This is a genomic window from Streptomyces sp. NPDC001941 (assembly GCF_040296945.1).
Lineage (GTDB): Bacteria > Actinomycetota > Actinomycetes > Streptomycetales > Streptomycetaceae > Streptomyces.
On record NZ_JBEOYE010000008.1, the window covers coordinates 1 to 192277 of the forward strand.

The following is a 192277-nucleotide window of genomic DNA, read 5'->3' on the forward strand; positions in this document are numbered from 1 at the left end:
GACAGCAGAGCTCAAACGGCTCCGGTGAGAGCAGTGCTCACCTGCTGGCGGCTACGGACCGTAGTCTCCCTCACGGCCCGACGAGTCCCATTAGGTGAGCAGCTCTGAGGGGCGTCCAGCCCTGACGGACGCGGAGCCGCGACCGGACGGATCCCCCTTCATCCGCCGGTGAGCCGCTCCACGTCCACCACTCCCTGTCCCGGCCGCGGCCGGGGGATCCCCGACCAGACCCCCGCCGCGGCCACGACGGCGGCCACGAGCACCACCAGGCCCGTCCGTCCGCGCGCCCACCGGGCCCGGTACCGGACCGGGTCCTCGATCAGCGCCTTGGTGACCCACGCCGCCACCAGCGACGCCCCGACGACCAGGGCGGTGCGCGCCCAGCCACCGCCCAGCAGGTCCGCGGGCACCAGCAGGAACACCGGCCAGTGCCACAGGTAGAGCCCGTACGAGACCTCCCCCAGGCTCCGCGGGACCGCGCTGCCCGCCAGCCGCCCAGGCCGACCGTCCGGGTGGCCCGCGAGCAGGGCGACCAGCAGCGCCGAGACCGCCGAGTGCGCGAACAGGCCTCCCTGGAACAGGCCCGGCGCGTTCTGCCCCGGGGTGAGCGCCCAGGCGGCCACGATCCCGCACAGCAGCACCGCGGACACTCCGTCCGCCACGGCACACGGCACGCGCGCGAGGAGCGCGCGGACCGGACGGGTCGCGACCAGCGCGCCGAGGAGCAGGGCGAACGCCCGGGTGTCCGTCCCCTCGTACGCGCGCGTGGTGTCGATGGCGTTCGCGTGCACGGCCATCAGCCCCAGTGAGGCCAGTGCCCCCGCCGCCGCGAGTAGTGCCACGCGCGCGTGTCCCGCCCGGCCCCGGCCCGCCGCCAGCACCGCCAGGGGCCAGACGAGGTAGAACTGCCACTCCACGCCGATGCTCCACAGGTGGGCGAACAGACGGGTCTCAGAGGCGTTCCAGTAGCCGATCCGTTCGGCGACGAAGTGCCAGTTGACCGCCTGTGCCGCCACCCAGGGCGCGTCCTGGAGCGCGAAGCCCAGCACCGAGGACGTGGCGAACGCCCAGGCGAGGAGCAGGGTGGCTACGCCCACGAGGGCGAGCGCGGGGAGCAGGCGCCGGGCTCGGCGCGCCCAGAACGCGCCGAGCGCGATCCCTCCCGTACGGCCGATCTCGCCGAGGAGCAGGCTGGTGATGAGGAAGCCGGAGAGTACGAAGAACAGGTCGACCCCGAGGAACCCTCCGGGCAGGTGTCCCGCGTGGAAGAGGAGCACGGCCAGGACCGCCAAGCCCCGCAACCCGTCGAGGGGCGCAATGTGAGCCTGGCGGGCGTTCTCCTTGCGGTGCGGACGGCCTCTGCGGATGGCGGGCACGGGTGTGACAGATACGGGCATGACGGTCCTGGGGCGGGAGCGGGGGGCGGGTGGGGCGGAGTGCGGTGGCCCGCTCAGGAGCAGCCGAGCTTTCCGTACCGGTCGTCGCCCGTCCACGCGCCGGTCGCCCAGGACTTGGCGTCCGCCGGGGTGAACTTCAGCTGCTTGCCGAGCTTTTCGGTGAACCAGGCGGCGAAGGCGGCCGAGCCCTGCTGACAGGAGTGGATGCCGTCGGAGGAGCGCTGCGCCTTGTCGCCTTCGACGACGGTGCCGCCGCCGTCGGACGCCGCGTTCTTGAACTCCACGCCGCCGGCCTTCAGCGCGGCTTCGAGGGGTGGAGCCTCGGCGCCGGCGATGGAGTCTCCGAGCCACAGCACCTTCTTGCCGGTCTTGACCGGCTGCTCTGTTCCGCCCTGGGCCGTGGTGGGGCCGGTGGACGCGGTGCCGGTGGCACAGCCCGAGACGACGACGACTGCGGTCGTGGCGGTCACGGCGAGGAGGACGGCGAACGCGGGGTAGCGACGGGGACGGGTGCCGTGCGGGGCCCGGCGCCACAGCGAGGAGTGCCGCGCGGCCGGGTGCTTCGCCGTGGGGTGCTGCGGGGTGAGGTGCTCGTTCATGCCTCCAGGCAAACAGCCGTCCGGGGCGGATCGGGGGCCTCTCATGGAGCGGTCACACAACGGAGGGCAGCCAGTCACGGGTTTGTCAGGGACCAGGAAAGAGAGTGCTCGTCCAGCTTCTGCCGCCGTCCGTTTGACATGCAGCCGATCGGCTGCCAATCATGGAAAGGCAGCCATTCAGCTGCGTGACTGGGAGTGACGCATCGTGGACGACGTGTTCAAGGCGCTGGCCGACCCGAGCCGCAGACGGCTGCTCGACCGGCTGCGCGCCCGCGACGGACAGACCCTGCAGGAACTGTGTGCCGGCCTGGACATGGCCCGGCAGTCCGTCAGCAAGCACCTGGCCGTCCTGGAACGCGCCCAGCTGGTGACCGCGGTGCGGCGGGGGCGGGAGAAGCTGCACTACCTCAACGCCGCTCCGATCGACGCGATCACGGAGCGCTGGATCAGCCGGTTCGACCGTGCGCGGGTGGACGCCCTCGCCGACCTCAAGAGAGCCCTGGAGCAACCCCCCATGGACAGCAGCACGTTCGTCTACACGACCTACATCCGCACGACTGCCGAGCAGCTGTGGCGGGCCCTGACAGACCCCGCCTTCACGCGCCGGTACTGGGGCGTGGAGTTCGGCACCGACTGGGCGCCCGGCTCCCCCATGGCCTGGAACGAGTCCGGGGCGACCACCGAGGACCCGGAACAGGTGGTGCTGGTCTTCGAGCCGCACAGCCGCCTCTCGTACACCTGGCACACCTTCAGCACGCAGTGGGCGGAGGCCAACGGGGTCGATGAGGGCACGCGCGCCAAGCTCGCCACCGAGGGGCGCTCGCGCGTCACCTTCGACCTCGAAGCCCTCGGCGAGCAGGTGAAGCTGACGGTGACGCACGAGTTCGACCCCGACGGCGTACTGCACTCGATGTGCAGCCAGGGCTGGCCGGCCATCCTGTCCAGCCTGAAGACCCTCCTGGAGACCGGAGAGGCGCTCGCGGATCCGCAGCGGCGTTAGAGGGTCGCGGACGGCGCCGCGTCAGCCCGAGGACCGGGCGGCGCGGCGCAGCCTGCTGCGGGCGGGGTCCTGCACGGGGTGGGCAGCGCCACGCGAACCCTGCTGGACGCTGCGGCGCACGAACAGGGTCACGGTGACGCCTTCGGTGAAGCCGTTGCGGCGCATCATCGCGGCGGACGCCTCGTTGCTGCCCTCGACGTCGGTGATGATGCGCGAGGCGCCTGCGGCGAACAGGGCGTCACAACAGTGCTCCACCAGCCCGCTGGCCACGCCGCGCCCACGGGCACGCTCCTCCAGCGCGATCCACTCCAGGTAGCCCCAGTCCTCGCGTTCGTCGTACGAGAGCGAGCCGAGGACGAAGCCGAGCAGCCCCTCGTCGTCGACGGCGACCCAGCAGGCGTCGGGCTGCGCGTCGAAGTGCGCGGCCACGCTGGACAGGGACCACGAGGTGTACGGCATGGCGTTCACGTCGAAGGCTCGGTGGCCCAGGTCCAGGACGTCGGCCAGGTGGGTCAGCTGGAGCGGGACGATCTTCGCTTCGCCCGCCGGGTGATTCGTGTGCGTGGGGTGGCTCATGGGGCCAATCCTGACATCCCGGCCACAGCGGGGCAGACCGGCGGGTCCCAGGGGCCTCTGTGGTGGCGGTGGCGACCGTGCGGCAGTGACGACCGCACGCCGCGCCGGGAGGGCGCAGGCGGCCTTCCAGGGAGCTTCCCGGACTGCCGCCCGCACTCATAGGGCCCGGGCGGGCGATGCGGCTCCCCGCGTCGGGCCCCCGGGGCCGGTTCCCACGTCCGGCCCTTGCGCCGCTCCCGGACGGTGGGCGTCAGTCGGGGCGCGGGCCGATCACCCGGGAGCCCTCGTGGACCGTGATCGCCTGCGCGGGACAGACGTCGGCGGCCTCCAGGACCCGGTCGTCGGGCGCGGTCTCGCTGACCCGGGTGCGCGCGTGCTCGTCACCGAGCACGAACACCTCGGGCGCCAGGGCGGCGCACATACCGGAGGCCATGCAGAGGTTCTGGTCGACCCTGACTTCCCACGCCATGGCCCTCACCAGCCGATCGGCATGACGCGCGGGCCGCGCACCAGCATCTCGGACTTCCAGGTGATGTCGCCCGCGAGGTGCAGGCGGGGGAAGCGGGCGACCAGGGCCGCCATGGCCTCCTGGAGCTCCAGCCGGGCGAGGGGCGCGCCGAGGCAGTGGTGCACGCCGTGGCCGAAGCCGAGGTGCTGGTTGCCGTCGCGGGCCACGTCCAGCTTGCCGGGGCTGGTGAAGCGCAGGGCGTCGTGGTTGGCGGCGCCGATGGCGACCAGGACCGGTTCGCCCGCGCGGACCAGGGTGCCGCCGACCTCGACGTCCTCGGTGGCGTAACGCGGCTGGCTGGCGCCGTTGCCGAGCGGTACGAACCGCAACAGTTCCTCGATGGCGCCGGGCATCAGCGCGGGGTTCTCGCGGAGCAGTGCCAGCTGTTCGGGGTGGTCGAGGAGGGTGAGCGTGAAGTTGGGAATCTGCGAGGCGGTGGTCTCGTGCCCGGCTACCAGGATGCCGACGCACAGGTCGACCAATTCCAGCTCACTGAGTCGGTCGCCCTCGTCGCGCGCCTCGATGAGACCGGTCATCAGGTCGTCGCGGGGGTCGCTCCGGTGCTCCTCGATCAGGCCCCGCATGTACGCGCGCAGTTCCTCGCGGTTCTGCTCGAACTCGGCGGCCGTGAGTGAACTGGTGGACAGCGCGGCGTCGCTCCACGCGCGGAAGAGCGGCCGGTCCTCGACCGGTACGCCGAGCAGTTGGCAGATGACCGCCACGGGCAGCGGGAGGGCGTAGACGTCCACCAGGTCGGCGAGCGGGCCGGCTGCCTCCATGTCGTCGAGCAACTGCGCGCACAGCTCCTTGACCTGCGGGCGGAGCTTCTCGACCTGCCGTACGGTGAACGCCTTGGCGACCAGGGAGCGCAGCCGGGTGTGATCCGGCGGGTCCATGCTGAGGATCCCGGCGTCGCGACGGCCCTCGGACTGGCGGGGCTCGTCGTGGACGAGGCCCGCCGCACGGCTGAACCGTGCGTCGCCCAGGACGAGTCGGGCGTCCGCGTAGCGGGTCGCGAGCCAGGCGGGCTCGCCGTAAGGCATCTGTACGCGTAACAGCCCCGGCTGGTCGCGCACGCGGTCGTACTCGTCGGCGAGGGCGAGGCCCTCCTCCGTGTTGAAGGGATAGGCAAGTGCGGTGGTGTCTGCTGTCGTCACCAGGGCCTCCCGGTTGTAAGCACGTGCTTACAACGCTAGGAGGGTCACCACGGAGCGTCAACACGGCATTACAGCCGTTATCCTGACGGGCCGCTCTGAGAGGACCGAGAGCATGGCCGCATCCCACGCCGCCCCGTCCCCAGCACCGTCGTCCCCAGCACCTTCGACCGGAGCGCACGCCCCTGACGGCACACGGGGAGCCGGTGCGCAGCCCGCCGCGGGAACGACAGGTTCCGGCCATTCCGGCGCCGAGGGCCCCCCTCCGGCCACCGAACGGCGGCGCGACTCGGCCGCCACCCGCCGCAGACTGCTCGAAGCCGCCCACGACCTGTTCGCCGAACGCGGTTACGAGGGCACGAAAGTGCGGGACATAGCCGAGCGGGCGGGCGCCAACCAGGCCCTGCTCTTCCGCTACTTCGGCTCCAAGCAGGCCCTCCTCGCCGAGGTCGTCGCCCAGGGCGGCCTGGAGCAGGTGCGCGAGACGCCGCCCGCCGAGCTCTTCGAGACGACCCTGCGGTCCATGCTCACCAACAGTGCCGCGGGTTCGCACGACCGCTCCCTGGAGGTGTACTTGCGCTCGGTGGGACGCGGCGAGGAGGAGACCGCCGCCCTGCGCGAGGTGGGCGCGCAGTACCAGCGCGCCCTCGCGTCCCTGTCGGACGCGCCGGACAGTGCCCTGCGCGCCGACCTGGCGATGGCCTGGCTGCTGGGCATCGGGATCATGCGCACGGTCGTCGGTCGTGAACCGCTGGCCGGCGCGGACCCGGAGACCGTGGGACGCCTGGTCCTGGACACCTTGCAACACCTGTGGCGGGCGGCGCCCGAGGAGCAGGAGTAGTACGCCGGCAGTACGCCGCGGTCCACCCGGGACAAGGGTGTGACGAACCTCCAACGTGGAGAGTCGAGGTTCGGGGGCAGACGAACCAAGAGAGGCCGTCCGGGTACGGAACAGCCCGAGCCGACGGTCCACACGAGGGAGGAGTTGGACGACCATGGACGAGCAGCAGTACACCGCCGGGACGTACTCGCACTGCTCCCCCGAGCCTCACCAGGCGTACCACCGCAACGGAACGGCCGACGCGCACGCGGTCCAGGCGCTCGCCCTGGAGGCCCTGCGCGCGGAGGTGGAGCAACTGCGCCACGCCCTGGAGGGCCGCCCTGGCATCGAGTTGGCACAGGGCATGGTGATGGCCATGGTGCCGTGCTCGGCGGAGACCGCCTGGTGGACCCTGGTCCGTGTGTCGCAGCGTACGAACGTGAAGCTGCGCGTCGTCGCCGAGCAGATCGTCGCGAGTGTCGACGGGTCGCGGCCGCAGGCGGACGTCGGCAAGGCCCTGAAGCGGGCGATCGCCGAGGTGCGGGCGGGCACGCTGAGATCGCGGAGTACGCAGCACCCCGGCAGAGGGGGCGATGTGACAGCGCGCGACCCGGGGACCGACGAGGACGGTACCGGGCCCTGAGGCATCGGTCCTGAGGTATCGCGGGACGGGAGCCGGATCGGGTCGGGGTCCTGGCGGATGGGGAAGACGGCGCCGGGGGCTGATGTCACAACCGGGCCGGCGCCTACGCCCCTTCGTACGCAAGGCGCGCAGCCACCCCCTACCCCCCGTCCGCCAGCACAATCCCCCGTCAAGGTGAGGGAGTCACGCCGCACGGGGGTGGCCGCCGCCCCGCACAGCGGCACCGGCTTCTCCAGTGGCCGTACGGCCCGTCAGTGCGCGAGGTCCGGATCGCAGCTCGCCCGGCGCCGTCCGATGGCGGCGAGCGCCCGGGCGAGCTCCGCGTGGTCCCCCTTGCGCACGGCGTGCACGGCCCCCTCTTCCAGGACCGCCCGCAGCCGTTCGTCGTGCAACTGGGTGTCGTACGCGTGCCAGATCACCGCGCTCGGCGGGTGCAGCGCGCGTACCTCGTGGAAGAGGTGGCGTGCGGAGTCCCGCAGGGCGGGCGCGGTGTCGATGAGGGTGATGTCCGGAAGCAGCACGCGCGCGCGGGCCAGCGCGAGGTCCGGATCCGGGGCGTGCGAGATCATCCGGAAGTGCGGGCCCCGCTCGACCCAGCCGCGCAGCACCGCCGCCGGGGCGTCGTCGGCGACCACCAGAACCGTCATCATGTCCCCAGCCTGCGCGGACAGCGCCCCGCGCGCGAACGGACGCCACAGGTTTCGCCGCGGACGGACAGCTCCTGTGGTCCGTACGGACAGCACCGGCGCATCCGCCGACCGGGTGTCACACATGAATTCGAGCGGGCACCGGGAGAGTGCGAAGCGCTTTCCAAGATCGCCACGTTGCTAACTTCTCGCGCTGTGATCCCATCCCCACCGACACCCCCGTCCCCTGCGTCCCCCGCATCCCCTGCGTCGCACGGACCCGCGTCACCGACATCCACCGCCGACCCTTCGGGCACTTCGGACGAATCGTTTCGCCCGGTGCTGCTGCGCCCCTCGGTGCCCGCCGAGGACGCGGCACTGGCGGCGCTGCTCGACTCCGGAGCCGTACGCGAAGTGCACGACCGGCTCGACGAGCAGCTCGAGGAACTGGTGCGCTGCACGCACCCCTCCCGGAGCTTCACTCCGCAGGCCCTCTCCGAGGCCGTCGAGCGGGTGTGCGGCAGCCTGCCGCTCCAGTCGTACGGCACCTGGGTCTGGTACCCGTGGTCGGCGCGACTGGTCCGCGTGCTGCCCCGCGAGGAGTTCCGCCGGGTCCGTACCGATCGCAACCGGGACAAGATCACCCGGGCCGAGCAGGAGCACCTGCTGACCCGGCGGATCGGCGTGATCGGACTGTCGGTGGGCAACAGCGCGGCACTGACCTGCGCCATGGAAGGCCTCGCAGGATCGTTCCGGCTGGCCGACCACGACCGCCTGGGGCTGTCCAACCTCAACCGGCTGCGTGCGGGAGTGCACGAGCTGGGCGTCGACAAGACGGTGCTGTGCGCCCGCCAGCTGTACGAACTCGATCCATACCTCGACGTCGAGATCCACCCCGGAGGCCTGACCGAGGAGTCGGCGGACGCCTTCTTCGGCGGCGAGGACGGTCTCGACCTGCTGGTCGAGGAGTGCGATACCCCGTGGGCCAAGGTCGCGGCCCGTGAGTACGCCCGACGGTTGGGCGTTCCGGTCCTGATGGACGCCAACGACCGGGGGCTGCTCGACGTGGAGCGCTTCGACCTCGAACCGGACCGGCCGCTGTTCCACGGCCGCGCGGGAGACGTCACGTCCGACGAGGTCCGCGATCTCGACCGCGCGGGCCTGGTCGACTTCCTGGTGCGCGTGGTCGACGAGAACGGCCTGAGCCCCGCCATGCGGAACGCGCTGGACCAGCTGGGCCGCACCCTGTCGAGCTGGCCGCAGCTCGCCAGCGGCGTCGCTCTCGGGGGTGCCCTGGTCGCCGACACCGCGCGGCGCGTCCTGCTCGGACAGCGAGTCGACTCCGGGCGCTACTACGTCGACCTGGAAGCCCTCGTGGCACCCGACCGCGCAGTACGTACCGCAGAGGTCGGGGCCGCGCTGTGAGCCACGTGCCGGAGCTGTGCGGCGAACGGGTGCGCGTACGAGAGCTGCGCGCCAGGGACCACCAGGTCTACGAACGCCTCTTCACCCACTCCATGCTGACCCAGTACCTGGGCGTGGACCGCATGGACCCGCGCCGGGCCCAGGACGCCTTCGCGCAGTGCCTGGCCCAGCCGCACATCCAGCCGCGCCGGAAGTACACCTTCGCCGTGTGCGCCGCGGACGACGACACCATGGCGGGCACGATCGGCCTGCTGGTCGAGGACTACGGCAGCAACGCCATGCTGACCGGCCTGGTGATGCTGCCCGACGCGCCCGCGCTGGGCGGCGGGTTCGAGGCCGGACGGCTGGTGATGGCGTACGCGTTCGGGCCGCTCGGCCTGCATCGCGTCTGGGCCGGACACCGCGCCGACCACACCCGGATGCGCGGCGTGATGCTGGCGGCGGGCCTCAAACCCGAGGCCACCCTTCGCCATCTGTTCCACACCCAGGAGGCCTGGCACGACGTCACGACGTACAGCGCGCTGGCGCCCGAGTGGACCCCTCAGGCGGGCGTGGCCGAACAAGCGGTCCTGAACGCCCACAAGGCCCTTCAGACGGCCTGACGCCCGCCGCGCGCCCTCGGGGCGGCCAGGGACGCGCACGGCGATCCCGTACGGCTCCTGCGCCTGCCCCCTCCCGGTACACCCGCCCGGACGAGCGGGCCGTTCCACCGGCTTCACCCGGCTAGGGAATGCGGAAGGACTCTATCTTCGACAGGAGGTCCGACCTCTCCTCCGCCAGTTGGTCCCTCGTCCTGTCCTCTCCTCGACGGGCATGACCACCCCGCGCCACGGCCCCGGAGTTCTCCTCGTACTGGGCGCTGAAGATCTCCGCCTTCGCGTACTCCTCGAACGCCTCCTTGGCGAATCCGCACGCCTCGCCCGCCCTTTTCCTGAGGTCCGCGTCACGGCACCTCAAGTAGCAGTCGGCGGATACCAGTGCGAACGCCAGGGCGTACTTCCGCGTCTGCGCGATCTTCGGCGCGCTGAAGGCGTTGATCGTGAACGAGCCGAACACTCCCCCGCCGGCCGCGGCCAGGTAGAGGTCGGCCGCTCTGCGGTACTGGGAAGCGGCGCACTCCAGGTCGGACTCCTGGTGGGTGTACCCGACGAGGCGGCCGTGGGCCTCCTGGACCTCTGTCTCGGCGATCCGCTCCACGACGGGGAACTCCTGGCCCAGGAGATTGACGATCGCCTTCCCGTTGGAATGCAGGGTCCTCAGCTCCCTGAGGACGAGTCGAATGTCGTGCATGAATCCCGCTACCCCGCTTCCCCGGTCCCCGAATTTCCTCGCACCCCCGAATTCGCTTCCGCCGCCCAGCTTCCCCGCCGAGGCATTGCCGTGGAGGCTTTCCCGCGGAAAGTGCTCCCTTCCTACCCCGGACACCGGGATCCGAGACAGCCAAGTCCGCGTATTTACCCTGGCAGTTGGCAGGAGCAGCGGTACGCCGATCGACGTAGCCGGAACCGGAACCCCCGCTCCCTGTCACGCCATCCGCAGCACCGTGGTCCGCTCACCGAGGGACGTATCCTGCCGTCATGGACGACGACGCCGGCTCGTGGCCACAGGGCCGCAACCCGCACCGCCGCAGGATCGGCCCGCTGGGGTGGGCCCTGTTGGTGTTGCTCGTAGTGGCGCTGTTCACGCTGGCGCCGATGTAGGGGCAGCGACGAAAATCGCTGACCTACGACAGGGCGGGGCGACCCGGTGGGCTGATACCGGGCGCCCGCACAGTGACCGCCAGTAAGCCCGAGGGCTGTTCTCGACCGGGGAGTCAGGCCTTCGCCACGCACTCCGGGCACAGCCCGCGGTACGTGACCTCGGCGGACGCCACCGCGAAGCCGTACCGCTCCATCGCCGGCAGGTCCGCCAGCGGGTCGCCCGCCGGGTGGACGTCGCGGATCGTGCCGCAGCCGGAGCACACCAGGTGCTGGTGTGGACGGTGCGCGTTCGGGTCGTACCGCTTGGCCCGGCCGTCGGCGGACACCTCGACCACCTCGCCGAGCGAGACGAGCTCGCCCAGCGTGTTGTAGACGGTCGCCCGGGAGATCTCGGGCAGCAGGAGCGCCGCGCGGGCGTGCACCTCGTCAGCGGTGAGGTGCACGTGGTCGCCGTCGAGGACCTCGGCGACCACGCGCCGCTGGCTCGTCACTCGCCAGCCGCGCCCTCGCAGTCGCTGCAGCAGGTCACTCATGTCGGTTCACCTATTCAGGCTCGGAGTGCCGAAAGTTTACCGGCAGCTGTTCGACTTGCGATTCAATACGCTTCAGGTCTGGTTCTTGACCTGGACACAGTCCATCGTAGGATCTGTGTCCAGACAAGGCCAGGGCAGCAGGCCAGGCCGCAGGACAGTCCGGTACGGCAGGAGACGAACGACAGATGACGGGACGACCGCGGACGAGCCGCCCGGAGGCGGCCTGCGGATGACCAACACCGCCATCGCGTTCCCGACGGCTGTGCGGGACGGCGACGAACTCGGCTGCGGGGCGCCCCACTTCGGCGTGCCCCACCGCTCCGGTCGCGCCCCGTCACCGTCCGTACGCCCGACCCCGCCGACCACGGGCACCAGACCCGGGGCCCGCCGTGCGAAGTCCCCCCGGACGGAGCACGATGGGCCGGGGGCGTCCCACACCTGACTTCCGCACGTCACCGCCCCTCCCACCAGCTCCCCGGGACGGCGGCAGCACCACGAGCACGACCCACAGCGGTACGGCGAACGGCGAGCAGTACGGCACGCGGCGAGCCGCACGGCAATCAGCAGGACAGCAGTCAGCAGTACAGAGCGTCACAAGGCACCACTCAGCACACCGAGCACGTCGAACACACGAAGTACGCAGTACTGAGCAATGTACGCAGTACTGAGCAATGTGATCCGCCCCGTCCGGAAGGATTCCGATGTCCGAGAACCACGACGCCATCGTCACCGACCCCAAGCCCGAGGAGGGCTCCGGCGGCTGCCCCGTCGCCCACGGGCGCGCCGCCCACCCGACGCAGGGCGGCGGCAACCGCCAGTGGTGGCCGGACCGGCTGAACCTGAAGATCCTCGCCAAGAACCCCGCGGTGGCCAACCCGCTGGGCGAGGACTTCGACTACGCGGCGGCGTTCCAGGCGCTCGACCTCGCGGCCGTGAAGCAGGACATCGCCGAGGTGCTCACCACCTCGCAGGACTGGTGGCCCGCCGACTTCGGCAACTACGGCCCGCTGATGATCCGCATGGCCTGGCACAGCGCCGGCACCTACCGCATCAGCGACGGCCGCGGCGGCGCCGGCGCCGGCCAGCAGCGCTTCGCGCCGCTGAACAGCTGGCCCGACAACGCCAGCCTCGACAAGGCCCGCCGTCTGCTGTGGCCGGTCAAGAAGAAGTACGGACAGTCGCTGTCCTGGGCGGACCTGCTCGTCCTCACGGGCAACGTCGCCCTGGAGACCATGGGCTTCGAGACCTTCGGCTTCGCCGGCGGTCGCGAGGACGTGTGGGAGCCCGAGGAGGACGTGTACTGGGGCCCCGAGACCGAGTGGCTCGGCGACAAGCGCTACACGGGTGACCGCAACCTGGAGAACCCCCTCGGCGCGGTCCAGATGGGTCTGATCTACGTCAACCCCGAGGGCCCCAACGGCAACCCCGACCCGATCGCCGCCGCGCGCGACATCCGCGAGACGTTCCGCCGCATGGCGATGAACGACGAGGAGACGGTGGCCCTCATCGCCGGTGGCCACACCTTCGGCAAGACCCACGGCGCCGGCCCGGCGGACAACGTCGGCCCGGACCCCGAGGCCGCGCCGCTGGAGCAGATGGGCCTGGGCTGGCAGAGCACCTACGGCACGGGTGTCGGCAAGGACGCCATCACCTCCGGCCTCGAGGTCACCTGGACCGAGACGCCGACCCAGTGGGGCAACGGCTTCTTCAAGAACCTCTTCGAGTACGAGTACGAGCTCGGCAAGAGCCCGGCGGGTGCCCACCAGTGGGTCGCCAAGGACGCCCCGGAGATCATCCCGGACGCCTTCGACGCCGAGAAGAAGCACCGCCCGACGATGCTCACCACGGACCTGTCGCTGCGCTTCGACCCGATCTACGAGCCGATCTCGCGCCGCTTCTACGAGAACCCGGCGGAGTTCGCCGACGCCTTCGCGCGCGCCTGGTACAAGCTCACGCACCGCGACATGGGCCCGGTCGCCCGCTACCTCGGCCCGGAGGTCCCCTCCGAGGTGCTGCTGTGGCAGGACCCGCTGCCGGAGCGCACGGGTGAGGTCATCGACGCGGCGGACGTCGCCGCGCTCAAGGAGCAGGTCCTCGGCTCCGGCCTGTCGGTCTCGCAGCTGGTCTCCGCCGCCTGGGCCTCGGCGTCCTCCTTCCGCGGCAGCGACAAGCGCGGCGGTGCCAACGGCGCGCGTGTCCGCCTGGAGCCGCAGCGCAACTGGGAGGTCAACAACCCGGACGAGCTCGCCCAGGTGCTGCGCGCCCTGGAGGGCGTCCAGGAGTCCTTCAACGCCAAGGGCGGCAAGCAGGTCTCCCTGGCCGACCTGATCGTCCTGGCGGGCACCGCGGCCGTCGAGAAGGCCGCCAAGGACGGCGGCGTGGACGTGGAGGTCGCCTTCACGCCGGGTCGTGTGGACGCCGCGCAGGAGCAGACGGACGTCGAGTCCTTCGACGCCCTGGAGCCCGCCGCCGACGGCTTCCGCAACTACCTGGGCAAGGGCAACCGGCTGCCCGCCGAGTACCTGCTGATCGACAAGGCGAACCTGCTCTCCCTGAGCGCCCCCGAGCTGACCGTCCTCGTCGGCGGCCTGCGCGTCCTCGGCGCCAACCAGGGCGGCTCGAAGCACGGTGTCCTCACCGAGCGTCCGGGCACGCTGACGAACGACTTCTTCGTCAACCTGCTCGACCTCGGCACCCAGTGGAAGTCGACCTCCTCGGCGCAGGACGAGTTCGAGGCCCGCGAGGCGAGCGGCGCCGTCAAGTGGACCGGCACGCGCGCCGACCTGGTGTTCGGCTCGAACTCCGAGCTGCGCGCGGTGGCCGAGGTCTACGCGAGCAACGACGCGAAGGAGAAGTTCGTGAAGGACTTCGCCGCCGCGTGGACGAAGGTCATGGACCTGGACCGGTTCGACCTGGTCTGAGGCTTGTGGGCCGAGGCCTGAGGCCTTGGCATCGGAGGGACATGAGGGCCTGCCTCTGAGGCCCTCATGCCCTCTGAGATGATCGCCGGGAGTGCCCGGGTCCGCCGTGCGACGGCGGGCCCGGGCACTTCCGTCTGTGGGTGCCGCACACGGCGAACGTACCGGGAACCGGTCGTATCCAGGCGGCTGAAGAACCGTCTTCTGGGGGATGCACGATGTCTTTCGACCTGCACGCACCACAGTTGGAGGGCGCGCGCGTACGGCTGGAGCCGCTGGGGCGTCGTCATGTGGCCGACCTGACGCTGGCGGTGCGGGACGACCGCACGACGTACGGCTTCACCACGGTGCCCGAAGAGGGGCGGGTCGAGGAGTTCGTCGACGGCCACCTGGCGCGCGCGTCGGACGGTCTGGTGCTGCCGTACGCACAGGTGGAGCGGGTGAGTGGCAGGGCGGTGGGCATCACGACGTACTGCACGCCGCGCCTACGCCCCGATGGGGTGGTGCTGGCCGCCGTCGAGATCGGGTACACCTGGCTCGCTCCCTCCGCGCAGGGCACGGGTCTGAACACCGAGGCCAAGTACCTGCTGTTCCGCAACGCATTCGAGGAATGGGGCGTCGCTCGCGTGGACCTGCGGACCGATGCCCGCAACGCTCGCTCGCGGGCCGCGATCGAGAAGGTGGGCGCACGTTTCGAGGGCGTCCTGCGCAGTTCCTCCCCGTCGCGCGTCGCGGGCGAGGAGGGGCTGATGCGTGACTCGGCGGTGTTCTCGGTGATCGCGGCGGAGTGGCCCGAGTGTCGTGCGGCGCTGGAGCGGCGGCTCGGTGGAGGCGTAGGGGTGGGGAAGCCGTGAGTCGAGGGTCAGAGGTCGCCGTCCTCGAGGACTGACGTGATGACGTGGCGGGCGTTCGCCGCCATCGAAGGGTTGGTCTTCCGGTAGTACGGGAGCGCGATCAGGGCCTGTGACAGCGTCCGGCCCCGGCCTCGGCGCCAGGTCGCCTCGTCCACGTCGATCGCGTTCCTGAAGGCCGTGCGCCCCTCGGGGGGCAGCAGATTCCAAGCCGGGAACAGGTCGCAGGCCGGGTCGCCCGTTCCCGTACAACCGAAGTCGATGACCGAGGCGAGCCGCCCGTCCCCGTCGACCAGCAGGTTGCCGGGCATGAGGTCCGCGTGCAGCCACACCGGCGGACCGCCCCAGGCGGGGGCCCGCAGCGCGTCCTCCCACACCTCCGTCACGGCGTCGCAGTCGACGCCTTCCTCGGGGATGTCCCGCAGCAGTTCGATCGCCTCGCGGGTCTCCTCGTCCTGAGCGCTGAGCGGGCCGCCACGGTGGGCCGTTGGCGCGCCGGACAGTGAGATGCCGCGCATGGCCGTCACGAAGGCCGCGAGGTCCCCGGCGAGGAGCTCGGGTTCGGCCACCGCTCCGGCTTCCGGGTTGGCGCCCTCCTGCCAGCGGTACACGGACCACGGCCAGGGATAGCCCTCGGCGGGCTCGCCCTCACCGGCCGCCTCGGGGATCGCCGTGGGCAGCAGGGGTGCCAGCCGCGGGAGCCACTCGCGCTCCAGCCGCACGTCTTCCGCTCCACCCCGCGTCAAGGGCAGCCGTACGACGAGGTCGTCACCGAGGCGGTACATCGCGTTGACCGTGCCGCCGGAGGGGAACCTGCGCACCGGCAGCCCGGCCCACCGGGGAAAGCGTCCGGCCACCAGCCGTCGTACGAGGGCGTCGTCGATCGGGTGAGCGCCGGGGTGCATCTGCCGCGTGGGCTCCGTGTCCTGTGCGCGCTCTGTGTCCTGTGTGTGCTGCGAGTGTTGCGTGCTCATGGGACGTCATCCGACCGCCGGGGTGGCCGGAGGTCAAACGGGTTTCGTACGAGGCGGGACGGACTGGGGTGCTGGTCGGTGCGGGGCCGCGTCACGTTGCCGCTACGCGGCTCGCTTGCTGCCCGCTCACTTGCCTCCGCGGCGGCGGAACAGGCCACGGCGCGCGGGCTGGTCGCTGTCGGCGCCCTCGCCGGGATTCGTGGTGGGGACGAAGGACGGCAGTGCCTTGAAGTCTTCGCCCAGGGCAGCCGTCGGGACGAGCCGGTCGAGGGTGCGGCGGACCGTGGTCAGCGGGTGGTCGGGGAACTTCTCGTCCCACTCCGCCAGGTCGCCGACGTGGTACGGCAGGCCGCCGTGCACCGCGGCGGCGTACGGGTGCGGCTGGAAGTACTCCGTCGGGCCGACCTCGGCGAGGACCGTGGCCTCGCGCGCGCCGGTCGTGCCACTCTCGGCGGCCTGAACCTTGATCACGATGCTGCACGACGCCTTGGGCACGATCACCGAGCCGACGAAGACCAGCCCGTGACCCTGGGGGTGCGGGACCTTGACGATCTGGCGCACGGCGGGGACGCCGTCGACCGTCTCCGGGCCCGCCTCGATGAGCCCCGCGCCGGCCGCGGCGGTGGAGATCGCAAGCTCGGCGCGGAGCGTGTCCAGGTCGTCCAGGGCGGCCGGGAGGTCCGGCACGAGGTCGAAGGAGTGGAGCGACAGGACCTGGCCCTGCTCGTCGGTCCAGACCCCAGCATCGTGCTGGGTGAATCCGGCGAGGTCCATGCTGGTGAGCGTCATGGGACCAAGCGTATGCAGCGGCACTGACAAACGAGGTCCTGGGGGCCTGTTGCGTGCTCCCGTGGGCGGGCGGATGTGAAGGGATCAGCGGTTCCGCAGAGCGTGGGTCAGTGCGGACTCGGCCTGTTCCGCGAGGACGGGCACCAGGTCGGACGCGGAGGGCAGATCGTCGATGAGGTCCACGCCCTCCCCGGCCCAGACGGGGACCGGCGGCAGCTCGCCGCTGGCCACTCCGTCTGCGTACGCGCGCAGAGCGTCGGCGTCCGCGGCCAGCTCGGCTTCCCGGCCGCGCCAGCGGTCGAGGTACGGGTGGCCGAGCGTGCGGGCGGTGTAGTGCGCGGGCCAGGCGGACCCGCGGGCCACGTCGAGGAGGTTGCCGCGCTCGGTGTCCTGTCCGTGCCCGTCGACCAACGCGCGCGTGACGACCGGGGCGGCCAGGGACTCGGCCGTGGCCTGGAAGCGAGTGCCGACGAGCGCACCCGCAGCGCCCAGGGCCAGTGCGGCGGCCACACCGCGCCCGTCACCGATACCGCCTGCCGCGAGGACGGGGACGGGGCCCGCGAGGTCGGCCACCAGGGGGACGAACGGCAGTGTGGAGCGGCCCTGCCGGGCTCCGTGTCCGCCGCTTTCGGTGCCCTGCGCCACGATGACGTCGGCCCCGAGGTCGACGGCCCGACGCGCCTCTTCGAGGTCGGTGACCTGGAGGATCAGGGATGCCCCTGACTCCCGTACGCGCGCGGTGAAGGCACTTGGATCGCCGAAGGAGAACATCACGGCGACGGGCTGGTGCTCCAGGGCCAGTTCCACGGTTCCGAGGTCGACGGACCAGCTGATGAAGCCGATGCCCCAGGACGCTCCGGCGGTCGCGGCTGCGAGGGCGGCCTCGCGTGCCACCCACTCGCGGTCGCCCAGGCCGCCGCCCACCAGGCCGAGGCCTCCTCCACGACTGACGGCGGCGGCAAGCGCACCGCCCGCCGAGCCGCCCATGGGCGCGGAGGCGATGGGGTGCTGGACGGCGAACATCTCGGTGAAGGCTGTGGAGAGGGTCATAGGGACAGTGTTGCGGCAGCTGACCCGACGGGTCCGGTGGTCCGGCCTATCCCCGGGAGATTCAGAGCGCGGGCGTGATGTGCTTCTCGAACCAGTGGTCGGCGTAGACCTCTTCGTTGAACGCCTCGACCTCCTGGAAGCCGAACGCGTGGTACAGCCCGATCGCCGCGTGGAGTGCCTTGTTGGTGTCGAGGCGCAGGAGTTCGCGCCCCTCGTGCACCGCTCGCGCCTCCAACTCGACGAGGAACCGGCGCCCGAGGCCGAGGCCGCGTACGCGAGGCGCGACCCACATGCGTTTGATCTCGGCGACCTTGCTGTCGGGCGGCAGCTTGAGGCCGGCGCACCCGACGGGTTCTCCGTGGAGCCGCGCCACGAGGAACTGCCCACGCGACGGACGCAGGTCGCCCGCGTCGGGGAGCAGGCTGCGGTCTGGATCGAAGCCCGTGTCGAATCGCTCCTGGGGTTCGGTGAAGTAGGCGTGCAAGCAGTGGCGCCCGTCGGGGTGGTCCGGATCGAGGGCGTCCAGCGTGGCGGTGCCCGCGGTCAGCAGGCGTTCGACCTCCGCCATCGCCCTGACGAGCCGGGCGCGCTGCCCCGGGTTGAGCGGGTCGAGGAGGGACGCGGCGACGGCGTCGCTGTCACTGTCGAGCACGGCGCGCTCCGCGAGCCCGGCGTCGGTGAGGCGGACGGTGCGGACGCGCTTGTCATCGGGATATGGGTGAAGGGAAAGCCAGAAGCGGATCCCGAAGTTCCGAGGGCCCGGCGCTCCGGAGGCCTGAGGGTCCGGAGCTCGAAGGTCCGGCGCTCCGGCGTTCCGGCCGTGGGCAGACGTAGACGATCGTCGCGGCAAGGAACAACTTTCGTCAGACGCGGGCTCGGCCCGGCGCCGGAGATCATCGAGCATCGGCAAGTCCTCTCACGATCGCGGGGCGGGAAAACACCATGAAGAAGTCGATGGATCAGGCAGGGAAGGCAGGGGGCTCGGCGGCCCGCGCGGCAGCCCAGGGCAGCGGCCCGGCCGCGGCGCTGGCTTCGGAGCGGCGGTTCCTCATCCGGCAGCGGATCACGCCCATGGCCAACCGGTACGTGGTCTGCACGGAGCGTCCGGACAGGAGCGAGGGGGAGGTCGTCGCCTTCGCGCACCAGAAGAGGATGGCGCTCAAGGAGCTGATCACCTTCTACACCGACGAGTCGCAGCGCGAGGTGCTCTTCACGTTCAAGGCGCGGCAGGTGCTGGACCTTGGCGCGACGTACGACGTACTGGACGCGGCCGGGACGCCGATAGGCCAGTTCCGCAAGGACTTCCGCGCCTCTCTGGCGCGCTCGACCTGGCACCTGCGCCAGGCGGGCGCATCGGCCGAGACGACCGGCGTGGAGCGCAACGTGGCGGTGGCCGTGGTGCGGCGGGTGTGGGACTTCCTGCCGCTGGTGGACTTCCTTCCGTTCGCCTGGCCGTACCACTTCGACTTCAAGGAAGGCGATCGACCCGTCATGACCCTCAACAAGCGTCTGGGCATACGCGACCGGTACGTGCTGGACATCGAGGCGCCGGGGCTGGACCGTCGGCTCGCGATAGCCCAGGCGGTCGCGCTCGACGCACTCCAGTCGCGCTGACGCGGACAGGAGACGGGGCCGGGACCTGGCGGGGCCCCGGGGGAGGTCAGGCAGGCAGTGCTGGCCGCGGCGCGGTGATGGTCCGGGCAAAGAACCACCGAACTTGAAGGAGTGATCCATTCCGGCAGATCCTTACGTCCATGACCACCCGCTCCCCCGCCTCCGACCTGGCGCGACCCAAGATTCCGAGTCCGTCGTACGCTCCCGACAACGCCCGTGGCTGGGCGCTCGTGGACGTCGAGACCTCCGGGCTGATCGCCCGCCGGGACCGGGTCCTCTCGGTCGCCGTCGTGACGATCGGGCCTGACGGGGAGCAGACGGACGAGTTCTCGACGCTCCTCGACCCGGGCTGCGACCCCGGGCCGGTGGAAGTGCACGGGCTCACCTCGGAGGTGCTGGCCGGGGCGCCGATGTTCCCGGAGGTGGCGGAGCGGCTCGGGGCGATGCTGCGGGACCGGGTGTTCGTGGCTCACAACGCGCAGTTCGACTACGACTTCCTGGCACACGAGTTCGCGCGGGCCCGGCTGTTCCTCCCCGTCGCCCAAAGGCTGTGCACGCTGGCGCTCAACCGGCAGCTGGACCCCCCGACCGAGGACATGCGGCTGGGCACGCTGGCCGCCCACTACGGCGTCCCGCAGGCCAAGGCGCACGACGCGCTCGACGACACCCGGGTGCTCGCGGGGATCTTCCGGGCCACGCTGAGGGAGGCGGCCCGCCTGGACCTTCCATTGCCGCTGGTGGCCTGCCCGCCGCGCCAGGACGTGCAGTTCGCGCCCAGTCCGCCGAAGACGCCGTGCGCGTATCGCAACCCGGGGCGGCTGGAGCGGGGTGAGCCGCTGGTCCAGGGGATGAAGGTGGCGGTCACCGGAGCGACCTCGACGGCGCGCGCCGAGTTGGTGGCGCGGGCGGTCGGGGCGGGGCTGAACGTGATGTCGACGGTGAGCAGGCATACCAGCGTGCTGGTCACCAACGACCTCGCGTCCGGCTCGGCGAAGGCGAGGCGTGCGGTGGACGAGGGTGTGCCGGTGGTCGACGAGCGGGAGTTCCTCGGGCTCCTGGAGGACGTACGGGACGGGGTGCCGCACGCGGCGCCGAAGACGCAGGGAAGTCCGGTGGGGCGGAGGGAAGGAGTGCCGACTGCGGTGGGCGTTGGTGGCTCTACCAGTGCTGATCCCGACTCCGCGTTCGCCGCTTCCGTTCCTTGCGCCCTCTCTCCCGCCTCCAGCGCCGCTGCCGCCCCGGTTGCCTCCGTCGACGCCGCCGCCTCGACCGTCTCCGCGGACGCCTCGTCGGTCGCCGTCGGTGCTGTCGCCGGTGTCGCCTCCATAGCCACTTCCGATTCCTCTTCTCCCACTTCTCACGCTTCGCGAAAGCCCGGAGTGTCAGGCTCTTCCGTGCCTCTGGCGGGGCGGCGGATCCTGGTCCTCGGCGGGATCCATGCGGAGGCGGCCGCCGCGCGCGGCCGGGTGGTCGCGCTGGGCGGGTCCGCCGCCGTGAACCTCTCGCGCAGTGTCACGGACGTCGTGGTGCTGCCGGGCGGCGAGGAGGACCGCCGTATGCGCCGGATCACTGACCTCGGGATCGCCGTGCACGACGAAGACTGGCTCTCTGACCCCACCGCTTCGACCATCCCCAACCTGGACCTGTCCAGCGCCCCGACGGCCGAAGTACCGACCGCTCAGGTCCCTACCGCCGAAGGCCCGACCGCATCAGCCGGTCTCAGGGACACCGTGCCGCTGCCTTCCACCGGGGCGGCGGATGCGGTGGGCGTGGGGGCGCGTGGTGCGGTGCCGCAGGTGTTGCCGCGGGGTGGTGTGGTCGATCTGCCCGCGCCGCCGTCGGGTACGCCCCCGGTCCCGTGGCACATCACGGCGACCTGGGCGCCGCAGGGGCGGTGCGAGATCGATGTGGTCGCGTTCGTGCTGGACGAGGACGGGCAGGTGATGTTCGACGAGGACTTCGTGTTCTACGGGGCTCCGGAGAATCCCGGGGGCACGGTGCGGCTGCTCACCGACGGGCCGGCCGAGCAGAGCATCGCCCTCGATCTCGCCTCTCTGCCGCCCGCCTCGCGGCGGGTCGTGGTGGCGGCGGCGATCGACGGGGACGTCACGTTCGGGGAGGTCGGAGCGGTGCAGGTGGCGGCCGCGCCGGGAGCGGGTGCCGCGGTGCTGGCGCGGGCCACGCTGGACGCGGCGACGACCGAGCGGACGCTGCTGCTGGCCGAGGTGTACCGGCGGGGTCCGGTCTGGCGCTTCCGCGCGGTGGGCCAGGGGTACGAGGACTCCTTGGCCACGCTCGCCCGGGGTTACGGCGTCGATGTGGCGGACTGACGGGGCGCGGAGCGGTGGTCGAAGCCGTGGCGGGGGCTGGTGCGGGAGTTGGCGCACGGGTCGGCGTCGTACGGAACCAGTCAGGGCCGCGCCCGAAGCGGTGCGGCCCTGTGGTGGGCGGCGCGCTGGAACACGTCCCCCGAGTTCCCTGTTCCACGGTGCAGCCATGACGCCAGGGATGCCTCGCCGGTGACGGCGAAAGCGGCGTTGTGGCGAGGGTCGCAAACCCAGGCCCCTCGGGGCAACGGGATGTGGACGCAATTGCATCAATCTTGTCGGCGCACACCCGTGACCTGCTGCTTCCGCAGGGGTTCCGGCGCCGAGGGCCAGGGTTCTCCTCCGCGAAGCCACCGTGGCGTGGACGTTGCCGCATCAACGGCGCCCGAGCGCCGAGAACGGATTGTGAGGCCGCCTGACGTGGTGGGAGGATCAGCCGCGAGTCCGGGGGCGCCGGGTCTGGAAGCCCGCCCCGCGCTCGTGGTGCAGCCATGAAGCGTGCGCGGTCGCAACGCGCACCCGCCTGAACAGGGAATTCCTCATGCGTAGCCTTCCTCCATCTTCTTCGTTCTCCTCGTCTTCCTCGCCATCCCCCCGCCATCCGTTAACTCCCGGGCGTCCGGGGTCACTTCGGCCCGTCGAGGCGATCATCGTCATCGTGGTGATCACCGGCGCGGTCGTCCTGGCCGCGCTGGGACTGCCCCTGGTGGGGATCGGCGAATTCCTCGCCGCCGCCGTCTACTTGGCCGTCCGGGGCGTACTGGCACTGCGCACGCCCGAGACGCGCGACGCGACGGGCTGAACTCGTGGGACGGTCTGAGAAGCCCGTCCGCGGTGGGACCCGCCAAGCGGTGACGCTGGCGCTGTGGCTGCGGGCCCAGCGCCGGCGTTCCGGTCTGACGTACCAGCAGATGGCGTCCCGTACGGGCCACTTGGTCACCGCGACCGTGCTGTCACGGGCGGCGGCCGGCGCACCGGTGCCCACCTGGCGCACCGTCCAGGCGTACGCCGTCGCCTGCGAAGCCGACCAGGGGCGGGCCCGTGAGCTCTGGAAGGCCGCCCGCCACGCCCGGCAGCGCACCCTGAGCCAGGAGGCGGCAGAGGACGAGGACCGGCAGGACCTCGACTTGGTCGACCGGCTCAACCGGGCCTTGAGCCATCCTGAATTCGTGGACAACTTCGCCCAGTTGAGGCGGGCGATGGTGCAGCTCAGGGCGCGCGAGGGCCAGCCGTCGCTCGCCGAGCTGCAGCGCCGGGCGGGCCCGGGTCCGGACGGGAAACCGGTGCTGCCCAAGAGCAGCCTGTCGGCGTTCCTCAGCGGCCAGACGGTGCCGCTGCGCCGCCACATCACGGCGCTGACGCGCGCACTCGGGGCGTCGGAGTGGAAGGTGGCCGAGTGGGAGCGGGCCTGGGACCGCATCAGCGGCCAGCGGCCCATCCCGCCGCGCCCCACCCGGCCGCGACCGGGAGCGGCAAGCGGTCCGGGCGGCCGTACCAGCGGACCTCGCACGCGCACGGACGCACGCGCGCTGCCGCGCGCGGCGGACCCGGCTCAGCGGACCCCGCCGCGCGCCGAGGCGGCTCCGCGCCGGGTGGGCGGCCCGCAGAAGGCACTGAGCAGCGGCGGTCTCACGCCGGCCGGGCTGCCGATGCGGCGGCCGCGACAGCGTTCGGGGGACCAGGAGTGGTACGTGACGTACCGCGCCTACCCCACGCCCGCGGGCCAGAGCGCGGCGGACCGGCCCGGGCACGGCGGTCCGATCGTGCTGACGATCCCGCCGTGGACCGACCCGCACGGCGCGGAGATCGCCCTGCGGGCGGCGGCGCGCGAGCGGAAGGCGATGCGGGACCGGAATTTCGCCCCGTCCGGTGAGTGACCTCCCACCGATATGGACAGTCCGGACTGCACACCCTGAGTTGCACAGCCTGGGCTGTCTATCTATGGTGGAGGTCATGAGTGAGCGACACGACGAGATCTCCGAGACCGCCGCGCAGGCGGCCGGTGAGGTGTGGGTGGTCATCAGCCGGCTGGTGCGCCGGCTGAGGGAGACCGCGCCCGCCGGGGACATGTCGGCCGCGCAGGCTTCCGTACTCGTACGACTGTCCAAGAGCGGTCCGGCTTCCGCCAGCGAGCTGGCCGCCGCCGAGCGGGTGCGCCCGCAGTCGATGGCGAAGACGGTCGCCGGGCTGGAGGAGGCGGGGTACGTCGAGCGCCACCCCGACCCCGAGGACGGCCGCCGTCAGCTGGTGACGCTCACCGACCTGGGCCGCGAGCGGCGCCTGGACGACCGGCGCGCCCGGCAGGCCTGGCTGGCCCGCGCCCTGCAGGAGCGCGCCACCGAGGAGCAGCTCAAGGACGTGATCGCGGCGATGGCGCTGCTGGACGAGGTGGCGCAGTCATGAGCCTTCGGGGCGACCCCGCGAGCGACACGGCCCCGCACATAGCGGCCGCGCCCGCCCCCGGACCGACGGGCTTCAACCGCAAGCTCATCGCGCCGATGATCCTCGGCTCGGTCCTCAACCCCATCAACTCGTCGATGCTCGCCGTCGCGCTGATCCCGATCGGCCGCGCCTTCGACGCGCCGCCGTCCCAGACGGCCTGGCTGGTGTCGGGCCTGTATCTGGCGACCGCCGTCGGCCAGCCCGTGATCGGCCGACTCGTCGACACGTACGGACCCCGGCGGCTCTACCTCATCGGTACGGGACTGGTCGGGCTGGCCGGTCTGCTCGGCGTCCTCGCTCCGACGCTCGGCGTCCTGATCGTCTCGCGCGTGCTGCTCGGCTTCGGCACGTCCGCCGCGTACCCGGCCTCGATGAAGCTGCTGCGCACGGAAGCGGACCGCACCGGGACGAAGAGCCCGAGCGGGATCCTCTCCACGCTCTCGATCGCCAACCAGGTGACGGCCGTGCTCGGCCCGACGCTGGGCGGCCTGCTGATCGGGGCGGGCAGCTGGCACCTGATCTTCGCCGTGAACATCCCGCTCTCCGCGACCTGCCTGGTGCTCGGCGCCCGCCGCCTCCCCCGCCGTCCCACGTCGCCCGAGGGCCGGGAGCAGGAGGCGGTCGGCCGGGTGGACGTGCCGGGGATGGTGCTGTTCGCGGGCATGCTGACGGCGTTCCTGCTGTTCCTGATGAGCCCCGGCGTGGACGACCTGTACCTGCCGGTGGTCGCGCTGGTGCTGGGCGCGGTGTTCGTACGGAGGGAGCTGCGGGTCGAGGAGCCCTTCATCGACCTCCGGGTACTGGGCGGGAACGGGCCCCTACTCGCCACGTACGGACGGCAGTTGCTCGCGTACACCGTCTCGTACGCCTTCCTGTACGGCTTCACCCAGTGGCTCGAACAGGGCCGCGGCCTCGGCGCCTCCGCCGCGGGACTGCTGCTCCTCCCGATGTCGCTGGCCGCGATCGCGGTCACGGCGCTGACGGGACGGAACCCGCGGGTGCGCGGGAAGCTGATCACCGGGAGCCTCGTCCAACTCCTTTCGGTGAGCTGCCTGTTGATCCTCACCTCGTCCAGCCCGCTGTGGCTGCTGGCACTCGTCGGGATCGTCGTCGGGGTGCCGCAGGGCCTGAACGGGCTCGCGAACCAGAACGCCCTGTACGCCCAGGCCGACCCGGCGCGGATGGGCTCGTCGGCCGGACTCCTGCGTACGTTCATGTACTTGGGGGCGATGTTCGCCTCGGCGGCCACCGCGGCGTTCTTCGCGGACGGCGCCACCACCGGCGGCCTGCACGGCCTGGGGTGGCTGCTCCTCGGCATCACGGTGCTGTCGCTGACCGCGGTGACCGCGGACCGCTCGCTGTCACGCGTGGGCAGGGACGACGCGCTCGCAGGGCGGTGACCAGTCCCCTCGTCCCTTGATCTCCTCTGACCTCTGATCCGCTTCCCCTCCACGACGTTCATCGAGAAAGCAACAAGGCAACAAAGCAAGAAAGGCAGTACGACACCATGTCCGTGACCGCACTGGACCCGAAGACCGCCCTCGTCGCGATCGACCTGCAGAACGGCATCCTCGCCGCCCCCGGCACCCCGCTCCCCACCTCCGACGCGCTGGACCGCACGGTCGAACTGGCCGATGCGTTCCGGGCGAAGGGCCTGCCCGTGGTGCTGGTGCGCGTGAGCTTCGCCGCGGACGGCGCCGACGCGCTGCCCGGTCGTACGGAGGCTCAGCGCGCCGCCCGCAGCATGCCCGAGGGCTGGGACCGGATCGCCGACGCCCTGGCCGGGCACCCCGAGGACATCACGGTGACCAAGCGCAACTGGGGCGCGTTCCACGGCACCGGCCTCGACGTGCAGCTGCGCCGTCGCGGCATCACCCAGATCGTGCTGACGGGCGTGGCGACGAGCATCGGCGTGGAGTCCACGGCGCGCGCCGCCTACGAGCACGGCTACCACGTCACGGTCGCCACGGACGCGGTGACGGACCTGGACGCGGGCGCCCACCACAACAGCCTGACCAAGATCTTCCCGCGCCTGGGCGAGACCGGCACCACGGCGGAGATCCTGGAACTGCTGGGCAAGACGCACGCGTAACCGCTCCCCGCGGTGAGGCCGCGGGACCAGCGAGGCGGAGGTGAGAGCCCTCGCCGGGCGCCCCTGTGGCGGCCGGCGAGGGCTCTCGCGCATGCGGACCCGCGTCACATGCGGACCCGTGTCACGGGCAGACTCCTGTCAGGTGCGGTCCCGCGTGAGGTGCGGACTCCTGTCACATGAGGACCCGACTCACATGAGGACGTGCGCGTCAGAGGACGGGCAGGAACGCCTGGGCGAGGAGGTCGTGGCCGCTGGTGTTCGGGTGGATGTCGCGCAGTGGGCCGCAGGTGAAGGTCAGGGCGCAGAGCCTGGCGACATTGGTCGGCACCTTGCCCAGGCCAGGTGCGTCAACCTCCGGAAGGAAGGACGTCGAGGAGAAGGCGGACGCGAAGTCGGCGATGTCGAAGTGCTGTTGGGTGAGACGCCGCGTCACCACGTCGTTGAAGGCGGTCTGTACTCCGGTGGACTGGAACGCGGTGGTCTGCCCGGCGGGACCGGCGAGCCAGGCGGCCAGGAACGGGTTGAAGGAGTTGGCGCCGGCGAGGCTGGTCGATGCGGAGGCCGCGGAGTTGAGGGCGGTGGCGATGCGGTTGACGTTGGTGTCCACCTTCTTCAGCGCCGCGAGGCTGCAGGCCGTGTCGATACCGGTGTCGGTGGCGCAGCCGCCGATGTCGTTGCCGCCGATGTTGAGGGAGAGGTAGCGCACCCGGGAGCCGTTCTGGGCCAGGAAGTCGACGGCCTTGGCGAGTTGGGGGACGGTGGCGCCGCTGCGGTCGAGGTAGACGCACAGCCCGCCGTCGATCATGGTCTGGGTGGTCTCACCGGTGCAACCGAGCCTGATGTGGCGGAGGTTGGGGTCGCTCTTCTTCAGCTGTGCGAAGACCCTGTCGGGGTAGGCCTGGTCGGTCTCGGTGCCGGTGTCGGGCTGGAAGCCGGAGGCGAGGGAGTCGCCGAGGGAGACGTAGTAGGTGGGGGTGGCCGTGGTGGCGGTGGCAGGGGCACCGGCCGCGGTGGCGGCACCGGCGCTCGCGCCCGAGCACAGGGCGACGACGAGGCCGAGGACGGCGGACACCACGGCGGGCGAACGGAGAGATCGACGCATGGGGACTCCCTGTTGCAGGTGGGCGTTGCAGGTGGGTGTTGCAGGTGGTTTCGTCGGATGGCTGTTTGGGTGTGGGCGAGACCCCGGGCGCCGGGGCTGAGGCACTCGGGCGCTGAGGCCCCGGGGCTCGCTGCTGGTGCCGAGTCGTGTCGCGCGTATGCACGGACGGGAGCGGCCCGAGTTCAAGCGGGGGAAGGAGAATTCCGCGCGGGGTACGCGTGCGAGCGGCGTCGGTGTCGCACCGAACCCGCGCACAGGCGGGCCCGTGTCACTCGCCGAGAGGGCGCCGCCACATCCGCGTGCGCGTGCGCAGCCCTCACGAAGGGGGACCACCGTGTTCAAGGACCGCCCCGCGCCCCGCCGTCGAGGCCTCGCACTGGCCGTCTGCGCGGGGGCCGCACTGCTCGTGATGTCGGTGGCGGATGCCGAGCCGACTCAGGACCTCCGCCTGGCTGCGACGACGCCGACGGCGTCCGTACGAATCTCGGATCCGCTCACACCACCCTCGGACCCGCTCGCACAACGTCAGACTCGATCAGACCCGCCGGCCGTGAGCTCTCTGACCGCGGGCTCCCTGACCGTGGGCGCCGTTGCCGTGAGGCACGCGCGAGCGGACACCGCGGAACCGGCCGACACCACCCAAGTGAGCCCGCTGCGGCGCTTCTTGATGATCTGCACGGTGGTCCTGATGGGCGCCAGCGCGCTGGTGCTCCTGCTCGCGTTCCTCGTGAGGAGCACATCGCGTGCCGGTACGGCCCCCGCGCCCTCCCGTTCACCACTCCACCGGCAACTCCCGCAGGCCGTTCGCCAGTTTGTCGTTGCGCCAGCTCAGCGCGTGCGGGTCCGTCGCGGGGCGTAGGGAGGGGAAGCGGTCCAGGAGTGCGCCGAGGGCCGTCGTCAGCTCCAGTCTCGCGAGGGACGCGCCGATGCAGACGTGCGGCCCGTGGCCGAACGTGATGTGCGCCGGTCCCTTGCGCGTGATGTCGAAGCGGTCCGGGTCCGGGAAGCGCGACGGGTCCCTGTTCGCGGCGAACGGCAGCGGCATGACCCCCTCGCCCTTACTGATCCGTACGCCACTCAGGTCGAAGTCCTCGCGTGCGCTCATCACCAGGAACATCGGGGACTGCGGCTGGTAGCGCAGGATCTCCTCGACCGCTCCGGCGAGCAGCGTGCGGTCGGCTCGCAGGGCCGCGAGTTGGGCCGGGTTGAGGAACAGACGCCACACTCCGGCGCCGATCGCGTTCGCCGTCGTCTCCGTGCCCGCCACCAGCACCATCATCGCCAGGTGCCCGACCTCCGCGTCGGTGAGGCGGTCGTCGGCCTCCTGGGCGCTCAGCCAACCGCTGATCAGGTCGTCGCCCGGGCGCCGCCTCTTCTCCTCCACCCGCTCCGCCAGGTACGCCTGGAGCTCTTGGTGCGCCGTCTCCATCCGCTGCCTGCTGACGCCCGTCAGCGTGACCACCGTGTCCGCCCAGGCGCCGAAGCGCGGGCGGTCCTCCGCCGCCACTCCCAGCAGGTCGCAGACGACCCTCGCGGGCAGCGCGTCGCCGAGGTGCGCGACGAGGTCGGCGGGCGGGCCCGCCTTCTCCATCGCGTCCAGGAGGTCGTTCGTCGTCCGCTGGATGCGCGAGCGCATCAGCTCCACCCGTTGCGGTGTGAACGCGCGCGTCGCCAGCCGGCGCAGACCCGCCTGGTCCGGGCCGTCGGCCTGGAGCGTGCGGTGGTCACGCGGCGTGGCGATGCCCGCGTCGCCCGCCTTGGGGCCCTCGTGGTCCACCTGGCGCGCCAGCAAGGGGTGTTGAAGGGCGGCGCGCACCTCCTCGTACCCCTGGACCAGCCACACGTCGTCCCCGCCGGGGAGCCGCACCCGGGCCACCGGGGCGTCCGGCAGTCGTACCGGATCGCCCCTGAACTCCTCGCCCGGGTAGTGGAATACGCCCGGGAATGCGCCCGGGTGCTGGAATGCGTTCGTCAACTCGTGGTCTCCCCATCGTTCCCGGTCTCGCGCCGTCCGTCGCGCGCGCGTACGCGCGTGGACATGGCGCGCATGTACGTCAACGTCGGCACGGAACCGGGAGGAGGGTGGTTCATCCCACAAGGCACGCAAGGCGCCCCAGGCGCGTGAGACACGCAAGGCACGCCGGGCGCGTGAGGCGCGTCAGAGCCGCTGCGGTGCCGGCGAGCCCTCCGTGAGCTTCGTTTCGTTGGCGCACTCCAGCTTCGCGGCCACCGATCGGGCCGCCGCGTTCAACACGTCGATCTCGGCGGCCCGTTGGGTGGCCGTCCCCTCGTCCCGTACGCCGCCCAGTTCCGCCACCACGATCGTGTCCTGCGCGCTGCCCTCCGGGCGGCAGCGGAAGTGGATCCTGGCCAGCAGGCCCGAGGCCTCGGCCCGCTCCCCCGTGGCGAAGTACGCGTACGGCTCTCCCTGGCGGGCCGTCGGGACGGTCACGTCCCGGTGGAAGTCGATCGCCAGGGCCTGCTTGCCGTCCGCGGCCCTCGTCATGCGGCAGTACGCCGCCCCTTCCTCCGGGCCCTTCGTACGGTCCTTGAGGAGGGTCAGCGTGTCCGCCTCCCGGTACTCGTCCTTGAACTCACCCTTTCCCACCAGGGTGTTGAGCGCGGGCACGTCCTTCGCGAAGCCTCCGCAGGCCTGCGCCGCCGCCTTCGCCCCGGCGTTGCCTGCGCTTCCGGCACTCCCGTCCTCACCGCCGCTCGCCGAGCAACCCGCCGTCGCGGTCAGTGCGGCCATCGCCGCGGGGACGACGAGCATCTTCCAGTTCCAGCTGGTTCGCATCTCACTCTTCACGTCGTGGGGACATGGTGCGGGCCGGGCCACGGCGCCGGGGGTACGCGCGGCCCGCCCCGCACCCTAGCGATCCGCGATCTTCCCCTCGACACCACCACCGCGCTGCCGTCGCACCGAGGCGAGCGTCCGCCGGGCGTCCCGGACCCCGGTGAACGCCAGCGCCAGGACGAGCAGCGACAGGACGGCGGTCTCGGCCGGCCACCCCACGGCCACGGCGGCGGGCAGCCCCGGCTGGGACGCGACCGGCAGGACCGTCGCCCAGACGGCGAGCACGGAGGCGCCGAGGGCGGCAAGGGCGAGCGGGAGCGCGGCGGACGAGGAGCCGCTCCGCAGGACGCGTACGACGAGGGCCCCGGCCCCCACGGCGATGACGGCCGCACCGCTCACTCCGTACGCCTCCAGGCTCAGCGGCAGCAGTGCGCCCGCCGCGCCCGAGAGCACGCACAGACCCATCAGCGCCAGGCCGGGCGGGACCAACGGCAGCGGGGTCGACGCCGCGTCCTCGTGGAAGCCGCACGCCACGGCGGCCACCGTCAGCCAGCACACGAGGGCCGTCACGACGGCGAGGTCGCTGACCGGACCGGTGTACGAGGGCGAGAAGAGCTGGTAGCCGAGGGTGAGCAGGGTCGGCAGCGCGGCGACGGCGGAGAGCCGGGCCGCCGCGCGCCTCCGGTCGCGGACGAGCGCGAGGTAGGCCCCCGCCCAGGCGAACGGCAGCGCCCAGGCCAGGACTTGGAGCGCGGCGGAGACGAATCCGCCGCCGAACGCGCCGAGCGCGACCTGGCGGTCGAGGGTGGCCGCGCCGCTGAACCAGGCGAGGGACAGGGCGCGTTGGGACAGTACGGTCGCGGCCTGGAGCAGCACGCCGAGGAGCGCGAACAGACGCACCGCCTCGCCGAGCACGGCGTAGCGCGCCGGGGCTCCGGCGCCGCCGAGACGGGTGCGCACGGCGAGCGCGAGGACGCTGACGACCTCGCCGGTGCTGGGCCGGGCCTCGTCCCGCACGTCCTCCGGCACTCCGTGCAGGAACGCCTCGACCATCTCGTCCTCGCGCTCCGCGCGGTAGTACGCGGGCAGGACCCGCAGCACGCTGCGGTAGCGCTGCTCGACGAGGGTGACGCTCATGCGGTGCCGCCCGCGAGTCCGGGGCGCCCGGGGGCGCGGGGGGCGGCGAGCCGCTCGGAGACGGTGCGGGCGCTGGACGCCATGCGCGCGGCCTCGGCCGACAGGGCGGCCTCGCCCGCGTCGAGGATGCGGTAGTAGCGCCGCAGCCTCCCCTGGTGGACCTCTTCGCGGTCGAGGGCGATGAGCCCGTCGGCGGTGAGGCGGTCGAGGACGCCGTAGAGGGTGCCGACGCGCAGCTGGACGTCGCCCTCGGAGAGTGCGTCGACCTCCTGGAGGATCCCGTAACCGTGCCGGGGCTCGTCCACGAGGGCGGCCAGCACGAAGAAGGCGGCTTGGGTCATGCCTCTGGTCACCATGGGAGCCAAGATACTCCGTGAGCCGATATATATCGAGTGTCGGCACGACAGGATGCGTTGCCGCCCATGACTCCTCCCGCAAGAACAGACGAACTTGTTCGCTACGAACATGTTCGTTACTGTCGGCGGGTCCAGCCCTGAGAGGTCCCACCCACCCCTCGATTGCGAGCCCCGCCATGGCCGACTCCCTCACCGCCCCGCACCACCCCGTCGTCATCGTCGGCGCCGGTCTCGGCGGACTCACCCTCGCCCGCGTGCTGCACGTCCACGGCATCCGCGCCCTCGTCCTCGACCTGGACGCCTCCGCCGGGTCCCGGGCCCAGGGCGGCATGCTCGACATCCACGAGGAGAGCGGCCAGGCCGCCCTGCGCGAGGCCGGGCTGCACCGGGACTTCCTCGCCGAGGTCCATCCCGGAGGCCAGGCCCTGCGGGTGCTCGACCGGGACGCGCGCGTACGCCTCGACGAGGCCGACGACGGGTCGGGCGACCGGCCCGAGATCGACCGGGGCGACCTGCGCGCCCTGCTCCTCCGCTCGCTCCCCGACGGCACGATTCGCTGGGGCGCCAGGGTCGCCCGGGTCCGCGCGCTCGGCCGGGGCCGCCATGAGGTGGTGCTCGCCGACGGGTCCGTCCTCACCACGGGCCTGCTGGTCGGCGCCGACGGCGCGTGGTCGCGGGTGCGGCCCCTGCTGTCCGGCGCCGCACCCGAGTACACCGGCGTCTCGTTCGTCGAGCTCGACCTGCACCGCGCCGACGCCCGGCACCCCGAGTGCGCGCGGCTGATCGGCGGCGGCATGTTCTTCGCGCTGGGCGAGGACAAGGGGTTCCTCGCGCACCGCGAGACCGACGGCTCCCTGCACGTGTACGTCGCGCTGCGCACCCCGGAACACGCGCTGGCTGCCGTCGACTTCGGCGATGCGGGCGCGGCGAAGGCGGCCGTACTGGAGTACTTCTACGGCTGGGCCCCCGAGCTGCGGCGCCTGGTCGCCGACGCCGACGGGCCGCTGGTTCCGCGCGCGATCCACGCACTGCCGGTCGGCCACCGCTGGGAGCGCGTGCCGGGCGTGACGCTGCTCGGTGACGCGGCGCACCTGATGTCGCCGTTCGCCGGGGAGGGCGCCAACCTCGCGATGATCGACGGCGCGGACCTGGGCCGCTGCCTGGCCGCGCACCCCGGCGACACGGAGGCTGCGCTGGCGGCCTACGAGGCTCTGATGTTCCCGCGCGCCGAGGAGAAGGCCGGGGAGTCCGCGCAGGGCCTTGAGATGATCTTCCACGCGGACGCCCCGGAGCCGCTCCTGGCGATGTTCGCGGGGCACGAGGAGCAGTGACCGACGTGCGGTGTCGTCACATCACGTACGGCCCAAGGAGTATGACGGGGCGTCAGGCGATCAGCCGCCAGTACACGTCCACGCCGGTGCTCCCCGGCGTCTCCTGACCCCACGGCACGAGCACGCGCGCCACCTCCGTGAACCCCAGGCGCCGGGCGACCGCGCCGCTGGCGTGGTTGGCCTGGTCGTGGTGTATCTCGATGCGCTCCACGTACGGGAGGCGGCGCCCGGCGTCCACCAGTGCCGCCGCCGCCATCGTGGCCAGGCCCCGGCCCGTCCAGGACCGGTGCAGCCAGTAGCCGATGTCCAGGCCGCCGGGCGCGGCGGTGCGCATCAGCGCGCAGCTGCCGACCGTCTCGCCGTCGCAGCGGATGGCGTACAGGTAGGCGTGGCCGGCCGCCCACTGCTCCTCGCACCAGGCGAGGAACGCCTCCCCCTGGCGCCGGTCGTGCCCGGCCACGAACGGCATCGTCGGCAGCAGGTGGTCGCGGGACTCGGTGATCAGGCGGTCCAGTGGCCCGATGTGGAAGGGCCGCCAGCGGCGCAGTTCGACCTGGCCGTGGCGCAGGATGTCGGCGGGACGCTGCGTGGTGTCCATGACGGGATGCTGCCGCAGGCGGGCGGTACCGGCAAGAACCGGACCGTTCAGGCCAATTGACCGACAACGGCCACCCGGAACCTGGAGGGATGCCGGGGTGACGCCGGGTGACGGATCGTCAGTTCTTCTTGCCCAGGCGCTCGATCATGTCCTGCGCCTTGTCGACCCCGGTGTCGATCTTCTCGCTGTACTTGCCGCCGGTCTTGTCGTCGACCAGGTCGCCGACCTTCTCGAGGCCGCCGGAGATCTTGTCGCCGTGGGTCTCGGCGAGCTCTTCGGCCTTCTGCTTCAGGTTCTTCAGGGCGTCGAACATCGGGGGCCTCTCTGGTGGTGCGGACCGGGGCCGGGCGGGCGGCGGGCACGCTCAGCGACTTCTACATAACTGTAGAGTACCGATCACCGCGCGCGGCGCGTGACCTCGCTTCCTCGGGGCACCCTCACCATGACACCGCGCGACACGCGGCGGTGCACCTCAGCCAGGAGGAGCAGGGATGGAGATCTCCGGCGTCATCAGCGCGATCGTGATCGGCATCGTCATCGGCATCCTGGGCCGGCTTGCCCTGCCGGGCCGCCAGCACATCGGCGTGCTCTGGACCATCCTCGTCGGCATCGTCGCCGCGTTCATCGGCAGCGCGATCGCCGCGGCGTTCGGCGTGGCGGACACCAAGGGCGTCGACTGGATCGAGTGGCTCATCCAGATCGCCCTGGCCGCCATCGGCGTCGCCGCCCTGGAAAGGTTCAAGTCCCGCAACTGAGACACCCGTTGACCGAGCGATCCGTTGACCGAGCAATCCGTTGACCGGATGACTCGGTGCACCGTTCACCGAGCGACCCGTTCGCGACGACAGACCGCGCCGACCCCGTCCGCCGTTCCCCGGCTACAGCGGGGTCGCCGCGTGCAGGATCGTGAACAGGGTCACCGCCGAGTTGGCCGACGACAGGGCCGACGCCCCCGTGCCCGCCGCCGCGAGGCCCAGCGCCGTCCACGTCCGCGTCCAGGAGCGCCCGGTCGGGGCCGGGGCCAGGAGCGCGGCCACCCGGCGCGGCACCGGGCCCGCCATGGCGAAGCCCGCGAGCGTGGCGACCGGGGCGCCCCGCGAGATCAGCGCGGCCCTGCCGATCGCCCGGGCCACCGTGCGGCGGCTGCCCACCACGGACGCGGCCTCCTCGTCGGCCCAGCGCTCGGCGGTGTAGGCGACGGAGGTCCGCAGGGGCCGCAGGAACGGGTTGGCGCGCGCCGCCAGGTCCACCAGCAGCAGGTGGCGGTGGTGGCGGCCCGTCAGATGGGCCCGCTCGTGCGCGAACAGGGCGCGGCGCTCGGCGGACGCCAGGCCCGCCAGCATCCCGGCGCTCACCACGACCCGGCCGCGGCCGGGGCCGCCGGGCAACGCGTAGGCGTACGGGGCGGGTTCGGGCAGTACGGCGACGGGCCCGGGCGGCAGGGCGGCCAGGGCGCGGCGGGCCCGCAGGCGCACCCGGACGTGCCGCCACGCGGAGGCGGCGCAGGCGGCCACGACCGCGAGCAGGGCCGGGATCGCGACCCGGCCCGCCACCTCGTCGTAGGGCACGGCGGCCCGTACCTCCGGGTCCGACCAGCCGTCGGGGAGCGGGTTGCCCGGCAGTTGGGCCGTGCCGACGACCACCAGCAGGGCCAGGCACAGGGTGCTGCACACGGCGAGGACCGCGGCGACGGCCGTCAGCAGGCGGGTCGCGGTGCGCGGGTGCAGGCGGTTCTCGGCGAGCCGGGCCACCGGCCAGGCGCTCAGGGGCAGGACGAACGGCAGGAAGACGAACAGGCCCATGGGTGTCGTCAGTCCTCCGGTTCGTCCCCGGCCTGCGCCAGCAGGTCCCGCAGCAGTCGCTCGTCGCTCTCGGAGAGGGTGGTGACGAAGCTGGCCAGGACGGCGCCCCGGTCGGTCTCCGCGTCGAGCACCCGGCGCATGCGCAGGGCGGCCAGGCCGGCCTCGTCGGTGACGGGCGTCCACACGAAGGAGCGTCCCGAGCGCTCGCGGGTGACCAGGCCCTTGGCGTGCAGCCGGGTCAGGATGGTGATGACGGTGGTGTACGCGAGCCCGGTGCCGAGCCGCTCCTGCACCCAGGCCACGTTGACCGGTCCCGGCGCTCCGCCGAGCGCGGTGAGCACCTGGGCCTCCAGCTCGCCCTGACCGCGCCTGCGGGGCCCGCCGCCCGTGCCGCCCTCCACCATGCGCCGGCCTCCCGTCCGTCTCCCGGCGTCCGCTGCCGCCTCGTCCCCCGCGCCCCGCCGTCGCGGCGCGGCGGCCCATCGTACCCGCGCGCCCACCGCCGCCGGTCCGTCCGTGGGCGGGCGCCCCACGGCCGCGCGGGGAGCGGGTGTGCCGCGCGGCTCAGGAGGGCTCCCGCAGCAGTTGGCGCAGCCAGTTCGCGGTGGCCTCGTCGCCCGCGGTGGTGTCCGCGCCCGGGAAGAGCCGGCCCCAGGAGACGGCGCGGCCCAGGGCGCCCAGGCGGCAGGCCAGGTCGGCCGCGCGGCGCAGTCCGGCGGCCGTCGCGCCGGTGTCCGTCCAGGGTTCCAGGTAGGCGTCGCGCAGGCGCTCGCGCGCCCCTTCCCCGTACACCTCCACCGCGAAGCGGACCGGGACCAGCAGGCTCATGAAGGGGTGCGAGACGGCGGCGTCGCCCCAGTCGAAGAACGTGTACCGGCCCGGCTCCGGGCGGAACAGCTGGCCGGGGTGCAGGTCCGAGTGGTCCAGGCAGTCGCCGATGCCGATCGCCGCCAGTTCCCCGCTCCACTCCACGAGGCGCGGGCGCAGCCCTTCGAGGGCGCGTCGGTCCTCGGCGGACAGGGCGCGGGCTCCCGCGAGGACGCGGTCGAAGAGCTCCGGCAGGTCGGCCGTCCGGGCGCCGGGGACGCCGAGTTCCTCCATCGCGCGCGCGTGCGGCAGGAGGGCGCGCTGCAGGTGCGCGTACTGGCGCAGGTACGCCTCCCAGTCCCCCTGGCCGGCCTCGCCGCGCTCGATGAGCGTCCCCAGCGTCTCGCCGCCGTCGGGCAGCAGCGTCCAGCCGCGGGCGGGGTCCACGGCGAGCGGTGTCAGGACGTGTTCGGGGACCCAGCGCGCCAGGGCCTCGCCGAGCGGGCTCTCGAAGGCGCTCGCGGGCGGGTTCGCCTTGAACCAGACCGGTGCCGCGCCCTCCACCGGGACGCTGACCAGCACCGACCACGGGCGCAGCCGGACGCGCCAGGGGCCCGGGGCGCGCAGCCCGTGCGCGGTGAGCCCGCGCGCGATCCAGTCGCGGACCTCCGCGCGCCAGCCGGGGTCCTCCCAGGGCGTCCTGGCGTCGGGGTGGTCGCCGCGGTCGACGTCGGCGGCCGTGTCGGTGTGCATCGCGCCATCCCAGCACCGCGCGTGGGCCCCCGCCACCTCATTTCGGCGTCCGCACGCCACACGGGTGGGCCGCCGGTCACCCCGCTGGGTACCGGCGGCCCCATCCCGTGCCGTCCTCCGCGCGCGCCGGGCGCCGTGCGGCGGCCGGGCGCGGAAGGACCCCTCGCGCGGCGGCCGTCCCTTCGGGCGCACGTCCCCACGCGCACCGGCGACGGTCGCCACCTGCCCGGGTCGGGTGCCCCTGCCCGTACGGTTCACACCCCCCGGCGCGTGAGGGGGACCTGTACGGGGGCCGTGCACGGGAACGAGACGTCCGGCGTGCTTAGTTCCGGCCACCGAGGGCACACGTCCGCCAGCGTGACGGACCGGCGCGCCGTTCGGCGCGTGCCGCACGCGCCGTGAAGACCTTCCCGGCGCCCCGCCGAACAGGGGCCCAGCGCCTCTGAGCGCCGGGCGGGAGCGGACCCGGTCGCCCCGCGGCCTGCCCTCGGGGTGACCGGGTTCCGTGCGACCCGTCAGGGCGTGCTGCGGGGCTGGGCCGGCACCGGGCCCGGGCCGCCGCGGCGGGCGCGGACGTACAGGTCGGCCAGGACGCGCACCTGGGCGCGCAGGGCCCAGGGGTCGACCGGCTTGAGCAGGAAGCCCGCGGCTCCGAGGTGGCAGGCCCGCTCGGCGAGGCCGTCGTCGCGGCCGACCCCCGTCACGAGGACGACCGGCAGGTGGCGGGTCTGGTCCAGGCCCCTCAGGTAGTGCAGGACCCGCAGGCCGTCCAGGTCGGGCATGACGAAGTCCAGGACCATCACGGCGACCGGCTTGCGCAGCACGGTGCGCAGGGCCTGTTCGCCGTTGGAGGCGCGCCAGACCGGGCGGCCGAGGACGGAGAGGATCTGTTCCAGGGCGAAGAGGTTGTCCTCGTGGTCGTCGACGATCAGCACGCCGTACCCGTCGGGCTCCTCGGTCTCCTCCGGATGGCGGCGTGCCCGGTCGACGCCCCGTGCGGAGGCGTGCGGAGGAGCGCTCGTGGTGGCGTCGAACAGACCCGGTCGCGGGGTCGGGGACATGGTCATCAACTACCTCAGCGGCGCACTGCTCGGGAAGGACCACCCGCCAAGGGGGACGTACGAGGGCGGGTGTGGGTTGTGGGCCGCTGCCTGACCGGTCAACCGGCCGTCACCCTATCCACTCCGGGCCCGCGGGACGTTCTCCTTGACCGGAGTGTTCCCTTCCCTGGGCGCTTCACAGGGGCGATATCCGGCCGTCTGTCGTACCCGTGCGCCGGTGGCGCGCACGCGTGCGACCTGCGGCGGGATCGGCAACGGGCGGGCACGGGGCGGCCGTTCAACGCGTGCACGCCGGTCATCCTCGGCGGGGCTTGAGGCAAGCGGTGCCAGGGGGCTGTCCTTGAGGGGCCACCGCCGCGCGCTCCGGGACCCTCCCGGCCGTGCGCGGCTTCCGCCCGGAGGAGCTCCGCCCATGCCGCAGGACGTCCCCATCCCTCTGCCCTTCACCCCGGTGACCGGGCAGTCCGCCCACACCGCCGGGTCCTCGTCGGGACCGGACGCGGGCGCGGCCCGCGCCCGCAGCCTGGCCTGGTGCGAGCGCCACCGGCTGGTGAACGATCCGGTGGCGGCGGAGCGCTTCACGGACTGGGACATAGCGGGACTGATGGCCGCCTGGATCCCGGGAGCGGCCGGGGAGCGGCTGGATCTCGCCGTGGACGCGGTGGCGGTCGCCGCGTTCCTGGACGAGCAGTTCGACGGTCCCGCCGGGGCCCGGCCGGAGCGGGTGGAGGCGGTGTGCGCGGCCTTCCGCGCGGTGACCGCCGGGCACCGGGCGGCGCCGGGCGCGCCACCGCTGGTCGTGGCGTTCGCCGACGTGTGGCGGCGGCTGTGCGCGGGCGCGTCCGCGCCGTGGGTGCGCGCGGCGGCGCGGCACTGGCACGGGTTCCTGGAGGCGTACGCGGAGGAGGCGCGCGGGCGGGTGCGGCGCCGGGAGCCGGGCCGCGCCGAGCACTTCGCGCTGCGCCGCAGGTCCGGCTTCGTGTTCGCGATGCTGGACCTGAGCCAGAAGGCGTACGGCTTCGAACTCCCGCCGGACGCGCACCGGGACCCGCTCCTGGCGCGGATGGCCGACATCACCGCGGACGTGGTGGACGCGCTCAACGCCGTGTACTCGCTGGAGAAGGAGGAGGCGCGCGGCGACCGGCACAACCTGGTGCTGGCCCTGGAGGGCCGGGGCGGCGGGTCGCGGGACGAGTGCCTGGCGCGCGTGCGGGAGCTGGTCCTGCACTGGTGCGAGGAGTTCCTGACCCTGGAGACCATGCTCCTGGAGGGCGAACACGCCCGCACCGGCAGGGACGCGGAGGTGCCGGCGCGGTTCACCGAGGCGATGCGGTGCGCGATGAGCGGCTACCTCGCCTGGGGCCGTGACTGCCGCCGCTACGCGGTCCCGGTGCCGGCCGGGGGGCCCGTGCCGCTCGCGGACCTGGTGGGTGCGCGGTGAGCGGGTGCGCGGTGAGGGGCGGTCCGTCACCGGGGGCGGTGCGATGAGGGTCACGGGAGCGGGCAGGCCCCGTCGGCGCGGCGGGCACGCCGTGGTGGTGGGCGCGGGGGTGGCCGGGCTGCTCGCGGCCCGGGTCCTCGCCGACGCGTTCGCCCGGGTCACCGTGGTCGAGCGGGACGAGCCGTCCGCCGCGCCGCCCGGCCGGGACGAGCACCCGCACGGGCTGACCGCGCGCGGCGCCACGGTGGTCGAGGAGCTGTTCCCCGGGCTGCTGCGCGAACTGGACGGCGGGCGGGGCGCGTCGGGGGACTTCGGCGAGCGGGTCGCCTGGCGGTTCGCGTCCGGCTGGTCGCCCCGGGCCCCGGTGGGGATCCCGCTGCGGGCCGTCGGGCACGACGCCCTGCGGGCCGCGCTGCGGAGCCGGATCACCGAGTTCGACGGGGTGCGGCTGCGCACCGGGGCGCGGGCTTCGGGACTGGTGGGCCGCGCGGACCGGGTGACGGGGGTGCGGGTGCGCCAGCCCGGCGACGCGGCGATGGACCTGGTCCTGGACGCGGACCTGGTGGTCGACGCGAGCGGGCACGGCTCGCGGCTGCCGGGATGGCTGGTGGAGCTGGGGCTGCCCCGGGTGCGGCGGCGGGTGGTGGAGGCGCGCGTGGAGTACGTGTCGCGTCCCTACGCCCTGTCGGAGCGGGACGCGCTGCCGTGGGACGCGGCCGTGGAGGCCGTGCACGCGCCGTACGGGACGCGGGGGTTCTACGCCTCCCGGGTCGGCGGCAACCGGCTCCTGGTCACCTTCCAGGGGGTGCCCGGTGACGCCCCGCCGCGCGACGCGCGGGCGCTCGCCGCCTTCGCGGAGGGCCTCGGTGCTCCGCTGGGCGCGCTCCTCGCCCGGCTCACCCCGTGCGCGCCGCCCCGGCCCGGCGTGCGGCACCCCGCCGTCCGCACCGCCTACGACCGGCTGCCGCGCTGGCCGGAGGGGATCCTGGCGGTCGGGGACTCGGTGTGCGCCGTCGATCCGCTGTACGGGCAGGGGCTCGGGGTGGCCGCGCTGGAGGCGGAGCTGCTGCGGGCCATGCTGCGCGAGGCGCCGGTGCCCGATCCGGGGCAGGGCCTGGGCGGGCTGCCCGCGGTGCTGCCGGACGGCTTCTGCCGCTACTTCCAGGTGCGGGTGGCCCGGCTGACGCGGTGGCCGTGGCTGCTGTCGACGGCTCAGGACCGCGGGTGGCGCCAGGGCGCGGTGGCGGGCCGGGCCGTCCACGTGCTGGCGGGGGCGGCGCAGCGCGCGCTGGCCGCGGACCCGTACGTCTTCCGGCGGTTCCTCCTCGTGGCGCACCTGGTGCTCGGGCCGCGCGCGTTCCTGCGTCCGCCGTTCCTGTGGCGGTGCGTCCGGGCGGCCCTGCGGCGTCCCGGGGCCGGCGCGGCGCGGCTGTGGTGGGGGCGGGCCGGGCACGCGGTCCGCGGCCCGCGCGCGGGGGGCGCGGTGCGGGTGCGCGGGGCCGGGCCCGTGCCCGGTCCCGGGCGGCTGCGCGGCTGACGCCCACCGTCGTCCCGACCGTGGGGGCGCGCGTCCTTGCGCGCGCGTCCTGTGCCAACCGTGCGCGCCCTCGGCGCGCCGGGCGCCCCCCGTCCGCTCCGTACCGGACGCCCCATAATCGGATCAAGTAATCGGCGATCGGATCAGGTGATCGGCTCGAGCGCCCGGACCCGCGCACCCGGCGCGGGGCCCCTCCCCAACCACCCCTGTCCCACCGCACGTTGGAGGGGTCGTGCCCCGACGCCCGAAGAACGCCCTGCTGGCCGGTCTGCTCGTGGACGCGGGCTGGAGCTCCGGTGAACTGGCCCGCGCCGTCAACGCCCAGGGCGCCCTGCACGGCGTGGCCCTGCGCTACGACCGGACCTCCGTGGCCCACTGGCTCGCCGGGTCGCGCCCCAGGCCACCGGTCCCCGGCCTGGCGGCCGCCTCGTTCAGCCAGCGCCTGGGGCGCGCGGTCACGGCGTACGAGACCGGGCTCGCCGTGCCCCCGGACGCCCCGGAGCCGGCCGGGGACACGCCCGCGGACGCCTCGCGACGGCTGCTGGACCTGCTGGTCCTCGAGGGTGATCCGGTGGCCGGGGCCGGGCTGCGGGGCGTGCCGTTCTCCCCGGCGGACGCCGCCGCGCCGCGTCCGTGGGCGCTGCCTCCGGGCGGCCGGGCGCGCGCCGCCGAACCGGGTGCGGGACGGGCCGTGGCCGCCGACGCGGAGTGCCTGGCGGAGGCGGCGCAGGCGTTCGCGGCACTGGGCGACCGGATGGGCGGCGTCCCGGTGCGCGGGGCGCTCCTGGCGTACGTACGGGACGCGGCGGGGCACCTGCTGACTGCCGGGGCCAGTGCGCCGGTGCGCCGCGACATCCTGTTACGCACCGCGCAGTTGGCGCACCTGCTGGCCCGGGTGACCACCGAGTCCGGCTGGCACGGACTGGCACAGCACTACTTCGACGCCGCCGCCGGGCTGGCCCGGGAGGGCGGCGACCAGCGGCAGTTCGCGATCACGCTGCGGGCGATGAGCCTGCAGGCGCTGGCCTTCGGGCACGAGGCGCAGGCCCACCACCTGGCCGAGGCGGCCCTGGCCGCGCTGGGGCCCCGGGCCGAGGAACCGGCCACCCGCTCGTTCCTGCACGGCCAGCACGCGCTGACCCTGGCGGTGCGCGGCGACCGGCAGCGGGCGGTGACCGAACTGCTGCGCGCCGAGCACCACCACGCGCACGCCACCGCCGCGCCCGGGCCCTTCTCGTCGTACCCGCGCGCCGGCCTGGAGTACCAGCGGGCCCGCGTGCTGCACGTCCTGGGCGACGAGGAGCAGGCCGTGTCCGCGCTGCGCAGCGCCGCCGCGCACCGGGCGCCCGAGCAGCGCCACCCGTACGCGCTGGTGCACGCACGGCTGGCCGAGGCCCAGCTGCGCGTCGGCTACCTGGAGGAGGCGTGCGCGTCCTGGCACGTGTTCCTCGACCAGTACGCGCACCTGCGCTCGGCCCAGGTCGACCGGGCGCTGCGGCGGCTGCGCCAGCGGCTGCGGAGCTTCCCCGGGCACCCGCAGGCGCGCGAGGCGCTGGACCGGGCCGGGGACCTGGCGCGCACCGGGCGTGCGCCATTCGCGGGGACCGCGGCCCGAATCGGATGATCGTGGGCCGCCGGAGGCGGTGCCACCCGCCCGGGGCGGTAGGGATCCCGCCATGGACGACCCTTACCTCACCGCACTCGTACTCGCCGGACAGCACCGCGCGCGCACCGCGCCGCTCCTGGACGGCCCGCTCGACGAAGCACCGGGTCAGCGCCCCGCCGTGGAGCCCGCGCCGGAAGGGGGCCGCCACCAGGGGTGACCCGCGCGACACGGCCCCGGATCGTGCGCGGCGCCCGGAGTTCCCCGTCCCCTGCGGGGCGCGGGTGATTTTCCGGCGGCGGTGCGGGGCGCGGTCGCGCTCCGGGCACACCTGCCCGTATGCGCATCCGTACGAACGCCCGCCGCGTTCCCGCCCGACCGTCCCCGCGCCGCCCGGGCGCGGGGGCCCTCGTCCTCGCCCTCGCCGCCGCCCTGGTCCTCGGCCCGTCCGCCGCCGCGCCCGCCTCGCCCCGCACTCCCCCGGTCCCCGGGGCAGGGGCGGCGGCCGGGCCCGAGGGCCTGGCCTCCTACCCGCTGGCGGCCCTCGGCTCGCTGCTGCGTCCCGACGCCGCGCCGCCGGGCGCGGACGACTTCTCCTGCCGCCCCACGGCGGCCTATCCGCGTCCGGTGGTCCTGCTGCACGGCACGTACGCGAACGCCTTCGCCGCCTGGAACCGGCTCGCGCCGCTGCTGAAGGTGGACGGCTACTGCGTCTTCGCACTCAACTACGGCGGCAAGAAGGGCAGCGCGGCCAAGGGCGGCGCGCGCATCGCGGACTCCTCCAAGGAGCTGGCCGCGTACGTGGACAGGGTCCTGGCCGCGACCGGTGCCCGGCAGGTCGACCTGGTGGGGCACTCGCAGGGCGGCGGTCCGCTGCCGCGCTGGTACCTGAAGTTCGACGGCGGCGCCGACGCGTCCGACCCGGCGCAGAACAAGGTGCGGCGGCTGATCGGCCTGGCGCCCAGCAACCACGGCGCGACCCTGTTCGGACTGACTTCGGTGGTCGGCCAGTTGGGGGCGCTGGGGCTGGTCGGCTCGGTCACCGGGCCCGCCGTCGCCGACCAGCTGCGGGGCTCGGCCTTCCACGCCGCGCTCGACCGGGGCGGCGACACGGTGCCCGGGGTGGAGTACACGGTGATCTCCACGCGCGGCGACGCGCTGATGGACGGCGCGCGCCACCAGTACCTCCAGGCGGGGCCGGGCGCGACGGTGGACAACATCACGATCCAGGAGCGGTGCGGGCTCGACCTGTCGGCGCACTTCGACGTGCCCTACGACTCCAACATCCTCACACTGGCGCGCAACGCGCTCGATCCCGCGCACCCGCGGCCGTTCCTCTGCACGCTGGTGCTGCCCGCGCTGATCGGCTGAGCGTCCCAGGCCAGGGGCGGTGTCGGGGCACCCGGGGCCGTCCCGTAGATTCCCTCGCGCGGCCGTGCCGGGCACGGTCGCGCCGTCTCGTCCCGCGGGCGAAGGCCCCGGGGCGGCGGGAGGATTCCACGGGTGTCGGGGGCGGACGAAGTGCACGAGGAGACCACGGTGTTCGACGGGGAGAGGGCCGGGCTGCCGCCCCGTACCGAGCAGTTCGAGGAGTACCGCTCGCTGCTCTTCTCCATCGCCTACCGGATCCTGGGCAGCGTCGCGGAGGCCGAGGACGCGGTCCAGGAGACCTGGCTGCGCTACGAGTTGTCGTCGACGGAGCCGGAGTCGCCGAAGGCGTTCCTGTCGTCGGTGGTCACCCGGATCTGCATCGACGTGCTGCGCTCGGCGCGGGTGCGGCGCGAGGAGTACACCGGCCCGTGGTTCCCCGAGCCGCTCCTGGACGACCCGTACGAGGACCCGGAGCGCGCGGCGGAGCTGGCCGACTCGGTGTCGATGGCGGCGCTGCTCCTGCTGGAGCGCCTGTCGCCGCTGGAGCGCGCGGTGTTCGTGCTGCGCGAGGTCTTCGGGTACGGGATGCCGGAGGTCGCGGCGGCGGTGGGGCGCACGGAGGCGGCGTGCCGCCAGCTGGCCTCGCGGGCCCGGCGCCACATGCACGAGGGGCGGCCGCGGTTCGAGGCGGACCGCAGGGAGCGCGACGAGCTGGCCGCCCGCTTCTTCAGCGCGCTGCGCGAGGGCGACGTGGAGGGGCTGCGGGTGGTACTGGCCGCCGACGTCCAGGTCGCGGGCGACGGCGGCGGCAAGGCCCCGGCGCTGGCCAGGGCGGTCTTCGGGCCGGACAAGGCGGCCCGGCTGCTCGCCTCGTACGCGGAGCTGGCCCTGCTGGTGCAGGCGGAGCTGGACCTCGTCGAGCTCAACGGCGCTCCGGGCGCGATCGTCCGCGACCGCGACGGCAACGTGATGAGCTGCATGGTCCTGGAGGTGCGGGACGGACTCGTGCGGTCCGTGCGCTCGGTGGTCAACCCGGACAAGCTCGGGCACCTGGGCCCGGTCGGTGACGCGTACGCCTTCGGCCGGGAGGCGCGGCGGGCACGGCAGGAGCGCCGGGCGGGGTGACCCCGCCCGGCGGACGGCTCACTGGGTGACCTTGCGGACGAACGCGGCCAGGTTGCCCCGGGCGCGCTCCGCCTTCTCCTCCACCGTGAGCGACTCGTGCAGGCGCCCGCCCGCGCCCGCGTCCTTCTTGCCCCGTACGTAGAGCGAGCAGGCGAGGTCGCCGCAGGCGTACACGCCGACCGAGTTCCCCTGCTGCCCGGCCTTGCCCGCGCGGCGCGCCACCATCAGGTCGACGCCGTCGGACGGGGCGGTCAGGCAGATCGAGCACAGGCTGCGCCGGGCCTGGCCGGCCGGGGCCGGGGTGGCGCGCAGGGCGACCGCCTGGAGGCGGCCGTCGAGCTCGGTGACGAGGTAGGCCCGGTCCGGGGCCTGCGGGTCGCGCCAGCCGAGGAAGTCCAGGTCCTCCCAGGGGCGCTCGGCCAGGTCGCGGGGGATGTTCAGGCGCTTGGCCTCGCCCTTGGTGCAGTTCACGAACGCGGCGCGGATCTCTTGTTCGACCAGTTGCTTCATACATCCGAGGCTAATTTGCCTATAGGTCGTAGGCAAATGAATAATGGTTCCAGGTGGACGGTCGGCTCCGGCCGTCCTGCCCGGAAGCCCGTGGACCCACCGCGGGACCGGGCCGCCGCCCGCCACAGCAGGGAGCAGCCATGGGACGCGTGGGCCTCACCACCGAGCGCCTGGTGCACGCCGGGGCCGAGCTGGCCGACGAGGTCGGCTTCGAGCAGGTGACCGTCTCCGCGCTGGCCCGCCGCTTCGGCGTCAAGGCCGCCAGCCTGTACTCGCACGTCAAGAGCTCCGACGACCTCAAGACCCGGATCGCGCTGCTGGCCCTGGAGGAGCTGGCGGACCGGGTCTCCGACGCCGTCGCCGGACGGTCCGGGCGGGACGCCCTGTCCTGCTTCGCCGACGCCTACCGCGACTACGCCCGCGCGCACCCGGGCCGCTACACGGCGGCCCGCCACCCCCTGGACGCCGCGACCGCGGCGGCCAGCGCCGGGGTGCGGCACGCCCGGATGTCCCGGGCGATCCTGCGCGGCTACGACCTGGCGGAGCCGGACGAGACGCACGCGGTGCGGCTGCTCGGCAGCGTCTTCCACGGCTTCGTCAGCCTGGAGTCGGCCGGCGGCTTCAGCCACAGCGCGCCGGACTCGCAGGCGAGCTGGGAGTGGGTCGTGGACCGTCTCGACGGGCTGCTGCGCGGCGGGCCGCGCTGACCCGGCGCCCCTCCCTCCTTCCTCCTGCTTGCCGACGACCCCTGCCTTCCCGACGACCCCTGGGGATCCCCATGCATTCCATCGACCTCACGCCCGGCCTGGTGCGCGGCGCCCTCGAACTGGAGCGCACCGAGCAGGGCCTGCTGCCGCACCGGCTGCCCGCCCGCGCCCGTGCGCAGAACTCCGACGGGCGGCTCGCCATGGCCGAGTCCCAGCCCTCCGGGGTGCGCCTCGCGCTGCGCACCGCCGCCACCGTGATCGAGCTGGACACGCTGCCCACCAAGCTCGTGTACACCGGCGCGCCACCCCGGCCCGACGGCCTGTACGACCTCGTGGTCGACGGCCGCCCGGCCGGGCAGGCGGTCGCGGCGGGCGGCAACGTACTGACCGTCGATATGTCGACCGGCACGGCCGTGCCGACCCCGGGGCCCGTGGCCACCGTGCGCTTCGAGGGCCTGGCGGCCACCGAGAAGGACGTCGAGGTCTGGCTGCCGTACGGCGAGCCGACGGTGCTCGTCGCGCTGCGCGCCGACGCTCCGGCCGTGCCGCTCCCCGACCGGGGCCGCCGGGTGTGGATGCACCACGGCAGCTCCATCAGCCACGGCTCGGACGCGGCGAGCCCCAGCACGACCTGGCCCGCCACGGCGGCCGGGCTCGGCGGGGTGGAGCTGGTGAACCTGGGCTTCGGCGGGAACGCGGTGCTCGACCCGTTCACCGCGCGCGCGATGCGGGACGCGCCGGCCGACCTGATCAGCGTCAAGCTCGGGATCAACGTCGTGAACCACGACGTGATGCGGCTGCGCGCCTTCGGTCCGGCGGTGCACGGGTTCCTGGACACGATCCGCGAGGGCCATCCGACGACACCGCTGCTCGTAGTGTCGCCGGTGCTGTGCCCGATGCACGAGGACACCCCGGGGCCCTCGCTGCCGGACTACGGCGCGCTCGCCGAGGGCCGGCTCGGGTTCAGCGCGGGCGGGGACGCCGCCGAGGTCGCCGCGGGCAAGCTGACCCTGAACGTGATCCGGGCCGAGCTGGCCCGGATCGTGGAGCAGCGCGCGGCCGAGGACCCGCACCTGTCCTACCTGGACGGCCGCGAGCTGTACGGCGCGGCCGACCACGAGGTGCTGCCGCTGCCGGACTCCCTCCACCCGGACGCGGCGGCGCACCGGCTGATGGGCGAGCGGTTCGCGGACCTGGTGTTCGGCAAGGGCGGGGCGTTCGACCGCGTGTGAGGCGCGGGGTGCCGCGCCCGGGATCCGGCCCGGGCGCGGCCGGGGACCGCTACCAGATGGCCTCGACCCACTCCGGGTGGTCGATGAAGGGGTTGCGGTTCTTCTGGTAGCGCGCGTAGATCACTTCGTTGCGGTTCTTCTCGAAGGCGTCCGGCGGGTCCTGCTCGTTCCACTGCTTGAGCACGGAGAGCCTGCCCATGAGCGGTGAAGTGCCGCTGTTCGTCTTGTCGTTGGGCTCCAGGTCCGGCCAGGAGTCGTCGCCCTCGTAGCGCACCGCCATGTAGAGGACCATGCGGGCGACGTCGCCCTTGACGGCGTCGCGCGGCTCGAAGGAGTCGCCGTCCGTGAAGTTGCCGGGCGCGCCGCTGACCGCGCTGCCGCCCTTGTCGAAGTCCTTGTTGTCGCGGATGCCGTTGACCCTGACGTCCTCGGGGCGCAGGTGGTGCAGGTCGGTGCCGGGGCCGGTCGCGGTGCCGAAGTCGCCGTGGGACTTGGCCCAGACGTGCTCGCGGTTCCAGTCGCCGGTGTTGCCGCCGTTGAGGGACTTGGCGCGGGAGGTGCCGCTGTAGAGCAGGATCACGTTGTTGCTGTTGGCCGGGTCCTGGTCGGTGACCTTCAGGGCGTCCCAGACGGCTGCGTACGAGATCTTGGTCTGGTTCTTGATGATCGCGTGCAGCGAACTCTTCAGCGCCGTACCGGTCTTGCCGATCGCGCTCGCGTAGTAGGTGTCGTCGTAGGCGGCGGTCGCCGCGCCCGCGGAGGGGGCGACGGCGGCGGGCAGGGTGACGCCGACCAGGGTGGCCGCGGCGCCGAGGGCCAGGGCCTTCCAGGCGCGTATGCGCGGAGCAGGCAGGACGGGCACGGGGATGTCCTTCCCGGAGGAGGTGGGGGGCCGCGCGCTCCAGGCCCCAACGGGCCCCGGTTCTACGCGGGTTGACTTCACGTCACGGGGAGGGTGCCACGGCCCCGCGCCCCGCCGGGTGAAGGCCGCGGGTCGATCGCGTAACGCTGTCGTGGACATGGCGTGCCGCGCGGCGCGGGTCCGGCCCCTCGGGCGCTTCGAGGCGGGCGGGAGCGCGGGTCCGGCCCCTTCGGACAGGGAGCCCGGCGCCGATACCCGATCGACACAAACCCGCGCGCCCCCGGATGCACGGCGCTGATCGTCGTGATGCGGGGCCCGCCCAGTCTGTGGTCAGTGCACGGAATCCCGTGCGACGGCAGTGGAGAGGGCGGATTCCGATGGGTGTACGGAGTGCGAGGGTGGCTCAGGTCCCCAGGCGGCGCGTGGTGTGCGGTGCGCTGGCGCTGACGGCGGTGCTCGGCGGCGGTACGTACGCCGGGCTCGGGCTGCTGGGCGACGGGACCGCCACGACCGCGTCCGCCGCGTCCGGGATCACCGACACCGCCGCGGTCGCCGACAAGGTCAGGCTGCCGTGGCCCGGCGAGGGGCAGACGAGCATCGCGGTGGACGGCCTCGGTTCGCTGGGCAGCAAGGGCCGGGCCCAGCCCGTGCCGATCGCCAGTGTCACCAAGGTCATGACCGCGTACGTGATCCTCAAGGAACACCCCCTCAAGGACGGCGAGCAGGGCCCGGACATCGACGTCGACCAGGCCGCGGCCCAGGAGTCGCACTCCCTGGACGAGTCGACCGCCCCGCTGCGCGAGGGGCAGCGCTACACCCAGCGCCAGATGCTCGAACTGCTGATGCTGCCCTCGGGCAACAACGTGGCCCGGCTGCTCGCCCGCTGGGACTCCGGCTCGCAGGAGGCGTTCGTCGAGAAGATGAACCGGGCCGCGAAGGACCTCGGGATGACCAACACGACGTACACCGGGGCCAGCGGATTCGAGCAGAGCACCCGCAGCACCGCAGACGACCAGCTGAAGCTGGCCAAGGCGGCGATGGACCAGCCGGTCCTGCGCCAGGTCGTCGGCATGCGCGAGACCACGCTCCCCGGCATACCCGGCAAGGTCGTCAACACCAACAAGCTCCTGGAGCGGCCCGGCGTCGTCGGCCTGAAGACCGGTTCGACCACGCCCGCGGGCGGCAACCTGATGTGGGCCGCCGAGGTCGAGGCGGGCGGCAAGAAGCGTCTGGTCCTCGGGGTGACCCTGGCCCAACGGGCGAACACCACCCCCAACGAGGGCCTGGCGGCCGCCCTGGAGCGCAGCGGCAAGCTCATCGAGGCACTGCGCGAGCAGCTGCCCACCGCGCTCGACGGCGCGAAGGCCGACCAGGGGGCCCGGTCATGAGCGCCCTGCACCCCGACGCGCGACCCGGGGCACGCCCCGTACCGCCTCCGGCACCGACGCCCCCGGCCGCCGCGCCCGGGCCCCGCCGCACCGGCCCCTGGCGGCGCGGGCGGGTCCTCGCCGGGGCCGCCGTGCTCAGCGCGCTGCTCATGCTGGGGCACTCGCTGGTGCCCAACACGCCCGGCAATCTCGGCAGCCTCCTGGAGACCTTCCTGCCGTGGCTCGGCCTGGCCGTGCCGCTGCTCCTGGCCCTCGCCGCGGTGCGCCGCTCGGCGACGGCCGCCCTGGCGGTGCTGCTCCCCGCCCTGGTGTGGACGTCGCTGTTCGGCGGCGGGTTCCTCGACAAGACGGGCAGCGGCGGCGACCTGACCGTGGTCAGCCACAACGTGGACGAGGGGAACCGCGACCCGCGCGGCACGGCCCGCGCCCTGGCCACCTCGGGCGCCGGCGTGCTGGCCCTGGAGGAGCTGTCCTCGAAGGCGGCGAAGGTGTACGAGGAGGAGCTGGCCGCCGACTACCCGTACCACTCCGTGCAGGGCACCGTCGGGCTGTGGAGCCGCTACCCGCTGCGCGACGCGCGGCCGGTCGCGATCATGCCGTGGACCCGCGCCCTGCGGGCCACCGTCGACACCCCCAAGGGCCCGCTCGCCGTCTACGCCGCGCACCTCGCGTCGGTGCGCGTCCACCCCGCGTCCGGCTTCGGCACCGAGCGGCGCAACGACGCGGCGCAGAAGCTGGCGGACGCGGTGCGGGCCGAGCCGCTGCCCCGGGTGATGGTCGTCGGCGACTTCAACGGCAGCACCGACGACCGGGCGCTCCACGGCGTCGTGGACGGGCTGCGCTCCGCCCAGGACGAGGCGGGCGCGGGACTCGGCCTCAGCTGGCCGGCCTCCTTCCCCCTGGTCCGGATCGACCAGGTCCTCGTCAAGGGCGTCACCCCCGTCTCCGCCTGGACCCTGCCGGGCACCGGCAGCGACCACCTGCCCGTCGCGGCGTCGGTGCGGCTGTGAGCGGCGGGTGCTCCCGGGCGGCCCGGCTCACCCGGCTGCTTCGGGTTCGCACCGCCGAGCGGCTACCGTCGGTGTCAGTGGGCCGCCCACCTGCGGCGCAGCCACCCCGTACGGAACGACCTCCAGGTGACGCCATGCGAGAGCACGACCCCGCCCCCACCCCCGACCCCGCCGTGCGCGCGGGGCGGCCGACCGGCCGCGAGCCCGCGGCCGCCGACCCGGTGCACGTCCTGCTGGTGGAGGACGACGAGGCGATCCGCCGGTCCGTCGGCCTGGCCCTGGAGCGGTACGGGTACCGGGTGACGGCCGCCCCCGACGGCCTGACGGGCCTGGAGGTCTTCCGCGAGGGCGGCCACGACCTGCTGATCCTCGACGTCATGCTGCCGCACCTGGACGGCATCGGGCTCTGCCGCCGCATCCGGGAGACCAGCCAGGCACCGATCCTGATGATGTCCGCGCGCGGCGACTCCCTCGACGTGGTGTCGGGCCTGGAGGCGGGCGCCGACGACTACGTGGTCAAGCCCGTCGACACCACCGTGCTGGTCGCGCGCATCCGCACGCTGCTGCGGCGCGCCGAGTTCGCGGCGGGGCCCGCCGCCGAGGAGGAGCCGCGGGAGGACCACGTACGCGCCTTCCACGACCTGACCGTGGACACCCTGGGCCTGGAGGTGCGCAGGGACGGCGAGCCGGTCGCGCTCACCCCGACCGAGCTGCGGCTGCTCCTGGAGTTCGTGGCCGAGCCGGGCGTGGCGCTGTCGCGGCAGAAGCTGCTGCGCGAGGTGTGGGACTACGGCTGGGAGGGCGACACCCGGGTGGTGGACCTGACCGTGCAGCGGCTGCGCAAGAAGATCGGCGCGGACCACGTCGAGACCGTGCGCGGGCACGGCTACCGGTTCCGGCGCTGACGTGCGGGGCCGACGGGGCGAGGACCCCGAGCTCTCCCGCGCCGCCCGGGCCGCGCTGCGGCTGTCCGACCCTCGCTCGCTGCGCTGGAAGATCGTGGCGGGCGTCGCGCTGGCGACGATCGCGATGGCGCTGGGCATGGGCGTGCTGGTGCACCGGACCACGGAGACCCGGTCGATGGGCATCGCGCGGGGCGCGGCGCTGCGCGAACTGGACGCGGCGGTCGGCCAGTTCGAGCGGGAGCGGGCGGGCGAGCGGGTTCCGGACGAGCACCGCGGCTACCGCCTCGGCGCCGAGGTCCCCGACGACCTGCTCGCCCGGCTCGGCTCCGGGAGCGAACCGGTCACCTGGTACGACGACCGCAAGCCGACGCGCCTGAGCATGTGGGCGGCGCGGAACGTCGAGGGCCAGGCGCTCGCCGTCTCGTACGACATGACCTTCGACGACCTCAGCCGCAAGGCCCTGGACCGCCACATGCGGTACGCCGCCGTGGCCACCCTCGCCGTCGTCCTGCCCTCCACCCTGCTCGCCGCCGAGCTGGTGCTGCGCAGGCTGCGCCGGGTCGCGGGCACCGCGCGCCGCATCCGGCACGGCGAACTGGACGCGCGCACCGGCGGGCGGGCCGGGAAGGACGAGATCGGCGAGATCTCCTCGGCGGTCGACCACATGGCCGACGCGCTCCAGGAGCGGCTGCGCACCGAGCAGCGCTTCACCGCCGACGTCGCGCACGAGCTGCGCACCCCGCTGGCCGGTCTGGTCACCGCGTCCTCGCTGCTGCCCGAGGGCGAGGCGACCGAGCTGGTCCAGGACCGGGTGCGGGTGCTGCGCGGCCTGGTCGACGACCTGCTGGAGGTCTCGCGGCTCGACGCGGGCGCGGAGCGGGCGGACGCGCAGCCGGTGCCGCTGGGCGAGCTGGTGGCGGACTCGGTGCGGCGGACGGGCCTGGACGCGCGGGTGGACGTGGTGGGCGAGCCGGTGGTGCGCACGGATCCGCGCCGCCTGGACCGCATCGTCGGCAACCTGGTGGTCAACGCCCACCGCCACGGCGGCGCCCCGGTGCGGGTCACCGTCGAGGGGGTGCGGGTGGTGGTGCGGGACGGCGGGCCCGGGTTCCCCGCGGAGATCCTGGAGCACGGCCCGCAGCGCTTCCGCACGGGCGCGGCCGAGCGCGGCCACGGGCACGGGCTCGGGCTGACCATCGCGACGGGCCAGGCACACGTGATCGGCGCACGTCTTGAGTTGGCGAACGATCCGGCGGGCGGGGCGGTGGCGACGCTGGTCCTGCCCGCGCAGGGCACGGAGGCGGACGCACTGGAGGACACGGCGGAGGACGCGGCCGGCCCGTCCGGGGGGTGACCCCGGACGGGCGGCCCCGGCCTCAGCTGCCGTACTTCAGGGCGATGGTGTCACCGGCGTTGATCACCGTGCCGCGCGACGCGGCGATCGCGCCGGCCCCGTCGACGCTCGACTTCCACGTCGAACCACCGCTGTTCGCCGTGCCGTTGACGGCCGTGATCGTGCCGCTCCCACTGGCCGGGTTGACCGAGGTGACGCAGCCGGTGGCCGCGTCGAGGACGGTGCCGAGCGTGGTCGTGGCGGCGGTCGGGGTGAAGGTGACCGCGCAGACCTTGAGCGTGGTGCCGTTGTCGACGGTGAGGGCGAGGCGGGTGGCCGTGCCCGGGGTGAAGGCGGTGGTGGCGGCCCACTGCGGGGCGCCCGCCGTGGTCGGCGCGGGCGGCGCGGCGATGAAGCCGCCGCCCGCGACGGCGCGCAGGCCGTCGATGGAGGCGTAGGCGGACGGACTGGTGTCGCTCGGGAGGTACTTGAAGCCGCCGCCGGGCTTGAACTGCTGGGCGATCAGGAAGTCGACCGGCGTCTTGCCGGCCTTGGTGAGGAAGTCGCCGGTCTGCGGGTTGATGCCGCAGGCGTTGAGACCGGAGACGGCCCAGCCGTTGGAGTCGGTGTTGACGCCGAACATCGCGTCGAAGGCGCCCGAGGTGTTGATCAGCTTGGACTTGAGGAACGCCTTGGCCTTGGTGACGGCCAGGTCGGTGTTGGGCACGCCGGCGGTGCAGAGCGAGGCCATGGCGGCGCCGGTCATGTCGATGTCGCTGGCGGCTGCGAGCTTGGCGGGGTCGCCCTCGGCCTTGCTGTAGTTCCAGCCGCCGTCGTCGTGCTGGTTGGCGCGCACGGTGGCGACCGACGTGGCGAGCAGGGCCTGCGGGACGCGCTGGGCGCCGCCCTGGGTCTTCGCCCCGGCGAGGGCGATGAGGCCGAAGACGGTGCCGTTGAAGTTGGCGGACGCGCCCCAGTAGCCGGGCTCGGCGCTCTGGTAGTAGCCGTAGATGTCGGCGATCAGGTTGCGGCTCGCGGAGACCCGGGCGGGGTCGACGCCCGCGGAGTACGCGTTGATCGCGCCGCGCTCGTAGTCGGTGACGACCGGGGAGCCGCCGGGCCAGGCCGACCCGGTGAGCAGGTTGCGGTAGACGGTGCGGGCGTTCTTGGTGGCGTCGCCGCCGGGCGTGACGTCGACGGCGGCGGTCCCGGCGGCGGCGAAGGCGGAGAAGGCCCACTCGTTGGACAGGCCGGAGCCCGCGTAGGAGCCGTCGGCGGCCTGGAGGGATCTGAGGTAGCTGACGCCCGTCGACTTGGAGGTCGCTATCTGCGCGGGCGTGGAGGTCGCGCTCGCGGGCACGGCCGTGAGGACGAGTGCGCCCAGGGCGGCGGGCACGGCGAGGCGCAGGGCGCGACGGGCGGGGACGGTACGGGTGGCGGTCATGGCGGGCTCCCGGAATCAGGGGACGCCGACCGGCGCCTCCCTCGCGGGTCCCGGCCGTGACGGCGTGCGGGAGCGCGTGCGGGCGGCACGAGGTCGTCGTCCAAGCGCGTGGTTCGACTTCCGTGGTGTCGTGCCGCGTGGGCATTCGGGCTCGTACCGGCTCCCCACCGGTCCACACCGCTGCGCGTCAGCTCTGGGTTCGCACCAGATTCCCCCATTCGGCAAGCCGGGAGGCTACCCGAACATCGCAGGTCGCGCACGCGCCTTGACGCTCCGTTCGCTCCCGTGTTCCAATGCGCCCGATTCTTCGTTCAGTTCACGGGGGAAGCCGGTCGAATCCCGGCGCTGACCCGCAACCGTAGGTCAGGCGGATGTCTCCACACCCGCCCGACGAGCCGGATTACCCGCGCTGAACGCTACGCAACAGACGCCGTCGCGGACTACGGCGTGGTTCGGCCCGCACTCCCCCGTCCCCTGCGAGGACCGGGTGGCCAGCCATGCGTGCTCCGCTGCGGACGACGCAGGGGGCTTTCGGTGCTTTCGGTGGGCAACGCAAGGGGTTCGGCCAGGAGCGGGGGCAGACGCCTGCTCGCGCTGCTGTGCGCCGCCGTGACGACGGTGGGCGGGGGTGCGCTGCTGCTCGCCCAGGCCGCTCCGGCGGCAGCCGATCCCCTGGGCGCGTGCACGGCCACCAAGGGCGCGGTCGTGGCGGTGGACTTCGGCGACTGGGGCGGCACGGTGGTGCGCGGCTGCGACGCCACCCCGACCACCGGCTACGACCTGCTGCACGAGGCCGGGTTCACGACGGCGGGCACCGAGCACGACGGGCCCGCGTTCATCTGCCGCCTGGGCCACACGGACTTCGACGGGGGCCGCCAGTACCCCACCCCCGACAAGGAGGCGTGCGGGCTCACGCCGCCCGCGGCCGCGTACTGGTCGTACTGGACCGCCCCGCCCGGCCAGGACTTCTGGACCTACAGCCCGCTGGGCGCGATGGCCCATAAGCCGAAGGACGGCTCGGTCGAGGCGTGGGTGTACGGCGGTACGAAGCCGGGTGGCGGCGGGGGCGAGCCCTCCTTCCCGCCCTCCGCCGTGCGGCCCGGCGGTGTCGCCCCGGGCGACACCCCGCCCGTCGTCCCCCCGGGCGAGGTCAAGCTGAAGGACGCTTCCGCCTGGCTCAAGACCCGCCTGACCAACGGCACTTACGTCCAGGACGAGGGCGCCGAGGCGCCGAACTACTACCAGACGGCCCAGACGGCGCTGGCCCTGGCCGCAGGCGAGGGCGGCAGCGCGACCGTCGAGAAGATGACGCGCTACCTCGCCGACCACGTCGAGGAGTTCGTCTACCCGCAGGGCGTCAGGCAGCCCCCGTCGGTGGGCAACGCGGCGCTGGCCGCGCTGCTCGCGGCGAGCACCGGGCGCGACCCGCGCGACTTCGGCGGGCACGACGTGGCGGGCGACCTGGCCGGGACCGTCTGCACCACCGGCGCCGGTGTCGCGCCGTGCGTGGGCAAGGGCGACTTCTCCGACGTCGGCGACGTCGAGACCCAGTCCCTGGCCGTGCTCGCGCTGCTGCGAGCGAAGATCGCCCCGCCCGCCGAGTCACTCGCCCGGATCGCCGCGCACCTGTGCAAGGACGGTGGCTTCAGCCCGACCCTGGTGCGCGACGGCGACGCCTGCACCTACGGCGACCCGGCCACCACGCCCTACGCGATGATCGCGCTGCACACGGCGAACGTGAGCGGCGACGCGGTCGCCAGGGCGCGGAAGGCCCTGTACAAGGCCCAGTTGAAGACCGGCGCGTTCGGCGCGTACGCGGGCGTGGAGACCGGCGACGTCGGCTCCACCGGCAGGTCCGCGCAGGTCCTGCGGATCCTGGGCGACACCATGCGCGCCGACGCGGCCGTCTCCTGGCTGTCGCGGCAGCAGACGAAGGCGGGCGGCTTCGGCTTCGACGAGGGCGCCGCCGACCCGGAGCCGTATCCCACCTGGGCGGCGGTCGTGGCCGGGGCGCGCACCAGCCTGGCCACGCTGACCACGAAGAAGCCCGACCCGGAGCCCACCCCGACGCCGCCCCCCACGAAGACGCCCGGGCCGACCACGAAGCCCACCGGCGTGCCGAAGCCGCCGTGGGAGCCGGGCCAGGGCCCTGACGTGGCCAGGGCCACCGCCTTCCTCACCGACGGACAGCGCCTGCGGCAGGGGCACTACTACGAGAACGTGGCCGGGACCGGCTTCGCCGACTTCGGCCTGACCATCGACGGCGCGTACGCGCTCGCCGCCACGGGCAGCGACGACGCGACGCTGCGCGGCGTGGTCGACTTCCTGGACCAGCAGGGCACGGACGCCACGCGGCCGACCGCGCGCACCGTCAACGACTGGACCGGCGTGGGGACTTCGCACGCGGCGGGCGGCTCGATCGGCAAGCTCGCCGTGCTCGCCCAGTCCGTCGGACGCGACCCCCGGAACTTCGCGGGGCACGACCTGGTCGCCGCCCTCGCCGGGGCGACCTGCGCGGCACCCAGCAAGGCCCCGGACCGCAGCTGCCCCGCCAAGGGCGCCTACCGGTACGCCCCTTCGGTGTTCGCCCAGTCCCTCGGCGTGATCGCCCAGCAGCGGGCGGGCGAGACGGCGGCGGCCGCCGGGCCGCTGGCCTTCCTGCGCTCGCTCCAGCACGCCTCGGGCGCCTGGCCCAGCCTGGTGCCGTCGACCGGCGACTCCGAGGTCGACTCCACCGCGATGGCGGCCATGGCCCTGGACCTCGACCAGGACGCGGCGTCACGGGCGGCGGTCGACAAGGCCCTGGCCTGGATCGCGTCCCGGCAGCTCGCGGACGGCGGCTTCCCGGGCGCGTCGGGCAACTCGGTCAACTCCGCCGGCCTCGCCGTCCAGGGCCTGTCCCTGGACGCGGGGAAGTACGGCGCGCAGATCAGGAAGGCCCGCCTCTTCCTGAAGAAGCAGCAGAACGCGGACGGCGGGTTCAACGTCGCCGCCGACGGCCAGCGCGGTTCGGACGTGCGCGCCTCCACCCAGGCCCTGGGCGGCGCGTTCGGCACCTCCTTCGGCACCCTCCACCGCGACCTCTCGGGCACCACGCCGCGCCCCGGCTCGGACGACCCGGCACCGGCCCCGAGCGGCGGCGGCTCGCCCAACATCGTTACCCCTGACGGCGGTTCGGGCGACCTGGCCGCCACCGGCGCCCCTGTGTGGGGCACCGCCCTGGCCGCGCTCGTCCTCACGCTCGCGGGCTGCGGCACGGTCGTCGCCGTACGCCGCCGTGGCACCGCCGGGAGCCACCGGTGAGGGCCCCGCGCGCACTCGGCGCGCTCGCCCTGACCCTCGGCGCCCTCACCGCCACGACCGGCACGGCGTCCGCCGCGCCCCAGCCGATGGGCCGGTGCACCACGTCGTCGGGCGCGGTCCTCGCGGTCGACTTCGGGCGGTGGGGCGGCCCGGTGATGCGCTCCTGCGGCACCACCCCGACCACCGGCTACGAGCTGCTCAACCAGGGCGGCTGGCGCACCACCGGCACCGGGCACGACGGCCCGGCGTTCATCTGCCGCATCGGCTACAGCGGTCACCAGGGCGGCAAGCAGTTCCCGCCGCCGTCGCAGGAGGACTGCGTGCTCACGCCGCCCGCGTCGGCGTACTGGTCGTACTGGCACGCCGACCCCGGGCAGAACAGCTGGACCTACAGCCAGCTCGGCGCGATGCTCTACAAGCCCAAGCCGGGCAGCGTCGACCTGTGGATCTTCGGCGGTACGAACGTCGAGGGCACGGAAGGCCGCCCCACGCTCACCCCGGACCAGCTGCGCGCCCACAACTCCCGTCCCACGGGCGGGAAGACGCTGCGCCCCGAGCAGACCCGCGAGGCCGACCCGCTGCCGCCGGGCGTGAACACCGGCCCGGCCCCGGAGCGTACGAGCGCGACCCCGAGCCCGTCCGCGTCCGCGTCCACGTCCGCCCCCGTCAGCGCCTCCCCGTCCCCGCCGCCGTCCCCCTCCCCCAGCGCCTCCGCGCCCGCCGTGGCCGCGCCGAGCCGGGAAGCGAAGGTCGTCGACGCGGCGCCCGCTGCCGCCGCGCCGCACGACAGCGGCTCGGTGCTGCCCGTGGTCGGCGGCGTCGCGCTGATCGCGCTGATCGGCGGCGCGGCCGTGTACTCCGCGCGCCGCAGGCCCTCGGAGTAGCCGGTGGCCACCACCGCCTCGCGGACCCGCACCGTCCCGGCCGGGCCCGCGCCCGGCCGGGGCGCCCGCAGGCTGCCGCGCACCCTGCACCCGGTGGCCTGGTGGGTGTGGGCGCTGGCGCTCGCGACCGCCGTCAGCCGCACCAACAACCCGCTGCTGCTCTTCCTCGTCCTGGCCGTCCTCGGCTACGTGATCACCGCACGCCGCACCGAGGCGCCCTGGGCGCGCGGCTTCGTGTACTACCTGTACCTGGCGCTGACGGTGGTGGCGATCCGGGTGGTCTTCCGCGCGGTCTTCGCCACCGGGATCACCCCGGACGACCACTTCCTCTTCTCCCTGCCGCACCTCCCCACGCCGGACTGGTACGCGGGGATCCGGATCGGCGGACCGGTCTCGCTGGAGGCGGTGCTGTCCTCCGCCGTGGACGGGCTGCGGCTGGCCTGCATGCTGTGCTGCATCGGCGCGGCGAACACGCTGGCCAACCCCAAGCGGGCGCTGCGCGTACTGCCCGGGGCGCTGTACGAGCTCGGGGTCGCCGTCACCGTGTCGATCAGCGTCGCCCCGCAGCTGGTGCAGAGCGTCCAGCGGGTGCACCGCGCCCGGCGGCTGCGGGCGGGCCGCGCCAAGGGGATGCGGGCGCTGCGCGGCATCGTCGTACCGGTCCTGGAGGACGCCCTGGAGCGGTCGTTGAGGCTGGCGTCGGCGATGGACTCGCGCGGGTACGGGCGCACGGGAAGCGCCACCGCCGCGTCCCGGCGGCTGACCGGTGCGCTGATGCTGCTCGGCATGTGCGGCCTGTGCGCGGGGGCGTACGGGCTGCTCGACGCGACGGCCCCGGCGCTGCTCGGGCTGCCCGCGCTGGCCGCCGGGGGCGTGCTGTGCGTGGCGGGGCTCAGGCTCGGCGGGCGCCGGGTGTCCCGTACGACGTACCGGCCCGACCCCTGGCGGGCCGCCGAGTGGGCGGTGGCGGGCTGCGGCGTGGTCGCCGCCGTGCTGCTGTTCACCGGCACCGGCTTCGACGCCGCCGCCCTCAACCCGTCGATCTACCCGCTGAGCTGGCCGACCCTTCCGCTGGTGCCGACCGCCGCCGTGCTGCTCGCGGGCTGCGCGGGCTTCCTCGCGCCGCCCCCGCCGCCCGTCACCCCGCGCCCGGCCGAGGCCGCGCCGCGCCCCGAGAAAGCCACTGCCACGTGATCACCTTCGAGGAGGTCGGCGTCGTGTACGACGACGCCGACGCTCCGGTCCTGCGCGACGTCGACCTGACCGTGGAGGAGGGCGAGCTGTGCCTCGTCGTCGGCCACACCGGGGTCGGCAAGTCCACGCTGCTCGGCGCGGTGAACGGCCTGGTGCCGCACTTCACCGGGGGCACCCTGTACGGGCGGGTGACCGTGGACGGCCGCAGCACCGCCGACCACCCGCCGCGCGAACTGGCCGACGTGGTGGGCGTGGTGGGCCAGGACCCGCTCGACGGGTTCGTCACCGACACCGTGGAGGAGGAACTGGCCTACTGCATGGAGCAGTTGGCGGTCCCGCCCGCCACGATGCGCAAGCGCGTCGAGGAGACCCTGGACCTCCTGGGGCTGGCCGACCTGCGCCACCGGGCGCTGCACGAGCTGTCGGGCGGCCAGCAGCAGCGGGTGGCGATCGGTTCCGTGCTCACCGCGCACCCGCGCGTCCTCGTCCTGGACGAGCCGACGTCCGCGCTGGACCCGACGGCCGCCGAGGAGGTGCTGGCGGCGATCACCCGCCTGGTGCACGACCTGGGCGTGACGGTGCTGCTCGCCGAGCACCGCCTGGAGCGGGTGGTGCAGTACGCGGACCGGGTGCTGCACCTGCCCGGTGACGGGCGCGTGGTGGCGGGCGCCCCGGCCGAGGTGTTCCGCACGACGTCGATCGCCCCGCCGGTCGTGGAGCTGGGCCGGCACGCGGGCTGGGCGCCGCTGCCGCTGTCGGTGCGCGACGCCCGCCGGGCCGCCGCGCCCCTGCGGGCGAGGCTCGCCGACGCGCCGGTCCCGCCGGTGCGCGGGGCGGTCCCCGGGGCGCCCCCGCTCCTTTCGGCCCGCAAGGTGAGCGTGCGCTACCGGGGCCAGGCACTGCCCGCCGTACGGGAAGTGGACCTGGAGCTGCGCGGCGGCGAGACGACCGCGCTGATGGGCCGCAACGGCTCCGGCAAGTCCTCGCTGCTCTGGGCGCTCCAGGGGTCGGGCACCCGCTCGGGCGGGACGGTGGAGGTCCGCGCGTGGGGGCCGGACGGGACGGGCGCGCACGACCCGCGCCAGTTGTCGCCGGTACGGGCGCGGCAGCTCGTCGGGCTGGTCCCGCAGACGCCGACCGACCTGCTGTACCTGGAGAGCGTGCGGCAGGAACTGGCCCAGGCGGACGCCGAGTCGGCGGTGCCGGACGGGCCGGGGGCGCGGGCGATCCTGGACCGGCTCGCGCCCGGTATCGACGACGACGCGCACCCGCGCGACCTGTCCGAGGGGCAGAAGCTGGCACTGGTCCTGGCGATCCAGCTGTCGGCGGCTCCCGGGGTCGTCCTGCTCGACGAACCGACCCGGGGCCTGGACTACCGGGCGAAGGCCCAACTCACACGCATCCTGGACGACTTGGCTGCCGAGGGGAGGACGGTCGTGGTCTCCACCCATGACGTGGAGTTCGTGGCGCGGACCGCCGACCGGGTGGTGGTGATGGCCGAGGGCGAGGTCGTCGCGGACGGTCCGGCCGCCGAAGTGGTGGTGTCCTCACCGGTGTTCGCCCCGCAGGTGGCGAAGATCCTGGCGCCGCTGCCGTACCTCACGGTGGAGCAGGCCGCGGCGGCGCTGGCGGGCGCCTCGTGAACCGTACCGTCGCCGTCCGGATCACCCCGCGGGCCGGGGTGGTGATCGCCCTGGCCGCGTTCCTCGGGCTGGTCGCCTTCTTCTGGCCATTCGTGGTGGCGCCGGGGAAGTTCGGCTCGAACTACGCTCCCCCGCTGATCTTCGGCGTCCTGCTGGTCCTCGTGCTGTGCGTGGTGGTGTCGGAGATCGCCGAGGGCGGCATCAACTCCAAGGCCCTGGCGATGCTGGGCGTGCTGTCCGCGGTGAACGCGGCGCTGCGCCCGCTGGGCGCGGGCACGGCCGGGATCGAGACGGTCTTCTTCGTCCTGGTGCTGGCCGGGCGGGTGTACGGGCCCGGGTTCGGCTTCACGCTCGGCTGCACGTCCCTGTTCGCCTCGGCGCTGATCACCGGCGGGGTGGGGCCCTGGATGCCGTACCAGATGTTCGGCTGCGCGTTCGTGGGGATGCTCGCCGGGTTCCTGCCGCGCGCGGCCGGGCGGCGCGAGGTGCTGATGCTCGCGGCGTACGGATCGCTGTCCGGGTACCTCTTCGGCTTCCTGCTCAACCTGTCGTTCTGGCCCTTCTCGCTGGACCCGAACAGCTCGATCGCGTACCTGCCGGGGCTGCCGTTCACCGAGCAGTGGCACCGCTACCTGGCCTTCGACCTGGCCACCTCGCTCGGCTGGGACACCGGCCGGGCCGTCACCAACTTCGTCTGCGTCCTCCTCGCGGGCCCGGCGGTCCTCACCGTGTTCCGCCGCGCCGCCCGCAAGGCCCGCTTCCAGGCCCCCGTGCGCTTCCGCGCGCCGGACCGGCCCGCGGAAGACGCCTCCTGAGACCAACTGCCGTTCAGGAAACACCTGTTCCGGGAACAACCCACTTCGAAAGGTACTGTCATGCCTCGCACCGTCCTGCGCCGCGCCGGGATCACCGCCACCTGCGCCGCTGCCGCCCTCGCCCTCCAGGCCACCCCCGCCCTCGCCGCCTGCCCCGCGCCGGTGAACCCGCTCGTCAAGGTCCAGGTCACCGTGCAGGGACCGGCCGGCACGCTCTACCAGGGCAAGGTCAGAACCAAGGGCCACGACGTGACCACCGCGACCGGCGGCGCCCACAGGTGCGACGGCACCAACGGCGGCAAGAACCCCGCCCCCGTCGCCACCCCGACCGCCGCGCTCGACGACGCCGCCCGCAAGGGCGGGTTCGCCTGGGACGGCACCTGGTACGCCTCGTTCGACGACTACTCGGTGGACACCGTCAAGAACGTCAGCGGCGGCGCCTCCGCGTACTGGAACATCTCGGTGAACGGCACGTCCATCCCGGTCGGCGGCTGCCAGTTCGCCCTGAAGGCGGGCGACAAGGTCGCGTTCACGTACACCGCCTTCTGACCGCTGCCCGGGCTCCGGGCACGCGCGTGACCGTGGGGCCGCCCCTCGTGCGGCCCCACGGTCCTCCCCCGTCCGGTGGTTCCCCGGGCTACCGGCGGGTCATCCGGCGAAGCACATCGCCGTGCCCTGGCCGAAGTCGTAGCAGGTGATCGACTTGGACGCGGTGCCGGTGCGGCCGCCCTTGTCGGTGACGGTCAGCTGCGCCGTGTAGGTGCGCTGGCCGGCCGGGTAGCGGTGGGTGGCCTTGACGCCCGTGGCGGCGGCTCCGTCGCCGAACTTCCAGGCGTAGGAGGCGATGTCGTTGTCCGGGTCGGTGGACCCCGACGCGTCGAAGGTGCAGTCGGCGTACCAGCAGGAGGCGGTGAAGGACGCCTTGGGCGCCTGGCCGGCGGGCGGCTGGACGGTGCCCGCGGTGACCTGCTTGCTGGTGGTGCCGGTGTTGCCCGCGTCGTCCGTCACGGTCAGCTTGACGGTGTAGGTGCCCGCCTTGGCGTAGGTGTGGCTCGTCTTGGCGTCCTTGCCGGTGGAGCCGTCGCCGAAGTCCCAGGCGTACCCGCTGATCGAGCCGTCGGGGTCCTTGGAGGCGGAGCCGTCGAAGGAGCAGTCCAGGGCCGAGGTGGAGCACTGGGCGGTGAAGTCGGCGACGGGCTTGCCCGGTTCGGGCGTGCCGCCCAGCTTGGTGACGTCCAGCAGCTTGTTCGGCGAGCCGCTGCCCGCGTTGGTCACGGCGCCGGAGACGGCGTTGTCGACGAGCGCGTCGCGGACCTGCTGCGGTGTGGCGTCGGGGTGCGCGGCGAGGTAGATCGCGGCGGCGCCGGCCGTGTGCGGGGTGGCCATCGACGTACCGCTCATCGTCTGCGTGCCACCGCCCATCTTGGTGGAGACGATGGAGCCGCCGGGCGCGAACAGGTCCAGGCAGCGACCGTAGTTGGAGAAGCTGGAGCGCGAGTCGTTGCTGTCCGTGGAGCCCAGGGTGATGGCGGCGGGCAGCCGGGCCGGGCTGGTGCCGCAGGCGTCCTTGCTGTCGTTCCCGGCGGCGACGGCCACCGGTATGCCCGCGTTGATCACGCCCTGGACGCCGTCGTCCAGGGCCTGGTCGGCGCTGCCGCCGAGGCTCATGTTGGCGACGGCGGGCTTGACGCCGTTCCTCGCCACCCAGTCGAGGCCGCCGACGATCTGCGAAGTGGAGCCGGAGCCCTGGCAGTCGAGGACGCGCACGCCGACCAGCTTGACCTGCTTGGCGACGCCGTAGTCCTTGCTGCCGACGGTGCCCGAGACGTGGGTGCCGTGGCCGTGGCAGTCGGCGGAGTCGGCGTCGTTGTCGATGAAGTCGTAGCCGGAGGAGGCACGCCCCTCGAAGTTGGGGTGCTCCTTGTACAGGCCGGTGTCGAGGATGTAGGCGGTGACGCCCTTGCCCTCGTTGGGATAGCTGTACGAGTTGTCCTTGGCGCCGTCGATCCGGTCCAGGCCCCACGAGGGCGGGTTGGCCTGGGTGCCGATCGCCTTGAACGTCTGGTCGGCCTGCACGTAGCGCACGCCCGGCAGGGCGGCGATGCGGGCCGCCTCGTCGGCGGTGGCGTTCAGCGCGAAGCCCCGGAAGGCCGCCGAGTACAGGGCGCGGACGTCGCCGCCGACGCGGTCGGTCACCGCGGCGGCCTGCGCGGCGACCTGGTCGCGGGTGGCGGCGGCGACGGAGGCCTGCCCGTCCAGGGCGACGAGGTAGCGGCCCGGGATCGCCTGGGCGCCGCCGGCGCCCAGCACGGTGCCGGTGGCGGGCGCGGCGGGGTGCGCGGCCAGGGCGACGGGCAGCGGGCCCGCCAGGGACAGTGCGGTGGCGGCGACGGCGCCCAGACAGGCCGAGCGCCACGATCTGTTGGTCATGCGCATGTGCGTTGTGCTCCTTGGCGTGGGGATCCGCCGCCCGGAGGGGAGGCGGGTGACGCGGGAACACCCCCGCGCGGCCGTCCTTGGCATGGGGGTTGGTTTTCGGCCGCGCGGTGGCAGGAATCACCCTGGCCAGGCATGCGGTACGGAACAATCCGTAACCCGGTAGGTAGGGGTACGTAATTCCGTGCTCGCCGCCGCGTCACCCGTGCGTGATTCCGTGCTCGCCGTCACGTCACCCGGGCGCGGCTCCGTGCCCGCCGCCGCGTCACCCGTGCGTGCGCGGCCCGTTCAGTCCCCGTCCGGGCCCGCGAGGCCGGCCAGGTCGGCGCGGGAGGCGGCGCCCAGTTTCCGCAGCGCCTTCGCCACGTGCTGCTCGACCGTGCGGGGCGAGAGGAAGAGCAGCTGGGCGATCTGGCGGTTGGTGCGGCCCGCGCCCGCGAGCCGGGCGACCTCGCGTTCGCGCGGGGAGAGGCCGCCGCCGTACCCCCGGCGCCCGCCGCGCGAGGGCGTCGCCACGCCGCTGAGCCGCAGGGCGCGGCGGCAGCGCGCCGCGTCCCGGGCGGCTCCGAGGGCTTCGAACTCGGCCGCCGCGCGGGCCAGTTCACCGGCCGCGTCGTCGGCCCGGCCCGCGTCGCCGTGGCAGCGTCCGACGGCCTCGGTGGCCAGGGCCGCCGCGTAGGGGCGGGGCATGGCCTCGTACGCGGTACGGGCCCGGCGGAAGTGGTCCGCGGCGGCGTCCGGCTCGTGCCGGGCCCGGTCCAGGACGCCCCGGCACACCAGGTGCGCGGCGGCCGCCAGCGGGACGTCGCGCCCGGGCAGCGCCGCGCCCAGGTCGGCGGCGAATCGGCGCGCGGTCTCGGCCCGGCCGCCCCGGGTCCAGGCGGTCACGGCCGCCGGGGCGAGTTCGGCGCCCCAGGCCCACAGGCCCTTGTGGCGGACCCGGGCGGCCGCCGCGTCCGCCTCCGCACAGGCCGCCGCCGTCTCGCCCCGGCCCAGGGCGAGCCGCACCGCGGCGCCGGACGCGGCGGCGAGCAGCGGGCTGGGCGCGTTGGCCGGGTCGCCGAGCCCGGCCCGGTCCAGGTGGACGGCGGCCTCGTCCAGGTCACCGCGCGCGGAGGCGAGCAGGCCGAGCACCAGGCGGGCGTCGGAGGCGATGCCGGGGACGGACTCGACGGTGTCGAGCAGCCGCCGGGCGCGCTCCTCCAGGCCGTGCCAGGCGCCGGTCCCCCACTCCAGGCGCAGCACGGTGCCGTTGATGATGCCGCGCACGAAGGGCGCCCCGCACTCGTCGGCCAGCCGCTCGCCCTCGCGCCGGTAGCGCTCCGCGACGGCGAAGAGGCCAAGCCAGCAGGCCGCGTCGGCGAAGTTGCCGCACATCCGGGCGAGTTCCAGGCGCATCGCGACGGTCCCGCCGGCCCGCAGCAGCGCCTCGGCCTCCGCCGTGGCCCGCGCGTCGCCGGTGCACAGCCGCATCACCAGGTGGTTGCCGCGCACCGCGACGGCGAGCGCGGGGTCCCCGTCGGCGGCGGCGACCAGCGACTCGGCGCGGGCGATCCACTCCTCGTACACGGCCAGCGGCCGGTTGCCCCACAGCGGCATGGCGAGCCCGGCCAGCGCGCGGGCGGCCAGCGAGGGGCGGTCGCCGAGCTCGGCGACGGCCCGCTCGGTCTCGGCGCGCCCCTGTTCCAGGTCCCCGGCCTGGTTGCCGAGCATCAGGCCGAGGCCCAAACGGATCTCGCCGCGCGTGGCGACGGGCAGCGAGCGGTCCTCGACGATGCGGCGCAGCAGGACGGCGGAGCGGCGGTGGTTGAGGGCGATCACGGCGACGCGGCTGAGCCGCAGCGCGAGGCGGGCGCGCTCCTCGCCGTCGGGCCCGGCCTCCTCCAGGAGGCTCTCCAGGAGTTCGACGGCGACGGCGGTGTCGCCGACGGCGCGGGCGCCCTCGGCGGCCTCGGCCGCGTACCGCCGCCAGGCGTCCAGGTCGCCGGACTCCCGCGCGTGGTAGGCGAGCTGGACGAGCGGGGGCTGCGCCTGGCGGGCCAGGACGGCGGTGGCGCGGCGGTGCAGTCGGCGCCGGTCGGGCGCCAGGAGGCTGTCGTAGAGGGCCTGTTGGGCCAGGCCGTGGCGGAAGCCGTAGAGGTTGCCGCCGTAGGGGTGGAGCACTCCGGCGAGCAGCGCCTCCCGGATCGCCTCGGCCGCCGGGTCCGGGTCCTGCCCGGCGACCTGGGCGAGGACGTCCTCGTGCGCGGGCACCCGCAGCACGGCAGCGGCGTCGGCGACGGCCATCGCGGGCGCCGACAGCGCCGAGACCCGGTCCGTCATGGCCTCCTGGAGCAGGGTGGGCACGGGCAGCGTGTCCAGGGCCTCCCAGGCGACCGGGGTGCGGGCCGGGGCCGTGCCGATGCCGTGCAGGAGCTCTTCGAGGACGAACGGGATCCCGGCGGTGAGCGCGTGCAGCCGCTCGGCCCGGTGCAGCGGCACCGCGCCGCCGGTCAGGTCGGCGGCCAGGGCGCGCACGGCGGGCACGTCCAGGGGGCCGAGGGCGAGCAGGGTGGAGCGGGCGCCGGGCGGGTGGCGGTAGGCGCGGCCCAGCGGCATGCCGCCGCGTCCGGAGCCGCTGGGGCGCAGCTCCTCGCGGCGGTAGCTGAGCAGGACCGACAGGCCGGGCGGCGGGTCGTCGACGAGGAAGCGCAGCAGGTCGCGGGTGCCGTCGTCGGCCCAGTGCAGGTCCTCCACGACGAGGACGGCGCGCCCGGCGGCGGCCAGCACCTCGCGGACCGCGCGGAACACCTGGTGGCGGGCGGCGGCCGGGCTGCCGGGCGCGGTCGGCGGGGGCGGCAGCCGGTCGGCGAGCTCGGGCAGGTAGGGGCGCAGGACGCCGCAGAGCGGGGAGAGCCGGGCGGCAAGGCGGCCGTCGAGGTCGCGCAGCACGTCCAGGACGGGTCCGTAGGGGAACGGCTCGCGCAGCGGCGGGCAGGAGCCGTACAGGACCGGCGCGCCCGGTACGGCCCCGTCGCCGTCGGCCGGGGTGAGCGCCTCGCGGATCAGCCGGGACTTGCCGATGCCGGCCTCGCCCTCCAGCAGGATCACGGCGCGCGGCCGGGCGAGCGCCTCGCACAGCTCGCGCAGCGGTCCCGCGCGGCCCACCAGTGCCGTCGCCACCATCCGTACCCCCCAGGCCGGTGATCTCGTGCGCCGAAGCTAGCGGGCGGCCCGGTGCGGGACAAGTGAGACCGGAGCGCCCGGTTCAACACCCCCGCGCGTACGGAGAGTTGGCGACGCCTTCACCGAGGCGCCCTTTCCCGGCCGGGCCCCGGCTGGCATCCTGCCTGCGCGTCACACGCACCACACCCGTACCTGCAAGCGCCCCCACACCGCAGAGGGAAGGGACTCCCCCCATGGCTTCGAAGACGCTCACCAGGACGTGCGCGGCCGCCGGCGCGGCCCTGCTGACGGCCGGGCTGCTCGGCGCGCCCGCGTTCGCGCGGGAGCGCGCCGGGTCCGGCGGCGCGGCGTCCGCCGCCGCCGTCAGCAAGATCACGCACGCGGACGCCACCGGCAGGTTCCGCGCGGCCGGGATCGCCTGGACCTCCAGCGGCGGCTGCTCCGACCGCAACAACGCCGGCTGCACCTCCTTCGACCAGCTCAACCTCGCCACCGCGCAGGGCGCGGTCACCCTCAAGGGGGCGACCGGCTGCGCGCTGACGATCACGGGCGGTACGGAGACGGGGCACGCGAGCGGCACGTACAGCCACTGGAACGGCTACAAGCTGGACTTCTCGCCGACGACCTGCGTGACCAACTACATCACCGGCACCTTCACCCGCATCGCCGACCGGGGCGACGGCGCCCGGCAGTACAAGTCGGCCTCGGGGAACATCTACGCCCGCGAGAGCAACCACTGGGACGTGACGTACTACAACTGCGGCGGCTGCTGAGCCGGTGCACGCCCGACGGGCCCCGGACCGTGCTGGTCCGGGGCCCGTCGGCGCACGCGCACCGCCCTCAGGCGGTCTCCCCGGCGGGCGGGGCGGCGGACTCCTCGCCCCCGTCCCTGCGGCCCGAGCCGTCCAGCTCCCGGCCCAGGAACGCCAGCACCACGATCAGGAAGCCGCCGACGGAGATCGCCCAGTCGGCCAGGTTCATCACGCTGAAGCCGCGCACGGCGATGAAGTCGACCACCGCGCCGCGCAGCCCGCCGGGCGCGCGCAGCAGCCGGTCGGTGAGGTTGCCCAGCGCACCGCCCAGGAGCAGCCCGAGCGCGACCGCCCAGGGGCCGCTGTGGAGCTTGCGGGCGAGCCGGGCGACGACCACGACGACGCCCACCGCGATGAGCGTGAAGACGACGGTCATCGCCTCGCCCATGCCGAAGGCCGCGCCGGGGTTGCGCAGCACGCGCAGCTCCAGCCAGTCGCCGATCACCCCGACCGGCGCCCGCCCCTCAAGGCGGGCGACGACGAGGAGCTTGCTGCCCAGGTCGATCAGGTAGGCCAGTGCGGCCACGGCGAGCAGCAGGGCCACCCGGCGTCTGCCGGCCGGTGCCCGGTGGTCGTCGGTCACGGTGCGCGTCCCCTCGTCGTTCACGGCCGCGCGCGGGGCGGCCACCACCAGCGTACGCACCGGGTGCGCGGCCCCGGTGGGCGCCGGGCCCCGGGTGGTCTAGGGGGGCGGCGAACCGGTCGAACCCCATCGTTGCGCCACCTCGGGCCGAGGGAGCCCGCCCCCGCGCGGGGCGCGCGTTCACCGGGACGCGGTAGCCTCGCGGCCCTGCCGTACCGCACGCGCGTCCGGGTCACTCGCCGAAAGCGCGTCGGATTTTCTGTTATCCCGGTCCCCGCTCTCGCCTCTCCCCCGTGTCACAGCGAGAACGCCAGGACCGGGCGCGCCCGGGGAAGAGAGTGGTCGGATGGTGGGCCTTGAGCGAGAGGCCGCGGTCGTCAAGGCGGCGCAGCGCGGCGAGCAGTGGGCGCAGGACCGGCTGGTCGCCGCCTATCTGCCGCTCGTCTACAACATCGTGGGCCGGGCGCTGAACGGTCACGCGGACGTCGACGACGTGGTGCAGGAGACCATGATCGCGGCGGTGTCCCGGCTGCGGACGCTGCGCTCCCCCGGCAGCTTCCGCCCCTGGCTGGTCGCCATCGCGATGAACCAGGTGCGCGGCCACTGGCACGCCGCGCGGCGGGCTCCGGACGCCGGGCTCGGCCAGGCGCTCGACGTGGCGGACCCCGGCGCGGACTTCGCCGACCTGACGATCCTGCGGCTCGGCCTGTCCGGGCAGCGGCGCGAGGTCGCCGAGGCCACCCGCTGGCTGGACGCCGAGGACCGCTCGCTGCTCTCGCTGTGGTGGCTGGAGGCGGCGGGCGAGCTGACCCGGGCCGAGGTCGCGGCGGCCATGGAGCTGTCCGCGCAGCACACGGCCGTGCGGGTGCAGCGGATGAAGGCGCAGCTGGAGACCGCGCGGCTGGTGGTGCGCGCCCTCGCGGCGGTGCCGCGCTGCGTGCTCCTGGACGACGTGCTGCTCGGCTGGGACGGGGTGCCGTCGGCGCTGTGGCGCAAGCGGATCGCCCGGCACACCCGCGAGTGCACGGTCTGCTCCGGCCACGAGGCCGGCCTGGTCCCGGCCGAGGGGCTGCTGGTGGGCCTGGGGCTGCTCCCGGTGGGGGCGGGCCTGGCGGCGCTGGTGACGGTGCGGTCGGGCGGCGGGGCGATGGCCCCGGCGGGACACGGGGAGCCGTACGCGCAGCCGTACGCCTCCGGGCCCGGCGGCGAGGCGGACGACCGCGCCGTGACGGCCGCGCTGCCGCGCCCGCGCTCCGGCTCGCACGCGCGCTCCTCGGGCGGCCGCTCGTCCGGCGGGCGCTCCCCCGGCGGCCGCCGGGGCGAGCGGCTGCGGCGCAGGTCGCGGCGGCGCGTGCTGCTCGCCGGGGGCCTCGCCCTGCTGGTGGGCGGTGGCGGCTTCGCGACCCTGACGCTGCTGCGGCCGGACGCCAAGGAGGCGGAGACGCTGGTCACGGAGGCGGCTCCGGGCACCCCGCTGACGAGCGGGCCGCCGGTGTCCTCGGCCCCCGCCTCCGCGTCCGCCACCCCGTCACCGTCGGCATCGGCGTCGGCCGGCCGCACGGCGTCGCCCAGGCCCGAGCCGACACCGTCCAGGACGAGGACGACGAAGCCGGCCCCGCCCCGACCGGCCCCGACCCGGACCACCCAGTCCCAGCGCCCGGAGGTGCCCTTGTCGGACGCCCAGGAGGTCACCCGCATCGTCAACGCCGAGCGCGCCAGGAACGGCTGCGGCCCGGTCCGGCAGAACGCGCGGCTCGACGCGGCGGCGCAGGGCCACTCGCGGGACATGCGCGCCCGGGACTTCTTCGACCACACCAACCCGGACGGCGCGGGCCCCGGCGAGCGCGTCACGGCGGCCGGGTACCGCTGGAGCACCTACGGGGAGAACATCGCGCGGGGCCAGCAGAGCCCGGAATCGGTGATGGAGTCGTGGATGAACAGCCCGGGCCACCGGGCGAACATCCTGAACTGCTCGTTCAAGGAGATCGGCGTCGGCATCGAGCAGGGCGACGGCGGCCCGTGGTGGACGCAGGTGTTCGGGGCGGCGCAGTAGGGGCGGGGCCCGCCCCCGTCTCGACCGGCTACGGCTGCGGCCCCTCCCCGATCGCCCAGGCCAGCAGGCGGTCGTGGTCGATCTCGCGGGCGCGGTCGACCGTGCGCTCGTACTCCTGGTGGCCCAGCAGGACGCGCAGGCCGCGTTCGCAGCGTTCGCGCAGCGGGGCGACCTCCGGGGTGCCGCGCTGGGGGTGGCCGACCGACTCCCAGCAGAGGTTGCCCGCGCCGTGCAGCAGCGCCGCCCGTTCCGCGTGGCCCTGTTCGGTGAGGGCGGCGGAGAGCAGGTCCAGGCCGAGGGCGGTGCCGAAGGAGTCGCCGATGCGGCGCTTGGCGGTGAGCATGGCGCGGGCGTGCGACGCGGCGGCCTCGGGCTCGGCGCGCAGCAGGGAGATCAGGGAGAGCTGGTAGTCGGTGTAGGAGCGCGTCCAGTGCTCGCCGTGGGTGACGCACTCGCGGCGCAGCCGCTCGGCCTCCTCGCGGGCGAGGGCGAAGCGCCCTGCGCCGGTCAGCGCGAAGACCCGGACGAGGCGGCAGCGCACCCGCGCGGCGGAGTCGAAGGGGTCGCGGGCCGGGCCCGCGAGCGCCAGCGCGTCGTCGGCGGCGGCGAGCGCCGACTCCGGCCGCCCGCCCAGGAGTTCGCCGAGGCCCTTGAGGTACGCGGCGTCCAGGACCCCGTCCACCGCGCCGTCCAGCATCGCCTCGTCGTGGCAGCGGCGCGCCAGCTCCCCCGCGATCCCGTGGTTGCCGACCAGGACGTGGGCGACGCCGAGGGCCCACTGCGCGCGCACCCGCGCCGGTCCCGGTTCGGCGGTCATCGCCAGGGTGCGCTCCAAGTAGGTGCGGGCCTCGTGGAGATGGCCGCAGCAGACCCAGAAGAACCCGACCAGGGAGGCGAGTTCGAGGGCGAGTTCCGGGTCCTTGCCGAGGTAGTGGTCCAGGGCCGCGCACAGGTCGGGGTAGGCGTCGCCGACCCGCCGGTACCAGTCGGCCTGTCCGGGGCCGAGCCACTCGCGCTCCGCCTGGCGGGCCAGGGCGAGGTGGTGGGCGGCGTGGCGGTCGGCGAGGGCGGCGCGCTCGCCGAGTTCGCCGAGCCACATCGCGCCGTACTCGCGCAGCGTCTCCAGCATCCGGTAGCGGCCCCAGTAGGGGGTGAGCACGGACTTGTCGGCGAGGGCGGCGAGGAGGGGCTCGACGTCGGACGCCGCGATCGGCCCCCAGGCGCAGACGGCCCGTACGGTGTCGGCGTCGAAGGCGCCGTTGAGGAGGGACAGGCGCGCCCACAGGAGCCGTTCGCGCGGGTCGCACAGCTCGTGGCTCCAGCCGACGGTGGTGCGCAGCGCGCGGTGCCGCTCGGGCCGCGCGGGCGCGGCGGCCACCGGCACGTCGAGGCGCGAGCGCAGTTGTCGTACGGCTTCGGCGAGGGTGACCCGGCGCAGCTCGGCCGCGACGAGCTCCAGGGCCAGCGGCAGTCCTTCGAGCCAGGCGCTCAGCCAGCGGGCGACCACCAGGTCGGCGTTGTCGCGCGGGTGCCAGCCGGCGGCGGCGGCCCGGTCGAGGAACAGCTCAAGGCCCTCGCTCGCCGGCTCCAGCGGCTCGATCCTCAGCTCCTTCTCGTCGCGCAGCCGCAGCGGCTCGCGGCTGGTCGCGAGGACGGTCAGCCGGGGGCAGTCCGCCAGGAGCCGGGCGACCAGGGTGCGGCAGGACTCCAGCAGGTGCTCGCAGGAGTCGAGGACGAGCAGCAGGGGCCGCTCGCCGATCCAGCCGATCAGGGTGTCCAGCGGGGCGCGGTCGGTGTGGTCGGCGAGGCCGAGGGCGTCGGCGACGACGGCTTCCAGGAGGGTGGCGTCCCGCAGGGACCACAGGGGCGCCCAGTCGGCCTCGCGCCCGGACCCCCGGTCCCCGGCCGCCTCCGCGGCCAGGCGCGACTTGCCGACGCCGCCCGACCCGGTCAGGGTGACCAGGCGGTTCGCCGCCAACGCCTGTTCGACGCGCGCCAGTTCATCGACACGCCCTACGAAGGCCCCGTTGTGTTCAGGTATCCGGTTCCGCACGGCTCAAGCCTGCCGCGCCCGCGCGCCGGGCGCACCCACTGGGCGCGAAGTCATCTGCCCGAGGACCGTCGGCCGAATGGAGTTGACCATTCCGCTTCCGGTACGGTCCCGGGTCCGCCACCCTCCCGGGCCTCCGCGCCCTCCCGCGCGTCCTCCGTGCTGCCGGACTTCCGCGCCGCATCCGGACCGCTCGCCCGCTCGTCGCACCGTTCGTCGCACCGTACGGCCGCGCGCGTGCCCCTCGCGCGCCCGTCGCGGTCCCGCACCGACCGTTCGCCGCCGGTCCGGCCTCTACGCCAGGTGGCGGATATATCCGCCACCGCGCTCCGGCAGTCTTCTCCCACGCCGCACCGCACGCCGCACGCCGCACCCCAGACCGAACGAAGTGCCCGTCCTCCGACCGGAACGAAGAGGTGATCCAGGTGAGCAACACGGCCCTGCCGCACGGTTCCACGTCACCAGAGCAGGAGGAGCAGTCCGCGCGCGCCGACGAGAGGGCCGCGCACCTCGGTGAGGAGGCGGTGGCGCGGCTGAAGGCGGAGCACGGCCGGGCGCTGCACTCGTTCCTCCTCGGGCTCACCTTCGGCGACCGCCAGCGCGCCGAGGACCTGGCGCAGGAGACGTTCGTACGGGCCTGGCGGCACCCGGAGGCGCTGGAGTCCGACCACGCGTCGATGCGGCCCTGGCTCTTCACCGTCGCCCGCCGCATCGCCATCGACGCCCGCCGGGCCAGGCTGGCGCGCCCGCAGGAGGTCCAGGACGACCTGCTCGCCTCCCGGCCCGCGGCCGGGGACCAGGCCGAACGCGCCTCGACCCGACTCGACGTGCGGCGGGCGCTGACCGGGCTGAGCGCCGAACACCGCGCGGTCCTGGTCCAGGTCTACTTCCGCGGCCTGTCGGTGGCCGAGGCCGCCCGGGTCCTCGGCGTCCCCGAGGGGACCGTCAAGTCCCGTACGTACTACGCGCTGCGGGCCCTGCGCACGGCGCTGCCCGGCTACTCGGCCTGAGCGGTTCCACGGGCCCCAGGCATCGCAACCACCTGCGCCACCTCAGGAACCTCAGAGGCCGCAAGCCCCGCAGTCGCCCCAGGTACCTCAGGCGCTCTCGGACAGGTGCAGTGCCGCCTCCCGCGCCACCTCCGTGCGCGAGCGCACGCCCAGCTTCCCCAGGATGTGGGAGACGTGGGTCTGCACGGTGCGGCGGGACAACAGCAGCTCCGCGGCGATCTCGGGGTTGGAGCGGCCCGCCGCGACCCGTCGGGCCACCTTCAGTTCGGTGGGCGTCAGCGCCTCCCAGCCGGTGGTGGCCCTGCGGTGCGCGGTGCGCCGGCCGCGCCGCACCCCCAGCGGGCGCAGGCGCGCGTCGGCGCGGGCCACGTCCCACTCGGCCCGCAGCGGCGCGTAGAGGTCCACGGCCCGGTGCAGCGTCTCGCGCGAGGCGTCGAGGTCGCCGCGCCAGGCCTGGGCGACCGCCAGGTCCTCCAGGGCCTGGCCCCACAACAGCCGCCGCCCGCTGGCCTCGTAGTACTCCAGCGCCTCGGCCAGCGGGGCCGGGTCCTGTGCGAACAGCCCCCGGCAGCGCAGGGCGGCCGCGCGGCGCCCCGGTCCCGCCGGGCCCTTGGCCGCCTCCTCCTCGGCGGCCTCGACCACCCGGGCCGCCGTCGCGGTGTCGCCCGCCTCCAGGGCGAGCCTGACCATGTCCGGGTACCAGTGGAAGCGCTGGTCGTTGTCCTTGCCGACCTCCGGGTCGAGCGTGGGCAGCAGCACCGCGAGCGCGCCGGCCGGGTCGCCGCGCCGCTCGGCCCGCAGGGCGCGCGCGAGGAGGAGGTAGCTCGCGTGGTTCAGGGCGACCCCCGGCATGATCGGCAGGTCGTCGACGCGGTCCAGGTGGCGGTCGGCCTCCTCGCGCAGGTCCTGGTGGCCCAGCACGAGCGCGCCGAGTCCGTGCCGGTGCAGGGGCGCGCTGACGTCGGTCCCGTCGTCGCGCACGCTCTCCAGGCCCTTCAGGGCCTCGTCCCAGCGGCCCGCCCAGTAGGCGAGGGTGGCCGCGGCGCCCGCCGCCACGTCGACGCGCCGCCGGTTGCCCGAGGCCCGTGCCAGGGCGAGCGCCTCGCCCATGGCGTCGCACGCGGCGTCCAGGCGTTCGAGCTTGCCCAGGACGATGCCGCGGTTGATGTACAGCCGGAACGCCATGTCGTCGGCGCCCGGCACCCCCCGCAGGGCCGCGATGCCCAGGTCGAGGTGGCGCAGGGCCTCCTCGTGCGCGTGCCCGCGCACCGCCAGCAGGTGGGCGACGTGGTGGGCGTAGGAGCGGGCGAGCGCGTCCTCGTGCCCGTCCGACTCCATCTCCCGTACGAGCGCGTCGGCGCCGGGGTGGGAGCCCGAGCACCACAGGGCCAGGGCGTGCACGCCCTTGAGGCGGGCCGTCCACACGGCGGACAGGCCCGGGGCGCGGCGCGCCCCCTCCACCGCCTCGACCGCCTCCGTGAACCGCATCACGGTCAGCAGGAGTTCGACGAGCATGAAGCTCAGGGAGGCGCGGCGGTCCACGTCCGTCGCGCTCTCGGCGAGCCGACGCACCAGGCCCACCGCGGCCGGGTGGCGCAGCACGTACGCCGCGTCGCCGAGCTTCTGCTCCAGGAAGCGCCGCTGGGGGTCCGCGGGGTCGGTGCGCTCGATGACGTCCTGCATCACCTCGAAGGCGCGCTCCGGGGCCCGGGTGACGAGTCGTTGGGCGTTGCCGACCAGCCAGTTGACGGTCCAGGCGTCGAGTTCGGCGACGTTGCCGTGGAGCTGGGCGAGCACGCGTTCGGCGGGCGCCCCCGCCTCGTGGAGGGCCTCGGCGGCCGTGCGGCGCAGGGCCTGGCGCAGGGCGGGCGGGACCGCCTCGACGAGCACCTCGCGCACCAGGGGCTGGCGGAAGGCGAGCCGTTCGCCGGGGCGCGGCGCGAACAGGCCCGATTCCAGGGTGCTTTCGACGAAGCCGAACAGGTCCGTGACGGGAAGGCGGGTCAGCGCGGCGAGTTCGGTCGCGCTGAAGTCCTCGCCGAGCAGCGCGGCGAGGCGCAGCCGCTCGACACCGTCCGCGTCCCAGTGCCGCAGGTGGCCGTGCACGGCCGTGCGGAGCGCCGCCCCGGCCCGCGCGGGGGGCAGGGCGTCCGCGCGGACCAGCGCACCGAGCAGCGCGGGGTTGCCGGACGCGCCGGCGATCCTGGCGGCCAGGGGCGCGGGCGGCGGGGCGCCCAGGAGGGCCGCCGCGCAGGAGAGGGCCTCCGCGTCCCCGTACGGCTCCAGGCGGATCACGTCGGAGGGGCCGGGGCCGCCGTCCCCCGACGCCAGGCCCGGCACCTCGGCGGACACCAGCAGCAGCGCGAGGCCGCCGGCCTTCTCCTCCAGACGGCGCCACACCAGCCGGGTGGCCTCGTCGGCGGCGTGCAGGTCGTCGAGGACCAGGACGACCGGTACGTCGGCGCAGTGCCGGGGCAGCTCGTCGTACAGCCACTCGGCGAGCGCGGTCACGGCGAAGTCGCCCCGGCCCGACCACGCGCGCAGCAGCTCGGGGCCGGGTGCCCAGGGGGCGCCGCGCAGGCAGTCCAGGAGCGGGGCCAGCGGCAGCGCGGCGGCCCGGCGGTCGGCGGTCCCCGCGTGGACCCGCAGGCCCAGCCGCTCGGCCTCGTCCGCCGCCTCGGCGAGGAGACGGGTCCGGCCGCCGCCCGGCTCCGCCAGCACCCGGACCGCGCCGCCGCGCCCGGAGGCGGCCGCGCGCACGGCGTCGCGCATCCGGGTGTGCTCCGCAGCCCGGCCCGGCCGGGCCCCGGGTCTCCCGCCCGGCCCGGCCTCCGCGTCACGTCCCACCGCTGCGCCACCTCCCCGGCCGCCGGCCGGCGCGCCGGGCGGTCGCGACATTGTCCAGCAGGCCCCTCGCGGGTGACAGGCACGGAACGGACAACTCCTCGCAGCGCCCGGGTCCCCGGGTCCGCACGGGCCGCGGAGCCCTCAGGCGGCCTCGCCGGCCGGGATCTTGTCGAAGGTGACGGGGGCGACGTCGTACCAGTGGCGGGCCAGCTCGTTCAGCGCGCGGTGGCGGACCGGGGTGGCCAGGGCGACCGACCAGTCGTCGGGGACCGGCTCGTCGGCGGGCCACAGGGCGTACCGGTCCCGCGCGTTGACCAGGAGCCGGTAGCAGTCGGGGGTCCACGCGCACGGCACGGACTCGACGCCCACGGCGAACCAGCCGCTGGACTCCGCCGCCTCCAGCGGGTCGACGAACTCGGTCACCTCCGCGGCGTCCCGGTCCCGGGCGGCCGTACCGGGCCGCGCGGCCTCCTCCGCCGTCTCGGTCGTGTTCGCAGTGGGGTTCATCCTTCGTCTCCGTTCTCGGGACGTGCGCGAGGGTCCGCCGGTCTCGTGCGGGGCGCGTCGCGTCCGCGGTGGCAGCGGGTGAGGGCCCCGACCGGGCGCCCAACCGGTGACACGGACCGCGCACCGGGTCCGGTTCAGCGGAGCGCGCACGCCGTGCGGGCCGGTACGGCGTGCGCGGGCCGACGCCGGGCCGTACGTGCCGCGGCCCCGGTTGCGGCCTCGCTCAGGCCGGGCCCGGGGGTTCGTCCTGGCCCAGTCCCTCCGCCAGGTCGGCCTCGGTGAGCAGGGCGAGGAGCGAGGAGGCGTCGGCCACGTCCAGGTAGGCGGCGGTGCAGCTGTCGCACCCCCGCAGGTGCGCGGCCACCGCCCCGGCCTCCTCGGCGGGGAGCGCGTCCAGCACGTACGCCCCGAGCAGCGGTTCGACGTGGGCGTCACCGTCCGGTGGCACAGTCATGCGAGCCTCGTTCCCCTTGCCCGGACCCGTCGCGGCGGGCCTTCGTTCCTCGTACGGCGTTCCCGTTCCGGCGGCCGTACCCGCTCCGTACGGCCGTCGCCGCCGTACGGACTCCACGGCCCGTGCGGAGTCCACGGCTCGTACGGCATTCTCGGCACGGCCGCCGACGCCGCACAACCGGTGCGGTCGAGAAGCGCCGGAACGCTCGCCGGGGCCGGTGGCGCACGGCGCGGCGACGCCCCGGGCACCGCGCCCGGGGCGTCGCCGCGCACTCCGCCGGCTCGTCCTCTTCCGTCTCCCCGCCTACTTCACCAGCTTCCCGGCCGGGGAGACGGCGTACCAGACCCCGCCCACGCCCTGTCCGTTGGTGTCACCGGGCTTGGCGTCGCCCGCGAAGGTGTACAGCGGCCAGCAGTCGATCGTCTGCTGCTTCAGTCCGTCCGGCCTGCTGAAGGTCACGTACCCCTTCCGCGTGATGCCCCGTGCGTCGCTCTCGGCGACGGGCGCGACGACGGGCCACTTCTCCAGGCAGGCGCCGGTGCAGGCGGTCTTCATGGGCCAGGCGGAGTCCTTGACGAAGCGGTAGACCGTCCTGCCGTCGCGGTCGACGACGATCTCGCCGAGGACGGGGTCCTTGCGGGTGGAGAGCCCGGGCAGGGCCGTGGCCGGCGGGGCGGCCGGGGGCGTAGTCGCGGGTGCGGTGGCCGCCGGGGCGGACGCGGCGGGCGGCGGGGCCGCCGCCCCCTGGGCCCTGGACGCCTTCCTGCCGTCGGGGGCGGACGCGAACCAGACGGCGCCCACGCCCTGGCCGTTGGTCTGCTTGGGCTCGGTGTCCTTGACGTACCGGTACATGGGCCAGCCGCCGACGGTGAGCTGCCTGGTGCCGTCGGTGCGGACCACCGAGCCGATCAGCTTCGGGTCCACGCCGGGCGGCGGGGCGGCGCCCTCGGCGGGCACGACGGGCCAGGTGGTGGCGCAGGCGCCGAGGCAGTTGGACCTGGGGGGCTGTGCGGTGTCCTTGTCGAAGCGGTAGAGCGTGAAACCCGCGCTGTCCGTGACCACGTCACCGAGGTCCTTGTGCTTCCAGATGCTCAACTGCCCGGCGGGGCGCGCCTTCTGCGCGCCCGCGGGCCGCGCCCCGCCGTCCGCCTGCCGGACGGCGGCGGGCGTCCGGGCCTCGTCCTTCGCCCCGCCGCAGCCCGCCGTCGCGAGTAGTGCCGCGGAGATCACCGCGACCGAAGCCCCACGCCACTTGCCCATGTTCCGCCCACTTCCGATGTGTTCGTGTCGCGCTACCGGAGGCGCCGTCGCCGTACGCGCGGCGTGCTCCGGTCCGCTTCGGATGGCGCCTGGACGCCCTGGTGTCCGGATGCACGGGGGGCGGCTCGCGCCGGTTCGATCGGCATGCGGATCGTGCGCACCGGTGAGCGGATGCGGGCACCCGGCAACCCCAGAGGGGAGCGCGAAGGCATATGCGCGCGCCCTTGTGCGCCCCCTCGCGCCCCGCTCGTTGCCTCAGCGCCGGACCACCGGCGCGTCCCGCGCGGGATGATGTTCGTACCCGGGGCAATCACCGCACCACGCCCGGCACTTTCCCCTTCCGGAGGTGTCCCCGCTGTGACCACGATCCCCCAGCCCCGCACCGGAGAAGCCCCCGGCGCGTGGCCCGTCCTCGGCCATGCATGGCAACTCCACTCACGGCCGCTGGAGTTCCTCTCCGAGCTCCCCCGGTACGGCGACCTCGTCAAGATCGGGATGGGGCCCACTCCCACGTACGTCGTCTGCCAGGCCGAGGCGGCGCACCGGATGCTCACCGATTCGCGCACCTTCGACAAGGGCGGCCCGTTCTTCGACAAGGCCCGCACCCTGTTCGGCAGCAGCCTGCCGATGGCCGGCTGGCGGGAGCACCGCTGGCAGCGCCGCCAGATGCAGCCCGCCTTCCAGCCCGACCGCATCGACGCGTACGCGAAGGTGATGGGCGAGGAGATCGACCGGCTGACCTCCCGCTGGCGGCCCGGCCTGCGCCAGGACATGGCCGCCGCGCTCACCCGCCTCACCCTGCGCATCGTCACCCGCAGCGTCCTGGCCATCGAGGCGGACGACGAGGCGGTGGCGGACGTGCAGGAGTGCCTGCACATCGTGATCGACGGCATCTACCAGCGCGCGATGCTGCCGCTCGGCCCCTACTACCGGCTGCCCACCCGCGGCAACCGCCGCTACTGGCGGGCCTGCGAGCGGCTGCACCGGGCCATCGACGGCATCATCGCCGACCGCCGGGCCCACCCCGGCGGCGAGGACCTGGTCGCCATGCTGCTCCAGGCGCACGACGACGACACCGGCGAGCCGATGACGGACGTCGACGTGCGCGACCAGCTGATGGTGATGATCGGCGCCGGCTTCGAGACGACCGCCAACACCCTGTCGTTCGCCCTGTGGCTGATCAGCCAGCACGCCGACGTCGCGGCCCGGGTGCACGCCGAGGTGGACGCCACGCTCGGCGGGCGCACCGCGACGCCCGCCGACCTCGGCGGCCTGACGTACACCCGGCAGGTGCTGCACGAGGTCATGCGGATGTACCCGGCGGGCTGGTTCTTCACCCGGGTGACCACCACCGAGACCACGCTCGCCGGGCACACGCTGCCCGCCGGGACGCCCCTGCTGTACAGCGCCTACCTGCTCCACCACCAGCCCGAACTCTTCCCCGACCCGGAGCGGTTCGACCCGGACCGCTGGGCGGGCAAGGGGACCGAGGGCATGCCGCGCGGCGCGCACGTGCCGTTCGGCGGCGGCAACCGCAAGTGCATCGGCGACCAGTTCGCGCTGGTGGAGATGACGCTGGTGCTCGCGACGATGTGCGCGCGCTGGAAGCTGGTGCCCGACCCGGGCGCGACGCTGAACGTCAAGGTCAGGGGCACGCTCGGGACCGGCCCGCTGCACCTGACCTGCGAGCCGCGCGGCGGCGGGCGGGGCGGGGGCGTGACGACCGCGAAGGCGGCACCGGAACCGGACGGGAGCTGAGGGCCCGAAGAGGGGCCCCGAAGAGGAGTCCCGGAAAAAGAGATCATTCGTACGCCTCCGCGACGAACCGCACGGCCTCTTTTCGCGTCGAACCGGATGGGCGGGCCCGATCAAGGGCCCGCCCGCTCACGCGTACCGCTCCACGCACACGAAAGAGGCTCCATGCACGTTCAGCGCACCACCGAGGCGTCCGCCGCCCGCACCGCCCGTCCGCGTACCTCCGCGGCCCGCGCCTGGTCGGGCACGCTGGCCCTCGCCGCCGCGATGGCCCTGGTCGGCGGGGCGGCCACCACCGCCGGCGCGGCCCCGGCCGCCGCACCGGCGAAGACGCCCTCCGCCGCCGACGTCGCGGCCGTGAAGGCGGCGCTGCAGAAGACCCTGGACGCCGGCGCGCCGGGCGCGTTCGCCGTGATCCGCGACCACGGACAGCGCCTGGGCACCACGTCGGTGGCCCTGGGCAAGGCCGACCTCGACGGTACGCCGATGAGCCCCGCCCTGCGGTTCAGAGCGGGCAGCAACAGCAAGATGTTCGCCTCGGTCCTGGTGATGCGCCTGGTCGAGCAGGGCCGCGTCGACCTCGACAAGCCCCTGCGCACCTACCTCCCGGCCGGGACCCTGCCCGACGGCTGGGACATGACGGTGCGCCAGGTCATGCAGCACCGCGGCGGGGTCTACGACCACACCAACGACCTCCTGGAGCAGGCGGGCGAGGAGACCACCGCCGCGTTCGAGGCCCGCATCCGCAACAACGCGTACCAGCCGGGGGACATGGTCGCGATGTCCGTGAAGCACGGCCAGCAGTACGTGCCGGGCACCAAGTACTCCTACTCCAACACCGGTTACGTACTCCTCGGCATGGCCGTCGAGCACCTCACCGGCCGGAAGTACGCCGATGTGCTGGACCGCGAGATCATCCGCCCGCTCGGCCTGCGGAACACCTCCTTCGTCGTGCCGAAGAAGGCCATCGACGGCAGGCACGCCACCGGCTACCTCACCAACGACGACCGTACCAAGCCGCTGCTCGACTCCACCGAGCAGACCGCGTCCTGGGTGTGGACCGCGGGCGCCGTCATCACCACCGCCGCCGACCTGGACCGCTTCCTGACCGCCGTCACCACGGGCAGCCACGGCGGCCTCGTCTCCGACGCGTCGCTGGCGCAGATGACCAGCGTGCTGCCCACGCCCACCGCGAAGATCAGCTACGGCCTCGGCATCCGCGAGATCGCGCTGAGCTGCGCCAAGGTGTACGGCCACGGCGGCATCGTGCAGGGCTACCAGACCCAGTCGTTCGTGACGGCCGACGGGAAGAAGTCGGTGGTGGCCTTCGCCAACGCGTCCAACAACGGCGCGGTGACCACCGCCCTGGTGAACGTCCTGGAGCCGGCCTTCTGCGGCGCCGCCCCGGCGGCCTCGCCGGCCAAGCAGCGCTCGGCGACGAAGGGCGGGGCCGTCACCGACCGCACGGTCCCGGTGGTCGAGGACACCCGCATCTGACGCACGGGTGCCCGGGCCCGCCGACAGCGGAGGGCCCGGGCACCCGCGATCCCCCACCGGGACGAGCGGGTTCAGGACAACCCCGCCCACCTCCCGCGCACCCCCTGTCCCGGGCGCCACCCCCGGTGGATCATGACCGGATGAGACGACCCACCCCACCCCCCGCCCGCGGGAAGCGGCCGCTCGCCGCGCTCGCCGTGTTACTGCTGGCCGCCGGAGCCCTGTCCGGCGCGCCACCGGTCTCCGCGCAGGACCACCGGCCGGACCCCGGCCCCTACGCCGACGTCCTCGACCTGCGCGGCACCCCCGCGGCGGCGCTCCCCGGCGACCGGCGCGGCAACAATCCCGTCAACGTCTTCGCCGACCAGGGGGCCTGGCACGCCTACGCGCTGCCCGGGGCCGGCGACCGGGACGCCTACGGGGGCTTCACCGGGCCGCTGTACATCGCCCAGGAGTACCCCTGGTGGCTGAGCCGGTCCTTCACCCGCATCGGCCTCAGCGAGCGGGGCCGCCCGCTGGACCTGGCGGCCGGCGGCGCGCCCCGGTCCGCCTCGCTGCCCGGGCTGCTGCGCCAGGAGTACGACCTCGGCGGCGGTCTGCGCCTCACCCTGGCGCTGCGGTACGCCACCGACCGCACCGCCCTGGTGCGCGCCGAGGTCCGCAACGACGGCGCCGCCCCGCGCACGCTGGACGCCGACTGGTCCGGCTCGCTGCTCCGCCCGGCCGACCAGCCGATGCATGACGCCCCGTCACTCACCGCCACCGGGACGGGAGTCGGCGTGGACTTCGCGAGGGTGCGGGAGACCTGGGACTACCTGACCGACGGCACCGAGCGCTTCGAGGTGCGCCACCGCGAGCGGGTCCGCACCGAGGTGACCGGCGACGGCTACCGCACCCGCGCCCTCTCCCCCGTCACCCTGCGGCCCGGGCAGGCGCACGCGTACGACTGGACCGAGTCCTACACCTTCACCCCGGCCGAGCGCGTCCGCGAGGAGCGCCGGGCGCGCGGGGTGCTGGCCGCCCCGGGCGCCGTGGCGGCGGCGGGCGAGGCGCGCTGGCGGGGGTACGTGGCCGGGGCCGTCCGGGGCGTGCCCGCGGACCGGCGGCGGACGGCCGTGAAGGCCCTGGAGACGCTGACGACCAACTGGCGTTCGGCGGCCGGGCAGTTGAAGCACGACGGGATCACGCCGTCGATCTCGTACAAGTGGTTCACGGGCGGGATCTGGGCCTGGGACACCTGGAAGCAGGCGGTCGGCACCGCGCGGTTCGACCCGCGCCTCGCGCGGTCGCAGATCCGGTCCGCCTTCGACTGGCAGGTGCGCCCGGACTCGCGGACGCGTCCGCAGGACGCCGGGATGGTCCCGGACGTGGTGTTCTACAACGACCCCGCGCGCGGCGGCGGCAACTGGAACGAGCGCAACTCCAAGCCCCCGCTGGCGGCCTGGGCCGTGTGGGAGGTGTACCGGGCGGGCGACGACACCCGGTTCCTGGCCGAGCTGTACCCGAAGCTGGCGGCGTACCAGGCCTGGTGGTACCGCACCCGGGACCACGACGGCGACGGCCTGGCCGAGTACGGCGCCACGGTGGACCCGGCGAACGACTCGCCGGAGGAGCGGCGGCTCGCGGCGGCCTGGGAGAGCGGCATGGACAACGCGCCGCGCTTCGACGCGGCGCTGGGCACCTCGGTGGTGGAGAACCGCTCGGCGGACGGCACCCTGCTGGGCTGGTCCCTCGACCAGGAGTCAGTGGACCTCAACTCCTACCTGGCCCTGGACCAGGGCTACCTGGCCCGGATCGCGGACGCCCTGGGGAAGCCGCGGGAGGCGCGCGGCTGGCGGGCGAAGTCGGCGGCGACCGCCGAGCGCGTGCGGCGGACCATGTTCGACCCGGCGACCGGCTGGTTCCACGACACGGCGCTCGCCTCGGGGCAGCGGCTGACGGCGCGCGGGCGCGGCATCGAGGGCGCGGTCCCGCTGTGGACGGGGACGGCGAGCCCGGCGCAGGCGGCGGCGGTGCGGCGGCGCCTGCTCGACCCGGCGGAGTTCGCCACGCCGGTGCCGTTCCCCACGGTGGCCAGGAGCTCCCCGTACTTCTCGCCGACGGCGTACTGGCGCGGCCCGGTCTGGCTGGACCAGGCGTACTTCGCGCTGGGCGGCCTGCGCCGGTACGGGTACGGCGCGGACGCGGACGCCCTGCGCGACCGGCTCCTGGGCAACGCCTCGGGGCTGACGGGCGGCGCGCCGGTCATGGAGAACTACGACCCGCTGACGGGGGCGCCGCTGAACTCGCCCAACTTCAGCTGGTCGGCGGCGCTGCTGCTGCCGCTGCTCTCGGGTGACCGACTCGGGTGACCAACCGTCATCTGCCCTCTGGTGCGGCCGCCTTCGGGACCGGCCGCACCAGGCGGCGCTGGGCGCGGCGCACCGAGGACTGCCAGGTGCTGCCGGTCGCCCGGGCCAGGGACTCCAGGGTGCGGCGCAGTTCGCCGTCCCAGGCGTCGGGGCGGGCGTGGTGGACGGAGACGACGCCGACGAGCGGTCCTCCGGGGGCGGCGACGGGCAGGGAGCAGACCGCGCCGACGCCCGCCTCGGTCAGCACGTCGAGCGCGGGCGCGCCGGTCTGGAAGACGGCGGAGGAGCGGACGTCCTCCACGTAGAGCGCGGTGCGGTCGAGGGCGGCCACGCCGCAGGCCGACTCGCGGTCCTCCACCGTCTCGAAGTAGCTCAGGAACGGCCGGTGGAAGCCGTGCTGGGCGACGATGCGCAAGGTGCCCGCCTCGGGGTCGAGGAGCTGGGCGTTGCCCATCGGGGCGCCGGTCAGGCGCAGCGCGTGGCCGAGGGCCTCGCGCAGCAGGGCGAGCGCCTGGGGGCGTTCGCGTCCCGGTGTCCCGGTGACGGGCAGGGCGCCCAGGCCGGTGGCGTGGTGGCAGACGCTCAGGGTGCGCAGGACGGCGCTGTGGGCGCGCTGGACGCTGAGGGCGGTGCCCGCGGCGGCGGCGCGGCGGTAGGCGTCGACGAGGAGTTCGGCGCCGGCCAGGGAGCAGAAGGTGACGCGGCCGAGGTCGAGGCCGAGGCGGCGGCCCGGGGCCTGCAGGGAGACGAGGGCGTCGTCGAGGGGCGCGGCGGAGGCGGCGTCGAGTTCGCCCGCCACGTGCAGGACGGGTCCGGCCGGGCCCCGGGTGACCGCGAGCCGCAGGTGGGGGGAGGGCGAGGACCAGGTCATGGCCGGTTCCCTGTCGGCGGGAGGGTTCGGAGGGCGCCAGTCTAGGAGCGCGGGGCCGTCCGCCGGGGCGCTGTCGGCGGGCCGTCCCCCGGCGCACGGGGACACGCCGGGGCGCCCGGGTCCGCTTTCCCGCGCCCTCCCGGCGCCCTCCGTGCTCACTCGGCCCGCCCCAGGGTCTGCCAGAGGAAGGCGTGGGCGAGGGCGCTGTTGGCGGCGATCTGGTGGTGGTCGGCCCCCGCGCTGTGGCCGCCTTCGGTGGCCTCGTGGAGCAGGACGTCGTGCCCGGCCTCGCGCAGCCGGGCGGCCATCTTCCGGGCGTGCCCGGGGTGCACCCGGTCGTCGCGGGTGGAGGTGGTGAGCAGCACCGGCGGGTAGTCGCCGCCGTCGCTGACGTGGTGGTACGGGGAGAGGGCCGCCAGGTGCGGGCGGTCGGCCGGGTCGTCGGGGTCGCCGAACTCGGCGGTCCAGGAGGCCCCGGCCAGCATGACGTGGAAGCGGAGCAGGTCCAGGACGGGGACGTCGCAGACCACGGCCCCGTACAGCTCGGGGTGGCGGACCAGGGCGGCGCCGGTGAGGAGGCCGCCGTTGCTGCCGCCCTGGATGCCGAGCCGGGCGGGCGTGGTGATGTCGCGGGCCACCAGGTCGCGGGCGACGGCCTCGAAGTCCTCGAAGGAGCGGACGCGTCCGGCCTTGAGGGCGCTCTGGTGCCATTCGGGGCCGTACTCGCCGCCGCCGCGGATGTTGGCGACGACGTAGGTGCCGCCGCGGGCCAGCCAGGCGCGACCGGCGAGGGAGTCGTAGCCCGGGGTGAGCGAGATCTCGTAGCCGCCGTAGGCGGTGAGGAGGGCCGGTCCGGGGCCGCCGTGCTCGGGGCCGACGACGAAGTAGGGGACGCGGGTGCCGTCCGCCGACCGGGCGAAGTGCTGGCGCACCGTCAGACCGGTGGCGTCGAAGCGCTCGGGGGCGGTCCGCAGGACCTCGCTGCCGCCGCCGATCTCGCCGCGCAGCAGGGTGGAGGGCTGCAGGAAGCCGGAGACGTCGAGGAAGTACTCGTCGCCGGAGTCCGGGTCGGTGTCGGTGACGACGGCCGAGGCGAGCGGCGGCACGTCGGACAGCGGGCGCCGGTCCCAGGGGCCCTCGACGGTGGGGGTGAGGACCTCCATGCGGGTCGTGACGTCCACGAGCAGGTTCAGGACGAGGTGGCCGCGGGTCCAGCTGTGGCCCTCCAGGGCGGTGCCGGAGCCGGGGGCGAACAGGACCACGGCGTCGCGGCGGCCGGCCAGGAAGTCCGCGAAGCGGAACGCGAGCAGGGTGCCCGCGGGGTGGCCGAGCCACGGAGAGCGCAGGTCGACGGTGAGCCAGTCCCGCTCGACGTGGGCGGAGGCGTCCTCGGGGACGTCGACGCGGGTGCGGGTGCCGTCCTCGCCGAGCAGGGTGAGCTCGCCGCGCCAGAAGTCGAACTGCTTCAGCAGGAAGTCCCGCTGGTGGCCCTCGGTGTGGTCGCGCCAGGCGTGCACGGCCAGGTCCTCGGCGCCGACCTCGCCGACGGGTTCGGCGGCGGCCGGGTCGGTGCCGCGCCGCCAGCGGCGCACGGTGCGCGGGTAGCCGGAGGCGGTGAGCGTGCCGGGGCCGAAGTCGGTGGCGACGTACAGCTGGTCGGGGTCGATCCAGGCGGCCCCGGTCTTGGCCTCGGGCAGGGTGAAGCCGCCGGGCACGAACTCCTTGGTCAGCAGGTCGAACTCGCGGACGACGACGGCGTCGGCGCCGCCCCGGGAGAGCTGGACCAGGGCGTGGCGGCACTCGGGGTGCAGCACGGTGGCGCCGCCCCAGACCCAGTCCTCCCCCTCGTCGCGGGCGAGCGCGTCGAGGTCGAGGACGGGCTCCCAGGCGGGCTCGGGGGTGCGGTACTCCTCCAGCGTGGTGCGCCGCCACAGGCCGCGCACCTGGTCGGCGTCCTGCCAGTAGTTGTAGAGGTGGCGGCCGCGGCGCACGGTGTAGGGGATGCGCTCGGTGTCGTCGAGGACGTCGAGGAGCTCGGCGCGCAGGGCGTCGTACAGCGGCGTCCCGGTCAGGCGCGCGGCGGTCTCGGCGTTGCGCTCGCGGACCCAGCCGAGGGCGGCTTCTGAGGTGACGTCTTCCAGCCACCGGTACGGATCTTCGTCTGGCACGGGCCAATTGTGCGTGCTCGCGGGCGTGCGGCAGGCGCGGTCCGGACAATTCGTGTCGGAAATTCGCCCGTCGGCCCCGGTTCCCGGGGTCCGCCGCCCGCATCCCGCGCCGCGCCGGGAGGTTTGGGCGGCCCGCCGTGGGTCACACGGCGGAGTGCACCGATGCGCGGGCCCCGCCACCGGGGGCCGCGGGAAGGAGTCGGCATGTCCGGCGACAAGAAGGCCAAGGCCAAGAAGGAACAGGTCAAGGGCGCCGCCAAGGAGGCCGCGGGCCGTACCGTGGGCAACGAGAAGCTGACCGCCGAGGGCCGCGCCGAGCGCGGCAAGGGCGATCTGCGCCAGGCCAAGGAGAAGGTGAAGGACGCCTTCAAGAAGTAGTCCCCGACCCGGGCACACGGGCACGGGGCACGGAGCGCACAGGGGCCGTCCGGCAGCGAGCCGGACGGCCCTTCTCCATGCCCCGCGCCCGTGCGCCCGCGCCGCCGGCGACGGCCCCAAGCGGAACGCGGACGCGGCCCCGCGCACCCGCCCCACCGCGCCGCAGTCGCCTGTCGGAACGTCCGTTAAGCTGGCTCGGCTGCGCAACTTTTGGACCTAAGAGCTGCGGAGCCGCTGATCTGTCATGTCTGGACCAGGGGTTCCCTCGGGCTCTCCGTGCCGGGTGTGCCCCACGCTCACAGAGGGGCCTCTCATGGTCTTGTCCGCCTCGGGCGCGGATGCCGGGGGTGTCGCGACACCCTTCGGCGCGGTGGCGGGCGACCCCACGGCCGTACTCAGTGCGGGGTCCCTGACCGACACCTGGGCCGACGACACCCCGCCGCGCGTGCTCCTCGTCGAGGACGACCCCGGCGACGCCCTGCTCGTCGAGGAACTGATCGCCGACAGCGATCTGACCGTGACCCTCACCTGGGCCCACTCCGTGGAGCAGGCCCGCACCGAGCTGGCCGCCGGCGCCTTCGACTGCGTGCTCCTCGACCTCAACCTGCCCGACGCCCACGGCATGGACGCCCTCAAGGAGATCCTGGTCCTGGCGCCCGACTCGGCCGTCGTCGTCCTCACCGGCCTCGCCGAGGAGGAGGCGGGCCTCGCCGCCGTCGCGGCGGGCGCCCAGGACTTCCTGGTCAAGGGGCGCGTCGAGGCCGAGCTCTTCACCCGCGCCGTGCGGTACGCCCTGGAGCGCAAGCGGGTCGAGCGGGCCTCCGCCGCCCTCCAGGCGGGCCGGCTGCGCGCCGAGGAGAACGCCCGCCTGGAGCGCGGCCTGCTGCCCCGCCCGCTGCTGCGCGACGGCCGGGTCAACGTCGTCGCCCGCTACCACCCCGGCCGCGCCCACGCCCTGCTCGGCGGCGACTTCTACGACGTCGTGCAGACCCCGGACGGCATGACCCACGCCGTCGTCGGCGACGTCTCCGGGCACGGCCCGGCCGAGGCGGCCCTCGGCGTCTGCCTGCGCGTGGCCTGGCGCTCCTTCGTGCTGGCCGGCGCCCGCGGCTCCGCGCTCCTTGAGCTGCTCGACCAGATCCTGGTCGCCGAGCGCCCGGGACCCGAGGTCTTCGCCACCCTCAGCCACCTGACCCACCACCCGGGCGGCGCCACCATGGAGGTCACCCGGGCGGGGCACCCAGGGCTGCTGCACCGCTCCGCCGACGGCGGGGTCACGCTGCGGGAGGTGAGCGGCGGCCCGGCCCTCGGGCTGCTGCCGCCCGGTGTCGCGACCTGGCCGCAGACCTCCGTACCCGTACGGGCCGGGGAGTGCGTCGTGCTCTTCACCGACGGGCTGTTCGAGGGGCGCACCGCCACCGCGGGCCACGAGCGCCTGGGCGAGGAGGGGCTGCTCGACCTGGCCCGCCGGCACGCCCACCGGGAGCCGGCGAAGTTCGTCGACGCCCTGATCGACTCCGCCCAGTCGCTGGCCGCGCCCAGCGGCGGCCTCAACGACGACCTCGCCGTCCTCCTCGTCGAATGGACCCGTTCATGAGCACCAGCGCCGGCCCCTCCCGGAGCCGCGGCCTGACCGTACGCGGCTGGTTCCTGCTGGTCATGGCCGCGATGGCGATCCTCGCCGTGGTCGCGTCGGTGATCGGCACCACGGTGCTCTCGCGCACCACCCGCGCCTCGGACCGGCTGCTGAACACCATCGCGCCCGCCCGCTATCAGGCGGTCGAGCTGCGGGCCGCCCTGGTGGACCAGGAGACCGGGGTGCGCGGCTACCTGCTGACCGGGCGCGACGCGCTCCTCGACCCCTACCGTCGCGGCCTCACCGCCGAGCGCACCGCCCGCGCCCGGCTGGACGCGCTCAAGCCGGAGGGCAGCAGCCGCCTCGACGAGGACCTGGACGCCATCGACGCGCGGGTGGCCGCCTGGCGCACGTCCTACGCCGAACCTTCCATAGCGGCCCGCGCCCAGGAGAACGGCACTCCCCCGGCCGCCGGGTCGGGCACGGCCGCGTTCGACCGGATCCGGGGCGCGCTGGACGGCCTGGAGCGCCACCTCGACGAGGAGCAGCGCGGCGCGCGCGCCGACCTGGTCGACGCCCGCACCCAGCGCGACCGGGCGTTCCTGATGCTGCTCGGGCTGTTCGTACTGACCTGTATCGGCCTGACCGTGCTGCTGCAGTTCGCGGTCGTCCGGCCGCTGGGCGCGCTGCGCGCCAAGGCGATGCAGGTCGCCGGCGGTGACTTCGAGCGGCGCATCGACGGCGGCGGCCCGGCCGACCTGCGCCAGGTGGCGGGCGCCGTGGAGTCGATGCGCCGGCGCGTGGTCGCGGAGCTGACGACCTCGCGCGAGAGCGAGGCCGCGCTCACCGCGCAGGCCGCCGAGCTGGACCAGCAGGCGGTGGAGCTGCGGCGCTCCAACGCGGAGCTGGAACAGTTCGCATACGTCGCCTCGCACGACCTGCAGGAGCCGCTGCGCAAGGTCGCCTCCTTCTGCCAGCTCCTGGAGAAGCGGTACGGGGACGTCATCGACGACCGCGGGCGGCAGTACATCGACTTCGCCGTCGACGGCGCCAAGCGCATGCAGGTGCTCATCAACGACCTGCTGAGCTTCTCCCGGGTCGGCCGGCTCAACGACGCCCGTGAGCACGTGGCCCTGGACGACGTCCTGGACCGGGCGCTGCGCAACCTCACCAGCGCCGTGGAGGAGACCGGCACCGAGGTCACCCGGCCCGGGCCGCTGCCCGCGGTGCTGGGCGACCCGACGCTCCTGACCATGCTGTGGCAGAACCTGATCGGCAACGCGATCAAGTTCCGCCGCCCCGGCAGCGAGCCCCGGATCGGGATCACCGCCGAGCCGGACGCGACCGGGGAGAACTGGGAGTTCACCGTCCACGACGACGGGATCGGCATCCCGCCGGAGTTCGCCGAGAAGGTCTTCGTGATCTTCCAGCGGCTGCACCACCGGGACGCCTACGACGGAACCGGGATAGGCCTGGCGCTCTGCCGCAAGATCGTGGAGTACACCGGCGGGCACATCGCGGTCGACACCGACGGGGCGGAGGGCGCCGGCGGGACCACGATCCGCTTCACGCTCCCGGCGCTCCAGCAGGCCGACGGCACCGACGCCGCGGCCGAGGACCCCCGCACCACCACCGCGAAGGAACCCGCATGACCCTGCCCGCCCTCCCCGAGCCCCAGCACATCGACGTCCTCCTGGTCGAGGACGACCCGGGCGACGAGCTGATGACCCGCGAGGCGTTCGAGGACAACAAGATCGGCAACACGCTGCACGTGGTGCGCGACGGCCTGGAGGCGCTGGACTTCCTCTACCGGCGCGGCGGGCACGAGGGCGCGCCCCGGCCCGGGCTGATCCTGCTGGACCTGAACCTGCCGAAGTACGACGGCCGCCAGGTCCTGGAGACGATCAAGTCGGACGCGGACCTCGCGCACATCCCGGTCATCGTGCTCACCACCTCCTCGGCCGAGGAGGACATCCTGCGCAGCTACAAGCTGCACGCCAACGCGTACGTGACCAAGCCGGTCGACCTGGACCAGTTCGTGTCGGCGATCCGGCAGATCGACGACTTCTTCATCAGCTTCGTGAAGCTGCCCCGGTTCTGAACGGGTGCGCACCGCGCTGTCTGAAACCCGGATCACGGGGTAAGGGGGTCGTTGACGCGCGGGACACGAGCCGCGCGCCGGACAGCGCACCGACGGAGAGGAAGCGGGGGCCGTCGTGAAGGGATCGCTCCTGAACAGGGAAGTGCTCCGCCCGTCCGGGCCCGGCCCGGAGCGGGCCGCAGCCGCGTTCGACGGCGATTCGGAGGCGATCGGCCGGGCCAGGGCCCTGGTCGCCGCCTTCCTGGAGCGCGTCCGCGAACGGCACGGCGAGGCCCGGCCCGGCGTGGGCGGCATGGCGCAGCTGGTGGTCAGCGAGCTGGTCACCAACGCCTGCAAGTACGCTCCCGGGCCCTGCCTGCTCGACCTGGCCGCCGACGTGGCGGCCGGTGAGCTGGTGATGTCGGTGTGGGACAGCGGGACGGTGCTGCCCGCGATCCTGCCGCCGGACGCGACGCGGATCGGCCGGCACGGCCTGGAGATCGTCGCGGCGCTCTCCACCAGTCTGGAGATACGGCGCGAGCCGGTCGGCAAGCGCGTCACCATCCGCATGCCGCTCGCCGACGCCTGAGACCCGATCCGGAGGTACGCGGGATGGAGCCCGGCAGATCCGCCTCCCCGGCGCAGGACGAGCGGGGACGCGACGAGACCCCCGAGGAGCGCGCCGACCGCAGGTGGGTCGAGCTGCTCCAGGAGGTGCGGGTCGCGCAGACCGGCGTACAGATCATGTTCGGCTTCCTGCTGACGGTCGTCTTCACACCGCGCTTCACGTCGCTGTCCGCCGCTGACGAAACGATTTATCTGGTGACCGTGGTCCTCGGGGCCTCCGCGACGGGCGCCCTGATAGGGCCGGTGGCACTGCACCGCGTCGTCTCCGGCCGGCGGATCAAGCCGCACGCCGTCGACATCGCCGCCCGGCTCGTGGTCACCGGCCTGGTCCTGCTCCTCGCCACCCTCACCTCGGCGCTGCTGCTGATCCTGCGGGTGGCGACGCACGACCACTGGGTCCCCTGGATCGTCGCGGGCGTCTTCGCCTGGTACCTGCTGTGCTGGTTCGTGCTGCCGCTGTGGGTCCGCTACCGGCACACCTCCGAGAACGGCTCCTGAGCCCTTCCGCGTGCCCCTCCGCATGGAGAGAACACCCCCGGTACGCGCCCCGGTACGACGGAGGCGGCCTCCCGGCATGTGCCGGGAGGCCGCCGCGGGCCGGTCGCCTCAGATGCGGGAGCCCGCCAGCTCGGCCGCCTCCTGCGGGGTCTCCACCGCGGGCGGCGAGCCCGCCAGCGGCTTGCGGGCGGTCTCCTTCATGCACAGCACCGCGATCACGCCGACGACGGCCGCGCCCATCGCGTAGTACGCCGGGGTCATGCTGCTGCCGGTCCAGCCGATCAGCGCGGTGATCACCAGCGGGGTGGTGCCGCCGAACAGCGACGTGGACACGTTGTAGCCGACCGCCAGGCCGCCGTACCGCACCTGGGTGGGGAACAGGGCGGGCAGCGCCGCGGACATGGTGCCCAGCAGGCAGGCCAGCGACAGGCCCAGCATCAGCATGCCCGCCGAGATCGCCGGGATGGAACCCTGGCCGATCAGCAGGAACGCCGGGACGGACAGGAAGAAGAAGCCCAGCATGCCCGCGAGCAGCAGCGGGCGGCGGCCGAAGCGGTCGCTGAGCTTGCCGATCTGGTTGAGGACCAGCATCAGCACGACCATCACGCCGATCAGGATGACCAGGCCGTGGGTCTCGCTGTAGCCGAGCTCGTCGGAGAGGTAGGCGGGCATGTACGACAGCAGCATGTAGTCGGTGATGTTGTACGCGCCGACCAGTGCCACGCACAGCACCAGGGTCCGCCAGTGCTCGGTGAAGATCCGCCTGAGGTCGCCCGCGGCGCTGGTCTCCACGGCGTCGGCGGCGGCGGAGGCCGTGGCCTGGCCGCCCTCCAGCTTCTGGAAGGCCGGGGTCTCGTCGAGCTTCAGCCGCAGGTACAGGCCGACCAGGCCGAGCGGACCGGCGACCAGGAACGGGACCCGCCAGCCCCAGGCCTCCATGGAGTCCGGGCCGATCGCCGCGCTCAGCACGGTGACCAGGGTGGCGGCGCCGATGTAGCCGGCCAGGGTGCCGGACTCCAGGAAGCTGCCGAAGTAGCCGCGGCGCCGGTCGGGGGCGTACTCGGCGATGAAGGTGGAGGCGCCGCCGTACTCGCCGCCGGTGGAGAAGCCCTGCACCAGGCGGAAGAAGATCAGCAGGGCCGGGGCCCAGAAGCCGATGGAGGCGTACGAGGGGATCAGGCCGATCGCGAAGGTGCCCACGGCCATCAGGACCATGGTCAGCGCGAGCACCTGCTTGCGGCCGTGCCGGTCGCCGAGCGGGCCGAAGACCATGCCGCCGACGGGCCGGATCAGGAAGGCCACGGCGAAGGTCGCGAAGGACGAGAGCAGCTGGGTGGTGTCGTTCCCGGACGGGAAGAACACATGGCCCAGGGTGACCGCGAGATAGCTGTAGATCCCGAAGTCGAACCACTCCATCGCATTGCCGAGGGAGGCCGCCTTCACGGCCCGCTTCACGGCCTTCTCGTCGGTCACCGTGATGTCGGTGCGCCGCAGCGGGGGGTTTCTGCGCCGGGCGCCGGCGCGGAAGAGGAGCCGGTGCCGCCGCAGCGCCTCATTGTCCGGTGCCGGTTCGGAACCGGCGGTGGGGGTCGCCATGGCGGATCCTTTCGAGGGTCTGACAGGTCCACCACACGCCTTGACGATGTTCGCGAAACCAAACGGGGCCCCGGGGAGAAAGTGGTGTCGATCACTTTCCCCCGGGGCCCCGGAGAAGCGGGAGCGGAACTCACTCCACGGGCTGCATGCCCGTGCGCAGGTTCCGGATGATCCGCGACAGCAGCCGCGAGACCTGCATCTGCGAGACGCCGATCTCCTCGGCGATCTGCGCCTGCGTCATGTCCAGGCCGAAGCGCATCCGCAGGATGGCGCGGTCGCGCTCGCCGAGCTGTCTCACCAGCGGCACGAGGGCCTGCATGTGCTCGACCTTCTCCATGTCGGGGTCGAGGGCGCCGACGGTGTCGGCGACGCTGCGGGCCCGCGTGCTGGCGCGGCCCGGCTCCTCGGTGCCGACCGGCATGTCCAGGGAGCCCGCGGTGTAGCCGTTGGCGGCGACCAGGCCCTCCAGGACCTCTTCCTCGTCGATCCCGAGGGCCTCGGCGAGCTCGCGCACGGTGGCCTCGCGGCCGTGGGAGCAGGCGAAGTCGGACTTGGCCTTGGCGATGTCCGTACGCAGTTCCTGCAGGCGGCGCGGCACGTGCACGGCCCAGGTGGTGTCGCGGAAGAACCGCTTTATCTCGCCGACGATGTACGGCACCGCGAAGGAGGTGAACTCCACCTCGCGGGACAGGTCGAACCGGTCGATCGCCTTGATCAGGCCGATCGTGCCGACCTGGACGATGTCCTCCATCTCGCCGCCGCCGCGGTGGCGGAAGCGGCTGGCGGCGTACTTCACCAGCGAGAGGTTCATCTCGATCAGGGTGTTCCGGGCGTACGCGTACTCGTGCGTGCCCTCCTCCAGCTCCTGGAGCCGGTCGAAGAAGAGCCGCGAGAGCGAGCGCGCGTCCTTGGTCGCCACGTGCGCGGCGTCCTCGATCCAGGGCAGTTCACCGGTGTCGAAGGGTGCCTCACCGGCCGGTGCCGCCGCCGGGGACCTCACGCTCTCCTGCCGCACCAGTTCTTCGGAGTGCGCCGCCATGGCTGCCACTGAGGATCCCTCCCGGGGTCGTCGGACGGTGTGTCCCTGCCGAGGCCGCGCTTGCCCGGAATCCGCGCGGGCATGCGTGGGCGGGCCGAAAAGGCTTCTGTGGAGAGTCTTTTCAGCCGGTACGCCTGATATGTGCGCGCGGTGTCCCCGTAACCGCGCGCCCGGTCCGCCTCAGTCCGCCAGGAACCGGTTGACCACCCCCGGCAGGGCCGGGTGCCCCATCAGGTCGTAGTGCGTGGCGCCCGGCAGCACCGCGAGGCCGGCGGCCGAGCGCCCCGAGCCGTCCACGCCCGCGTCCTTGTGCCCGCCGCCGAGCAGGCCGAAGAACTCGACCATGTGCGCGGGGCGCACCGCGTCGTTGTCGCCGTACACCAGCAGCGTCGGCGCGGTGACCGAGGAGACCTCGGCGCTCCAGTCGAAGGGCTGCCGCATGCTCTCCGCCGACTTGGCCACCAGCACCGGCCAGTCCTCGGGGCGGGGCGCCAGCCGCGCGTACGTCTCGTACAGCGGTGTCGCGCGCAGCGCCTCGGCGGTGTCCGGGCCGCCCATCGCCTCCATCTCGGCGACGACCTCGGGGTACCAGCCGTCGCGCTTGTACGGGATGGAGACGGCGACCAGCCTGCGCACCGCGTCGGGGTGGCGGATCGCGCACCACAGCGCGACGACGCCGCCCTTGGAGTAGCCGAGCACGTCCGCGCGGGGCACGTCGAGGTGGCCGAGCAGCGCCGCCACGTCGTCGGCCAGCGTCTCGGGGCGCAGCGGCCGGTCGGCGTCGGCGGTGCGGCCGTGGCCCTGGAGGTCGACCAGGATCACCCGCCGGTTGCGGCCGAGTTCGGGCAGCAGCGGCGTGAACGCCTCGGTGGAGCCGAAGCCCCCGTGCAGCAGGACGAGCGGCTTCCCCGCGCCGTGGTCCTCGTAGTACAGCGAAAGGCCGTTGACGTTCGCGTAGCTCATGCGGTGTGCCTCTCCTCGTGGTGGTCCGGGGATGTGGACCGTCCGGGCGGCGGGAACTCATCGGTGGGCGCCTGCCCGCGTCCGCTCCTTGGATGCGCGCGGCGCCGCTCCCCCGGACGCGGCAGGATCGGCGGCACCGCCGCTTCCACCGCACTGGAGAGCCTGTCGTGACGATCGTCGAGATCCCGGGGTCCAAGTCCATCACCGCCAGGGCGCTGTTCCTGGCCGCCGCCGCCGAGGGGACCACGGTGCTGCGGGCGCCGCTGGTCTCCGACGACACCGAGGGGTTCGCCGAGGGCCTGGGGGTCCTGGGCTACCGGGTGGAGCGCGGTGACGGGGTGTGGACGGTACGGGGGCGCCCCGAGGGCCCGGGCGTGGCGGAGGCCGACGTCTACTGCCGGGACGGGGCGACCACCGCGCGGTTCCTGCCCGCGCTCGTCTCGGCCGGCGCGGGCACCTTCCGGTTCGACGCCTCCGCGCAGATGCGCCGCCGCCCGGTCGCGCCGCTCACCCGGGCGCTGCGCGGACTCGGCGTCGACGTCACGCACCAGGGGGCGGAGGGCCACCACCCGCTGACGGTGGCGGCCGACGGGGTGAAGGGCGGTGAACTCACCCTGGACGCCGGGGAGTCGTCGCAGTACCTGACCGCGCTGCTGCTCCTGGGACCGCTGACCCGGGACGGCCTGCGGATCACCGTGACCCGGCTGGTGTCGGCGCCCTACGTCGCCATCACGCTCGCCATGATGCGGGAGTTCGGGGTCGAGGTGGACCGCCGGGAGGCGGACGGGGCCGAGGTGTTCACCGTCCCGGGCACGGGCTACCGCGCCGTCGACTACGCGGTGGAGCCGGACGCCTCCACGGCGAGCTACTTCTTCGCCGCGGCCGCGCTCACCGGGAACGAGGTGACCGTGCCGGGGCTCGGGCACGGCGCGCTCCAGGGCGACCTGCGGTTCGTGGAGGTCCTGGAGCGGATGGGCGCGCGGGTGGAGGTCGGCGCGGACCGCACCACCGTGGCCGGGACCGGCGCCCTGCGCGGGGTCACGGTCAACATGCGGGACGTCTCCGACACGATGCCGACGCTGGCCGCGATCGCGCCGTTCGCCTCGGGGCCGGTGCGGATCGAGGACGTGTACAACACCCGGGTCAAGGAGTGCGACCGGCTGGAGGCTTGCGCCCGCAACCTGCGGGCGATGGGCGTGCGGGTGAGCACGGGTGAGGACTGGATCCAGGTCGAGCCGGGCGCGCCGCGTCCCGTGGAGGTCGAGACGTTCGGCGACCACCGGATCGTGATGTCCTTCGCGGTGGCCGGGCTGCGGGTGCCGGGGATGGCGTTCGACGACCCGGGGTGCGTGCGCAAGACGTTCCCCGGCTTCCACGAGGCGTTCGCGGCACTCACCTCGCGGTGGACCTGACGCGCGGGGCCCGGACCGCGTACGGTCCGGGCCCCTCTGCGCACGGTCGTCGTTCCTACGGAAGCCGGTAGTCCGCGTTCAGCGCCGCGCCGCGCTCGGGGTGCGTCTCGTCGTACCCCCGGGCGTTGCACTGCAGGCCGCCCACGATGCACTGGTCGACCAGGGCCTTCTGGGTGCGCTCCTCCCACGCGTTGAAGAAGTCGTAGTGGAAGGAGTAGCCGCGGCCGCTGGCCAGGCGGACCTGGCTCATGTCGCCGTTGACCGGGAAGGCCATCTTGAACTCGATCATCGGCAGGGCGACCGGGTGGTCGGCCGGGCACATGTTGTCGTTGGTGCCGGGCTTCACGACCGGGTACGCCATGTGGCTCTGGTGGTTCGGTGTGTCGAGGTACTTCCCGTCCCAGCAACTGGGCGCCTGGAAGCGGATGTTGAGCTGGACGTCCGGACGGTTCGGGCAGCTCGCCGGGATGTCGACGTTGAAGAAGCTGTCGCCGCACTCCCAGCCCTCGACGAAGCCCTTGTGCGCGCGGAACTCCTGGGCCGTCTGCATCGGGTTGCCGACGACGAACCGCAGGCCCTTGGGGAAGGGGCGGACGCTGCGGTAGTCGGTCACGCCCGACTTGTAGTAGATGACCTGCGGGCCCACCGGCAGGATCTTCTGGTCGCCCTTGAGCACCGACGGCATCCAGTACGCGGAGCCGTCCGCGGGCGCCTTGCAGGTGGTGTTCCCCCCGTACAGCGAGCCGGTGGTGCTGGCCGCGTTGGTGGAGGTGTTGCCCATGAACGTGTGGTCGTGGGACTTGCCCGGCTGCCCCGGGTAGACGATCGGGTCGTCGGGGGCGGTGTGGGTGACGGAGCAGTTGGCCTGGAACTCGTGGAAGTAGGCCCGCGGCGGGGTGTCCCCGGACGGGACGACCCCGGTGACCTGGGGCACGGCCGGGATGTAGCCGTCGCCGTCGGGGTCGTCGCCCGACGCCTTCACCGAGACGGCCATGGTGTGGCCGGTGTGCGTCGAGGACGCCGCCGCCTTCGCGGCCGCGGGCGCGTCCACGGCCGACGCGGTGGCGAAGGTGCCCGCCGCGAGGCCGAACGCGCTGAGGGCGGTGGCGACGAGGACCGCGGACAGGGCCCGTGGCCGTCTCCTCGTACTGCTCTTGCTCATGCTGCTCTCCTCTCCATGAGGTGGGGGGATGAGGGGGTGGCGCGGATCAGCCGAAGACGCCGAACTCGTAGAGGGAGTAGCCGTATCCGGTGCCCCGCGCCGTCAGCTGGAGCCGGACGTAGCGGGCGGAGGCGGCCGCCTCGATGGTGTCGACGTCCCCGTTGCCCGCGGTCTGGGTGTGGATCGTGCGCCAGGCGTTGCCGTCGTCGGAGACCTGGACCTGGTAGGCCTTGGCGTACGCCGGGTCCCAGACCAGCTGGAGCCGGCTGAAGGCGCGGACCGAGCCGAGGTCGGCCTGGATCCACTGCGGGTCGCTCCAGTCGCTGGCCCAGCGGGTGTTCGCCTTGCCGTCGGTGGCGTTCTGCGGGGTGCAGGGGCAGTCGCCGTACGAACCCTGGAAAGAGGAGGCGGTGGTGGGGCGGTTCAGGGCGAGGTTGGTGCCCGCGACCGGCGGGGCGACGACCTTCACGGACCTGGTCTCGATGCCGGCGTTGCCCTTGCCGTCCTCCGCCTGGAGGTAGACCTTCCACACGCCGAGCTTCTCCGGTGCGGTCACGGTGAACGAACCGTCGCCGTTGGCCCGGAACGGTGCGTCGAGCAGGCGCTTGTCGCCGTTGGCGTACTGGCCGCTGAGGAAGACCTTGTAGGTCAGCGGGTCGTTGTCGGGGTCGCGGACGGTGGCCCGGAGGGTGAACTGGCCCCCGGCCGGGGCGTTCTGCGGGGTGGAGACGGTCATGCCGCTGATGACCGGCGGGGTGTTGTCGCCCGCGGTGCTGCCCTTGTAGAGCTTCTTCACCGCGTAGTACGAGAGCCGCTTGAGCCCGTCGGGCACCAGGTTGAACCAGATGCCGCCGAAGTCGTGCTCGGTGCCGTAGTGGAACATGGTGGCGCCGAGGGCCACGCCCTGGTGCCCGGTGATGCAGTTCCACGCCTTGGTGTAGCCGTCGGCCTTCTGCACGTCGGTGGGTTCGTCGGCGACGCCGTTGGCGTCCTTGGGGGTCTCCCACTCCCCCGCGGGGCCGGTCTCGGTGATGATGTACGGCTTGGTGTAGCCGCCCGCCTCCCAGTCCTGGCGCACCCGGCAGATGTCGCCGTAGGAGTTCATCGAGTACACGTCGAGGTCGGGGGCGTTGCGCTTGTAGTACGGCCAGGCGCCGGTCCAGGCGTCGGTGGAGGTCACCGGGTGGTCCGGGTCGATGGAGTGGATCTTCTTGGCGACGTCGTTGACGAAGGTGGTGTAGGCGTTGCGCTGGTTCTCCAGCTCGGTGCCGCTGTAGCAGTTCTGCAGGCCGAGGACGGACTCGTTGCCGACGTTCCACATCAGGGTCGCCGGGTGCGTCTTGTAGGCGTCGACCCACTTGGCGAACTCGGTGAGCATGGAGCTCTTGTACGCGGTGTCGGTGACGTAGTTGACGCAGCCGCCGGAGCCGGGGCCGCCGCCGGGCTGGAGCCAGAAGCCGTTCATGACGCGGATGCCCTGGGCCGCGGCGGCGTCGAGCAGCGGCTTGGTGCTGCCGTCGGTGCCCCAGGTGCGGATGGTGTTGACGCCCATCGACTTCAGGTCCGGCATGTAGCGTCCCGCGTCGGCGACGGCCGGGCCCCAGGTGAGGCCCTTGACCCTGTAGGGCTGGCCGCCCACCGTCAGCTGCCAGTTGCCCTGGGAGCCGGTGACCTTGACCGCTCCCCCGGTGGGCGGCGGGGTGGTGCCGTCGTCGGAGCCGTACACCTGGAACTCCCACAGGGAGTAGCCGTAGCCGGTGCCGCGCTGGGTTCCCAGCATGCGCACGTAGCGGCCGCTGCCGGTGACGGCGACCTCGTCGGTGCCGCCGTCACCGCCGGTGACGGTCTTCAGGCTCCGCCAGTCGGTGCCGTTGTCGGAGGCCTGGATCTCGTAGTTCTTGCCGTACGCGGACTCCCAGGTCAGCACCACCCTGCTGAGGTTGGCGGTGCGGCCGAGGTCGACCATGAGCCACTGGGGGTCGCTGCGGTCGCTGGCCCAGCGGGTGCCGCCGAGGTTGCCGTCGACGGCGGCCGAGGCGGCGTAGCCCGCGCCCTCGGAGGAGGACGCGGTGGCCGTCTTGCCCTGCGAGAGCAGGGTCTCGGCGGCGTGGGCGGAGGGCGCGGTGGCCAGGGCGGTGAGGGCCGAGGCGGCCAGCGCGCCGGCGAGCAGCGCGGAGGTGGCGCGGTGGCGCGGGCGCGGCGTGCGGGCACGCGTGAGGACGTGCTTCATGGCGGCTCCGTGAAAGGGGATCAAGAGGGAGGATCACAGGGGGCTGACGGGGCGGGGACGCGGGGAGGCGGGACCCGCCCCGGGACGTGCCCCTTCCGGGCAGGACAGCGGGGGCGGGGTCCACCGCCCGGAAGGGAGTGCGTGGGGCGGACCGCCCGCGCGGGGCGGTCCGCCGGAGGGGGTTACGGGAACGAGGTGACCGTGGACGGCACGGTGGAGGTGCCCGAGGTGGGCGCTCCGGTGTCGTTGATGACGTGGTCGTACTGGCCGTTCCCGCCGAGCGAGACCACCAGCAGGCTGTGGAACTTCACGCCCGGCTTGACCGGGGCGCGGAAGCCGTGCGCCTGGCGGATGGTCGGGTCGACGTTGTAGTAGCAGTAGCTGCCCAGGCCCCATCCCTCGTGAGTGGTCACCGAGTCGTCCACCCGGTAGGCGGCGTAGCCCTTGACCGAACCGTTCTGGACGGCCGCCTGGTTGGGCGCGTCGTACGCCTTCTCGTTCTGGAAGAAGATCGTGCGGCCGCGCTCGCCGTACCACTCGACGTCGTACTTGTTGAAGTGCTCGACGAACAGCCCGGTGGCCAGCACGTCGTCGCCGTTGACGCGGACGCCGTAGTCGGCCCGGTTGGTCTCCCAGCCGACGCCGTCACCGTGGTCGGCGCGCCACACCCAGGTGTGGTCGACGATCGTGTCGTCGTTGTTGATCACCATGCTGGTGGTGGCCTTGCCGGGGCCCGCGCCGCCGATGCGGATGTAGACGTCCTGCACGGTGGTGGGGTTGGCGGAGTGGTCGGCGGAGGCGTTCTGCGGGCCGACCTCGACCAGGGTCTGCGAGTTGACCGGGCCGGCGTCGACGAGCAGGCCGGCCAGCCGGACGCCGTCGACGTCGCCGACGCGGATCGCGGTCACGCCGTTGTCGGGGATGATCGTGGCGAGGCCGAGGCCCAGGACGACCGTGTCGGCGCGGTTGATCTCGATGGTCCGGTCCACGTGGTAGATGCCGGGCGTGAACAGCAGGTGCAGGCCCTGGGTGACCGCCTGGTTGATGGTGGCGGCGCTGGTGCCGGGCTTGACGACGTAGAAGCGGCTGAGCGGGATCGAGGTGCCCTGCGGGTTTCCGTTCGCCCAGGTGGTGCCGCGCGCGTTGACGCGCTTGGCGGGGGCGAAGACCTTGAACTCGCCGCCCTCGTAGTACAGGAAGGGCTTCTCGCGGGAGACCGGGGTGGTGTCCAGGGTGGTGTAGCGGGGCTCGGGGAAGCCGGTGGCCGGGGCACCCTCGGTGCCCGAGAACACCTGGTTCCAGACCGAGTTGGACCAGCCGCCGATGGAGCTGTCCCGGGTGTACCACTGCTGCTGCGAGTAGTTGCCCACCTGGCCGTCGATCTTGCTGTCGGCGATGTAGCCGCCGCTGGCCCAGCCGTAGCCGTTGGGCGCCAGGTTGAGCCCGCCCTTGACGTGCATGCGGCGGAAGGAGGCGGCCTGGGAGACGGCCCAGCGGTCGGTGCCGCTGACCGGGTTGAGGGCCAGGTTCTCGGCGGAGCGCCAGAAGTTCTGGGTGGCGTTGCCGCCGAACCAGCCCGCGTCGACGGTCACGTCGCCGTTGATGGTGGTGTCGTCGGGCCGCAGGCCGAGCCCGGCGATCTGGGTGTAGAAGCCGATCTGGGCGTTGAGGCCGTTGTACGTGCCGGGCTTGAACAGGAAGGCGTGCCGGCCGGTGCCGAACTGCGCGGACTCCTGCTGCTTGAACACGTCGTCGAGCTGCTGCTGGATGTTGGGCGTGGACGGGTCGACGATGTGCACGTTCGGGCCGAGGTCACCACCGCCGGGCAGGGTGGGTCCGGTGCCCCCGCCGGTGCCGTACACCTGGAACTCCCACAGGGAGTAGCCGTAGCCGGTGGTGCGCTGGGTGCCGTACATCCGGACGTAGCGGGCGGTGCCGGTGACCGGGACGGACTGGTTGCCGCCGGTGGCGGTGGTGGTGGAGTAGGCGGTGGTCCAGGTGGTGCCGTTGCTGGAGAGCTCGATGCGGTACGCCTTGGCGGCGGCGGTCTCCCAGCGCAGCTCGACGTGGTCGAGGGCGGCCGGGGCGCCCAGGTCGACCTGGAGCCACTGGGGGTCGGAGAAGGCGCTGGACCAGCGGGTGCCCGCGTCGCCGTCCACCGCCTTGTCGGCGGAGGTGCCCGCGCCCTCGGTGCTGGAGGCGGTGGCGGGCTTGCCCTGGGAGAGCAGGACGGGCGCGGCCTGGGCGGTGGTCGCGGGGGCGAGGACGAGCAGCGCGCCGACGAGGGCGGAGACCACCGCTCCTGCCAGGCCGCGTCGCACGACTGGTCTGCGTCTACGCCTGGTTGGCGCCGTTGGTATCCCAACTGGGGGCATGTCAGGGCTCCTTGTAACGAACCTGAAACGGGAGAGCGCTCTCCGGAACCTTGCACGCGGTCCGTTCGGCCGGTCAAGAAGCGTGACGGGACTTTTCTTTTGGCTTGGCTTAAGTGGAGACGGAACCGTCCGGGCCGCCGTCCGCCAACGGACCGCGTCGTTCCTGGTGGGGCGCCCGGTACGGCCGCGCCCGGCTGCCCGTACCCCCCTCGGGTCCCCGGGTTATGGTGCCGCAATGGGGAGAACGGCACGGGGGAGCAAGAGTCCGACGCTGGAGGACGTGGCACGCGAGGCGGGCGTGTCCCGGGCCACCGTGTCACGCGTCGTCAACGGCGTGCGCAACGTCGACCCCGGCATCCAGGAGGCCGTCCGCCTCGCCATCGAGCGCACCGGCTACGCGCCCAACCGGGCCGCCCGCTCCCTGGTCACCCACCGCACCGAGGCCGTCGCCCTGGTCCTGTCCGGCGCGGGCGACACCTTCGCCACCCGGGTCTTCGCCGACCCGTTCTTCGGCCGGGTCGTCAACGGCGTCCTGGGCTTCCTGCGCCCGCGCGGCGTCCACCCGCTGCTGCTGGTCGCCGAGTCCGCCACGGCCCGCGAGCAGGTCGTGGACTACCTGCGCCAGGGCAGCGCCGACGGCGCCCTGGTGGTGTCGATCCAGGCGGACGACCCGCTGCCCGCGATGCTGGCCGCGGCGCACATCCCCACCGCCCTGTTCGCCCGGCCGCCGGGCGCCGAGCGGGTCAGCCACGTCGACCTGGACCACGCCGCGGGCGCCCGGCTCGCCGCCGCGCACCTTCTTTCGCGCGGCCGGCGGCGGCTCGCCACGATCAGCGCGCCGCACGGCCTCCCCGCCGCCCGGGAGCGCCTGGCGGGCTTCCGGGCGGCGCTGGCGGAGGCGGGGATCGACGCGCTGCCCGCCGTGGAGGGCAGCTTCACCTCGGACAGCGGGGCGCGCGCGATGGCGGCGCTGCTCGCGGACCACCCCGACCTGGACGGGGTGTTCGCCGCCAACGACCTGATGGCGCTGGGCGCCTGCCAGTACCTGCGCGAGCACGGCAAGGACGTGCCCGGGGACGTGGCCGTGGTCGGCTTCGACGACTCCAGCGCGGCGCTGACCTGCCGCCCGCCGCTGACGACGGTGCGCCAGCCGGTGGAGCGGATGTCGGCGCGGATGGCGGAGCTGCTGCTCGAACAGCTCCAGGGCACGCGGACGGAGCCCGCCTCGGTGGTGTTCGCGCCGGAGCTGGTGGTGCGCGACTCGGCCTGAGCGGGCTTTCGTATACGAGTACGCGGACGGGACCGGTACCCCCGTGGGGGGGACGAGGCCGCCCCGACGGCCCCCGTCCGGTCACGGCGCGGACGGGGGTGCTCCGGGGCGCCTCGGGCGCGCAGGATCAGGCCTGCGCCTCCCGGTGGGCCCGGATGATCTCCGCGTACCGCCGCCCGCTGGTCTTCACCGTGCGCTTCTGGGTCTCGTAGTCGACGTGGACCAGGCCGAAGCGCTTGTCGTAGCCGTACGCCCACTCGAAGTTGTCCAGGAGCGACCAGGCGTAGTAGCCCGCCAGCGGCGCCCCCTTGCGCACCGCACGCGCGCACGCGGCCAGGTGGCCCTCCAGGTAGGCGGTGCGCTCCGGGTCGTGGACCGCGCCGTCGGGGCCGACCGCGTCCGGGTAGGCCGAGCCGTTCTCGGTGACGTACAGCCTGGACACCCCGTAGTCGTCGGTCAGCCGCATCAGCAGCGCCTCCAGGCCGCCCGCGTCCACCTGCCAGTCCATGTACGTGCGCGGGACGTCGGCCAGGCGCACCTCGCGGGCGTGCGGGACGGGGCCCCCGGGGTCGTCCTCGACGGTGACCGGGAAGTAGTAGTTCAGGCCGTGCCAGTCCAGCGGCGCGGCGATCGTCTCCAGGTCGCCCGGGCGCTCGGGCAGCTCCACCCCGTACAGCTCGCGCATGTCGGCGGGGAAGCCGCGGCCGTACACCGGGTCCAGCCACCAGCGGTTGGTGTGGCCGTCCATGCGGGCGGCGGCGGCCAGGTCCTCCGGGCGGGTGGAGGCGGGCTCGACGGTGGAGTGGTTGGTGACCAGGCCGACCTGGGCGCCGGGGACGGCGGCCCGTACCGCCTGCACGGCCAGGCCGTGGGCGAGCAGAAGGTGGTAGGAGGCGCGCACGGCGGTGGGCAGGTCGGTCAGGCCCGGGGCCATCCGGCCCTCCAGGTGGCCGATCCAGGCGGAGCACAGCGGCTCGTTGAGGGTGGCCCACTGGGTGACGCGGTCGCCGAGGCGCCCGGCGACCGCGGAGGCGTAGCCGGCGAGCGCCTCGGCGGTGCCGCGCTCGTTCCAGCCGCCGCGGTCCTGGAGGGCCTGGGGCAGGTCCCAGTGGTAGAGGGTGACGGACGGGGTGATGCCCGCTTCCAGGAGGCCGTCGACCAGACGGTCGTAGAAGTCCAGGCCGGGGCCGTTGACCCGGCCGTCGCCGAAGGGCAGCACGCGCGGCCAGGCGACGGAGAGCCGGTAGGCGTCGGTGCCGAGGGTGCGCATCAGGGCGACGTCCTCGGGCCAGCGGTGGTAATGGTCGCAGGCGGTGTCGCCGTGGTCGCCGCCGTCGACCGCGCCCGGGACGCGGCTGAAGGTGTCCCAGATGGAGGGGGCGCGGCCGTCCTCGGCCACGGCGCCCTCGATCTGGTAGGCGGAGGTCGCGGTGCCCCAGGTGAAGCCGGCCGGGAAGGCGGCCAGGTCGAGTGCGGGGGCGTCAGCGGATTCGGACACGGGGGTGCCTTTCGTGGTGCGGTGCGAAGGGCGGCTGTGGGACGGTGGGTTGACGGGGCGTCACTTGACGGCCCCGGCGGTGAGGCCGGTGACGAGGTAGCGCTGCAGGAGCAGGAAGCCGGCCACCACGGGGACGCTGACGACGAGCGAGGCGGCCATGATCTGGTTCCAGTACACGTCGTTCTGGGTGGAGTAGCCCTGCAGGCCCACGGCGAGGGTGCGGGTGGCGTCGTTGGTCATGACGGACGCGAAGAGCACCTCGCCCCAGGCGGTCATGAACGCGTACACGGCGACGGCGACGATGCCGGGGATCGCGGCGGGCACGATCACCCGGAACAGCGCGCCCAGCGGTCCGCATCCGTCGACCTTGGCCGCCTCGTCCAGGTCCCTGGGGATCGAGTCGAAGTAGCCGATGAGCATCCAGATGGAGAACGGCAGCGAGAAGGTCAGGTAGGTGAGGATCAGACCGCCGCGCGAGCCGAAGAGCGCGATGCCGGTGGCGTTGCCGATGTTGACGTAGATGAGGAACAGCGGCAGCAGGAAGAGGATGCCGGGGAACATCTGCGTCGACAGGACGGTGACGGTGAAGACGCGCTTGCCGCGGAACTGGTAGCGGCTGACCGCGTAGGCCGCGAAGACCGCGATCGTCACCGAGCAGACCGTCGCCAGGCCGGCCACGATCAGCGAGTTGGTGAAGTAGTCGGCGAGCGGCACGGTCTTCCAGATGTCCACGTACGGACGGAAGGTGAGCCCCGAGGGGATCCACTGGAACTTGCCCGAGACGTCCTGGAGCGGCTTGAGCGAGCTGGACACCATCACGTACACCGGCAGCAGCACGAAGCCGGTCAGCAGGGTCAGGAAGATCCGCCGGGTCCACAGGAAGGAGCGCGGCGGGGCCATCGGCGAGCGCGACGGTGCCGGGGCCGGGCGGGCCGGCGCGGTCAGGGTGTCAGGCATCGGCGGCCTTCCTTCCCCGGTTGGTCAGCAGCAGGTAGGCGCCGGTGACGACGAGCAGGAACAGCAGGAGCAGGACGGACATGGCCGAGCCGGTGCCGAAGTTCCAGGTCTGGAACGAGGACTGGTAGATGTGCAGCGAGATCAGGTCGGCCGACTCGGGGGCGGCCTTGCCGAACAGCACGAACGGCGTGTTGAAGTCGTTGAACGTCCACAGGAACAGCACCAGGACGAGCACCTGGTTGACGGGGCGCAGCGAGGGCATGGTGATGTGCCGGATCTGCTTCCACACCCCGGCGCCGTCCAGGGCCGCGGCCTCGTACATGTCGCGCGGGATGTTCTGCAGTCCCGCCATCACGATGAGGAAGGCGAACGGCCAGCCCTTCCAGACCGACACGGCGAGCAGCGCCCAGAAGGCGTTGTCGCCGATCAGCCAGAAGGCGGGGCTGTCGCCGAGGCCGAGCTGGTCGTGCAGGACGTGGTTCACCAGGCCGTTGTCGCGCTGGAACATGAAGGCCCAGGTGATCACGGCGGCGTACACGGGCAGCGCGTACGGCACCAGGAAGATGGTGCGCAGGACGCCCCGGCCGCGGAAGGACTCCTGGAGGAAGACTGCGGCGGCGGTGCCGAGCAGCCAGCACAGGCCGACCGAGGCGAGGGTGAACACGCAGGTGGTGACGAAGGACTTCAACAGGGCCTGTCCGACGGGGGCGTCGAAGTCCACGGAGACGGCGTAGTTGTCGAGGCCGCTCCACGGGGCGCTGCCCCAGTTGGAGATGTAGAACTGGGTGAGCTCGCGGAAGCTCATCACGATGCCCATGACCATGGGCACCAGGTGGACGAGCAGTTCGAGGACGAGGGCGGGCAGGAGCAGCAGGTACGGGAGTCCGGCGCGGCGCAGCCGCCCGGAGCGGCGCGGGGCGCGCGCCTCTCCGGGCTCCTTGGCGCCGGCCGTCCGCGCGCTGCCGCGGCGGGGGCTGACGGCGGTGGTCATCTCGGTGTCCGTGCCTACTTCTTGGGCATCTGCTGCTGGGCCTTGTCGAGCTTGGCCTTGACCGACTCGGTGGTGACCGCGCGGCCGGCGGCGGCGTCGGCGAAGAGCTCCTTCACCGCGGTGCCGACGACGGTCTCGAACTGGGACTCCTCGGGCACCTGGGGCAGGGCCGAGGCGCTCTTGGCGAGGGTGTCGCGGAGCACCGACAGGGCGGGGCCGTTGAAGGCGGCGTCCTGCTGGGCGGTCTTGACCGGCGGGATGGAGCCGTAGGCGGTGTTGAGGACCTTCTGCTCCTCGTCGCTGGTCATGAACTTCACGAAGTCGGTCGCGCCCTTGAGGTTCTTGGAGTTCTTGAAGACGGCCATGTTGATGCCCGCGACCATGGAGTTGGTCTGGGCGCCGGTGCCGGGCTGGCCGCTGGGCACGGGCGCGGGGGCGACGCCCCAGTCCTCGTCCTTCATGCCCTGGGACTTGAAGGTGGCGGACGCGGTCTGCCACAGGACCATGGCGGTCTTGTTCTTGGCGAAGTCGCTCAGCGACTGGTTCTGGGCGTACTCGGCGTTGCCGGGGGCGACGACCTTGTCCTTGGCCATCAGGTCGACGTACTGCTTGACGGCCGCGACGGCGCCGTCGGAGGTGAAGTCGGGCTTGCCGTCGGGGGTGAAGAAGTCGGCGCCGTGCTGCTTGCCGAGGACGAACACCTGGTGGATGTTGTTGGAGAGGTTGGAGCCCTCGGCGCCCAGCGCCCACTTGCCGCCGGTGCTCAGCTTCTTGCCGGTGGCGACGAGTTCGTCCCAGGTGGCCGGGGGCTTGGCGATCCCCGCCTCGGCGAACATCTTCTTGTTGTAGTAGAGCGCGTACGCCATCGAGTAGAGCGGCACGGCGGCGGGGTCCTTGCCGGGCGCGCCGGTGGAGCCGAGGGCGGAGTCGACGAAGCGGTCCTTGCCGCCGATCTTGCCGAAGTTGGCGGAGTCCCAGGGCAGCAGGGCGCCGCTGGCCTGGAGCGAGGCGCTCCAGGTGTTGCCGATGTTGAGCACGTCGGGGCCCTGCCCGGACGTGGTGGCGGTGAGGATGCGGTTGAGCAGGTCGGACCAGGGGACGACCTCCAGCTTGACCTTGACGCCGGTCTGCTTCTCGAACTTGTCGAGCTCCGGCTGGAGGACCTTCTTGTCCACCTCGATGCTGGAGCCCTGGTTGGAGGCCCAGTAGGTCAGGGTCTTGCCGTCCCCGGCCCCGGAGCCGCCACCCGTGCCGCCGCCACAGGCGGTTGCGGTGAGGACGAGGGAGAGGGTGACGGCTCCGGTGGCGGCGGCTCTGATGATGCGCATGGCTCCTCGGGGGCCCCTTCGGGAGATGTGGAGAAGCCCGGAAGGGCGGACGAGCGCGGCGTCCCACGCTGCACCCTTGACCCCCCTGGCTTAATTTAGGACGTGAGTTAAATCGCAAGGGAAGGTCGCGTCAAGGGTCACGCCGGAGGTATCTTGCAGTCACGGACCTTACGAACTGGGGGCAGGGTGGCAGCGAGGACTGGCCGTACGGTGCGTGACCTGCGTCGGGAGAACCGCACCGCGGTATTGCAACAGTTGTATTTCGAAGGCCCGTTGAGCCGCCTCTCGCTCGGCCCCGCGACCGGGCTCAGCTCCGGCTCGGTGAGCAACGTGGTCGCCGAACTCGCCGCCGAGGGACTGGTGGAGGAGGCCGGCAGCGTCGACTCGGCGGGCGGCCGGCCGCGCACCCTGCTGCGGGTCAGCCCGGCCAGCGGCGTGATGATCGGCGTCGACGTCGGCGAAACCCGCATCCGCATCGAGCTGTTCGACGTCACCCTGGCCGAACTGGCGCGCGTCGAGCGCCCGTTGGCCGTGGAGGGCGCCCCGCACGACGCGTACGAGGTCGGCGTGGTCGTCGGCCACATCCGCGACGGCATCGCCGAGGTGCTGCGCACCGCGGACGTCCCCGCCGAGCGGCTGCTCGGCGTCGGCGTCGGGGTGCCCGGCATCGTCGCCCGCGACCCGGAGCACGGCGCCGTGGTGCACGGCCAGACGATCGGCTGGGACGCGGTCCCGCTGGAGCGGCTGCTGCGCGAGGCGGGCCCGCTGCCCGCGAGCGTGCCGTTCTACATCGACAACGGCGCCAAGACGCTGGGCCAGGCCGAGATGTGGTTCGGCGCGGGGCGGGGCGCCCGCAGCGCGGTGTTCGTGCTCTTCGGCTCCGGCGTCGGCGCCTGCGTGGTCACCGACGACCTGGGCCCGGGCCGGGCCGTGGAGTGGGGGCACCTGACGGTACGGGTCCGGGGGCGCCGCTGCCGCTGCGGCGCCCAGGGCTGCCTGGAGGCCTACGCGGGCGCCGAGGCCCTCCTGGAGCGCTGGCGCGAGGCGGGCGGCCGTCCGCCCGAGCGCACCGACGAGGAGACCGCGCTCACCGCGATGCTGGCCGCCGCCTACCCGGCCGCCGGTACGCCCACCGAACCGGACGCCACCGCGCTGGCGGTCCTGGAGGAGACCGCCGAGTACCTGGGCGCGGGCTTCGCGGACCTGATCAACCTCTTCCAGCCGGAGCGGATCCTGGTCGGCGGCTGGGCGGGCCTCCAGCTCGGCACCCGCTTCCTGGACGCGGTCAGGGAGTACGCGGTCGCCTACGCCCTGCGCTACCCGGCCAGCCGCACCACGATCGGCCTGGGCAGACTGGGCCCGGACGCGGTCACGGTGGGCGCGGCGATCCTGCCGCTGGCCGACTTCTTCGCCCGAGGCGGCCGCCGCGCCGAGACGGAGCCGAAGGAACCGGTCCCGGACTGGGCCTCGTCCCTGAAGGACCGGGCGACGCACTGACGGGCCGGGGGGCCGGAGCGGCCGCCCGGCCCGGGGCCACGGGCCGGGGCCTACAGCCCGCCCGCCACGCGCAGGACCGCGCCCGTCGTGTAGGACGCGTCGTCGGAGAGGAGCCAGGCGACCGCGCCCGCGATCTCGTCCGGCTGTCCCGCGCGGCCCAGCGGGATGCCCGTCGCGATCCGCGCCGGGCGCTGGGGGTCCTCGTGGAAGTCCGTCCACACCGTGCCCGGCGCGACGCAGTTGACCCGGATCCCGTCGGCGGCGACCTCCTTGGCCAGGCCCACCGTCAGCGCGTCGACGCCCGCCTTGGCCGCCGCGTAGTGCACGTACTGGCCGGGGCTGCCCAGGGTGGCCGCCGCCGAGGAGACGTTGACGATCGCCCCTCCCCCGGTGGCCGCCATCGCCCGCACCGCCTGGCGCGCGCACAGCAGGTAGCCGAGCAGGTTGACCTCAAGGGCCCGGCGCATCCCGTCCGCGTCCGCGTCGGCCAGGCGCCCGTTGGGTCCGCTCACGCCCGCGTTGTTGACCAGGCCCGTCACCGGGCCGAGCGCGGCGGCCGCGGTGTCCAGCAGCCGGGCGACCGCGTGCTCGTCGGCGGTGTCCACGGCGACCGCCAGCGCGCGTGCGCCCTCCGCCTCCGCGTCCCGTACGACCGCGAGCGCGGCCCGCTCGTCGGAGCGGTAGCCGACCACCAGGTCGTGCCCCTCCGCCGCGAGCCGGCGGCAGACCGCCGCGCCGATGCCCCGGCTGCCGCCCGTGACCACGGTGACCCCGCGCCGACCTTCCATCGCCTCCGCCTCTCCGCGTACCCGTCGGAGATCAGCGTAAGGGCCCCGCCGGAGTGCGCTCCGGCGGGGCCCTCACCTGCGGCGACGGTCAGCCGCAGCGTCCCGCGGGGCGGGTGCGGGTGACGATGTCGCTCACCCCGGTCGTGCCGTCCAGCCAGATCACCTGGCTGCCCGCGGCGGCGGCCGGGTCGCTCTGCTCGCCCCGGTTGCAGGAGACGCGCCCCTTGGCGGCGGCGCCGGGCGCCCCGTCCGCCGTGAACTGCCACAGCTTGGGCAGCGTCTCGTTGCGGTAGACGGTGTCGGCCTGGAGCGCGACCGCCGTGACCGCGTCCTCGGAGGCCGTCAGCGCCGACAGGTTGAGCGCGCCCGCGCCCGTCTCCGGGCTGAGGTCCACGATCCCGGTGCCGTCCAGGTTCGCCCGGCGCAGCGCGGTCGCCCCGTTGCCGTCGACCTCGTCCACCAGCCAGAACACGTACCTGCCGGTGATTGCGGTCGGCCCGGTGCTCACCCCGGAGTCCACCCGCTGGACGGTGCGGTCCTCACCGGTGGCCACGTCCGCGACCCGGGTGGTGTACGCGTACTCGGCGGCCCGCACCCGCGCGGTGTCCTGGTAGGAGACCTTGCCGTTGCTCACCGAGGGGAAGAACGCGCGGTGGTACGTGCCGCCGCCGACGCTCACCACCTTCTGCGGGTCCTTGACGCTCAGGTACGCGATCGCCCTGCGCCCGCCGTAGTTGGCGTAGTCGAAGGTGACGGTGTCACCGTCGACGTCCACCGTGGAGCCGCCCGAGCGGCTGGAGAAGAGCTTCTTCACCGGGCCGCCGGCGAGCGGCCTGGAGAGGACGTCGACCCCGGTGGAGCCCCACGCCTGCCACACCACGGTCTTGCCGTCGGTGGCCGGATTGACGTGGTAGCGGCCGTCGTTGGGGCTCATCAGCTTGACCTGGCCCTTGCCGTCGAGCCGCCCGGCCCACACCGAGTACGGCTCGTCGCCGCTCTCGTTCGACTTGGCCGCGGCCCACCAGCCACCGCCCGCGCCCAGCTTGGAGTCGAAGGTGTTGACCCGCTTCTGCACGACGTCGGAGTCCACGCCCAGCGCCAGCTCCCAGCCGGGCGCGATGCCGTGCGCGTTGAAGTCCCGCTTGAGGACGTTGAGTTGCTTCGTCGTGGCGCCCAGGTCCTTGGCGGCGGCGAGCACGGCGGCACGGCCCTGGGTGAAGCCGTCCAGCGGGGTCAGGTACTGGGTCAGCGCCCGGTAGACGGCCTTGTCGGTGAAGTCGTCGCCCAGGTCCTCGCGGGCGTCCCACAGGGCGCCGGAGAAGATCGTGGAGTTGAGGTGCACCCCGCCGTTGTCGGTGCCGAACCCGGCCCCGATGTACGAACCGGCGGTCGTACGGCCGTCGTTGAGGTCGCGCAGGGCGCAGTCGCGCGGCGCCAGGGTGCGGCACAGCCGCTCCCCCACCAGGCCCGAGTCGGGGTCGGCGGTGGCCACGCCGTGGGCGGCGTTCTCGATGGCGTTGCCGAAGTAGTCGGCGAGCGCCTCGTTCATGGCGCCGGACTGGCCCGCGTAGACCAGGTTGGCGGAGGTCTCGACCACGCCGTGGGTCATCTCGTGGCCGATGACGTCGAGTCCGGCCGAGAGGGGCTTGTACTCGGCGTCGCCGGAGCCGTACACCATCTTCTGGCCGTCCCAGAAGGCGTTGACGTACCCCTGGCCGAACTGGGTCACGCCCACCAGGGAGTTGATGGTCATGCCGTGGCCGTCGAGGCTGTCACGGCCGTGCTTGTCCCAGTAGTAGTCGTAGACCCGGCCCGCGCCCCAGTGGGCGTCGACGGCGCCCGCGGCGGTCGCCTCGGCGCCGAACTCGGGTGTGGGGGAGCTGAACTCCTCGATCCCCGTGTCCGGCCACTTGCCCGAGACGTCGGAGACGTCGAGCCCCCGGGCGTCGAAGGTGGACAGGGAGTTGCCCTCGTCGGTGTGGATGCGGGTGACGTCGTGCATCGTGTACGCCTCGGACGGGACGAGGACCTTGCCCAGCTCCAGGGGGACCTCCTGCCCGTCGAGCCGGATGCCGGAGCCCCGGTAGCCGGGGCCTTCGTCGGCGCCCTTGGCGACACCGGAGGCCCTCGCGCTCTTCGCGGCGGACTTGGCGGGCTTCGCGGCGGGCTTCGAGGACTTGGCGGTGCCCGGAGCGGTTCGCGCCGTGGACGGCCTCGCGTTGCCGAACGTCTTGATCCCGCTGTACTGGAGCACCGGGAAGCCCGCGTTCGCGTCCACGTACACCTCGCGCAGCACCGGCTCCCCGGTCGAGGGGTCGGAGCCGCGCACGGTGACGCGCAGTGCGAGGACGCCGCTGCCGGTGGGCAGGACGACCAGGCCGCGGGAGGTGCCGGTGACCGGCGGCTCGCCGCTCTCGGTGAGCACCGGGCGGCCGTCGTTGAGCTGGCCGGTGACCGCGTCCACGGCCCGCTCGACGGCCAGCGACTCGTCCACGGCGGCGGTGGTACCGGTGGTCAGGCCGGTGAAGTACGCGCCGGACGTGCCGGTGACGACGCGCGCGCCGCCCCGGTTCTCCATCCGCACCACGTACTGGCCGCCGAGCACCGGCACGCCCCGGTGCCGCTGCTGGAGCCGCACCGTCTCCTGGCCGCCCGCGCCCGTGCTGGTGCTCAGCGGCGCCAGGTCGCGGGCCGGGTCGGCGATGCGGTAGCGCTCGCGCTTGCCCTTGAGGTACGCGCGCGCCGCCCCGGTCGCGTCCGGGGCGGCCGGGGCCGCCTCCCGGATGCCGTCGACGAGGGCGGGCGTCTCGGTGCTCCGGCCCGGCAGCACCTCGCCGGGCGCGGCGGGCGCGGGCCCGGGCTGCGCCGCCGAGGCGGGCGGTACGGAGACGACGAGCGCGACGGCGCCGAGCAGCGCCGTCGCACCGAGCGCGGTCCCCCGCCGCGCCGTACCGACTCCGGGTCTGATGATGCCTGTTGATCGGTGCGCCACGTTCTCCCCATCCCCCTGCACAGGTCCTGCCGACGGCGTCCACCGGCGGCAGGCGCCATGCAAGCGGTGTTGCGGCCCGGCATCAATGGGGCGGGGGTGGCCACCGGCGACTTCCGGACGCGCGGAAGGCCGCGTCCCGGTTGGGGAGGCCCGGCCGTCCCGCCCGGGTCGGGGGAGGCCGGTCAGCTGAGCAGGCGCACCCGGATCGGCTTCTCGACGACCTCTCCGTCGCGGACGGTGACGCGGACGGCCTTGGCCTTGGGGTCGGAGGAGATCGCCCGCACCAGGACGCGGCCGTCGAAGTGCAGCCCGACGAGGTTGTCCACGCCGTAGCCGGTGGGCAGGACGCCGTCGAGCAGGGCGCGGTGGAAGACGGGGCGGCGGCCGTCCTCGGCGTCGTAGTGCGGGCAGAACCACTCGTCTATCAGGCGCAGTCCGCGCGGGAGCGCCTGGTAGGGCAGGCCGAAGGAGTCGGTGGTGCCGCCGTAGAACCAGCAGATGCCGCCCGCGCTGCCGCCGGTGAGCACCTTGCCGTTGCGCCACGCCTCGCGCAGCAGCGCGTCGACGCCGTGCAGGTGCCACACGTCGTACATGTTGGCCGTGTTGCCGCCGCCGACGGTGATGACGTCGAACGACATCAGGTACTCGGGCAGGTCGGCGACCGATACGGTGCGGGCGAACAGCGCGAGGTGGTGCGGCTCGCAGCGGTCGGTCCCGTACGTCCGGTAGAAGCTCTCGACGTACCCCGCGTCGTCGCCGCTGGCGGTCGGCAGGAACAGCACCCGGGGGCGGCGCTTGCCGGTGAGCCGCAGGACGTACTCGTGGTAGGGGTCGTCGTGCCGGTCCATCATCGCGCGTCCCGCGCCGCAGGCAACCACATGGCCAGTCATGAGCCGTCAACTACCCGTGCCCCACGGGGAACATGCGTTCCCCGCGTCCCGGTGCGCACGTTGGCGGGATGCGGTCAGGGCGCTTCGGGACCGGCCTGCGGGTGGGCCTCGCGCCAGGCCGCCATCGAGGCGTTCCACTCCTCGCCGGTGAGTGCGGTGAGGGAGGCGGGGAAGAGGCCGTCCTCCTCCTTGGCGATGTGGTGGTGCAGTTCGTCGACGGCCGCCACGACCTTGGCGCGGTCGTCCGCGTCGGCGAGGTCGACGGTGGCCAACAGCTCCGCCAGCTCGCGGTGTTCGACCTCGAGGGCCTCGATGTAGGCGCGGTACTCCTCGTCGCGGCGCATCACCGCGAACAGCCCGTTCTCCTCGCCCCGCCAGTGCACGTCCAGCTCGCCGGCCATCCGGCGCAGCAGCTCGGCGGCGCGCACGGTGTCGTCGCGCTCCAGGGCGCGGACGGCGTCGCCCGCCAGGTCGGTCACCGACTCGTGCTCGGCGATGAACTCCTTGATCAGGGGGATGTCGCGGCAGCCGCAGTAGTGGCACACGGCAGGGTCCTTTGCGTTCCGGTTCGGGGGCTTTGCCACCTTATCGGAGGGGTGTCCCGGATCCCGTAGCCATGGCCCGTGACCGGACGCGCACGGAGGGCGCCCGGCGGGCCGTAACGGCCCGCCGGGCGCCCTCGCGCCGCCGTCAGACCTCCAGGATCCGGATCGACGGGTGGTCCACGGTGTTCAGGTACAGCTTCTCCTTGGTGTGGGGCTGCTCCAGCTCCACGATCAGCCGGTAGCGGTACAGACCGGGCTTCGCGGTGGGCAGCACGGTGCCGGCCCAGTAGTAGTAGACCGGGGTCCACTTGTCCCGCATCCGGTCCGGCGCCCCGTAGATCTTCAGCTCGGCGAAGATCCGGCGCTCGGAGACGTCCTCCTCGTCACCGCGCTCGGTGTCGAGGAACACGATGCTGTTGATCTTCGGCATGGGCGGCCAGGTGCCGTCGATCCGCTTGTCCATGTCGATGGGCCGGATGATCCAGTTGATGACCTGGCCCTGCTTGCAGACGGTCTCCAGGTTGTTCCTGCCCTGGCCGTCACCGCCGATGCTGTTGTCCATCATGTACATCGACTCGGCCAGCGAGCCGGTCTCGACCGCCCGCTCCATGTCGACCAGGGTGACGATGTTCAGCTGGACGGAGTTGAGCTGGCCCGGGTTCTGCTTCTGCTCCTGCTGCTGGCCCTGCTTCTGCTTCGTGCTGGTGGTCATCGCTTCTCCCCCTCTAGCCGACGAGGCTCGGCGTCAGCGTGGTCGTGATCGCCGCGTCCCGCGAGCCGACCCTGAACTTGATGTGGTACGGCACTCCGGAGGGGCTGTCCTTCTTCACCACGCCGGTCCAGTACGCCACGTCCGTGCCCGGGTAGACCTTGCGCACCGGCTCGATCACCTCGGGGTCGATCTCGATCCCGTCGATCGCCACGTACGCCTCACACTCGAGCGCGAGCACCGACCAGAGGACCTCGTCGCCCCGGCGCACCCGGGTGTGCAGCTCCTCGGTGCCCAGTCCGGACGAGCCGGACGTCTTGTTGGTGTCGTACAGGTACAGGTTGCCGTGCACGCTGCCGGTGGCGAGGGCGCCGACGGCGTCCACGACGGCCGTGATCGAGACGGGCCGCGACTTGGCGACGCCGTTGTCCCGCTTGACCCTGGTGGCCATGTGCCGCTCCTTGTCTAGATGTAGGGGGTGGGCTGACCGCCGCTGAACTGCGGCCCCGCGGCCGGCTGCGGGACGGCCGACGGGGGCGCGGGCGTCACGCTGGGCGGCGGGCCGGACGGCGTCTTGGCCATCTGCGGGATCGACAGGTCCGCCATGCCCGCGCCGGTGAAGCCGTTGCGCTTGGGCTCGGAGGTGATCCACAGCTTGGACTCGCAGGTCAGGTTGACCGGCTCCCAGAGGACCTCGCTGCCCTGCTCCACCAGCTTGTGCAGCTGGATGCGCATCGTGTACGAGTACGTGCCCGGCCGCGAGGTGTCGACCGTGGCCGACCAGTACCAGCCGTCGGTCACCATGTCCGGCGAGCCGTACTCCGCCGGGTACATGATCTTCTCGTCCACGGCCTCGCCGTAGACGTCGGTGATGACCGGGCCGGGGTAGCTGTAGCCCGCGGTGCCGTCGGTGACGACCTGGCCGGTGACGTCGAGGACCTTCTGGCCCGACAGGCGGCCCCGGGTGCGCCGGGTGGTCTTCACCCGGGTGCCGGCCACCTTGCGGATCTGGGCCAGCTCGGCCGCCGGGTCGGCGCCGGGGACGCCGGGCTTGGCGGTGAGCGCGTCCAGCTCGGCCAGGGCCTGCGCGTCGGACTGCCGGGCGCGGTTGGCCTCGTAGCTGCGGGGCACCGTCGGCGGGATCGAACCCAGGCTGTACGGGAGCCAGTTGAGGACCTGCTCGATGGCCTGCGAGCCGTCGAACCAGGTGCCGCCGTGGATGGCGGTGACCAGCTCGCCGGTGCCCTGCCCCTCCGAGCCGTGCAGCTTCATGTTGTCGAACAGGTAGGTGTTGCCCTGGAGGGTGTTCTGCTCGATGGCGCTTCCGACGTCCACGAGCACGATGATCGCTAGCTGCTGGGCCATGACTCCACCTCGTCGTCCTTGGTCGGGGCGTGCGGGACGGGGACCTGTGCCCCGCTCATACGCGCATCAGCGCGGGCGACTCCACGGAGAGCACGCTGTGCTCGCCCTCGTACATCTGCAGCTCCAGGCGGTACTTGTGCACCACGCCGGGCACGAGGGAGGCCGGGACCACGCCCGCCCAGTGGTTCAGGTCGAGCTTCTCGCCCTCGTCGGCACCGCCCGCGGCGCCGTTCGTCAGCGGCGTGGCGACGCCGTCCGGGCCGAGGAAGGAGATGCTCTTGATCTCCACGGGGGTCTGGAGGTCCACCGCCAGGGACGTCCACTGGATGACCTGGCCGGGGCGGACGTGCGTGGTCAGGTGCGGGGTGCCCTGGCCGGTGCTCTTGTAGTCGCCGTTGTCGATCAGGCAGAGGTTGCCGTTCTGCAAGGTCTGGCCCGACAGGGCGCCGATCACGTCGACCACGGCGATGATGTTGACCTGCGGTTTGAGTGCCATTGATTCCTCCTGCGTCGTCTTGCCCGCGGCGCCGGGCGGCACGGGTCGCCGCACGGCCCGGGGGCGTTCCGGGGCGTGGGGAGCCGGATGCCGCTAGCCGCGGTCGCGGACCAGCGGGACCTTGCCGACGGCCGTGCGCTCGATCTCCGGCGAGTAGCGCGGCACGAAGACCAGCCGCAGCGTGTAGCCGGTCTTCTCGATCGAGAACGGATTGGCCTCCCCCGCGTTGAACAGCGACAGGGAGCGCGGCAGGGCCGTGACGAACACCCGGTGCAGGCCCTGCGGGCCGAGCATGGTGTCCGTGCGGTAGTTCAGGCCGATGACGTCGTCCACGGCGGCGTACAGCGTGATGGTCTTGTCCTCGCGGTGGTTCACGAACTGGACCTCGTGCGCCACCTCGTCGAGGTCGACGACCCCGCCGGCCTTGAGCTCCTCGCGCAGCGAGGTGAGGGCGCGGGCCGCCGAGTACTGGCTGTCGTTGAGGTGCAGGACGTCCCCGGTGCGCCCGGCGAACTCGAACTGCTGGGCCTTGAGGCCCGGGCCCTCCAGGCGCGGCCTGCGGATCATGCGGTCGCCCAGCTTCAGGCGCAGCAGCGGCGCCTCGTGGGCGTGCAGCCGGGTGACGACGAGCTCGCCCTCCTCGCCCTCGGAGACCCAGCGGCCGTTCTCGTCGACGATCTCGATGAGGTGCAGCCCGGGGACCGCGGTGAGGGCCGGGGAGGCCTCGGTCAGCTGGAGCCCGATGGTCTCCGCCTGGGTCGCGGCGAAGTAGCTGAGGATCGCCAGGTTCGGGTAGAGCGCCTTGAGTTCGACGCGCTTGCGCTGGGGCAGCACCCCGGAGCCGTACAGCGCGACGCGGAAGCTCTCGCGGGACTTCTCGCTCATGCCCTGGCCCAGCTCGGCGAGGATCGCGATGCCGGCCGAGATGCCCATCAGGGCCTTGGGGCCGCGGTAGGAAAACATGTGCTCCAGGACCGGGGCGGTGACGGGTCCGGCGCCGATGTAGTTGACGCCGGGGACGCTCTGGAGCACCCCGCCGACCATCGTGCCGCTGGACCACATCTGGTAGTCGGCGAGCGTGGTGAGCAGCCACTTGGGGTCGACGCCCTGGAGGTAGCGCTCCAGCTGGTACGTGCCCATGAAGCGGCCGGCCACCTGGTAGGTGTCCTGGAGTTCGCGCAGCGAGTACACGATCTCCAGCGGGGTGCCACCACTGGTGCCGCCGCTGGCGACGACCTCGAAGCCGCCCCGGTCGTGCGGGACGACCATGCCGGGCCGGTCGCCGGTGAACATGTCCCGCTGGACGTCCTTGTCGGACAGCGGGACGCGCTGCCAGTCCGCGTAGCTCATCGGGGTGTCGATCACCCCGGCGGCGTCCAGGCGTTCGCGCCACAGCGGGTTGAGCCGCATGGTGTGGTACATCTGCTGGAGCCTGCGCAGCACCAGGGCGTCCTGGACCTCGTGCGAGATCTCGCTGTACGGGGTCTGGCAGACCCGCTCCGCCTCCCTCATCTTGCTCGCGAACGAGGGGAGTTGGGTGACGGCGTCGACGGTCTGCGGGGTGAGTTCCCAGTCGGGGATGAGCCAGTTGACCAGTTCCTGCGTGCCGTGGGGCGGCGCCGCGGTCAGCTGTGAGTTGTTCACCTTGCCTGGCCTGCCTTTCGGATCTCGCCGAGGAGCATCTGGACGTGCTCGGTGGTCACTTGGTGGTTCATCATGACCACGCGCAACGCGGCCACCTTGTCCACGTCGACCTTGGAGATGAAGAATCTCCCTTCGCTCTTGACGCGGTTCCTGATGTTCACCTGCAATTCATGGATTTCTTCCTCCCGAACCCCTTCGGGGCGGTAGCGGAAGCACAGGATGTTCGCGTCGGGTTCATGCAGGGTCTCGAAGTCCGGTTGCTTTTCGAGAATTCCGTGGACTTCACGGGTCAACCGGCAGAGGTAGTCGATCTTGTCGGCGAACAAGGACTTCCCGTAAATGGCCCACAACACCCAGAGGGTCATGATCATCGGGCGTTTGGTGCATTCGAAGTTCTTGTCCCCGCTGTCGAGCGCCGTGTAGATGTCGGGCTGTTCGTCGAACACGTAGCTCGCGGTCTGCCGGAAGGCGCCGCGGGCCATGGCGCCGTCGCGGTAGAAGAGCAGCGTGCAGGGTCCGGGGACGAACATCATCTTGTGCGCGTCCCAGGCGAGCGAGTCCACCTGGTCCACGCCGCGCAGCTTGTGCCGCAGCTCGTCCGAGACCAGCAGGCTGGCCCCGTGCGCGCCGTCCACGTGCAGCCACAGGTTCCGCTCGCGGGCGATGACGGCCAGTTCGTCCAGCGCGTCGAAGGCCCCGGTCGGGGTGGTGCCCGCGGAGGCGACCAGGCAGAAGACGTTCAGCCCCTGCCGCTCGGCCTCCTCCAGGACGGGGCGCACCCGCGCCGTGTCGATGCGGTAGTGCTCGTCCAGCGGCAGCCGCACGATGCGGTCCTCGCCGATGCCCATCACCCCGGCCGCGCGGGACACGCTGTAGTGCGCGTCCGCGCCCACCGCGATGGCCGGCGCCTCGGGTCCGCGCACGGCGGAGCCGCCGCGCGACCAGTAGCCGGGGAACGCCCGGTTGCGGGCCGCGAGCAGGGCGGTCAGGTTGGCCAGCGAGCCGCCGGAGGTGGTGATCATGCCGAACCGCTCGGGGTCGAAGCCGATGAAGCGGTTCAGCTCCTCGGCCATGATCCGCTCGGCGACGCTGGGCAGCTGGGCCGCCTCGTAGAACGAGGACGGCTGGTTGACCACCGAGCTCACGAAGTCGACGACGCCCGACAGCGGTACGACTCCGGAGAACTGGCGGCCCATGTAGCCGGGCGAGTGGACCTGGATCCCGGTGCGGACGTACAGGTCGACGATGGCGGCGAGCCGGTCCTCGTCGAAGGGCGCCGGACCTTCCCCTTCCGCCTTCATCAGCGCTCTGGCCGCCTTGGTCAGATGCGCGGGGTCGGTGAGTTCCAGGCCCCGGATCGAATGGTCGGCCAGGTGCTTCTCCAGGCGGCCGAGAACGGTCTCGGCGTTCTCCCGGAACAGCTGCACGTCAAACGCGTCGAGCAATAAACCACTCAGGGGCGATTCCGTCACGTAGATCTCCTTCGGGTTCTCCCCGTTCCACCCTGGGATGGAATTCGGGCATGGCAAAGGAAAGCGACGAGCAGGTGTGGGGGGTGATGCGGGACCCACCGTAGGGTCATTGCGCCGCGGCGTTGGACATTTCTCGGGGTACTGTCCGAAAGTCGGTACAACCCTCGATCGGGCGGTCGGAACCCTTTCGCCCCACCCGGTCACATGCGCATCGCACGTGACGGGGCCCTGTGCGCGGTTTCAGGAAAGGCCCGGACCTGGGCGGCGGAAGGCCTCGGCACCGGTCGGGCCAGGCAGCCCACGGAAAGGGAGCCTGGGGTTACCAGTTGGCGGGGTGCGTTTCCTGCCAACGGGGGATGTCGAAACCGGCGGAATCGAGCCGGGGCCCGATTCCGCCGTCGATTGGGTGTTCGGTCAGGGGTTTTGGCCATGAACTCCTGTACGGCCGGTCAGCATCCGCCCTCCCCGGCGGCCGTCCCGGGGAGGGCCCCTCACACCGCGGGCCCCTCCTGTCCCGACACCGCCGCGTAGCCCGCGTCGGTCGCCGCCGCGAAGTCCGCCCGGCCCAGCGGCGCCTTCGCCCGGACCGCCGCGCACCACTCGCCGGTGGTGGCGACGTACGCGAAGAACGTCTGCAGGACCACCAGGACCGCGTGGTGCACCTGGTCGGCGCTCATCGCACCGACCCGGTTGGCGAGCGGCAGGGCGCCGGTCGCGTCGGACAGCACCTCGACCGCGTACCCCCGGTGCACCGCGTCCCGGGTGGTCGACTCGACGCAGGTCTGCGTCATGTACCCGACGATGGTGAGGGTGTCCACGCCCTCCCGTGCCAGCAGGTCGGCCAGGCCGGTGCCCGCGAAGCTGGACGGCAGCGCCTTCTCGACCAGGTGGTCGTGGTGCCGGGAGGCGACCGACTCGTGCAGGCCGTGGCCGTGGCCGCCGCGGCCGAAGACGGGCGACTGCTCGGGCGCCGCGTGCTGGACGACGACGACCGGGATGCCGGCCGCGGCGGCCGCGTCCATGGCGATGGCGATGTTGGCGAGGCTGAGGGCCGGGGCGGGGTACCCGATGGGCAGCCCTCCGGTGATGTACTCGTTCTGGACGTCGATGACCACGAGAGCGCGCTTCATGACGGTCTTCCCCTCTGACAGGGTGGGAGGTTCGCGCAACCGGGAGGCGGGTGCGCGACGGTCGCCCCGGCGCGGTTCTCCGCACGCTCGGGGGCCGACGGTGAAGGTGCTGCGTCGCCCCGACGCTAGCACCGGGGGCGGACGCCGCGAGCGGACCGCGCACCGTGCCGTGCGCGTTCCGGCCAGCCGCCCCGTCCCCCTGAACCGACCTGCGCGGCAAGGGAGTCGGGGCAGGTGGGCGGCGCCGGGGGCGGACGGCGTTTGAGTCCGAACGATAAGCTGGCGGCACGCGTCCCGCACCCGGCGGAAGAGGGGGTTCCCGTGCCCGGTCAGCGGTCCATCACCGAAGCCGAGAGGCTGGCCCAGGACAAGCTCGGCGGTGCTCCGATACGCCATGACCAGATGGCGGTGGTCGCCAACATCTACCGGGCGGCGTCCGCCGTGCGCCAGCACCTGGAGAACTCGGTGCTGCGCGGCAGCGATCTGACCTGGACCGGCTTCGTCGTGCTGTGGGTGGTCTGGATCTGGGGCGAGTCGGAGACCCGGCACGTGGCGGAGGAGGCCGGCATCTCCAAGGGCACCCTCACCGGGGTCGTACGCACCCTGGAGGCGCGCGGCCTGGTGGCCCGGCGGGGGCACCCCGAGGACGGCCGGCTCGTGCTGCTCCGGCTGACCGGGGCGGGCGAGGAGCTGATGAAGGAGCTGTTCCCGCGCTTCAACGCGGAGGAGGCGTTCGTGACCGAACGGCTCGACGAGGCCGAGTGCCGCCGGGTCGCCCAGGGCCTGCGGCAGGTGGTGCTCCAGGTCGAGGAGGGCGGTGAGGAGCGCCGCCTCGCCCTGCTCGACGGCGCGTCGCCCGCCCCGCGCCGCAGCGGACGGCGCGCCAAGTCGGCTGATTGAAGGACTGGTTGGCCGACCCGGGGCATCTCCGGGGGCGCGCGCCCCGATCACCGGTACCGCCTCGCGGCGGCCACCAGGGCGTCGAACAGGGCCTGTTGCGACGGGTCCTGACGAGCCGTGTCCTCCGGATGCCACTGCACGGCGAGGAACCAGCCCCGTCCGTACGGGAGTTCAAGCCCCTCCCTGGTGCCGTCCGCGGCCCTGGCGCTGACCTTGAGGCCGGGGCCGTCGCGGTCGATGGCCTGGTGGTGGAAGCAGGAGGCGGTGATCTCGTCGGCGCCGGTGACCCGCCGCAGCAGGGTGCCCGGCTCGACGGACACCTGGTGCACCAGGTTGCGGTGCTCGCGCCGCCAGCCGCGCATGTGCTGGCGCAGGGTGCCGCCCAGCGCCACGTTGACCACCTGCATGCCCCGGCAGATCGCGAGCAGCGGCTGTCCGGCGGCCAGGGCGTGGCGGGCGACCGCCAGGTCGAAGCCGTCCTGCTCGGCGTCGACGTCGTACAGGCTGCCGTGCAGGGTGGTGGCGCCGTAGCGGCCGGGCGAGAGGTCGCCGCCGCCGGGCAGCAGGACGCCGTCGAAGCGGGCGAGCCGGGAGGCCACCGGACCGGGGTCGGCGCTGCCGTCGGGGGCGTACGGATGGATGGTCGCGGGCTCGCCGCCCGCCCGCCACACCGCCTCGACCAGGGCGCGGGCGTTGACCTCGGCGGCGTACCGCAGTGCGGACGCGGCGGCCGAGAAGCGGGCGGGGATCGCGATCAGGGGGCGGGGGTGGTCCACGGCGGGGGGTCCTCGGGTGGTGCGGGGGCCGACGGGGGGATCGGCCCGGGGTCTGCTGTCAGGCCTTGCTGGTACGGTCCGGCGCCTGCGGCCCGGGAGCCGCGCCGCCCCGCGCGTGCCGGCCGCGGCGCCGGGCGAGGAGGGCTCCCGCGGCGCCGAGGAGCAGCACCAGCGGGACGCACAGGGCGAGCCGGGTCGCGGTGGCGCGGTCGCCGCCGATCAGGGTCGTGAAGTTGGACAGGATCAGCCACAGCGCGCCCGCGATGCCGAGCGCGCCGAGCACCGGCGCGACGAGGGTGTTCCACGGGCGGCGGTCCAGCCGCTCGCGGCGGAAGAAGACGGTCACGGAGACCGAGGTCAGGAAGTACAGCAGCATGATCGCGAGCACGGCGACGCCGCTGAACCAGGAGAACAGGGTGAGCACCGGGTCCTTGCCCCCGGCCGCGAACGGCACCACGAGGGCCAGCGCGATCACGCTCTGCACGGCGCCGGCCGCCCAGGGCGCGCCCCGCCGGTTGAGCGTGCACAGGGCGCCGGGCAGCAGCCGTTCACGGCCCAGCGAGAACAGGTAGCGGTTGGCCGAGTTGTGGAAGGCGAGCAGCCCCGCGAAGAGCGAGGTGGCGAGCAGCACCGGCAGCACGTCCCCGGCCCACGCCCCGAGCCGGTCGGTGACCGGGCCGAACACGAAGGAGGAGGAGTCGCCCGAGGCCAGCGCCGCGCCCGCGTCCGCCTTGGCGGCGGCCGGGCCGTGCGCGGCGATCAGCGTCCAGGAGACCACCGCGAAGAAGACGGTGATCAGCGTGATGGAGAGGTAGGTGGCGCGCGGCACCGTGCGGGCGGGCTCGCGGGCCTCCTCGCCGTAGATCGCCGTCGCCTCGAAGCCGAACATGGAGGCCACCGCGAACATCAGCGCGAGGCCCGGCGCCCCCTGGAGCGCGGCGCCCGGCGAGAACCCGCTGGCCAGGTCGAGCGGCCCGGCGCCGGAGCCGCGCACCAGGACGACCAGGGCGAAGGCGAGCAGCACACAGGTCTCGGCGAGGACGAACACCGCCAGGACCCGGGCGCCCATGTCGATGCCCGCCGCCCCGAGCAGCTGCACCAGGGCCATCGTGGCCACCGCGTACACCCACCACGGCACGGCCACGTCGGTGTGCGCGGTGACGACCTGGGCGACCGTCGCCCCGTACAGGCCGTACATCGCCGCCTGGATGGTGCAGTACGCGAAGAGGGCGACGGCCGCACTGGCGGTCCCCGCGGTGTGCCCGAGGCCGGCGCCGATGTAGCGGTAGAACGCGCCCGCGTCCACGACGTGCCGGGACATGGCGACGAAGCCCACCGAGAACAGCAGCACGATAATCCCGGCGGCCACGTAGGCGGCGGGCACGGCGGCGCCGTTGCCCAGTGCCACCGCCAGCGGGACGGCGCCCGCGATGCCCGTCAGCGGCGCCTGCGCGGACAGCACCAGGAACAGGATGCCCGGCACGCCCAGCGCGTCGCGCTTCAGCCGGACCGTGTGCGGGGCGGTCCCCGCCCGTACTCTCTTCTCCATCCCCCGTGCCCTCCTCGCGGACCCTCGCGTCCTGCGTACGGTGGGGCGCCGCGCCGGGCTTCCCCGTGGCAGGCCCGGTGCGGCGCCGTGACCGGCGGCCGTTCAGCGGCGGGGCGGCCTGACGCCCCGGAACTCCCAGTCGCCGCCGAGGGCGGTGGAGCGCACCTCCTCGGACTCGGTGGGCTGCGCGCCGACGTCGGTGCGCACCGCCGTGGGGCCCGCGACCACGTGGTTGACCAGCCGCCCCAGCCCCTCGACGTCGACCTCCACCACGTCGCCCGGCACCACGGGGCGCGAGCCCGCGGGGGTGCCGGAGAGCAGGACGTCCCCGGGGACGAGCGTGATGGTGCGGGCGATGTCGGCGACGAGGTAGTGCATGTCCCAGTGCATCTCGTCGGTCGAACCGTCCTGCGCCAGCGTCCCGTTGACGTACGTGCGCAGCCGCTTGTGGCGGAAGTCCCAGTCGGTGACCAGGCCGGGCCCGAGGGGGCAGAGCGTGTCGGAGCCCTTCACCCTCAGCATCGACCCGGCGTCGGTGTCGCGGAAGTCGTGCAGCCCGAAGTCGTTGCCCACGGTGTACCCGGCGATGTACGAACCGGCTTCCGCGGGGCTGATGTTGCGGGCGGTGCGGCCGATGACGATGCCGATCTCGCCCTCGTAGTTGAGCCACTTGCAGCCCTCGGGCCGTACGACCGCGCCGCCGTGGGCGTTGAGTGCGGAGACCGGCTTGTGGAAGTAGGTGGGCGCGGCCGGGAGCCTCGCCCCGAACTCGGCGACGCGGCTCTCGTGGTTGAGGTGGACGGCGACGACCTTGGTGGGCCGTACCGGGGGCAGGTGCACGGCCTGGTCCGCCTTGAGCCGGCGGCCGTCCCCGGCGACGAGTTCGTCGCCCTCGCGCACCACCTCGACGGCGGCGCCGTCGAGCAGGACGCGGCGGTACTCGGACATCTCAGGCCTCCCGGTCCCGTGCGGCGGCCGGGGCGGGCGCCCCGCCGGTCCAGCCCCCGGCCGGGCGGTCGAACCAGAGGTGGACCTGGCCGGTGCCCACCGAGTTCTCGTACTGGCCGTACTGGCGGCCGCGGGCGACGCACTCCCGCGCGCCGAGGGCGCCCGCCATCATCAGGTAGTGGGCGAACCGGGCCTCGGGCCGGAACCGGGCGAAGGCGTCCATGGTGTCCAGGACCCGGTCGTGGCGGCCCCCGGCGAGCCAGCCGATGCGCTCCTCGTCGGCTGCCCGGGCCTCGGGGGTGCGGATGTGCGCCGGGTCGGACGCCTCGTGGTCGCGCAGTTCGCGCAGCGGCCAGAAGGTGTGCGACAGGGCGCCGGAGGCGACCAGCAGGACCCGGCGGCCGGGGACGGCGGCGATGCCGTCGGCCAGCGCCCGGCCGAGCCGCAGGTGGTCCTCGGCGTCGCCGGTCTGGCAGACGCCGATGGAGAGCCAGCGCTTGCCGGGCAGGCCCTCGCCGAGGAACTTCCACAGGTTGAGCGTGGCGTAGTGGACCGGCAGGTACGGGTCGTCGACCGGGGTGATCCAGGTGCCGTGCCGCTCGGCGAACCCGGCGACGGCGTGGGCCAGTTCGGGGTCGCCGGGGAAGTCGTAGGGCATCCGGCACATCCCGCGCGGCAGTTCCTCGGAGGTGAACAGGCCGGCCCGGCGGTGGTGCGCGGTGACCACGAACTCCACGGTGGTCGCCCAGTGCGAGTCCAGGACGACGACGGTGTCGTAGGCGTCGGACTCGAAGACGTCGCGGCGCAGTTGGCGAAGGCCGGTGACCAGGGTGATCTCCCGGCCCTCGTTGAGGTCCAGGCGCACCTTCTCGGGCAGCACGATGGTGGGGACGTGGGCGAGCAGGCCCGCCCCGGCGATCTCACCCATGTCCTCCCCCGTCGGCCGGCGCGGTGACGGTGTTCTTCACGTCGCAGTAGAAGTCGAAGCTCCAGGTGCCGCCCTCGCGGCCGACGCCGGACTCGCGGGCGCCGCCGAAGGGGGCCCGCAGGTCGCGCACGTAGAAGCAGTTGACCCAGACGGTGCCCGCGGTGAGCCGGGCGCTCACGCGTTCGGCGCGGCGCGGGTCGCCGGTGACGAGCGTGGCGGCGAGCCCGAACCGGGTGCCCTCGGCCAGCTCCACCGCCTCGTCCTCGGTGCGGAAGGTCTGCAGGGTCAGCACCGGCCCGAACACCTCCTCCTGGACGATCTCGCTGTCCTGGTCCACGCCGGTGAGCAGGGTGGGCCGGTAGTGCAGGCCGCCCAGCTCCTCGTGACGGCCGCCGCCGTACGCGGCGCGGGCCCCGGCGGCCAGGGCGCGGCGCACGAAGCCGTCGACGCGCTCCAGCTGGCGCGGGTGGACCAGCGGGCCCATTCCGGTGGCCTCCGCGCGCGGGTCGCCCTGTACGAGGGCGGCCGCGCGGGCGGCCAGACGGCGGGTGAACTCCTCGGCCACGCCCTCCTCGACGAGCAGCCGGGTGGCGGCCAGGCAGACCTGGCCCGCGTTGTCGTACTGCTCGGCGGCGAGGTCGGCGGCCCGGTCCAGGTCGGCGTCGGCGAAGACCAACAGCGGTGACTTGCCGCCCAGTTCGAGGCTGACCGGGGTGAGGTGGGCGGCCGCGGCGGCCGCCACGGAACGGCCGGTGGGCACCGATCCGGTGAAGCTGACGCGCCGGACGCAGGGGTGCGAGACGAGCGCGGCGCCCGCCTCGTTCCCGTACCCCTGGAGGACGTTGAGGACGCCGGGCGGGAGTCCGGCGTCCGCCGCGATGTCGGCGAGCAGGGAGGCGGTGAGCGGGGACCACTCGGCGGGCTTGAGGACGACGGTGTTCCCGGCGGCGAGGGCCGGGGCGACCTTCCAGGTGGCCAGCATCAGCGGCGCGTTCCAGGGGGTGACCAGGGCGCAGGGCCCGGCCGGGTCCCAGGAGACGTGGTTGCGGTGGCCGCGGGTCTCGAAGTCCTTCTCGCCGAGCTCCAGGGCCTTGTCGGCGAAGTAGCGGAAGTTGTGGGCGACGCGTGGCATGACGCTGCGCCGGTGGGCGCGCAGCAGGGCGCCGTTGTCCTCGGTCTCGACCCGCGCCAGGTCCTCCAGGCGCGCCTCGACGCCGTCGGCGACCGCGTGCAGCACCCGGGCCCGCTCGGCCCGGGAGGTGGCGGCCCAGCCGGGGAACGCGGCGCTCGCCGCGGCGACGGCGGCCCCCGCCTCCGCGGCGCCGCCGCGGGCGAGACGGGCCAGTTCGCGGCCGTCGACGGGCGAGAGGTCGGCGAAGGAGGCGGGCGAGGCGGTGCGCCGCCCGCCGATCCAGTGGCGGGTGTCGACGGGGACCCCGGCGACGACGGCCGTGTGCTCAACCGGGTTGTCGGCCATGGCCGTTCACTCCGCGCCGGAGGTGTGGGACTCCAGGAGCAGGCCGCCGTCCCAGACGGTGCCGACCTGGCGGTAGTACGCGGCGATGGGCTCGCGCACCTCCAGCCGGGCCAGCTCCTCGGTGGGCGCCTCGAACAGCTCCAGGTCGGCGTCGCCGCGCCAGGGCGTCCCGGCGTCCACGGAGGCGGCCGCGGTCTCGACGAGCTCGTCCAGGGCGAGGCCCTTGCCCTTCTCGATGGAGGGCAGCCAGCGGTGGTGGGCCATCGGGTGGGCGTTGACGAACCCGCCGCTCCCGCTGGGCTCGCGCAGGGTGACCACGGCCTGGGCGATGCGCCGGTCGGCGGCGGCGAGGGTGGCGCCGAAGCGGGCCCCCGCCTCGATGCGCGGCGCGGGTCCGTGCGGGTGCGGGCGGGTCTGGTGGATGGAGCCGAGCTTCTTCGGGTAGCCCTGGTGCAGTCCGCGGGCGACGGCGAAGTCCTTGTCGACCCAGATGTAGACGCACCGCGAGTACGGCCGGCCCCGGTAGGTGCAGCGGACCACCACGAGCACTTCCTTGTACTGGGAGCGCACCGGGTCCAGGAGTTCCTCGCCGGAGGCGGCGCAGGACTGCCAGTCGGCCCAGATGACCGCGACGGCGCCGGGATCCTCCTCCGCCAGCTCCAGCGGCCGGGGCAGCAGTTCGCGCACCCGGGCGGGGTCGGTGCGGTACTCGACCGTCAGCAGGTCGCCGGAGTAGTGCCAGGGCGGCGCGGGGACCACCGAGGACGCTCCGGTGGCGGACTTGGGGTAGAGGTAGCCGCGCAGTCGGGTCACGGGGGTGCTCCTCACACGGTGGGGGCGGACTGGAGCTTCAGGAGCGGGCGGTGGCGCCCGGCGGCCGCGGCGGCCCCGGGGCCGCCCAGGGCCACCACGCCGACGAGCCGTCCGTCCGCGTGGTAGCCGGCCACGGCGTCGCCGTCGCCGTCGAGGTCGCCTTCGAGGACGCGCACGTCGTCGGTGCCGAGGTCGGGCGAGCCGAAGGACTGGAGCCGGAAGTCGTGCTGGTCGCTCCAGAAGCTGGGCAGCGGGGCGAAGGGCGCGGGGTCGTCCGACGCGTCCCCCGGCCGCCCGCCGCCCGCCAGGTGCGCGGCGAGCACGCGGGCCGCGTGGCGGGCGCTGTCGCCGGGCATCGACCAGTGCTCGACGCGGCGGGACAGGCCGCCGTGGCGCGGGTCGGGGAAGCGGACGACGTCGCCGACGGCCAGGGCGTGCGGCAGGCCGCCGGCCCGCAACCGGCCGTCCACCCGCACCCCGTCGGTGAGGTCGAGCCCGTTGCCCTGGAGCCACTCGGTGTTGGGGGCGGCGCCGACGCACTCGACGACCACGTCGGCCGGGAGCGTGCGCCCGTCACCCAGGACGACGCCGGTGACCCGCCCCTCCCCCGCGAAGGCGGCGACACCGGCGCCGAGTTCGAAGCGCACTCCCCGGGCCCGGTGGCGGCGCAGCAGCGCGGCGGCCATCCGCTCCCCCAGCGGGCGCAGCATCGGCAGCGGCTCCACGTCGGCCACGGTCACCTCGCGCACCCCGAGGCGCACGGCGGTGGCGGCGACCTCGCAGCCGATGAACCCGGCGCCGACCACGACGAGGCGCGTGCCGGGGCGGACGAGCGCGGCCCGCAGCGACCGGGCGTCGGCGAGGGTGCGCAGCACGTGGCGGCCACTGGCCGGGCCGACGGGCCCGGGGCAGCGCAGCCGCCTGGGGCGCAGTCCGGTGGCGGCGACGAGGGCCGCGAAGCGCAGTTCCTCGCCGCCGTCCAGGACGGCGACGCGGTCGGTCAGGCGTACGCCGGTCACCCGCCGCCCGAGCCGCCAGTCGACGTCGGCGGTGCTGGGGCGCGGGGCCAGGGCGACGGAGGCGAAGGGCACGGAGCCGTACAGGGCCTCCTTGGACAGCGGGGGCCGGTTGTACGGCATGTGGGGTTCGTCGCCGACCACGGTGACCGGGCCGCGCCAGCCCGCGGCGCGCAGCTGCTCGGCGGTGCGCAGCCCGCCCAGGGAGGCGCCGACGACCAGGACGCCCTCGGACACGGCTCAGTCCTCGATCCGGATGGCCTGCATGGGGCAGACGTCGGCCGCTTCCTCGACCTCGTCGCGCAGGGCGTCGTCGGCGTCGGCGGTGTGGACGAGGTGTCCCTCGTCGTCCAGCTGGAAGACCTCGGGCGCGGCGAAGACGCACTGCCCGTGGTCCTGGCACTTGTTCCTGTCGACGACGACCTTCATGGGGCGTGACCTCCCCCGGGACGCGCCGGACGGCCGGTGGTGCGCGACGGCGGCCCGGACCGGATCGTTTGGCTTCAAACAAACATAGGCAGCCACCGCCGGGCGGTCAATGCCCCGCACACAGAAGCGAGTTGGCGCGGCGAACCGCTTGCGGGACCGGAGTGGGCGGCCTACCTTCGAGCTATCGTTTGACCTCAAACAACGACCGGGCGGCGCACCGCCCCGTCCGGCCGGGGGTCACGCCGCCGCCAGGTTCCGCGTCTGCCCGAGGAGGCAGCGGTGAGCGCACCCGCACCAGGGGACCACCAGCTCCCCGACCCCGCCCAGTACACCGACCGGCTCGCCGAGGACGGCGTCGACGTCGTCCGCGTCGTCTACCCCGACCTGCTCGGCACCGACCGCGCCCGCGACGTGCTCCTCGGCCACCTGCCGACGGCCTGCGCCCACGGCCTCGCCTTCTGCCGGGCCGTCTACCACACCACGCCGCGCGGCGGCGTCGTCCCGGTCGCCGGGGGCCTGGAGGCGGGCCTGCCCGACATCCTGGTGCGCCCCGACCTCACCACCCTGCGCACCCTGCCCTGGGAGCCCGGCGTCGCCACCTGCCTCGGCGAGGTCGTCGACCCGAGCACCGGCGAGCCCGCCCCCGAATCACCGCGCGACCTGCTGCGCGGGGTGCTCGCCCGGTACGCCGCACGCGACCTGGTCCCGGTCGTGGGCCCCGAGCTGGAGTACTTCCTGTGCGAGGCCGACCCGCTGGCGCCCGGCGGCTGGCGCCGCTACTCCACCGCGTCCGGCGTCGTCTACACGGCGGGCCTGCGCGCCGACCCGGACAACCACCTGCTGCGGCTGCTGCGCCTGCTGCGCGACCTGGACATCGGAGTGAGCAACGGCAACCACGAGTTCGACGGCGCGCAGTTCGAGATCAACCTGGTGCACTCCGAGGCCCTGGACGCCGCCGACCGGGCCTTCCGCCTGAAGTCCTCCGTCAAGGAACTCGCCCGCCACGAGGGCCGGTTGGCGACCTTCATGGCCAAGCCGTTCAACGACGCCGGGGGCTCCGGCTTCCACCTGCACCTGTCCTGCGCCGGCCCGGACGGCGCCAACGCCTTCGACGACCCGGAAGGACCCGACGGCCTCTCCGCCACCGCCCGGCACGCCGTCGCCGGACTCCTCGCCCACGCCCCGGCCCTCGCCGCGCTCGCCAACCCCACCGTCAACTCCTACAAGCGCTTCGGCCCCGACACCCTGGCCCCCTGGCTGGTCGACTGGGGCCTGGACAACCGCAGCGCCATGGTCAGGGTGCCGCCCGAGCGCGGCGAGGGCGCCCGCCTCGAACTGCGCCTGGGCGACGCCAGCGCCAACCCGTACCTGCTGGTCGCGGGCACGCTCGCGGCCTGCCTGCTGGGCATCGAGGCCGCCGAGGAGCCGCCCGCCGCGCTGGAGGGCTACGGCTACGACACGGCCCGCGCCACCGTGCTGCCCGCCGGCCTCCCGGCCGCCCTCGACGCGCTGGAGGCGGACGCGGCGCTCTGCCAGGCCCTCGGCAAGGACTTCGTCGCCGCCTACCTCACGTACAAGAGGGACGAGGTCCAGCGCTTCCACAGCCACGTCACCGACTGGGAGTTCACGGAGTACGCCTACCACCTGTGACCCGGTCACCCGCCGCGCGCGTACGTCCGGTGAAGGCCACCCCCGGACGTACGCGTCCCACAACTCGCGCACCTCCAGACGTACGCGTCCCACAACTCGCCCACCCCCGAGCGCACTTCTCCGGCAACTCGCCCACCAGCGGACTCGCCCTTCCGACGACTCGCCCATCCCCTGACGTACGCCTCCGACAACTCGCCCACCAGCGAACGCCGTCGCGACCCGACGCAAGGAGCGCCGATGACCGCACCCGCCGTCGAACCCCTCCCCCTGGACGACGTCGACCTCACCGACCTCGACCGCTTCACCGACGAGACCGGCCCCTGGCGCATGTTCCACACCCTGCGCCACCAGGACCCCGTGCACTGGCAGCCCGAAGCCGCGCCCAACTCCGGCTTCTGGGCCGTCACCCGCCACCAGGACATCGTGCGCGTCGACCGCGACCCCGACACCTTCACCTCCACCCGCTTCGTCAACCTCGAAGAGGTGGACGACGACCAGATCGCCAAGCGGGCCTCCATGCTGGAACTGGACGGCACCCGCCACCGCGCCCTGCGGGCCCTGCTGCAACGGCAGTTCGGCAACAGCGTGATCAGCCAGTACGCCGACTTCCTGCGCGGACTCACCGCCCGCACCCTGGACGCGGCCCTGCCGCGCGGCACCTTCGACTTCGTCCAGCACGTCTCCGCCGACTTCCCGATCAACGTCCTCGCCCGCCTGCTCGACGTGCCGCCCGAGGACAACCGCCGGCTCATCGACTGGGGCAACCGGCTGATCGGCAACACCGACCCCGACTACGCGGACGTGCTGCTGCACAGCGAGGACAGCGAGCGCTACCGCGACCTGCCCTTCCGCTCCCCCGCGGCCACCGAGGTCTTCGAGTACGGCAGGGAACTGGCCCGCGCCCGGCGCGGCGGCACGGGCACCGACCTGGTCTCCCGCCTGGTGAACACCGAGCCCAGGGACGGCATCCCGCTCTCCGCGCAGGACTTCGACAACTACTTCCTGCTGCTCGTCGTCGCGGGCAACGAGACCACCCGGCACGCCATCTCCCACGCCATGCTCGCCCTGATCCGCAACCCCGACCAGCTCGACCGGCTGCGCCGCGACCCCTCGCTCATCCCGGGAGCCGTGGAGGAGTTCCTGCGCTGGGCCTCGCCCGTCTACCACTTCCGGCGCACCGCGACCCGCGACACCGAGCTGGGCGGCCGCAAGATCCGTGAGGGCGACAAGGTCGTCATGTGGTACGCCTCCGGCAACCGCGACGAGGACGTCTTCCCCGACCCGTACGCCTTCGACGTCACCCGCACCCCCAACGACCACGTCACCTTCGGCAAGACCAGCCCGCACCTGTGCCTGGGCAACCTGCTGGCGCGCACCGAGATCCGGATCATGTACGAGGAGCTGGTCCCCCGGCTCGCCGACGTGCGCCTGGCCGGTCCCGTACGGCGGGTGCGGTCCAACTTCGTGAACGGGATCAAGGAGCTCCCGGTGACCGTGACACCGGCCTGACCTGCGCGTTCCACCGCCCCGCCGTCCCCCGTCCGGAGCAGCCCGGCGCGCCCGCGCCGGGCGGGCGGCCTTGACTGGGGGGATGGAAGCCGCCGAGAAGCCGCCCGCCGCCGCGTACCGGAATCTCGTCCTCGCGACGGTCGGGTTCAGCCTGACCTTCTGGGCCTGGGACCTGATCGCGCCGCTGGCCACCGACTACAAGGACCGCCTCGGCCTCAGCTCCTTCCAGCAGTCCCTGCTGGTCGCGGTGCCCGTCCTGGTCGGCTCGGTGGGCCGGATCCCGGTGGGCGCGCTGACCGACCGCTACGGCGCCCGGCTGATGTTCCCGCTGGTGTCCGCCCTGACGATCGTCCCGGTGCTCCTGCTGATCCCGGCCCGGAACAGCTACCCGCTGATGCTGGTCGTGGGCTTCTTCCTGGGGCTGGCCGGCACCACGTTCGCCATCGGGGTGCCGCTGGTCAACGCGTGGTTCCCGCCCGATCGGCGGGGCTTCGCCCTCGGCGTGTTCGGGATGGGCATGGGCGGCGTCGCCCTGTCCGGCTACCTCACGCCGCGCATCCACAAGCACGGCGAGGACCTGCCCTTCCTGGTCGTCGCGGTCGGCCTCGCCGCCTTCGCGGTCATCGGCGCGCTGCTCATCTCCGACCGGCCCGGTCGCCCGGTGCCGACCGCGCCCCTGGCCGCCCGGCTGGGCGGGGCCGCGAAGCTCCGGGTGACCTGGGAGCTGTCGGCGCTCTACGCGATCGGCTTCGGCGGGATCGTGGCGTTCGGCGTCTACCTGCCGACGTACCTGAAGACCTGGTACGAGCTGTCGCCGACCGACGCGGGCACCAAGGCGGCGGGCTTCGCCCTGGTCACGGTCGTCTTCCGGCCCGTCGGCGGCTGGCTCTCGGACCGCGTCCACCCGGCGGTGGTCACGGCCGTGTCGCTCGCCGTCGTGGCGCTCCTGGCGATCGTGCAGTCCTTCGACCCGGCCCTGGACCCGGTGGGCACGCTGGCGCTGCTCGTGATGGCGGCGGGCCTGGGCACCGCGAGCGGCGCCGTCTTCGCCCTGGTCTCCCAGGTCACGCCGCAGGCCCAGGTGGGCAGCGTGACCGGCATCGTCGGCGCGATGGGCGGCCTGGGCGGCTTCGTGCCACCGCTCGTCATGGGCGCCATCTACAGCGCCAAGGGCTCCTACTCGATCGGCTTCATGCTCCTGTCCGACCTGGCCCTCGCGGGGTGCGTCTACGCGTACGGCAAGATGCGCACGACCCGCCCGGACGCCTGAACCGGCGCCGGGGCGGGGCCGTCTCGCGGGCCCCGGGGCGTTGTCAGTGGCCCCGGGGCCGTTGTCAGGGGTCCCGGGCCGTCGTCCGGGGTCCGGGCCGTTGTCAGTGGTCCCGGCGACAATCGGTGCATGAGACTCACCGTCCGCGCGCTCAACCGCGCCACGCTCGCCCGCCAGTTGCTGCTCGCCCGCGCGCCGCTGGGCGTCGAGGACGCGCTGCGGCGGGTGGTCGTGCTCCAGGCCCAGGAGCCTGCCTCGCCGTACCTGGCGCTGTGGAACCGGGTGGACGGCTTCGCGGCCGCCGACCTGGACGCGGCCGTGACCGGCTACCGCGCGGTCAAGTCCACCCTGGTGCGGATCACGCTCCACCTGGTCCACGCCGACCACTACGGCGCCGTGCGCACCGCCATGGAGCCGTCACTGCGCGGGGCCCGGCTGCGGGACGCGCGGTTCACCCGGTCGGGGCTGACCCCCGAGGACGCCGACGCGCTCCTGCCCGACCTGCTCGCCTTCGCCGAACAGCCGCGCACGACGGCGGAGTTCGCGGCCTGGCTGGAGGCGCGGGCGGGCTTCCCGCTGGACCCGACCGCGTGGCGGATGCTGCGGCAGTACTCCCCGCTGTGGCACGCGCCGGGCGCGGCCCCCTGGTCGTACGTCACCCGGCCCGCGTTCGTCGCCGCGCGCCCGCGCCCGGTGCTCGGCGGCCAGGAGGCGGCGGACGCGGCGCTGGTCACGCTGGTGCGCAGGTACCTGGCGGGGTTCGGGCCCGCCTCGGTGGCCGACGCCGCCCAGTTCGCGCTGGTCCAGCGCAGCCGGGCGAGGGCGGCGATGAAGGCCCTGGCGGACGAGGTGGAGGAGTTCGAGGGGCCGGACGGGACGGTGCTGTACGACCTGCCCGGGGCGCCCCGCCCGGACGAGGACGTGCCCGCCCCGCCACGGCTGATGGCCATGTGGGACAGCGTGCTGCTGGCCCACGCGGACCGCACCCGGGTGCTGCCGGCCGCCTACCGCAAGCACGTGACCCGGGTGAACGGCGACGTACTGCCGACCCTGCTGGTCGACGGCGAGGTCGCCGGGGTGTGGCGGGTGGTGGACGGCCGGGTGGAGGCGGGCGCCTTCCAGCCACTCCCGGAGCGCGCCTGGGCGGGCCTGGCCGAGGAGGCGGCCCGGCTCGTCGCCTTCCTGGCCGACCGCGAGCCCGGGGTGTACGGGCGGTACGGACACTGGTGGGACAAGGGCATACCGGTGACGGAGAGCCGGGTCCTGGGAGCGTGAGGGCGCGGGCGGACCGCCGGCGGGCGGGTCAGCCCACGCCGCTGCCCGCCAGCAGGGCCTCCACCTCGTCGCGGTCGGGCGCCGACGACTGGGCGCCCGCCCGGGTCGTGCTCAGGGCCGCCGCCGCGCTCGCCCAGCGCACCGCGCGCTCCAGCGGCTCGCCCTCCGCCAGCGCGACCGCCAGCGCCCCGCAGAAGGTGTCGCCCGCGCCCGTGGTGTCGGCCGGGCGGACCCGGTGGGCCGGGACGTGCAGGCGGGCGCCGCCCTCCAGGAGCAGGACGCCGTCGGCCCCCAGGGTCACCACGACCGCCCCCGCCCCCTTGAGCAGGCGCGCCGCCTCGGCGACCTCGTCCAGGGTCTCCGGCTCCCGGGTGCCGGTCAGGGCGGCCAGTTCGGTGCGGTTCGGGACCAGGAGGTCGACGTGCGCCGGGGGCACCGCGCCGGGCACGGCGGGGGCCGGGTTGTAGACGACGAGGCCGCCCGAGAGGCGGGCCGCCGCGTGGTTGGCCTCGTCCGGGACCTCCTGCTGGAGCAGGGTGACCCGGGCGGCCCGCAGCCGGTCGCCTGCCGCCTCGCAGTCGGCCGCGCCCAGGCGGGAGTTGGCGCCCGGGCTGACGATGATGGAGTTCTCGCCGGTGGGGGCCACCGCGATGAGGGCCCGGCCGGTGGGCACGCCGGGGGTGCGGGTGATGCAGGTCGTGTCGACGCCGCGCTCACGGGCCGCCCCGACGAGGAACTCCCCCGCGTCGTCGTCGCCGACCCGCCCGACGAACGCGACGTCCCCGCCCAGCCGCGCGGCGGCGACGGCCTGGTTGGCGCCCTTGCCGCCGGGGTGCTGCCCGATGTCGCCGCCCAGGACGGTCTCACCGGGCACGGGGTGGTGCGGCACCGGGGCGACGAGGTCCAGGTTCAGGCTTCCGACGACGGCTATCACTGTGCTTCCTCCAGGGTCCGCACGCCCGTCCGTTGCTCGGGCGCGCCCCGACTGTTGACGGCTGACGGCGCTTCTGACGGTTGGCAGTCGTCGGCTGACAACTGCCGGATGACGGGTGACGGGTGACGGGTGACGACCGACGCCTGACAGTCGTCCGGCTGACGGATGACAGATGACGGCTGACGGCTGACGGCTGACAAACGATGACCGAACAGCTGACAGAACCCAGCTGACGGACGACGGATGACGGCCGACGGCTGACAGCTGGCTGACGACAGATGACGGATGACAGGTGACCACCACCGTCACCCCCCACCCCCCACACTCGACTCCCGCACCACCAACGCTGGCGCCAGTCGCGTCGCTCGCCGGGCGTGGTCCGTGTCGCCGGCGAGGCGGCGGGACAGCAATCGCGCCGCCTCCGCGGCCAGTTCGGCCACGGGCTGGCGCACCGTCGTAACGGCCGGGGACGACAGCGCGGCCATCGGGATGTCGTCGAAGCCCGTCACCGCGACCTCCCCCGGCACGTCGACGCCCCGTTGGTGCAGCCGCTGGAGCGCGCCGAGCGCGATCAGGTCGTTGGCGCAGACGAGGGCGTCGGGCCGGTCGGTGGCGGGCGCGTCCCACAGCCGGTCCACCGCTTCCCGCCCCCACTCCACGGAGAAGTCGCCGAGCAGCACGCGGCCCGGGGCGTCCGGGCCGAAGGCGGTGGCGCCGCTCTCGTAGGCGGCGCGGCGTTCCACGGCGGCGGAGGCGGCGCCGGGGGCGCCCAGGAAGCAGGGGCGGCGGCGTCCGGTGGCGGCGAGGTGGTCGAGGACCAGGGCGGTGCCCGCGGCGTTGTCGACGGCGACGGAGTCGGCGAAGCCGGGGCCGCAGCCCCGGTCGAGGAGCACGAGCGGCACCCGGGCGGCGGCGTCGGCGACGGCGGGGCGGCTGAGGCGTTCGTGGGCGGGGACGACGAGGAGGGCGTCGACGCGACGGGCGAGGAGGTCGGCGATGTGCTCGGCCTCGGCGCCGGGGTCGTCGTCGCAGTCGGCGAACAGCACGGCGCGCCCGTCGGCGTGCAGGGCGTGCGCCAGTTCCCGTACGAGTGCGGGGTAGAAGGGGTTGGTGATCTGCGGCAGGACGAGGCCGACGGTGCCGGTGGCGCGGCTGCGCAGGGCGCGGGCGGCGTGGTTGGGCCGGTAGCCGAGGCGTTCGGCGGCGGCGCGGACGCGCTGGGCGGTCTCCTCGCCGACCGGGCGGCTGCCCGCGAGGACGCGGGAGACGGTGGCGATGGAGCAGCCGGAGGCCCGGGCCACGTCCTTCAGGGTCGCGAACGCCATGTCCTCCCCCTCCGTCCCTTCTGCTCGCCCGCACGGTGCCGTCCGGGTACCCGTCCCGGAACGGTCGCACCCGCCAGTCGGCCCTGTGGGGCGGGGCTGGTTCCGCGGGGTTCGGCAAACGTTATCAGCGCCTTCTGAAGCCAGCCAGGGACGGTGACCACGCCGTGCTGGCATTTTTCGGCCAGGTGTCGGGCGGCCGGACTTCGACGCCATTGACATAATTCCGACTTGTACACATCGTCGCGGGAGAACGTTTTCCGCTTCCCGGCGACCCGAAGAAGAGGTACCGCGATGCCCCGGAAGATCATCCTCGACTGCGACCCCGGCCACGACGACGCGATCGCCCTGCTGCTCGCGCACGGCAGCCCGGAGATCGAGCTGCTCGCCGTCACCACCGTGGTCGGCAACCAGACCCTGGACAAGGTCACCCGCAACGCGCTCTCGGTGGCCAGGATCGCCGGCATCACCGGGGTGCCGATCGCCGCCGGGTGCCCGCGTCCCCTGGTGCGCGAGGTGGAGACGGCGCCCGAGATCCACGGCGAGAGCGGCATCGACGGACCGGTGATGCCCGAGCCCGTCCAGGAGGTCGACCCGCGGCACGCCGTGGACCTGATCATCGACACGGTGATGGCGCACGCGCCGGGCGAGGTGACCATCGTGCCGACCGCCGGTCTGACCAACATCGCGCTGGCGGTGCGCAAGGAGCCGCGGATCGCGGAGCGGGTGCGCGAGGTGGTGCTGATGGGCGGCGGCTACCACATCGGCAACCGCACGGCCGTCGCCGAGTTCAACATCAAGATCGACCCGGAGGCGGCGCACATCGTCTTCAACGAGCGCTGGCCGCTGACCATGGTCGGCCTCGACCTGACCCACCAGGCGCTGGCCACCCCGGAGGTGGTGGAGCGCATCGCGGCGGTCGGCACCCGGCCCGCCGTGTTCGTCACCGAGCTGCTGGACTTCTTCGGTGCCATGTACCTCAAGGAGCAGGGCTTCGCGCACCCGCCGGTGCACGACCCGTGCGCGGTGGCGTACGTGATCGACCCGACCGTGATGACGACCCGCAGGGCCCCGCTCGACGTCGAGCTGACCGGAGCCCTGACCACCGGCATGACCGTCGCGGACTTCCGCGCGCCGGCCCCCGACGACTGCCGCACCCAGGTGGCCGTCACCCTCGACCACCAGCGCTTCTGGGACCTGGTCGTGGACGCCCTCGAACGGATCGGAGACGTACCGGCATGACCTCCCCCGCCCCCGCACGCCCCGCCGCCGAGGGGTCCGGGACCCGTGTCTGGGTCCTGGTGACCGCGCTGCTCGCGGCGTGCTTCGCGTTCCAGCTGAACGCGAGCATGCTCAGTCCCGCGCTGAAGAACGTCGAGGAGTCGCTGGGCGCGACCTCGGCCGAGGTGGGTCTGACGCAGACGGCGTTCTTCACCTCCGCCGCGCTCTTCTCGCTGTTCCTGCCGCGCCTGGGCGACCTGGTGGGCCGGCGGCGGGTGCTGACGGCGATGATGGTGCTGATGGCGGTGGGGTGCGTGGTGGCGGCGCTGGCGCAGAGCGTGCCGGTCCTCTTCGCGGGCCGGGTGCTGCAGGGCGTGTCGGGCCCGACGGTGCCGCTCTGCCTGATCATGCTGCGCGGCGAGGTGCACGAGCCGAAGAAGTACGGGACGCTGCTCGGCGTGATCACGGCCGTCAACGGCGGCATCGCGGGCGTCGACTCGATCGCGGGCGGCGCGCTGGCGGACCGCTACGGCTTCCACTCGGTGTTCTGGGTGATGGCCGCGGTCGCCGCGCTCGCCGCCGTCCTGGTGCGGGCCCTCACTCCGGAGTCGGTGGCCGGGGGCGAGCGGGAGTGGATGGACTGGCCGGGGGTGGCGCTGCTCGTGGTGTCGGTCGGCGCGGCGCTGATCGCGCTGAACGAGGCGGGGAAGCTGGGCGACGCCCGTTGGGGCCTGGTGGCGGGCCTGTTCGTGCTCGCGGCGGTGGCGTTCGCGCTGTTCTGGCGCACGGAGGAGCGCAGCGCCCACCCGCTGGTGGCCACCCGGCACCTGCGGCGCCGTTCGACCTGGGCGCTGCTGCTGACCACGGTGCTCACCATGACCGGGGTGTTCGCGGTGATGAACGGCATGATCCCGGCCTTCGCGCAGGACGCGCGGGCCGGGTTCGGGATGAGCGCCGAGCAGTCGGCGTGGTGGACCCTGACGCCGTACGCGCTGGCGGGTCTGGCGATGGGTCCGCTGGCCGGGCGGCTGGCCGCCACGCACGGCTACGGGCGGATCCTGCGCCTGGGCCTGATCGGGTCGGCGGTGATGGTCGCCCTGATGGTGCTGACCCTGGGGGCGGACTCGCGGGCGCTGCTGCTGGTGGCGTCGCTGCTGATCGGCGTCACGTACGCGGGCGTCGCCAACATCATGCTGAACGGCCTGGGCATCGTGCTGTCCCCGCGCGAGAACCCGGGCTTCCTGCCGGGCCTGAACGCGGGCGCGTTCAACCTGGGCGCGGGCCTGAGCTTCGCCCTGCTGTACGCGGTGCAGACCGCCGCGCAGCCCTCGGACCCGGCCTCCACGGGCGGGTACGCGGCGGGGATGGTCGCCGGTGTCGTGCTGCTCGGGGCGGCCCTGGTGACGTCGTTCCTGATCCCCAAGCCGGTGGAGGCGGAGGCGACCGCCTGATTTTGGACGGTGTTGACCGTCCGATTCCGCTTCCTTGGTGCGCCAAGTGATATCGAATCGATGCCGACGGAGGCCGGGTCACCCCGCCCCGGCGCTGCGATACTCGCTCGGTGCCTGACCTCAGAACCCTCTTCACCAGCAGTTTTCCCAGCGGCCTCAGCAGTCTGCGGCGTACCGGTGTGCAGGCCTTCCACCACGTCGAGGACAACCTCGCCGGTGTGAACGGGCCCGGCGTGCCCGCCGACAACGAGAAGGGCGTCATCGGCTGGGGAACCTCGTGGCGGATGCAGGGCTACCTGCTGATGGCCGAGCACACCGGCGATCCGGCGTACGTCCTGCGGCTCGCCGAGCTGGTCGACGGCGTGCTGACCGCGCGCGACGACGTGCGCGGGGTGCGGGACTTCAGGGGCCGCAGCCTGCCGGTGTGGAGCAGCGCCCACAAGTTCACCGCCGCGTCGGTGCTGCTGCGGGACGCCGAGGCCCGCCCCGCCCTGGAGGTGACGGTCTGTCCGCCGCACGCCAGGGCCGTCCGCGTCACCGTCGAGCCGGAAGGCGAGCGCCACTTCCGGCTGCGGGTGTACGGCCCCGACCGCCCCGACCACGTGGTGGCGGGGCTGAGCCTGGACCCGCTGGACGAGCGCCGCGCGGACCGGGTCCTGTACGGGGCGTACGAGCAGCGCACCGGGGTGACCGCGCGGCTGGTGCTGCCGGACGAGCCGCTGCCCGGGGGGCGGGCCCCGCGCCCCGGTACGTACGCGGTGCGTCCTGCGCTGGTCTCGCTGGCCGCCCAGACCGGCATGATCGCCTACCCGGTGGCGGGCCTGGCCCGGCTCGCGCGCACCCGGCCCGACCTGGTGCCGCGTTCGGTGCACGCGCGCGTGGAGGGCTATCTGGACGCGGTGGAGCGGGCCATGCGGGTCCACGACGAGCAGTGGGACACCACCGCCGACGGGCGGGGCTTCTACCGCTGGCTGCCCGACGAGCCGGTGTCCTTCGCGGGCGCGGAGCTGCCGACCAACGAGTTCCTGGCGCTGGGGCGCACGGCCGTGCAGCTCGCCGTGGTCACCGGGGACGCCGAGTGGCGGGAGCGGGCCGCCGCGATGGCCCGCTCGCTGCGCGGGGACATGACCGTCACGGACGGGGCCGCGGTGTGGCCGTACTGGCCCGGTTTCGGGCGGGTGTACCGAGGGTGGGAGGCCACCGGTTCCGTCAAGGCCGACGGCTCCGACGTCCGGCCGTCCTACCGCGCGGTCACCGTGCCCGAGGACGTCACGCACGCGCTGATCGACCTCGACTTCCTGTGCCTGTACCACGACGCGCCGGGCGTGCCCGAGGTGTTCACCGGGGCGGACATGCGGGCCATGGCCGCGGCGTTCGGGCGGAACACGGTCGAGCGGCGCGACGGCCGGCCGCGGCTGCGCCACGACGTGGGCGGGCGGGGGCGCCGGGGCACGGACCGGGAGCAGGCGCACGTGGCGGCCTGGATGCCGTTGCGGCGCTGGTCGAAGGACATACCCCGGCAGGTGCGGGCGATCCGCCCGGACACCCCGCCGCTGCCGCTGATGGGCGTGGACACCTACTGCGCGGCGCTGCTGACCGGCTGACCGGAGGCCGCGGGCGAACCGGGGCCGTCCAACTCCTGGACCGCCCTTGACGGTTGGCGTTGTGCGGCGTGCAATATATTGCATGCCGATCCCCCGGGGCAGCGGTCTCGCCGCCCGTTCACTGCTGCGCGACGACGCCCACCGCGCGATCCGCGACCTGATCGTCGACGGCACCCTCGCCCCCGGCGAGCGGCTCAACGACGCGGACCTGGCGCAGTGGCTGGGCATCAGCCGCACCCCCGTGCGGGAGGCGCTGGCCCGGCTCGAACAGGCCGGTCTGGTACGGACGAAGCCCGGCCGCTACACCATGGTCAGCCCGCTCGACGCCCGGGCCGAGCGGGCCGCCCAGTCCGTCACGGCCGCCATGCACGAACTGGCCGTCCGCGAGGCCCTCCCCCAGCTCACGGCCGCCGACCTGGACGCGATGCGCGAGGCCAACTCCCGCTTCGCGGACGCCCTGCGCCGCCGCGACGTGGAGGCGGCCGTGGCCGCGGACGACGCCTTCCACGGCGTCGCGGTCACCGCGTGCGCCAACCCGGCCGTGGCGAGCGTCCTGGAGCAGTTCACCCCGCTGCTGCGGCGCCTGGAGCGGCTGCGCTTCTCCTCGCTGACCGGCCGGGGCTCGGTGGCCCAGCACGAGCGGATCATCGAGCGGTGCGCGGCGGGCGACGCCGAGGGCGCCGCGGCGGCGGCACGCGCCAACTGGATGACCCTGGCCGCCCTGTTCGACACCGGTCCCGCGCCGGACGACGACCGGCTCCCCCGCCCCTGACCCCTCCCCTAGGAGTGCGCACCGTGTCCCTCGACGCCTTCGAGCGCTACCCCCTGCTGTTCGGCCCCAGCCCCGTCCACCCGCTCGACCGGCTCAGCGCGCACCTCGGCGGCGCGCGCGTGTGGGCCAAGCGCGAGGACTGCAACAGTCCGCTGGCCTTCGGCGGCAACAAGACCCGCAAGCTGGAGTACCTGCTGCCCGACGCGCTGGCCCGGGGCGCCGACACCCTGGTGAGCATCGGGGGCGTGCAGTCCAACCACACCCGGCAGGTCGCCGCGGCGGCCGCGCGCGCGGGGCTGAAGGCGGTCCTGGTGCAGGAGAGCTGGGTGGACTGGCCGGACCCGGTCAACGACAAGGTGGGCAACATCCTGCTGTCCCGGATCATGGGCGCCGACGTGCGCCTGGTGCGGGCGGGCTTCGGGATCGGGTTCAAGGAGAGCTGGCAGCGGGCCCTGGAGGAGGTGCGGGCCGCCGGCGGCACCCCGTACGCCATCCCGGCCGGGGCCTCCGACCACCGGCTCGGCGGTCTCGGCTTCGCCGGCTGGGCGCACGAGGTGCGGCGCCAGGAGCGCGAGCTGGGCGTCTTCTTCGACACGGTGGTGGTGTGCAGCGTCACCGGCAGCACCCAGGCCGGGATGGTCGCGGGCTTCGCCGACGCGGACCGCGCGGACGACCCGGGCCGCCCGCGGCGCGTGCTGGGCGTCGACGCGTCCGCGAAGGTCGACGAGACCCGGGCCCAGGTCGCGAAGATAGCCCGCGGCACCGCCGAACTGATCGGTCTGGGACGGGAGTTGCGGGACGAGGAGATCACAGTCCTGGAGGGCTGGGCGGGTGAGCTGTACGGAGTGCCGGTGGCCTCCACCCTGGACGCCATCCGGCTCACCGGGAGCCTGGAGGGCGTGATCCTGGACCCCGTCTACGAGGGCAAGTCGATGGCCGCGCTGATCGACCTCGTACGGGACGGGGAGATCCCCCGGGACGGCAACGTGCTGTACGCGCACCTGGGCGGCCAGCCCGCGCTGAACGCCTACAGCGGCGCCTTCGGCTGACCCCCGCTCCACGGCCCGCACGTCCGGCGGTGCATCCGGTGCGGCGCCCCGGCCGAAGTACCACAGTGGGAGGGGGGACGACCGGACACCGAGAGGATGCCATGACCGACGCTCCCCCGGCCCACGCCGCAGGACCCGCCCTGACGTGCCTGGTCACCGGCGCCAGCGGCTACATCGGCGGGCGCCTGGTCCCCGAGCTGCTCGCCGCCGGGCACCGGGTGCGCTGTCTGGCCCGCTCCCCCGAGAAGCTGCGCGACCACCCCTGGGCCGACCGGGTGGAGATCGTGCGCGGCGACGTCACGGACGCCGCGTCCACGGGCGCGGCGCTGGCGGGCGTGGACGTCGCGTACTACCTGGTGCACTCGCTGACCTCGGGCGGCGGCTTCGAGGACACCGACCGGGCCGCGGCCCGCACGTTCGCCGGGGAGGCGGGCCGCGCCGGGGTGGGCCGGGTGGTCTACCTGGGCGGTCTGACGCCCGCCGCGCACCCGGGCGAGGAGCTGTCGCCGCACCTGCGGTCGCGGGCCGAGGTGGGCGAGGTGTTCCTGGCCGGGCCGGTACCGGCGACGGTGCTGCGGGCGGCGGTGATCATCGGTTCGGGTTCGGCCTCCTTCGAGATGCTGCGCTACCTGACCGAGCGGCTGCCGGTCATGGTGACGCCCCGCTGGGTCTCGACCCGGGTGCAGCCGATCGCCGTCCGCGACGTGCTGCGCTACCTGGTCGGCAGCGCCCGGATGGGCCCTGAGGTCAACCGGGGCTTCGACATCGGGGGCCCGGACGTCATGACGTACGAGCAGATGATGCGCCGCTACGCGCGCGTGGCCGGGCTGCGGCGCCGGCTGATCCTGCCGGTGCCGATGCTCACGCCCCGGCTGTCCAGCCACTGGATCGGCCTGGTCACCCCGGTGCCCCGGGCGCTGGCGCGGCCGCTGGCGGAGTCGCTGCGGCACGAGGTGGTGTGCCGGGAGCACGACATCGCGGACCACGTGCCGGACCCGCCCGGCGCCCCGCTCTCCTTCGACCGGGCCCTGGAGCTGGCGCTGCGCCGGGTGCGCGAGGCCCGCGTGGACACCCGCTGGTCCTCGGCCTCGCTGCCCGGGGCGCCCAGCGACCCGCTGCCGACGGACCCCGACTGGGCGGGCGGCAGCCTGTACGCGGACCGGCGCGCCCTGACCGTCGCCGCGCCCCCGGAGGCGGTGTGGCGGGTCATCGAGGGCATCGGCGGTGAGAACGGCTGGTACTCCTTCCCGCTGGCCTGGGCGGTGCGCGGCTGGCTGGACCGGATGGTGGGCGGGGTCGGGCTGCGGCGCGGGCGGCGCGACGCGGCCCGGCTGCGGGTCGGGGACTCGCTGGACTTCTGGCGGGTGGAGGAGGTCGTGCCGGGGCGGTTGCTGCGGCTGCGGGCCGAGATGCGGCTGCCGGGCCTGGCCTGGCTGGAGATGAGCTGCGAGCGGGCCGAGGGCGGCGGCACGGTGTACCGCCAGCGGGCCCTGTTCCATCCGCGCGGCCTCGCGGGGCACGTGTACTGGTGGAGCGTGGCGCCGTTCCACGGGGTGGTGTTCGCGGGCATGGCCCGCAACATCACCGGGGCGGCCGACGGTGCCCGCGCGCCCCGGAAGCGCTGGCTCCGCAACGGTTGACGGCCCCGGACGTGAGCGTCCGGGGCCGTTCAGGAGTGCGCGTCGTGCGCGCGCCGGCGGGGCGGTCGGGGTAACGGGGCCGCGTCGGACCCCGCGGCTAACACCTCGCCCCCGCGCGGCAGGTGAACCCGGCGAGGGTGCCGCCCTGGTCCAGGCGCGCGCTCAGGGCGAACGCGCCCTCCGGCGGGGCCTTGGCGGCGAGCAGCGCGCCCGGTGAGCGGGCGGTGACCGCGCCGCTGGTCTCGACGGCCGCGATGTGGCGGCTGCCCGCGGCCAGCACGTACCACTGTCCGGACGGCGCCTTCCAGCGGGTGCCCGCGAGGACGTGCTGTCCGAAGCGGCTGCACGCGGCGGTGTCGGGGACGTTCGCCGCGTCCAGGTCCCCGGCTCCGGTGGGGCCCGGCAGCTGGAGGCGTACGGCGATCCGCCCGGGCCCCTGCCAGGTGTCGGCCCGGGTGCACACCCAGGTGGCCCTGCCCGCGCCCTCGGGCAGGGCCTGTTGGGCGTAGGCCCAGTTGTTGACCGCGCGCACTCCGCGGCCGCGCAGGTCGCGCAGTGAGCACGCGGTGTGCGCCCAGTTCTGCAGGGCGGCCGTGCTGGTCGCCTCGCGGGGCTGACGGGCCGGGGTGCCGGTGGAGGGCGGCGGGGTGTAGGTGAGGTGCGCGGGTGCCAGGTCGCCGAGGTCGGTGACGAGGAACGCGTGCTTCTCCACGATCCTTTCGGAGGACCGGAGTTGGAGCGCCGGCCAGCGCGCGCAGCCGGTGCCGGGTCCCGGTGACGGCACCAGTGCGCTGACCCCGTCCTTGCCCGTGCTCAGGTCCCTGGCGGGCGTGTTGGGGTCGAGCAGGTCGCGGGTGGTGGACTCGGCGATCCAGGGGGCGAGCAGGTAGCGGGTGCCCCGGGGGGTGCGGCTGACCACGACGGCCGCCGCGGTGGTCACGTCCGCGTCGTCGGCGCGGGCGAAGTCCAGGGCGAACGGGCCGCCGCCGGAGGCCGGTTCGGCGTAGCGCACCAGGCGTACCCCGTCGTGCAGCAGCACCACGTCCGCGCCGTCGACCACGCCCGCGTACAGCAGGCGGGGCGGCTGGGCGGGCGGGGCCGTGGACGTCCCGGCGGTGGTGGTGACCTTGACGTCCTTGCCGGGGCCCGCCCAGGTGCGCAGCGCCCGTGACAGCAGGGCGCTGTCGGAGGTGCGGGTGCCGCGCGGGGGCCAGGAGGTGAAGTCGACGCGCGAGGTGTCGGCCCATTCCTGCTGGGGCGCCCGTTGCAGCGTGCCGGGGTCGAGGGCCCGGGCGAAGTGCGTGCGGTCGGGTGCGCCCGCGGGTTCCGCGGCGGTGTCGGACCGGCCCTTGGGGACGGCGACGAGGACGCCCGCGGCGACCGCGAGGGCGGCCACGGCGGCGCCCGCGCGGATCCGCTGGCGCCGCCTGAGCAGGTCGGCGGGGCGCATCTGGACGGTGCACGGGTCGAACTCGGCCGCCAGGAGCAGCGGCGGGGGCGGTCCTTCCCGTCCCTTGGCGGGCGTCTGGTCGGTGCGGGCGGGGGTCTCGGCCCCGCGGTCGGCGGCGGGCTTCAGCTCGGCGGCGGCCCGGACCGCGCGGGCCGGGTGCTCGACGCCGAGGCCGGCGAGGAGTTCGCGGGCGGCGCGGGGGGTGAGTTCCTCGAGGACGAGCAGGGCGAGCGCGGCGCGCACGGGGGCGCCGGTGCGGGACAGGGCCTGTTCCAGGGCCGCCTGGTCGGTGCCCCCGGCCCGGGGGAACAGCCGCAGGCCCAGGACGACGGGCAGCCGGGGCCGCCAGGCGCGGGGGGCGGGCAGCTTCGCGGGCCACCAGCGGGGGGTGTGCTCGTGGCGCAGGGCGTCGTGCAGGACGCGTTCGCGTACCCAGGCGTAGACGGGGCTGTCGGTGCCCCGCTGGGCCGGGACGCGGGGTCCGCCGGTGCCCCGCTGGCGGGGCAGGGCCCGCTGGACGAGTGCGTGGGCGAGCAGGACGCGGCGGTGGCGGCCGAGGGTGGGCGGAAGGGTGAGGTAGGCGAGCCGGACCAGGCGCGGGTAGTGCTCGACGACGACCGCTTCCGCGGCGTCGAGGCCCGGTGGGGGTGGCGATATGGAGGCGGGAGCGGTGGCCCGCGCGCCGTCCGGAAGAGAGGTGTTCTCTGAGCGCGGCATGCACCGTTCAACGAGGGCGGAGGGACACGGTCACTCCCGGGTGACACCGTTCGAGGGACCGTTCGAGGAGCCGTTCGACCGCGGGCCGGTACGTGTGTGCCAGCGGGTCACCCGGCCGTGACGGCCCCCTCCGGGCACGCGGAGGAGGCGCCGGTCCCGGCCCGGCGCCTCCTCCCGTCCGCCGCCGCGCGGCCGTGGGCTACTGCTTCGGCATCAGGACGGTGTCGACGATGTAGACGGTGGCGTTGGCGGTGGGGACGTTGCCGCAGACCACGCTGGAGGCGCCGTTGACCTTGTACGACTCGTCCGAGCCCGCGGTCGTCAGGGTGCCCTTCTCCAGGGTCGGGTAGGTGCCGGACTCCAGCTGCTTCGGCGCCAGCTTCTGGCCGACCACGTGGTACGTGAGGATCTTGGTGAGGGTGGCCTTGTCGGCGAGGACCTTGTCCAGGTCGGCCTTCGGGATCTTGGCGAAGGCGTCGTTGGTGGGCGCGAAGACGGTGATGTCCTTGGCGTTGTTCAGGGTGTCGACGAGCCCGGCCTTCTTCACGGCGGTGACCAGGGTGGACAGGGCGGGGTTGTTCGAGGCGGCGGTGGCGACCGGGTCCTTGGCCATGCCGTCGAAGCTGCCCGCGCCGTCCTTAGGCACGGAGGCGCAGGCGGGGCCGAACGGGCCGTCGGCGGCCGGGGTGGAGGCCGCCGCGGAGGCGCTGGACGCGGTGTCGGAGCCCGCGGCGCTGTCCTTCTTGTCCTTGTCGTTGCCGCCGCAGCCGGTGAGCAGGACGGGCAGCAGGGCGGTGGCGGCGAGGGCGGTGGCGACACGGGTGGTGCGGGCGGCGAACATCGCGGACAACTCCTGTGAGTCGGGGGTGCGTACGGCGGTTGCCGTCGAGCCGCCCGCCCTGGCACCGGTGGCCGGTGCCGCGCGGGCTGCTCACGCCTGACATTCGGAGCCGGTGCGCGAGGGGTTTGGGGGATCACCCGATCGGGTCAGTCCCGGACGTGCGTGCGGGCACGCGGCAGGGCCGCCCGGGCCTGGTGGGGGCAGGTCCGGGCGGCCCTGGATCAAGGGGTCACCGGGCGGCGGTCAGGTCTGGCCGTTCTTGGCGATCAGCGCGTGGAAGCCCTGGTGCAGGTAGTCGCCGTACTTCACCGGCGGGTTCAGCTCCCCGTCGGGCGTGCCGTCGGGCGCGAACGGCTCCAGGACGCTGTCGTGCCCGGCGTGCAGGAAGAACGGCAGGGACAGCCGCTCGGCGTTGACGAACTTCACCCGGTGGTTGGGCGCGGGGAAGTAGTCGTTGGTGAGGTAGGCCAGGAAGGTGCCGCAGTTCACCAGGAAGTCGTCGCCCGACGTCGGCAGGTCGCGCCAGCCGTCCACGGTCTCCACCTGGAGGTTCTGCACCTCGGTCTGGAAGAGCACGGTGATCATCGAGACGTCGAGGTGGTCCTGGAAGCTCAGCAGCGTGCCGTCGGGGCCGGTCTTCACCGGCGGGTACTCCTCCAGGTACGGGTAGCGGATCAGGGACACCGCCGAGAGGGTGTCGGCCGCGCTGACCTCCCGCTCGAAGAAGTCCTCCGGCTTGCCCAGCGCCAGGGCCATGCCCCGCAGGAGCGCCTTGGACAGGTCGAAGACCTCCCAGAAGTAGCGCTCGCAGAAGTCGCGGAAGCGGGCGTGCCGGGCCGGGTCGGGCCAGTCGTTGACCTCGTGCAGCGGCGTCCCGGCCCTGATGTGCCGGTGCCCGTCGTCGAAGGAGGGGTTGAGGTAGCAGAAGGACTCCACGGCCTTCTCGCCCGGGCGGGCCATGTAGTAGCCGTTGCGGACGTGGTCGTTGGCCGGGTTGTAGGCGTGGATCGCCAGGTCGTGCTTCTCCTGGTCGGTCATCTCCCGGTGGAACTCGTTGACCACGTCCTGCAGCAGCCGGACGTCCAGGCCGTGGTGCGAGGCGTAGAAGAACCCCGAGCCCCGGCAGGCCTTGTTGATCTCCTGCGCGACGCGCAGCTTCTGGTCCGCGTCGTCGCCCAGGAGCGGCGAGACGTCGATCGTCGGAACCTCGGCCGACGGCATCTTGACTGGCATCAGACCCTCCACGGGCTGCGCGCCCCGCGGCCGCGCGGGCGCGGCTGCGGACGCTGGTGACTGGTGACGGGGCGGGGCCCGTCGTCGGGCTGGGGACGACGGGCGCCGGCCGGTGGCGGAGGCGTACGGCTCACCGCTGCTCCGCCCGCAGCGGCTCGCGGATGCGGGCGCCCATCTCGGCGACCAGGGCGTCGTTGCGCACCCACGAGTGGTGGGTCTCGCCGCGCAGCCGCCGCACCTCTATGGACTCGGCCGGCAGGAGCGTGTCCAGGCCGTTGTAGGGCGAGCGCAGGTAGTGGGCGAAGACCCGTTCCTGGACGGCGTCGCGGACGATCTCGTTGGGCTCGTCCGCCTTGAACAGCACCAGGTTGCGCACGTCCTTGGCGACCCGCTCCAGGTCCGCCGCCTCGGGCACGTAGTGGTAGTTGATCGGGTCCAGGACGTCCTCCGTTCCGGGCAGGCCGGCCGCTTCGACGGCCCAGCGCACGTTGAAGTACGGGTCGATGAGGAACAGGTCCTCCACCCGCTCCCCGGCGCGGGCCAGGCGCAGCGCCACCTCCAGGGAGAGCACGCCGCCGAAGCTCCAGCCGAGCAGGCTGTACGGACCGCTGGGGCGCAGCCGCACGATGTGCTCCAGGTAGTACTCGCCCAGCGCCTCGAAGGACTCCATCGGGGCGTGCAGGTGGACGTTGTTGAACAGGACGAGCCGGTAGCCGGGCAGCCGCTGGGCGAGGTTGCTGAGGTAGCTCTCGGCGCCGCCCTCGCCGGGCGGGAAGACGAACAGCGTCGGCTCGCACTCCTCGTTGGCGAGCAGGTACGGCTCGAACTCCTCCTGCGCCGGGCGCCCGCCGCCCGCGGCGCGGACCGCGCCGCCGGTGCTGCCGCGCGCGACGGCCGCGGTGTGGGCGGTCAACCGCTCGGTCCACAGGCGTAGTTCGTCGGTGAAGCGGCGGGTGGTGTCCTCGCCGAGGCGGCTGTCGACGTCGGCGACCAGGCGGCCGGAGGCGCAGCGCACGGTCACGTCGAGGCCGAACTGGTCGGCGCCCCGGTTGCGCGGGGAGATCCGGGCGCCGGACATGGCGGAGTCGAGCCGCCAGCCGTCCCCGGCGTCGCCGGTGTCGGAGACCCGGCCCAGGTAGTTGAAGCTGACCGGGGGCAGGGGTGCGCGGGCGCTTCCGTACCGGCCGAACAGGGCTCCGTAGCCGATGCCGTGGTGCGGGACCCGGCGGGCGGCCTCCTTGACGGCCAGCACGCTGGCCCCGAGGTCCTGGTCGTCCACCTCGACGCCGAGCGGGTGCATGGTGGTGAACCAGCCGACGGTGTCCCGCACGTCGGGGGCGCCGTCGAAGCGCTCGCGGCCGTGGCCCTCCACCGTCACGTGGTGGACGGAGCGTCCGGTGACCGCGCGCAGGGCGAGGCCGGTGGCGGTGAGGAGGAGGTCGTTCATGGTGGTGTCGTACGCCCAGTGGCACTCGGTGAGCAGGGTGCGGGTGAGGTCCTCGTCGAGGGTGAACCCGGCGCGGTGGGTGGCCGCGCCCTGGCGGGCGATCAGTTCCATGGGCGGGTGTCCGGCGAGGTCCCGGGCGGTGGCCTCCCACAGGCGGCGCTCGTCCTCGTCGGGGGCGTAGCGGCGCAGCGCCTCGCCCCACTGGCGGTAGCTGCTGGTCTTCTCCTCCAGCTCGCCGCCGTGGTAGAGGATCTCCAGGTCCTGGGCCAGGACGTGCCAGCTGACGGTGTCGACGGCCAGGTGGTGCACGGCGAACCAGACGCGGTCGCTGCCGTCGGGGTAGCCGTGCAGGTGGGCCACGGCGTGGACGGGGCCGTGCGCCAGGTCGAAGCCGCTCTGCCAGTCGCCGAGCTGGCGTTCGATCTCGTCCTCGGCCAGGCCCCGTACGTCGAGGGTGCGCACGGTGGTGTCAAGCGGCCCTCCGTCGTAGCGCTGGGTGACCGGGCCGGGGCCTTCGAGCCCGTCGTAGCGCAGGGCGAAGGCGTCGTGGTGGCCGACCAGCCGGGCCACGGCCGCGCGCAGCCGCCCGGGGTCGAGTGCGGGGGTGCGTACCGCGAAGGCGTGGTTCCACCAGGACCGGTCGGCGAGCGGCTTGGCGAGGAACCACTCCTGGACCGGCAGCAGCGGTACGGCTCCGGTGAGCCGGCCCTGCTCGGCGGGCTCGCCGTCGGTCCCCGCGGCGGGTTCGCCCGCGGGCCGGGACAGGACGTGCTCGACCAGGCCGCGCACGGTCGGGTGGTCGAAGACGTCCTTGACGCTGACCCGACGGCCCAGCTCGCGCTGGATCTGCCCGGCCAGGTGCAGGGCGCTGATGCTGTCGCCGCCGCAGCGGAAGAAGTCGTCGTCGACGCCGACGTGCCCGCCGGGCAGCCGGTCGCCCCACAGCTGGCACAGGCGTGCCTCGGTGCGGCTGCGCGGGGCGGCGTACGCGGCCCGGCGGGCGGCGGTGCCGGCCCGCGGCAGGGCCTTGGTGTCGAGCTTGCCGTTGATGGTCATGGGCAGGGCGCCGTCGACCCGGACGAGGAGCGAGGGGACCATGCTGGGCATGAGCCGGGCGCGCAGCAGCGCGAAGGCGGCGTCCTCGTCGACGCGGGCCCCGGGCTCGGGGACGTAGTAGCCGACCAGGCGCCTGGTGTCGGGCGCGTGCTCGTCGGGGGCGGCGAGGACGGCGCACTCGCGCACGCCGGGGCAGCCGGCCAGGACGGCCTCGACCTCGCCGGGCTCGACGCGCAGGCCGTGGATCTTGACCTGGCCGTCGTTGCGTCCGACGTACTGGATGCCGCCGTCGCGGGTGCGGCGCACCAGGTCGCCGGTGCGGTAGAGCCGTCCGTCCTGCCCGGGGGCGGCGAACGGGTCCGGTACGAAGCGTTCGGCGGTCAGTTCGTCGCGGCCCAGGTAGCCGTCGGTGACGCAGTCGCCGGCGACGCAGAGCTCGCCGACGGCGCCCTCGGGCAGCAGGCGGCCCGCCTCGTCCAGGACGTACAGGCGCGAGTTGCCGAGCGGGCCGCCGAAGGTGTTGCGGTAGGGGTCGCCGGGGGCGAAGCGGTGGCCGGTGTTGTAGACGGCCGTCTCGGTGGTGCCGTACGCGTTGTACAGGACGCCCGGGTAGGCGGCGCGGATCGTGTCGAAGTGCCGTTCGTGGAAGGCCTCCCCGGCCACCAGGACGCAGTGCAGGCCGGGCAGCCGGGCCAGGTCGAACTGGGTGATCTGGGTGGGGGTGCCGCTGAGGTAGGTGAGGCCGTTGGACTCGGCCCAGGGGTAGAAGGAGTCGTCCTGGGCGGGCGACTGCGGCGGGATGAGCAGGGTGTGTCCGGCGAGTACGGACAGGGCGAGCTGTTCGACGGAGAAGTCGAAGACGTAGTTGGCGAGGAACAGCACGCCGTGGCGGGCCCGTTCGGGTGCGGGGAAGTAGCGTCCGGCGAGTTCCGCGCGGAAGCTGTCGACCGCGCGGTGCGGGACGAGGACGGCCTTGGGGCGGCCGGTGGTGCCGGAGGTGTAGATGGCGTACGCGAGGTCGTCGGGGGTGGCCCGCGCGTCCGGGTCCTCGGCGGAGCGGTAGCCCATGGGGAGGCGTTCGGCGTCGACGACCGGGCAGTCGGCCAGGGCGGTCAGGCGACCGGCGTGCGCGGTTCCGGTGACCACCAGGCGGGCCCGGGTGTCCCGGAGCATGAAGGCGATCCGGTCCTCGGGGTAGCCGGGGTCGATCGGCACGTAGGCCGCGCCCGCCTTCCACACCGCCAGGATCGCCACCACCGTCGCCTCGCTCCGGTCGAGCACGAGCGCCACCAGGTCGCCGGGGCGCAGCCGCCCCACCGAACGCAGGTGGTGGGCGAGCTGGTTGGCGCGTTCGTTGAGCTGACGGTACGTGAGGGTGGTCTCGCCGCACACCACCGCGACCTCGCCGGGGGTGCGCGCGGCGCACTCCTCGAAGACCGCGTGCAGCGTGCGCGCCGGGGCGGCCGTCCGGTCGTCGCTCCCCACGGCGGTCGCGACGGCGAGCAGGGCCGCCTCGCCCGCCGGGTCGAGCCGGCCGACCGCGGCCAGCCGGGTCGCTCCCCCGGCCGGGGCGAGGCGGGCGAACTCGGCGAGGACGTGCCGGTAGGTGGCGGCGAACCCGGCCACGCTCGCGTCGTCGAAGAGGGCGGCGGCGAAGGTCAGGTTGCCCGCGAGGCCGCCGTCGCGCTCGGTCAGGGTCGCCGAGAGGTCGAACTTGGTGGCGGTCCTGCCCTGGGCGTCCGGCTGGTACGGGACCAGGTCGGCGCCCTGCGGCGCGCCGTCGCCCAGGTCGCGGTCGGTGACGTTCTGCAGGGTGAAGTTGATCTGCAGGACCGGGTGGCGGCTGGGGTCCTTCTCCACGTCCAGTTCCTTGACCAGCTGCTCGAACGGCAGCTCGCCGTGGACCTGGGCGGCGACGACCCGCTCGCCCACCGCGCGCACGTGGTCCAGGAGGGTGGCGTCCTGGTCGACGCCGACGCGCAGCGCGAGCAGGTTGGCGAAGAAGCCGACGGTGCGGTCGAACTCGGGGCGGGCCCGGTTGGCCGACGGGGTGCCGACGACGAAGTCGTCCTGGCCGGTGTAGGCGTGCAGGACCAGCGCCCAGGCGCCCAGCAGGACGCTGTACAGGCTGACCCGGGCGTCCCTGGCGAGCTCGCGCAGCCCGTCGGTGGTGGCCGCGTCGACGGCGAACTCCAGCTCGCGGCCCCGGTAGTCGAAGCGGGCCGGGCGCGGCCGGTCCAGGGGCAGCCGCACGGTCTCGAACCCGGCGAGGGCGCCGCGCCAGTAGCCGGTCAGGTCCTCCAGGCGGCGCCCGGTGAGGTACCGGCGCTGCCAGGCGGCGAAGTCGGCGTAGTCGCCGCCGGCCCGGCCGAGGGCGGTCGCGGGCGCGCCGCCGAGCAGCGCGGACAGCTCCTGGCGCAGCAGGTTCCAGGACCAGCCGTCGCAGCAGGTGTGGTGCAGCACCAGGCTCAGGTACGCCTGCCCGGGCTCGTCCTCGCGGGTGAACAGGTCCGCCTGGAGCGGGAGTTCCTCGTCGAGGCGGAAGACGTGCTCGGAGCGGGCGACCAGCGCCCGGTCGAGCGCGGCGGCGCCGTCGACGGTGTGGCGGGCGAGCGTGAAGCGGGCGGCGGCCTCGTCCCCGGGCAGGACCAGCGGGCGCCGGGTGCCGTCGGCGTCCCGGCGCAGCAGGGTGCGCAGGGCCGGGTGGCGGCGCAGCAGGGCCTCCAGGGCGGCGGCCACCGCGTCGGGGGCGGCGGTCAGGCGCAGCGCGAAGGGGATGTTGTAGGCCCAGGTGCCGCCCTCGAACTCGTCGATGAACAGCAGGCGTTCCTGGGCCAGGGAGACCTGGGGGGCGCCGGTGGCGGCGCGGACGGCGGCCGGGTCGCGGTCGTCGTCGGCGCGGCCCGCGGCCTCCTGGATGTGGCGGGCCTGGGCGCCGAGCGTGGTGTGCCGCAGGACGGTGGCGACGCCGAGGCCGCTCCCGAAGCCGGTGGTGATGGCCTGGGCGAGGGCCATGGCGCGGATGCTGTCGCCGCCCAGGGCGAAGAAGTCGTCGTGGACGCCGACCCGGTCGGGCGCCACGCCGAGGACGGCGGACCAGATGCCGCAGAGCTTGACCTCGACGTCGGTGGCGGGAGCGGCGTACTCGGTGGACTCGCCCGCCCCGAAGTCGGTCTCGGGCAGCCGTTTGACGTCGAGCTTGCCGCTGGGCGTGACGGGGATGTCGGTGATGCGCAGGACCCGGGCGGGCACGATGGCCTCGGGCAGCTTGCCGCGCATCCACTGCTTGACGGCCGTCTCGTCGTGTTCGTCGGCGCTGACGTAGAAGCCGACGAGGTACTTCTGCCGGGCGGTGGACGCGGACGGCTCGTGCTCGCGGGCGATCACCAGGGAGCGGGTGATGCCGGGGTAGGAGGAGAGCGCGGCCTCGACCTCGCCGAGCTCCACGCGCTGGCCGCGGATCTTGACCTGGAGGTCGGTGCGGCCCAGGCACTCCAGCTCGCCGCCGGGCAGCCAGCGCACCAGGTCGCCGGTCTTGTACATGCGCCCGTTGAGCCCGGCCGCGGCTTCCGCGGGCGTGCGGAAGGGGTTGTCGACGAAGCGGTCGGCGGTCAGCTCGTCGCGGTTGAGGTAGCCGCGGGCGACGCCGACGCCGCCGATGTACAGCTCGCCCATGCCGCCGACGGGGACCCGCTTGTGCTGCTTGTTGAGCACGTAGCAGGCGGTGTTGGCGACGGGGTGGCCGATGCTCTTGGTGGCGCGCCGCTCGCCGGGCTCGTACGGCCGCTTGTGGCTGGTGATGGAGATCTCGGTGGGGCCGTAGCCGTTGATGATGGTGCGGCCGAAGGTGGAGCGGATCTTGTCGAAGACCGGTTCGGTGAAGTCCTCGCCGATGGCGTCGACGCGGGTGAGCGAGGTGGTGGTGGAGTAGTCGTACAGGGAGAGCACCGAGGGCGTGCCGGAGAGGTACGTGACCTGCTCGTCGTTCATGTACCGGTACAGGCGCTCGGTGTCGGTGCGCATGGTGTCGTCCAGGACCACCAGCTTCTGGCCGTTGAGCAGCGCGTCGGTCATCTGCTCGTAGAAGTGGTCGAAGACGTAGTTGGAGAAGGACAGCAGCGCCTCCTGGCGGCGCTCCTTCTCCAGGCCGAACAGGCGGCGCATGGAGATCTGGAGGTTGACGACGCCCTGGTGCTCGACGAGGACGGCCTTGGGCCGGCCGGTGGTGCCCGAGGTGTAGATCGCGTACGCCAGGTCGGTGCTGGTGACGTCGGTGACCGGGTCGTGGGCGGGGCCGGTGTCGAGGTCCAGGCTCTCGATGCCGAGGACGGGCAGGTCGGCGAGGGCGGAGAGGCGCCCGGTGTGGGCGTCGTTGGTGAGGACCAGGCGGGCGCTGGTGTCCTGCCACATGAAGGCGATGCGGTCGTCAGGGTAGGCCGGGTCGATGGGCACGTGGGCGGCGCCGGTCTTCCACACCGCGAGGATCGCGGTGATCATCAGTTCGCTCTTGTCGGTGACCAGGGCGACCAGGTCGTTCGGGCGCAGTTCGGCGGTGTCGCGCAGGTGGTGGGCGAGGCGGTTGGCGCGCTCGTTGAGCTCGCGGTAGGTGAGCCTGCGGTCGCGGTAGACGACGGCGGTGGCGTCGGGGAAGGCCGCGGCCATCTCCTCGAAGATCCCGTGCAGGGTCTTGTGGCCGGGGTAGGGCGCCTCGGTGCGGTTCCACACCTCGAAGTGGCGCAGGGTGGGCTCGGAGACGTACTCCAGCGCGGCCACCGGCTGTGCGGGGTCGGCGGCGACCTGGGCGAAGAGGGTGCGGGTGGTCTCCAGGAGGGTGGCGATCGTGGCGTCCTCGAAGAGCTCGCCCGCGTACCAGAGGGTGACCGTGAGCTCCTCGCCCTCCTCGCGGGCGACCACGGCGAGCGGGTGGTCGACCTTGTCGGAGTCGTAGCCCTTCTCGAAGCGCAGGTGCTCGTCGTGGGCCAGTTCCTCGGCCTCGGCGAGGAGTTCGGGGTAGTTCTCCAGGACCAGCAGGGTGTCGGAGAGGCGGCGCTTCATGCCGCCGGTCTGGAGCCGGCCGAGCTCGACGACGGCCTTGCTGTTCATGGTGTTCACGGCGCTCTGCACGTCGCCGAGGGCGTCGGCGACCGTGCGGGCGTTCTGCCGCTCGTGGTCGACGACGAGCGGCAGGGTGTTGATGAACAGGCCGACGGACTTCTCGATGCCGTCCACGGGCAGGTGGCGGCCGGAGACGATGGTGCCGACGACCGTGGTGTCGCCGCCGCCCATGGCGTAGAGGACCTTGTGCCAGACGAACTGCAGCACCGAGTGCAGGGTGACCGAGTGTCGTGCGCACAACTCCTTGAGCCGGGCCGTCTGTTCGGCGCCCAGGCGCAGGGTGCGGGTGCGGTGCTCGCGGACCTCGTCGTAGTCGCTGAGGTCGACCTGGTAGCGGATGTCCTCCTTGACCAGGCCGCCGAAGTCGCCGCGCTCCTCGATCCGGGCGATCTGGTCGGTCCAGTACTCCACGTGGTCGTCGCGGTGGGCCTCCCAGTGCCGCTGGGCGGCCGCGTAGGCGCCGTCGACGACGGTGGGGACCTCCTCGCCGCGCACCAGGGCGAGGTAGGCGCGGTGCACCTCGTCGTGCAGGACGGGGAAGCTCCAGCCGTCCAGGATCAGGTGGTGGCAGCTGAAGATCAGCGCGTACAGGTCCTCGCGCTGCTTGACCAGGTAGACGCGGAACAGCCGCCCGGTGGCGGGCTCGTAGGGCTCGGTGCGGTCGCGGCGCTGGAGCTCGCGCAGCCGGGCCTCCTGCTCCTCGGGGTCGGTGACGGGGCTGAGGTCGACGTAGCGCCAGTCGAAGGGCTTGTCGTCGTGGTCGATGATCTGGAGCGGCTCCTCGGCCCACTCGAAGCGCAGCCGCAGCGCCGGGTAGCTCCGCTGGGCGTGCTGCCACGCCTCCTTCATCAGCCCGGGGCGCAGGGCGCAGCGGTAGCGGTGCACGGACTGCATGACGTACGCGTCGTCGCCGGTGCGGGCCTTGAGCGCGTGGTAGAGCAGGCCCTGCTGGAGGCCGTTGGCCCGCAGCCGTACGGACTCGCCCTCGGCCGTCGGCACGGGCCCGGCGGCCCCGGGTGCGGGGGCGGGCTCGCGGCGGCGCTCGGCCAGGTGGGCGGCGAGCGCCCCGAGGGTGCGCAGGGCGAAGACGTCCTCGACGCCGATCTCGACGCCGAGTTCGCGGCGGACGCGGGCGATCAGCAGGATGCTGGAGATGCTCTGGCCGCCGAGCCGGAAGAAGTCGTCGCCGTCGCCGATGCGGGCGGCGGGCAGGCCGAGCACGGTGGCCCAGATCGCGCGCAGCGCGTCCAGGTCGCCGCCGCCCGCGCCCGGGGAGGAGGGGGCCGCGGGCGCGGGCGGGGCGACGTCCACGGGCGGCAGGGCGCGCCAGTCGACCTTGCCGTTGACGTTCACCGGGATCGTGTCGAGCCGGACCATGCGCGCGGGCACCATGATCCGGATGAGCCGGTCCTCCAGGAAGGAGATCAGCCGCTCCTCGGTGACCTCGGCGCCGGGGTCGGCGAGGTAGTAGCCGACCAGGTGGCGGTCGGTGGCGCCGCCGGCTCCCTCGCGGGCGATGACGACGCACTTGCGCACCCCGGGGTACTCGGTGGCCTGGGCCTCGATCTCGCCGGGCTCGACGCGGACCCCGTTGAGCTTCAGCTGGAAGTCGCTGCGGCCCATGAACTCGACCTCGCCGGAGGGCAGGACGCGGGCGAGGTCGCCGGTGCGGTAGATGCGGGCGTTCTCGCCGGAGCGCCGCTCGCCGTCGGTGCGGAAGGGGTTGTCGGTGAACCGCTCGGCGGTCAGGTCGTCGCGGTTGAGGTAGCCGGGGGCGACGCCGCGCCCGCCGATGTAGAGCTCGCCGATCGCGCCGACGGGCAGCTGCTTGAGGTCCTGGCTGAGCACGTACCACTTCACGTTGCGCACGGGGCGGCCGATGCTGCGGTCGCGGCGCTCGGTGACGCCGGGGGCGAACTCCTTGACGGCGGTGACGAACGCGGCCTCGCTGAAGGCGTACTCGTTGACGATCCGGCCGCCGAAGCGCTCGCGCAGCCCGCGCAGCCCGGCCGGGGTCAGCTCCTCGCCGACGAGCAGCAGCCGCTTGAGGGCGGTGCAGCGGCGCAGGTCGAAGTGCTGCAGGACCGAGCCGGTGCCGTTGAGGTAGGTGACGCCGTGCCGCTCGATGTACGCGGGGAAGCGGTCCGGGTCGAGCCGTACCTCTTCCGGGATGATCACCAGGGTCTGCTCGTTGACCAGCGCGATCAGCGTCTGGCGCAGATGGGGCTCGAAGACGTAGCTGGCGAAGAGGGCGACCCGCTCGGTGCCCGGGGTGCGCATGTCGTAGCGCTCGGACAGGTCGGTGATGCTGTTGACCACGCTGTCGTGGTACTTGGGCACGCCCTTGGGCACACCGGTGGTGCCGGAGGTGTACGTGAGGTAGGCGAGGTCGCCCGGGGACAGGTCGAGGCCGAGGTCCCCGCGCGGCCCGTCGCCCGCGACCGCGTCCTCGACGGCGATCAGCCGCACCCCGGCGTGCTCCGCCCCGAGGACCTCGCGCAGCCGCTCCACGTGGTGGCGGTTGGTCACGATGAAGCGCAGCCCGGTGTCGCCGACGGCGAAGCGGACCCGCTCGGCCGGGTAGGCCGGGTCGATCGGCACGTAGGCCGCGCCGGCCTTCCAGATGCCGAGGGTCGCGCAGACGCCCAGGTCGCTCTTGTCCAGGTAGAGCCCGATCAGGTCCTGGTGCCGCACGCCCGCGCCGCGCAGGTGGTGGCCGACGGCGTTGCCGCGCGCGTCGACCTCGCGGTAGGTCAGGCTGAGGTCGCCGAAGACCACGGCCTCCCGGTCCGGCGCGCGCCGCGCCACGTCCGCCACCAGCTCGTCCAGGCGCTTGTCGCGCGGGAACTCCCCGTCGGTGGCGTTCCACTCCGCCAGCCGCGCGCGCTGCTCCTCGGAGACCAGGTCGATCTCGGCGACGGTCCGCCCGGGGTGCCGGGTGAACTGGCCGAGCACCTCGCGCAGCACGTCGAGGACGCCCTCGATCGTGCGGTCCTCGAAGAGCTCGTCGGCGTACGCCAGCGTCCAGCTGACGCACTCCTCGCCGGGGAGGTCCCGCACCACCAGGGCCAGCGGCGTCGGCGCCAGCTCGGCGAGCGCGATCTCCCGGTCGGCGAGGACCAGGTGGACGTCGAACAGGCCGCGCGTCAGGGCCTCGTCGGCGCCCACGTACGCGGAGTCCTGGCGGACCGCCGCGTCCAGTTCGCGTACCGCCTCCAGGCAGCTGAGCCCTGCCTGCGCGGCGTGGTCGACGACGAACGGGAGCACGCGGGCGCGGCGCGGTCCTGCGACGCCGGTGGCGTCGACGAGCGCGGCGACCGTGCTGGTGCCGTGGCCGTAGGCGCGGATCACGGCGTGCAGGGCGGCGACCGCGTACGCGGCGGGCGACACGCCCTCGTGCGCGCCCAGCGCCTCCTCCAGGGCGGCGTGGTCCGCTCCGGCGACGCGCAGTTCCCGGCTCCTGGTGACGCGGGTGCTCGGGTCGTCGTCGCGGACCGCGACCTTGTTGCGCCACTCGTCCTTGAGCAGCATTTCCAGATCGCAGCGCTCGCTCGACACGCCCTCGATCCGGGCGAACCAGTCAGCGGCGGTCACCGGGTGACGTGCAGGCTTCATTCGTGGGCTCTCCGTCGTGCGGGGTGAGTGCGAAACCCCGCGGCGGCCGGTGGCCGCCGCAGGACCGCCGGGTGGGCGGACTTGCCGTGGCTCGGAGCGCGTGCCGCCTCAGGAGGCGGGGGTGAGGCTGCGTCCGAGCGCGTCCAGCGCTTCGTCGATCTCGCTCTCGGTGATGGTCAGCGCCGGCCGGAAGCGCACGCTGCGCTCCCCGCAGGGCAGGCCGATCACCCGGTGCTCGCGGTACATGCGGCGCAGCACCTCGTCGCGGCGCGCGCCGTCGGGCAGGTCGACCGCGCACATCAGGCCGCGGCCGCGCGGGTTGGTGACCACGCCGGGGTGCCGGGTGGCGAGCGCCTCCAGGCCGTCCAGGAAGTACTTGCCGCGCTGCACGACCGTGTCGAACAGGCCGGTGCGCTCGACCTCCTCCAGGATCCGGGTGGCCCGCACCATGTCGGTGAGGCTGCCGCCCCAGGTGGAGCTGATCCGGGAGGAGACGGTGAAGACGTTGTCGGCCACCTCGGAGATCCGGCCGCCGCCCATCACTCCGCACACCTGGGTCTTCTTGCCGAAGGCGACCAGGTCGGGGCTGAGGCCGAGCTGCTGGTAGGCCCACGGGGTGCCCGTGATGCCGCAGCCGCTCTGCACCTCGTCCAGGACGAACAGCGCGTCGTTGTCGTGGCACAGCCGCTGCATCGCCTGGAGGAACTCGGCGCTGAGGTGGTTGTCGCCGCCCTCGCCCTGGATGGTCTCCGCGACGAAGCAGGCGATCTTCCCGTCCGCGGTGCGGAACGCCTCCTCGGCGGCGGCCAGCGCGCGCCGCTCGGCGGCCTCGTTCTCCCGGGCGTGCTCGGTGAGCGGGTGGCGCAGGGCGGGCGAGGGGATGCGCGGCCAGCCGAGCTTGGGGAAGCCGCGGGTCTTGGCGGGCTCGGTGTTGGTCAGGGACAGCGTGTAGCCGCTGCGGCCGTGGAAGGACCGCTCCAGGTGCAGCACCCGCAGTTCGTCGACGCCCGTCTCGTCGAGGCCCAGCTTCTGGGCCTTCCAGTCGAAGGCGGCCTTCAGCGCGTTCTCGACGGCGAGCGCTCCGCCGTCGACGAAGAAGAGGTACGGCAGCCGGGGGTCGCCGAGGACCCGGGTGAAGGTCGCCACGAAGTGGGCGTACTCCACGGTGTAGAAGTCGGGGTTGGACGGCTTGTTGAGGGCGGTCGCGCCGAGCGCGGCCACGAACTCCCGGTCCTCCGCCAGCGCCGGCGGATTCACCCCGAGGGGGGCCGAGGCGAAGAACGAGTAGAGGTCGAGGTAGGAGTCGCCCGTGGCGGCGTCGACGAGGCGGGTTCCTGAGCTGGCGGCGAGGTCGAGGACGAAGTCGTAGCCGTCCACGAGCATGTGGCGTTCCAGGGTGGGGTGCACCTCGTGCACAGCGGGGGGCGCCGGGTGCGGAGCATCGAGGGTGCGGATGCCGGGACGGAGTTCTGCTTTCTCAGCCACGTTCGGAAACTCCCGTAGGGCAGACGGAATTCACGGTGTGCGGGCTCTGGCTCACTCGGTGGGGGGCGGAATTCCGGGATTTGGATTTTCGGCCTCATCATGCTAACCGGCTGGCCTCTTGCGCCTCTCTTTTGCCTCTCTCCGGCATCTCTTCGCGCATTTTCGCTCAACGCCCCTGTCACCTGCGGGAATTGCACTCTTGTAGATCCGGCATTCGCTGCTAGGCTGCTTGCGTCGATGCTTCCCGTCGCCCTGGGTGACGGGTTCCCAATTCTTGGTTCTTCCTCACCGAATGCGCGGGAGACACACGACATGGCCGTTGCCGACTGGGCGGAAGCCCGCGGCCGCATGCTGCTCGACCCGGCCGCCGTCAACCTCAACACCGGCTCCGGCGGGCCGCTGCCGCGCGGCACGTTCGACCGCATCACCGACCTGCGGGCCCATCTGGCCGCCGCGCCGATGGACTTCCTGCTGCGCGAGGTGCCGCCGCTGCTGTGGAAGGCGCGCGAGAGCCTGGCCGGACTGCTCGGCGCCGACCCGCACCGGCTGCTGCTGTGCGCGAACGTGACCGGTGCGGTCAACCTGGTCGCCTCGTCGCTGGAGTTGGCGGCGCCCGGCGAGATCCTGCTGACCGACCACGAGTACCCGCCGATGCGCTGGTGCTGGGAGCGGATGGCGCGCCGGCTCGGCCTGCGGGTACGGGAGTTCGCGCTGCCCGAGGCGCCGTCGGGTCCCGAGGAGGTGGTGGCCGCTGCCGTCGCCGCGATGGGCCCGGACACCCGGCTCTTCGGCTTCAGCCACGTGCTGGCCAGCACCGGGATGGTGCTGCCCGCGCGGGACTTGTGCGCGGCGGCCAGGGAGCGGGGCGTGCTCACGGTGGTCGACGGCGCCCACGCGCCGGGCTTCCTGGACCTCGACCTCGCCTCGGTCCCGTACGACTTCTACGCGGGCTCGGGGCACAAGTGGCTGCTCGCCCCGACCGGTGTCGGCTTCCTGCACGTCGCCGAGGACCGGCTGGCCGGCCTGGAGCCGCTGCAGGTCAGCTGGGCGTACGAACCCCCGCCGGACAGCCCGCCCGACGAGCGGGACCGGTTCGGCTCCACGCCGCGCCTGCGCCGCCTGGAGTGCGAGGGCACCAGGGACATCTGCCCCTGGCTGGCGATGCCCGAATCGATCGACTTCCAGGACCGGTTGGGCACCCGGGCGATCCGGGAGCGGCGCGCCGGGCTCGCCGGGCGGCTGCGCGAGCTGCTCACCGGGGAGCTCGGCCTCGACGCGGTCACGCCGGCTTCCCCCGCCCTGTCCGGCGCCATGGTGGCCTTCCGGCCACCGCGCGGCGCCGGGGCCGGGCGGCTGAAGCAGGAGCTGTGGGAGCGCCACCGGATCGAGGTGGCGGTGAGCGAGCGGCCCGACGGGGCGCTGCTGCGGGTCTCGGTGAACTTCTACAACACCGGGGCGGAGATACGGATCCTGGCGGACGCGCTCGGGGAACTGCTCCCCCGCTGAGGCCGGTCACGAAAGGACGAGGAACCTCATGGACCACACCACGGACACCACGGTGCCGACCTTCGACCTCGCCGACCTCCAGGAGGGCCGGAACCGCGACGCGTTCCGCGCCTGCCTGGCGGAGAAGGGCGTCTTCTACCTCACCGGCAGCAGCCTGACCGAGTCCGACCTGAAGTCGGCCAAGGACGTCGCGGTCGACTTCTTCGAGCACGGCACCCCGGAGCAGAAGCGCTCGGTCACCTCGCAGGTGCCCACCCAGCGGCGCGGCTTCACCGGCCTGGAGTCGGAGAGCACGGCCTCGATCACCAACACCGGTTCGTACACCGACTATTCGATGTGCTACTCGATGGGCCTCGCGGACAACGTCTTCCCCACCGAGGACTTCCGGCAGACGTGGACGCAGTACTTCGGCCGGATGTACGACGCCTCCCGCGAGGTCGCCCGCCAGGTGCTGCTCGCCACCGGCACCGAGCCCGAGGGCGGGGTCGAGGCGTTCGTGGACTGCGACCCGCTGCTGCGCTTCCGCTACTTCCCCGAGGTCCCGGCGCACCGCAGCTCCGAGGAGGAGCCGCTGCGGATGGCGCCGCACTACGACCTGTCGTCGGTGACGCTGATCCAGCAGACCCCGTGCCCCAACGGGTTCGTGAGCCTCCAGGTCGAGGTCGGCGGCACCTTCGTGGACCTGCCGGCCAGGCCGGACTCGGTGCTGGTGTTCTGCGGCGCCATCGCCACCCTGGTCACCGGCGGCCTGGTCAAGGCGCCCCGGCACCACGTGGCGGCCCCGGGCCGGGAGCTGATCGAGGGCAGCGGCCGCACCTCCAGCGTGTTCTTCATGCGGCCGAACGCGGACTTCTCCTTCTCCGTGCCCCTGGCGAAGGAGTGCGGGTTCGACATCAGCCTGGACGGCGAGACCGCGACGTTCCAGGACTGGATCGGCGGGAACTACGTCAACATCCGTACGGAGAAGGCATCGTGAGCGATGAGGCGTTGACGCCCGCTCGGTGACGCCCGTTCAGTAGCACTCGCCCAGCAGCACCCGATCAGCAGCATTCGCCCAGCAGCACCCGTTCAGCAGCATTCGCTCAGCGACACCCGTTCCGCGACAGCCGTCCGGTGAAAGAGGGAAGAACGACCCGATGCTCGAATCAGTCAGCGCCACCGAGGAGATACGCACCAGGGCCGAGGCCGCGCTCGCGCGCTGCGGGGTGGTGCTCGCCGCCCACAAGGGCGACGCGCTCGCCGCCCGCACCCCGGTCACCGGCGACGCCCTGTTCGGCCTGCGCGTGGACGCGCCCGAGGACGTCGACCGGGCCGTGGAGGCCGCGCACACGGCGTTCCTGACCTGGCGCACCACGCCCGCCCCGGTGCGCGGCGCCCTGGTCAAGCGGCTCGGCGAGCTGCTGGCCGAGCACAAGCAGGACCTGGCGGACCTGGTGACCGTGGAGGCGGGCAAGATCCGCTCCGAGGCGCTCGGCGAAGTGCAGGAGATGATCGACATCTGCGACTTCGCGGTGGGCCTGTCCCGCCAGCTGTACGGGCGCACGATGCCCTCGGAGCGGCCCGGGCACCGGCTGATGGAGACCTGGCACCCGCTGGGCGTGGTCGGCGTGATCACCGCGTTCAACTTCCCCGTCGCGGTGTGGGCGTGGAACGCGGCGGTGGCCCTGGTGTGCGGCGACACCGTGGTGTGGAAGCCGTCCGAGCTGACCCCGCTCACCGCGCTGGCCTGCTCGGCGCTGCTCGACCGGGCCGCCGCCGACACCGGCTCGCCGGCGGGACTGAACCAGGTGGTGCTCGGCGCGGCGGGGATCGGCGAGCGGCTGGTGGACGCGGAGCGGGTGGCGCTGGTCAGCGCGACCGGCTCGACCCGGATGGGCCGGGCGGTGGGCCCCCGGGTGGCCGCCCGGTTCGGCCGCAGCCTGCTGGAGCTGGGCGGCAACAACGCGGCCGTGGTCGCCCCCAGCGCGGACCTGGACCTGGTGGTGAACGCGGCGGTGTTCGCGGCGGCCGGCACGGCCGGGCAGCGGTGCACCACGCTGCGGCGCCTGATCGTGCACGAGGACGTCGTGGACACGGTGGTGGAGCGGCTCGCGCGGGCGTACGAGCGGCTGCCGATCGGTGACCCGTTCGCCGAGGACACCCTGGTCGGGCCGCTGGTGGGCGAGGCGTCGTACGAGAAGATGCGCGCCGCGCTGGAGCGCGCCAGGGCCGAGGGCGGCACCGTCGTCACGGGTGGCGAGCGGGTCGGCGACGCGGCGGCGCCGGGCGCCTACTACGTACGGCCCGCGCTGGTGCGGATGCCCGCGCAGAGCCCGGTGGTGCGCGAGGAGACCTTCGCGCCGGTGCTGTACGTACTGTCCTACCGGGACCTGGACGAGGCCATCCGGCTGCAGAACGACGTGCCGCAGGGCCTGTCCGCCGGGATCTTCACCACCGACCAGGCCGAGGCCGAGCGCTTCCTGGCGGCCGACGGCGCGGACAGCGGCATCGTCAACGTCAACATCGGCACCTCGGGCGCGGAGATCGGCGGCGCGTTCGGCGGCGAGAAGGAGACCGGCGGCGGGCGCGAGTCGGGCTCTGACGCCTGGCGCGCGTACATGCGCCGGGCGACCAACACCGTCAACTACTCGGGCCGGGTCGCGCTGGCCCAGGGGGTGGACTTCTCGCAGTAGCGCGTACGTGACGTCAGGGGGCGGCCACCACGGGGGTGGCCGCCCCCTCGCGTGCGTCAGCGGGTGCGGGTAGCCGCCGGTTCAGCGCACGTCGGCCAAGGCCAGCCGGGCCGCCTCGGCGACCAAGGCCTCCTGGGGCCGGTCGTCGGCGCCGGGCCGGTCGCTCATCACGGCGAGCAGCAGGGGTGCGCCGCTGGGGGGCCAGAGCACGGCGACGTCGTTGGCGCGGCCGTACTTGCCGGTGCCGGTCTTGTTCGCCGCCCGCCAGCCCTTGGGCAGCGCGGCGCGGATGCGGCTCTCGCCGGTGGTGCTGGCGCGCATCCAGCCGTCGAGCAGGGCCCGCTTGTCGGCGGGCAGCGCGTCGCCGAGCAGCAGGCGGCGGAAGTCCTCGCTCACCGCGCGGGGCGTGGTGGTGTCGCGGGGGTCCTCGACGCGGCCCCGGTGCAGTCCGGGCTCGTAGCGGTCCATGCGCGAGACGGTGTCGCCCAGGGTGCGGAAGTAGGCGGTGAGGCCATCGGGCCCGCCGAGTTCGCGCAGCAGCAGGTTGCCGGCCGTGCCGTCGCTGAACCGTACGGCCGCGTCACACAGTTGACGTACCGTCATGCTGCCTCCGGTACGGGTCTCGGTGACCGGCGAGATGGTGTTGACGTCGTCGGCGCTGATGGGCACGCGCCGCTCCAGGGCGGGGAGCGCCTCGCGGTGCAGGACCGCCGCGGCGGCCAGCGCCTTGAACGTGGAGCAGAACGCGAACCGTTCGCCGTCCCGGTAGGCCGCGGCGGCCCCGCTGCCGGTGTCCAGCGCGTACACGCCGAGCCGGGCGCCGTGACGCCGCTCCAGGGCCGCGTACTCGGACACGTCCACGGAGGGCGCGGGGCGCAGCCTGCTGGGCGCGGGCGCCGGGGTGGCGCGCCGGGCGGGGCTCTCGGTACCGGTCCCGCAGCCCGCCAGCGGCACCAGGGCTGCCGCGAGGAGCAGGGAGCGGCGGGACGGTCCGGACGTCGTACGGGGCATGCGGTCGTACCTGCTTTCGGCGGCGGTCGGCGCGTGACGTCCCTTTTGTACGTGGTCGGCGGGAGGAGAGTCCAACCCGCCCGCCGTACGGGCGACGCTTTCGCACATCTGGCCGGAAACCGCTCTCACTCCGCGCCCGCGTCCCCGAATTGCGGCGAATACCGTGCCACTTGGCCCGAGGGCGCGCCGGGATTCCCCGAAAGGCCGCGCAATGCGGCGAAGAGATCGCCGAGAGCGCCGGAAGAGCGCCCCAAGAGCACGTCTCGTTAGCATCGAAGTGCCATGGGGGATCGTGAAACACCGGTTCAATTCAGGCCCCGGACCCGCAGATTCGAGGGAGAGTTCCGTGAACGACTACTCGGCCGAAGAATTCCTGGACCTGAGCAAGTTCAGCGGTCTCGGCGAGGATCCCGCCTACCACCCCCCGGTGCTCTCCGACCGGCCCCGTGACTGGCCGCTGGACCAGTGGGACGAGGCGCCCCGCGACCTGGGCTACTCGGACTTCTCCCGCTACCAGTGGAGGGGGCTTCGCCTGCTGAAGGACCCCGACACCCAGGCCGCCCTGCACGACCTGGTCTTCGAGCTGAAGCCGCGCACCATCGTCGAGCTCGGCGTCTACGGCGGCGGATCGCTCGCCTGGTTCCGCGACCTGACCCGGCTGATGGGCCTGGACACCCAGGTGATCGGGATCGACCGCGACCTGTCGCGGTGCCAGATACCCCAGGACGAGATGCACAACATCTCGCTGCGCGAGGCCGACTGCAACGACCTGTCCACCTTCGAGCAGCTCAAGGACCTCGCGCACCCGCTGATCTTCATCGACGACGCGCACGCCAACACGTTCAACATCATGCGCTGGGCCGTGGACCACCTGCTGGACGAGGGCGACTACTTCATCATCGAGGACATGATCCCGTACTGGTACCGGTACAGCCCCCAGCACCTGATCCAGTACCTGTCCTCCTTCCGCGACGTGCTGTCGATGGACATGGTGTACGCCAACACCAGCCCCCAGCTCGACCGCGGGGTCTTCCGCAGGCTGCCGAAGAAGGACCGCTGATGGCGGCGGTCTCCACCCTGCTGCACTACGCGGCCCCGCTCACCCCCGACGGGCCGCAGGACTGGTACATCGACGCGGTGTCCCGGCCCCCCGAGGTGATCCTCAACTTCCGCATGGAGCCGTACGAGACGGTCGTCGACGACCTGCGCGAAGGACCGCGCGAGCCCTCGCTCGACGAGGCCGGCTTCCAGCGCGTGGAGCGCCCCACCGCCGTCGACCAGCGGGCCCTCGCCGACGACGAGCCGGAGGCCATGGAGCGCTACCGGGCCGAGGTGCGGGAGCTGCTGACCGGGCTGACCGGCGGGGACGAGGTCCGCTTCTTCGACGCCACGCACCGCCGCCAGGTCGCCGACGCGCCGCGCGACCCGAACAACCAGTCGCCGCACCTGCGGGTGCACGTCGACCAGAGCCCGCGCAGCGCCCGGCACCGCGCCGACGGCCACGGCGAACCGGGCCGCCCGTTCCGCCGGTTCCAGATCCTCAACGTGTGGCGGCCGCTGCTCGCGCCGGTGCGGAACTACCCCCTCGCCCTGTGCGACTACCGCTCGCTCGACCTCGGCCGGGACCTGGTGCCCACCCGGCTGGAGTTCCCGGCCTGGCTCAAGGACCGCGAGAGCTACTCGGTCAAGCACAACCCGGAGCACCGCTGGTCGTACTGGAACGGGCTGTCGCCCGCCGAGGCGATCGTCTTCAAGTGCTACGACAGCGCCAGCCGCGGCCTGGCCCGGGCCAGCGGCGAGGGGGCGGACGGCGAGCTCGCGGACGTGTCCGGGGTGTGCCCGCACTCGGCGTTCCTCGACGAACAGGGGCCCCGTTCCGGCCTGTTGCGCACCTCCCTGGAGCTGCGCGCGCTGGTCTACCACTACTGAGGGAGCCGTCCCGCGACGGACCCACCGATCGCCGAACCCCGAAGGTGAACAGGATGAACAGCACCGTACCTACCTTCAGCCTGGCCGCCCTGAGCAAGGGCGAGGACCAGGAGGCGTTCCACCGCTGCATGACGCGGGCGGGCGTCTGCTACCTCACCGACACCGGAGTGTCCGAGGAGGACCACCGGCACGCCACCCGCACCGCCACGGACTTCTTCGCCCGGGGCTCCGCCGAGGAGAAGGCGGCGGTGACGACCTCGGTGCCCACCATGCGGCGCGGCTACTCGGCGCTGGAGGCGGAGAGCACCGCCCAGGTCACCAACACCGGTACCTACACCGACTACTCGGAGTCGTTCTCGATGGGCATCGGGGGCAACCTCTTCCCCTCCCCCGCCTTCGAGGCGGTGTGGCAGGACTACTTCGACCGGCTGTACCGGGCGACCCAGGACACCGCGCGCGCCGTCCTCGTCGCCTCGGGCAGCTACGACGGGCCGGACCTGGACGAGCTGCTTGACGCCGACCCGGTGCTGCGGCTGCGCTACTTCCCCGAGGTGCCCGAGCACCGCGCGGCGGAGCTGGTGCCCCGGCGGATGGCGCCGCACTACGACCTGTCGATCGTGACGCTGATCCACCAGACGCCCTGCGCCAACGGCTTCGTGAGCCTGCAGGCGGAGATCGACGGCGAGATGGTCAGCCTGCCGCACGTGCCCGGCACCGTGGTCGCCATGTGCGGGGCCATCGCGCCGCTGGTCACCCAGGGCCGGGTGCCCGCGCCCCGGCACCACGTGATCTCCCCGGGCGCCGGGCAGCGCGAGGGCAGCGACCGCACCTCCAGCGTGTTCTTCCTGCGCCCGGCCACCGACTTCTCCTTCTCGGTGCCCAAGGCCCGCGCGTACGGCCTCGACGTCAGCCTGGACGCCGAGACCGCGACGTTCGGCGACTGGATCGGCACCAACTACGTCACCATGCACGCCACCAAGGCCTGACCCCCACCCAGCACGGCCCCAACCACCCCTGCCGGACAGGCACTTCGCTCGCGACCCGCCGAGGGAGCACCCATGGAACACAGGTCTGACGCCGTCTTCAAGAAGCCCACGATCTTCCGGGAGGGGATGCGCGAGTACGCCGAGGCGTCCTCCTCGCCGGTCTCCTCCGAACTGGCCAGGATCGAGGAGGAGACGGCCCGCCTGGTGCCCGAGTGGGCCGACATCTCCAGCGCCCCCACCCAGGTGACGTTCCTCCAGATGCTGATCACCACCGGCGGCATGGACCGCATCCTGGAGATCGGCACCTTCACCGGGCACGGCACGGTCGCCATGGCCGCCGCCCTGCCCGAGGACGGCGAGATCGTCACCGTCGACACCTACGTGGCGGACAAGCGCGCCGAGGACGTGGCCGTACGGGCCTTCGAGCGCTGCCGCGACAAGCACAAGATCCGTACCGTCGACGACGACGCGCTGTCGGCCCTGAGCAGCGTCGAGGGCGACTTCGACCTGATCTTCCTGGACGCCGACAAGCCCAACTACATCAAGTACTTCGAGACCATCCTCGCCCGCGACCTGCTGCGCCCGCGCGGCCTGCTCGTGATCGACAACACCATGTGGGGCGGCGAGGTGCTGTCCCCGCGCGACCTGCCGCCCGCCGAGACCGCCGCCACCGGCGAGGAGTGGGTCGAGCGGATGATGGCCAACTGGGCGCACGACGTGGTCAAGTTCAACCGGCACGTCGCCGAGGACCCGCGGGTGCGCACCGCGCTGCTGACCGTCCACGACGGCATGACCCTGGTCCAGCTGGCGTCGTGACGGCGCTGGGCGGAATAGGGCTCTCGGTCGGCTTCCTGCTGCGCCGCGCGGTGGCCGTGGCGCCCGGCAAGGAGATCCGCGAGAGCGACCTCGAAGGACGGCCGGCCGGCAAGTCCTGGGCGGTGGTGGCCGAGCGGGCGCACCGGCTCGTCGGGGCGCTGCCCGGCCTCGGGGTCGCCCCCGGCGCCGCGGTGGCGACCTTCGCCTGGAACCACACCCGCCACCTGGAGCTGTTCTTCGGCGTCCCGATGGCCGGGTCGGTCCTGGTCCCGGTCAACGTGCGCTTCTCCGAGGAGCAGATCGCCTGGGTGGTGGCCCACTCGGGGGCCGAGGTGATGATGGTCGACGCCTCGCTCACCGGCAGGCTCGCCCCGCTGCTGCCCCTGCTCCGCTCGGTGCGGACCTTCGTGGTGCTGCCCGACGGCGCCGAGGTGGACCCCGCCTTCGCGGCGGCCGCGGACTACGAGGAGCTGCTCGCCGCGAGCGCGCCCGACGAGCCGCGCGACGTCGCCGAGAACCGTACGGCGTGCGTCTGCTACACCAGCGGCACCACCGGGCACCCCAAGGCCGTCGCGCACTCGCACCGCTCGCTGGTGCTGCACTCGCTGGCGATGTGCGCGACCGACGCCTACGGGGTGGGCGAGAACGACGTGCTGTTCCCGCTCACCCCGCTGTTCCACGCGGTCGCCTGGGGCATGCCCTACGTGGCCGCGCTGGCCGGCTCGGGGCTGGTCTTCACCGGCCCGCACCTGAACCCGGCGGCGATCGCGCGGACCCTGGAGCGCGAGGGCGTGACGCTGGCCTGCGGGGTGCCGAGCTTCTGGCTGGCCCTGGACGAACACGACCCGCCGGTCGGGGTGTTCAGGACGGTCAAGCGCATCCTGTCGGGCGGCTCGGCGATCCCGGCGGGCCTGGTGCACCGCTACGCCGACCGCGGCGTGACCATGCAGCAGGGGCTCGGCATGACCGAGAACATGGCGACGGTCGCGCTCACCGGGGTGCGCAGCACCCACGCCTCGCGCCCGCTGGAGAAGCAGCTGGACCTGCACCACACCCAGGGCCTCGCGGTCGCGGGCGTCGAGCTGCGGCTGACCGGCGAGGACGGCGGTCAGCTGCCGCACGACGGCGTCACCCAGGGCGAGCTGGAGGTCCGCTCGCTGTGGGGCGCCACCCGCTACGAGCGGCCGGGCGACGAGTCCAACACCGACAAGTTCCACGACGGCTGGCTGCGCAGCGGGGACGTGGCGTCCATCGACCCCGAGGGCTACGTGCGGATCACCGACCGCAGCAAGGACCTGATCAAGTCGGGCGGCGAGTGGATCAGTTCGATCGCCGTGGAGAACGCGCTGATGGACCACCCCGACGTGCGGGAGGCGGCCGTCGTCGCGGCGCCGCACCCGCGCTGGCAGGAGCGCCCGCTGGCGGTGGTGGTGCCGCGGCCCGGGGCGCGCGTCTCGCCGGGCGCGCTGCGGGACTTCCTGCTCGGCCGGCTGGCCCGGCTGTGGGTGCCCGACCGGTTCGAGTTCGTCCCGGAGATCCCCAGGACGGCCACCAACAAGTTCGACAAGAAGCTGCTGCGCGGCCGTTACGCCGATCACTGAGGACCGGGCCGGGGCGACGACGCCCCGGCCCTTCCCCGTACCCACCCCTCGCGACCCACGGAAGGCTCACCATGCGACTGCGCAACACCGGGGCGTGGCAGCCCGGCGACCCGCCGGGCGGGCGGCGGTTCGTGACCACGCACACCGTCGAGGACCCGCTGCGGCTCGCCTCCGGGGGTTCGCTGGGCCCGGTGACGATGGCGTACGAGTCCTGGGGCGAGCTGGACGCGGACCGGGGCAACGCGGTGCTGGTCCTGCCGCCGCTGAGCATGACCTGCCACGCGTCGGGCCCCGCGGGCCCCGGCCATCCGGCCGAGGGCTGGTGGAACTCGGTGATCGGCCCCGGCCTGGTCCTGGACACCGACCGCTTCCACGTGGTCGTCATCAACTGCCTGGGCGGCTGCGACGGCAGTACGGGACCGGCGAGCGCCTCCCCCGACGGGCACCCCTGGGCCTCCCGCTTCCCGGCCCTCGACGTGTCCGACCAGGTGGACGCGGAGGCGGCGCTGGCCGACGCGCTGGGCATCGCGCGCTGGCACGCGGTGGTCGGCATGTCCATCGGCGGGGCGCGCGCCCTGGAGTGGGCGGTCTCGCGCCCCGAGCGGGTGCGCGCCCTGGCGCTGGTGTCGGTGTCCGCGGCGACCCGGATCGAGCAGGCCGGGCACACCGTCCTGGAGCTCGAACTGATCCGCCGCGACCCGCACTTCCACGGCGGCGACTACTACGAACTGCCCGAGGGCTGCGGCCCGCACGACGGCACGGCGCTGGCCCGGGGCTTCTCGCACCTGCGCTACGGCACCGACGCCTACTGGCAGCAGCGGTTCGGCGGCGAGGACCTGGCGGACGACCCGGACGGCTGCCACGAGCGGTTCGGCGGCTACCTGCTCGCCCAGGGCGAGAAGGTGGTGGAGCGCTTCGACGCCAACTGCTACCTGGTGCTCTCCGAGGCGGCGATGCGGGCGTCGGTGGCGCGCGGCCGCGGCTCGGTGAAGGACGCCCTGGCCCGGATCACCGCCGCCGCGCACGTCGTCGGCTTCTCCAGCGACCGCCCCTACCCCCCGGAGGCGGTGCGGGAGCTGGCCGAGGGCATCCCCGGCGCCCGGGTCCGCGTCATCGAGTCGGACCTGGGCCACTACGGGTTCATGTTCGCGCCCGAGCTCATCGAGCCCGAGCTGCGCCTGGCCGTGGAGCAGGAGGACCCGTGCTGACCATCCTGCTCGTGGGCGCCTTCATGGCGACCCTCGACTTCTTCATCGTCAACGTGGCGGTTCCGTCGATCGCCTCCGACCTGTCGGCGTCCAGCGGCGAGACCCAGCTGGTCGTCGTCGTGTACGGACTGGTGTACGCCTCGTTCCTGGTCATCGGCGGGCGCCTGGGCGACCACTGGGGCCACAAGAAGGCGTACGTGATCGGGCTGGCCCTGTTCACCGCGACCTCCGCGCTGTGCGGCTTCGCCCCGAACGCCTGGTGGCTGATCGTCGGCCGGGCCCTGCAGGGCGCCGCGTCGGTGGTGCTCTACCCGCAGGTCCTGGCACTGATCCAGATCCACTACCCGCCGGAGGAGCGCTCGAAGGTGATGCGGGTCTACGGCTTCGCGCTCGGCGCCGCGATGGCCGTGGGACAGCTCCTGGGCGGCGTCCTGATCAGCGTGGACCTGTTCGGGCTCTCCTGGCGCTGGGTGTTCCTGGTGAACCTGCCGGTGGGCCTGGTGGCGCTGCTCCTCGCGCCGCGGCTGATCCCGCAGTCCCCGCCGGGCGCGGGCCTGCGCCTGGACCGGGCCGGGGTGCTGCTGTGCGCCTCGGGCCTGGTGCTGCTCGTGCTGCCGCTGACGGTGGGCCGCTCGACCGGCTGGCCGGCCTGGGCGCTGGCGATGCTGGCCGTCTCGGTGGTGGTCCTCGCCGTGTTCTGGTGGTGGGAGCGCCGGGAGGAGTCGCTGGGCCGCGACCCGCTGCTGCCGCCGAGCCTGCTGCGGGTGCCGGGCCTGCGGACCGGGCTGCTCGCGGTGCTGCCGTTCTACGCCTCGCTCTCCTCGCACGTGTACGTGATCGCCCTGCTGCTCCAGTCGGGGCGCGGCCTGGACCCGCTGGAGGCCGGGCTGGTCACCTGCCCGATGTTCATCGGCTTCTGCGTGGCGTCGATGAGCTCGCACGCGCTGTCCAAGCGCTTCGGGACGCGTCCGCTGCTGGTCGCGATGTGCGGCCAGGTGGTGCTGTTCAGCGCGCAGTACCTGCTGGTCCCGCACCCGGGCCAGGTGGGCACGGTGGCGCTCTCGGTGCTGCTCGGCGCCAACGGCCTGTGCACGGGCTCGGTGGTCGGGCCGCTGCTCGGCCTCGTCCTGGACGGGGTGGCGCCGGGCCGGGCGGGCGCGGCCAGCGGGCTGCTCGCGACCACCCAGCAGGTGGCCGGTTCGGTGGGCACCGCGGTCATCGGGATCGCCTTCTACGGCCTGGCGCTGCGGGCCCAGCCCGACCCGGCGCAGGTCACCGAGGGCTACCGGCACGGCATGGTGTTCCTGATCGTGATGGCGCTGCTGACGCTGACGGGCCTGTACCGGCTGACCCGGGCGCGCGCGGCGCGCCAGGAGGAGGCCGAGCCCGCGCCGGCCTGACGCGGGGGCGTACGCGTACGTACGGGCGGGGGGGGGGCGGGGGGGCCGGGCCCCCCCCCCCGCGGACGGCGAGAGCCGGCCGCCGCCCGCGCTGGGGCGGCCCCCGCCGGCGCCGGCCGGCGGGGGGGGCGCCCTGTCCGGGGGGGGGGGGGGGGGGGCGCCCCCCCGCCCCCCCCCCGCCGTGCTTCCCGTACCGTCGCGCCCGGACCTCAGCCGACGCGCTGCCGGGACATCTGCTCGGGGACCCGCTCGGCCGTCCGGGTCGGCCGGCCCTGGGCGCTGAGCACGAGTTCGTCCTGGCGCAGGATGGCCTGCATCACCTCGCGCAGCCGGGTGCCGGGGCTCACCCCGATCTGCTCGCGCAGGATCTCCTTGGCGCGGTGGAAGACGTGGATGGCGTCGGCCTGGCGGCCCTCGCCGTAGTAGGCCTTCATCAGCCCCACGTACAGGTCCTCGCGCAGCGGGTCCCGCTCCACCAGTTCGGTCAGCTCGGCGATCGCCTCGCCGTAGTTGCCCAGGGAGACGTCGATCAGCGCGCGCAGCTCGGCGGCGGCCATCCGCTCGCGGTCGAGCGCCTCGCCCTTCATGCGCAGCCGTACGGAGGTGACGTCGGTGAGGGCGGCGCCCTTCCACAGGGCCAGCGCGTCGTCCAACCGCGTGGCCGCTTCCTTCTGTTCGCCCCGCGCGTGGAGGTCGCGCGCGGTGCGCACCGCCTCGCGGAAGACGAACACGTCGATACACTCCGGTGGCACCCGCAGCTCGTAGCCGAGGTCGTGGGAGCCGAGGGCGTCGCGGTGCGTCCCGGCCTCCGAGAGCGCCTTGCGGATCATCCAGGCCGAGGTCTGCAGCTGTCCCGAGACCGTCAGCGGCGGCTCTCCGTCCCAGGAGTCCTCGATGATGGCTCCCTTGGAGATCACCTGACCGGGCTGCAGGGCGAGTGAGGCGAGGAAGCGCCGCTGCCGCTGCCCGCGGACGGCGACGGACGCGCCGCCCCGCAGCAGGGTCACGGGGCCGAGAAGCTGGATGGTGAGGTGGTTGCGGATACTCATCTGGTGGTTCCCCCTTGTGTGAGATACCCAGCCCGACGGGAGCGTCTGGACGCCGGCTCCCCGGCCGAATCGAGATCCTTTTCCGGGACCTGGCCCGCATCGATGATCAAACGCAGTGGCTCGTGCATCAACACCTTGAACGTGGACGGGAACTCTCTTGACAGAACGGTGCGAGAGTTCTTCGGACCGTGGGGGCGGGCGGCCCCCGCAGGAATGCGGCGGAATGCGGTGGTGCTCGTTCCCGGCCGGTGCCGGAACGCTAGGGGGTGAGGCCGGAGAGGAACTTCGCGGCCACCGGACCGGCGTCGCGCCCGCCCGATCCGCCGTCCTCCAGGAGTACGGACCAGGCGATGTCGCTGCCTCCCTGGTAGCCGATCATCCAGGCGTGGGTGCGGGGCGGGGTGTCCTGGCCGAACTCGGCGGTGCCGGTCTTGGCGTGGGGTTCGCCGGGCAGGCCCTTGAGGGCCTTTCCGGCGCCGTAGGTGACGGTGGCGCGCATCATGGCCCTCAGGTCGGCCACGACAGCGTTGTCGAGCTTCGCGGTGGCGGTGTGCTTCTTCTTGACGGCCTCGGGGACGAGCACGGGCTGCTGGAAGGCGCCCGCCTTGACGGTGGCCGCGACGGAGGCCATGACCAGCGGTGACGCCTGGACGCGGCCCTGGCCGATGGTGGAGGCGGCCTTGTCGTTGTCGCTCTCGGAGACCGGGACGCTGCCGTCGTAGGTGACCGCGCCGACGTCCCACGCGCCGCCGATGCCGAAGGCGGCCGCGGTGTCGTGCAGGGTCGAAGGGCCGAGCTTGGTGCGGGAGTTGACGAAGAAGGTGTTGCAGGAACGGGCGAAGGCGTCCCGGAAGGTGGCGTCCGCGCCGAGCTCGAACTGGTCCTGGTTCTCGAAGCGCTGGCCGTTGACCGTGGCGAACTTCGGGCAGTCGCCGGTGTCGGCGGGCTTCATGCCCTTGCCGAGCAGCGCCGCGGAGGTGACGACCTTGAAGGTGGAGCCGGGCGGGTAGCGCCCCTCCAGGGCGCGGTTCATGCCGGAGGGCCGGTTGGCGGCGGCGATGATCTCCCCGGTGCTGGGCCGGACGGCGACGATCGCCGCGTTCTTCTTGACGCCCTCCAGTGCCGCGGCGGCGGCCGCCTGCACGGCGGGGTCGATGGTCGTCTTCACCGGCCTGCCCTTGCCCGCCTCGGTGCCGGTGAGCTTGCTGACGACCTCGCCGGAGGCGCGGTCGAGGACGACGACGGACCGGGCGGGGCCCGCGCCACCGGTCAACTGGGCGTCGTAGCGCGCCTGGAGGCCGGACAGGCCCTTTCCGGTCTTGGGGTCGACGGCGCCGACCAGGGAGGCGGACCGCAGTTCCCTGCCGGTGGCGTCCAGGATCGGCGCGCGGTCGCGGGACTTGAGCGCCAGCGTCTGTCCCGCCTTCATCCTCGGGTGGATCAGCGGGGTCTCGAACTCCACCTTCCAGGACTCGCCGGTGCGCATCAGCCGCGCCGAGGAGTCCCAGGAGTAGTCGCCGGCCCCGGCGAGCTTCATCCGTACCGTGAACGGGGCCTTGACCACGCCCTCCTTGACCTTCTCGCCGGGCTCGGCGGTGATCTCCGTGGAGGTGGGCCCGAGGTTCGTCATCACCGACTTCACCAGGGACTCGGCGCCCTCGGGGGTGTCGGTCAGCGCTCCGGCCGCCTTGGCGTCACCGGCCTCCCACGCGGTCAGGAACCGGTCGAGCTGCCGGCCCGCCGCGACCACCTGCGGGTCGTCGGCGTCGTCCCCGGCGAGCGCGGTCCAGCCCCAGTAGCCCGCGGCCGCGACCACTCCCGCGCCGAGCACCGGGAGGACGACGCGGCGAGCGGTACGGCGCCTTCCGTACTGCCCCTGCTGGTGATTGCCATAGTTGTCGGAGTGCACCATGTGGCTCAGATTAAGCGCTTTCACTCTTCTGTCACTCTTCTTAGATCCGCGGAACGCATGATTCAAGACGGGCAAGTGACCTGCGGAGATCGGCCGGATGACCACCCTTTCCGCTTACAGACTTGGGCCTTTGTCATTCCAATGTCACGGCAATGCGGTCAAGCCGCACGAGACCGGAAGGAGTTCACGGGACCACCGGTCCAGTCCTCTGAAGGAATTCCGCCGTCCGCGCGGAGTCACCTCGGGAACAGTGGCCGGAATCGGGCCGGTTGACCGCGGAGGGAACGGGCACGCGCAAAACCCCCAAGTGTGTCGGTCGCGACGGGCGACGTGGGCTTCCCGGTGGTGTACGAACACCAGTCTGGCCCAGCGGACCGGAGGCGGCCATCGTTTGCCTCTTCGGGCAAAAGCCCTGCTCAAGCCCTGCTCAAGCCCCGCTCGAAGGTCACCGCGGGCACGGCTCGAAGATCACCGGAGGCCCGGAAGGACCGCCTCAGACCCCGCCGGGACACCCCGGCAGCTCCCCGTTGAGCAGCGCCATGCCCAGGCCGGTGACCCGGTGCCGCACCGCTCCGCCCTCGCGCCGGGTGGTCAGCAGCCCCGCGTCCCGCAGTACGGCGGTGTGGCGGCTGACCACCGGCAGCGCCACGCCCGCCCGCCGGGCCAGGTCCGTCGTGGTCCCCGTCCCCGCGGCCGACTCCAGGACCGCCGCGCGGGTCCGTCCGAGCAGGTCCACCAGGGCGTCCGGCGGCGCCCCTCGGCCGCCCCGGGAGCGCCGCGCCGCCAGCCACCCCACCTGCGGCGGCAGCGGGTAGACGAGCACCGGCGGCATCTCCGGGTCGAGCACGGTGATCGGCTGGATGCGCAGGAACAGCGAGGGGACGAGGACCAGGCCGCGCCCGTCGAGGTGGACCTCCTGGTCGGCGTAGACCGGTATCTCCAGGACCGGCGCCCTCCACCGCACCCGGGGGTGCAGCTCGGCGAGGAGGCGGTCGACGCCCCCGGAGAGCAGGGCGCGCGCCCGGCGCTGGCGGTCGGCCTCGGTGTGCAGCCGCAGCACGTCCTCGAACGGGTCCAGGGCCGCGCGCCGGTACCCGGCCAGCGCCCCGCCGAGCCGCTCCAGCGCCGAACTGTCGCCCTCAGCGAGGGACTTGGCCCAGAGCGAGAGGGGCGCCCCGGACGCCAGCCGGTCCATGTCGTGGGCGATCCTGCGGCGCGGCGTGGACAGCAGCCGGTCCAGCTGGGCCTCGAACCCGGCGTCACCGCGCCCGGGGGTGAGGAAGTCCGGCGAGTAGCCCCAGGGCCGGGCCAGTTCGGAGAGCAGCCGGGCGTCCGGGGAGCGCTCGGCGCGGGTGCGCCGCCGCCACTCGCCGAACGCGACGTCGCCCGCGCCGTCCTGGAGCACGTGCAGGCTCAGCAGCACGTCCCAGAGCGGGTCGGGGGCGTCGGCCACGACGATCCTCCTGAGGTCGTCCCCGGTGAAGTACATGCGCAGCACGCCGCGCTCCCTCCTGACTCGCCCCGCGTCCCGGACACCGCTGCGACAAAGATCGCCGCCGGACCCCCGCCCCCGCAAGACCGGTCGTGATCTTCACCTGGGCCGGCGGCGCGCGGACGGCGGCCGCGTCACAGCCTCACCTTCCCCACGACGGGCAGGTGGTCACTCCCGGTCGCCGGGCCCCGCCCGATCCGCGTCACCGTCGCGGCCCGGGCGAGCACGTGGTCGATGCGGGCCAGCGGCAGCCCGGCGGGCCAGCTGGGGGCGAGCCCCGAACGGGGCGTGTCCAGACGGCTGGTGAGCGGGGCCAGGCCGCGGTCCTGGACCGTGCCGTTGAGGTCGCCGAGGAGCACCACCCGCTCCTCGGCCTCGGCGGCCAGCAGGTGGCCCAGCCGGGCCGCGCTCTGGTCCCGCCGGGCCGAGCGCAGGCCGCCCGCCCCGATCCGTACCGACGGCAGGTGCACGACGTACACGGCGACGTCGCCGCGTGCGGTGGCGGCCGTGGCGCGCAGGCCGCGCTGCCAGTCCTCGGGGACCCCGGCCGGCCTGATGTCCAGCGGGCGCGCGTCCCGCAGCGGGAGGCGCGACCACAGCGCAACGGTGCCCGACCGCGCGTGGTACGGGTAGGCGGCGTCGAGCACCGCCCGGTAGCGGGGCAGCGCGGCGGGGGTCACCTCTTCGAGGGCCAGCAGGTCGGCCCGTACGGACAGCAGGGCGCGGGCGGCCGCCTCCGGGTCGGGGTTCTCGTCGCTCACGTTGTGCTGGAGCACGGTCAGGTCGTGGCCGCCCTGCGCGGGCAGCAGGGCGGGTCCGAACACGCCGAGCCACGCCCCCAGCGGCAGCAGCGCCGCGAGCAGCGCGGCCACCGAACGCGCCAGGAGCGCTGCGCCCGCCAGGAGCGGCACCGCGAGCCCGAGCCAGGGCAGGAACGTCTCCAGGAGGCTGCCGAGCCGCGGGCCCGTGTTGGGCACCAGCACATGCCCGGCGAGCAGCAGGGCGACGAGCACGGCGAGCGCCGCGGGCACCCGCCCCCGTCCGCGCCGGCCCCGCAGCGTCCAGCCCTCGGTCACGCCCCGCACACCCGTCCTCCTGTTCACCCCCGCGGGCGACGACGCGCGGGAAGTGGGTCTTGGTTCCGGCTCCCCCACCAGGTGGCACGGCGTCCCGCGCCGGTGCCGGGTGAACGGCCGCGGACAACCCCGTGCACGAGCATTGACCCTCGTTCAAACCTGTCGGTAACTTCAAAGCGCGCCAAGGGAATCCCCCATCACGGCAGAGCCGCCCGCCCCACCGATCCGCCGCCGCCCCGTCCGTCCTGCCCCGGTCCACCCCCACGGCCACCGGGCCGGACGCGCACCCCCGCTCCGCGCCCACCGGCGCTGCCCGGGGCTGCCCGGGAACGCGCGGGTCCGGCGGGCCCGCCCTCCCCGTCGCACCCGAAGGAGAACCGCCATGCAGGTCCCCGCACGCCTGCGCCGGACGGCCGCCGCCCTCGTGGCAGGCTGCGCGCTCCTCGCGCTCGCCGCCCCCGCCCAGGCCCAGGCCGACACCGCGGGCCGGGCCACCCGGTACGTCGCGCTCGGCGACAGCTACAGCGCCGGTTCCGGCATCCTGCCGCTGGACCCGTCGGCCTCGCTGCTGTGCGCCCGGTCCACCGCCAACTACCCGCACGTGCTGGCCGCCAGGACCGGCGCCGTACTCACCGACGCGACCTGCGGCGGCGCCCAGACCAAGGACTTCGCCGGGTCCCAGTACCCGGGCGTGGCTCCGCAGCTGGACGCCCTGCGCGCCGACACCGACCTGGTCACGCTGACCATCGGCGGCAACGACAACGGCACGTTCATCAACGCGATCCTGTCCTGCGGCACCCTCGGCGCGCTCTCGCTCGGCCAGGGCAGCCCCTGCAAGAACGCCAACGGCAGCAAGTTCACGGACGAGATCGACGCCAACACCTACCCGCGGGTCAAGGCCGCGCTGCTCGCGGTGAAGGCGAAGTCCCCCGGCGCCCGGGTGGCCGTGCTCGGCTACCCGTGGATCCTGCCCGCGGCCGCCCAGCCCGGCTGCTTCGTCACCATGCCGATCGCCAAGGGCGACGTGCCCTACCTGCGCGACCTGCAGACGCACCTCAACGCGGTGATCGCGCGCGCGGCGGCCGAGACCGGCAGCACCTACGTGGACCTGTCCGCCGCCTCCGAGGGCCACGACGCGTGCAAGCCGATCGGCACCCGCTGGGTCGAACCCGCCCTGTTCGGCACCAACTTCGTGCCCGTGCACCCCAACGCGCTGGGCGAGGCGAAGATGGCCGAGCGCGTCTCGGCGGAGCTGGGCCTGTAGGCAAGGGCGCGGGGTAGGCAGGCCGGACCGGCCCGCCTACCCCGCGCGCGGAACCACCGGGTCCGCGCGCGCACCGACAACTCTCGGCACAATGAACCCAGTTGATCACGGCACTTCGTATACGGCTGGATTCTGTTCCGATGTCCGGAACACCCCCGCTCCGCTACACTTCCGCCGCGGGTCCGCCGGTCGGCGGCACTTCGTCCAGGCTGCGACCCGGGGGGCGCCTTGGAACAACTGGGGCCCGACGACCCCGCGACCGTCGGCCCGTACCGGCTGGTCGCACAGCTCGGCAGCGGCGGCATGGGCCGGGTCTACCTCGGCTACTCGCCCGGCGGCCGGCAGGTCGCGATCAAGGTGATCCGTCCCGAGTACGTGCAGGAACCCGCCTTCCGCAGGCGCTTCGCCCGCGAGGTGGTCGCCTCGCGCGCGGTGAGCGGCTTCTTCACGGCCGGGGTGGTCGACGCCGACCCGGAGGGCCCGCGGCCCTGGCTGGCCACGGCGTACATCCCCGGCCCCTCGCTGGCCAGGGCCGTGCACCGCGCGGGGCCGCTGCCCGAGCGGTCCGTACGGGCGCTCGGCGCCGCCCTCGTGGAGGCGCTGGTCGCCATCCACGCCGCCCAGCTCATCCACCGCGACCTCAAGCCGGCCAACGTGCTGCTCGCCCAGGACGGGCCCCGGGTCATCGACTTCGGCATCTCCCGGCTCTCCGAGCACACCGGCCTCACCCTGACCGGCACCACGATCGGCTCGCCCGGATACATGGCGCCGGAGCAGATCCAGGGCCTGGCCGTCACGCCCGGGTGCGACGTGTTCTCGCTCGGCTCGGTGCTCGCCTTCTCCGCGACCGGGACCGGCCCGTTCGGCGAGGCGTCCGTGCCCGCGCTGCTGTACCGGGTGGTCAACGAGGACCCGGACCTCACCGCCGTACCGGCCGGGCTGCGGGACGTGATCGCGGGCTGCCTGGCCAAGCGGCCCGAGGAACGGCCGCCGCTGCCCGAGCTGATGGCCGCGCTGAGCGGCGGGCGGGCCCCGGGCGAGCTGCTGGCGCCGGGCTGGCTGCCCGAGCCCTGGCAGGCGGTCGACGCGGCGCCCGCGCCGCCGGACCCGCGGGTGTCGACGCCCGACCCCCGCACGCCGCTGTTCGCCCCGCGCACCCCGGCGCCCGACCCGTACGCCTCGGACCCGTACGCCCCCGACCCGCGCACCCCGGAGCCGTACGCGTACGGCTCCGGCACCCTGCGCACCGCGCCGACCGCCGCCACCGAGCGCCAGTCGCAGCTCCAAGGCCCCACGCCTCCCCCGCCGGCCACGCCACCGCCCGACGGGGCAGCGGCGCGCCCCAGCCGGCGGCGCGTGCTGCTCGGCGCGGCGGGCGTGCTCGCGGCCGGGGGCGCCGCCGCCACCGCGTGGACGCTGCTGGGCGGGGACGACCGGCCGCCCGCGGGCACCTCGCGCTGGACCTTCACCACGACCGGCACCGTCCTGTCCTACCCGCGCGTCGCGGGCGGCCTGGTGTACGCGGCGAGCAACGACGGCACGCTGTACGCGATCGGCACCGACGACGGTCAGCAGCGCTGGAAGTACACCAGCGGCGCCGCGGTCGGCTCGGCGCCCGCCGTCCTCGGCGGCGCCGCCTACCTGGGCAGCGACGACAAGGTGCTGTACTCCCTGGACGCGGTCTCCGGCGCGGTCCGCTGGAAGTTCACCACCGGCGGCATCGTGCACACGCCTGTGGTGGGCGGCGGACTGGTCTACGTCGGCAGCGCGGACAAGAAGCTGTACGCGGTGGACGCGGCGACCGGGAAGCGGCGGTGGGCGTACCCGACCGGGAACGACACCCACTCGCCGACGCTGTCCGGCCAGACCGTGTACGTGGGGTGCAGTGACACCAACCTCTACGCCCTGGACGCCAGTTCGGGCGAGAAGCGCTGGGCGTACACCACGCGCGGCGCGGTCTCGGGGATCCCGGCGGTCTCCGGCGGCCTGGTGTTCTTCGGCAGCACCGACAACGCGCTGTACGCGGTCGACGCGGGGACCGGCAGGCTCGTCTGGCGGTTCGCCGGCGCCTCGGTCGGCTCCCACCCGGCACCCTCGGGCGACACGGTGTACGTGGGCGGCGGCAAGGACCTGCACGCGCTGGAGGCCTCGACGGGCAAGCCCCGCTGGAAGTTCACCACCCGGGGGGACGTGCACGCCCCGGTGGTCTCGGGCTCCACGGTCTACGTCGGCAGTTCCGACAACACGCTGTACGCGCTGGACGCGGCGAGCGGGAAGCGCCGTTGGTCGTACGCCGCCTCCGCCCCGCTGCACACGCCCGGCGTCGGCAGGGACTGCGTGTTCATCGGCTCCGACGACGGGACGCTGATCGCCCTGTACGCCTGAGCGGTCCCGGCAATGCGTCAGTTCCGTCACGGGTGCGGGGATCGGCGCGGCGTCGGGAACCGGACAGCGGACCCCCGCTGTCCTCCTCACCGCACGTAGCTGGTTCTCACCCGTCCGTGAGACCAACGGGTTCCAAGGGGTTCCAAGGGGGGACATGTCCGGACACCCAGCCCGGTCGAAGCGGCGCGCCGACCGCAGGCGCGACCGCAACGCTTCGGCCGTGGCCGCCTACCGGCTGGCGAGCCGCAGCACCGGTCCGCTGGCCGAGCCCGCGCCCCGGGTCGCGTACCAGTCGGTGCTGCGGCTCGGCGACCGGCTGGCGCTGAGCGCCATCGCCACCGCGACCGCCCTGGTCGACCTGGTGTTCATCGGCTGGCTGCTGCTGCCCGAGCACGTGCCCGGCCCCGGGGTGACCGGACCGGGCGGCCCCTGGCTGCTGCTCGCCCGGATCGGCTTCTGCCTGGTGATCGCCGTGGAGTGCATCAAGGTCGTCCAGGCGCTGGCCATCTGGGTGTTCGCCTTCCGGGCCCGCGACCCGATCCCGATGGCGCCGCCCGAGGGCCTGCGGGTCGCCGTGCTGACCACGATCGTCCCGGCCAAGGAGCCCTTGGAGGTGGTCCAGCGCACCCTGCGGGCCATGCTGGAGGTGCGCCGCCACGGCTGCTCGGTGGACGTGTGGATCCTGGACGAGGGCGACGACCCGGTGGTGCGGCAGATGGCGGCGCGCCTGGGCGTGCACCACTTCAGCCGCAAGGGGCGCCCCGAGTACAACCAGGACTCCGGCCCGTTCCGCGCCCGCACCAAGTCCGGGAACCACAACTCCTGGCGGGCCGAGCACGAGGCCGCCTACGACGTGGTCGCCCAGATGGACCCCGACCACGTGCCGATGCCGTGCTTCCTGGAACGCACCCTCGGCTACTTCCACGACCCCGACACCGCGTTCGTCGTCGCGCCGCAGGTGTACGGCAACGCCTACGACAACTGGGTCGCGCACGGCGCCTCCGTACAGCAGTACCTGTTCAGCAGCGTCGTCGAGCGCGGCGGCAACGGCCTGGACGCCCCGCTGCTCATCGGCACCAACCACCTCTACCGCACGGCCGCCTGGCGCCAGATCGGCGGCTACCAGGACTCGATCATCGAGGACCACCTGACCAGCATGCGGGTCCACGGAAGCGTCAACCCGGCCACCGGCAACGGCTGGCGGGGCGTCTACACCCCCGACGTGGTCGCGATCGGCGAGGGCCCCACCACCTGGACCGACTACTTCAACCAGCAGCGACGCTGGGCGTACGGGATCTGGGAGATCAAGCTCAACCGGCGGCTGCGCGAGGGCATCCGGCTGAGCCGGGGCCAGCGGCTGCTGTACGACCTGGTGCAGTTCTACTACCCGAGCGTCGCCGCGAACCTGGCGCTCGGCACCCTGGCCACCGCCCTGTACATGCTGCTCGGAGTGACCTCCATCCAGCTGCCGGGCCTGCCCTGGCTGGTGCTGTGGTCGGCCGGCATGGCCGGGTCCCTCGGGCTGTGGCTGTGGCTGCGCCGCTTCAACCTCGCCGAGCACGAGCGGCGCGAGTTCGGCACGGCGGGCATCCTGCTCACCCTGTTCGCCGGGCCCGTGTACATCGCGGCGGCCGTGAGCGCCCTGCTGCGCCGCCCGCTGGCGTACGTCGTCACCGCCAAGGGCGACCTGCGCAGCGCCGAGTCGCCGCGCACCTTCCGGCTGCACCTGCTGTGGGCGCTGATGGCGGGCGCGCTGCTCGTGGTCTCCTTCACCCGGCACCACGACTACACGGGCATGCGGATCTGGACGCTGCTCGGCCTGGCCGCCGGGTCGCTGCCGCCGCTGCTCGCCCTGGCGCAGGGCCTGACCACGCGGCTGCGGACGGCGAGGGCCGAGCAGTGAGGCTGACCGTCCCCCGGGTGCTGGCCGCGCTGTGCGCGGTGCTGCTCGCCTGGTACACCTTCCAGCTCGCCCCGGACCTGGCCGACCGGCCGCGCCGGGAGGCGGCGGCCCGCGCGGACGCGGTGCTGCCGCCGAGCACGGTGCTCCCCGACGGACGGCCGACGCCCGCGCCGACGGCGGCGCGCGAGGTGTTCCCGGCCGAGGGCCGGGCGTTCCTGGGGGTGTTCACCTCGGAGGGCACCCACGACTTCACCGAGGCCGCCGACTTCGCCCGGCAGACGAAGCACCGGCCGCAGGTGTTCGAGTTCTCGGCGGACTGGGCCTCGGGCCGCTTCGACGCGGCGGCGATCGACCGGGTGGCGGCGCGCGGGATGATGCCGATGGTCGCCTGGGAGCCGTGGGACCACCGCAAGGAGTCCAAGGACCCCGAACTGCGCGGCGAGCAGAGCGACTTCAAGCTGTCCCGGATCACCTCCGGGCACTTCGACGCGTACGTACGGTCCTGGGCCGAGGGCATCAAGTCGCTGGGCTACCCGGTGGCGGTCCGGCTCGCCCACGAGATGAACGGCTACTGGTACCCGTGGTGCGAGCAGTCCAACGGCAACCGGCCCGGCGACTACGCGCGCGCCTGGCGGCACGTCCACGACCTGTTCGACCAGGTCGGCGCGCGCAACGCGGTGTGGGTGTGGAGCCCGAACGTCGGCTACACCAACTCCACGCCCCTCAAGGGCCTCTACCCGGGGGACGCGTACGTGGACTGGATCGGCCTGTCCGGCTACTACGGGACCGTCGGCAAGGAGGCGTACCAGCCCTTCGCGAGCCTCTTCGGGCCGACCCGCAAGGAGCTGCGCCGCTTCACCGACAAGCCGCTGGTGATCACGGAGGTGGGGGCGACGGACGCGGCGGGCCGCAAGGCCGCGTGGATCACCGACATGTTCCGCACCCTGCCCCGCTACCGGGACGTCATCGGGGTGATCTGGTACCAGGCGGTGAAGGAGATCGACTGGCGGGTGGGGACCTCCGCCGCCGCCTCGGCGGCCTTCGCCAGGGGCGCGGACGCGGCGCGCTACCAGCAGACCTGGAAGCCGGACTCGACCCCGCGCTACCACTGAGCCGTCCCCGGGCTGCCCTGCGCGCGCGGCGCAAAACCCTTCGCGGGCGCGCGCTCCGGCGGCCTACAGTGCGCCGCATGGACCGGCAACCCGCGCTCCCCGAGCTCTACATCGCCGCCGACGTCGAGGCGGACGGCCCGATCCCGGGCCCGTACAGCATGATCTCGCTCGGCCTGGCCGTGACGGGCCGCCCCGACCTGTCCTTCTACACCGAACTGCGGCCGATCTCGGAGGACTTCGACCCCAAGGCGCTGGCCGTCTCCGGGCTCGACCGGGAGCGGCTGCTGCGCGAGGCGCCGACGGCCGAGGAGGCGATGGGGGCGGCGGCGCGCTGGGTGAACGGGCTGCGCGGGATCGGGCGTCCGGTCTTCCTGGCGGCCCCCGCCGTGTGGGACGGGATGTTCATTCACTGGTACTTCCACCGTTTCACCGGGAAGAGCCCGTTCGGGGCGACGGGCTCCGGCGTGGACCTGCGCAGCTACTGGATGGGGCTGACCGGAGCGGAGTGGGTGGCGACCCGCAAGGGTTCCATCAAGCACCAGTTGGGGCTCGAAGGGCTCCCCCACACCCACCACGCGGGCGAGGACGCGGCGGAGCTGGCGCAGGTCTTCGAGGCGGTCCTCGCGCACCGCGCGGGAGGCGGTTTCGGCCGAGCGGGTGGTAGCAGTGGGCCAGCCGGTGCACCGGACGGGCCACCGGTTGGCCCCGGCGGGGGCGCGGCGTAGAGGCTCCGTCCTGACCGGCCGCTTCGCCGGTTCCCGGACAAGGAGTCGATTCCATGCGGTTCATGTTCAAGCGCTCGCTGGCCCTGTGCGCGGGCACCGGCGCGATCCTGGTGGGCCTGTCGGGCCAGGCGTTCGCCGACGGACGCGTCGACGTGCGGCCCCAGCCGGCCCGGGCCGGGGAGCGCGTCGGGATCTCGGTGACGTGCGACGGCGAGCGGGCGACGCTCTCCTCGACGGCGTTCGACGCGCGCCCGGTGGTCCGTCTGACGAAGCTGCGCCCGCGCCAGGCCACCGGTGCGACCAGCGCGTTCGTCCGCTCGGACCTGCGCACCGGCAGCTACCCCGTCAAGGCCCGCTGCTTCTACCAGGACAAGCCCAGCGACATCGTGTACGGCACGGTCCGCGTCCAGGGCCGCCCTGGCACCCCGACCACCCCGCCGAAGCCGCCCGTGCCTCCGAAGCCGAAGCCGCCGGTCACGCCGCCGTACGTGACGGGCGTGGCGATCGCGGCGGACGGCCTGAAGGTCCGCCGGGCGCCGACCAGCCACGCGCCGTCGCTGGGCACGCTCCCGGCGGGTCGCAAGGTGCACCTGCGGTGCCGGGTCAACGGGCAGCCGGTGGACCGCAACCCGGTGTGGTTCGAGGTGGCCGACGGCCCGTTCGCCCACGGCTTCGTCAGCGCCCGCTACATCGGCCTGCTGTACAAGACGCAGCCCGTGCCCTGCCGCTGAGCCGTTCCGCGCGGGCGCGTCCGACGGGCCCGCCCCTGCGGGCAACCCCTTTCCCCCGCAGATCGTCCAACGGTACGGAAGAGGCCCTGCGTGCTGGTGAGTTCACCGTGGTTGAAGTGAACTCACCCCGGCTCCGGGGCCGCTGTACCGAGGACGAGGAGCGCACGCTGTGAGACGTGTTCTGAGAGCGGCCGCCACCGGCCTTGCGGTGCTCGGGCTGACCGTGGTGTCACCCGGGCCCGCGGGGGCCGCGCCGGCCGCAGCGCCCGAGGCGGGTGCCCGCCAGTCGGCGGGCGGAGACCTGCCGGCGGGCTGGCGACTCGGCGCCAGGGGTGACCTGGAGTGGGTGGCGCCCCGGCGGCTCCACCCGGGCGACGCCCGCGTGGAGTTCCGCGACGGCGCGAAGCTCCTCGGCATACCCACGGCCGACCCGGACGGCCGCACCTTCCGGGCCCGGCTCGGCGCGCCCCCGCGCCCCGGAGCCGACCTGCGGGTCGTCGCCGGCGGCCCCCGCCGCGTCGCCCCCCCCCCCCCCCCCACCGCGGACAGGCCCTGTTCGGCGCTCACCCACAGACAGGCGACGAAGCCCGG

At 73.7% G+C, this 192277-nt stretch carries 153 protein-coding genes, 2 pseudogenes and 1 riboswitch; of the genes and pseudogenes, 78 read left to right on the plus strand and 77 right to left on the minus strand.

Going from position 1 to position 192277, the window contains the following annotated elements:
* Window positions 1–158: 158 nt before the first annotated feature.
* Together ABT160_RS09115 and ABT160_RS09120 are read right to left on the minus strand one after the other, a co-directional pair.
* A complete protein-coding gene (locus ABT160_RS09115) occupies window positions 159–1397 on the minus strand; it encodes an acyltransferase family protein (protein ID WP_351645486.1) in 1239 nt (412 codons plus the stop codon).
* A 53-nt stretch (window positions 1398–1450) separates the two neighbouring features.
* Entirely contained in the window at window positions 1451–1996 is a 546-nt protein-coding gene (locus ABT160_RS09120; RefSeq protein ID WP_351645489.1) for a hypothetical protein, read from the minus strand.
* A 205-nt stretch (window positions 1997–2201) separates the two neighbouring features.
* Between ABT160_RS09120 and ABT160_RS09125 the strand changes: the two genes are divergently transcribed.
* Complete coding sequence (locus ABT160_RS09125; RefSeq protein ID WP_351645490.1) at window positions 2202–2996, plus strand: ArsR/SmtB family transcription factor; 795 nt, start codon at window positions 2202–2204, stop codon at window positions 2994–2996.
* A 21-nt stretch (window positions 2997–3017) separates the two neighbouring features.
* Here the strand turns inward: ABT160_RS09125 and ABT160_RS09130 are convergent, their stop codons facing one another.
* From ABT160_RS09130 to ABT160_RS09140, 3 genes are all read right to left on the minus strand, one after another.
* Entirely contained in the window at window positions 3018–3572 is a 555-nt protein-coding gene (locus tag ABT160_RS09130) for a GNAT family N-acetyltransferase (protein WP_351645493.1), read from the minus strand.
* Window positions 3573–3822: 250 nt separating this feature from the next.
* The gene (locus ABT160_RS09135) at window positions 3823–4041 is read right to left on the minus strand and encodes a ferredoxin (RefSeq protein ID WP_351645494.1); all 219 of its coding nucleotides are present in this window, start codon (window positions 4039–4041) and stop codon (window positions 3823–3825) included.
* A gap of 5 nt (window positions 4042–4046) precedes the next feature.
* Window positions 4047–5237, minus strand: coding sequence for a cytochrome P450 (locus tag ABT160_RS09140; protein ID WP_351645496.1), 1191 nt, complete (start codon window positions 5235–5237; stop codon window positions 4047–4049).
* 112 nt (window positions 5238–5349) lie between these two features.
* Here ABT160_RS09140 and ABT160_RS09145 point away from each other — a divergent pair, with 112 nt between their 5' ends.
* Window positions 5350–6075 (plus strand): TetR/AcrR family transcriptional regulator, encoded by a 726-nt coding sequence (locus ABT160_RS09145; RefSeq protein ID WP_351645499.1) that lies wholly within the window; start codon window positions 5350–5352, stop codon window positions 6073–6075.
* A 154-nt stretch (window positions 6076–6229) separates the two neighbouring features.
* Window positions 6230–6697 carry an ANTAR domain-containing protein gene (locus ABT160_RS09150; RefSeq protein WP_351645501.1) on the plus strand — a complete coding sequence of 156 codons (468 nt, stop codon included), beginning with the start codon at window positions 6230–6232 and terminating at the stop codon, window positions 6695–6697.
* A gap of 251 nt (window positions 6698–6948) precedes the next feature.
* Here ABT160_RS09150 and ABT160_RS09155 read toward each other — a convergent pair whose 3' ends face one another.
* On the minus strand, window positions 6949–7347 hold the full coding sequence (locus ABT160_RS09155) for a response regulator (RefSeq protein WP_351645503.1): 399 nt from the start codon (window positions 7345–7347) through the stop codon (window positions 6949–6951).
* Window positions 7348–7662: 315 nt separating this feature from the next.
* Between ABT160_RS09155 and ABT160_RS09160 the strand changes: the two genes are divergently transcribed.
* Window positions 7663–8748 (plus strand): ThiF family adenylyltransferase, encoded by a 1086-nt coding sequence (locus ABT160_RS09160; protein ID WP_351645505.1) that lies wholly within the window; start codon window positions 7663–7665, stop codon window positions 8746–8748.
* Window positions 8745–9350 carry a GNAT family N-acetyltransferase gene (locus ABT160_RS09165; protein ID WP_351645508.1) on the plus strand — a complete coding sequence of 202 codons (606 nt, stop codon included), beginning with the start codon at window positions 8745–8747 and terminating at the stop codon, window positions 9348–9350. The genes ABT160_RS09160 and ABT160_RS09165 overlap by 4 nt, the downstream gene beginning before the upstream one ends.
* 121 nt (window positions 9351–9471) lie before the next feature.
* Here the strand turns inward: ABT160_RS09165 and ABT160_RS09170 are convergent, their stop codons facing one another.
* Window positions 9472–10038, minus strand: a complete 567-nt coding sequence (locus ABT160_RS09170; RefSeq protein WP_351645510.1) for a hypothetical protein — start codon at window positions 10036–10038, stop codon at window positions 9472–9474.
* A 287-nt stretch (window positions 10039–10325) separates the two neighbouring features.
* Here ABT160_RS09170 and ABT160_RS09175 point away from each other — a divergent pair, with 287 nt between their 5' ends.
* Window positions 10326–10448, plus strand: a complete 123-nt coding sequence (locus tag ABT160_RS09175) for a hypothetical protein (RefSeq protein ID WP_351645513.1) — start codon at window positions 10326–10328, stop codon at window positions 10446–10448.
* Window positions 10449–10561: 113 nt separating this feature from the next.
* On the opposite strand, the gene ABT160_RS09180 is transcribed toward ABT160_RS09175, so the two are convergent.
* Entirely contained in the window at window positions 10562–10981 is a 420-nt protein-coding gene (locus tag ABT160_RS09180) for a Fur family transcriptional regulator (protein WP_351645516.1), read from the minus strand.
* A gap of 701 nt (window positions 10982–11682) precedes the next feature.
* Between ABT160_RS09180 and katG the strand changes: the two genes are divergently transcribed.
* Both katG and ABT160_RS09190 read left to right on the plus strand, forming a co-directional pair.
* On the plus strand, window positions 11683–13902 hold the full coding sequence (katG, locus tag ABT160_RS09185) for a catalase/peroxidase HPI (protein WP_351645518.1): 2220 nt from the start codon (window positions 11683–11685) through the stop codon (window positions 13900–13902).
* A 215-nt stretch (window positions 13903–14117) separates the two neighbouring features.
* Window positions 14118–14753: a GNAT family N-acetyltransferase gene (locus ABT160_RS09190; protein ID WP_351645521.1), complete on the plus strand. Its 636-nt coding sequence runs from the start codon at window positions 14118–14120 to the stop codon at window positions 14751–14753.
* Between the two features lie 8 nt (window positions 14754–14761).
* Here ABT160_RS09190 and ABT160_RS09195 read toward each other — a convergent pair whose 3' ends face one another.
* The 4 genes and pseudogenes from ABT160_RS09195 to ABT160_RS09210 all read right to left on the minus strand — a co-directional run.
* Window positions 14762–15655: an aminoglycoside phosphotransferase family protein gene (locus ABT160_RS09195; protein WP_351645524.1), complete on the minus strand. Its 894-nt coding sequence runs from the start codon at window positions 15653–15655 to the stop codon at window positions 14762–14764.
* Window positions 15656–15850: 195 nt separating this feature from the next.
* On the minus strand, window positions 15851–16513 hold the full coding sequence (locus ABT160_RS09200) for a hypothetical protein (RefSeq protein WP_351645527.1): 663 nt from the start codon (window positions 16511–16513) through the stop codon (window positions 15851–15853).
* A gap of 84 nt (window positions 16514–16597) precedes the next feature.
* Window positions 16598–17563 carry an NAD(P)H-dependent flavin oxidoreductase gene (locus ABT160_RS09205; RefSeq protein ID WP_351645530.1) on the minus strand — a complete coding sequence of 322 codons (966 nt, stop codon included), beginning with the start codon at window positions 17561–17563 and terminating at the stop codon, window positions 16598–16600.
* A 61-nt stretch (window positions 17564–17624) separates the two neighbouring features.
* A pseudogene (locus ABT160_RS09210) lies at window positions 17625–18281 on the minus strand (GNAT family N-acetyltransferase); the annotation flags it as partial.
* Between the two features lie 353 nt (window positions 18282–18634).
* Here ABT160_RS09210 and ABT160_RS09215 point away from each other — a divergent pair.
* From ABT160_RS09215 to ABT160_RS09245, 7 genes are all read left to right on the plus strand, one after another.
* Window positions 18635–19177 carry an LURP-one-related family protein gene (locus tag ABT160_RS09215; RefSeq protein ID WP_351645834.1) on the plus strand — a complete coding sequence of 181 codons (543 nt, stop codon included), beginning with the start codon at window positions 18635–18637 and terminating at the stop codon, window positions 19175–19177.
* Window positions 19178–19317: 140 nt separating this feature from the next.
* Window positions 19318–21507, plus strand: coding sequence for a TerD family protein (locus ABT160_RS09220; RefSeq protein ID WP_351645533.1), 2190 nt, complete (start codon window positions 19318–19320; stop codon window positions 21505–21507).
* 655 nt (window positions 21508–22162) lie between these two features.
* Window positions 22163–22306 carry a hypothetical protein gene (locus tag ABT160_RS09225; RefSeq protein WP_351645536.1) on the plus strand — a complete coding sequence of 48 codons (144 nt, stop codon included), beginning with the start codon at window positions 22163–22165 and terminating at the stop codon, window positions 22304–22306.
* Window positions 22307–22355: 49 nt separating this feature from the next.
* Window positions 22356–23381 carry a helix-turn-helix domain-containing protein gene (locus ABT160_RS09230; protein WP_351645538.1) on the plus strand — a complete coding sequence of 342 codons (1026 nt, stop codon included), beginning with the start codon at window positions 22356–22358 and terminating at the stop codon, window positions 23379–23381.
* Between the two features lie 76 nt (window positions 23382–23457).
* Window positions 23458–23907 (plus strand): MarR family winged helix-turn-helix transcriptional regulator, encoded by a 450-nt coding sequence (locus tag ABT160_RS09235; protein WP_351645541.1) that lies wholly within the window; start codon window positions 23458–23460, stop codon window positions 23905–23907.
* 95 nt (window positions 23908–24002) lie between these two features.
* Complete coding sequence (locus ABT160_RS09240; RefSeq protein WP_502984190.1) at window positions 24003–25346, plus strand: MFS transporter; 1344 nt, start codon at window positions 24003–24005, stop codon at window positions 25344–25346.
* A gap of 107 nt (window positions 25347–25453) precedes the next feature.
* The gene (locus tag ABT160_RS09245) at window positions 25454–26038 is read left to right on the plus strand and encodes a hydrolase (protein WP_351645546.1); all 585 of its coding nucleotides are present in this window, start codon (window positions 25454–25456) and stop codon (window positions 26036–26038) included.
* Window positions 26039–26246: 208 nt separating this feature from the next.
* Here the strand turns inward: ABT160_RS09245 and ABT160_RS09250 are convergent, their stop codons facing one another.
* The 5 genes from ABT160_RS09250 to ABT160_RS09270 form a co-directional block, all read right to left on the minus strand.
* Entirely contained in the window at window positions 26247–27140 is an 894-nt protein-coding gene (locus ABT160_RS09250) for an SGNH/GDSL hydrolase family protein (RefSeq protein WP_351645548.1), read from the minus strand.
* Between the two features lie 772 nt (window positions 27141–27912).
* Entirely contained in the window at window positions 27913–29115 is a 1203-nt protein-coding gene (locus ABT160_RS09255; protein WP_351645551.1) for a cytochrome P450, read from the minus strand.
* A gap of 183 nt (window positions 29116–29298) precedes the next feature.
* Window positions 29299–29937, minus strand: a complete 639-nt coding sequence (locus ABT160_RS09260; protein WP_351645554.1) for a hypothetical protein — start codon at window positions 29935–29937, stop codon at window positions 29299–29301.
* Window positions 29938–30012: 75 nt separating this feature from the next.
* Window positions 30013–31074 (minus strand): hypothetical protein, encoded by a 1062-nt coding sequence (locus ABT160_RS09265; RefSeq protein ID WP_351645557.1) that lies wholly within the window; start codon window positions 31072–31074, stop codon window positions 30013–30015.
* On the minus strand, window positions 31071–31415 hold the full coding sequence (locus ABT160_RS09270; protein ID WP_351645560.1) for a PadR family transcriptional regulator: 345 nt from the start codon (window positions 31413–31415) through the stop codon (window positions 31071–31073). The genes ABT160_RS09265 and ABT160_RS09270 overlap by 4 nt, the downstream gene beginning before the upstream one ends.
* A gap of 191 nt (window positions 31416–31606) precedes the next feature.
* Here ABT160_RS09270 and ABT160_RS09275 point away from each other — a divergent pair, with 191 nt between their 5' ends.
* Window positions 31607–32761 (plus strand): FAD-dependent oxidoreductase, encoded by a 1155-nt coding sequence (locus tag ABT160_RS09275; RefSeq protein WP_351645563.1) that lies wholly within the window; start codon window positions 31607–31609, stop codon window positions 32759–32761.
* Window positions 32762–32813: 52 nt separating this feature from the next.
* Here the strand turns inward: ABT160_RS09275 and ABT160_RS09280 are convergent, their stop codons facing one another.
* Together ABT160_RS09280 and ABT160_RS09285 are read right to left on the minus strand one after the other, a co-directional pair.
* Window positions 32814–33359 (minus strand): GNAT family N-acetyltransferase, encoded by a 546-nt coding sequence (locus ABT160_RS09280; protein WP_351645566.1) that lies wholly within the window; start codon window positions 33357–33359, stop codon window positions 32814–32816.
* 118 nt (window positions 33360–33477) lie between these two features.
* Entirely contained in the window at window positions 33478–33672 is a 195-nt protein-coding gene (locus ABT160_RS09285; protein WP_351645569.1) for an antitoxin, read from the minus strand.
* 178 nt (window positions 33673–33850) lie between these two features.
* On the opposite strand from ABT160_RS09285, the gene ABT160_RS09290 reads away from it, so the two are divergent.
* On the plus strand, window positions 33851–34114 hold the full coding sequence (locus ABT160_RS09290; protein WP_351645571.1) for a GlsB/YeaQ/YmgE family stress response membrane protein: 264 nt from the start codon (window positions 33851–33853) through the stop codon (window positions 34112–34114).
* A 123-nt stretch (window positions 34115–34237) separates the two neighbouring features.
* Here ABT160_RS09290 and ABT160_RS09295 read toward each other — a convergent pair whose 3' ends face one another.
* The 4 genes from ABT160_RS09295 to ABT160_RS09310 all read right to left on the minus strand — a co-directional run bounded on the left by ABT160_RS09295 (window position 34238) and on the right by ABT160_RS09310 (window position 37788).
* Complete coding sequence (locus ABT160_RS09295; protein ID WP_351645573.1) at window positions 34238–35161, minus strand: M56 family metallopeptidase; 924 nt, start codon at window positions 35159–35161, stop codon at window positions 34238–34240.
* A gap of 8 nt (window positions 35162–35169) precedes the next feature.
* The gene (locus ABT160_RS09300) at window positions 35170–35565 is read right to left on the minus strand and encodes a BlaI/MecI/CopY family transcriptional regulator (protein WP_351645576.1); all 396 of its coding nucleotides are present in this window, start codon (window positions 35563–35565) and stop codon (window positions 35170–35172) included.
* A 160-nt stretch (window positions 35566–35725) separates the two neighbouring features.
* Complete coding sequence (locus ABT160_RS09305; RefSeq protein ID WP_351645579.1) at window positions 35726–36721, minus strand: aminoglycoside phosphotransferase family protein; 996 nt, start codon at window positions 36719–36721, stop codon at window positions 35726–35728.
* A gap of 515 nt (window positions 36722–37236) precedes the next feature.
* A complete protein-coding gene (locus tag ABT160_RS09310; protein ID WP_351645582.1) occupies window positions 37237–37788 on the minus strand; it encodes a response regulator in 552 nt (183 codons plus the stop codon).
* A 406-nt stretch (window positions 37789–38194) separates the two neighbouring features.
* Here ABT160_RS09310 and ABT160_RS09315 point away from each other — a divergent pair, with 406 nt between their 5' ends.
* The 6 genes from ABT160_RS09315 (at window position 38195) to ABT160_RS09340 (ending at window position 44859) form a co-directional block, all read left to right on the plus strand.
* Complete coding sequence (locus tag ABT160_RS09315; RefSeq protein ID WP_351645585.1) at window positions 38195–39223, plus strand: terpene synthase family protein; 1029 nt, start codon at window positions 38195–38197, stop codon at window positions 39221–39223.
* A 43-nt stretch (window positions 39224–39266) separates the two neighbouring features.
* On the plus strand, window positions 39267–40760 hold the full coding sequence (locus tag ABT160_RS09320; RefSeq protein ID WP_351645586.1) for an NAD(P)/FAD-dependent oxidoreductase: 1494 nt from the start codon (window positions 39267–39269) through the stop codon (window positions 40758–40760).
* A gap of 232 nt (window positions 40761–40992) precedes the next feature.
* Window positions 40993–42384 carry an NsdA family TPR-like regulatory protein gene (locus ABT160_RS09325; protein WP_351645589.1) on the plus strand — a complete coding sequence of 464 codons (1392 nt, stop codon included), beginning with the start codon at window positions 40993–40995 and terminating at the stop codon, window positions 42382–42384.
* A gap of 52 nt (window positions 42385–42436) precedes the next feature.
* Entirely contained in the window at window positions 42437–42583 is a 147-nt protein-coding gene (locus ABT160_RS09330) for a hypothetical protein (RefSeq protein WP_351645591.1), read from the plus strand.
* A gap of 119 nt (window positions 42584–42702) precedes the next feature.
* Window positions 42703–43734 carry an esterase/lipase family protein gene (locus ABT160_RS09335; protein ID WP_351645594.1) on the plus strand — a complete coding sequence of 344 codons (1032 nt, stop codon included), beginning with the start codon at window positions 42703–42705 and terminating at the stop codon, window positions 43732–43734.
* Window positions 43735–43926: 192 nt separating this feature from the next.
* On the plus strand, window positions 43927–44859 hold the full coding sequence (locus tag ABT160_RS09340; protein ID WP_351645836.1) for an RNA polymerase sigma-70 factor: 933 nt from the start codon (window positions 43927–43929) through the stop codon (window positions 44857–44859).
* Between the two features lie 18 nt (window positions 44860–44877).
* Here the strand turns inward: ABT160_RS09340 and ABT160_RS09345 are convergent, their stop codons facing one another.
* Complete coding sequence (locus ABT160_RS09345) at window positions 44878–45369, minus strand: FBP domain-containing protein (RefSeq protein ID WP_351645596.1); 492 nt, start codon at window positions 45367–45369, stop codon at window positions 44878–44880.
* 140 nt (window positions 45370–45509) lie between these two features.
* On the opposite strand from ABT160_RS09345, the gene ABT160_RS09350 reads away from it, so the two are divergent.
* Window positions 45510–46076 carry a TetR/AcrR family transcriptional regulator gene (locus ABT160_RS09350; protein ID WP_351645597.1) on the plus strand — a complete coding sequence of 189 codons (567 nt, stop codon included), beginning with the start codon at window positions 45510–45512 and terminating at the stop codon, window positions 46074–46076.
* A gap of 71 nt (window positions 46077–46147) precedes the next feature.
* The gene (locus tag ABT160_RS09355; RefSeq protein ID WP_351645599.1) at window positions 46148–47308 is read left to right on the plus strand and encodes a GDSL-type esterase/lipase family protein; all 1161 of its coding nucleotides are present in this window, start codon (window positions 46148–46150) and stop codon (window positions 47306–47308) included.
* Between the two features lie 49 nt (window positions 47309–47357).
* On the opposite strand, the gene ABT160_RS09360 is transcribed toward ABT160_RS09355, so the two are convergent.
* Window positions 47358–48161, minus strand: coding sequence for an endonuclease I family protein (locus tag ABT160_RS09360; RefSeq protein ID WP_351645838.1), 804 nt, complete (start codon window positions 48159–48161; stop codon window positions 47358–47360).
* Window positions 48162–48568: 407 nt separating this feature from the next.
* Here ABT160_RS09360 and ABT160_RS09365 point away from each other — a divergent pair, with 407 nt between their 5' ends.
* From ABT160_RS09365 to ABT160_RS09380, 4 genes are all read left to right on the plus strand, one after another.
* The gene (locus ABT160_RS09365) at window positions 48569–49558 is read left to right on the plus strand and encodes a D-alanyl-D-alanine carboxypeptidase family protein (protein WP_351645601.1); all 990 of its coding nucleotides are present in this window, start codon (window positions 48569–48571) and stop codon (window positions 49556–49558) included.
* Window positions 49555–50568, plus strand: coding sequence for an endonuclease/exonuclease/phosphatase family protein (locus ABT160_RS09370; protein WP_351645603.1), 1014 nt, complete (start codon window positions 49555–49557; stop codon window positions 50566–50568). The genes ABT160_RS09365 and ABT160_RS09370 overlap by 4 nt, the downstream gene beginning before the upstream one ends.
* Window positions 50569–50702: 134 nt before the next feature.
* A complete protein-coding gene (cseB, locus tag ABT160_RS09375; RefSeq protein ID WP_351645605.1) occupies window positions 50703–51473 on the plus strand; it encodes a two-component system response regulator CseB in 771 nt (256 codons plus the stop codon).
* A gap of 124 nt (window positions 51474–51597) precedes the next feature.
* Entirely contained in the window at window positions 51598–52827 is a 1230-nt protein-coding gene (locus tag ABT160_RS09380; protein WP_502984191.1) for a sensor histidine kinase, read from the plus strand.
* A 22-nt stretch (window positions 52828–52849) separates the two neighbouring features.
* Here ABT160_RS09380 and ABT160_RS09385 read toward each other — a convergent pair whose 3' ends face one another.
* Window positions 52850–54250: a prenyltransferase/squalene oxidase repeat-containing protein gene (locus ABT160_RS09385; RefSeq protein ID WP_351645610.1), complete on the minus strand. Its 1401-nt coding sequence runs from the start codon at window positions 54248–54250 to the stop codon at window positions 52850–52852.
* A gap of 119 nt (window positions 54251–54369) precedes the next feature.
* Window positions 54370–54513: riboswitch (cobalamin riboswitch) on the minus strand.
* Window positions 54514–54793: 280 nt separating this feature from the next.
* Here ABT160_RS09385 and ABT160_RS09390 point away from each other — a divergent pair.
* From ABT160_RS09390 to ABT160_RS09415, 6 genes are read left to right on the plus strand one after another with little or no spacing between them, the layout of a single operon-like run.
* Window positions 54794–57553, plus strand: a complete 2760-nt coding sequence (locus ABT160_RS09390; RefSeq protein ID WP_351645612.1) for a prenyltransferase/squalene oxidase repeat-containing protein — start codon at window positions 54794–54796, stop codon at window positions 57551–57553.
* Window positions 57550–58437 carry a hypothetical protein gene (locus tag ABT160_RS09395; protein ID WP_351645614.1) on the plus strand — a complete coding sequence of 296 codons (888 nt, stop codon included), beginning with the start codon at window positions 57550–57552 and terminating at the stop codon, window positions 58435–58437. The genes ABT160_RS09390 and ABT160_RS09395 overlap by 4 nt, the downstream gene beginning before the upstream one ends.
* A gap of 3 nt (window positions 58438–58440) precedes the next feature.
* A complete protein-coding gene (locus tag ABT160_RS09400) occupies window positions 58441–59631 on the plus strand; it encodes an energy-coupling factor transporter transmembrane component T (protein WP_502984187.1) in 1191 nt (396 codons plus the stop codon).
* Window positions 59628–61274, plus strand: a complete 1647-nt coding sequence (locus ABT160_RS09405; protein WP_351645616.1) for an ABC transporter ATP-binding protein — start codon at window positions 59628–59630, stop codon at window positions 61272–61274. Before ABT160_RS09400 ends, ABT160_RS09405 begins: the two co-directional genes overlap by 4 nt.
* A complete protein-coding gene (locus tag ABT160_RS09410; protein ID WP_351645617.1) occupies window positions 61271–62089 on the plus strand; it encodes an ECF transporter S component in 819 nt (272 codons plus the stop codon). Before ABT160_RS09405 ends, ABT160_RS09410 begins: the two co-directional genes overlap by 4 nt.
* 60 nt (window positions 62090–62149) lie before the next feature.
* Complete coding sequence (locus tag ABT160_RS09415; protein WP_351645619.1) at window positions 62150–62638, plus strand: DUF4430 domain-containing protein; 489 nt, start codon at window positions 62150–62152, stop codon at window positions 62636–62638.
* Between the two features lie 99 nt (window positions 62639–62737).
* On the opposite strand, the gene ABT160_RS09420 is transcribed toward ABT160_RS09415, so the two are convergent.
* Both ABT160_RS09420 and ABT160_RS09425 read right to left on the minus strand, forming a co-directional pair.
* Entirely contained in the window at window positions 62738–64519 is a 1782-nt protein-coding gene (locus tag ABT160_RS09420; RefSeq protein ID WP_351645621.1) for a S8 family serine peptidase, read from the minus strand.
* 294 nt (window positions 64520–64813) lie between these two features.
* Window positions 64814–67690: an ATP-binding protein gene (locus ABT160_RS09425; protein ID WP_351645623.1), complete on the minus strand. Its 2877-nt coding sequence runs from the start codon at window positions 67688–67690 to the stop codon at window positions 64814–64816.
* A gap of 233 nt (window positions 67691–67923) precedes the next feature.
* Here ABT160_RS09425 and ABT160_RS09430 point away from each other — a divergent pair, with 233 nt between their 5' ends.
* Window positions 67924–68463 carry a hypothetical protein gene (locus ABT160_RS09430; RefSeq protein ID WP_351645626.1) on the plus strand — a complete coding sequence of 180 codons (540 nt, stop codon included), beginning with the start codon at window positions 67924–67926 and terminating at the stop codon, window positions 68461–68463.
* Between the two features lie 67 nt (window positions 68464–68530).
* Here the strand turns inward: ABT160_RS09430 and lspA are convergent, their stop codons facing one another.
* Window positions 68531–69109, minus strand: a complete 579-nt coding sequence (gene lspA / locus ABT160_RS09435) for a signal peptidase II (RefSeq protein ID WP_351645842.1) — start codon at window positions 69107–69109, stop codon at window positions 68531–68533.
* Between the two features lie 325 nt (window positions 69110–69434).
* Between lspA and ABT160_RS09440 the strand changes: the two genes are divergently transcribed.
* Window positions 69435–71138 carry a sigma-70 family RNA polymerase sigma factor gene (locus ABT160_RS09440; protein ID WP_502984192.1) on the plus strand — a complete coding sequence of 568 codons (1704 nt, stop codon included), beginning with the start codon at window positions 69435–69437 and terminating at the stop codon, window positions 71136–71138.
* 28 nt (window positions 71139–71166) lie between these two features.
* Here the strand turns inward: ABT160_RS09440 and ABT160_RS09445 are convergent, their stop codons facing one another.
* A complete protein-coding gene (locus tag ABT160_RS09445; RefSeq protein WP_351645630.1) occupies window positions 71167–73191 on the minus strand; it encodes an ATP-binding protein in 2025 nt (674 codons plus the stop codon).
* A gap of 437 nt (window positions 73192–73628) precedes the next feature.
* Between ABT160_RS09445 and ABT160_RS09450 the strand changes: the two genes are divergently transcribed.
* Window positions 73629–74198, plus strand: a complete 570-nt coding sequence (locus ABT160_RS09450; protein ID WP_502984193.1) for a sigma-70 family RNA polymerase sigma factor — start codon at window positions 73629–73631, stop codon at window positions 74196–74198.
* An 87-nt stretch (window positions 74199–74285) separates the two neighbouring features.
* On the opposite strand, the gene ABT160_RS09455 is transcribed toward ABT160_RS09450, so the two are convergent.
* The 4 genes from ABT160_RS09455 to ABT160_RS09470 all read right to left on the minus strand — a co-directional run bounded on the left by ABT160_RS09455 (window position 74286) and on the right by ABT160_RS09470 (window position 79266).
* The gene (locus tag ABT160_RS09455; protein WP_351645634.1) at window positions 74286–77096 is read right to left on the minus strand and encodes a helix-turn-helix transcriptional regulator; all 2811 of its coding nucleotides are present in this window, start codon (window positions 77094–77096) and stop codon (window positions 74286–74288) included.
* A gap of 90 nt (window positions 77097–77186) precedes the next feature.
* Complete coding sequence (locus ABT160_RS09460; protein WP_351645636.1) at window positions 77187–77552, minus strand: MbtH family NRPS accessory protein; 366 nt, start codon at window positions 77550–77552, stop codon at window positions 77187–77189.
* A gap of 223 nt (window positions 77553–77775) precedes the next feature.
* Window positions 77776–78006 (minus strand): zf-HC2 domain-containing protein, encoded by a 231-nt coding sequence (locus tag ABT160_RS09465; RefSeq protein ID WP_351645639.1) that lies wholly within the window; start codon window positions 78004–78006, stop codon window positions 77776–77778.
* Between the two features lie 303 nt (window positions 78007–78309).
* On the minus strand, window positions 78310–79266 hold the full coding sequence (locus ABT160_RS09470; RefSeq protein ID WP_351645642.1) for an SCO0930 family lipoprotein: 957 nt from the start codon (window positions 79264–79266) through the stop codon (window positions 78310–78312).
* 357 nt (window positions 79267–79623) lie between these two features.
* On the opposite strand from ABT160_RS09470, the gene ABT160_RS09475 reads away from it, so the two are divergent.
* The 3 genes from ABT160_RS09475 to ABT160_RS09485 all read left to right on the plus strand — a co-directional run bounded on the left by ABT160_RS09475 (window position 79624) and on the right by ABT160_RS09485 (window position 84869).
* Window positions 79624–81024, plus strand: coding sequence for a cytochrome P450 (locus tag ABT160_RS09475; RefSeq protein ID WP_351645645.1), 1401 nt, complete (start codon window positions 79624–79626; stop codon window positions 81022–81024).
* A 162-nt stretch (window positions 81025–81186) separates the two neighbouring features.
* Window positions 81187–82518, plus strand: a complete 1332-nt coding sequence (locus ABT160_RS09480; RefSeq protein WP_351645648.1) for a serine hydrolase domain-containing protein — start codon at window positions 81187–81189, stop codon at window positions 82516–82518.
* 140 nt (window positions 82519–82658) lie between these two features.
* A complete protein-coding gene (locus ABT160_RS09485) occupies window positions 82659–84869 on the plus strand; it encodes an MGH1-like glycoside hydrolase domain-containing protein (protein WP_351645650.1) in 2211 nt (736 codons plus the stop codon).
* A 7-nt stretch (window positions 84870–84876) separates the two neighbouring features.
* Here the strand turns inward: ABT160_RS09485 and ABT160_RS09490 are convergent, their stop codons facing one another.
* Together ABT160_RS09490 and ABT160_RS09495 are read right to left on the minus strand one after the other, a co-directional pair.
* Window positions 84877–85740 carry an STAS domain-containing protein gene (locus tag ABT160_RS09490; protein WP_351645652.1) on the minus strand — a complete coding sequence of 288 codons (864 nt, stop codon included), beginning with the start codon at window positions 85738–85740 and terminating at the stop codon, window positions 84877–84879.
* 155 nt (window positions 85741–85895) lie between these two features.
* Window positions 85896–87908 (minus strand): prolyl oligopeptidase family serine peptidase, encoded by a 2013-nt coding sequence (locus ABT160_RS09495; protein WP_351645655.1) that lies wholly within the window; start codon window positions 87906–87908, stop codon window positions 85896–85898.
* Between the two features lie 204 nt (window positions 87909–88112).
* Here ABT160_RS09495 and ABT160_RS09500 point away from each other — a divergent pair, with 204 nt between their 5' ends.
* From ABT160_RS09500 to ABT160_RS09525, 6 genes are all read left to right on the plus strand, one after another.
* Window positions 88113–88286: a CsbD family protein gene (locus ABT160_RS09500; RefSeq protein ID WP_351645657.1), complete on the plus strand. Its 174-nt coding sequence runs from the start codon at window positions 88113–88115 to the stop codon at window positions 88284–88286.
* A gap of 313 nt (window positions 88287–88599) precedes the next feature.
* Window positions 88600–89883, plus strand: coding sequence for a PP2C family protein-serine/threonine phosphatase (locus tag ABT160_RS09505; RefSeq protein WP_351645660.1), 1284 nt, complete (start codon window positions 88600–88602; stop codon window positions 89881–89883).
* On the plus strand, window positions 89880–91514 hold the full coding sequence (locus ABT160_RS09510) for a sensor histidine kinase (RefSeq protein WP_351645662.1): 1635 nt from the start codon (window positions 89880–89882) through the stop codon (window positions 91512–91514). The genes ABT160_RS09505 and ABT160_RS09510 overlap by 4 nt, the downstream gene beginning before the upstream one ends.
* Window positions 91511–91963, plus strand: coding sequence for a response regulator (locus ABT160_RS09515; RefSeq protein WP_351645664.1), 453 nt, complete (start codon window positions 91511–91513; stop codon window positions 91961–91963). The genes ABT160_RS09510 and ABT160_RS09515 overlap by 4 nt, the downstream gene beginning before the upstream one ends.
* A 115-nt stretch (window positions 91964–92078) precedes the next feature.
* Entirely contained in the window at window positions 92079–92531 is a 453-nt protein-coding gene (locus ABT160_RS09520; RefSeq protein ID WP_351645666.1) for an ATP-binding protein, read from the plus strand.
* A gap of 23 nt (window positions 92532–92554) precedes the next feature.
* On the plus strand, window positions 92555–93067 hold the full coding sequence (locus ABT160_RS09525) for a DUF6328 family protein (RefSeq protein WP_351645669.1): 513 nt from the start codon (window positions 92555–92557) through the stop codon (window positions 93065–93067).
* A gap of 108 nt (window positions 93068–93175) precedes the next feature.
* On the opposite strand, the gene proP is transcribed toward ABT160_RS09525, so the two are convergent.
* The 3 genes from proP to ABT160_RS09540 form a co-directional block, all read right to left on the minus strand.
* Window positions 93176–94663 carry a glycine betaine/L-proline transporter ProP gene (proP, locus tag ABT160_RS09530; protein WP_351645671.1) on the minus strand — a complete coding sequence of 496 codons (1488 nt, stop codon included), beginning with the start codon at window positions 94661–94663 and terminating at the stop codon, window positions 93176–93178.
* A 130-nt stretch (window positions 94664–94793) separates the two neighbouring features.
* Window positions 94794–95702 (minus strand): SigB/SigF/SigG family RNA polymerase sigma factor, encoded by a 909-nt coding sequence (locus tag ABT160_RS09535; RefSeq protein ID WP_351645845.1) that lies wholly within the window; start codon window positions 95700–95702, stop codon window positions 94794–94796.
* Window positions 95703–95882: 180 nt separating this feature from the next.
* Window positions 95883–96665 (minus strand): alpha/beta fold hydrolase, encoded by a 783-nt coding sequence (locus tag ABT160_RS09540; RefSeq protein ID WP_351645674.1) that lies wholly within the window; start codon window positions 96663–96665, stop codon window positions 95883–95885.
* Between the two features lie 92 nt (window positions 96666–96757).
* Here ABT160_RS09540 and aroA point away from each other — a divergent pair, with 92 nt between their 5' ends.
* Window positions 96758–98077 carry a 3-phosphoshikimate 1-carboxyvinyltransferase gene (gene aroA / locus ABT160_RS09545; protein ID WP_351645676.1) on the plus strand — a complete coding sequence of 440 codons (1320 nt, stop codon included), beginning with the start codon at window positions 96758–96760 and terminating at the stop codon, window positions 98075–98077.
* Window positions 98078–98132: 55 nt separating this feature from the next.
* Here aroA and ABT160_RS09550 read toward each other — a convergent pair whose 3' ends face one another.
* From ABT160_RS09550 to ABT160_RS09560, 3 genes are all read right to left on the minus strand, one after another.
* Window positions 98133–99239: a DUF1996 domain-containing protein gene (locus tag ABT160_RS09550; protein ID WP_351645679.1), complete on the minus strand. Its 1107-nt coding sequence runs from the start codon at window positions 99237–99239 to the stop codon at window positions 98133–98135.
* Window positions 99240–99285: 46 nt separating this feature from the next.
* Window positions 99286–101469: a discoidin domain-containing protein gene (locus ABT160_RS09555; protein ID WP_351645682.1), complete on the minus strand. Its 2184-nt coding sequence runs from the start codon at window positions 101467–101469 to the stop codon at window positions 99286–99288.
* 182 nt (window positions 101470–101651) lie between these two features.
* Window positions 101652–103844, minus strand: coding sequence for a pectate lyase-like domain-containing protein (locus ABT160_RS09560; RefSeq protein ID WP_351645684.1), 2193 nt, complete (start codon window positions 103842–103844; stop codon window positions 101652–101654).
* Between the two features lie 235 nt (window positions 103845–104079).
* Here ABT160_RS09560 and ABT160_RS09565 point away from each other — a divergent pair, with 235 nt between their 5' ends.
* Window positions 104080–105114: a LacI family DNA-binding transcriptional regulator gene (locus tag ABT160_RS09565; protein WP_351645687.1), complete on the plus strand. Its 1035-nt coding sequence runs from the start codon at window positions 104080–104082 to the stop codon at window positions 105112–105114.
* A gap of 127 nt (window positions 105115–105241) precedes the next feature.
* Here the strand turns inward: ABT160_RS09565 and ABT160_RS09570 are convergent, their stop codons facing one another.
* From ABT160_RS09570 to ABT160_RS09585, 4 genes are read right to left on the minus strand one after another with little or no spacing between them, the layout of a single operon-like run.
* On the minus strand, window positions 105242–106612 hold the full coding sequence (locus ABT160_RS09570; RefSeq protein ID WP_351645690.1) for a GH1 family beta-glucosidase: 1371 nt from the start codon (window positions 106610–106612) through the stop codon (window positions 105242–105244).
* 60 nt (window positions 106613–106672) lie between these two features.
* Window positions 106673–107512, minus strand: a complete 840-nt coding sequence (locus ABT160_RS09575; protein ID WP_351645847.1) for a carbohydrate ABC transporter permease — start codon at window positions 107510–107512, stop codon at window positions 106673–106675.
* A gap of 49 nt (window positions 107513–107561) precedes the next feature.
* Entirely contained in the window at window positions 107562–108560 is a 999-nt protein-coding gene (locus ABT160_RS09580; protein WP_351645693.1) for a carbohydrate ABC transporter permease, read from the minus strand.
* A 14-nt stretch (window positions 108561–108574) separates the two neighbouring features.
* Window positions 108575–109888 carry an ABC transporter substrate-binding protein gene (locus ABT160_RS09585; RefSeq protein WP_351645695.1) on the minus strand — a complete coding sequence of 438 codons (1314 nt, stop codon included), beginning with the start codon at window positions 109886–109888 and terminating at the stop codon, window positions 108575–108577.
* Between the two features lie 186 nt (window positions 109889–110074).
* Here ABT160_RS09585 and ABT160_RS09590 point away from each other — a divergent pair, with 186 nt between their 5' ends.
* A complete protein-coding gene (locus tag ABT160_RS09590; protein WP_351645698.1) occupies window positions 110075–111385 on the plus strand; it encodes an ROK family transcriptional regulator in 1311 nt (436 codons plus the stop codon).
* Between the two features lie 50 nt (window positions 111386–111435).
* Here the strand turns inward: ABT160_RS09590 and ABT160_RS09595 are convergent, their stop codons facing one another.
* The 11 genes from ABT160_RS09595 to ABT160_RS09645 all read right to left on the minus strand — a co-directional run bounded on the left by ABT160_RS09595 (window position 111436) and on the right by ABT160_RS09645 (window position 123416).
* On the minus strand, window positions 111436–112173 hold the full coding sequence (locus ABT160_RS09595) for an SDR family NAD(P)-dependent oxidoreductase (protein ID WP_351645701.1): 738 nt from the start codon (window positions 112171–112173) through the stop codon (window positions 111436–111438).
* Window positions 112174–112261: 88 nt separating this feature from the next.
* Complete coding sequence (locus ABT160_RS09600) at window positions 112262–115165, minus strand: M4 family metallopeptidase (protein WP_351645704.1); 2904 nt, start codon at window positions 115163–115165, stop codon at window positions 112262–112264.
* Between the two features lie 182 nt (window positions 115166–115347).
* A complete protein-coding gene (locus ABT160_RS09605) occupies window positions 115348–116055 on the minus strand; it encodes a Type 1 glutamine amidotransferase-like domain-containing protein (RefSeq protein WP_351645706.1) in 708 nt (235 codons plus the stop codon).
* A 74-nt stretch (window positions 116056–116129) separates the two neighbouring features.
* The gene (locus ABT160_RS09610) at window positions 116130–116600 is read right to left on the minus strand and encodes a hemerythrin domain-containing protein (RefSeq protein ID WP_351645709.1); all 471 of its coding nucleotides are present in this window, start codon (window positions 116598–116600) and stop codon (window positions 116130–116132) included.
* A 145-nt stretch (window positions 116601–116745) separates the two neighbouring features.
* A complete protein-coding gene (locus ABT160_RS09615) occupies window positions 116746–117312 on the minus strand; it encodes a DUF8788 domain-containing protein (RefSeq protein WP_351645712.1) in 567 nt (188 codons plus the stop codon).
* A gap of 13 nt (window positions 117313–117325) precedes the next feature.
* Window positions 117326–117760, minus strand: a complete 435-nt coding sequence (locus ABT160_RS09620; RefSeq protein WP_351645713.1) for a DUF8788 domain-containing protein — start codon at window positions 117758–117760, stop codon at window positions 117326–117328.
* Window positions 117761–117774: 14 nt separating this feature from the next.
* Window positions 117775–118674, minus strand: coding sequence for a DUF8788 domain-containing protein (locus ABT160_RS09625; protein WP_351645715.1), 900 nt, complete (start codon window positions 118672–118674; stop codon window positions 117775–117777).
* A 55-nt stretch (window positions 118675–118729) separates the two neighbouring features.
* Complete coding sequence (locus ABT160_RS09630) at window positions 118730–119170, minus strand: DUF8788 domain-containing protein (protein ID WP_351645717.1); 441 nt, start codon at window positions 119168–119170, stop codon at window positions 118730–118732.
* A gap of 93 nt (window positions 119171–119263) precedes the next feature.
* Window positions 119264–120814 (minus strand): phenylacetate--CoA ligase family protein, encoded by a 1551-nt coding sequence (locus ABT160_RS09635; RefSeq protein WP_351645719.1) that lies wholly within the window; start codon window positions 120812–120814, stop codon window positions 119264–119266.
* Window positions 120811–122241: a pyridoxal phosphate-dependent decarboxylase family protein gene (locus ABT160_RS09640; RefSeq protein ID WP_351645722.1), complete on the minus strand. Its 1431-nt coding sequence runs from the start codon at window positions 122239–122241 to the stop codon at window positions 120811–120813. Before ABT160_RS09640 ends, ABT160_RS09635 begins: the two co-directional genes overlap by 4 nt.
* A gap of 536 nt (window positions 122242–122777) precedes the next feature.
* Window positions 122778–123416 carry an isochorismatase family protein gene (locus ABT160_RS09645; RefSeq protein ID WP_351645724.1) on the minus strand — a complete coding sequence of 213 codons (639 nt, stop codon included), beginning with the start codon at window positions 123414–123416 and terminating at the stop codon, window positions 122778–122780.
* Between the two features lie 321 nt (window positions 123417–123737).
* On the opposite strand from ABT160_RS09645, the gene ABT160_RS09650 reads away from it, so the two are divergent.
* Window positions 123738–124316 (plus strand): MarR family winged helix-turn-helix transcriptional regulator, encoded by a 579-nt coding sequence (locus tag ABT160_RS09650; RefSeq protein ID WP_351645727.1) that lies wholly within the window; start codon window positions 123738–123740, stop codon window positions 124314–124316.
* Window positions 124317–124363: 47 nt separating this feature from the next.
* On the opposite strand, the gene ABT160_RS09655 is transcribed toward ABT160_RS09650, so the two are convergent.
* The 8 genes from ABT160_RS09655 to ABT160_RS09690 all read right to left on the minus strand — a co-directional run bounded on the left by ABT160_RS09655 (window position 124364) and on the right by ABT160_RS09690 (window position 132252).
* On the minus strand, window positions 124364–125092 hold the full coding sequence (locus ABT160_RS09655) for a gamma-glutamyl-gamma-aminobutyrate hydrolase family protein (protein WP_351645730.1): 729 nt from the start codon (window positions 125090–125092) through the stop codon (window positions 124364–124366).
* Window positions 125093–125150: 58 nt separating this feature from the next.
* On the minus strand, window positions 125151–126641 hold the full coding sequence (locus ABT160_RS09660; protein WP_351645733.1) for an APC family permease: 1491 nt from the start codon (window positions 126639–126641) through the stop codon (window positions 125151–125153).
* A 102-nt stretch (window positions 126642–126743) separates the two neighbouring features.
* Window positions 126744–127589 carry a fumarylacetoacetate hydrolase family protein gene (locus ABT160_RS09665; RefSeq protein WP_351645736.1) on the minus strand — a complete coding sequence of 282 codons (846 nt, stop codon included), beginning with the start codon at window positions 127587–127589 and terminating at the stop codon, window positions 126744–126746.
* Window position 127590: 1 nt separating this feature from the next.
* Window positions 127591–128517: a 3,4-dihydroxyphenylacetate 2,3-dioxygenase gene (locus tag ABT160_RS09670; RefSeq protein ID WP_351645739.1), complete on the minus strand. Its 927-nt coding sequence runs from the start codon at window positions 128515–128517 to the stop codon at window positions 127591–127593.
* Complete coding sequence (locus ABT160_RS09675; RefSeq protein WP_351645741.1) at window positions 128510–129994, minus strand: aldehyde dehydrogenase family protein; 1485 nt, start codon at window positions 129992–129994, stop codon at window positions 128510–128512. Before ABT160_RS09675 ends, ABT160_RS09670 begins: the two co-directional genes overlap by 8 nt.
* A gap of 6 nt (window positions 129995–130000) precedes the next feature.
* Window positions 130001–130807, minus strand: coding sequence for an acetoacetate decarboxylase family protein (locus ABT160_RS09680; protein WP_351645744.1), 807 nt, complete (start codon window positions 130805–130807; stop codon window positions 130001–130003).
* A gap of 11 nt (window positions 130808–130818) precedes the next feature.
* Complete coding sequence (locus ABT160_RS09685) at window positions 130819–132060, minus strand: NAD(P)/FAD-dependent oxidoreductase (protein ID WP_351645746.1); 1242 nt, start codon at window positions 132058–132060, stop codon at window positions 130819–130821.
* 3 nt (window positions 132061–132063) lie between these two features.
* Window positions 132064–132252: a ferredoxin gene (locus tag ABT160_RS09690; protein ID WP_351645749.1), complete on the minus strand. Its 189-nt coding sequence runs from the start codon at window positions 132250–132252 to the stop codon at window positions 132064–132066.
* Window positions 132253–132531: 279 nt separating this feature from the next.
* On the opposite strand from ABT160_RS09690, the gene ABT160_RS09695 reads away from it, so the two are divergent.
* The 4 genes from ABT160_RS09695 to ABT160_RS09710 all read left to right on the plus strand — a co-directional run bounded on the left by ABT160_RS09695 (window position 132532) and on the right by ABT160_RS09710 (window position 137956).
* On the plus strand, window positions 132532–133902 hold the full coding sequence (locus tag ABT160_RS09695) for a glutamine synthetase family protein (RefSeq protein WP_351645752.1): 1371 nt from the start codon (window positions 132532–132534) through the stop codon (window positions 133900–133902).
* 237 nt (window positions 133903–134139) lie between these two features.
* On the plus strand, window positions 134140–135411 hold the full coding sequence (locus ABT160_RS09700; RefSeq protein ID WP_351645755.1) for a cytochrome P450: 1272 nt from the start codon (window positions 134140–134142) through the stop codon (window positions 135409–135411).
* Between the two features lie 82 nt (window positions 135412–135493).
* Window positions 135494–136681: a nitrate/nitrite transporter gene (locus ABT160_RS09705; protein WP_351645757.1), complete on the plus strand. Its 1188-nt coding sequence runs from the start codon at window positions 135494–135496 to the stop codon at window positions 136679–136681.
* A 129-nt stretch (window positions 136682–136810) separates the two neighbouring features.
* Window positions 136811–137956 (plus strand): winged helix DNA-binding domain-containing protein, encoded by a 1146-nt coding sequence (locus ABT160_RS09710; protein ID WP_351645760.1) that lies wholly within the window; start codon window positions 136811–136813, stop codon window positions 137954–137956.
* A gap of 28 nt (window positions 137957–137984) precedes the next feature.
* Here ABT160_RS09710 and rbsK read toward each other — a convergent pair whose 3' ends face one another.
* Together rbsK and ABT160_RS09720 are read right to left on the minus strand one after the other, a co-directional pair.
* On the minus strand, window positions 137985–138890 hold the full coding sequence (gene rbsK / locus ABT160_RS09715; RefSeq protein ID WP_351645763.1) for a ribokinase: 906 nt from the start codon (window positions 138888–138890) through the stop codon (window positions 137985–137987).
* Window positions 138891–139195: 305 nt separating this feature from the next.
* The gene (locus ABT160_RS09720; RefSeq protein ID WP_351645765.1) at window positions 139196–140215 is read right to left on the minus strand and encodes a LacI family DNA-binding transcriptional regulator; all 1020 of its coding nucleotides are present in this window, start codon (window positions 140213–140215) and stop codon (window positions 139196–139198) included.
* A gap of 291 nt (window positions 140216–140506) precedes the next feature.
* Here ABT160_RS09720 and uriH point away from each other — a divergent pair, with 291 nt between their 5' ends.
* The 6 genes from uriH to ABT160_RS09750 all read left to right on the plus strand — a co-directional run bounded on the left by uriH (window position 140507) and on the right by ABT160_RS09750 (window position 147949).
* The gene (gene uriH / locus ABT160_RS09725) at window positions 140507–141454 is read left to right on the plus strand and encodes a uridine-preferring nucleoside hydrolase UriH (protein ID WP_351645767.1); all 948 of its coding nucleotides are present in this window, start codon (window positions 140507–140509) and stop codon (window positions 141452–141454) included.
* On the plus strand, window positions 141451–142884 hold the full coding sequence (gene uriT, locus ABT160_RS09730) for a uridine transporter UriT (RefSeq protein ID WP_351645768.1): 1434 nt from the start codon (window positions 141451–141453) through the stop codon (window positions 142882–142884). Before uriH ends, uriT begins: the two co-directional genes overlap by 4 nt.
* Before the next feature lie 110 nt (window positions 142885–142994).
* Window positions 142995–144488, plus strand: coding sequence for a hypothetical protein (locus ABT160_RS09735; RefSeq protein WP_351645770.1), 1494 nt, complete (start codon window positions 142995–142997; stop codon window positions 144486–144488).
* An 82-nt stretch (window positions 144489–144570) separates the two neighbouring features.
* Window positions 144571–145260 carry a GntR family transcriptional regulator gene (locus tag ABT160_RS09740; protein ID WP_351645772.1) on the plus strand — a complete coding sequence of 230 codons (690 nt, stop codon included), beginning with the start codon at window positions 144571–144573 and terminating at the stop codon, window positions 145258–145260.
* Between the two features lie 23 nt (window positions 145261–145283).
* Entirely contained in the window at window positions 145284–146309 is a 1026-nt protein-coding gene (locus ABT160_RS09745; RefSeq protein WP_351645774.1) for a 1-aminocyclopropane-1-carboxylate deaminase, read from the plus strand.
* A gap of 101 nt (window positions 146310–146410) precedes the next feature.
* Window positions 146411–147949, plus strand: coding sequence for an SDR family oxidoreductase (locus tag ABT160_RS09750; protein WP_351645776.1), 1539 nt, complete (start codon window positions 146411–146413; stop codon window positions 147947–147949).
* A gap of 97 nt (window positions 147950–148046) precedes the next feature.
* On the opposite strand, the gene ABT160_RS09755 is transcribed toward ABT160_RS09750, so the two are convergent.
* The 5 genes from ABT160_RS09755 to lat form a co-directional block, all read right to left on the minus strand.
* Entirely contained in the window at window positions 148047–150116 is a 2070-nt protein-coding gene (locus ABT160_RS09755) for a hypothetical protein (protein ID WP_351645779.1), read from the minus strand.
* Window positions 150117–150315: 199 nt separating this feature from the next.
* A complete protein-coding gene (locus tag ABT160_RS09760) occupies window positions 150316–150957 on the minus strand; it encodes a fasciclin domain-containing protein (RefSeq protein ID WP_351645781.1) in 642 nt (213 codons plus the stop codon).
* Window positions 150958–151200: 243 nt separating this feature from the next.
* Window positions 151201–152190, minus strand: a complete 990-nt coding sequence (locus ABT160_RS09765; RefSeq protein WP_351645783.1) for a 2OG-Fe(II) oxygenase family protein — start codon at window positions 152188–152190, stop codon at window positions 151201–151203.
* Window positions 152191–152320: 130 nt separating this feature from the next.
* Window positions 152321–163423 (minus strand): non-ribosomal peptide synthetase, encoded by an 11103-nt coding sequence (locus tag ABT160_RS09770; RefSeq protein WP_351645786.1) that lies wholly within the window; start codon window positions 163421–163423, stop codon window positions 152321–152323.
* Between the two features lie 108 nt (window positions 163424–163531).
* Window positions 163532–164908, minus strand: coding sequence for an L-lysine 6-transaminase (lat, locus tag ABT160_RS09775; protein WP_502984188.1), 1377 nt, complete (start codon window positions 164906–164908; stop codon window positions 163532–163534).
* Window positions 164909–165220: 312 nt separating this feature from the next.
* Between lat and ABT160_RS09780 the strand changes: the two genes are divergently transcribed.
* The 3 genes from ABT160_RS09780 to amaB all read left to right on the plus strand — a co-directional run bounded on the left by ABT160_RS09780 (window position 165221) and on the right by amaB (window position 169086).
* Window positions 165221–166414 (plus strand): aminotransferase class V-fold PLP-dependent enzyme, encoded by a 1194-nt coding sequence (locus ABT160_RS09780; RefSeq protein WP_351645788.1) that lies wholly within the window; start codon window positions 165221–165223, stop codon window positions 166412–166414.
* 28 nt (window positions 166415–166442) lie between these two features.
* Complete coding sequence (locus tag ABT160_RS09785) at window positions 166443–167390, plus strand: 2OG-Fe(II) oxygenase family protein (protein ID WP_351645791.1); 948 nt, start codon at window positions 166443–166445, stop codon at window positions 167388–167390.
* Window positions 167391–167550: 160 nt separating this feature from the next.
* Window positions 167551–169086: an L-piperidine-6-carboxylate dehydrogenase gene (amaB, locus tag ABT160_RS09790; RefSeq protein WP_351645793.1), complete on the plus strand. Its 1536-nt coding sequence runs from the start codon at window positions 167551–167553 to the stop codon at window positions 169084–169086.
* 81 nt (window positions 169087–169167) lie between these two features.
* Here the strand turns inward: amaB and bla are convergent, their stop codons facing one another.
* Window positions 169168–170097 carry a class A beta-lactamase gene (bla, locus tag ABT160_RS09795; protein ID WP_351645795.1) on the minus strand — a complete coding sequence of 310 codons (930 nt, stop codon included), beginning with the start codon at window positions 170095–170097 and terminating at the stop codon, window positions 169168–169170.
* A 346-nt stretch (window positions 170098–170443) separates the two neighbouring features.
* Between bla and ABT160_RS09800 the strand changes: the two genes are divergently transcribed.
* The 7 genes from ABT160_RS09800 to ABT160_RS09830 all read left to right on the plus strand — a co-directional run bounded on the left by ABT160_RS09800 (window position 170444) and on the right by ABT160_RS09830 (window position 178037).
* Entirely contained in the window at window positions 170444–171157 is a 714-nt protein-coding gene (locus ABT160_RS09800) for a CmcI family methyltransferase (RefSeq protein ID WP_351645798.1), read from the plus strand.
* Window positions 171157–172026 carry a CmcJ/NvfI family oxidoreductase gene (locus tag ABT160_RS09805; RefSeq protein ID WP_351645800.1) on the plus strand — a complete coding sequence of 290 codons (870 nt, stop codon included), beginning with the start codon at window positions 171157–171159 and terminating at the stop codon, window positions 172024–172026. The genes ABT160_RS09800 and ABT160_RS09805 overlap by 1 nt, the downstream gene beginning before the upstream one ends.
* Before the next feature lie 53 nt (window positions 172027–172079).
* The gene (locus ABT160_RS09810) at window positions 172080–173012 is read left to right on the plus strand and encodes a 2OG-Fe(II) oxygenase family protein (RefSeq protein ID WP_351645802.1); all 933 of its coding nucleotides are present in this window, start codon (window positions 172080–172082) and stop codon (window positions 173010–173012) included.
* A 72-nt stretch (window positions 173013–173084) separates the two neighbouring features.
* Window positions 173085–173828 (plus strand): O-methyltransferase, encoded by a 744-nt coding sequence (locus ABT160_RS09815; RefSeq protein ID WP_351645804.1) that lies wholly within the window; start codon window positions 173085–173087, stop codon window positions 173826–173828.
* Window positions 173825–175429 carry a long-chain-fatty-acid--CoA ligase gene (locus ABT160_RS09820; protein ID WP_351645806.1) on the plus strand — a complete coding sequence of 535 codons (1605 nt, stop codon included), beginning with the start codon at window positions 173825–173827 and terminating at the stop codon, window positions 175427–175429. Before ABT160_RS09815 ends, ABT160_RS09820 begins: the two co-directional genes overlap by 4 nt.
* A gap of 71 nt (window positions 175430–175500) precedes the next feature.
* Entirely contained in the window at window positions 175501–176637 is a 1137-nt protein-coding gene (gene metX / locus ABT160_RS09825) for a homoserine O-acetyltransferase MetX (protein WP_351645808.1), read from the plus strand.
* Window positions 176631–178037 (plus strand): MFS transporter, encoded by a 1407-nt coding sequence (locus ABT160_RS09830; protein ID WP_351645811.1) that lies wholly within the window; start codon window positions 176631–176633, stop codon window positions 178035–178037. Before metX ends, ABT160_RS09830 begins: the two co-directional genes overlap by 7 nt.
* A gap of 209 nt (window positions 178038–178246) precedes the next feature.
* On the opposite strand, the gene ABT160_RS09835 is transcribed toward ABT160_RS09830, so the two are convergent.
* The 4 genes from ABT160_RS09835 to ABT160_RS09850 form a co-directional block, all read right to left on the minus strand.
* Window positions 178247–179086, minus strand: a complete 840-nt coding sequence (locus ABT160_RS09835; protein ID WP_351645813.1) for an AfsR/SARP family transcriptional regulator — start codon at window positions 179084–179086, stop codon at window positions 178247–178249.
* 259 nt (window positions 179087–179345) lie between these two features.
* Window positions 179346–180998 (minus strand): penicillin-binding transpeptidase domain-containing protein, encoded by a 1653-nt coding sequence (locus ABT160_RS09840; protein ID WP_351645815.1) that lies wholly within the window; start codon window positions 180996–180998, stop codon window positions 179346–179348.
* Window positions 180999–181491: 493 nt separating this feature from the next.
* Window positions 181492–182487 (minus strand): ArsR/SmtB family transcription factor, encoded by a 996-nt coding sequence (locus ABT160_RS09845; protein WP_351645853.1) that lies wholly within the window; start codon window positions 182485–182487, stop codon window positions 181492–181494.
* Between the two features lie 137 nt (window positions 182488–182624).
* Window positions 182625–183575: an endonuclease/exonuclease/phosphatase family protein gene (locus ABT160_RS09850; protein WP_502984189.1), complete on the minus strand. Its 951-nt coding sequence runs from the start codon at window positions 183573–183575 to the stop codon at window positions 182625–182627.
* Window positions 183576–183948: 373 nt separating this feature from the next.
* Here ABT160_RS09850 and ABT160_RS09855 point away from each other — a divergent pair, with 373 nt between their 5' ends.
* From ABT160_RS09855 to ABT160_RS09885, 7 genes and pseudogenes are all read left to right on the plus strand, one after another.
* Window positions 183949–184830, plus strand: coding sequence for an SGNH/GDSL hydrolase family protein (locus ABT160_RS09855; protein WP_351645818.1), 882 nt, complete (start codon window positions 183949–183951; stop codon window positions 184828–184830).
* Window positions 184831–185058: 228 nt separating this feature from the next.
* Window positions 185059–187215 (plus strand): outer membrane protein assembly factor BamB family protein, encoded by a 2157-nt coding sequence (locus ABT160_RS09860; protein ID WP_351645820.1) that lies wholly within the window; start codon window positions 185059–185061, stop codon window positions 187213–187215.
* A 154-nt stretch (window positions 187216–187369) separates the two neighbouring features.
* Window positions 187370–189118: a glycosyltransferase family 2 protein gene (locus ABT160_RS09865; protein WP_351645822.1), complete on the plus strand. Its 1749-nt coding sequence runs from the start codon at window positions 187370–187372 to the stop codon at window positions 189116–189118.
* Window positions 189115–190230 carry a glycoside hydrolase family 26 protein gene (locus ABT160_RS09870; RefSeq protein WP_351645825.1) on the plus strand — a complete coding sequence of 372 codons (1116 nt, stop codon included), beginning with the start codon at window positions 189115–189117 and terminating at the stop codon, window positions 190228–190230. The genes ABT160_RS09865 and ABT160_RS09870 overlap by 4 nt, the downstream gene beginning before the upstream one ends.
* 77 nt (window positions 190231–190307) lie before the next feature.
* Window positions 190308–190955: an exonuclease gene (locus ABT160_RS09875; RefSeq protein WP_351645828.1), complete on the plus strand. Its 648-nt coding sequence runs from the start codon at window positions 190308–190310 to the stop codon at window positions 190953–190955.
* A 53-nt stretch (window positions 190956–191008) separates the two neighbouring features.
* Window positions 191009–191686 carry an SH3 domain-containing protein gene (locus ABT160_RS09880; protein WP_351645831.1) on the plus strand — a complete coding sequence of 226 codons (678 nt, stop codon included), beginning with the start codon at window positions 191009–191011 and terminating at the stop codon, window positions 191684–191686.
* A 169-nt stretch (window positions 191687–191855) separates the two neighbouring features.
* Window positions 191856–192277: pseudogene (locus ABT160_RS09885) on the plus strand (hypothetical protein); the annotation flags it as partial.

Coding starts and splice junctions, on each gene's coding strand:
- ABT160_RS09115 (WP_351645486.1), bottom strand. CDS start 1,397: ATGCCCGTATCTGTCACACCCGTGCCCGCCATCCGCAGAGGCCGTCCG.
- ABT160_RS09120 (WP_351645489.1), bottom strand. CDS start 1,996: ATGAACGAGCACCTCACCCCGCAGCACCCCACGGCGAAGCACCCGGCC.
- ABT160_RS09130 (WP_351645493.1), bottom strand. CDS start 3,572: ATGAGCCACCCCACGCACACGAATCACCCGGCGGGCGAAGCGAAGATC.
- ABT160_RS09135 (WP_351645494.1), bottom strand. CDS start 4,041: ATGGCGTGGGAAGTCAGGGTCGACCAGAACCTCTGCATGGCCTCCGGT.
- ABT160_RS09145 (WP_351645499.1), top strand. CDS start 5,350: ATGGCCGCATCCCACGCCGCCCCGTCCCCAGCACCGTCGTCCCCAGCA.
- ABT160_RS09150 (WP_351645501.1), top strand. CDS start 6,230: ATGGACGAGCAGCAGTACACCGCCGGGACGTACTCGCACTGCTCCCCC.
- ABT160_RS09155 (WP_351645503.1), bottom strand. CDS start 7,347: ATGATGACGGTTCTGGTGGTCGCCGACGACGCCCCGGCGGCGGTGCTG.
- ABT160_RS09170 (WP_351645510.1), bottom strand. CDS start 10,038: ATGCACGACATTCGACTCGTCCTCAGGGAGCTGAGGACCCTGCATTCC.
- ABT160_RS09175 (WP_351645513.1), top strand. CDS start 10,326: ATGGACGACGACGCCGGCTCGTGGCCACAGGGCCGCAACCCGCACCGC.
- ABT160_RS09180 (WP_351645516.1), bottom strand. CDS start 10,981: ATGAGTGACCTGCTGCAGCGACTGCGAGGGCGCGGCTGGCGAGTGACG.
- katG (WP_351645518.1), top strand. CDS start 11,683: ATGTCCGAGAACCACGACGCCATCGTCACCGACCCCAAGCCCGAGGAG.
- ABT160_RS09190 (WP_351645521.1), top strand. CDS start 14,118: ATGTCTTTCGACCTGCACGCACCACAGTTGGAGGGCGCGCGCGTACGG.
- ABT160_RS09195 (WP_351645524.1), bottom strand. CDS start 15,655: ATGCACCCCGGCGCTCACCCGATCGACGACGCCCTCGTACGACGGCTG.
- ABT160_RS09200 (WP_351645527.1), bottom strand. CDS start 16,513: ATGACGCTCACCAGCATGGACCTCGCCGGATTCACCCAGCACGATGCT.
- ABT160_RS09205 (WP_351645530.1), bottom strand. CDS start 17,563: ATGACCCTCTCCACAGCCTTCACCGAGATGTTCGCCGTCCAGCACCCC.
- ABT160_RS09215 (WP_351645834.1), top strand. CDS start 18,635: ATGGCCAACCGGTACGTGGTCTGCACGGAGCGTCCGGACAGGAGCGAG.
- ABT160_RS09220 (WP_351645533.1), top strand. CDS start 19,318: ATGACCACCCGCTCCCCCGCCTCCGACCTGGCGCGACCCAAGATTCCG.
- ABT160_RS09235 (WP_351645541.1), top strand. CDS start 23,458: ATGAGTGAGCGACACGACGAGATCTCCGAGACCGCCGCGCAGGCGGCC.
- ABT160_RS09240 (WP_502984190.1), top strand. CDS start 24,003: ATGATCCTCGGCTCGGTCCTCAACCCCATCAACTCGTCGATGCTCGCC.
- ABT160_RS09245 (WP_351645546.1), top strand. CDS start 25,454: ATGTCCGTGACCGCACTGGACCCGAAGACCGCCCTCGTCGCGATCGAC.
- ABT160_RS09250 (WP_351645548.1), bottom strand. CDS start 27,140: ATGCGTCGATCTCTCCGTTCGCCCGCCGTGGTGTCCGCCGTCCTCGGC.
- ABT160_RS09260 (WP_351645554.1), bottom strand. CDS start 29,937: ATGCGAACCAGCTGGAACTGGAAGATGCTCGTCGTCCCCGCGGCGATG.
- ABT160_RS09265 (WP_351645557.1), bottom strand. CDS start 31,074: ATGAGCGTCACCCTCGTCGAGCAGCGCTACCGCAGCGTGCTGCGGGTC.
- ABT160_RS09270 (WP_351645560.1), bottom strand. CDS start 31,415: ATGACCCAAGCCGCCTTCTTCGTGCTGGCCGCCCTCGTGGACGAGCCC.
- ABT160_RS09275 (WP_351645563.1), top strand. CDS start 31,607: ATGGCCGACTCCCTCACCGCCCCGCACCACCCCGTCGTCATCGTCGGC.
- ABT160_RS09280 (WP_351645566.1), bottom strand. CDS start 33,359: ATGGACACCACGCAGCGTCCCGCCGACATCCTGCGCCACGGCCAGGTC.
- ABT160_RS09285 (WP_351645569.1), bottom strand. CDS start 33,672: ATGTTCGACGCCCTGAAGAACCTGAAGCAGAAGGCCGAAGAGCTCGCC.
- ABT160_RS09290 (WP_351645571.1), top strand. CDS start 33,851: ATGGAGATCTCCGGCGTCATCAGCGCGATCGTGATCGGCATCGTCATC.
- ABT160_RS09295 (WP_351645573.1), bottom strand. CDS start 35,161: ATGGGCCTGTTCGTCTTCCTGCCGTTCGTCCTGCCCCTGAGCGCCTGG.
- ABT160_RS09300 (WP_351645576.1), bottom strand. CDS start 35,565: ATGGTGGAGGGCGGCACGGGCGGCGGGCCCCGCAGGCGCGGTCAGGGC.
- ABT160_RS09305 (WP_351645579.1), bottom strand. CDS start 36,721: ATGCACACCGACACGGCCGCCGACGTCGACCGCGGCGACCACCCCGAC.
- ABT160_RS09310 (WP_351645582.1), bottom strand. CDS start 37,788: ATGACCATGTCCCCGACCCCGCGACCGGGTCTGTTCGACGCCACCACG.
- ABT160_RS09315 (WP_351645585.1), top strand. CDS start 38,195: ATGCCGCAGGACGTCCCCATCCCTCTGCCCTTCACCCCGGTGACCGGG.
- ABT160_RS09320 (WP_351645586.1), top strand. CDS start 39,267: ATGAGGGTCACGGGAGCGGGCAGGCCCCGTCGGCGCGGCGGGCACGCC.
- ABT160_RS09330 (WP_351645591.1), top strand. CDS start 42,437: ATGGACGACCCTTACCTCACCGCACTCGTACTCGCCGGACAGCACCGC.
- ABT160_RS09335 (WP_351645594.1), top strand. CDS start 42,703: ATGCGCATCCGTACGAACGCCCGCCGCGTTCCCGCCCGACCGTCCCCG.
- ABT160_RS09345 (WP_351645596.1), bottom strand. CDS start 45,369: ATGAAGCAACTGGTCGAACAAGAGATCCGCGCCGCGTTCGTGAACTGC.
- ABT160_RS09350 (WP_351645597.1), top strand. CDS start 45,510: ATGGGACGCGTGGGCCTCACCACCGAGCGCCTGGTGCACGCCGGGGCC.
- ABT160_RS09355 (WP_351645599.1), top strand. CDS start 46,148: ATGCATTCCATCGACCTCACGCCCGGCCTGGTGCGCGGCGCCCTCGAA.
- ABT160_RS09370 (WP_351645603.1), top strand. CDS start 49,555: ATGAGCGCCCTGCACCCCGACGCGCGACCCGGGGCACGCCCCGTACCG.
- cseB (WP_351645605.1), top strand. CDS start 50,703: ATGCGAGAGCACGACCCCGCCCCCACCCCCGACCCCGCCGTGCGCGCG.
- ABT160_RS09380 (WP_502984191.1), top strand. CDS start 51,598: ATGGCGCTGGGCATGGGCGTGCTGGTGCACCGGACCACGGAGACCCGG.
- ABT160_RS09385 (WP_351645610.1), bottom strand. CDS start 54,250: ATGACCGCCACCCGTACCGTCCCCGCCCGTCGCGCCCTGCGCCTCGCC.
- ABT160_RS09415 (WP_351645619.1), top strand. CDS start 62,150: ATGCCTCGCACCGTCCTGCGCCGCGCCGGGATCACCGCCACCTGCGCC.
- ABT160_RS09420 (WP_351645621.1), bottom strand. CDS start 64,519: ATGACCAACAGATCGTGGCGCTCGGCCTGTCTGGGCGCCGTCGCCGCC.
- ABT160_RS09425 (WP_351645623.1), bottom strand. CDS start 67,690: ATGGTGGCGACGGCACTGGTGGGCCGCGCGGGACCGCTGCGCGAGCTG.
- ABT160_RS09430 (WP_351645626.1), top strand. CDS start 67,924: ATGGCTTCGAAGACGCTCACCAGGACGTGCGCGGCCGCCGGCGCGGCC.
- ABT160_RS09455 (WP_351645634.1), bottom strand. CDS start 77,096: ATGTCGCGACCGCCCGGCGCGCCGGCCGGCGGCCGGGGAGGTGGCGCA.
- ABT160_RS09460 (WP_351645636.1), bottom strand. CDS start 77,552: ATGAACCCCACTGCGAACACGACCGAGACGGCGGAGGAGGCCGCGCGG.
- ABT160_RS09465 (WP_351645639.1), bottom strand. CDS start 78,006: ATGACTGTGCCACCGGACGGTGACGCCCACGTCGAACCGCTGCTCGGG.
- ABT160_RS09470 (WP_351645642.1), bottom strand. CDS start 79,266: ATGGGCAAGTGGCGTGGGGCTTCGGTCGCGGTGATCTCCGCGGCACTA.
- ABT160_RS09480 (WP_351645648.1), top strand. CDS start 81,187: ATGCACGTTCAGCGCACCACCGAGGCGTCCGCCGCCCGCACCGCCCGT.
- ABT160_RS09485 (WP_351645650.1), top strand. CDS start 82,659: ATGAGACGACCCACCCCACCCCCCGCCCGCGGGAAGCGGCCGCTCGCC.
- ABT160_RS09490 (WP_351645652.1), bottom strand. CDS start 85,740: ATGACCTGGTCCTCGCCCTCCCCCCACCTGCGGCTCGCGGTCACCCGG.
- ABT160_RS09500 (WP_351645657.1), top strand. CDS start 88,113: ATGTCCGGCGACAAGAAGGCCAAGGCCAAGAAGGAACAGGTCAAGGGC.
- ABT160_RS09505 (WP_351645660.1), top strand. CDS start 88,600: ATGGTCTTGTCCGCCTCGGGCGCGGATGCCGGGGGTGTCGCGACACCC.
- ABT160_RS09510 (WP_351645662.1), top strand. CDS start 89,880: ATGAGCACCAGCGCCGGCCCCTCCCGGAGCCGCGGCCTGACCGTACGC.
- ABT160_RS09515 (WP_351645664.1), top strand. CDS start 91,511: ATGACCCTGCCCGCCCTCCCCGAGCCCCAGCACATCGACGTCCTCCTG.
- ABT160_RS09525 (WP_351645669.1), top strand. CDS start 92,555: ATGGAGCCCGGCAGATCCGCCTCCCCGGCGCAGGACGAGCGGGGACGC.
- proP (WP_351645671.1), bottom strand. CDS start 94,663: ATGGCGACCCCCACCGCCGGTTCCGAACCGGCACCGGACAATGAGGCG.
- ABT160_RS09535 (WP_351645845.1), bottom strand. CDS start 95,702: ATGGCGGCGCACTCCGAAGAACTGGTGCGGCAGGAGAGCGTGAGGTCC.
- ABT160_RS09540 (WP_351645674.1), bottom strand. CDS start 96,665: ATGAGCTACGCGAACGTCAACGGCCTTTCGCTGTACTACGAGGACCAC.
- aroA (WP_351645676.1), top strand. CDS start 96,758: ATGCGCGCGGCGCCGCTCCCCCGGACGCGGCAGGATCGGCGGCACCGC.
- ABT160_RS09550 (WP_351645679.1), bottom strand. CDS start 99,239: ATGAGCAAGAGCAGTACGAGGAGACGGCCACGGGCCCTGTCCGCGGTC.
- ABT160_RS09555 (WP_351645682.1), bottom strand. CDS start 101,469: ATGAAGCACGTCCTCACGCGTGCCCGCACGCCGCGCCCGCGCCACCGC.
- ABT160_RS09560 (WP_351645684.1), bottom strand. CDS start 103,844: ATGCCCCCAGTTGGGATACCAACGGCGCCAACCAGGCGTAGACGCAGA.
- ABT160_RS09565 (WP_351645687.1), top strand. CDS start 104,080: ATGGGGAGAACGGCACGGGGGAGCAAGAGTCCGACGCTGGAGGACGTG.
- ABT160_RS09575 (WP_351645847.1), bottom strand. CDS start 107,512: ATGGCCCCGCCGCGCTCCTTCCTGTGGACCCGGCGGATCTTCCTGACC.
- ABT160_RS09580 (WP_351645693.1), bottom strand. CDS start 108,560: ATGACCACCGCCGTCAGCCCCCGCCGCGGCAGCGCGCGGACGGCCGGC.
- ABT160_RS09585 (WP_351645695.1), bottom strand. CDS start 109,888: ATGCGCATCATCAGAGCCGCCGCCACCGGAGCCGTCACCCTCTCCCTC.
- ABT160_RS09595 (WP_351645701.1), bottom strand. CDS start 112,173: ATGGAAGGTCGGCGCGGGGTCACCGTGGTCACGGGCGGCAGCCGGGGC.
- ABT160_RS09605 (WP_351645706.1), bottom strand. CDS start 116,055: ATGACTGGCCATGTGGTTGCCTGCGGCGCGGGACGCGCGATGATGGAC.
- ABT160_RS09615 (WP_351645712.1), bottom strand. CDS start 117,312: ATGACCACCAGCACGAAGCAGAAGCAGGGCCAGCAGCAGGAGCAGAAG.
- ABT160_RS09620 (WP_351645713.1), bottom strand. CDS start 117,760: ATGGCCACCAGGGTCAAGCGGGACAACGGCGTCGCCAAGTCGCGGCCC.
- ABT160_RS09625 (WP_351645715.1), bottom strand. CDS start 118,674: ATGGCCCAGCAGCTAGCGATCATCGTGCTCGTGGACGTCGGAAGCGCC.
- ABT160_RS09630 (WP_351645717.1), bottom strand. CDS start 119,170: ATGGCACTCAAACCGCAGGTCAACATCATCGCCGTGGTCGACGTGATC.
- ABT160_RS09645 (WP_351645724.1), bottom strand. CDS start 123,416: ATGAAGCGCGCTCTCGTGGTCATCGACGTCCAGAACGAGTACATCACC.
- ABT160_RS09660 (WP_351645733.1), bottom strand. CDS start 126,641: ATGGAGAAGAGAGTACGGGCGGGGACCGCCCCGCACACGGTCCGGCTG.
- ABT160_RS09665 (WP_351645736.1), bottom strand. CDS start 127,589: ATGTCCGAGTACCGCCGCGTCCTGCTCGACGGCGCCGCCGTCGAGGTG.
- ABT160_RS09670 (WP_351645739.1), bottom strand. CDS start 128,517: ATGGGTGAGATCGCCGGGGCGGGCCTGCTCGCCCACGTCCCCACCATC.
- ABT160_RS09675 (WP_351645741.1), bottom strand. CDS start 129,994: ATGGCCGACAACCCGGTTGAGCACACGGCCGTCGTCGCCGGGGTCCCC.
- ABT160_RS09690 (WP_351645749.1), bottom strand. CDS start 132,252: ATGAAGGTCGTCGTCGACAGGAACAAGTGCCAGGACCACGGGCAGTGC.
- ABT160_RS09700 (WP_351645755.1), top strand. CDS start 134,140: ATGACCGCACCCGCCGTCGAACCCCTCCCCCTGGACGACGTCGACCTC.
- ABT160_RS09705 (WP_351645757.1), top strand. CDS start 135,494: ATGGAAGCCGCCGAGAAGCCGCCCGCCGCCGCGTACCGGAATCTCGTC.
- ABT160_RS09710 (WP_351645760.1), top strand. CDS start 136,811: ATGAGACTCACCGTCCGCGCGCTCAACCGCGCCACGCTCGCCCGCCAG.
- ABT160_RS09720 (WP_351645765.1), bottom strand. CDS start 140,215: ATGGCGTTCGCGACCCTGAAGGACGTGGCCCGGGCCTCCGGCTGCTCC.
- uriH (WP_351645767.1), top strand. CDS start 140,507: ATGCCCCGGAAGATCATCCTCGACTGCGACCCCGGCCACGACGACGCG.
- uriT (WP_351645768.1), top strand. CDS start 141,451: ATGACCTCCCCCGCCCCCGCACGCCCCGCCGCCGAGGGGTCCGGGACC.
- ABT160_RS09740 (WP_351645772.1), top strand. CDS start 144,571: ATGCCGATCCCCCGGGGCAGCGGTCTCGCCGCCCGTTCACTGCTGCGC.
- ABT160_RS09750 (WP_351645776.1), top strand. CDS start 146,411: ATGACCGACGCTCCCCCGGCCCACGCCGCAGGACCCGCCCTGACGTGC.
- ABT160_RS09755 (WP_351645779.1), bottom strand. CDS start 150,116: ATGCCGCGCTCAGAGAACACCTCTCTTCCGGACGGCGCGCGGGCCACC.
- ABT160_RS09760 (WP_351645781.1), bottom strand. CDS start 150,957: ATGTTCGCCGCCCGCACCACCCGTGTCGCCACCGCCCTCGCCGCCACC.
- ABT160_RS09765 (WP_351645783.1), bottom strand. CDS start 152,190: ATGCCAGTCAAGATGCCGTCGGCCGAGGTTCCGACGATCGACGTCTCG.
- ABT160_RS09770 (WP_351645786.1), bottom strand. CDS start 163,423: ATGAAGCCTGCACGTCACCCGGTGACCGCCGCTGACTGGTTCGCCCGG.
- ABT160_RS09780 (WP_351645788.1), top strand. CDS start 165,221: ATGGCCGTTGCCGACTGGGCGGAAGCCCGCGGCCGCATGCTGCTCGAC.
- ABT160_RS09785 (WP_351645791.1), top strand. CDS start 166,443: ATGGACCACACCACGGACACCACGGTGCCGACCTTCGACCTCGCCGAC.
- amaB (WP_351645793.1), top strand. CDS start 167,551: ATGCTCGAATCAGTCAGCGCCACCGAGGAGATACGCACCAGGGCCGAG.
- bla (WP_351645795.1), bottom strand. CDS start 170,097: ATGCCCCGTACGACGTCCGGACCGTCCCGCCGCTCCCTGCTCCTCGCG.
- ABT160_RS09805 (WP_351645800.1), top strand. CDS start 171,157: ATGGCGGCGGTCTCCACCCTGCTGCACTACGCGGCCCCGCTCACCCCC.
- ABT160_RS09810 (WP_351645802.1), top strand. CDS start 172,080: ATGAACAGCACCGTACCTACCTTCAGCCTGGCCGCCCTGAGCAAGGGC.
- ABT160_RS09815 (WP_351645804.1), top strand. CDS start 173,085: ATGGAACACAGGTCTGACGCCGTCTTCAAGAAGCCCACGATCTTCCGG.
- metX (WP_351645808.1), top strand. CDS start 175,501: ATGCGACTGCGCAACACCGGGGCGTGGCAGCCCGGCGACCCGCCGGGC.
- ABT160_RS09835 (WP_351645813.1), bottom strand. CDS start 179,086: ATGAGTATCCGCAACCACCTCACCATCCAGCTTCTCGGCCCCGTGACC.
- ABT160_RS09840 (WP_351645815.1), bottom strand. CDS start 180,998: ATGGTGCACTCCGACAACTATGGCAATCACCAGCAGGGGCAGTACGGA.
- ABT160_RS09845 (WP_351645853.1), bottom strand. CDS start 182,487: ATGTACTTCACCGGGGACGACCTCAGGAGGATCGTCGTGGCCGACGCC.
- ABT160_RS09855 (WP_351645818.1), top strand. CDS start 183,949: ATGCAGGTCCCCGCACGCCTGCGCCGGACGGCCGCCGCCCTCGTGGCA.
- ABT160_RS09865 (WP_351645822.1), top strand. CDS start 187,370: ATGTCCGGACACCCAGCCCGGTCGAAGCGGCGCGCCGACCGCAGGCGC.
- ABT160_RS09875 (WP_351645828.1), top strand. CDS start 190,308: ATGGACCGGCAACCCGCGCTCCCCGAGCTCTACATCGCCGCCGACGTC.
- ABT160_RS09880 (WP_351645831.1), top strand. CDS start 191,009: ATGCGGTTCATGTTCAAGCGCTCGCTGGCCCTGTGCGCGGGCACCGGC.